This window comes from Bacillus bruguierae, from assembly GCF_037104725.1.
GTDB lineage: Bacteria > Bacillota > Bacilli > Bacillales > Bacillaceae_G > Bacillus_A > Bacillus_A bruguierae.
This window is the reverse complement of record NZ_JBAWSX010000010.1, coordinates 1-188,604: the sequence shown is the minus strand read 5'-3', so window position 1 is coordinate 188,604 and position 188,604 is coordinate 1. Positions and strand designations below refer to the sequence as shown.

180 protein-coding genes, 12 pseudogenes, 1 riboswitch and 1 other annotated feature are annotated in these 188,604 nt (G+C 33.6%); of the genes and pseudogenes, 84 read left to right on the top strand and 108 right to left on the bottom strand.

The window, feature by feature from the left end; genetic code table 11:
- Window positions 1-71: 71 nt before the first annotated feature.
- The 7 genes and pseudogenes from WAZ07_RS17150 (at window position 72) to WAZ07_RS17120 (ending at window position 5,841) form a co-directional block, all read left to right on the top strand.
- The gene (locus WAZ07_RS17150; protein WP_336473435.1) at window positions 72-1,184 is read left to right on the top strand and encodes an RNA-guided endonuclease TnpB family protein; all 1,113 of its coding nucleotides are present in this window, start codon (window positions 72-74) and stop codon (window positions 1,182-1,184) included.
- Window positions 1,185-1,326: 142 nt separating this feature from the next.
- Window positions 1,327-1,611 (top strand): annotated as a pseudogene (locus WAZ07_RS17145) (DUF817 family protein); the annotation flags it as partial.
- 40 nt (window positions 1,612-1,651) lie between these two features.
- Window positions 1,652-2,005 (top strand): hypothetical protein, encoded by a 354-nt coding sequence (locus WAZ07_RS17140; protein WP_336473434.1) that lies wholly within the window; start codon window positions 1,652-1,654, stop codon window positions 2,003-2,005.
- Between the two features lie 351 nt (window positions 2,006-2,356).
- Complete coding sequence (locus WAZ07_RS17135; protein ID WP_336473433.1) at window positions 2,357-3,580, top strand: cytochrome P450 family protein; 1,224 nt, start codon at window positions 2,357-2,359, stop codon at window positions 3,578-3,580.
- Between the two features lie 71 nt (window positions 3,581-3,651).
- On the top strand, window positions 3,652-3,807 hold the full coding sequence (locus tag WAZ07_RS17130) for a DUF1540 domain-containing protein (RefSeq protein ID WP_081904805.1): 156 nt from the start codon (window positions 3,652-3,654) through the stop codon (window positions 3,805-3,807).
- A 683-nt stretch (window positions 3,808-4,490) separates the two neighbouring features.
- The gene (locus WAZ07_RS17125; protein ID WP_336473432.1) at window positions 4,491-5,024 is read left to right on the top strand and encodes an RNA polymerase sigma factor; all 534 of its coding nucleotides are present in this window, start codon (window positions 4,491-4,493) and stop codon (window positions 5,022-5,024) included.
- Window positions 5,014-5,841 (top strand): SH3 domain-containing protein, encoded by an 828-nt coding sequence (locus tag WAZ07_RS17120; protein WP_336473431.1) that lies wholly within the window; start codon window positions 5,014-5,016, stop codon window positions 5,839-5,841. Before WAZ07_RS17125 ends, WAZ07_RS17120 begins: the two co-directional genes overlap by 11 nt.
- A gap of 14 nt (window positions 5,842-5,855) precedes the next feature.
- Here the strand turns inward: WAZ07_RS17120 and WAZ07_RS17115 are convergent.
- A pseudogene (locus tag WAZ07_RS17115) lies at window positions 5,856-6,097 on the bottom strand (penicillin-binding transpeptidase domain-containing protein); the annotation flags it as partial.
- A 444-nt stretch (window positions 6,098-6,541) separates the two neighbouring features.
- Between WAZ07_RS17115 and WAZ07_RS17110 the strand changes: the two are divergent.
- From WAZ07_RS17110 to WAZ07_RS17070, 9 genes are all read left to right on the top strand, one after another.
- Window positions 6,542-8,677 carry a penicillin-binding protein 2 gene (locus tag WAZ07_RS17110; RefSeq protein ID WP_336473430.1) on the top strand — a complete coding sequence of 712 codons (2,136 nt, stop codon included), beginning with the start codon at window positions 6,542-6,544 and terminating at the stop codon, window positions 8,675-8,677.
- A 288-nt stretch (window positions 8,678-8,965) separates the two neighbouring features.
- Window positions 8,966-10,951 (top strand): penicillin-binding transpeptidase domain-containing protein, encoded by a 1,986-nt coding sequence (locus WAZ07_RS17105; protein ID WP_336473429.1) that lies wholly within the window; start codon window positions 8,966-8,968, stop codon window positions 10,949-10,951.
- Window positions 10,952-11,438: 487 nt separating this feature from the next.
- Window positions 11,439-12,293: a Cof-type HAD-IIB family hydrolase gene (locus WAZ07_RS17100; protein ID WP_336473428.1), complete on the top strand. Its 855-nt coding sequence runs from the start codon at window positions 11,439-11,441 to the stop codon at window positions 12,291-12,293.
- 311 nt (window positions 12,294-12,604) lie between these two features.
- Entirely contained in the window at window positions 12,605-14,329 is a 1,725-nt protein-coding gene (locus WAZ07_RS17095; protein ID WP_336473427.1) for an ATP-binding protein, read from the top strand.
- 206 nt (window positions 14,330-14,535) lie between these two features.
- Window positions 14,536-15,066 carry a hypothetical protein gene (locus WAZ07_RS17090; RefSeq protein WP_336473426.1) on the top strand — a complete coding sequence of 177 codons (531 nt, stop codon included), beginning with the start codon at window positions 14,536-14,538 and terminating at the stop codon, window positions 15,064-15,066.
- An 11-nt stretch (window positions 15,067-15,077) separates the two neighbouring features.
- Window positions 15,078-15,752: a response regulator transcription factor gene (locus WAZ07_RS17085; RefSeq protein WP_336473425.1), complete on the top strand. Its 675-nt coding sequence runs from the start codon at window positions 15,078-15,080 to the stop codon at window positions 15,750-15,752.
- Window positions 15,749-17,170 (top strand): sensor histidine kinase, encoded by a 1,422-nt coding sequence (locus tag WAZ07_RS17080; RefSeq protein ID WP_336473424.1) that lies wholly within the window; start codon window positions 15,749-15,751, stop codon window positions 17,168-17,170. The genes WAZ07_RS17085 and WAZ07_RS17080 overlap by 4 nt, the downstream gene beginning before the upstream one ends.
- Before the next feature lie 196 nt (window positions 17,171-17,366).
- Window positions 17,367-17,966 carry an undecaprenyl-diphosphatase gene (locus tag WAZ07_RS17075; protein ID WP_336473423.1) on the top strand — a complete coding sequence of 200 codons (600 nt, stop codon included), beginning with the start codon at window positions 17,367-17,369 and terminating at the stop codon, window positions 17,964-17,966.
- Window positions 17,967-18,056: 90 nt separating this feature from the next.
- On the top strand, window positions 18,057-18,563 hold the full coding sequence (locus WAZ07_RS17070; RefSeq protein WP_336473450.1) for a DUF3189 family protein: 507 nt from the start codon (window positions 18,057-18,059) through the stop codon (window positions 18,561-18,563).
- A gap of 48 nt (window positions 18,564-18,611) precedes the next feature.
- Here the strand turns inward: WAZ07_RS17070 and WAZ07_RS17065 are convergent, their stop codons facing one another.
- Entirely contained in the window at window positions 18,612-19,313 is a 702-nt protein-coding gene (locus WAZ07_RS17065; RefSeq protein ID WP_336473422.1) for a hypothetical protein, read from the bottom strand.
- A gap of 590 nt (window positions 19,314-19,903) precedes the next feature.
- Between WAZ07_RS17065 and WAZ07_RS17060 the strand changes: the two genes are divergently transcribed.
- The 7 genes from WAZ07_RS17060 to WAZ07_RS17030 all read left to right on the top strand — a co-directional run bounded on the left by WAZ07_RS17060 (window position 19,904) and on the right by WAZ07_RS17030 (window position 28,387).
- A complete protein-coding gene (locus WAZ07_RS17060) occupies window positions 19,904-21,127 on the top strand; it encodes an MFS transporter (protein WP_336473421.1) in 1,224 nt (407 codons plus the stop codon).
- Window positions 21,128-21,232: 105 nt separating this feature from the next.
- A complete protein-coding gene (locus WAZ07_RS17055; protein WP_336473420.1) occupies window positions 21,233-21,664 on the top strand; it encodes a GNAT family N-acetyltransferase in 432 nt (143 codons plus the stop codon).
- A gap of 384 nt (window positions 21,665-22,048) precedes the next feature.
- Window positions 22,049-22,360, top strand: a complete 312-nt coding sequence (locus WAZ07_RS17050; protein ID WP_336473419.1) for a heterocycloanthracin/sonorensin family bacteriocin — start codon at window positions 22,049-22,051, stop codon at window positions 22,358-22,360.
- Between the two features lie 197 nt (window positions 22,361-22,557).
- Entirely contained in the window at window positions 22,558-24,483 is a 1,926-nt protein-coding gene (locus WAZ07_RS17045) for a putative thiazole-containing bacteriocin maturation protein (RefSeq protein WP_336473418.1), read from the top strand.
- Window positions 24,480-26,423, top strand: coding sequence for a TOMM precursor leader peptide-binding protein (locus tag WAZ07_RS17040; protein WP_336473417.1), 1,944 nt, complete (start codon window positions 24,480-24,482; stop codon window positions 26,421-26,423). The genes WAZ07_RS17045 and WAZ07_RS17040 overlap by 4 nt, the downstream gene beginning before the upstream one ends.
- Window positions 26,424-26,445: 22 nt before the next feature.
- On the top strand, window positions 26,446-28,017 hold the full coding sequence (locus tag WAZ07_RS17035; protein ID WP_336473416.1) for a SagB family peptide dehydrogenase: 1,572 nt from the start codon (window positions 26,446-26,448) through the stop codon (window positions 28,015-28,017).
- A 226-nt stretch (window positions 28,018-28,243) separates the two neighbouring features.
- The gene (locus WAZ07_RS17030) at window positions 28,244-28,387 is read left to right on the top strand and encodes a hypothetical protein (protein WP_090914670.1); all 144 of its coding nucleotides are present in this window, start codon (window positions 28,244-28,246) and stop codon (window positions 28,385-28,387) included.
- 93 nt (window positions 28,388-28,480) lie between these two features.
- Here the strand turns inward: WAZ07_RS17030 and WAZ07_RS17025 are convergent, their stop codons facing one another.
- From WAZ07_RS17025 to WAZ07_RS17015, 3 genes are all read right to left on the bottom strand, one after another.
- Window positions 28,481-28,792, bottom strand: coding sequence for a hypothetical protein (locus WAZ07_RS17025; protein ID WP_336473415.1), 312 nt, complete (start codon window positions 28,790-28,792; stop codon window positions 28,481-28,483).
- 289 nt (window positions 28,793-29,081) lie between these two features.
- Window positions 29,082-29,405 (bottom strand): hypothetical protein, encoded by a 324-nt coding sequence (locus WAZ07_RS17020; RefSeq protein WP_336473449.1) that lies wholly within the window; start codon window positions 29,403-29,405, stop codon window positions 29,082-29,084.
- A 5-nt stretch (window positions 29,406-29,410) separates the two neighbouring features.
- On the bottom strand, window positions 29,411-29,563 hold the full coding sequence (locus WAZ07_RS17015; RefSeq protein WP_336473414.1) for a hypothetical protein: 153 nt from the start codon (window positions 29,561-29,563) through the stop codon (window positions 29,411-29,413).
- A gap of 155 nt (window positions 29,564-29,718) precedes the next feature.
- On the opposite strand from WAZ07_RS17015, the gene WAZ07_RS17010 reads away from it, so the two are divergent.
- The 7 genes from WAZ07_RS17010 to WAZ07_RS16980 all read left to right on the top strand — a co-directional run bounded on the left by WAZ07_RS17010 (window position 29,719) and on the right by WAZ07_RS16980 (window position 37,359).
- Window positions 29,719-29,844, top strand: a complete 126-nt coding sequence (locus tag WAZ07_RS17010) for a hypothetical protein (RefSeq protein WP_280141377.1) — start codon at window positions 29,719-29,721, stop codon at window positions 29,842-29,844.
- Between the two features lie 268 nt (window positions 29,845-30,112).
- Window positions 30,113-30,949 carry an adenosylmethionine decarboxylase gene (gene speD / locus WAZ07_RS17005; RefSeq protein WP_336473413.1) on the top strand — a complete coding sequence of 279 codons (837 nt, stop codon included), beginning with the start codon at window positions 30,113-30,115 and terminating at the stop codon, window positions 30,947-30,949.
- Window positions 30,950-31,116: 167 nt separating this feature from the next.
- Window positions 31,117-32,121, top strand: coding sequence for a serine hydrolase domain-containing protein (locus WAZ07_RS17000; protein ID WP_336473412.1), 1,005 nt, complete (start codon window positions 31,117-31,119; stop codon window positions 32,119-32,121).
- 710 nt (window positions 32,122-32,831) lie between these two features.
- A complete protein-coding gene (locus WAZ07_RS16995; RefSeq protein ID WP_336473448.1) occupies window positions 32,832-33,650 on the top strand; it encodes a DUF2785 domain-containing protein in 819 nt (272 codons plus the stop codon).
- Between the two features lie 72 nt (window positions 33,651-33,722).
- Window positions 33,723-34,547: a hypothetical protein gene (locus WAZ07_RS16990; RefSeq protein ID WP_336473411.1), complete on the top strand. Its 825-nt coding sequence runs from the start codon at window positions 33,723-33,725 to the stop codon at window positions 34,545-34,547.
- Between the two features lie 417 nt (window positions 34,548-34,964).
- On the top strand, window positions 34,965-36,032 hold the full coding sequence (locus tag WAZ07_RS16985; RefSeq protein WP_336473410.1) for an acyltransferase family protein: 1,068 nt from the start codon (window positions 34,965-34,967) through the stop codon (window positions 36,030-36,032).
- A gap of 439 nt (window positions 36,033-36,471) precedes the next feature.
- The gene (locus tag WAZ07_RS16980; RefSeq protein WP_336473409.1) at window positions 36,472-37,359 is read left to right on the top strand and encodes a YwqG family protein; all 888 of its coding nucleotides are present in this window, start codon (window positions 36,472-36,474) and stop codon (window positions 37,357-37,359) included.
- Between the two features lie 184 nt (window positions 37,360-37,543).
- Here the strand turns inward: WAZ07_RS16980 and WAZ07_RS16975 are convergent, their stop codons facing one another.
- Complete coding sequence (locus WAZ07_RS16975) at window positions 37,544-38,227, bottom strand: HAD family hydrolase (protein WP_336473408.1); 684 nt, start codon at window positions 38,225-38,227, stop codon at window positions 37,544-37,546.
- Between the two features lie 286 nt (window positions 38,228-38,513).
- Here WAZ07_RS16975 and WAZ07_RS16970 point away from each other — a divergent pair.
- The 5 genes and pseudogenes from WAZ07_RS16970 to WAZ07_RS16950 all read left to right on the top strand — a co-directional run.
- Window positions 38,514-38,765: pseudogene (locus tag WAZ07_RS16970) on the top strand (DinB family protein); the annotation flags it as partial.
- Window positions 38,766-39,494: 729 nt separating this feature from the next.
- A complete protein-coding gene (murQ, locus tag WAZ07_RS16965; RefSeq protein ID WP_336473407.1) occupies window positions 39,495-40,382 on the top strand; it encodes an N-acetylmuramic acid 6-phosphate etherase in 888 nt (295 codons plus the stop codon).
- Between the two features lie 19 nt (window positions 40,383-40,401).
- Entirely contained in the window at window positions 40,402-41,820 is a 1,419-nt protein-coding gene (locus WAZ07_RS16960) for a PTS transporter subunit EIIC (protein WP_336473447.1), read from the top strand.
- Between the two features lie 154 nt (window positions 41,821-41,974).
- A complete protein-coding gene (gene mle, locus WAZ07_RS16955; protein ID WP_336473406.1) occupies window positions 41,975-42,817 on the top strand; it encodes an alpha/beta fold macrolide esterase in 843 nt (280 codons plus the stop codon).
- Between the two features lie 46 nt (window positions 42,818-42,863).
- The gene (locus WAZ07_RS16950; protein ID WP_336473405.1) at window positions 42,864-43,568 is read left to right on the top strand and encodes a hypothetical protein; all 705 of its coding nucleotides are present in this window, start codon (window positions 42,864-42,866) and stop codon (window positions 43,566-43,568) included.
- Window positions 43,569-43,935: 367 nt separating this feature from the next.
- On the opposite strand, the gene WAZ07_RS16945 is transcribed toward WAZ07_RS16950, so the two are convergent.
- Together WAZ07_RS16945 and WAZ07_RS16940 are read right to left on the bottom strand one after the other, a co-directional pair.
- Window positions 43,936-44,982: a DUF2332 domain-containing protein gene (locus WAZ07_RS16945; protein ID WP_336473404.1), complete on the bottom strand. Its 1,047-nt coding sequence runs from the start codon at window positions 44,980-44,982 to the stop codon at window positions 43,936-43,938.
- 243 nt (window positions 44,983-45,225) lie between these two features.
- Window positions 45,226-46,605, bottom strand: coding sequence for an aldehyde dehydrogenase (locus tag WAZ07_RS16940; protein WP_336473403.1), 1,380 nt, complete (start codon window positions 46,603-46,605; stop codon window positions 45,226-45,228).
- Between the two features lie 552 nt (window positions 46,606-47,157).
- On the opposite strand from WAZ07_RS16940, the gene WAZ07_RS16935 reads away from it, so the two are divergent.
- The 6 genes from WAZ07_RS16935 to nadE all read left to right on the top strand — a co-directional run bounded on the left by WAZ07_RS16935 (window position 47,158) and on the right by nadE (window position 52,492).
- A complete protein-coding gene (locus WAZ07_RS16935) occupies window positions 47,158-48,039 on the top strand; it encodes a GNAT family N-acetyltransferase (protein WP_336473402.1) in 882 nt (293 codons plus the stop codon).
- Window positions 48,040-48,266: 227 nt separating this feature from the next.
- Complete coding sequence (locus tag WAZ07_RS16930; protein ID WP_336473401.1) at window positions 48,267-48,392, top strand: hypothetical protein; 126 nt, start codon at window positions 48,267-48,269, stop codon at window positions 48,390-48,392.
- Window positions 48,393-48,581: 189 nt separating this feature from the next.
- Window positions 48,582-49,358 (top strand): NUDIX hydrolase, encoded by a 777-nt coding sequence (locus WAZ07_RS16925; RefSeq protein ID WP_336473400.1) that lies wholly within the window; start codon window positions 48,582-48,584, stop codon window positions 49,356-49,358.
- Window positions 49,359-49,450: 92 nt separating this feature from the next.
- Complete coding sequence (locus WAZ07_RS16920) at window positions 49,451-50,920, top strand: nicotinate phosphoribosyltransferase (RefSeq protein WP_336473399.1); 1,470 nt, start codon at window positions 49,451-49,453, stop codon at window positions 50,918-50,920.
- Between the two features lie 29 nt (window positions 50,921-50,949).
- Complete coding sequence (nadD, locus tag WAZ07_RS16915) at window positions 50,950-51,621, top strand: nicotinate-nucleotide adenylyltransferase (protein WP_396549893.1); 672 nt, start codon at window positions 50,950-50,952, stop codon at window positions 51,619-51,621.
- Window positions 51,622-51,670: 49 nt separating this feature from the next.
- Complete coding sequence (gene nadE, locus WAZ07_RS16910) at window positions 51,671-52,492, top strand: ammonia-dependent NAD(+) synthetase (RefSeq protein WP_336473397.1); 822 nt, start codon at window positions 51,671-51,673, stop codon at window positions 52,490-52,492.
- Window positions 52,493-52,625: 133 nt separating this feature from the next.
- Here nadE and WAZ07_RS16905 read toward each other — a convergent pair whose 3' ends face one another.
- The 3 genes from WAZ07_RS16905 to WAZ07_RS16895 form a co-directional block, all read right to left on the bottom strand.
- On the bottom strand, window positions 52,626-52,796 hold the full coding sequence (locus WAZ07_RS16905) for a hypothetical protein (protein WP_336473396.1): 171 nt from the start codon (window positions 52,794-52,796) through the stop codon (window positions 52,626-52,628).
- Window positions 52,796-53,890, bottom strand: coding sequence for a Rap family tetratricopeptide repeat protein (locus WAZ07_RS16900; RefSeq protein WP_336473395.1), 1,095 nt, complete (start codon window positions 53,888-53,890; stop codon window positions 52,796-52,798). The genes WAZ07_RS16905 and WAZ07_RS16900 overlap by 1 nt, the downstream gene beginning before the upstream one ends.
- A 147-nt stretch (window positions 53,891-54,037) precedes the next feature.
- Window positions 54,038-54,418: a VOC family protein gene (locus tag WAZ07_RS16895; RefSeq protein WP_336473394.1), complete on the bottom strand. Its 381-nt coding sequence runs from the start codon at window positions 54,416-54,418 to the stop codon at window positions 54,038-54,040.
- A 546-nt stretch (window positions 54,419-54,964) separates the two neighbouring features.
- On the opposite strand from WAZ07_RS16895, the gene WAZ07_RS16890 reads away from it, so the two are divergent.
- The 3 genes from WAZ07_RS16890 to WAZ07_RS16880 all read left to right on the top strand — a co-directional run bounded on the left by WAZ07_RS16890 (window position 54,965) and on the right by WAZ07_RS16880 (window position 58,781).
- Entirely contained in the window at window positions 54,965-55,951 is a 987-nt protein-coding gene (locus tag WAZ07_RS16890; RefSeq protein ID WP_336473393.1) for an NAD(P)-dependent alcohol dehydrogenase, read from the top strand.
- Between the two features lie 369 nt (window positions 55,952-56,320).
- On the top strand, window positions 56,321-57,334 hold the full coding sequence (locus WAZ07_RS16885) for a phosphotransferase (RefSeq protein ID WP_336473392.1): 1,014 nt from the start codon (window positions 56,321-56,323) through the stop codon (window positions 57,332-57,334).
- 247 nt (window positions 57,335-57,581) lie between these two features.
- The gene (locus tag WAZ07_RS16880) at window positions 57,582-58,781 is read left to right on the top strand and encodes an iron-containing alcohol dehydrogenase (RefSeq protein ID WP_336473446.1); all 1,200 of its coding nucleotides are present in this window, start codon (window positions 57,582-57,584) and stop codon (window positions 58,779-58,781) included.
- 148 nt (window positions 58,782-58,929) lie between these two features.
- Here the strand turns inward: WAZ07_RS16880 and WAZ07_RS16875 are convergent.
- Window positions 58,930-59,528: pseudogene (locus tag WAZ07_RS16875) on the bottom strand (catalase); the annotation flags it as partial.
- A 56-nt stretch (window positions 59,529-59,584) separates the two neighbouring features.
- Window positions 59,585-59,749, bottom strand: a complete 165-nt coding sequence (locus tag WAZ07_RS16870; RefSeq protein ID WP_336473391.1) for a hypothetical protein — start codon at window positions 59,747-59,749, stop codon at window positions 59,585-59,587.
- A 368-nt stretch (window positions 59,750-60,117) separates the two neighbouring features.
- Between WAZ07_RS16870 and WAZ07_RS16865 the strand changes: the two genes are divergently transcribed.
- The 6 genes from WAZ07_RS16865 (at window position 60,118) to WAZ07_RS16840 (ending at window position 65,668) form a co-directional block, all read left to right on the top strand.
- Window positions 60,118-60,663, top strand: coding sequence for a hypothetical protein (locus tag WAZ07_RS16865; protein WP_336473390.1), 546 nt, complete (start codon window positions 60,118-60,120; stop codon window positions 60,661-60,663).
- 50 nt (window positions 60,664-60,713) lie between these two features.
- Entirely contained in the window at window positions 60,714-61,613 is a 900-nt protein-coding gene (locus WAZ07_RS16860) for a DUF3994 domain-containing protein (protein WP_336473389.1), read from the top strand.
- 24 nt (window positions 61,614-61,637) lie between these two features.
- On the top strand, window positions 61,638-62,012 hold the full coding sequence (locus WAZ07_RS16855; RefSeq protein ID WP_336473388.1) for a hypothetical protein: 375 nt from the start codon (window positions 61,638-61,640) through the stop codon (window positions 62,010-62,012).
- Between the two features lie 330 nt (window positions 62,013-62,342).
- Complete coding sequence (locus WAZ07_RS16850) at window positions 62,343-62,876, top strand: metal-dependent hydrolase (RefSeq protein ID WP_336473387.1); 534 nt, start codon at window positions 62,343-62,345, stop codon at window positions 62,874-62,876.
- 1 nt (window position 62,877) lies between these two features.
- Entirely contained in the window at window positions 62,878-64,536 is a 1,659-nt protein-coding gene (locus tag WAZ07_RS16845) for a helicase-associated domain-containing protein (RefSeq protein ID WP_336473386.1), read from the top strand.
- Between the two features lies 1 nt (window position 64,537).
- A complete protein-coding gene (locus WAZ07_RS16840) occupies window positions 64,538-65,668 on the top strand; it encodes a hypothetical protein (RefSeq protein ID WP_336473385.1) in 1,131 nt (376 codons plus the stop codon).
- A 157-nt stretch (window positions 65,669-65,825) separates the two neighbouring features.
- On the opposite strand, the gene WAZ07_RS16835 is transcribed toward WAZ07_RS16840, so the two are convergent.
- Both WAZ07_RS16835 and WAZ07_RS16830 read right to left on the bottom strand, forming a co-directional pair.
- Entirely contained in the window at window positions 65,826-66,080 is a 255-nt protein-coding gene (locus WAZ07_RS16835) for a hypothetical protein (RefSeq protein ID WP_336473384.1), read from the bottom strand.
- Between the two features lie 345 nt (window positions 66,081-66,425).
- A complete protein-coding gene (locus WAZ07_RS16830; protein ID WP_336473383.1) occupies window positions 66,426-67,463 on the bottom strand; it encodes a PIN domain-containing protein in 1,038 nt (345 codons plus the stop codon).
- 501 nt (window positions 67,464-67,964) lie between these two features.
- Here WAZ07_RS16830 and WAZ07_RS16825 point away from each other — a divergent pair.
- Genes WAZ07_RS16825 through WAZ07_RS16810 form a run of 4 tightly spaced genes read left to right on the top strand, consistent with a single transcriptional unit; the run spans window position 67,965 to window position 73,172 of the window.
- Window positions 67,965-69,275 carry a hypothetical protein gene (locus tag WAZ07_RS16825; protein ID WP_336473382.1) on the top strand — a complete coding sequence of 437 codons (1,311 nt, stop codon included), beginning with the start codon at window positions 67,965-67,967 and terminating at the stop codon, window positions 69,273-69,275.
- Window positions 69,259-69,456 carry a hypothetical protein gene (locus tag WAZ07_RS16820; protein ID WP_336473381.1) on the top strand — a complete coding sequence of 66 codons (198 nt, stop codon included), beginning with the start codon at window positions 69,259-69,261 and terminating at the stop codon, window positions 69,454-69,456. Before WAZ07_RS16825 ends, WAZ07_RS16820 begins: the two co-directional genes overlap by 17 nt.
- 7 nt (window positions 69,457-69,463) lie before the next feature.
- Window positions 69,464-71,317 carry an McrB family protein gene (locus tag WAZ07_RS16815; RefSeq protein WP_336473380.1) on the top strand — a complete coding sequence of 618 codons (1,854 nt, stop codon included), beginning with the start codon at window positions 69,464-69,466 and terminating at the stop codon, window positions 71,315-71,317.
- Complete coding sequence (locus WAZ07_RS16810) at window positions 71,301-73,172, top strand: nuclease domain-containing protein (RefSeq protein ID WP_336473379.1); 1,872 nt, start codon at window positions 71,301-71,303, stop codon at window positions 73,170-73,172. The genes WAZ07_RS16815 and WAZ07_RS16810 overlap by 17 nt, the downstream gene beginning before the upstream one ends.
- A gap of 260 nt (window positions 73,173-73,432) precedes the next feature.
- On the opposite strand, the gene WAZ07_RS16805 is transcribed toward WAZ07_RS16810, so the two are convergent.
- Window positions 73,433-73,858: a hypothetical protein gene (locus WAZ07_RS16805; protein WP_336473378.1), complete on the bottom strand. Its 426-nt coding sequence runs from the start codon at window positions 73,856-73,858 to the stop codon at window positions 73,433-73,435.
- Between the two features lie 217 nt (window positions 73,859-74,075).
- Window positions 74,076-74,402, bottom strand: a pseudogene (locus tag WAZ07_RS26295) (tyrosine-type recombinase/integrase); the annotation flags it as partial.
- A gap of 563 nt (window positions 74,403-74,965) precedes the next feature.
- Between WAZ07_RS26295 and WAZ07_RS16800 the strand changes: the two are divergent.
- The gene (locus WAZ07_RS16800) at window positions 74,966-75,343 is read left to right on the top strand and encodes a hypothetical protein (protein ID WP_336473377.1); all 378 of its coding nucleotides are present in this window, start codon (window positions 74,966-74,968) and stop codon (window positions 75,341-75,343) included.
- Window positions 75,344-75,464: 121 nt separating this feature from the next.
- Here WAZ07_RS16800 and WAZ07_RS26290 read toward each other — a convergent pair whose 3' ends face one another.
- The 5 genes from WAZ07_RS26290 to WAZ07_RS16780 all read right to left on the bottom strand — a co-directional run bounded on the left by WAZ07_RS26290 (window position 75,465) and on the right by WAZ07_RS16780 (window position 79,903).
- Window positions 75,465-75,758 (bottom strand): site-specific integrase, encoded by a 294-nt coding sequence (locus WAZ07_RS26290; protein WP_413788906.1) that lies wholly within the window; start codon window positions 75,756-75,758, stop codon window positions 75,465-75,467.
- Window positions 75,759-76,445: 687 nt separating this feature from the next.
- Entirely contained in the window at window positions 76,446-76,859 is a 414-nt protein-coding gene (locus WAZ07_RS16795) for a DnaJ family domain-containing protein (RefSeq protein WP_336473376.1), read from the bottom strand.
- Window positions 76,860-76,880: 21 nt separating this feature from the next.
- Window positions 76,881-78,074, bottom strand: a complete 1,194-nt coding sequence (locus WAZ07_RS16790; protein ID WP_336473375.1) for an alpha/beta hydrolase — start codon at window positions 78,072-78,074, stop codon at window positions 76,881-76,883.
- Window positions 78,075-78,285: 211 nt separating this feature from the next.
- Window positions 78,286-78,771 carry a dihydrofolate reductase gene (locus WAZ07_RS16785; RefSeq protein ID WP_336473445.1) on the bottom strand — a complete coding sequence of 162 codons (486 nt, stop codon included), beginning with the start codon at window positions 78,769-78,771 and terminating at the stop codon, window positions 78,286-78,288.
- 262 nt (window positions 78,772-79,033) lie between these two features.
- On the bottom strand, window positions 79,034-79,903 hold the full coding sequence (locus WAZ07_RS16780) for a patatin-like phospholipase family protein (protein ID WP_336473374.1): 870 nt from the start codon (window positions 79,901-79,903) through the stop codon (window positions 79,034-79,036).
- A gap of 196 nt (window positions 79,904-80,099) precedes the next feature.
- Here WAZ07_RS16780 and WAZ07_RS16775 point away from each other — a divergent pair, with 196 nt between their 5' ends.
- Window positions 80,100-80,477: a PH domain-containing protein gene (locus WAZ07_RS16775; protein WP_336473373.1), complete on the top strand. Its 378-nt coding sequence runs from the start codon at window positions 80,100-80,102 to the stop codon at window positions 80,475-80,477.
- A 173-nt stretch (window positions 80,478-80,650) separates the two neighbouring features.
- Here WAZ07_RS16775 and WAZ07_RS16770 read toward each other — a convergent pair whose 3' ends face one another.
- The gene (locus WAZ07_RS16770; RefSeq protein WP_336473372.1) at window positions 80,651-82,324 is read right to left on the bottom strand and encodes a ribonuclease J; all 1,674 of its coding nucleotides are present in this window, start codon (window positions 82,322-82,324) and stop codon (window positions 80,651-80,653) included.
- A gap of 279 nt (window positions 82,325-82,603) precedes the next feature.
- On the opposite strand from WAZ07_RS16770, the gene WAZ07_RS16765 reads away from it, so the two are divergent.
- On the top strand, window positions 82,604-83,797 hold the full coding sequence (locus tag WAZ07_RS16765) for an MFS transporter (protein ID WP_336473444.1): 1,194 nt from the start codon (window positions 82,604-82,606) through the stop codon (window positions 83,795-83,797).
- A gap of 52 nt (window positions 83,798-83,849) precedes the next feature.
- On the opposite strand, the gene WAZ07_RS16760 is transcribed toward WAZ07_RS16765, so the two are convergent.
- From WAZ07_RS16760 to WAZ07_RS16735, 6 genes are all read right to left on the bottom strand, one after another.
- The gene (locus tag WAZ07_RS16760; protein ID WP_336473371.1) at window positions 83,850-84,737 is read right to left on the bottom strand and encodes a pentapeptide repeat-containing protein; all 888 of its coding nucleotides are present in this window, start codon (window positions 84,735-84,737) and stop codon (window positions 83,850-83,852) included.
- 154 nt (window positions 84,738-84,891) lie between these two features.
- Window positions 84,892-85,413: a YfiT family bacillithiol transferase gene (locus tag WAZ07_RS16755; protein WP_336473443.1), complete on the bottom strand. Its 522-nt coding sequence runs from the start codon at window positions 85,411-85,413 to the stop codon at window positions 84,892-84,894.
- Window positions 85,414-85,435: 22 nt separating this feature from the next.
- Window positions 85,436-85,936 (bottom strand): GNAT family N-acetyltransferase, encoded by a 501-nt coding sequence (locus tag WAZ07_RS16750; protein WP_336473370.1) that lies wholly within the window; start codon window positions 85,934-85,936, stop codon window positions 85,436-85,438.
- A gap of 78 nt (window positions 85,937-86,014) precedes the next feature.
- Window positions 86,015-87,334 (bottom strand): NAD(P)/FAD-dependent oxidoreductase, encoded by a 1,320-nt coding sequence (locus WAZ07_RS16745; protein WP_336473442.1) that lies wholly within the window; start codon window positions 87,332-87,334, stop codon window positions 86,015-86,017.
- 138 nt (window positions 87,335-87,472) lie between these two features.
- Window positions 87,473-87,637 carry a hypothetical protein gene (locus WAZ07_RS16740; RefSeq protein ID WP_170857705.1) on the bottom strand — a complete coding sequence of 55 codons (165 nt, stop codon included), beginning with the start codon at window positions 87,635-87,637 and terminating at the stop codon, window positions 87,473-87,475.
- 11 nt (window positions 87,638-87,648) lie between these two features.
- Entirely contained in the window at window positions 87,649-88,428 is a 780-nt protein-coding gene (locus tag WAZ07_RS16735; protein WP_336473369.1) for an undecaprenyl-diphosphate phosphatase, read from the bottom strand.
- A 177-nt stretch (window positions 88,429-88,605) separates the two neighbouring features.
- Here WAZ07_RS16735 and WAZ07_RS26285 point away from each other — a divergent pair.
- Window positions 88,606-88,668, top strand: a pseudogene (locus WAZ07_RS26285) (VOC family protein); the annotation flags it as partial.
- Between the two features lie 67 nt (window positions 88,669-88,735).
- Here WAZ07_RS26285 and WAZ07_RS16730 read toward each other — a convergent pair.
- The 4 genes from WAZ07_RS16730 to proB all read right to left on the bottom strand — a co-directional run bounded on the left by WAZ07_RS16730 (window position 88,736) and on the right by proB (window position 92,313).
- A complete protein-coding gene (locus WAZ07_RS16730; RefSeq protein WP_336473368.1) occupies window positions 88,736-89,110 on the bottom strand; it encodes a nucleotide excision repair endonuclease in 375 nt (124 codons plus the stop codon).
- A 249-nt stretch (window positions 89,111-89,359) separates the two neighbouring features.
- Window positions 89,360-89,485, bottom strand: coding sequence for a hypothetical protein (locus tag WAZ07_RS16720; protein WP_280141378.1), 126 nt, complete (start codon window positions 89,483-89,485; stop codon window positions 89,360-89,362).
- 286 nt (window positions 89,486-89,771) lie between these two features.
- On the bottom strand, window positions 89,772-91,019 hold the full coding sequence (locus tag WAZ07_RS16715; RefSeq protein ID WP_336473367.1) for a glutamate-5-semialdehyde dehydrogenase: 1,248 nt from the start codon (window positions 91,017-91,019) through the stop codon (window positions 89,772-89,774).
- Window positions 91,020-91,209: 190 nt separating this feature from the next.
- Window positions 91,210-92,313, bottom strand: a complete 1,104-nt coding sequence (gene proB, locus WAZ07_RS16710; protein WP_336473366.1) for a glutamate 5-kinase — start codon at window positions 92,311-92,313, stop codon at window positions 91,210-91,212.
- Between the two features lie 159 nt (window positions 92,314-92,472).
- Window positions 92,473-92,683: a binding site (T-box leader), on the bottom strand.
- A gap of 274 nt (window positions 92,684-92,957) precedes the next feature.
- Here proB and proC point away from each other — a divergent pair.
- Window positions 92,958-93,776: a pyrroline-5-carboxylate reductase gene (gene proC / locus WAZ07_RS16705; RefSeq protein ID WP_336473365.1), complete on the top strand. Its 819-nt coding sequence runs from the start codon at window positions 92,958-92,960 to the stop codon at window positions 93,774-93,776.
- Window positions 93,777-94,201: 425 nt separating this feature from the next.
- On the opposite strand, the gene WAZ07_RS16700 is transcribed toward proC, so the two are convergent.
- The 3 genes and pseudogenes from WAZ07_RS16700 to WAZ07_RS16690 form a co-directional block, all read right to left on the bottom strand.
- Window positions 94,202-95,155: a TRM11 family SAM-dependent methyltransferase gene (locus tag WAZ07_RS16700; RefSeq protein ID WP_336473364.1), complete on the bottom strand. Its 954-nt coding sequence runs from the start codon at window positions 95,153-95,155 to the stop codon at window positions 94,202-94,204.
- A 149-nt stretch (window positions 95,156-95,304) separates the two neighbouring features.
- A pseudogene (locus tag WAZ07_RS16695) lies at window positions 95,305-95,583 on the bottom strand (nucleotide excision repair endonuclease); the annotation flags it as partial.
- A gap of 252 nt (window positions 95,584-95,835) precedes the next feature.
- Complete coding sequence (locus WAZ07_RS16690) at window positions 95,836-96,345, bottom strand: MepB family protein (RefSeq protein WP_336473363.1); 510 nt, start codon at window positions 96,343-96,345, stop codon at window positions 95,836-95,838.
- 171 nt (window positions 96,346-96,516) lie between these two features.
- Between WAZ07_RS16690 and WAZ07_RS16685 the strand changes: the two are divergent.
- A pseudogene (locus WAZ07_RS16685) lies at window positions 96,517-96,886 on the top strand (IS4 family transposase); the annotation flags it as partial.
- A 294-nt stretch (window positions 96,887-97,180) separates the two neighbouring features.
- On the opposite strand, the gene WAZ07_RS16680 reads toward WAZ07_RS16685, so the two are convergent.
- The 4 genes from WAZ07_RS16680 to WAZ07_RS16665 all read right to left on the bottom strand — a co-directional run bounded on the left by WAZ07_RS16680 (window position 97,181) and on the right by WAZ07_RS16665 (window position 102,625).
- The gene (locus WAZ07_RS16680; protein ID WP_336473362.1) at window positions 97,181-98,308 is read right to left on the bottom strand and encodes an NAD(P)/FAD-dependent oxidoreductase; all 1,128 of its coding nucleotides are present in this window, start codon (window positions 98,306-98,308) and stop codon (window positions 97,181-97,183) included.
- A 144-nt stretch (window positions 98,309-98,452) separates the two neighbouring features.
- Window positions 98,453-99,748: an MFS transporter gene (locus tag WAZ07_RS16675; protein WP_336473361.1), complete on the bottom strand. Its 1,296-nt coding sequence runs from the start codon at window positions 99,746-99,748 to the stop codon at window positions 98,453-98,455.
- Between the two features lie 119 nt (window positions 99,749-99,867).
- The gene (locus tag WAZ07_RS16670; RefSeq protein ID WP_336473360.1) at window positions 99,868-101,085 is read right to left on the bottom strand and encodes a MerR family transcriptional regulator; all 1,218 of its coding nucleotides are present in this window, start codon (window positions 101,083-101,085) and stop codon (window positions 99,868-99,870) included.
- 70 nt (window positions 101,086-101,155) lie between these two features.
- Window positions 101,156-102,625, bottom strand: coding sequence for an amidase family protein (locus tag WAZ07_RS16665; RefSeq protein ID WP_336473359.1), 1,470 nt, complete (start codon window positions 102,623-102,625; stop codon window positions 101,156-101,158).
- Between the two features lie 306 nt (window positions 102,626-102,931).
- On the opposite strand from WAZ07_RS16665, the gene secY reads away from it, so the two are divergent.
- Window positions 102,932-104,236, top strand: a complete 1,305-nt coding sequence (gene secY / locus WAZ07_RS16660) for a preprotein translocase subunit SecY (RefSeq protein ID WP_336473441.1) — start codon at window positions 102,932-102,934, stop codon at window positions 104,234-104,236.
- 561 nt (window positions 104,237-104,797) lie between these two features.
- On the top strand, window positions 104,798-105,649 hold the full coding sequence (locus WAZ07_RS16655; RefSeq protein ID WP_336473358.1) for a creatininase family protein: 852 nt from the start codon (window positions 104,798-104,800) through the stop codon (window positions 105,647-105,649).
- A 196-nt stretch (window positions 105,650-105,845) separates the two neighbouring features.
- Here WAZ07_RS16655 and WAZ07_RS16650 read toward each other — a convergent pair whose 3' ends face one another.
- The 3 genes from WAZ07_RS16650 to WAZ07_RS16640 all read right to left on the bottom strand — a co-directional run bounded on the left by WAZ07_RS16650 (window position 105,846) and on the right by WAZ07_RS16640 (window position 108,386).
- Window positions 105,846-106,703 (bottom strand): DUF4097 family beta strand repeat-containing protein, encoded by an 858-nt coding sequence (locus tag WAZ07_RS16650; protein ID WP_336473357.1) that lies wholly within the window; start codon window positions 106,701-106,703, stop codon window positions 105,846-105,848.
- 62 nt (window positions 106,704-106,765) lie between these two features.
- Window positions 106,766-107,470, bottom strand: coding sequence for an ABC transporter permease (locus WAZ07_RS16645; protein ID WP_336473356.1), 705 nt, complete (start codon window positions 107,468-107,470; stop codon window positions 106,766-106,768).
- A complete protein-coding gene (locus WAZ07_RS16640; protein WP_336473355.1) occupies window positions 107,463-108,386 on the bottom strand; it encodes an ABC transporter ATP-binding protein in 924 nt (307 codons plus the stop codon). Before WAZ07_RS16640 ends, WAZ07_RS16645 begins: the two co-directional genes overlap by 8 nt.
- 161 nt (window positions 108,387-108,547) lie before the next feature.
- Between WAZ07_RS16640 and WAZ07_RS16635 the strand changes: the two genes are divergently transcribed.
- Window positions 108,548-109,267 carry a response regulator transcription factor gene (locus tag WAZ07_RS16635; RefSeq protein ID WP_336473354.1) on the top strand — a complete coding sequence of 240 codons (720 nt, stop codon included), beginning with the start codon at window positions 108,548-108,550 and terminating at the stop codon, window positions 109,265-109,267.
- Complete coding sequence (locus tag WAZ07_RS16630; protein WP_336473353.1) at window positions 109,258-110,361, top strand: sensor histidine kinase; 1,104 nt, start codon at window positions 109,258-109,260, stop codon at window positions 110,359-110,361. Before WAZ07_RS16635 ends, WAZ07_RS16630 begins: the two co-directional genes overlap by 10 nt.
- A 59-nt stretch (window positions 110,362-110,420) precedes the next feature.
- Here the strand turns inward: WAZ07_RS16630 and WAZ07_RS16625 are convergent, their stop codons facing one another.
- Window positions 110,421-111,338 carry a DMT family transporter gene (locus WAZ07_RS16625; RefSeq protein WP_336473352.1) on the bottom strand — a complete coding sequence of 306 codons (918 nt, stop codon included), beginning with the start codon at window positions 111,336-111,338 and terminating at the stop codon, window positions 110,421-110,423.
- Window positions 111,339-111,487: 149 nt separating this feature from the next.
- Between WAZ07_RS16625 and pdxR the strand changes: the two genes are divergently transcribed.
- On the top strand, window positions 111,488-112,924 hold the full coding sequence (pdxR, locus tag WAZ07_RS16620; RefSeq protein ID WP_336473351.1) for a MocR-like pyridoxine biosynthesis transcription factor PdxR: 1,437 nt from the start codon (window positions 111,488-111,490) through the stop codon (window positions 112,922-112,924).
- Between the two features lie 15 nt (window positions 112,925-112,939).
- On the opposite strand, the gene WAZ07_RS16615 is transcribed toward pdxR, so the two are convergent.
- The 4 genes from WAZ07_RS16615 to WAZ07_RS16600 all read right to left on the bottom strand — a co-directional run bounded on the left by WAZ07_RS16615 (window position 112,940) and on the right by WAZ07_RS16600 (window position 115,429).
- Window positions 112,940-113,437 carry a DUF421 domain-containing protein gene (locus tag WAZ07_RS16615; RefSeq protein WP_336473350.1) on the bottom strand — a complete coding sequence of 166 codons (498 nt, stop codon included), beginning with the start codon at window positions 113,435-113,437 and terminating at the stop codon, window positions 112,940-112,942.
- Between the two features lie 125 nt (window positions 113,438-113,562).
- Complete coding sequence (locus tag WAZ07_RS16610) at window positions 113,563-113,934, bottom strand: ArsR/SmtB family transcription factor (RefSeq protein ID WP_090914610.1); 372 nt, start codon at window positions 113,932-113,934, stop codon at window positions 113,563-113,565.
- Window positions 113,935-114,354, bottom strand: coding sequence for an SRPBCC family protein (locus WAZ07_RS16605; RefSeq protein WP_336473349.1), 420 nt, complete (start codon window positions 114,352-114,354; stop codon window positions 113,935-113,937).
- A 196-nt stretch (window positions 114,355-114,550) separates the two neighbouring features.
- Window positions 114,551-115,429: an SDR family oxidoreductase gene (locus WAZ07_RS16600; protein ID WP_336473348.1), complete on the bottom strand. Its 879-nt coding sequence runs from the start codon at window positions 115,427-115,429 to the stop codon at window positions 114,551-114,553.
- A gap of 182 nt (window positions 115,430-115,611) precedes the next feature.
- On the opposite strand from WAZ07_RS16600, the gene WAZ07_RS16595 reads away from it, so the two are divergent.
- A complete protein-coding gene (locus WAZ07_RS16595; RefSeq protein WP_336473347.1) occupies window positions 115,612-115,782 on the top strand; it encodes a hypothetical protein in 171 nt (56 codons plus the stop codon).
- A 419-nt stretch (window positions 115,783-116,201) separates the two neighbouring features.
- Window positions 116,202-116,322, top strand: a riboswitch (glycine riboswitch).
- Between the two features lie 107 nt (window positions 116,323-116,429).
- Window positions 116,430-117,797, top strand: coding sequence for an alanine/glycine:cation symporter family protein (locus WAZ07_RS16590; RefSeq protein ID WP_336473346.1), 1,368 nt, complete (start codon window positions 116,430-116,432; stop codon window positions 117,795-117,797).
- Between the two features lie 153 nt (window positions 117,798-117,950).
- Here WAZ07_RS16590 and WAZ07_RS16585 read toward each other — a convergent pair whose 3' ends face one another.
- Window positions 117,951-118,292: an SdpI family protein gene (locus tag WAZ07_RS16585; protein WP_336473345.1), complete on the bottom strand. Its 342-nt coding sequence runs from the start codon at window positions 118,290-118,292 to the stop codon at window positions 117,951-117,953.
- A gap of 538 nt (window positions 118,293-118,830) precedes the next feature.
- On the opposite strand from WAZ07_RS16585, the gene WAZ07_RS16580 reads away from it, so the two are divergent.
- The 5 genes from WAZ07_RS16580 (at window position 118,831) to WAZ07_RS16560 (ending at window position 125,594) form a co-directional block, all read left to right on the top strand.
- Window positions 118,831-119,793, top strand: a complete 963-nt coding sequence (locus tag WAZ07_RS16580; protein ID WP_336473344.1) for an AAA family ATPase — start codon at window positions 118,831-118,833, stop codon at window positions 119,791-119,793.
- A complete protein-coding gene (locus tag WAZ07_RS16575; protein WP_336473440.1) occupies window positions 119,793-121,007 on the top strand; it encodes a DUF58 domain-containing protein in 1,215 nt (404 codons plus the stop codon). The genes WAZ07_RS16580 and WAZ07_RS16575 overlap by 1 nt, the downstream gene beginning before the upstream one ends.
- Window positions 121,004-123,220 carry a transglutaminase TgpA family protein gene (locus tag WAZ07_RS16570; RefSeq protein ID WP_336473343.1) on the top strand — a complete coding sequence of 739 codons (2,217 nt, stop codon included), beginning with the start codon at window positions 121,004-121,006 and terminating at the stop codon, window positions 123,218-123,220. The genes WAZ07_RS16575 and WAZ07_RS16570 overlap by 4 nt, the downstream gene beginning before the upstream one ends.
- 355 nt (window positions 123,221-123,575) lie before the next feature.
- Entirely contained in the window at window positions 123,576-124,145 is a 570-nt protein-coding gene (locus WAZ07_RS16565; RefSeq protein ID WP_336473342.1) for a dihydrofolate reductase family protein, read from the top strand.
- A gap of 540 nt (window positions 124,146-124,685) precedes the next feature.
- Window positions 124,686-125,594 (top strand): alpha/beta fold hydrolase, encoded by a 909-nt coding sequence (locus tag WAZ07_RS16560; protein ID WP_336473341.1) that lies wholly within the window; start codon window positions 124,686-124,688, stop codon window positions 125,592-125,594.
- A gap of 419 nt (window positions 125,595-126,013) precedes the next feature.
- On the opposite strand, the gene WAZ07_RS16555 is transcribed toward WAZ07_RS16560, so the two are convergent.
- From WAZ07_RS16555 to WAZ07_RS16540, 4 genes are all read right to left on the bottom strand, one after another.
- A complete protein-coding gene (locus WAZ07_RS16555; protein ID WP_336473340.1) occupies window positions 126,014-126,436 on the bottom strand; it encodes a hypothetical protein in 423 nt (140 codons plus the stop codon).
- A gap of 49 nt (window positions 126,437-126,485) precedes the next feature.
- A complete protein-coding gene (locus WAZ07_RS16550) occupies window positions 126,486-126,956 on the bottom strand; it encodes a DinB family protein (protein ID WP_336473339.1) in 471 nt (156 codons plus the stop codon).
- Between the two features lie 220 nt (window positions 126,957-127,176).
- Window positions 127,177-127,734: an isochorismatase family protein gene (locus tag WAZ07_RS16545; protein WP_336473338.1), complete on the bottom strand. Its 558-nt coding sequence runs from the start codon at window positions 127,732-127,734 to the stop codon at window positions 127,177-127,179.
- A gap of 200 nt (window positions 127,735-127,934) precedes the next feature.
- Entirely contained in the window at window positions 127,935-128,978 is a 1,044-nt protein-coding gene (locus WAZ07_RS16540) for a serine hydrolase domain-containing protein (RefSeq protein WP_336473337.1), read from the bottom strand.
- A gap of 286 nt (window positions 128,979-129,264) precedes the next feature.
- On the opposite strand from WAZ07_RS16540, the gene WAZ07_RS16535 reads away from it, so the two are divergent.
- Complete coding sequence (locus tag WAZ07_RS16535; protein WP_336473336.1) at window positions 129,265-130,185, top strand: GNAT family N-acetyltransferase; 921 nt, start codon at window positions 129,265-129,267, stop codon at window positions 130,183-130,185.
- 15 nt (window positions 130,186-130,200) lie between these two features.
- On the opposite strand, the gene WAZ07_RS16530 is transcribed toward WAZ07_RS16535, so the two are convergent.
- The 7 genes from WAZ07_RS16530 to WAZ07_RS16505 form a co-directional block, all read right to left on the bottom strand.
- Window positions 130,201-130,599: a helix-turn-helix domain-containing protein gene (locus WAZ07_RS16530; RefSeq protein WP_336473335.1), complete on the bottom strand. Its 399-nt coding sequence runs from the start codon at window positions 130,597-130,599 to the stop codon at window positions 130,201-130,203.
- Window positions 130,577-130,759, bottom strand: a complete 183-nt coding sequence (locus tag WAZ07_RS26280; protein WP_413788905.1) for a transposase — start codon at window positions 130,757-130,759, stop codon at window positions 130,577-130,579. The genes WAZ07_RS16530 and WAZ07_RS26280 overlap by 23 nt, the downstream gene beginning before the upstream one ends.
- Before the next feature lie 59 nt (window positions 130,760-130,818).
- Entirely contained in the window at window positions 130,819-131,037 is a 219-nt protein-coding gene (locus WAZ07_RS16525; RefSeq protein ID WP_336473334.1) for a hypothetical protein, read from the bottom strand.
- Window positions 131,034-131,915: an aminoglycoside 6-adenylyltransferase gene (locus WAZ07_RS16520; RefSeq protein WP_336473333.1), complete on the bottom strand. Its 882-nt coding sequence runs from the start codon at window positions 131,913-131,915 to the stop codon at window positions 131,034-131,036. Before WAZ07_RS16520 ends, WAZ07_RS16525 begins: the two co-directional genes overlap by 4 nt.
- A 435-nt stretch (window positions 131,916-132,350) precedes the next feature.
- Entirely contained in the window at window positions 132,351-132,770 is a 420-nt protein-coding gene (locus tag WAZ07_RS16515) for a GNAT family N-acetyltransferase (protein WP_336473332.1), read from the bottom strand.
- A gap of 183 nt (window positions 132,771-132,953) precedes the next feature.
- A complete protein-coding gene (locus WAZ07_RS16510) occupies window positions 132,954-133,436 on the bottom strand; it encodes a GNAT family N-acetyltransferase (protein ID WP_336473331.1) in 483 nt (160 codons plus the stop codon).
- A 71-nt stretch (window positions 133,437-133,507) separates the two neighbouring features.
- Complete coding sequence (locus WAZ07_RS16505) at window positions 133,508-134,851, bottom strand: aminotransferase-like domain-containing protein (RefSeq protein ID WP_336473330.1); 1,344 nt, start codon at window positions 134,849-134,851, stop codon at window positions 133,508-133,510.
- Window positions 134,852-134,976: 125 nt separating this feature from the next.
- Here WAZ07_RS16505 and WAZ07_RS16500 point away from each other — a divergent pair, with 125 nt between their 5' ends.
- Window positions 134,977-135,909, top strand: coding sequence for a DMT family transporter (locus tag WAZ07_RS16500; protein WP_336473329.1), 933 nt, complete (start codon window positions 134,977-134,979; stop codon window positions 135,907-135,909).
- 91 nt (window positions 135,910-136,000) lie between these two features.
- Here the strand turns inward: WAZ07_RS16500 and WAZ07_RS16495 are convergent, their stop codons facing one another.
- Entirely contained in the window at window positions 136,001-136,414 is a 414-nt protein-coding gene (locus WAZ07_RS16495) for a carboxymuconolactone decarboxylase family protein (RefSeq protein WP_336473328.1), read from the bottom strand.
- Between the two features lie 121 nt (window positions 136,415-136,535).
- Here WAZ07_RS16495 and WAZ07_RS16490 point away from each other — a divergent pair, with 121 nt between their 5' ends.
- Both WAZ07_RS16490 and WAZ07_RS16485 read left to right on the top strand, forming a co-directional pair.
- Window positions 136,536-136,976 (top strand): Lrp/AsnC family transcriptional regulator, encoded by a 441-nt coding sequence (locus WAZ07_RS16490; protein ID WP_090914577.1) that lies wholly within the window; start codon window positions 136,536-136,538, stop codon window positions 136,974-136,976.
- A gap of 170 nt (window positions 136,977-137,146) precedes the next feature.
- Window positions 137,147-137,533, top strand: coding sequence for a DUF4183 domain-containing protein (locus WAZ07_RS16485; RefSeq protein ID WP_336473327.1), 387 nt, complete (start codon window positions 137,147-137,149; stop codon window positions 137,531-137,533).
- Window positions 137,534-137,577: 44 nt separating this feature from the next.
- Here WAZ07_RS16485 and WAZ07_RS16480 read toward each other — a convergent pair whose 3' ends face one another.
- The 4 genes from WAZ07_RS16480 to WAZ07_RS16465 all read right to left on the bottom strand — a co-directional run bounded on the left by WAZ07_RS16480 (window position 137,578) and on the right by WAZ07_RS16465 (window position 140,079).
- Complete coding sequence (locus tag WAZ07_RS16480; RefSeq protein ID WP_336473326.1) at window positions 137,578-137,862, bottom strand: DUF4183 domain-containing protein; 285 nt, start codon at window positions 137,860-137,862, stop codon at window positions 137,578-137,580.
- Window positions 137,863-138,482: 620 nt separating this feature from the next.
- Window positions 138,483-138,905: an RNA-guided endonuclease InsQ/TnpB family protein gene (locus WAZ07_RS16475; protein WP_336473325.1), complete on the bottom strand. Its 423-nt coding sequence runs from the start codon at window positions 138,903-138,905 to the stop codon at window positions 138,483-138,485.
- Entirely contained in the window at window positions 138,835-139,182 is a 348-nt protein-coding gene (locus tag WAZ07_RS16470; RefSeq protein WP_336473324.1) for a helix-turn-helix domain-containing protein, read from the bottom strand. Before WAZ07_RS16470 ends, WAZ07_RS16475 begins: the two co-directional genes overlap by 71 nt.
- 678 nt (window positions 139,183-139,860) lie before the next feature.
- Window positions 139,861-140,079, bottom strand: a complete 219-nt coding sequence (locus WAZ07_RS16465) for an alpha/beta-type small acid-soluble spore protein (RefSeq protein WP_336473323.1) — start codon at window positions 140,077-140,079, stop codon at window positions 139,861-139,863.
- A 382-nt stretch (window positions 140,080-140,461) separates the two neighbouring features.
- Between WAZ07_RS16465 and WAZ07_RS16460 the strand changes: the two genes are divergently transcribed.
- Entirely contained in the window at window positions 140,462-141,679 is a 1,218-nt protein-coding gene (locus WAZ07_RS16460; protein WP_336473322.1) for a macrolide family glycosyltransferase, read from the top strand.
- 175 nt (window positions 141,680-141,854) lie between these two features.
- Here WAZ07_RS16460 and WAZ07_RS16455 read toward each other — a convergent pair whose 3' ends face one another.
- The 23 genes from WAZ07_RS16455 to mtnN form a co-directional block, all read right to left on the bottom strand.
- Window positions 141,855-142,244 (bottom strand): hypothetical protein, encoded by a 390-nt coding sequence (locus WAZ07_RS16455; RefSeq protein WP_336473321.1) that lies wholly within the window; start codon window positions 142,242-142,244, stop codon window positions 141,855-141,857.
- On the bottom strand, window positions 142,241-142,366 hold the full coding sequence (locus tag WAZ07_RS16450) for a hypothetical protein (RefSeq protein ID WP_336473320.1): 126 nt from the start codon (window positions 142,364-142,366) through the stop codon (window positions 142,241-142,243). The genes WAZ07_RS16455 and WAZ07_RS16450 overlap by 4 nt, the downstream gene beginning before the upstream one ends.
- Window positions 142,367-142,623: 257 nt before the next feature.
- Window positions 142,624-143,655, bottom strand: coding sequence for a M4 family metallopeptidase (locus tag WAZ07_RS16445; RefSeq protein WP_336473319.1), 1,032 nt, complete (start codon window positions 143,653-143,655; stop codon window positions 142,624-142,626).
- 213 nt (window positions 143,656-143,868) lie between these two features.
- A complete protein-coding gene (gene tnpB / locus WAZ07_RS26275) occupies window positions 143,869-144,024 on the bottom strand; it encodes an IS66 family insertion sequence element accessory protein TnpB (protein WP_413788904.1) in 156 nt (51 codons plus the stop codon).
- A gap of 249 nt (window positions 144,025-144,273) precedes the next feature.
- Window positions 144,274-144,705, bottom strand: a complete 432-nt coding sequence (locus tag WAZ07_RS16440; RefSeq protein ID WP_336473318.1) for a DUF7832 domain-containing protein — start codon at window positions 144,703-144,705, stop codon at window positions 144,274-144,276.
- A gap of 643 nt (window positions 144,706-145,348) precedes the next feature.
- Window positions 145,349-145,480 carry a hypothetical protein gene (locus tag WAZ07_RS16435; RefSeq protein WP_336473317.1) on the bottom strand — a complete coding sequence of 44 codons (132 nt, stop codon included), beginning with the start codon at window positions 145,478-145,480 and terminating at the stop codon, window positions 145,349-145,351.
- 379 nt (window positions 145,481-145,859) lie between these two features.
- Entirely contained in the window at window positions 145,860-146,726 is an 867-nt protein-coding gene (locus WAZ07_RS16430; RefSeq protein ID WP_336473316.1) for an SDR family oxidoreductase, read from the bottom strand.
- Window positions 146,723-147,229, bottom strand: coding sequence for a hypothetical protein (locus tag WAZ07_RS16425; RefSeq protein ID WP_336473315.1), 507 nt, complete (start codon window positions 147,227-147,229; stop codon window positions 146,723-146,725). The genes WAZ07_RS16430 and WAZ07_RS16425 overlap by 4 nt, the downstream gene beginning before the upstream one ends.
- A gap of 112 nt (window positions 147,230-147,341) precedes the next feature.
- Entirely contained in the window at window positions 147,342-147,875 is a 534-nt protein-coding gene (locus WAZ07_RS16420; protein ID WP_336473439.1) for a MarR family winged helix-turn-helix transcriptional regulator, read from the bottom strand.
- A 358-nt stretch (window positions 147,876-148,233) separates the two neighbouring features.
- Window positions 148,234-149,052 (bottom strand): alpha/beta fold hydrolase, encoded by an 819-nt coding sequence (locus tag WAZ07_RS16415; RefSeq protein ID WP_396550988.1) that lies wholly within the window; start codon window positions 149,050-149,052, stop codon window positions 148,234-148,236.
- Window positions 149,053-149,239: 187 nt separating this feature from the next.
- The gene (locus WAZ07_RS16410) at window positions 149,240-150,382 is read right to left on the bottom strand and encodes a DUF6688 domain-containing protein (protein ID WP_336473313.1); all 1,143 of its coding nucleotides are present in this window, start codon (window positions 150,380-150,382) and stop codon (window positions 149,240-149,242) included.
- A gap of 600 nt (window positions 150,383-150,982) precedes the next feature.
- A complete protein-coding gene (locus WAZ07_RS16405; protein WP_336473312.1) occupies window positions 150,983-151,288 on the bottom strand; it encodes a MazG-like family protein in 306 nt (101 codons plus the stop codon).
- 13 nt (window positions 151,289-151,301) lie between these two features.
- Window positions 151,302-152,402: a C45 family peptidase gene (locus tag WAZ07_RS16400; protein WP_336473311.1), complete on the bottom strand. Its 1,101-nt coding sequence runs from the start codon at window positions 152,400-152,402 to the stop codon at window positions 151,302-151,304.
- A gap of 2 nt (window positions 152,403-152,404) precedes the next feature.
- The gene (locus tag WAZ07_RS16395) at window positions 152,405-153,235 is read right to left on the bottom strand and encodes a C45 family peptidase (RefSeq protein WP_336473310.1); all 831 of its coding nucleotides are present in this window, start codon (window positions 153,233-153,235) and stop codon (window positions 152,405-152,407) included.
- Entirely contained in the window at window positions 153,232-153,393 is a 162-nt protein-coding gene (locus WAZ07_RS16390) for a hypothetical protein (RefSeq protein ID WP_336473309.1), read from the bottom strand. The genes WAZ07_RS16395 and WAZ07_RS16390 overlap by 4 nt, the downstream gene beginning before the upstream one ends.
- A 101-nt stretch (window positions 153,394-153,494) precedes the next feature.
- Window positions 153,495-154,340, bottom strand: coding sequence for a MerR family transcriptional regulator (locus WAZ07_RS16385; RefSeq protein ID WP_336473308.1), 846 nt, complete (start codon window positions 154,338-154,340; stop codon window positions 153,495-153,497).
- 63 nt (window positions 154,341-154,403) lie between these two features.
- Window positions 154,404-156,086: a M3 family oligoendopeptidase gene (locus WAZ07_RS16380; protein ID WP_413788903.1), complete on the bottom strand. Its 1,683-nt coding sequence runs from the start codon at window positions 156,084-156,086 to the stop codon at window positions 154,404-154,406.
- Window positions 156,087-156,101: 15 nt separating this feature from the next.
- Entirely contained in the window at window positions 156,102-156,350 is a 249-nt protein-coding gene (locus WAZ07_RS16375) for a hypothetical protein (RefSeq protein ID WP_090914546.1), read from the bottom strand.
- 128 nt (window positions 156,351-156,478) lie between these two features.
- Complete coding sequence (gene murB, locus WAZ07_RS16370) at window positions 156,479-157,393, bottom strand: UDP-N-acetylmuramate dehydrogenase (protein WP_336473307.1); 915 nt, start codon at window positions 157,391-157,393, stop codon at window positions 156,479-156,481.
- Between the two features lie 254 nt (window positions 157,394-157,647).
- Entirely contained in the window at window positions 157,648-158,166 is a 519-nt protein-coding gene (locus WAZ07_RS16365; protein WP_336473306.1) for a DUF6933 domain-containing protein, read from the bottom strand.
- Window positions 158,167-158,400: 234 nt separating this feature from the next.
- Window positions 158,401-158,985 carry a GrpB family protein gene (locus tag WAZ07_RS16360; protein WP_336473305.1) on the bottom strand — a complete coding sequence of 195 codons (585 nt, stop codon included), beginning with the start codon at window positions 158,983-158,985 and terminating at the stop codon, window positions 158,401-158,403.
- Between the two features lie 43 nt (window positions 158,986-159,028).
- Window positions 159,029-159,463, bottom strand: coding sequence for a DUF3221 domain-containing protein (locus WAZ07_RS16355; protein ID WP_336473304.1), 435 nt, complete (start codon window positions 159,461-159,463; stop codon window positions 159,029-159,031).
- Between the two features lie 69 nt (window positions 159,464-159,532).
- On the bottom strand, window positions 159,533-160,237 hold the full coding sequence (gene mtnN / locus WAZ07_RS16350; RefSeq protein WP_336473303.1) for a 5'-methylthioadenosine/S-adenosylhomocysteine nucleosidase: 705 nt from the start codon (window positions 160,235-160,237) through the stop codon (window positions 159,533-159,535).
- A gap of 1,004 nt (window positions 160,238-161,241) precedes the next feature.
- Between mtnN and WAZ07_RS16345 the strand changes: the two genes are divergently transcribed.
- Window positions 161,242-162,126 (top strand): PhzF family phenazine biosynthesis protein, encoded by an 885-nt coding sequence (locus WAZ07_RS16345; RefSeq protein WP_336473302.1) that lies wholly within the window; start codon window positions 161,242-161,244, stop codon window positions 162,124-162,126.
- Between the two features lie 359 nt (window positions 162,127-162,485).
- On the opposite strand, the gene WAZ07_RS16335 is transcribed toward WAZ07_RS16345, so the two are convergent.
- From WAZ07_RS16335 to WAZ07_RS16310, 6 genes are all read right to left on the bottom strand, one after another.
- Window positions 162,486-163,004 carry a SecY-interacting protein Syd gene (locus WAZ07_RS16335; RefSeq protein ID WP_336473301.1) on the bottom strand — a complete coding sequence of 173 codons (519 nt, stop codon included), beginning with the start codon at window positions 163,002-163,004 and terminating at the stop codon, window positions 162,486-162,488.
- A gap of 289 nt (window positions 163,005-163,293) precedes the next feature.
- Window positions 163,294-163,518 carry a hypothetical protein gene (locus WAZ07_RS16330; protein ID WP_336473300.1) on the bottom strand — a complete coding sequence of 75 codons (225 nt, stop codon included), beginning with the start codon at window positions 163,516-163,518 and terminating at the stop codon, window positions 163,294-163,296.
- Window positions 163,519-163,592: 74 nt separating this feature from the next.
- A complete protein-coding gene (locus WAZ07_RS16325) occupies window positions 163,593-164,156 on the bottom strand; it encodes a DUF1444 domain-containing protein (RefSeq protein WP_336473299.1) in 564 nt (187 codons plus the stop codon).
- A gap of 172 nt (window positions 164,157-164,328) precedes the next feature.
- Window positions 164,329-164,718: an immunity 22 family protein gene (locus WAZ07_RS16320; RefSeq protein WP_336473298.1), complete on the bottom strand. Its 390-nt coding sequence runs from the start codon at window positions 164,716-164,718 to the stop codon at window positions 164,329-164,331.
- 98 nt (window positions 164,719-164,816) lie between these two features.
- Window positions 164,817-165,353: a hypothetical protein gene (locus WAZ07_RS16315; RefSeq protein WP_336473297.1), complete on the bottom strand. Its 537-nt coding sequence runs from the start codon at window positions 165,351-165,353 to the stop codon at window positions 164,817-164,819.
- Window positions 165,354-165,485: 132 nt separating this feature from the next.
- On the bottom strand, window positions 165,486-165,992 hold the full coding sequence (locus WAZ07_RS16310; RefSeq protein WP_336473437.1) for a hypothetical protein: 507 nt from the start codon (window positions 165,990-165,992) through the stop codon (window positions 165,486-165,488).
- Window positions 165,993-166,698: 706 nt separating this feature from the next.
- Here WAZ07_RS16310 and WAZ07_RS16305 point away from each other — a divergent pair.
- The gene (locus WAZ07_RS16305) at window positions 166,699-167,523 is read left to right on the top strand and encodes a VanW family protein (RefSeq protein WP_336473296.1); all 825 of its coding nucleotides are present in this window, start codon (window positions 166,699-166,701) and stop codon (window positions 167,521-167,523) included.
- Between the two features lie 353 nt (window positions 167,524-167,876).
- On the opposite strand, the gene WAZ07_RS16300 is transcribed toward WAZ07_RS16305, so the two are convergent.
- Complete coding sequence (locus tag WAZ07_RS16300) at window positions 167,877-168,323, bottom strand: GNAT family N-acetyltransferase (protein ID WP_336473295.1); 447 nt, start codon at window positions 168,321-168,323, stop codon at window positions 167,877-167,879.
- A gap of 360 nt (window positions 168,324-168,683) precedes the next feature.
- Here WAZ07_RS16300 and WAZ07_RS16295 point away from each other — a divergent pair, with 360 nt between their 5' ends.
- Window positions 168,684-168,980: a hypothetical protein gene (locus WAZ07_RS16295; RefSeq protein ID WP_336473294.1), complete on the top strand. Its 297-nt coding sequence runs from the start codon at window positions 168,684-168,686 to the stop codon at window positions 168,978-168,980.
- Between the two features lie 692 nt (window positions 168,981-169,672).
- Here WAZ07_RS16295 and WAZ07_RS16290 read toward each other — a convergent pair.
- Window positions 169,673-169,957 (bottom strand): annotated as a pseudogene (locus WAZ07_RS16290) (endonuclease); the annotation flags it as partial.
- A gap of 146 nt (window positions 169,958-170,103) precedes the next feature.
- Here WAZ07_RS16290 and WAZ07_RS16285 point away from each other — a divergent pair.
- Window positions 170,104-170,961 (top strand): metallophosphoesterase, encoded by an 858-nt coding sequence (locus WAZ07_RS16285; protein WP_336473293.1) that lies wholly within the window; start codon window positions 170,104-170,106, stop codon window positions 170,959-170,961.
- 314 nt (window positions 170,962-171,275) lie between these two features.
- Here the strand turns inward: WAZ07_RS16285 and ppsA are convergent, their stop codons facing one another.
- The 7 genes and pseudogenes from ppsA to WAZ07_RS16255 form a co-directional block, all read right to left on the bottom strand.
- The gene (gene ppsA, locus WAZ07_RS16280; RefSeq protein ID WP_336473292.1) at window positions 171,276-173,891 is read right to left on the bottom strand and encodes a phosphoenolpyruvate synthase; all 2,616 of its coding nucleotides are present in this window, start codon (window positions 173,889-173,891) and stop codon (window positions 171,276-171,278) included.
- 680 nt (window positions 173,892-174,571) lie between these two features.
- On the bottom strand, window positions 174,572-176,425 hold the full coding sequence (locus tag WAZ07_RS16275) for an ABC transporter permease (RefSeq protein WP_336473291.1): 1,854 nt from the start codon (window positions 176,423-176,425) through the stop codon (window positions 174,572-174,574).
- 15 nt (window positions 176,426-176,440) lie between these two features.
- Window positions 176,441-177,202: an ABC transporter ATP-binding protein gene (locus WAZ07_RS16270; protein ID WP_336473290.1), complete on the bottom strand. Its 762-nt coding sequence runs from the start codon at window positions 177,200-177,202 to the stop codon at window positions 176,441-176,443.
- A gap of 42 nt (window positions 177,203-177,244) precedes the next feature.
- Window positions 177,245-177,592: a YxeA family protein gene (locus WAZ07_RS16265; RefSeq protein WP_336473289.1), complete on the bottom strand. Its 348-nt coding sequence runs from the start codon at window positions 177,590-177,592 to the stop codon at window positions 177,245-177,247.
- Window positions 177,593-177,893: 301 nt separating this feature from the next.
- Window positions 177,894-178,073 (bottom strand): ATP-binding protein, encoded by a 180-nt coding sequence (locus WAZ07_RS26415; RefSeq protein ID WP_461781909.1) that lies wholly within the window; start codon window positions 178,071-178,073, stop codon window positions 177,894-177,896.
- Between the two features lie 4 nt (window positions 178,074-178,077).
- A pseudogene (locus WAZ07_RS26410) lies at window positions 178,078-178,278 on the bottom strand (HAMP domain-containing protein); the annotation flags it as partial.
- An 8-nt stretch (window positions 178,279-178,286) separates the two neighbouring features.
- A pseudogene (locus WAZ07_RS16255) lies at window positions 178,287-178,483 on the bottom strand (SAM-dependent methyltransferase); the annotation flags it as partial.
- Window positions 178,484-178,928: 445 nt separating this feature from the next.
- Here WAZ07_RS16255 and WAZ07_RS16250 point away from each other — a divergent pair.
- On the top strand, window positions 178,929-179,162 hold the full coding sequence (locus tag WAZ07_RS16250) for a hypothetical protein (RefSeq protein ID WP_090914499.1): 234 nt from the start codon (window positions 178,929-178,931) through the stop codon (window positions 179,160-179,162).
- Window positions 179,163-179,497: 335 nt separating this feature from the next.
- Here WAZ07_RS16250 and WAZ07_RS16245 read toward each other — a convergent pair whose 3' ends face one another.
- Both WAZ07_RS16245 and WAZ07_RS16240 read right to left on the bottom strand, forming a co-directional pair.
- Window positions 179,498-180,265, bottom strand: a complete 768-nt coding sequence (locus tag WAZ07_RS16245; RefSeq protein ID WP_336473288.1) for a MerR family transcriptional regulator — start codon at window positions 180,263-180,265, stop codon at window positions 179,498-179,500.
- The gene (locus WAZ07_RS16240; RefSeq protein WP_336473287.1) at window positions 180,240-181,166 is read right to left on the bottom strand and encodes a DUF2268 domain-containing putative Zn-dependent protease; all 927 of its coding nucleotides are present in this window, start codon (window positions 181,164-181,166) and stop codon (window positions 180,240-180,242) included. Before WAZ07_RS16240 ends, WAZ07_RS16245 begins: the two co-directional genes overlap by 26 nt.
- Before the next feature lie 247 nt (window positions 181,167-181,413).
- Here WAZ07_RS16240 and WAZ07_RS16235 point away from each other — a divergent pair, with 247 nt between their 5' ends.
- Window positions 181,414-182,850: an IS4 family transposase gene (locus tag WAZ07_RS16235; protein ID WP_336473286.1), complete on the top strand. Its 1,437-nt coding sequence runs from the start codon at window positions 181,414-181,416 to the stop codon at window positions 182,848-182,850.
- A gap of 309 nt (window positions 182,851-183,159) precedes the next feature.
- Here the strand turns inward: WAZ07_RS16235 and WAZ07_RS16230 are convergent, their stop codons facing one another.
- Both WAZ07_RS16230 and WAZ07_RS16225 read right to left on the bottom strand, forming a co-directional pair.
- Window positions 183,160-183,819: a protein kinase family protein gene (locus tag WAZ07_RS16230; RefSeq protein WP_042984588.1), complete on the bottom strand. Its 660-nt coding sequence runs from the start codon at window positions 183,817-183,819 to the stop codon at window positions 183,160-183,162.
- A 72-nt stretch (window positions 183,820-183,891) separates the two neighbouring features.
- Window positions 183,892-184,503: pseudogene (locus WAZ07_RS16225) on the bottom strand (recombinase family protein).
- A 698-nt stretch (window positions 184,504-185,201) separates the two neighbouring features.
- Between WAZ07_RS16225 and WAZ07_RS16220 the strand changes: the two are divergent.
- A complete protein-coding gene (locus WAZ07_RS16220; RefSeq protein ID WP_336473285.1) occupies window positions 185,202-186,311 on the top strand; it encodes a matrixin family metalloprotease in 1,110 nt (369 codons plus the stop codon).
- Window positions 186,312-186,917: 606 nt separating this feature from the next.
- On the opposite strand, the gene WAZ07_RS16215 is transcribed toward WAZ07_RS16220, so the two are convergent.
- Complete coding sequence (locus WAZ07_RS16215; RefSeq protein ID WP_336473436.1) at window positions 186,918-188,375, bottom strand: IS4 family transposase; 1,458 nt, start codon at window positions 188,373-188,375, stop codon at window positions 186,918-186,920.
- Window positions 188,376-188,604: the final 229 nt, after the last annotated feature.

Sequence of the window (188,604 nt, the reverse complement as noted above, 5' to 3'; positions counted from 1 at the left end):
ACAGGTGGTTCGCCAATAGAAGTAGTGAAACAGTATATTGAAAAACAAGGTGAAAAGTGAGGTGAAATGATATGAAAAAGCATAATAAAGCATACAAATTCCGTTTGTATCCAACAGAAGAACAGGCACATCTTATTCGAAAAACTTTTGGTTGTGTGAGATTTGTATACAACAAGATGTTAGCAGAACGAAAAGAAATGTATGAAGAATACAAGGGGAACAAGGAAGAACTAAAGAAGCAGAAGTTCCCTACCCCAGCGAAATACAAAGTAGAGTTTGACTGGTTGAAGGAAGTCGATTCATTAGCTTTGGCAAATGCTCAATTAAACTTGCAAACTGCCTACAACAATTTCTTTAGCGGTCAAAATGATTTTCCTACATTCAAAAGTAAAAAAAGTAGAAAATCGTATACAACAAATATGGTAAACGGAAATATTATGCTTCTTCATGGTCATATCAAATTACCGAAACTTAAAATGGTTCGTATCAAGCAACATAGAGAGATACCACAAAATCATATCATCAAGTCATGCACTATTTCTATGACACCAACTGGTAAATATTATGTGTCTATCTTGACTGAATATGAAAAAGAAATCATTCAAAAAGAAATAAAAATCGTTGTTGGATTGGACTTTGCAATGGCTGAATTGTATGTTAGTAGCGAAGATGAGAAAGCCAATTATCCTCGCTTTTATCGTCAAATATTAGACCGATTAGCAAAAGCCCAACAAGTATTAGCAAGACGTGCCAAAGGATCTGAGCGTTGGAAGAAACAACGGATTCGTGTAGCTAAATTACATGAAAAGGTTGCAAATCAACGTAAGAATTTCCTTCATCACAAGTCTAAAGAATTAGCTACTAATTTTGATGCTGTAGCAATAGAAGACTTGAATATGAAAAGTATGTCACAAGCACTCAACTTTGGTAAAAGTGTTGCTGACAACGGTTGGGGAGTGTTCACGACCTTTTTAGCATATAAGCTACAAGAACAAGGAAAACAACTTGTAAAAATAGATAAGTGGTTTCCTTCTACAAAGATGTGTAGTAGTTGTAGAAACATAAAAGACATGTCATTATCTGAACGTACTTATGAGTGTTCTTGTGGACTAAAAATAGGTCGTGACCATAATTCGGCACTCAACATTAAAAATGAAGCAATACGCTTATTATCATTAGCATAAGTAATACCAAAAACCTTTGGAACAAGGGAGTTAGCTCGGTGGTCTTAGACTAATTCGTTAGCTATCAAAAGTAACGACTAACCGAGAAGCCCCCACTTCAAACAGCCCGTAAGGACGTTAAGTGGCGGGTAGTTCACCGGCCTTATTATTTGTAGTGTTTTTTCGTACTTATGTACATTTCTCTTTACAAGAAATTACATACAAAATGCCGCTTGTTCTTTCGTTTTTTTTGATTGGTTTTTTCATTTGGATTGCAGAAAATATCGCAACCTTCTTTGGAGCGTGGCAATATCCAAATCAACATGGAACGTGGAAACTCGTTCACATTGGAAAAATTAGTTCATGGTTTTTACTCGTTGTCATTAGCATAATGATTGTGGGACAATTAAAACAACTTAAAATTAAAAAAAGCAAAAATTCCTATTAATATAATTATCTTCATTCTATAGAAAAGAGGGCGATCTGTTTTGAAGAAAAAAAGAAGAATAGCCTTTTTTGTATGTATTGTAATAGTTATTTTTGGAATAGGGGTTGCTGTATATAATAAAATAAGTGATGAAAATAATCTAGATTGTAGGGCAAGTGCTGTTCAAATCAAAGCTGTTGCGGTAGATCATACGGATCAACCGCTATCTGATGTAAAAGTGTATGAAGATTCAATTGCCAATAAAGAACGAGCTGTCACAAATACAAAAGGAGAGTTTCAATTTTACTCCGGTGTTTGCGGTAAAATTACTTTAGTATTCGTTACTCCTGATGGAAATACATACACCAAAGAATATGACAGAGAAAACGTGCCTAATATAATAAAATTAGAGTAGTAAGTCATATATAAATTGAAAAACCAACATAAAAACCCTTTTCATTAAGAGAGGGCGAGAACCTCTGGCCGTGCGTAGAAGTGGTCAGGACCTATTCCTGCCACATGCAAGGTTTAAAACAAAGGGTAGTGGTTATGTTGTATTCGGCATATTAGCGACTTATATGCAAAAAAATTTAAGTGAATTTATATTGAAACCAAAAAGAGGTGTACATCTGAACACCTCTTTTTGGTTTCAATATAAAAGGTAATATTAAGTTTGAATTTTCTCAACTTTTATAAAATCCAATGCGTTATAATGGTCATTAGGTGCTATGGTCACCAAATATTTCTAAAGACGGAGGTTAGCGGTATGTCTTCAAATAACGAAATGAATCGTAACACATTACCTGAGATCCAATTAACTTCTGCTGCGTTTAAACATGAAGCATATGACATTTACAAAGAGTTACGTGCATCTCATCCTGTTTATCAGGTATATCCTAACGCCTGGCTTATTACAAGATATGAAGATGCAGTAAGTTTATTAAAAGATACACGTTTACTGAAGGATGCTAAAAATGTATTTAGTAAAGAAGAGTTTGAGGCCTATTTTACACTAGAAAATGGAGAGTATTTGAGAAAACATATGTTGAGATCTGATCCACCTGACCATAGTCGCCTACGATCCCTTGTTCAAAAAGCGTTTACCCCGCAGATGATTTTACAGCTAAAAGATAATATTCAATCCATTGCTAATACTTTATTAGACAAAATAGAACATCAGCACACTATAAACCTCGTAAATGATTATGCTTTCCCACTTCCAATTATTGTGATTAGCGAGATGCTTGGTATCCCTCAAGAAGACCGAGATAAATTTAGAATTTGGTCACATACGGTTATTGATTCTCCAGATACACTAGAAGCTATTCGAGAAACTGATAAAAAGTTAGGTGAATTCATTGATTATTTACGAGATTTAGTAGCTAAAAAACGAAAAAATCCTTCAGACGATTTAGTGAGTGCATTAATACAAGCAGAAAGTGAAGGAACAAAATTAAGTGTTCCGGAATTAAATTCAATGATTATGCTACTTATCGTCGCTGGACACGAAACAACTGTCAATTTAATCACCAATATGACTCTAGCATTGCTTGAACATCCTAATCAATTGCTACTTCTACGTCAAAATCCAGATTTGATTGACTCGGCAATTGAGGAGTCATTACGATTTTACAGTCCAGTTGAAATAACGACTATGCGCTGGGCATCGGAATCATTTACATTGCATGGTCAAAATATAGAGCCGAAAAATGAGGTGATTATTTCCTTAGCCTCTGCTAACCGCGATGAAAAAATATTTCCAAACGCTCATACTTTTGATATTAGAAGAAAAAATAACTGTCATATTGCCTTTGGTCATGGCATTCATTTCTGCCTTGGTGCATCGCTTGCTCGTTTAGAAGCGAAAATTGCAATTCCTACTTTATTACATCGTATGCCTAATCTTAAAATAAAAGGAAGAAGAGAAGACATAAAATGGAGTGGTAATTATTTGACGAGATCATTAGAAGAATTACCATTATCTTTCTAGGCGAATGGATACGAAATAGTATGACACCTCTCAATACTGTTCATACTAAACAAAAAAGGAGGTGTCATACTATGGCTCAAGATGTTCTTTGTGAAGTAAACAATTGCCAATATTGGGGAAATGGAAATAAGTGCAATGCTGAATCTATTTATGTAGTAAGTCATACAGGGAAACAAGCATCTGATAGTAAAGAAACAGATTGCAAAACATTTATACCAGAAGTTTAAGTCTCTAAGGGTAGCCCAATGTGGTTACCCTTGTTTTATGTATATTATTAATAATAACAATCATTTTCATACTTTTTTTACATATAAAGAAAACAAAAATTTTTTCTGTAATAAGGAGTTCAGCCGATATACCTGTAAAACTAGGTTATATCGATACATTTTTCACTAATATGTGTAGTATAAGTGTTCATTTTTGTTACGTTTTGAATTTGAAAATATGAAATGTCTTAACCGTTCTCACCATATAATTGTTTCATAACTTGAGGAAAGAGATAATAACTGAACATAATTTTTTTTATGAGTTTTTGAACATATTTACCCTTGAAAATTGTACAAATAACTATCTATCATTGTGTGTTCAAAAAATAGTGATTTTCTGGACAACACTGATGTTTATTCATAATTCATTGTAATCATTTTTAACCTCAACTTTCATTTATACATTTATGGTGATGCAAATAATGAGACATACTAATACGATTAAACTAAAAAGACGTTTAATCAAATTGTCCTTTTTAGCAAGGTGCTTATATCCATTTTGGAACTTTTGTACAAAAACTTTGTAATATTGTTTTTAATGGGAAATGGAACAAATGGAGCTGTTACCGTGTCTATATAGTAGATCAATTATAAAAAGTGAGGAAAATTTTTTATGTTTATTCAAATGAGCTTGAGGTACCAAAATGGAACATAGGGGTATTCAAAATTGTAATCATGATGAATTTGATTATGTTATAAAAGAACATTGGAAAGATGTATGGAATTATTCATTTATTATTTCGAAAGACACACATTTATCTGATGATATAACGCAAGATGTATTTATAAAAGCATTTAAAAATTGGCATTCATTTCGGAATGAATCATCTGTTAAAACGTGGCTATTAAAAATTACAAGGAATACAGCGTTAAATCATTTGAAGTCTTCCTACTTTAAGAGAATTTCTTTAGTGAGTTTTTTTAGAGACGATAAGGAGTATTTATCAGCAGAGCAAGAATTTTTTAACAAAGAGGAAGTCGATGAAATTTGGAACATAGTATTAAATTTACCAAAGAAATATCGTGAAATATTAATACTAGATGCAAAATATGAATTATCCTATGATGAAATGGCCGAAACATTAGGAGTGTCCATTGGAACTGTGAAATCCAGGTTACACCGAGCTCGTGCACGGATTTCAAAGATATTAGAGGAGGATAAAAGGTATGAACAGTAACAAAAAGCCAGATTGGTATAAAGAATTAAAAAGTGGACCAATGAGACAGCTTCAGGATGAGGAGGAATTCATTTATAAGATAAAACAATCTGTATACCAAGATAGGGAGAGCAATCAATTTAAATATAGCCGAATATTTCGTAAAAGGGTACTAGCTGTGGCAGTTGTTTTTATTTTTACAGTTGTACTGTTTAACTCTCAACAATTTTTCTTTGGAAAAAACGAACCTCCTGTACAGAGTAGCACCCAAATTGAAGTGAAGATGAAAGATGAATCGAATCAAGATCAATTACTAAAACAATTTATAAATCAATTAAATACAATAACGAGTGTAAAAAGTGAGAATGATTTATACGGAGCTCTGGATGAAGAATTTGTTTTTAAAGGAGAAAAGTATAATAAAAATGAGTGGAGGTTTGATGAAGATATCTTTCATGATTTACAGGTAGCCCTTGCAATGGGGGGAGAATTTGTGAATGATACGAAAACATTATATAAAATACCTAGTGGGTTGTCAGAAAGTAATCAAACAAAGCAAGAACATTATGTATATGCAACAGTCATTGGTGAAGGGACAAAAATTTTCGCTAAGCCAAAACCTGATTCACAGGTTTTAAATCAGGTGTCTAATGAAATGGTAAAAGCTTGGATTTCGGACAAAACGAATAATGATGGATATATAAAAATAACTACAATGAGTGGTTATACAGGTTATGTGAAGAAAGATTATATTTCAATTGATATTAAGTATTCTTTTGTTTTTGAAAAACAAAATGATGGTACGTGGAGGATAAAGAGTATAAATTCTATATGGTAAAAGAGAAAAAAGGTTCACTTCATTGAACCTTTTTTCTTTATTTTTTATTCTCCTTTTGAAGTACATCCCAATTGTATAAAATCTTAGATGCAACAAGAGCAGCATGATTTGTTCCAGAATCTCCGCCAGGAATCATGACAGAAATAGCGACTCGAGGATCTTTGGTAGGAGCATATGCGATAAAAAGAGAATGATTTATAATTTTTCCTTTTTCATTTGGCGAACCTGATATTCCTGTTTTAACTAAAATCGTAAAAACAACTCCTAGAATGGAAAGGATCACTAAAATCCCCCATCTTTTTGTTTTTGTATGTAACATAAAACCCTTCCTTCTACAGACTCTACTTTATCTTAAAATTAATTATTTTTTTGTAAATGTGGAACAACGGTAGTACTTGCATTGTCTATTATATATAAATCCAAATTAAAACCCTGACATAAACCCCTTTTCTTTTTGGATGGTCGAGAGCGTTTGGCCATACGTAGAAGTGGTCAGGGCCTTTTTCTTCCACGTGCGAAGTTCAAACAAAGAGAGAAAGAAAGTAGCAGGTTATTTTTTGTTTAGCATGGCCGCGACTTGTGTGTTGGAAAATCAAGTTGGATTTATATATATCATAGCATTTTTAGAAAAGAAAGAAACAATCATCATAATACGAGACAGCATAGTTGCCGCAGTATAAAAAACGTATTTGGAGGATGTATGAAAAAACAAAAAAGAAAGAAATTAAAGACACATATATCTCCTCGGTTAAATATCCTATTTTTTTGTGTATTTCTATTATTCTCGTCCATTATTGTTAAGCTAGGAAAAGTACAAATCGTAGATGGAGAGACTTATAAGAATCAATTGCAAAAAGATGGGAGTATAACAAGTATTTCAGCTCCTCGCGGAAAAATTTTTGATCGAGAAGGTAAACCGGTTGTCGATAATAGGCCCGTTCGTATTATTACGTATACAAGATTAAAAGGAGGAAGTTCCGAAGACATTTTAAAAACTGCTAAAGATCTTGCAAATGTACTTGAAATACTAGAAGAAGAGATAAATAAGCTAACCGAAATAGATAAAAAAGATTTTTGGATGCAATTAAATAAAAAACGTGCTGAAGCAAAAATTACTAAGCAAGACGAGGATCATTTGAGAGAAAAGAACATGCAAGAGAAAGAGTTATCCAAGAAAATTGAAGAGTTAAGAAGAAAACGTATTACAGAAGCAGAATTGGCAGAATTAACATCACAAGATTTAAAAGTATTAGTTATTAAAAATAAAATGAGCTCTGGTTATCAAATGACACCACAAATTATTAAAAAAGACGCGACAGAGCAAGAGTATGCGAGAATAAGTGAAAATTCAGCAGAATTTCCAGGTGTAGATGCAACAGTTGACTGGGAACGTAATTATGTAAATGGTGACTTATTCCGTTCGGTGTTAGGGAATATAACAAACTCTGAAGTGGGACTGCCAAAAGAACATTTAGACTCTTATTTGGTACGTGGATACAATCGTAATGATCGCGTTGGAAAAAGTTATATTGAACAACGCTATGAAGATGTATTACATGGAACAAAAGGAGAAGTTAGAAATCATACTGATAAAGCAGGAAACATTATTCAGACAGAAACCGTTTCTAAAGGAAAAAGCGGTAATAATTTAACATTAACAATTGATATGGAATTACAGAAAAAAGTGGAAGAAAGTATAGAAAAAAATTTAAAAGCCTTTCAAGGTTCAGAACCATTAATGGATCGTGCTTTTGTTGTCATGATGAATCCGAAAACTGGAGAAATTTTATCCATGGCTGGTAAGAAGTTTGTAGAAACGGATGGAAAAAAAGAGATAGAAGATTTTGCATTAGGCAACATGGTAACTTCTTATGAATTAGGTTCAGCTGTAAAAGGTGCTACCTTATTAACCGGATACCAAACAGGAGCTATACAACCAGGAGCTCAATTTTATGACACACCTATGAATTTTAAAGGTACGAAAGCGAAAAAATCATGGAATGTATCCGGATTTGGGAATATTAATGATTTAAGAGCTTTACAAGTATCTTCTAATGTATATATGTTCCATACAGCTTTGCAAATAGCTGGAGTCAATTATGTACCAAATAGTTCGCTAGATATTAAACAAGAAGCATTTGATACAATGCGTTATTATTTTAAACAATTTGGTTTAGGAGTCCCAACAGGGATTGATTTACCAAATGAAATAATTGGGCAAACGAGACAGAAAGATAGTCAACCTGGATTTTTGCTAGATTTTTCTATTGGGCAGTACGATACGTATACCCCACTGCAATTGGCACAATATATTTCAACGATTGCAAACGGTGGATATCGAATGCAGCCTCAAATTGTACAAGAAATACGAGAACAATCACCCAAAAAAGAAGACATTGGTAAAGTCATACACTCTATTGAGCCTGTTATGTTAAATCGAGTTGATATGAAGACAGAATATATTGATCGAGTAAAAGAAGGGTTTAGATGGGTATTTCAAGAAGGCGACGGAACAGGTGTAAAGTACTTCAAAAATGCCCCATATCAGCCAGCAGGTAAGACAGGAACAGCTCAAACAGTATATGGTGGGGAGAATGAAATTGGAAGGAATGCAAAAGGTGAGCGTATTGAGTGTTACAATTTAACATTAGTTGGATATGCTCCGTATGATAATCCAGAAGTAGCATTTTCTGTAGTGGTTCCATGGATTTATAATGATAAAGGTGGTATTAACTCATTAATTGGAAAAGATATTTTAGATATATACTTTGATTTGAAAAATCAACGAATAAATGGTGGTGCTACCAATACAGATAGCCCTAATCAAAAACAGTAATATATATCTAGAAAAGATTATGATTATTAGCATTTAAGAGGTTCATGAACAAGAGAATAAAAGAATGAGATTTGGGGCGTGGAATAGCAGCTATTATTTATTCCGCTTTAACGGGTAGTAGGTCCCTCATCTTAAGATGCAGAGAGAAGCAAAGAAGATAGGTGTGAGATAACTCTTGGCATGCACCAAATCCGTAAGAGCTTTCCATCAGTGAGGAATGAAGAAGGCCCCCACTGATGGAGGTTTCACTTTATGTCATTTTTATTTCATAAAAAGGAGAAGATTAAATTGAAAAAAATATGGGGACTACTTTTCTTTTGTTTACTTCTTGTATTGGTAGGATGTAATAAAGAAGAAACACCAGAACAAGCATTCAATATATATATTAAATTATGGGAAAATAAAAAGTTTGCAGATATGTATGATCAGCTATCAGAACATGCGAAAAAATCTATTTCTAAAAAAGACTTTATGGGGAAATATGAAACAATTTATGAGGGTATTGGAGTTGAGAATGTAAAAGTTAAAATAGAAAAAATAAATAACGATAAAAAGGATAATAGGCTCATTCTTTTTAAAGTTAGTATGGATACTTCGGGAGGAAAAATCTCCTTTTCACATGAAACAAAACTTGTAAAAGAAAAAGCTAGAGATAAAGAAACTTGGAAAATAGATTGGACTCCAGACTTCATTTATCCAGGTATGAAAAAAGATTATAAAGTACGTATACAGACAGAGCAAGGAAAACGCGGTGAAATCTATGATAGAAATGGAAAAGAACTTGCAACGAATGGCAATGCAATGGAAGTTGGAATTATTCCAGAAAAATTAGGTGAGGCTGCAATGCAAAAGAAACAAACAGTAGCGCAATTACTGAATATGTCTGTAGACGAAGTTGAACAGAAGCTTGCAGCAAAATGGGTGAAACCAGATTCATTGGTGCCAATTGGTATTTTACCAGAAGGGACACTGCAAAATGATTATATTTCGTTGGAAGGTGTTTCGTCACGTCCGGTAAAAGTTCGTACGTATCCATTAGGAGAAGCAGCGGCACATTTAATAGGATATATAGGAAAAGTAAATGCTGAGGAATTAAAAACACTTCAGAAAAAAGGATATCAAGCAGATGATTTAGTAGGTAAGACAGGCTTAGAGAAAGTATTAGAAGATAAATTGCGTGGTGAAAAGGGTGTTCGCATATTTATGGAAGATGCGAACGGAAAAGTGATTGAATACTTAGCAAAAAAAGAACCGAAAAGTGGAGAAAATGTTACGTTAACAATTGATGCTTCAATTCAAGAAAAAATCTTTAATGAAATGAAAAATGAAGCTGGTGCTAGTGCGGCGGTTAATCCAAAAACAGGTGAAGCAATGGCGCTTGTCAGTAGTCCTGCTTATAATCCGAATATAATAGTTAGAGGAGCATCAAAAGCTCAACGTGAAGCATGGAATAATGATTTGAAAAAGCCAATGATAAATCGTTTCACACAGGTATTTGTACCCGGTTCTGTATTTAAAACAATTACAGGTGCAATTGGTCTGGAAACGAAAGTTATAAATCCGAAGGAAGAATTTAAAATTGAAGGATTAAGGTGGACAAAAGATTCATCGTGGGGAAATTATTATGTAACACGAGTGAAAGATACTAGTCCAATTGATTTCGACAAGGCTATGAAGTACTCTGATAATATTTATTTTGCACAACAAGCTTTGAAAATTGGTAAAGATCAGTATTTAAATGAACTTAAGAAGTTCGGATTTCATGAAAAGTTACCAATCGAATACGAATTTCCTACTTCAATAATTGCAAAAGATGGGATAAAAAATGATATTCAATTGGCAGACACAGGATACGGACAAGGACAAGTATTAATGACGCCTCTTCATTTAGCACTGACTTATGCACCAATTGTCAATGAAGGTGCTATCCCATCACCTTACCTTATAAAAGAAAAGAAAGAAAAGAAAAATTGGAAAGAAAATGTGATTTCTAAAGAAAATCAAGAAATATTAAAAAATGCATTAATAAAGGTCATTAATGATTCTGATGGTGCGGGGAGAATTGCTAAAGTTGATGGTATGACCCTTGCTGGTAAAACGGGAACAGCAGAACTGAAAGAATCAAAAGATGCGGAAGGAAAAGAACTTGGGTGGTTTGCTGCATTCGATGCAAACTCACCGGATATGATTGTTGCAATGATGATTGAAGATGTAAAAGGAAGAGGAGGAAGCAATGTCCCAGGTGAAAAAATAAAACATGTTTTTCAAAAATAATACTTAGAGGAGCATCGCTATACTGCTATCGACTTAAGCATTTAGGTTCTATTTTTAAAGATAAAAGCACGTTACTATTCTCTTATACGAATGAGAATAGTAACGTGCTTTTTATGAATGGGCTACCGTCAGCAAATCGGTCCCCAAGCTAAGAGCATGTCGAATCAAAAATACCTAGAATGAAAAGGAGCACTAAAATCCTCCATCTTTTTGCATGCTTATCATTTCCATTATATATGTCTGATTAGTATTTATATAGATAAGTTCATCCATATCTTTTATGTTCCATCTCTAAATTTTATTATACCTGTAGTAATCATGATACAACACTCCAATTCACTATGACCCGAAGTAACACGTATCTTTCCTGAATCCCGATACATGTTTACTCTTGACCTGAAATGCGTTTCATACATTATAACTAAGATGTTGCAGGTGAGAACGATATCATTTATCGCATATATAGAAACGAAAGTAGGAGATAGGAATGAAACTTATCGCAATTGATTTAGATGGAACGCTTCTTACATCACAGAAAGTAATTAGTGAAGAAAATGTAGCAGTTATTAAGGAGTGTCAAGAAAAAGGACATGTTGTAGCTATTTGTACAGGGCGCTCTATGACAGATGTTCAAAAGCTTTTGCAAGAAACAAATTTACAATGTCCAATCATTGCAGAAAATGGTGCGATTTTGTATTTGGATAATGAAATGTTACAACGATATCCAATTGCAAATGGACATGCAGAAGAAATCGTTGATTATTTAGAGGAGAAAAGTATATTTTATCAATTGTATACAGATCAAGGTGTATATATACCAGAATACGGAGAAAAAAGCATTCAACTTGAGATGGATTTTATCATTAACTCCGATATGCATGCTGATGAAGAAGAACTGAAACAAATCGCAGCATTATATTTACAACATACTGAAACGAAAACAATCGAAAGTTGCAAACAGCTATTTTCAGAGCCCATTCATATTCATAAAATTCTCCCATTCTCGTATCAAAGGGAAAAATTAAAGCTATTAAAGAAGCAATTCATAGATAACGAGCAGCTATCGATTACGGCATCATACTGGCACAATCTCGAAATAAATCATATTCATGCTCAAAAAGGGAACGGCTTATATACACTAGCAAATCATTTAGGGATATTAAAAGAACATACCGTTGCAATCGGTGATGGTTTAAATGATATGTCTATGATGGAAAAGGCGAATATATCAATTGCAATGGGGAATGCAGTGGAAGAAATTCAAGCACTTTGTCGTTACAAAACACTTTCAAATGATGATCACGGTGTTGCGCATGCACTTCGCCATTATGTTATTGGATAAACTTATTTTGCTATTTAGACCACGGCTGAAAAAGCAAAGAAGGTATGAGAAAAAATTATTTTTATAAGTTTAATTACTTTAAATATGCAAAAAAGAACAAATTATGTCGAAATTTGTTCTTTTTTGTGTATTTTTATCCACTTTTCTTCTCTATCGTATTGAAAAATAAAAAAATTCCTAGATAACACTATTTTTCTATGTACCTTGATGAATTTAATTCGTATAATGGAAAAGTTGAGTAAATTTACAAATTAAACACAATTGAAAAATCAATATATACATGTGAATTACAGATATAGGAGTTGGCGGATATGTATCGGCTTACAGAACTTATTGATATACAAGAAATACAAACAATGGCAGAACAATTTTATTTTTTAACACATATTTCACATCAGCTTCTTGATTGCGATCAAGAGATAATATTTCATTACGGCACACAATCCAATGATACACATTTACATACAAAAATTCATATCCCGATTATAATCAATGAATACGCGATTGGTGACTTTATCATTTTTTCTCCACAAGATCATATTGATTCTTGTACAATATATTTCAAATCTCTTGTAGCACTTATGACCAATATAGGAATGAATAAATTGCAACAACTTCAGGAGAAGCGATCAATACCTACCGAAAATTTATATACGATTTTACAAAACATGCCCGTGATGGTTGATGCATTTACTGAAGAAGGTACGTTTTCGATATGGAATCGGGAATGTGAACTCGTAACCGGGTATAGTGCAACTGAAATTATTAACAATCCTCACGCATTAGAACTGCTTTATCCTGATGAAGAATATCGAAATCAAGCACTAAATGAATTTTCCGTTCGTGGTAAAAACTTTCGTGATTGGGAAATGACGCTTACTTGTAAAAATGGTGATAAGAAAACGATTATGTGGTCAAACCTATCAGAAGAATTTCCTGTCCCTGGATATAGCCACTGGGCAATTGGTGTCGATATTACACATCGAAAAAAGATTGAAGAAGAGCTCATCCAAAAATCCTCAGAGTTAGAATTACTCTTTAAAGCACTTCCAGATTTATGCTTTTTAATAAATCTTGATGGAACGATTTTTGATTATAAGGCTGGGTGTTCAGAGAAATTTTATATGCCTGTTGAACAATTTATGGGCAAAAGGTTTCAAGATATCTTACCTTCCGATGTTGCCGAGCAGCTACATGAAGCAATTATAAAAGTACAAGAAAATAATTCTATAGAAATTGTAGACTACTCCTTACCGATGCATGATAGTATATATTATTTTGAAGCGCGATGTTTACCGCTTTTAACAGATAAAATTATGGTTATTGTTCGTGATATTACGGAACGAAAAAAGACAGCTGAACTATTGAATAAATCAGATACATTAGCCGCAGTTAGTCAACTTGCTGCAGGAGTTGCGCATGAAGTAAGAAATCCTTTAACTGTTATTAAAGGATTTATACAATTATTACAAATTCAAATGAATAATGATACAGAATATTTTCAGCTGATGCTTTCTGAAATTGAGCGTATTGAATCTATTATTCATGAGTTTTTATCGATTGCTAAACCTGAAATTATTTCTTTTGAAAACAAGAATCTTTGTTTTATATTAGAAAATGTTGTGTCATTAATTAACACAAAAGCAATTATGACAAATATTCATATCACATTCCAAACAGATCCTGATGTCTTGCATATTGATTGTTGTGAAAAACAGTTAAAGCAAGTATTTATTAACATTTTACAAAACTCTATTGAAGCCATGCCAAATGGAGGGGAAATCATAATTACCGCTAAGAAAGTAAACGACACTGAAGTGATGATTTGTATTTCAGATGAGGGGATAGGTATTCCGGAAGAAAGGATTATAAAACTCGGAGAACCTTTTTATAGCACGAAAGAAAAAGGAACAGGTATTGGTTTAATGATTAGCTATAAAATTATTGAACGTCATCAAGGAAGAATTCATATAACGAGTAAAATTGGAGTAGGGACTTCGGTGAAAATTTACTTACCAATTTCACAAATTTCTTAATTGAAAAACGAATAGAACCCTTTTTAGGTGAGAGAGAGGGTCTGGCCATGTATAGAAGCGGCCAGGCCCTTTTCCTGTTTTCATAAGTAATTCTGTATTTTCTCATCTAATTTTAATCTTTCTTTCATTGTCTTTTCCATTTTAATGGTTAGAATATAAACGAACAATTACTTTACATAATTACAGATAGAGGGAGAGGGATCAAAATGTCAAGAAGCCTATTAAATCAAATTTTTCATGTGTCTATAAAAATGATAGGAGCTTGTATTATTGCATTTAGTGTTACGATGTTAGTATTAGATTTTATGGTAGGAAATCAAATGACATTAAAAGGTCTGAATAAAAATCTTGGATCCCTTGCAGAATACGGGGCAATTGCGGCCGCTTCCTTATGGTTATTTCGTAATATTTGGTTGTATTTGCATAAGAAGAAAGTAACGGTTGCCAAGTACACAAAAGAACTTTATATACTATTAAAGCAGTATCATACGTTTATCGGGTATGCAGTTTTTGCAGTCGCTATTAGTCATGGGATATATTTTTTAATAGTAGGTAGCCGTCATATGATTCGAATTTATAGTGGAATTTTCACTTTAATAGGATTAGTTCTTGTTGCTATAGCTGGTATACTATTACACAAACTAAATGATAAGAAAAAATATGTAACCTATCGTAAAGCTCATCAAATTGTGACTATTATATTTGGAATTGGATTACTCGTTCACCTTGTTGTATAGGAGTGATAATATTGCAACGTATTTTAATTATTGAAGATGAAGAAAGTTTAGCGGAATTTTTAGAGTTAGAACTAAAATATGAAGGATATGTAGTAGATGTTGTGTATGATGGGAGAAAAGGATTAGAAACAGCACTTGAGCATAATTATGACATCATTCTTCTTGATTTAATGCTTCCCGGTCTTAACGGAATTGAAGTATGTCGCCGATTACGTGTAACAAAAGAAACACCTATTATTATGTTAACAGCTCGTGATAGTATTATGGATCGTGTAACCGGATTAGATAGCGGTGCGGATGATTATTTACCAAAGCCTTTTGCCATTGAAGAACTATTAGCAAGAATGCGTGTGATTTTGAGACGAAATCAAAAAGAAGAGCATAAAAATAAACTTCTTTTAAGATTTAAAGATTTAGAACTTGATGTAGAGTCTCGAACTTTGCAAAAAACAGAAGAGATAATTGAATTAACAAATAAAGAATTCGAGTTGCTTATGATGTTTATGAAAAATATTAATCGTGTATTGACAAGAGACATGCTTTTAGAGCAAGTTTGGGGCTACAATGTAGTGGTAGAGACGAATATAGTAGACGTATATGTTCGTTATTTACGTAATAAATTGAATAGCCAAGACAAAGAAAATTATATACAAACTGTTAGAGGCGTAGGGTATGTGATGCGATGATGAAGCAAATAAAAAATCACATCCGTAACTTACCTATAAAGTGGAAATTAACACTATGGTCCAGCGCATTATTATTTGTCTTGTTTTTTTTATATAATATTTTACAATATATTATTATTGACCAATGGACACTTGATTATGAGAAAAAACAAATTAGCAGACAAGTAACGGAAATAGAAGCTTATTTTAATAATGAGAATACAAATTTTTCGGCAGATACGATTGAACACAGCAGGGATTTTCTTGCAACTATAAATGATAAACATCAAATGATTCGAATTTTGGATACAAAAGGAAAAGCGCTTGTTACGGTTTCACGTGACTTTAATTCAAACTTGGTTATGCCAAAGCATGTCAATCAATCTGAAACTTCTATGACAAGGCATTATGAAGATAGAATATTTGTGCAGCGCATGCCGATTACAACACGGACTTTTACTGGCACAATTGAAGTTGGGCAAAACTTTGAAGCTTTTGATCATTTAATGAAGCTTATTTTCCTCGTTATGATAGCTGCTGGTATCGGCGGATTACTACTTAGCTTTTTAGGCGGTACCATCCTTGCAAAGCAACTTCTATTAAGTGTGCAAGCTATTACAGATACGATGAACAAAATTAAGACAAATGGATTAAAAGAAAGAGTGCCAATTCACGAAAACAATGATGAATTTGCCAAACTCGGATTGCTTTTTAATGAGCTAATGGACAATTTAGAAACATCTTTTGTGCAACAAAAGCAATTCGTTGAAGATGCATCTCATGAATTACGCACACCACTTGCGATTATACAAGGACATCTTTCTATGTTAAATCGTTGGGGAAAAGATAACCCTGCTATCTTACAAAAGTCGCTAGATTCTAGCTTAAAAGAAGTAGGTCGCCTTAATAAACTTGTATCAGAGTTATTAGAATTATCCCGAGCAGAATCAGAACAAATGTATCCTATTGCAGCCGAGCCTGTATATGTAAATTTAGTAATAGAACAAGTTACACAAAACTTCGAATTGCTACATGCGGACTTTTACTTTGATAGACAGTTACATGCACATCACGCATGTATTTCTATTCCCGCTTCTTACCTTGAACAAATTTTAGTTATTATATTAGATAACGCGATTAAATATACAAAAGAACATGAAAAATACATTTGCTTGCAAAGCGATGTAGAAGAAGAAAAAATTAAGATTACCATTACAGATCACGGAATCGGAATACCAGAGTCTGATTTGCCATATGTACTAAATCGTTTTTACCGAGTCGATAAAGCAAGAAGCCGAAAACAAGGTGGAAACGGATTAGGACTTTCCATTGCAAAGCGCCTTGTAGAAAAATATAATGGACGTATTATGATAGATAGCAAAGAACAAGAGGGAACAACAGTTACCTTATTGTTTTATTGTGTAGAAAGCGAGAGGTAGAGTATATACCTCTCGCTTTTGTTTGTGGACTTAGCATGAAATTTTATCAATGCTAAAGAAAAATGAGAAAAAGATGAGAAAAATTTAAAGAACATTTCATATTGCTAGTGTATATTGATTAAATCAACGAAATACGTAATCACTAATGATTTATAATCGGTGATCACGTACTGAATGTAAACAAGGAGAGACTTATATGAATTACACAATATTCCACTGGATTAATAATTGGGCAGGATCCTCCGCTTTGTTAGATAAGGAGATGATATTTATTACAAACAGTGCCCCCTATGTTGCAATTATCTTGATGTTTTCTTTATGGTTTAGCAACGGTCAAAAAGAAACAGCTATTCGTAAGCAATATACAGTTTTGTACACAGCTCTTTCTGCTTCTGCAGCACTATTTTTAAATGTTTTGATTCATGCACTTTATTATCATCCACGCCCGTTTGTCACATATCATGTACACAAATTAGTACCACATGCTGCTGATTCTTCATTTGTAAGTGATCATGCTGTATTTGTATTTTCTATAGCATTTACAATGATTTTACGAGGAGAATCTTGGAGAAATATCGCGTTGCTTTGGGCTATACTTGTTGGTATTTCACGTATATATGTTGGAGTTCATTACCCAGCAGATATTATAGGCGGAGCTGTTTTATCTTTCGTAACAAGTGCTCTAGTCATCAAATATACAAATAAAATAGAACCTTTAGCACGTCTCATGTTTCAAATTTATGCTAAAATAACAAAACGAATTCCATTGCTGTCTAAGTCCAATCATACAGCTTAAATTGTCCACCGCCTATATCCTACTTTTAGGTTAGTACGTGAATAAATGGTCATAATAATATCATGCACATTAATTTAAAAGGATGATATGATGATTTATATTTATACTGATTATGGCGGGACACATACAACTTCACTAGCAGCAGCGTATCATTTAAAAAAACTACCAACCAATCGGAAACTCACGAAAGATGAGATATTAAATGTTGATTATTTTAATAAACTAAAAACTTCTGATATGGGAAAAATTATTTTTCACGGACGAGATGAAAATGGAGATTCCGTTTATACAGTCGGCCATGGTGCATCTAAAGTTGTAGTTCCAGCTTTAAAAAATTTAAGTGTACTGTTACAAGAGAAATATCAAAACCATGAAAAAATTGTGTTCTCTAATACATCACCAACCGTTCCATTTGCTATGACAATTGGTGGTTTATTTTCGAGAAGATTAAAAATTGATTTTATTGGTGTACCGTTGTTAATTTTCGGGGCAAAACAAGCTTGTGATAATATTATCAGGCTCGTAGAATATACAAAACAGGGCGGAAGGTTAACAAATGAAGATGTTGTAGTATTAGAAAATGAAAATTTTAAATAATAGTTATAATAAAAAGGATGGCTAATCATATATTAACCATCCTTTTTGTTATAATATCTCAACTTTTTTTCGAATGACAATCTTATCAATGTCTTCTTCTTCATCACCAATATATAAACCGCGTTCTCTTAAATACATCTCAAAATATAAATCAGCTTCAGCGCGTTCATCGTATGGCTTTACAGATAAAACAAATCCCAATTTATGTTGCTCTTCCAATTCAACAGTAGAAATATAAGCTGGAATTTTATTACGTAAAAATAACTCCTTAACTGGAATAATCATGTCTTTCATTAACTTTGATAAAAGGTTCATTTCAAATTCGAAATTAAAGCGATCAATGCTTGATAAATCTGCAAAAACAACACCAATGAAACCAGTATTAAAAATTTCTTGATAATTTTCTTCTATATTTCCGTTGTAAAAATTCTTTTCAATTAAGTAATTTTTAAAATAAGCAACGCCTTCAGCTTCTTTGAAAGGTTTCGTAGAAAGAACAAAACCAATTTTCTGTTGTTTATGTAAATACGCACATGATAAGTAAGCAGTAACATCATGTTCAGCGAAAAGAGAACTTGTTGCTTGCGCAAGACCATCTAACACATGATGCACAATATGTAGTTGTTTACGAGAGAAGTAATATGATTTTTTTTCAAGTTCCAATGTATCGATAAACACAGAGCCAATAAAGCCTGTATTTGAAATGGTAGGAGTATGCTTTTTTCTTCCTCTGCGTTTATTTTGAGCCAATGAAATCCATCCTTCCTAGTACCTGTCCCATAGGGGAGAATATATAAACGAACGTTTGTTCTTATATTTATATTGTACTATGTATTAGTTGAAAAGTAAATGTTTTATTCGCAAAATAAACAAAAAGATGCCTTAAAAAGGCATCTTAATTAAGAATAGGGAAGAGTACTTACCCCGTAATATTATGTATATTTATATTAAGAAACAGATACAAATTCTTCTGCATCTTCAACATCTAAATGGCAATCCATTGTACGTACATCTTGATCTTCATGGCTTCCAAAATAAATAGTAATTTTCATATGTATCGCTCCTTTATTTTAGGAATACCTAAAATAATCATTTATTGTTTTCTATTATATACCACTTTACACATTCCTACAATCTTATCATTCGTTCAAAAAATGTTTCTTTAATATTAAGAAAATTGCTATAATAGTTTTATCTATATTGAAGGAGGAAATAACATGCAAAAAACATTAAAAATATTTTCAAATATGGGAAGAGGAGTGAATATTAACTAATGTAATATAGCACTCCTGCTTCCTAAAATCATTATGAAAAATGAATAACGGAAAGTAGGAGAATAATTGAAGAAACAAACAATCGCAACGCATAACATTTCGATTTTATTTTGGGTACAGTTTTTTGGAACGATTAGTTTTTTACAGCCGGTAATGACACTTTTTTATATGGAAAGAGGCTTAACAGCAGCAAATATATTTATTGTGATGATGTGTTGGAGCGGTGCAGTACTTGTTGGGGAAATTCCAGCAGGTGTTTTTGCTGATCGCTTCGGTGCAAAATTATCGTTTTTGACAGGATCTATCATAAAAACGTTTAGTATTTCTATCTTGCTATTTGCAGATAACCTATGGTTATTTTGTCTATACAGTTTATTGAACGGTTTGTCGGTTACATTTTTCTCTGGCGCAGACGAAGCGCTAATTTATGAGTCTTTAAAAGAAAACAATGAGCAACATGTAATGGATCAAGCAATGGGGAAAATCCAATCAGCGGGATTTATTTCTATGTTAATCGCCGTAATCTTCGGTTCGTATTTCGCTAAAGATCTACGAGAAGAACAATTTACACTATTAATTGTTCTCGGAATAATATTTCATTTGGTAGAACTTGCTTTACTATTTTTCATTAAAAGTCCAAAGAAACTATCATCTTATCGGGAAGAATCTTTTTCACAAGTAATCGAAGGGATAAAGGTTATTCGTAAAGCGCCACAATTACTCGTTATGTTTTTAAACGTTTCTCTTGTATTCATTCCTGCAAGTGCAGTATATGATACATTTAATCAACCATTATTTACAAGCGCAGGCCTTCCTGTATTTGCAATTGGTATTATGTACGCCTTAGCTGCCATTCTTGGATACTTTTCTTCGATATCAATTGGCTGGCTTACAAGCAGATTTCCACGTGCAATTTTAATGAATGTAACAGGTGGTTTAGCTGTTGGTGGTCTATTGTTATCAACATTTTTCGGAGATACATTGTGGGTTATATTAGGAGCGTTCTTTATGTTACGGTTCGTACGTGCCATTCGATATCCGATATATTCACAGCTTAGTAATGACATAATCCCGTCTCATGTACGTGCAACAACGATTTCGTTATTGTCTGTGCTAGATTCGATATTAGATCTTATTATTTTCGGAACACTATCATTCGTAGCCGTTAAATCATTACCATTTGTATTCGCCGGCTGTGCATGTATTGCATGTATCGGGACGTTTTTACCGATCCAAAAAAATGCTGTGGGCGTTACGGCGCAGCGTAGAATGAGTCGAAATATAAAATAAAATATTCCCCCAAAGTGTGCTATAAACTTTGGGGGACTTTATGTTTACAACATAAAAAATATCAGTAGGTAATTTAATAGTTTGAAATATATGGAGGTCAATCTAATGTTACATATAGAGAAAGCAAAACTTGATGATTTACAATGGATTAATTTTCAATACGAAAAGATTGATTTTATCTCATCTCATTTAGACAATGAAGAGATTGGAATTGCATATTTTAATGGTCAAAAAGCAGGCTTAGGAAGGTTAGTAAAAGTTGATGAAAACACCTTTGAAATGGGTGGGATATATACGTTAGAAGACTATAGAGGAAAGAAAATTGCTGATAGTATCGTTGCATTTCTTATTAAAGAAGCTCGGAAACTTCAAATTCAAAATGTATATTGCATTCCATTTGAACACTTAAAACCTTTTTATAGTAAACATGGATTTCAAGAAGTAGTAGATTTAGCTGCAGTTCCTAAACAGGTTATAGATAAATATAATTGGTGCTTAGAGCAATACGATATAAAAACATTGTTAATGAAATTATAAATTTGAAAACACACATAGCGTGTGTTTTTTCTTTTGTCAAAAAACGTTTAGGGAATAAAAAGCATGAAAATATGCATTGTTTTACAATTATTCACTCCTTCGTAATCTCCGCTAGTACTCCTGATAATTTATACTTCTTTCCCGGTGTTAATATATTTATATTTCTCATTTTATTTTTAGTAGATACTTTTAGGGGTTTTTATGTTTACAAACCTAGAACTATGATTACTTTACACGATCCAAAATTAGGCATTTGAACAAGTTACAATACCTAATTATAGGTCATACTTTGTTGAAGAGTGCATTCGAAAAAATCTATTGTCTTATCTATTGCAGGACGTATTTTCATTATGGCTTGCTAATTATATACATGGAGGTAATGAAATGAATAATTTTCAACAAGAACTTCAAACGTTAAATTTAAATGATTATAATGCTGGAAATGTTGTGTACTGGGATAGTCAAATTCCTTCTCCATACTACATTGATGACGACTATACTCGTCGTTGCGGAGGATGTGGTCGTTGCGGAGGATTCGGTCGTTGTGGAGGATTTGGTCGTTGCGGAGGATTCCGTTGCTTTGGATGCTTTGGATGCCTTGGATGCGGCGGTTGTGGCGGTTGTGGTGGTTGTGGCGGTTGCGGAGGATTTGGCGGTTGTGCTGGATTCTGCGTGGACGGAGTATGCTTTATTTAACTCTTATTTTTTAATTGAAACTTTACTTAAAGAAAAGCGTTTCTACATGAATTTTATTGTAGAGACACTTTTCTTTAAGTATGATAAACCACTCTTCTTCTTTCCGTTTGACATAAGAAAAAATAGTATACATAAAATTGTTATGACGGAAGTTATCATGCTCATTCAAGAACAATGAACAAAGAAGGAGGAGTACAATGACAAAATTAAACGCTTCGACACGTTTGAAAATGAAAAGAGATACTTTTTTTCTCTCTGATCCAAAAGGGGAAGTGTATTTTAGAAATAATGCCAGTTCATTTCGAATGGAAGGAAAGTCTATCAATCAATGGATCGAAAAATTAATACCAATGTTTAACGGAGAACACACATTAGGAAATTTGACAGCTGGCTTACCTGATCCATATCGAAAGCGAGTATTTGAAATAGCAGACATACTGTACCAAAATGAATTTGCAACAGACATAAGTCAAGATTATCCACACCAATTGCCAGAAAATATTCTCAAAAAATACGCATCACAAATTGAATTTTTAGATAACTTCGGCGTGTCTGGGGCATACCGTTTTCAAACGTATCGTCAAATGAAAGTATTAGCTATCGGTTCTGGTTCTTTTTTTGTTTCCCTTATTTCCGCATTACTTGAATCAGGATTACCACAATTCCAGATGCTAATTACTGATTCCGTACAAACCAATAGAAGAAGATTAAAAGAATTAATAGCATATGCACAAAAAACAGATCCTGAAGTGGCGATTGAAGAAATTTTTTTACAAAAAGAAAAAAGAAATGGTTTGAAAGATGCGGTGCAGCCATTTCAGGCGATTTTGTATGTATCACAAGGAGAAGACATAGAGGAATTAAAAATTTTTCATGCTATTTGTAAAGAAGAAAAAAAGATTTTCATCCCTGCCATATCTAAGCAAGGAGTCGGATTAGCCGGGCCACTCGTACACCCAGAAAGTGATGCTTGCTGGGAATCAGCTTGGCGACGTATACACAAGTCTGCATTTTCTAAAACTTCAGGGGAACACGCTTTTTCTTCTACAACGGAAGCAATGTTAGCAAATGTAGTGGTATTTGAACTGTTCAAAAAGGTTACAGATGTAACGAAACCCACGCAAACGAACCAATTTTTTCTGTTAAATTCCGAAACGTTAGAAGGAAACTGGCATTCCTTTTTACCTCATCCTTTAGTAACTGAGAAAATGGAAATCGAATGGGTCCAAGATTTTAATACGAGAATCAAAGAGAGCTCAAATAAAAATGAATTGAATGAATCTACTCTGAACTTGAATTACCTTGTATCAAAAGAAGCAGGGATTTTTCACATTTGGGAAGCAGGTGACTTAAAACAGCTACCAGTGGCTCAATGTCGTATTCAAACAGTTGATCCACTGTCAGAAGGCCCTGCTGAATTATTACCAGATATGATTTGTACAGGTTTGACGCATATGGAAGCAAGGTACGAAGCTGGATTAGCCGGAGTTGAGACATATATATCGCGAATAGCTAGTTCAAAGTTTTCTGAACATGGGCAATTTATAGGAATTGGAGCCGGGGAAACGATTGCAGAATGTGTATCTAGAGGATTACAAAAATGTTTAGATGAAGAATTTCATAAGAGACAGATGAGTCAAAATATTGTTGTTTCTCGAGTAGAATTAGACGCAATAGAAGATGAGCGCTGCCGCTTTTATTTGCAAACACTTACTACTCTGCAAGGAGAACCTACAATTGCTTTTGGTGAAGCCATTTTCGATTTCCCTGTTATATGGATTGGCACGAATAATCGCTGGTACGGAAGTGTAGGGTTAAATAGAACAATCGCGTTACGTAAAGCATTACAACAGGCACTTACAGAAGCGCAAAATTGTGATGATTGCTACGCATCACAAGCGCTAGAGGCTTCATCAGTTTTATTACAAGATACAATGCCATTACACTCCGCTATTTTTCCTTGTGAAAACATGACGCAAGAAGAAATATTACAATCTGCTGAACAGACATTAACACAAAATGGAAAACGGCTCTGCGTATTTGAAATATCACTAGAAGCAATCTGGAAGGAGGAACTAGCAGGACTATTTGGAGTATTATTGGGAGAGGAGGAATCCCATTGAGCGCTTCGATTCTAATTATTGGAGAGGGGCTATTGGCAAATCGTGTATATGAAGAATTATCAGTCCAATATGAAATCACCAGGTACACGGATTTTAATCGAAAAATACCAGCAACAACCGATTTAGTTCTCGTATTACACGATACTTGGAATCCTTCATTTCATAAACAGGCAGAAAGTGTACTTCAATCAACGAATATTCCTTGGCTGCGAGCTTTCGTTTCATTTGGAGAAGGAATAATCGGTCCGCTAGTTCGCCCAGGCACACCAGGATGTTCAGAGTGTGCAGATATACGCCGTACTTTCGCAGGAAATGATTCTAAAGAGATGTGGGGGATAATGCAGATTCTAACAACAAATAAGGAAATACCTCGAGACATATGGGCATCAAGTAATGGATTATTACAGATGACACATCTTCTGCTAGAAGAAGTGCAGTGCATTTTACAAGGTGATCATGCACGATCAGAAGGACACATGTTTTTCGTTAATTTACAAACATTGAAAAGCTCATATCATTTTTTTCTACCTCATCCCTTATGCTCAAATTGTAGTCAATTGCCTAATGACTCATCACATTCAGCTAAGATTTCATTGCAATCAAGCCCGAAGATTAGCATAAATGATTATCGTTGTCGTTCCATCTCTGAACTGAGTAAAGTATTAGCCAAGGATTATCTAGATTATGAGACTGGGTTTTTAAATGATAAAATGTATAACCTTACACCTCCTTTTGCCGAGGTAAGTGTAAATCTTCCGTTGCTCTTTGGAAATGAAGGAACAGCTGGGCGTACCCATTCATATGCAACTAGCGAATTAACTGCTATTTTAGAAGGATTAGAACGATATTGCGGTCTAGAACCTCGGGGGAAACGTACAGTTATTCAGGACACATTCCGCAATTTAGCTCATCAAGCACTTAATCCCCTTGAAGTGGGTGTACATGCAACGGAACAATATATGCAACCTAATTTCCCGTTTAAACCGTTTCATCCAGATCGTCCAATGAACTGGGTATGGGGTTATTCACTTTTGCAAGAACGTCCAATTTTAGTTCCAGAACTACTTGCTTATTATAGTTTAGGCGGTAGAGATGGTTTTGTTTATGAGACTTCCAATGGTTGCGCATTGGGTGGCAGTTTAGAAGAAGCAATTTTTTATGGCATTTTAGAAGTGATTGAGCGCGATTCATTTTTGTTAACTTGGTATGCCGAGCTTCCTCTCCCGCGTCTTGATCTTTCTTCTGTCAATGATCAAGAGTTGCAGTTGATGGTAGAACGCGTGCGTACAGTAGGGGGATATGATATACATTTGTTTAACTCGACAATGGAGCACGGCATTCCAAGCGTCTGGGCACTAGCAAAAAACCGAAAGGAGAAAGGATTAAATATTATCTGTGCAGCTGGAGCTCATTTAGATCCGATACGAGGGGCGAAAAGTGCAATATATGAATTAGCTGGTATGATGTTAACGCTTGATAAGGAATTTGAGATGAATCGCAAGAAATATGTACAGATGTTCCATAATCCTTCCCTCGTGAAGCAAATGCCTGATCATCCTAAGGTATGCGGTTTGCCAGAAGCAGAAGAACGGTTTCAGTTTTTACTAGATAATAATCGCCCGTTACAAACGTTTACTGAGGCATTCAAACAGAAAACAAGACATGAGGATTTGACAGATGATTTAAGAGAAATACTTCAGGTGTTGCACCAGTTGAACCTCGATGTGATTGTGGTAGATCAGACGACACCAGAAATAATGCGAAATGGATTACATTGTGTGAAAGTACTCATTCCAGGAATGTTGCCAATGACATTTGGGCATCATCTTACGCGCTTAACAGGTCTAGAGAGAGTATTACGGGTGCCAATGGAACTTGGATATACGAAGAAACCGCTATCGTTTGAACAACTCAATCCACATCCGCATCCATTTGCGTAAGTGATGATTAGGAGGGGGAAGGATGGGTTTAGAGACATTTTTGAACAATTTACATTTTCATACTAACGAAGCAACCTCTTCGACTTGGGAGGTGAATTGGGAAGATGGACCACTTTCATATAAACTTTATCAGGACTTACCAGGAATTCCGTTATCTTCAGAAGTAACATTAACACTCAAGAACCTCGAAGTATCAACAGAACCTAATCTTCGCGAAATCGGTCATTTTCTCTGGTACGTATTTGGGATTACTCAATTCTGTCAGTCAACCTTACCGACACCAGAAATAAATTTTATGCAGTCGTATCGAAGGTTTGTTCCCTCGGGCGGAGGCTTATATCCGAATGAATTGTATATATATTTAAAGATGGAAAATGTACCTACCGGAATTTACCACTATGATGTAGCGCACCACCGCTTAGTGTTATTAAGGGAAGGGCATTTTGATTCATATATAGCCCAGACTCTTGGAAATAGCTGTGACACATCGGCTTGTTTTGGTGTTATTTTTGTATCGACAATGTTTTGGAAAAACTTCTTTAAATATCATAACTTTTCTTATCGTCTGCAAGGACTAGATGCAGGCGTATTAATAGGACAATTGCTAGAAGTAGCAAAACGATTCCACTATACATCAGGTGTGCATTTCCAATTTTTAGACCGTGCCATAAATCATTTACTCGGGTTATCCGAACAAGAGGAGAGTGTATATGCAGTTATCCCTCTATCAGTAAATTCTGTAACCCCGCAGTCTAATAATGAGAATGATGCTACGGATAAAGAAGTCTCTGCAACTCAATTATGCGAAGAATTACCAGTTATTCATCATAATCACTATGTCCGATCACGAAAGATTGCACAGTATCCGATGCTGATTCAAATGAATGAAGCATCTATGCTTGAATCTACACGATCGTTTCACAAAATCAAGAGTGAAACGAATAGAATGCGTGATGGTCAAGCGTTAGTTCTTCCTCGTATAAAGCGAATGTCGTACGACTTAACAGCCGCATGCCAAAATCGATTTTCACCGGAAATGGATTTTACTTTTAGGAAAATAAGTCAAGAACAATTGACTACGTTACTGCATGAGGTAACTGCTTCTTTCGCCTATCAAAACGATTTAGATACAAATCTTGAAGAACCTGCATCCCGCGTTTCCATATACGTATGTTTATTTGGCGTTGAAGGTATCCAAAACGGCGCTTATCATTATGACAATGATGCTCATGCATTACGACAAGTACATCTTGGAGATCATCGATTCTTACTGCAAAGCGGGATGACATTCCACAATGTGAATATCTTCCAAGTACCACTTTGTCTGCATGTAGTAGGGGATAAAAATCATCTTAAAAGAGAACTTGGATATAGGGGATATCGAATTCAACAGATGGAAGCAGGCATACTTGTACAGAAATTATTGTTAGCAGCTTCTGCTCTTGGGCTAGGAGGACACCCGCTTCTTGGGTTCGATGTCAACTTGTGTGATGAGCTTTACAGGTTGGATTCAGAAGAAAAAACGAGTCTTATCCAAATTCCGATTGGTTTCTATCGTCAACGTCCTTGGTTGAAAGGGAGTTTGCATAGTTAACAACCATGTAATTTATATGGAATATGAGGTAGCTTGGATTCAATTGAATTCAAGCTTTTTTAATGTAATCTGATTGAAAATGAGTTGTTGTCAAAAACTAAGACTAATTTCATTTACCGTATTTTTACATTTAATAATATTAATTCATGTCTCATGGTTCCAATAGAGTAAAAAGAACAATATAGGGCATGACTACATTTAAAAAGATGTGAAGGAGATAACCAAAATGAAAAAACAACCTAATGATAATAAAAAACCAAACATTAAAAAATTAAACACAGAAGAAAATGCTATTTATAGCGATCCAAAAGATGCGAGTAATATGCAACCAATACCACAACCAAAAGATTATGATGAAATAGAGTATTAATACAGTAGAAAAAGGAACAGAAACGCTATTATTTCTGTTCCTTTTTAAGTTACTGAGCAGCTAGTGATTATTCACTACATCCACTTTTTCGTGCTATTCCTTATTGGAAGGCGGAAAAGAAAGAAAGATTAATGAATCAATAAGTTCGACAGAAATGTTGAAATCATCATGAATGGTAATTTCTACACATGTAACTAATGGTAACGTAATAATAAGTACGTCACCATCAATGATAACTCCTGATGAACATGTATCGTAGTCACTTATAGACAGCTCTATGTTTATACCTGGAGAAATTAAAATTTCCAAACATATATTTATGCATTGTTCGAATACGTAAGCGATTGTAGACCTCTCCTTTCTACATATCCACAATTTATATGTAGATAGACGTTTAAATTCCATCTCTAAAAGTAGCTCTCATACCATACTATTTAAAAATTTAGCTTCTTGATTGGACAGGTTATCTATTTATAAAAAATAAATTTCTGTAGTAAAGGGTGGATCTGGAGAATTATATAAAAGCATTTTCTAGGGGCAATCGGGGACTACCACAATAATAAAATCGAGATTTCTATCCTTTTGTATCATTACTTTCATGAATATAAAAAGTCCGATATAACTTTAATGAAGTTACAATCGGACTTTTTATGTCAAAATTATCTTAATGTAATTGTTCATTAGCGAACGTTATTTAAAAATTTTCATACCTCATCCATCCATTTTCAGATCGTTCCGCTTTATATTTACCGTAAGACAGAAGCTTCATCGCTGAACGATTGGCCGCGTGAAAAACTAAGCTCAGCTTCCGTTCTTCGTCCATTTCACTCGGATAGGTCGTAGATTCATAAACATAATAAGCTGCCATAATACAGGGGACTACTTGTTCCGGTTCAAATTCATATGCAGTTGCATCATCGACAACGAAATCAATAAGACATCGGTTTTCATCTAACATTTCTTTTTGGAGTAACTTTTTTACCGGTTCCGGTACTAATTCTAATATTTTATTTCTCAGAACAGTCATTTTTTCGTTCTTTCAGCACGAAGAATTGCATCATTTGTTGGTGTGTTAGGTACAAAATTCCCATGACTATCAATGCTATGCGCTTCCTTATCATATTGTCCGTTAGCATTACGTTTCTTTATTGTGAACGGGTTTTGATTGTTTCCCATACTTGTCACCTCCAATAAATAGTATGTGCAAATCAGAAACTATTTTGTCTAAAAGGTGTTTTACAAAAAGTGGAATAGGAATAACGATTTACCCTGTATGAAATAGTTCCTTTCGTAAAAAATAGGTACAAACCTTAACAAAAGGAGGGGAAATTATGACGAACCGAAATGATAATCGAGAACGTAAAAACAAATATCCTAACAATCAAAAAAACGATACTGAATTCTCCAAAGATGTAAATATTAGAAGCGAAGTAACAAAAAAAGATTTAAAAAAATAATGTTTTGAACCATTAAATATTGAAAAAGCTTGGATTCAATCAAATCCAAGCTTTTTCAAATGATAGAAATCCAACCATATTTCTCATAAAAAAGGATGAATTTCACTTACCGTATTTTGGAAATAAAAATTAAAACAAACCATTAAATCATATTTAATGGTTTGTAAGCACTCCTAAGACACATGTATTAAAAAATTGTAGGATGGAACTATATTTCATAAAGAGTTTGTCAATCATTATTGAATATAAAAAAAAGGGGGCATTCACCATGAAACTAACACCAGAGCAGAGAATTCAATTACACGGATTTAATAATCTTACAAAATCATTAAGTTTTAATATGTATGATATTTGCTATACAAAAACAAGAGAAGAACGAGAAGCATACATAGAATACATAGATGAACAATATAATGCAGACAGATTAACAAAGATTTTAAAAAATGTATCTGATATTATAGGTGCACACGTATTAAATGTTGCGAAACAAGACTATGTTCCACAAGGAGCGAGCGTAACAATATTAGTTTCAGAAGGCCCGATTGTAGAAGTTCCAACTGAATCATTTAACGAATCACCCGGTCCTCTTCCTGGATCAGTCGTTATACAATTAGATAAGAGCCATATAACAGTTCATACGTATCCGGAATATCATCCAGATGAAGGAATCAGCACTTTTAGAGCAGACATCGATGTATCTACATGCGGCGAAATCTCGCCTCTTAAAGCACTAAATTATTTAATCCACTCATTTGATACGGATATTATGACCATTGATTACCGAGTTCGTGGCTTTACAAGAGATATAACAGGTAATAAATTATTTATTGACCACGAAATAAACTCCATCCAAAATTACATCCCAAAGAATGTAAAAAAAATGTATGACATGATTGATGTCAATGTATATCAAGAACATATTTTTCATACAAAATGCAAATTAAAAGAGTTTGACTTAAATAATTATTTGTTTGGATATACACAAGAAACATTGTCTGCAGACGAACAAGAAAAAATTACAAAGCAATTAAAATTGGAAATGGACGAAATATTTTATGGAAAGAATATGAATCGTGGTTCTATTGAAGAAGGTTCAAATGAATAATAAATACACAACATCAGTTGGAAATCGCAAGTACTAATGAGAATCTACTACTTACTAAAAACAGGGAGATAATTCCTGTTTTTTTATATGCTACATGTAAAGAAAGGTATTCTTCATTTTTTGTCGAAATTAAAATTTGTCATAGATCTGTTAAAGGAAGGTAAAAAATGAAAAAATACGAACAATTAATTTCATGGGTAGAAAACATAAAAGAACGAAACCACAGCTCTTCTGCTGCACTTTTTATTATGAAAGATAATGAAGTTGTATTGGAGCATTATAGTGGAACCTACTCTAATATAAAAAATAGTTCTCCTATTACTGCAACTTCACAGTTTAACGTTGCTTCTGCAAGAAAAAGTTATTTAGGACTTGCGATTGCCTACGCGCTTTATGAAGGTAAAATTAAGAGTTTAGACGATTATGCTGTGGATTACTTTGAAGAGTGTGACAAAACTTTACTTGGTAAGACAACCTTAAGGCACTTAGTCACTCATTCGCACGGTCTCCATATGAGTGACAGCGGGATTATGTACCGGGAATTTGAACCTGGGGAAGAATGGGCTTATAGAGGTATTAATGTTGAAATGATGACGCAGCTAATTTATAAGTTATATAATAAAAGCTTTCCGGAATTACTGAAAGAACGAGTCTTTATACCTGCAGGTTTTACGGAAACAGCTTGGCAAACAACAGATCATGAAGATTTAGTAAAAGTAGTCATAAATCCAAATGAAGAAGCTGTAAGTAAGATAGGAGTATCAGATGACGGGACAGAATCGAATCTTTTTGTCTCCGCTAAAGAGTTTGCATATTGGGGACACCTTCACTTAAATAAAGGGTATATGAATGGAAAACAAATTGTACCGGAAGAAGTTATTGAGATTGCAACACAAATTCATTCTCCTTATTATAAAAATACAAATTTACCACAAAACGGATTGTTTTGGTTTGTTCAGAATGCACCAGCACTGCAAAGTGAAATAGGAGAAAGAGTTCCAAAAGGATCTTATCAAATATTAGGTATAACAGGACCAACAATTTTAGTTATTCCTGAATATAATGTCGTTGTCGCAAAGATGTATAACAAAAGATATAACTATGGAGGAGACAATTATCTACAATATTTAAGAGAATTTAGCAATTTAGTGGCTGATATGTTTGCTTATTAAATCCTCTATTCATGCAAAGTAAAAGCATCTGAATTAGGGAATAATTACATTTTTAAAAAAGTGCATTCTTATAAATGGCAACAAATACATTGTTTGATATGGTATGTACATAAATCATTAGAAGATACATTATGTTAGCACAGCTTTACTGCAAAAATCGAATATATTTAATTAACAAAAAGACACTTCATTGGTAAGTGTCTTTTTGTTAATTAAAAACGATAAAGTCAAAGGTAGTACACCATATTCATTTTTATCTTCATATCCGTATCTCACGGAGCATTGTGGTTATAATAAACATCGTTAGACCATTATTGAAAAGAATTGAAATAAGAAAAGAGAGGGAAGGATGGTATGAAACATTCATCTGTTAATCCATGGCTTGTTGTCCTTGGTACATCTGTCTCTTTATATGGCACGGGCAGTCTAATTATGTAGAACACAACATGTTCTACACTCGCTTGCTCCCTTTGTTTTAAACCTCGCATGTGGCAGAAAAAGTCTCTGACCGCTTCTATGCACGGCCAGATGCTCTCGTCCTCTCCTAAAAAAGGGGTTTTTATGTCATTTTTTAACTTGTACATATATATAGCTAGTGCAATTCTTATATATTTCTATAAAATTTATAAATAGAGGATGGCATATAAAGAGAAATATAAGGTAATATAAAAACTATGGCATAAAAACTTTAAGAGAGGAGAGAAAATATGATGATGGATCAACATGATTTGAAACAAGAACTGCAACAAATCAAAAATAACAATTATGCCGTCCCAGAAGATGTGGACGCATATCCATATGCACAATGGATGCTGGATTATATCGGGTCACCCGATGCCGAGCTGCGTGATGAATTGATTTACAGTACGCTCGAACGATGGATTACAGGTGAAGTGTTTAGACAAAAAGAGTTACGCGGGCTACTGCTGCAGGCGCTTAGTCCTGATTACTTGTTTTATAAAATCGGCGAGAAGGGAACAGACTCTGTTTTTAAACGTGCTTTCTCAATTCTAATCCCACCGCTTATTTTATCTGTTCATGAAAAAGAACCGTTTTTATCTGAAGAACAGCTCTACAGCGTGGCAGAACAAGTTCTTGAATATGTGTATCTTGAGCAAGATGTAAGGGGCTATGTAGATGGAAAAGGATGGGCTCATTCTACTGCACATGCCGCAGATGCGCTAGATGCTTTAGCACGTACGATACGAAGTCGCGAATTTTCACATGCAATCCTTACTGCTGTTCGTCATAAGGTTCGTCTGCACGATTACCTATACATAAACTTTGAAGATGAGAGATTAGTGACGGCGGTAATCTCTTTATGGAACCAAAATATATTAGCCCAAGAAGAATGGAACAATTGGCTTTATAGCTTTACAATCATTGAAGAAGCTTCAGCTTCTCGAAATGATATTTTAATACAAAACATGAGAACCTTCTTAAGAAGCTTGTATTTCCGAGCTTTAGAACAAGAGGGAAACTCTGCGCTTACAATTGCTGCATTGGAGACCTTAAAAAATTTGCGTTAGTTTTAAAAGTCACTTTATTATTAAATTCATCATGTTATTTTTCACAAAATTAATAAACTCGAGGTAAAAGAAATGAAAAAAATTTCAGCATTCATGTGTGTTTCCCTACTCTTACTAGGAGCATGTGACAAAAAAGAAACTACTGAACCTAAGAAACAAACAGAAAAACAACAAGAATCCCGTACAGCGAAACAAACGGAAAAACAACAAGAGTCTCATGCATTGAAACAAAAAGATGTGTTTGCAGCCACTCGAACAGCTTTAACAGCAAAAACAAAAATGAATATATTCTTACCAACAAAAATCCCTCTGTCTACTGAAAAAAAGGTTTTATCTGCATACACAGAGGGACAAGATAAAGGTTACACTGTTACATTTTTTGAAAGTAACAGTCCATTACCTGTTGATTCCTCTGCACTTTCGGATTCTAATCAAGCTAAGCAAATCGCAAAACTATTTGTCAAAAAGTATGAGACAAAAGAAGAAGCCGGTAAAAGTTTATGTTCAACATTTAAATTAAATCCTGATTACGAAAAAGATGTCCCGAGCAAGGATGATCCTAGTGCAATAGATTTAGGGAATGGAATTAAAGGTTTTACTGAGGGAGCAGCAGGAACAATGTATTTGAATTTTGTTAAGGATCATTGGGCAATTTTTGTAAAAAGTCCATCGACAAATAAAGATGACAATATATCTGTAGCAAAATCCATAGTGAACCAATTAGAGAAAGAGCCACTACCAACTCCAAACTCTTACGCAGTTATAGAAGTGGATAACAGACTGAAACAAAATCGTGTATATTGGCAAAATGGAGATACTTTATATGGTATAGAAACAAGTGGCTCTATCCAAGATGCATTAACTATTGCCGCTCACTTTGAGTCTACGTCTAAGTGATTAAAAAGAAATACAAATTGTTTATCAAAAAAGAGTCTTAATCATTAAGACTCTTTTTTGAATGTTTAGCATAGCAGTGTAAACAAAATAATCTCCATGTTGGCTCAGTTCCAAATTTGAGTAAAAATGAACGTTTATGTTATATGTAGTATTTAAAAATAATGAATGCGCTAATTGGAAATAACATGCATATTATAACCGAAGATTGCCTAGACCGAACCCTACTTCATGGCTTTTTAAAGAAAAAAGATGTATATCGTATACACTATATGCAAAATCCCCTCTGTTTCAATATGTTTAGTGGTGATATAATGTAACAGGAACATAATGATGTTATATATAGAACTCATCAAAAAATAGAATAGATGACTAAAAAGTAGGGTATTTTAATTTAGGCTATATTTTGAGGAGGATTCTATGCAACAAAAGAAAAGATTAAATCTTGTTCAAGCCTCTAGGGCCATTGTTCCTTTGCTAGTTTTAATGTTTCATATGAGCTTTGTAGCAGATGAACACTTTAATTATAACTTTTTAAATTTAACAAAATTAGAGCGTGTTGGAGGAGCAGACTATTTCTTTGTATTAACTGGGTTTATGATATTCTATGTATATTTTAAGGATATAGGAAATAAAGAAAAGTTTCGTCCGTTTCTGATTAAAAGATTTATCGGTATATATCCTTTTTATTGGATTGTTACTTTTATAGTTTGTGTTTTCTTCTTCTTTATTCCTATTGGTTACGGTTATTCACAAAGTATTAAAACTATTTTAGGGTCGCTTTCTTTATTTCCGTGGCAAGAAGAGCCCATTATTTATAGTGCTTGGTCTTTAAGACACAATATTTTATTCTATTTGATATTTTCTTGTCTTATTTTAAGTAAAGGAAAAATGTTCAAGTATTTAATTGGTTTATGGATCATGCTCATTTTATTTATTTATTGGAAGGATATAGAGGTAAGTAATTATTTAATAAGTTTTATGTTTGATAAAATAAATCTGAATTTTATTTTAGGTTGTTGCTGTGCATATATTTCTATGAACTTTCCAATTAAGCATGGGAAATTATTTGTTACATTGGGGATTTTAGGTTATATATTTACTTGGATAACTGTTTTATATGATCTAATGAAGTTAGATACAAACATAATGTATGCGATTTCTGCTATGTTTTTAATTTTAGGATTAGTGTCTTTTGATATGAATAAAAAAATTCGTATCCCTAAGATATTTAATTATCTAGGAAATGCTTCCTTTTCTATTTACCTTACACATCCTCCATTCCTTGGATTAATAGCAATTATAATAAATAAGTCAGGTATCCATGATTTGATTGGAAATCTATTATCCACATTATTATGTATAGTGATTGCAATGATAATGGGGTGTTTGGCTCATTCTTTCATCGAAAAACCGTTGTTAGTGAGAATGAAATCTGTTTTCTTGAAACCTATAAAGAGACAAACTAGCTTATCCGCTACTATATAATGAGACTAAAGAGTTACTCGACAGGCTTTCTCCTTGTAAAGTCTGTCTTTTATTATAGAATTTTTTTCTACATGCCATTAAATCATTACTCCGCGTTCCCTATATCGAATATGTAGTAAAAAGCTGTAAATGGATAGCTAACATTTTATTAAATACAAATGTTACTTCAGGTAAATATAAAGTGAGGACTGTAACATTACGTGATAATGCCGAACATACTAAACATTATTGGGGAAATCAAGATTTAGTGTTGAGTTTAAAATTATGTAAATAAAAATTTATCTTTTTAAGACTTTACGTGCAAAAAAGCATAAGATTGGAAGGGAAATTGCTTATTGTAGTGAATTTTATCAAGTACCTGATGATGGAGGACTATATGAAATGATAGAATATGTTATAGATACACTGATTTAGATGAGAGAATGGGGAGAGGGTTAGCGTGCAATTACAAGAACAGAATCGAATTAAGCTGAAGCAACAATTGGAGGATAATGGTTTTGAACATGCGATAAACTATTTGATGGAGACATCGCGGCAAGGGGTGCGTTGTGCAAAAGCAGGCGAGACAGATTACACAAAGCTGGGGCGTTCTCGTGTTGGAGGCGATCCAGATCTGCCTCCACAATTTGCATGGCCGCTTACAACAGATGGGACACCAATGACCTTCTTAGTTCAATTGAATATGTGTGATGTAGCGAAGCACGATGATAATGCATTATTACCAAAGACAGGGATGCTGTCTTTTTTTCTCGGAATCGATGAGCCAGCTTACAATATTGAACATCGAGTTATATGGTTTGATGAAACAGAGGTACTATCAGCTGTCCGCCGTGAACCGCCAAGTGAGACTGCGTTAGAAGATACTTATGTTGGCTATGACCTGGAAGCGCGCTCATCACTAGAGCCTCCAAGCTACGCTTACATTGATAATGAGCAGATAGAGAGTAATAACGTCACCTTAGACGATTATGATGATTTACTTTATGAGATTCGAGACGTAGAAGATGATGATATTATTCAATTGTTTGGTTATCCGATAGGACAGCATGATGATTCGGAATACGAAGCAGCATTGATGTTGCTGACTGGTGAAGAATATGAATATAATGAGGATAAGGCATTGGAGAAGATCGCGGCACATTTCGGTGGTGATAAGACGAAGGCGAAGCAGGAAGTCGCGGATATGCAGATGTTGTTGGAGCTGGAAACAGATGATGACGTTGGCTTCTGTTGGTGGGACGCAGGAGTACTACACTTCTTTATTCGTAAGGAAGATTTGGTTGCTAGACGATTTGACCGTACCTATTGTTCTCTTTATTCCAGTTAAATTAAGTAATAGGAATACTTATAACCTTCCTTTCTGAATATTGTAAGATATAACAAAAAAATAAAACATTAATATATGATATATGATGACATACCCCCGTCCTATTTTGGATGGGGGTAATTTTAAGAATGCCCTAGCAATATAGTCATTTTAATATTTTAATTTTCTTCAATAATCGCGCCCGTTAACGGAATAAAGAAAATGTTGAATATGTAAAATAACTTAATAATCTATCAAAAGAATTGATCTCGGCATATGGTTTTATTTCGGTATCATTCTTGATCATATAAGGATTGAACCATATGCCCTTTATATTTGCATTTTGACAACCACCAATATCCTTTTCTATGTCATCTCCAACGAATAATGCTGCTTCCGGTTGCACATTAAGCTTATTTAATGCTAATTCAAATATACGTTTGTCAGGTTTACTAAATCCCACTTCTTCAGAAATAATTATTATATCAAAACAACTATTTAAATTCGTGTTAATTATTTTAGCCTTTTGTCTCTGAGTTGAGCCATTTGTTATAATTGCAACTTTAACATGCATCTTTATAGTATTTATGATATTTATAGTATTTTGGTTTATAGAAAAACAATGAGGAAAATTATTATTCCAAAAATCTTGAATGTAATTGCGTGGCAATCTATATTTTGGTGGAAATTCATCAAAAAATGATTCCAAAACTTTTACTTTGTCACTGTGGCCATAGCTTCTTTTATCATATTCCTTGAATTTCTGCAACATTTCGTTTTTTACTGAATGTTGTTTAACATCCCCATAACACTTCTCTAAAATAATTGAAAACAATTTATCTACTGCCTTATCCCTATCAAGTAAGGTATCATCTAAATCAAATATCATTGCTTTATAACTCCTCAAACAACTTCACAGCCTTTCTCACATTATATAAATAATCCCTACCAGTTACGGAATATACGTAAGGTGGTATTAGAAATCAAGCTACAAGGTGTCACACTGCGTCCCCCATGGTTATAAAAAAACCTGATTCTTCTGCTTGGCGTAGAAAAATCAGGGGTTTAACTTCCCAAAAACGTCTTAGTGTATAATCGCGGTTTGTCGGCAGTCCCCCTATATAACTTATCTACTTAATAGTCTAAATTCCCTATGACTACCCAAAACTCCTTCATTGGTGTATTTTTTATCTGGTTTATCCGATGGATGGGTGCAATGCAGTGAAGGCGAAGGGACTTGGGATGTCTCAGAAGTGATTGAGCACCTTATTGAGGGAGAGGAAAATAATTGGATCCCAAGGTTAGAATTTACTCTTCAAGAAGGTGAAAATAAATCTTTTCCTCTTTTTGATCGTTATTCCCACTTACATAATAGGTCTCAAGGATCTATTGAACAAAAATTGTGTCCTTACTCTAAAAAAAGGATGCTTTTTTTACATTTGAACAAAAAATCTTACAGGTGTATAAAAAATCGACACTTCAGATTAGCTTGTAATGAATTTTAACATTAATAATAATGCTGTTGGTATCAGAACATCCAAAACATCTTATAGAGCCTATATAAGCAGTCAAATGAAATCAATGCATTATGACCTAGTTTTACACGTATCAATTATTCTAATTGTTTTATTTTTCCTTATAAGACCCGACCTAAAAAAGAAAATCGTACGTTATTAGATATCTATTAAAATGTATTATTCTTCATTCCTACTTGTTTCATTGCTTCTACTGCTCTTACACTGTTTTTATTCTTGATATACGGATATAAATCTATTATCAATCTCAATTTTCTTTCGATCGAAATTCATCCCCTTAAAAAATTACTATTCTCCCATTTCTTCTAAAACGACGAGAGGATAGTGATTTTGAAACTTCTTCACCTGTTCAATTAAAATTCCCCGTTACTTATTACGGATTCATCGTGATTTCAATTGCTGAAGCTCTATCATTCCAATCCGCAACCATATTAGCAGTTTTACCATACCACTCATAATGTCTAAACATGACTCCTTGGCCATATCCCTGAGATGAGGTATGCTCCCACTTGCAAGAAATAATAATTTAAGACTCTTTTTTGAGCGTTTAGCATAGCAATATAAAATAAATAGTATCCATGGAGAAGATGAAACATTTTGAAATAAATGAGGGTGATGAATATGTTAGAAAATTTAATAACCGAAACACGCAATAAAAAAACAATGAATTTAGACGAAATGTCAACAATTGATCTTTTAACAATCATGAATGAAGAAGATGCAAAAGTCGCAGAAGCAGTGAAACAAGAGCTTCCGCAAATCGCCAAGGCCGTTGAAGCGATTGTTGCAACAAAAAGAAAAGGCGGCCGCTTAATATATATAGGAGCTGGAACTAGCGGACGTATTGGTTTGTTAGATGCGGTTGAATGTCCTCCAACATTTGGAACAGACTCAGAAGAAGTAATCGGGTTAATTGCTGGCGGTGAAAAAGCCTTCATTAAAGCAGTAGAAGGGGCAGAAGACAGTAAAGAATTAGGTATTCAAGACTTAAAAAATATTAATTTAACAAATAAAGATATTGTAGTAGGAATTGCAGCAAGCGGCCGAACTCCATACGTTATCGGAGGATTAGAATATGCAAATTCAATTGGTACACAAACAGTCGCAGTATGCTGTAACAAAGACTCAGCAGTAGGGAAAGTCGCAACCATTGCCATTGAAGTAGTAAACGGACCAGAAGTATTAACTGGTTCAACCCGCTTAAAAGCAGGTACATCACAAAAATTAATTTGCAATATGCTCTCAACAGCCTCTATGGTGGGAATCGGGAAAGTGTATGGGAATTTAATGGTTGATGTTCAACTAACAAATGAAAAGTTAGTAGAGCGTGCAAAGCGTATCGTGATGGAAGCAACATCTTGTGATTATGAAATAGCTGAAACCTACTTAGTAAAAGCAGATAATAAACCTAAAATCGCGATTGTAATGATTTTGATAGGACTTTCAAAAGAAGAAGCAATGAAGAAATTAGCAGAAACGCAAGGGTTTGTTAGACAAGCAGTAAAATAACCGAAAAGAGGGAGACATGATGAACAAATATCATAGCATGGCATCTCAAATTTTAGATGCGATTGGTGGTAGTGACAATGTTTCAGCATATACAAACTGTATGACACGTCTTCGCGTTACACCTGTAGATCGTAATTTAATTAATGAAGAAGTATTGAAAAAGATTGATGGAGTTCTTGGTATTGTTGATGATGAAACATACCAAATCATTCTTGGACCAGGTGTTGTAACGAAAGTAGCAGAACAGTTCGGTACTGCATTAGCAGAGAGAAAAGGTGGTTCTTCAAAAGTTTCTTCTGCAGAAAAACTACAAGCAAAAGGTGCAGAAATCAAGGCAGAATTAAAGAAAAAGAATCATACACCTTTTAAAAATTTTTTAAGAAAAATTGGAAGCGTTTTTATTCCTCTTATACCAGCATTCGTTGGAGCGGGGTTAATCGCAGGTATTGCTTCTATTCTATTAAATAATATTACTGCTGGAAATTTAGATAAAGAAACTTGGGGACAATACGTAACAGTTTTAAATGTGATTAAAAATACATTATTTAGTTATTTAGTAATTTATGTTGGCATTAATGCGGCAAAGGAATTCGATGCAACACCAGCACTTGGTGGGGTAATCGGTGGTATTACCCTTTTAACAGGTATGACGCCAGAAAATCCAATTCTTAATATCTTTACCAGTCAGCCGTTATCACCAGGACAAGGTGGAGTTATTGGTGTATTATTTGCTGTTTGGATCTTAGCATTTGTAGAAAAGAAATTACGTACAGTGATTCCCGATGCAATTGATATTATCGTGACACCTACAATCGCATTATTAATAGTAGGGCTTGTAACAATTTTCTTACTCATGCCATTAGCAGGTTTCGTTTCAGATAACTTAATTGGTGCTATTAATTGGGTATTATTACGCGGTGGTGCATTTGCTGGATTTGTACTTGGCGCAACATTCTTACCACTTGTTATGTTAGGATTACATCAAATATTAATACCAATCCATATTGAAATGATCAATACAACGAGTATGACACAATTACTTCCTATTCTTTCGATGGCAGGAGCTGGGCAAGTTGGAGCATCAATGGCATTATGGATCCGCTGTCGTAAAAATAAATCTTTAACAAATGTAATCAAAGGTGCACTCCCAGTAGGAATTCTTGGCATTGGAGAACCATTAATTTACGGTGTTACATTACCATTAGGCCACCCTTTTATCACCGCATGTATCGGTGGAGGTATTGGAGGAGCAGTCATCGGATTACTTGGTAACGTTGGTGCAATTGCTATCGGACCATCTGGTCTGGCATTAATTCCTTTAATTGCTGGTGGAGTATGGTGGAAATACGTCATTGGCTTATTTGCAGGATACATCGGTGGGTTTATCGTAACCTATTTCTTTGGTGTACCAAAGGAAGCGATGATAGAACAAGATTAATGCATTTTAAAAGTACGATTAGCTTTTTGGTCAATCATTGGGCTCTACTATCATTCATCTACAGCAAAAAAAACTGCCACTTATGAAATATACATGACCTAATACGTCCTGATATCTTATAATAATAGGAAGTTAATGTTAAAGGAGGAGAAACATGGGGGAACAAATATTGAAAATAAATAAAGTAGAGATTTGTGCAGAAAGTTTTGGAAATCCTAAGGACCCTGCTGTACTTTTAATCATGGGGGCTATGTCTTCATTAGATTGGTGGGATGAGGAATTCTGTCTCCGCCTCGCTGATCAAGGAAGATTTGTCATTCGATACGATCATCGTGATTTGGGACGATCGACTACTTATGAACCTGGTACTTCCAACTACACAATAGTAGACATGGCTGCCGATGCAATTGGAGTCCTGGATGCTTATTCTATAAAGCAGGCTCATATCGTTGGAATGTCCTTAGGTGGCTTGATTGGCCAAATTCTTGCTCTGAGATATCCACAGCGTATATCTACGCTTACTTTAATTGCATCAAGTGTGTTCGGGACTGAGATGGAAAAACTTCCTCCAATGGATCAGAACATACTAAATTACCATGCAAAGAGTACTTCCATAGACTGGTCAAATCAAGAGGCGGCTATTTCCTATATTGCGGGTTTATGGAAAAATTTAGCCGGTTCCAAACCTTATGAGAGGGAAAGAATATATAAATTGGCGAAAAGGGAGGTAACTCGTGCCAAACAGCTTCCAAGCAGATTTAATCATGCCATGCTGCAAGGCGGAGGTGATTATTATAATAGGATGGGAGAAATCAGCATACCAGCACTCATTATTCATGGAACAGAAGATCCAGCTCTGCCATACGAACATGGACTTGCTCTTGCGAAAGCCATTCCCCATACTGAATTAGTGACTCTTGATGGATCAGGGCATGAGATTCATAGTGAAGACTGGGAACAAATGATAGAATCAATTGTAAAATTTAGTTCCCAATAAAAAGAAGTAGTTGATCATTTTAATAAATATGAAAGGTATTAAAATTATGGAGAAAAACATTCTATCTGAGACAGTAAATGACATGATATTATCTGGTAAGAAAGTTGATACAATTAAAGATAAAGATGAAATAAAAAGAGTATTTGCCAATGAAGGAATACCTTTTTTTGATAAAGTAATTGATTTTCAAGTATCATTTGGTGGTATTTGGTATAAAATTGGTAAAAAATTTTATGAAGGTTTCCAAATGGATATGTTTTACTTCAATACATTTAAAGAAAAATATGAACTTAGATATTTTAGAAAAGAAAACGGAAAATACTTTTTTCAATGTATGGAATATCATTATGCAGGAGATTTTGGACCTTGTATTGATGAGGATGGGAAAATATATCATTTCTGCATGGGGAGTTTTTTCATTAGTGCTGACAATATAGAAGAATTTTTAGAAGATGAAGCAATTAAATATTATATGGTTAATAAGCATCCAAATTGGCTAACACGTGGCGCTGAAAAGAGTGAAATTGATGAGTTTAAAAAAACGAACGCTTTAAATAAAATTAAGAGAGAATCATTTTCAGATAAATACTTTGAGTGGTGGTGCAATACCGAAGAAACAATTTTTATAAGAATTGATTTAGTAAGTAAACATAACCGTGCAGAAGTATATTGTAAAGACCAAAAGGTATTAGAGCAATTGTATAAGTCGAACATGCCAGCAAGTTTGTTTCCCTCTTTATATTATAACTGAAAATAAATATTACTATTGAGCCAAAGTAGTTTGTGGTATTCATTATATAATTTAAATTACACTCCACAATCTTCATATTTGTAGCTAATTATCAACATTAGTTTAAAACAAAGCCATAAACGAAAACCTAAAAAGGCATCTGCTGATTCTCAGTAGATGCCTTTTTAGTATTGAGGTCTCGCCACATGTCCATCAAGCTAAGGTTAGATTTTCTATGAACTTCCGTTCTTGTTGTCTACATACTTGATATTTTGTTTATTTGTTTTTAAACATAGAAATCGCCTATCAAATATATAGATAGGCGATTCTTGTTTTTCTAAGAACAAGATTAAATAACTTTATTCTTTCTACACATTTACATCTAAATTCAGCACAAAGATTTATCCTCTAATCCCCAGCTAAACCAGCGTGCATGACCGTCTGTTTCTCCGATCGTTTCATTGTATTCTTTACCATTAATAAAATAATCAAGATGAAGATCTCTATCCCACATGTTATTGTAAAGATGGAAAACATCTCGCTTGGCACCAATTTCTTTAATCTGTTCTACTAGTTTATGCTTTATACCCTCTGGTATTTGATTTGCTACATGTGTATGGAAGACACAAATCACTGAATCCCCTGGAATTTGTTCTGCAATTTCAGAAAGAAGAGATACCCCGTCCCCTTCTATAAGTTTCACTGATTGTTCTTTTAAACAAGCTGCTGCATGATCGAACATTTCAAGCCTTTCTTTATGCTCTGGCCAAATGAGCGAGCGTAACCATAAATAATCTTCCTCATCATTCAAATCATTTATATGTAAATCCAATCCAATTCTTTCTGTGACAGGAGGGCTTTGTTGTAAAAGAAATGGTTGATTTTCACCTTTTATTTCAGATTTTAATTGGACATTAGAATTTATGTTACCATACACTTTCTCAGTTCCATACGAATAACAATATTGATCCCAAAATAATTGTAAACCAGCGCTTGTTCCGATTTCAATTAACGCTAAAGGTTTATTAACTTTATTAAACATATAGCAAAAACTCGGATATAAATACGTACATCTTCTTACTTCGTTTGTCTGTACTAACTTCGTTTTTAAAATAGCAATAATCTCTTCTCTATGAAGCTGGCAAAAGCCTTTAAAATGGTAAAAAGCCTGGTCTAATTTTTTTTCTGGAGTTGAAATGAGGCTATCGTAGTATTGTTTTAATACATGGCCGTTGCCTTTCAATAATAAATAGTGAACGGCACCAAGTAATAAATTTGGAGTTGGCTGACCAAGTTGTGCATGTGACGCTAATGCAAGGAGTTCCTCATCTTCTGCAATTCTTAATGATAAATGTTCATATAAATCGCTCGACCCTTTACATTCTTTTTCTGAAAAGTTTCTAAATAAGTTGGAGATTTGTTCTGGTGTAAGCATTTATAATCCTCCTAGGTAATAATATTAATATTCAGAATAATTTTAACATAAATCGATTTAAATATGGTATAAATATCCTTTTCGAGTCTATATCTAACTAAAAAAAGGCGATTCCTCATACTACAGGAATTCGCCTTTTTTAGTTAAATCTGCTTAGCGCACAAGATTTCCGAAATGTTGCTGGTACCCCTAATTGAGAATATGGGGGGGATTTTACAAATAATAATGGCAAACCGTTTCTTATTACTTAAATATCTTTCGTAAAATTTTAATTTTGTCCCTATACGGTGGAAATACAAGCCCTAGGTCTATCCTTGAACTTTTCTTTAAAATGCTTTTATGATGTGTAAAAGCATCAAAGCTATGTTTCCCATGATAGGCACCGAATCCTGCACTTCCTACTCCGCCAAAAGGCAAGTGGAGATTAGCCATATGTGACATTGTATCATTGACGCATCCTCCTCCAAAAGAAACTCGTCCTAATACTTGTTTTTCGACGTTTTTATTTTCAGTAAATACATACAAAGCTAACGGTTTGGGATGGTTGTTAATCATATGAATGACCTCATCTAAATCGCTGTACTCCATAATTGGTAAAATTGGTCCGAAAATTTCTTCTTTCATAGCTGCATCATCCCACGATTTTGCTTCAAGAAGTGTTGGTTCAATATATAAATGACTTCTAGATGATTTTCCACCAAATATTATATGATTTTGGTCTTGTTCTAATATAGAAATAAGTCTATCAAATTGTCCCTCATTGACAATTCGACCATAATCATTGCTTTTTGATACATCTGATCCATAAAAGCTTGTGATGACTTCTTTCATTTTCGAAATCAATTGTACCTTAACAGATTTGTGAGCAATAACATAATCAGGTGCAATACAGGATTGCCCAGCATTTATAAATTTTCCCCAGACAATACGTTTGGCTGCTATATCGAGGTTAGCTGTTTCATCGACAATAGCTGGTCCTTTTCCACCAAGTTCTAATGTTACTGGTACAAGGTTTTTCGCCGCAGCTTCCATGACAATTTTTCCAACTTGAACGCTACCAGTAAAAAAGATATGGTCAAATGGTGCGTGAATCAATAAAGAAGTTGTTTCTTTGTCTCCTTCAATTACACGAATATATTGCTTATCAAACGTTTCACTTATTATTTTGTTAATTACAGCTGAAACATTTGGTGCATTTTCTGAAGGCTTGAGAACTACACAATTTCCTGCCGCAATCGCCCCGATAAGAGGTTCCATTATTGATTGGAATGGATAATTAAAAGGGCCAACAATTAGCACTGTACCATATGGCTCTTTTATTATGTAACTTTTGGAAGGAGCAAAATGAATAGGTGTTTTTACTTTTTGAGGTTTCATCCACTGTTTTAGGTATTTCATTATAAAGTTGATACTGTTAAAGGCGAAACCCACTTCTGCAGCATACGCTTCAAACTCGCTTTTATGTAAATCTTGATATAATGCGTTCAGCACTTGATTTTCATATTTTCGAATAGCATTTTTTAATTTTTCTAATTGTTCAAGGCGAAATTGTAGACTTCTTGTATGATCATGATGAAAAAATTGTTTATGCTCTTGAATCAGTTGTTGCATATTATCAGCCATTAGGAAATCCCTCCAATAGAAAAAAATATTTATATACTATGTACATAAGCTACTGTTAAGCCAAGAGTGATTATCTTAGAAATGTTGAAGAATTTAAAACATAGGCTCCATTGTTCGAAGATGGTCTTCTTGCCCCTTGTAAAAAAGAGAAAACATTTTAAGTGTTTGTAAATGCTAAAAAACAAGGATACAAGGTTGATTGGTGTGAGCTTAGAGCCTGTGATCTTCCAGAGTTATGTAATGTTATAGATAAAATAATTCACGATGGAGTAACATTCTACTTGCAAGATGGTTAATCCTTCTGATATCTGGATTATTTCAGTTCAAGATAAAAATGAAGAAGAGTGGTTAAAAATCATAGATAAAGATTCAGATTTTATCCATGAAGAAATTAGGATTTATCGGTGTCAATCATGTGAAAAGTAGGAAATTGAAAATAATTGCTGAAAAGAAGCGTTTACGACTACATGGAATATTCATGTTCTTCTGGAGTAATTTCCCTGATAAAATAAAGATAACAAAAATGTTAAAAAATATAGGGAGAACAATTAAATGAGCCAACTACGTTTTATAAAAGATTATAAAAATAATAAAGCCCTTAGAAAAAGTTATTGTGAACTTACTAATAATATATTCGGTATAAGCTTTGAGGAGTATTATCAAAAAGGATTCTGGAATAAACGATATATTCCTTTTTCTTATGTTTATGAAAACATAGTAATAGCAAATGTTTCAGTTAACGTTCTTGACCTAGTGATAGACGGTAAAAAAAAGAAAGCCATACAAATTGGCACAGTTATGACACATCCAAATTATCGAAATCAAGGGCTCTCGGCTGCTTTAATGAATAAAGTCTTAGAAGAATACGATGGAACTTATGATTTCATGTATCTATTCGCAAATAAACATGTCTTAGACTTTTATCCAAAGTTTGGTTTCAAAGCAGTTAATGAATATGAATTTTCAATGGAGTTCTCATTAAAAGAGATTTTAAATACAAATATTCGTAAATTAGATATAACTAACGTAAAAGACAGAAATTTTATATATGAATTTGTATCCAAAAGGGTTCCTGTTTCTCAAATATTTAGCACAGAAAATACACAAGACATCTTCATGTTCTACTGTTTAAATGTTTTTTCTCAGGATATTTACTATCTTGAACATGAAGATGTGATCATAATATTAAAAAAAGAACAAGAACAAATTCATATCTTTGATATTGTTAGTAAAAGAGAAATTGAAATTCAACACATTTTAACAAAAATTGCTGATCATTCTACGAAAAAAATAGTATTTCATTACACCCCAGACTATGAAAATATTCAAACAGAAAGTAATGTCTTTAATGGGAGTGAAGTATTATTTGTAAAATCCGCTAGTAATGAGGAATTTCCTTTACATATTAAGCATCCAATCATGTCCCAAGCATAGATTTGTAACTCTGTAATAACAAAAAAAGCCCAATTTCTTAATTTAATACTGAGAAAGCGGGCTTTTTAATATTGTAATTTCCCTAACGTTGTAAACCTGCATTTTCCTGACGCTCCCCCTATTAGTCTTACAAAACTGTAAGGTATCTGTCATCTTCTTCAATAGCATTTAAAAATATCCAGCTTATATACTAAAGATAAATTTAATCAAAAGAGGAGTGGGTGAATATGTATGAAGTGATTGAAGAAGTGGTAGCTGGCCTATGTGAATTCGTAGTTGAAGTTGCAGTTGACGCCGTAACTAGCATCTTTACAGATTGGAATACAGAAGAAAAAGAAAAAGAAATATTGTAAATTCAAATCATCCATTATATAAAAACAAACGGTGTAAAATTTAAACTAAGCCATATGGGGATTTTTAAAAATTTCTATGGACAAATAAAAATAATTCGTGCATAATCGAATTAATAATTAACCAATTGTTAATTATTAAGAGAAGAGAAATACGTAAAGAAAAATACTAACCGTTTAGGAGGGAGCTAAATGTCAAACCAAGAAGCTTTACAACAATATGATGTTAAAAAATATAAGACACCGGATGGCTATACATCAGATATTGCAGTATTTACTATTGTAACTGAGGAAAAAGAAGAACATAAGCCTCCTGTTATGGCTTTGAAATTAATGCTGATAAAACGGGCATTGACCAATTCAGAAGGAAAACCTAATATTGAAGCCGGGAAATGGGCGTTACCTGGCGGCTTTGTACAGGATGATGAAACGGCGTTTGAAGCAGCAAAGCGAGAGCTAGAAGAAGAAACAGGTGTAGAAGGTATACATATTAAACATTATGGCGTGTATGATAAACCTGGCCGTGATCCACGAGGTTGGATTATTTCTAATGCACATTATGCAATTGTACCAGAGTATTATTTAGAAAAACGTCAAGCTAATGATGATGCTGCAGAAGTTGCATTATTTTCAATTGAAGAAGTACTAAAATTAGACTTAGCTTTTGATCATAATCAGATCATAAGAGACGCAATTAAAGTTATTACAATGGATTTACTTCAAACAATTGTAGCAAAAAACTTCTTACCAAAGAGTTTCACATACTCTGAGCTACAAGCCGTATTATTGACTGTTACTGAAGATCCAGCAATTAAGAGTGGGCAGGCATTTGCGAGAAAAATAAAAACTTTGCCGTTCATTCAAGAAATTACGGGCCAAACGACTCAGCGAACATCGAAAAAATCCGCACAATTATATCGTTTTATAGAGATGGATATAGTGCAACCAATATACACAGCTAGATACTAATTTTTTTAAAATTAATATTTAACAATTTGTTAATTGTTAAATATTATAGATGTATACATACAATATATTTTAAATAATTGGAGGGAATTATAATGAATAATACATATACAGACGATAGCCTAACACTACATACTGACCTTTATCAAATTAATATGGCGGAAACGTACTGGGAAGATCATATGCATAATCGTAAAGCAGTATTTGAAGTATTCTTTCGAAAACTTCCATTCGGAAACGGGTATGCTGTTTTCGCTGGTTTAGAAAGAATTATAAATTACTTAAAAAATTTCCGTTTTACTGAAAGTGATATTGCATATCTTCGCGATGAATTAGGGTATCAAGAGGATTTCTTGGAGTTTTTAAAAGGTATAAAGTTTACTGGAACTGTCCGTTCGATGAAAGAAGGTGAATTAGTCTTTGGGAATGAGCCGATGCTTCGAATTGAAGCACCTTTAGTAGAGGCTCAACTCATTGAAACAGCTATTCTAAACATTGTAAATTACCAAACATTAATTGCAACAAAAGCTTCGCGAATGAAACAAGTAGTAGGAGAACAAACTGCAATGGAATTTGGAACTCGTCGCTCTCACGAAATGGATGCAGCAATTTGGGGCACAAGGGCTGCATATATCGGAGGATTTGACGCTACATCTAATGTACGTGCCGGAAAACTGTTTGGCATTCCTGTAGTTGGTACACACGCACACGCAATGGTTCAAGCATATCGCGATGAATATACCGCTTTTCATAAATACGCTCGTAGACATAAGGATTGCGTATTTCTAGTAGATACTTACGATACATTAAAATCAGGGGTGCCTAATGCTATTAAAGTGGCCAAAGAACTTGGCGATCAAATTAATTTTAAGGGAATTCGACTAGATAGCGGAGATTTAGCTTACTTATCTAAAGAAGCGAGAAAAATGTTAGATGAAGCAGGTTTTACAGAAACAAAAATTATTGCATCCAATGATTTAGACGAAAAAACGATCACTCATTTAAAATCACAAGGAGCGAAAATTGATATTTGGGGAATTGGAACAAAATTAATTACAGCATTTGATTCTCCTGCTCTAGGAGCTGTTTATAAGCTTGTTTCCATCGAAGATATAAACGGTGAAATGGTAGATACAATTAAAATCAGCTCCAATCCAGAAAAAGTAACTACTCCAGGTCTTAAGAAAGTGTACCGTATTATTAATACGACAAACAAAAAATCAGAAGGAGATTATATCGCGTTAGAGACGGAAAATCCAGCTGAAGAAGATCGATTAAAAATGTTTCATCCAATGCATACTTTTATTAGTAAATTTGTAACGAACTTTGAGGCTAAAGAGCTGCATCACGATATTTTCATAGAAGGCGAGTGTGTATATCAATCTGCATCACTGCAAGAAATCCAGCAATTCACAAAAGACAACTTAGATTTACTTTGGGATGAATATAAACGCGGATTAAATCCAGAAGAATATCCTTTAGACCTTAGTCAAAAGTGTTGGGACAACAAAATGAAACATATTGAGGAAGTAAAACAAAAAGTTGCGGAGATGATTAAAAAATGAAAAAAAATGAAATCAAATCAACTAAAAGCATGGAGTACCTTCAAGAATTGAATCCAGAAAAAGATATTAGCGGACTATTAAAAAAAGGGCGACGAATTGGAATATATGGTTCATCATTTGACCCAATCACAAATGTTCATTTGTGGACTGCTTCAACTGTGGCACATCGTAAAAAGCTAGATTATATTATCTTTTTACCTTCTACAAACAAGCGTATTGATAAGAAAATACAAACGACAGGTGATCACCGCGCTAAGATGATTAGTTTAGCCATACAGGATAATCCCAAGTTCGTTCTGGACACCCATGAATTAAACGTATTACCAGGAAAACATTATACATACTATACAATGAAGCATTTTAGATCTATATTAAAAGAAGCAGAATTGTTCTTTATCATGGGTGCAGACCTTTTAGTAGATATCGCTGATGGAAAATGGAAGATGGCCGAAGAATTGATAAGTGAAAATAATTTCATCGTTATGGCTCGCAATGGTATCGATATGCTCCAAACGATTAGTCGATCCGCTCTCCTGCGCAATTATGATGATGGTAGATTTCAATTAATTGATAAAGGATTAGCTATGGAAATTAGTTCTACATATATACGCGAAGAATTTTCTAAAGGCGGCGAACCACGTTACCTTCTCCCGGATAGCTGCTACTATTACATCAAGGAAAAAGGTTTGTATCAATCATAAGGATTACATTGCATATAAAACTTTAAAAACTGAAAGGGAATGTTTTGAAATGACAACTTTACAACAAAAAATCATGTCGGATTTACATGTATCAGCAATAATTGATCCTATTCAAGAAATTCGTAAAAGAGTAAATTTTTTAAAGGAGTACGCACTTAAAACAGGAGCAAAAGGCTTCGTTTTAGGAATTAGCGGTGGGCAAGATTCAACATTAGCTGGAAGACTTGCTCAACTAGCAGTAGAAGAACTGAGAGCCGAAGGACAAAATGTAAAATTCGTGGCCATTCGCCTACCTTACGGCGTTCAAAAAGATGAAGATGATGCACAAGCGGCATTACAATTTATTCGAGCAGACGAAGAATTTGCATTTGATATCAAAACGACAGTTGACGCTTTTGCAGAGCAATATAAAAAAGATGCAAAAGAGCAACTTACAGATTTCAATAAAGGAAATGTGAAAGCCAGGGTTCGAATGATTACGCAATATGCGGTAGGTGGACAAAATGGCCTTCTTGTAATCGGGACAGACCACGCAGCAGAAGCTGTAACAGGCTTCTTTACGAAATATGGCGATGGTGGTGCTGACATTCTTCCGTTATCTGGATTAACAAAAAGACAAGGAAGAGAACTATTGAAAGCTTTAGACGCTTCTGAAAGGTTGTATTTAAAAGTTCCAACAGCTGATTTATTAGATAATAAACCACAACAAGCAGATGAAACCGAGCTAGGAATTTCTTATGAAGAGCTAGATGATTATTTAGAAGGTAAGAAAGTGTCAAAAGAAGTAGCAGAAGCAATCGAAAAACGATATTTAGCTACAGAACATAAACGACAACTTCCTACAACTATGTTTGATGCTTGGTGGAAGTAATATACATCATATTCTCTAATTAGCGGTGACAGATTAGTTCAATAACAAATCAATTAAAGAATGCACATATAAGGCATGTCTTATATGTGCATTCTTTTTATTTTTTAAAGGTCTTTTCATTTTGTAACTTAAATCAAAACGTTTTACCATGTTCTCTTAGCACATCCTGAGGATCATTTGATTGTTCCAGGAATGTTTTACCATGTTCCGCTTGTAATGTGTTTGAAGGAGTATACCCAATAATTCCTGTTAGTAGTAAAGTTAACCCAAATGTAATTCCAAAAAATTTAGCTAATTTTTTCATTATTTTAAAGCCTCCTTATCGTGTAGTTTTTGTTCTGCTTCGTGTGACTTATAAAAATATTGACTTGCTTTATCAGGTTGATTAGAAGCATAAAACTTTAGAGCCAATTGTTTAGAGTAGTCATGCACGAACCCTAATAAATCTTCTTGCTCAAAGTATTGAATTCCTTCTTTAATTATTGTTTCAAATGTATTAGTTGGTTCTTCTGTATTTAATGCGTGAAGGATGGAAAAGTGATGTTTATATTCAATTACTTGTAAACGGTTACAAATTTCCAATCCTTTTTCAATAAATTTATTTGTTTCTTCAGTGTGACCTAATTTAAAATGTTCTCTTGCTAATAGGAAGGTACATTTATAGTCAGTTTCAGGATCTTCAATGGAAGCAGATAAATTTCTAATAGCAGCTTCAGATAAGTTTTGCTCAGCATATAAGAAACCTAAATTATGTCTAATTTTTAGAGCAAGTAGTGTACTTTTCTTTTTATTAGCAATATCTAAAGCATTTATGAAATATTCTTCAGCTGATTCATATTGAGCTAAAGAAGTACATGTAAGTCCTAAAATATTTGTACAACCAGCAATATTAACCTCATATCCTATTGAGTTTTCATAATAATTTTTAGCTTTTGTTGCATAATTAATAGCGACAAGTGGTTGACGAACTTGATAGTAGTATGCTGCAGCTTTGTAGTGAAATTCAGCTCTTTCAGCTTCGTCAGGTATAGTTTTTAATAACTCTTTAGCATTGCTAAAGTATTCGTTAGCTTCTTTAAATTTACCAATCTCAGTAGCATGTATTGCTTTAAAGAAATGATAGTAATATGTTAAAGAATCATCGGTTGGTTTTTCGAAGCTATTAATTTTTTCTAACAAAGTATTTGATTCTTTATAATCATTTGTAAGTAATTTATATCTAAATTCTAGTAAAAAGTAGTATAGTAGAATGTTCTGATTTTCCTCAATCCTATCAATTTTCTTGTTTACATCATTTCTAATTTTAAGTGCAAGAACTGTATTTTGACTACGAATTGCATCGTACCAATTATTTAGTAAAGAAGTAATTTGTTCTAACGTAACTGTTGTAGTCTCCATGGCATAACCCCCCCTAATATATTTTTATATAATTGTATCAAATTTCACAATATTTAGGGATTAAGAAAAATATTTCTCAATAAAATACTATTGATTTAAAGAAAGGAGAAAATTTGTTATTTTTTCGTAAGAAGCATGTTGTGAACTTTAGATTGTTATTTCAATCTGATTGCCTTCTGGATCACTTACTACGCTTTCATAGTATCCATCACCAGTAAAGCGAGGTTCACTTAATATAGGATAGCCAGCTTTTCTTAATGTTTCCGTTAATCGATTAACGTTATCTTTGCTTCCGACAGAAAAAGCGAAATGAGCATATCCAGTAATTTCATTTTTAGGTTTATTCTTTACTCCTTTCTTTCGCATAATTTCTATACGTGCCCCTGTTTCAAATGTAATAAAATAAGATTCAAATTGTTTTGTTTCATTACGATATAAGTTATTAGCTTTACCTTTAAAATATTTGGTATAAAATGTGCGCATTACTTCTAAATCATTTACCCAAATAGCTATATGTTCAATTTTCATTATCTTCACCTTTCAATTCATAGTCTTATTTTGATTCTCTTATAAAAGAATGGAATATAAAATTCAATATCAATAAAGTGGCTGCTGGCTTTGTTGGGATTTCATAATAAGTTTATTTAATGTATTGTTCAGGATAGTTAAAGGCTATTATAAACTTGTTAAATATGAACATACAAAAAACTCTCTTTTGAGAAAAGAGAGTTTTTTTGTATGTTCCAAATATAATTATATATATTTCAGAATAATAAGTCTATAATTTATTCTTTAGAATTTTATAATTAATCATACTAATTTGGGAGTGGTAGGGAGTTATGAGAACGTGGATTTGTAGAAAATGCAAAACATTGTGCACGCTTAAATGTTTATTAAACGGTACCAACTCTATATAAAGATCATTTTGTTGAGGAGAAAAATGTATTTACATAATCCGTTTTTTAATTGACAGAGCAGGGTAGTTTAAGACCAGTTATTGAAGAATGAACCATTGTTCTATTTATTCATATTTTTCGTATGATATTAATAAATAGAACAATTGGAGGAAGATAAATGAAAGCAATTGTGTATACAAAGTACGGTCCCCCTGACGTTCTTCAACTAAAAGAAATAGAAAAACCGGCTCCTAGGGGAAATGAAATACTAGTAAAAATAAAAACGACAACCGTAACAGCAGGGGATATTCGGTCACGGAGTTTTACAGTTCCTCTCTCTGTTTGGTTGCCTGCTCGAATAACACTTGGAATTAGACAACCTAAAAAATCTATACTGGGGATGGAATTAGCTGGTGAAGTGGAGTCAGTAGGGAAAGATGTCAAACGGTTTAAGGAAGGCGACCAGATCTTTGCAGCTACCCAAGCGAGTTTTGGTTCTTATGCTGAATATATTTGTCTACCTGAAGATGGACCAGTATCTATTAAACCCTCCAATATAACCTATGAGGAAGCTGCTGCCATTCCAATTGGAGCACGCACAGCTTTGTTTTATCTTAGAAAAGCTAACATTCAGAGTGGTCAAAAGGTCCTTGTCTATGGCGCTTCAGGGAGTGTAGGAACTTATGCAGTACAGATTTCCAAGTATTTCGGAGCAAAAGTTACAGGGGTATGCAGTTCCACGAATTTAGAATTGGTAAAATCTCTGGGAGCCGACAAGGTAATTGATTACACAGCAAAGGATTTTTCTCGTACAGACGAGACTTATGATATTATCTTTGAAGCAGTAAACAAGAGTTCATTTTCAGATTGTAACAAATTGCTAAAGAAGGACGGTACCTATATAAATGTTGTTGAACCGTTGCCAAGCGTTCGAATGCTATGGACTAAATTGACAAGCAGCAAGAAATTAATATTAAGTCAAAATTCACCTGAAACTTCCGAAGCATTAAATTTCCTTAAAGAACTTGTCGAGACGGGGAAGATAAAAGCAGTCATTGACAGGTACTATGCATTTGAAGAGATTGTGGAAGCTCATAAATATGTCGAAAAAGGACACAAGAAGGGAAATGTCGTCATAAATGTGGAACATAACAATAAGTCCTGATGAAGTATGAGATTTACACATGTAATTTAAACCTTTAATTCCATAAAAAACATTGATATAACAATAAAAAAGCAGAGCGAATTGCTCTTGCTTTTTTATCTACTTTTATATGTGTTTTTAGACCATCCAACAATTTAGAAAAATAAAATACATAAACAGATGTTTTTACTCTATTTTTATGTATTTTAAGTTTAATTTTTATTGTTTTATTAAAATTAAATGATTAGCAAAGGGAACTACTTTTTCTTTGTCGAAATTACACGTAAGTATATTAAGATGCCATGTATGCTAAGTAAAACTAAGTTAACGGATTTGGATTATATGAACATAAGAAGACTTTTCGTAAAAAGTTAAAGGGGAGGTGCGAAAATGGGTGATTTACAATATAAATCGGAATTTAAGGATTTGTGTCAAACATCTCAACTTGGTGAATTATTGAATGCCCCCGAATCCATTTCTGGTGGGCTTTTACATAGAATGTATGCTGTTGAAACCACGAAAGGAAAGTATGCCGTAAAACTTTTAAATCCTCAAATAATGCTTAGACCAACGGCAATGCGAAACTATATCAACTCAGAAAAAATAGCCAATTTCTTGTCTAATAACATTCCAACTCTTCCAGCAAAAAAACTTAATGGAGATGTTTTACAAAAAGTAGACAATCAGTTTTATCTTGTGTTTGATTGGATAGAAGGTGAAAGTCTGAAACCTTATGAAATCAATAATATTCATTGCGAAAAAATAGGTACAATTCTTGCAGCAATACATAAAGCTGATTTTTCGGAGTTAAGTATAACAAATGATGGATTTGATAACGGACAACCTACTAATTGGAATTATTATTTGCAAAAAGGTAAAGAAAATCGTTCAGAATGGGTTAAGTTACTCCTTGAAAATCTCGATAACCTTAGCAAATGGAATTTAAATGCAATTCGCGCATCTGAATCTCTTTCATCAAATATGGTTATTAGCCATAGGGATTTAGATTCTAAGAATGTTATGTGGAACCAATACAATCCCGTTCTTATTGATTGGGAATCAGCTGGTTATATAAATCCAATGCAAGACTTAATTGAAACAGCAATCTATTGGTCTAAAAATGAAAAAGGGGACATTGATAAACAAAGATTCTTCTCTTTTATAAGCGGATATAAAAAGAGATATGGTGAACTGCAAGCAGACTGGACAGTAGTATTAGCAAATGGTTTTTCAGGAAAATTAGGGTGGCTTGAATACAATTTAAAACGTTCTTTATGGATTGAATGTACAGACGAAGAAGAACAGCAGATGGGAACTATCCAAGCGACAGAAACAATAAATGAGATTAGGCACTATGCAGATACAATTCTTAAATTATTGAATTGGTTAAATAATGAGTTGTAGACTAAGTTTATTCAACTAAAGGGGACTTATCTTTTTATGGAATTTTTTAAAAGAAGTGCTAAACGCTCAAAACTATAAACCTAAGTTTATTGATAAAGAAAAACAGTATCGTATATATGTAAGTAGTAAAAAAGACATTCATTTTATAGAAAACTCAAAGTATAAAAGTAGTATTTTTGGTCTTCTTACTACTATATTTATAGCTATGTATCTTAATACTTACCAAAAAGGAAAGGTAGGTCTTAATATGTACAAGTTGTATTGTAGATTATATCAAAACACGTTTAAGTTGGTTTCCTACTTTTTACCTTGGCGTGAACCTCAATTATTAACTGGAGAAAATAGCTTAAGTAAACTTCCAATTCACTTAAATAGTATCAATATTGATAGGGTGTTAATAGTGACAGACAAGGGTATTACGTCAATTGGATTATTAGATGAATTTCTTAAACAACTAAAAGAAGCAGGAGTAAAATATTTTATTTATGATAAAACCGTTCCAAACCCTACAATTTATAATATTGAAGACGCACTATCTCTTTACCACGTAAGTAAGTGTAAAGGTATCATTGCATTTGGCGGTGGATCACCGATTGATTGTGCAAAAGGGGTCGGGGCGCGTGTTGCTAGACCGAAAAAAAGTATTCCTGACATGAAAGGGGTTTTAAAGGTCAGAAAAAAGATTCCACCCTTATTCGTGATCCCTACAACATCAGGTACAGGAAGTGAGGCTACAGTTGCTGCTGTCGTATCTAATAGTGAGACACATGAAAAGTATGCAATTAACGATCATGCACTCATCCCGCAGTTAGCCGTACTGGATCCGATGCTTACAGTTAAACTACCTCCCCATATAACATCAACGACTGGAATGGACGCTTTGACACATGCAGTTGAGGCATACATCGGAAAAAGTAATACAGAAGAAACAAAACAGAACAGTAGAGAGGCAGTTCAATTGATATTTAATAACCTTTATGAATCCTATATAAATGGTTCAAATATTCATGCACGCAAAAACATGCAGAAAGCATCATATTTAGCTGGTCTAGCGTTTACTCGTGCATATGTTGGAAATGTTCATGCTATTGCGCATACATTAGGAGGATTTTATTCCGCTCCTCATGGATTAGCTAATGCTATAATCTTGCCTTATGTTTTGGAGTATTATGGGAAATCAGTATATAAACCTTTAGCTGAACTGGCAGATTTAATTGGGATCAGTAACTCATCTGACACCGATGAGCAAAAATCAAAAAAGTTTATAGAAGCAATAAAAAAACTCAATGAAGACATGAGTATACCTAAAAAGGTCAGCTGCATTCTTGATAAAGATATTCCTGCTATGGTAAATCAGGCTTTAAAAGAGGCGAATCCGCTCTATCCCGTTCCCCAAATTTTTTCAAAAGAAGACATGGTTTGGCTTTACCAAATGATAAAAGAATAAGAAAGTTGCTCTTAAACTATTTTTATTTCAATGCAACAATTGTAGTATTTGTGAAAGTATACGGTTATTAAGAACAAGGTGGAAATTAATAAATTTTATACAAAAAACGTCATTTTAATCGTAAAAATGACGTTTTTTAATCTTCTTATCACTTTTTCATTTCAATCTCAATTCTCTTTGCTAAGTCAGATGATACTTTTCAGATATAACTTTCAAATCACTAGCTAAATTTTCGACAAGATGTTCTTTTTCTATTTGAGTTAACCTCGTATAGAATTCACCAGCCTGCCCAAGATCGTTTTGCCTTGTTATAGAAGTTCTTTCTAGTTTGCCTTCAACATATCTTCCATCACCACTTGTAATTTGATTAGCTGGTATCCAATTTTGCTGTTGGTTGACCGGTAATTTACGAAATTCAGCTCCAATTCTTCTTCTTTGAGAATCACTATAAATATTCGTACGGCCTTGCAGTATTTTATCATCAGATAATTCTGCGCCGTCTAATAAATTAGAAGGGGAGAAGGAGACTTTTTCTACTTGTTCCATATAATTATCAGGATTTTTATTTAAGACCATTTTGCCTACTGGTATTAGAGGATAATCTTTTTCATCCCATATTTTTGTGTCGTCTAAAGGATCATAAGAAAGATTTGCTTCATCCTTTGGGTCCATGAGCTGGACATATAAGCCATATTCCACCAGTTTATCACCCGAAATCGCATCGTATAAATCTTTACCAGCGTAATTTACCATGCTTTTTGAATAAATCTTTCTAGAACATCCACTAAAAAATTCATTATTAACTATAGAATATCTTTTTTAATTGATAATTCGCTGCTAGATTTCCCTTTGGACTGAGAAGTATCTTTCGCACGAACATAACCCGTAGTTGCTTCGTCAGTAGTAGGTCCAGCTGTGTTGAATCTCTCATCTCCAGTGCGATGAGAGTCGTTCGATTGATTTTTCATGGAGCACCTCCTAGTTAGAATAAGTGTAGTATGCCCATGTTAGAGGCGTTATTATATTTAATTTTTCATTTATTTTACCATTCTCTTATTTTATTGATTCTTTGCTAAGTACATAAAGAACAACAATTTTGAAATACCTCTAAACTTAATGGTAGAGCACCGGCATGAAATTCAAAAAGAAATCCAATTCTTTATTCCTAATAAACAGAAAATAGCATATCTGAACTGGGCTGATATTGAAAGAGGAAGTAGCGATGCTCTCTTTTTTATTTTATTTTTCGACATAATATGATAAAGGTAAACCAATTAATTTGTTACGATAGTATAATAATCTTACATTTCATAAAAACAACAAAGGGGTATATAAAATGAAAGTAAAGAAATTAGTAGCACTTGCATTACCAATCGCATTACTAAGTGGGGTAGTTGGTTGTTCGGACAACAAGACAACAGATAAGAAAGTTGAGTCGAAAGTAGAAACAAAATCAGACAAGAAAGAAGTAACAGAACTCTCCGCTGAAGAGTACAAGCAAGAATTAGCTTTAGGTATGAAAGACATTTCTGAACGGTCACTTAAGTTAAATAGTATTATAAATGACCGGAGCAAACCGATAAGTGAAGTAGCAAAAGAGTATAGGAAAGAAGCAGAAATGTTTATCGTGACAGCAAACAAGGTAGCTGAGTTAAGACCACCAAGTAAGTTTAAAGAGTCGCATAAGGTAATGATGGAAGCAATGGATTTAGCAAGACAAGGTACGAATGAGTGCCAAGGAACTTTGGATAATGCAGACCCAAGTTTACCTAGTGTAGACAAAGGTATGTTTAAGACCGCTAATAATATGCTTTCACAGGCTTCCAGTAAGATAAACGAAGCGCACGAGATAATGAAAAAGGTAGACAGTAGTATACAATAAGGGGTAGTAATAAATTCACATACAAACATTATAATTGGGGGAAATTAACGATGAAAGCAAAGAAACTAGTAAGTTTAGCACTTCCAATCATGTTATTAGGAGGTTGCGGAGCAGATACAGGAGCAGACAAGCCAAGTACAAAAGTAGAAGCAAAGCAAGATAAGAAAGAAGTATTATCGAAAGATAAATATTTAGTAAAGATAAACGACCTAGCTATGGAGTTAACACAGAAGATAACTGAGATAACTGACATGGCAATGGATAAGAGTAATGATGAGAAGACATTCGCAAAAGAGTTCGTAAAGCAAGAAGCAGACTTACAGAAAACAATTAAAAAGTTTAATAGCTTCGAACCACCTAAAGAGTTTAAAGACGCCCATAAAGGTATATTAAAAGCGGTAGATTGTTATAGTAAGGCATATCAAACCCAAGCACAAGAACTTGTAAAGAAAGAGCCTGACCAAACTAAGTTGAAAGAATCTATGGAGTTAGTAAAACAGGGTAAAGACTACTGGACTACTGGAATGAAACCAATCCAAAAAGCAGAAGACGACCTACAAAGTAGTACAAGAAGTAAAGATAAGACTGAATTAGCCAAAGACAGTATCAAAGTATCAGAAAACGGTAAGGAACTTGTCGGTGAATGGGGTAGTTATTCCGGTTCTACCTTTAATGTAGGGTTAGACTTCCGTAGTGACGGTAAATACAGTGCATTTGACGACACAGGCAAAACGACACATGAGCAAAACCATATTTACGGAGAATGGATTTACAATGCAGATACAAATAAATTAACACTAGACGCTAGTGAGTATGTAAAAGACGGTAAGAAATATGATAAAGACGATTTAAGAGTATCAATAAAGTTCTCAGTTAAATCCATAAAAGGTGATACGTTAACACTGGTAGACGAGAAAGGACAAGAGCAAGTACTTCAAAAACGGAAGTAAGTTCACGCTAAAGGGGTATGCGTTATGAAACTAAAAAGTCTAGTAGGTATTGCTATTCCAGTCACCTTGTTATTTAGCGGTTGTGTAACAGTAAAAGAAGAAGAAACAGCTAAAGAACACGAGACAAGTAAAAAGCAAGCTAACTCGGAAGATAGCAGTAAAGACGTTCAGAAAATCCGAGTTTTAGATGGAGTTTACGCAGAATATGTATTAGACATTGAGAAAAATTTATTAAAACTCCTTGATTATTATAGTGCTTCTGTAAAAGGAGAAAGTGCTAAGAGGATAGCCTGTCTCGTAAACGGTATGCGTAATACCTTAATTACTTTTAATAAAGAAGGTGCGGAGATTTTACCAATTTCATACTTACATTCATTCAAAAAATATCTCCCAAACTGATATGTTGCTATAAAAAGAAAAAGTAAAAGGAAAGTTACTATTATTAGCTAAAAGCAAAGTGATTTCTAAATAAAGTGCATCTTCGATTGTTAGACACAATTAACAATCGAAGATGCACTTTATTTTTGACAAAATATTTTTTGAACTTAAATTAGTTGCTGCTTTTGCTTATCTTAATGCTGCCGAATACTTTTATAAGATACAGCTTAAAAGTACAGTGTAAATACAATAGTGTTAAACCCTTATTAGTGTTTGTCATAGTAAACATATAACGCTCATATTGTGATAAAAAGTATTATTATACTTTCTTATAAGGGAGAGGAAAGAGTAGTGCGTTATGATACACATATGACTACATCTGTTGCATTAGGAGCTACACTTTCATTTATATCAGGTTATCCCTTTTCGTTTGGATATGTAACAGGAATATTGTTAGGAAGCCTTTTGCCAGATATTGATGAACCAAATTCATACATAGGGCGACGTTCTTTGGGAATTGCAAAAGTTGTAAAAAAGAAATTTGGACATAGAGGACTTACTCATTCTTTTGTGGCTTGGATTATTGTTTCTCTTTTGTATTTTCTTTTCTCTTATTCCTTTTTGTTAGGATTAAGCATGGGATATTTATTTCATCTTATTGGAGATTATTTTACTAATCAGGGGGTTCGTTTATTTATTCCATTTGATGATAAACGTTATAAAGCTCCGATTACTTTTAAAGTAGGCTCTTCCATTGAGAATGTAATCTTCTGGATATCTATGGTTAGTTTCATTGTATTATTGATAAATGGATTAGCTGTTTCCTTTGTATACTCAACAATCCAATTACTCAGTAGCATGATTTTAAGAATTGGAGCGATGTAAAATGTATAACAAACCACTTATTGTTCATGCAAATAGTAAAAAATTATATGTGTTAGACTGGCTTGATCCAGAAAGAGAGTTAACGACAAAACTTCTACCCTTTGCTGATGTAATTCAAACTCCAGAGCGTGTAAGCACTTTTCGTATTTCCCCTTATACTTTGTGGACAGCTGCTGCTAAAGGACTGGTAGCTGACGACATTTTAAATGTATTAGATGAATATTCCTATACAAAAATTCCAGTTTCATTTCGGAACGAGATTCGTAGATACATACAAGCATATGGGACATTAGAGTTCCATGAAGAGCATGGAGATTTATTACTTGTAGCCAAACACGATAGCATTATAAAAAAAATTCAAGGTATTGAATCTATTAAATCTAAAGCAATTAGAAATCCAAGTTCTCATTCTATGCTTTTTCCGATGCGTCATCGAATAGAAATTAAAAAAATATTGTTTAGTCATGATTTGTTTGTCAAAGATTTTACTTTCCATCCAGGAGAACCTTTAGGTGTTCACTTAGTTTCTCGAACAATTAGTGGAGAACCTTTTCTAATAAGAGATTACCAAAAAGATGCTGCCAAAGCATTTCAACAATATGAGAGTAAAGCTGGTGGAGGTGGGACCATTCTTATGCCACCGGGAGCTGGAAAAACGATTGTAGCGCTTAAAATAATGGAGTACCTTCAGACTACGACCTTAATCCTTGTTGAAAACCAGGAAAGTGCATATCGTTGGAAACAAGAGTTACTAGATAAGACAGATCTTACAGAGCATTACATCGGAGTATATGAAATGAAAAGTGAAAAACTCCCCCCTGTTACTATTGGTACATACGCAAATATTGCTAAAAATATTGATGCATTTCATGGCTATGGTTTTATTATCTATGATGATGCATATAAGTTACCTGCTGAAACTTATGAAAGAACAATTGAAATTCGAACACGTTACCGATTGGCAATGGCATCTACGTTAGCAAGGGCAGATGAGCAAGGAAATAAGGTTTTCGCTTTAGTTGGACCAAAATGGTATGAAATATTACATCAAGAATTAATTAAGAAAGGATTTAACGTTCCTATTACTTGTATAGAAGTACGTGTACCTCTTTCTGCAGAAATGAAGCAACAATATAACAGATATAGTGAGAATTCGAATAAAAGAAGAGAATTGGCGGCGTTTAATGTACAGAAGGATGATATCGTCAAACAATTATTAATGAAATATATACAAAAACAGATGGTAATTACATCATATCGTACAGAATTAATTGAGAGGTACAAAAAACTTTTTGGCATAGAGAGTATACATGGTATGAGTGACGAAAGTCAAAATGAAGCATTGATTAAGCAGTTCAATAATAAACAAATTAGCTGGTGTAACATTTCTTCTTTAAAAGCTGAAAAAGTATTATTAAAAGGGGTAGATGTTATTGTTGCTACCTCTTATCAACAAGGGTCTGAACGAGAAGAATACTTACGGATTGGAAAGATCCTTCCCAAGGAGGAGGGAAAAGAAGAAGGATTGTTATACTCTCTTGTTTCAGAAGGAACTATTGAAGAAAAAGATTATAGAAAACGCAGAATCTGTCTTCTTCATTACGGGTTTCCATATATTATCCATAAAGCAGAATGGATAGGGAACAGGGAGGAGAAATGATATGAATTTAACAGAGGCGTTAAATCAATTAGATAAATCGGCTATTATTTGTATTGCTAAAGAATTAAAGCTCATGAATGAAAAAGATCCTTTTTCTAAGCACTGGCTAATCTCAAGCATTGTATCTAAACTTAAAGATATAAATCAATTACGTCAGCTTGTGTTTCCTTATATATCTAGTGAGGTACAACAAGAATTAATATTTTCTAGTTTTGGGAATCGAGTGCTATCTGCGGTAAGTATTCAAGAGTTGTCACGTTTTGGTTTAGTAGTTGATGAAAAAATTCCATCGGATATACAAAAATTAATGCGAGAAGAAGGAAGAACGTATTTGATAAAAATTTTTCCTCATGAAACAGCGAACGTGGTGTATACGCCTTTTTTGAAATGTATGTTATTTTTTTCTTATGTTGTGAAGGTTCAGAAGTTTGAATGCAAACTATCAAAGAAAGATCGATTTGTAAGGGAAGTGCTACAAAACTTATTTTTTACGAAAGAAGATCGAGCGTGGATTTATAAATTTCTAGATTATTTTGTGCGTTCTGGGATCCTACATAAACAAGACTCGAAGTATAGTTTAGATGAGGAGGGACTGTTGGTTTGGAAAAGAAGAGATATGTTTACAAGTCTAAAACGTTTTTATCAGAAGCTCAGTCCGAATTTCTCTGTATCTTGCTTGCAGAGTGTTGGACAATATCAACAGGATCCTGAAGAATGGATTGACCTAAACATCTTATCCTTTGAAAATACAGGATATAGATTTGCAATTCAATATGGACTTATTGAACAGATAGAAAAGGAAAGTCGAAATTTTGCACGGTTAACACCAGAAGGGTGGTGTCTGGCTAAGGGCATAAGTCACCCTAGTTGGAATGAGAATTCCCTTATAATTTCTGCAGGATTTGAGCTATTTGTTCCTTATAATTTTGATCCATTTCTTATCATGGAAATAGGATGTACTCTTTCATTAAAGGATAGTGGTTTTTTTCTAGTTTATGATTTAATGTCATTACAAGAAGAACAAAAACATTTTGTTTGTGGGGATAATTGTCAAATTTCTCATGCTATATTAAATAAATCTTTGTATATACCCGATGTAGTACGATATGATTTGGAACAGTTTAGTTCGTAAAAATTCAACACTGATAAGTTTTTAAACGTTCTGCTTTATATATAAATTTTACTTCTAAGTAAATCGTTATAATTGATACGGAATAATACAAATAAAAGGAGCGAAATAATATCACTCTTTTTATTTGTATGGTTAGTGTTATATATTTTGAAATCAATTACTTTTTATTAGAATTCAAAATACCCAAACATTTATTTAGAACATCTTCATTATTAATAATAATGATATGAAGTTTTTTTCTAGCTCTTGTTACCATCTGAAAGAGCATTTTTGTTACATCATAATAATAAGCAATACCTCTTGTAGTTAACTGTCCGTTTTGATTGTAGAAAAAATACTGATCTAACACAGCAACTACATTATCAAATTCTTGCCCAACTACTTCATGTGCAATAAAGTATGGAATACACAAACAATAAATCTCCTGCTTGAGCAGGAGATACTTTTTGAATTCTTAATAAATGTAGTTTTGAAATAAAGTTTGATTAAAAATATCGTGTTAACGCGTATTCTACGGTAAATAAAAAGAATCCATTTTGAAAAAAGATTGATCAAAATGGATTCTTATCCAGCATATTTAAGGTCAGTTTTTATAAAAAAGTTTGATTAAAGCCCACTTAAAGTTCCTTACCTGAAGGGATAAAGCATCATATCTTTTTTATAAACTTTGTGTCTTTCTTACAAATATCGTCACTCTATTTCAAATTCACGCTAAATAAAATATACCTATTAAGGAAATATTTATATAATCAGCATGCTAACAAAATTCCCTATCTAATTCAACGTAATCTATTAGTTCTTCATCCTCTAATAAGTAAGTTACATTACTATGTATCAATATTTGTGTACTACTACTTTCTGATATCATTCCATCACCAGAATCTCCGCGTTCATATGTCGGATCTAAAGTTTCAATACTAAAACTCACATCGGCTTGAATGTCAAAAGATATTAACATAGCATTATCTTCAATATCCAAAGAAACTTCACTTATAGTAATATCGTATTCCTCAATATACCCATCAGTACCCCATCCACTAAAATATTCACCTTCAAAATGATCATTAAATAGCATATCATCAATAGTATCCTGCATAAAATTATTTCTCTCACAGAATGATTTTAAATCATTTATTAATGATTCTTCATCGTACTCAAAGTTATCAATAAAGTAGTCTCTTAAATTGTCTTCTTCATTTTCTAAAAATGCTGATAATGAATTATAATACGATAAATTTTGAATATCCCCTGCTAAATTCTCATGAATATCGCTTTTATCTCTATTAGCAAAATCTTTGTGATTATTTGAGATAAATGCTACTTGATCTGGTTCATTATCCCTACAATATTCCACTATACTTTCCCATATAATTGCATCTTGAAAAGAAACTTTATTTTCATCAAACGGTTTCTCATTATTAAAATATTTAAGTGAAATTGTCTCCGTAACACCCTCCGATTTAGGAAAATCAATGATTTTAATATTATTTTCTCCAATTATCCGATCAAAAGTATTCTTATATTTTTCAACAAATATATCAGCTTTTAAATTATCAAAATTAATTATCTCGGATGCTTCTAACCTTATTAAATCAGCTCTAGTACCCTTTACTGTTTTAATCAGAGGTCTAATTTCATCCTTAAATTTTTTTAGGATTTCATGATAGTTAAACTTTGTGATACAAAGGTCTACTGGTTTATGCTGTGTGAATTTGAGTAACTTTTTCATATCGGCAGATTTAAAAAAGAAATCATTAAATATAATATTTGTATCCAAAACTATTAAATAGGACATTAGGTTCTCTCCTTTTAGATATTAAATCGCTTTCAATATTTAATTATACAATTATTATACTTTAATAAAGGTGGATATAATATTTTTTTACAAAAAGTATTTGTAATTTCTATTGTAGGTTTGGAATAAAACTTGATCAAAAGTAGGCTGCAAGCGTTGATTTACTAATAGAAGAAAACCTCACATTTTGAAAAAAATTGTTCAAAATGGAGTTAATGTTATTAAATACGTATGAGATTTTTATAAAAAAGTTTAATCAAACCTCACTTAGCATTCTTTGATTGAAGGGATAAAGCATCGCGTCTTTTTTAAACATCGTGACTTTATTTCAACTTTATAATAAAAATAACTTTTTATAAAGGTTCACTATTATTTTTATATTTTTTTCAAAAATGATCATTTACATGAAAAAGAAATTTACCCAATTTGTTCTATTAAGTGGAAAATAATGAATTATTAGATGTACAATGTTTATAGGTAAATAGAAGGGGTGAATCGTGTGTGTTTGAACAAGAAGTATTTTTATCAATATTAGACAAAACAGAAATGGCATACATTTGTAAGAAATTTAAACTAAATGTTACAGGATTTCAAAGAGACATGACAAATGCGCCAATTAAGGCTTTAGTCAATGCTATAAAAACAGCATTGACTAATGGAATGAAAAAGAAAAGGCGTAATCAAAAAGGGGATCATTTACCATATGAAGATATGTTACATCAGATGGCTGAGGAGACACTTAATAAACATCGTTATATATCAGAATTGGGTTTTGAAGAATTTATAGTAAGAATGGAAGTATGTTCAGATGTTAAGATTTGTGAGATTTTTGCAATAGTATATTATCAATATTTTGAGGAATATCAAAAGAATTTTATTCAAATGGTCGAAAACGTAAGAAATAATAAGTATGTATTTTCGGGTTTATCAAATCAACTAGATAGTACACCGTTAGAAAAAATATATAAAGTTATTAGAAACCAAATAGTAGAAGATGATACATATACGTTTTTGAAGAATTTCGAAAATGAGATTCTCGAATCCAATTATAAAGAAGAATATTTAAAGATAAATAAATCAACATTGGATGAAGAAGCAACATTTCGACTTTTAGCATCTTCTTCAAAGAATATGTACTTATGTATTTTATTATCATTTTTACTAAAAGAAGAAAGATATAAAAGTGAACAGTATGTACCGCTTATAGAAGTTATTGTATCTAAAATATATACAAAGAGACTAGAAGAGAACGTAAAGGAATTAAAAACATTAGAAACAGAGCAAATAGAATTTAAAAAAATGAATGAAATTCTCGAAAAAGAAAACGAAAATTTTATTGAATTGTTAGCAAACTTGAATGTTGAGTATAGTTCTCAAAAAGAAGAGCTACAGAACATACATAAATACTTGAAAGAAATAGAAGATGAGAATAGTAGGCTTAAAAAGATTTTAGAAAAAAATGAGCCGTTGCAAATGTTTTTTTTACGTTTAATTAGTGAAAATGACTTTATGATTGTTACAAAAGATGTTGAGCAATTTATGAATACACCATTCGAAGGAGTTACAATTTCACCTTCACAGTTTCGTAAACAATTAAAAAGAAATGATAAAAATTATTTACAAAATCAAATTATTTTTATCACAAGGGTATCATTTTCTACAGGCGGGGATTGGTATCGATTTAAACAATTATTAGATGAGCATCAACTTCGATATGAGGAAATTGGACAGTATGATATATGTTCTTATATTAAAGAGATTATAGAGTGTTTGAATAGAAAGGAGATATTTGTTTATGCTGACGAGATTTGAACAAAAGGAAATTAACTACACAAATAAAAGGGAAATTGAAGAGAGTTTTATTTTAGGTAAATTAGCTGAAGATGGACCTGGGATTCCTGGAATAGGAATTGATCCTGGAAAAGCTGTTAGTTACACTAAATTTTCAGGACCCGATAATGTTGTTTTTTTATATTCAAGCATGTTCAGATGAACCGTATTTGTTAAAAACCCTTCTGGGAAAAAAGGCTGAAGAAGTATATATCACGTTTGATAATAGGAACAAGCTTTATTTAGAGAAAGAAGCTTACTTTAATACGGATGATAAAGTCAATTTTATACGTGAGCATTTTAAAAATAAACTTATTTTATTTAAACCTAAATTAACTTACGAAGAATCAAGAAAACGCTATCATTATAACTTTGATATTATTTTAGTTGAAGAGGAGGGAGAAGCATGTTTACATTATGTTGCAATTCCTCATATCAAAAAAGGGATATCACACAAACGTTTTGAGAAGCTTTTAATTGATCAAAAACCTATAGAGTTAGAGCAGTATAATCATAGTTTAGAAATCCCAGAATTTATTGTATGTGACAACTTTATTTACCATATTCCTGATTCAGATGTGTTAGAAAAATACTCGGCAAGAACAACAACTTATATTTGCCGCAAAGCACAAGATATAAAAAGAATTCCTTTACCAAAGGAATGGCATTTTTCAATGGCAAAGGCAATGTATAAAGAACTTTGTTTTATTTCTACAAAAACACGCTTAGAATTAACGAGCCAATTTGATGAATTTGGAGAATATATTATTGATTCTTATAAGCAAATTGAAAAGGAAAAAAATAATTCATATTTGCATAGTGATTTCACAGACAAAGGTGATTCTTTGTTAGGAAATCAAAACGCGGAGGAGAAAGAGGAAGCTAATATAGGGCTAATAGCAGAACATGAATTTTTAGAACGACTTGATGTTTTAGCTGAAGAAAAAGACTTAATTTATGATAAAAATGATATCAAAAATCTTCATATTTCATTGAAAACAAGTAAATTTACAATTTTAGGTGGGATGAGTGGAACGGGGAAATCGGAGTTAGCACGCTTATATGCAGAAGCATTAGGGTTAAAGGAAAAAGATAATCTTTTGTTTTTACCTATCAGCCCGTCATATACAGTGCCAGCAGATATACTGGGCTTTTTAAACCAACAAACAGGTATTTACATGGAAAGTGATACAGGACTTGTGAGCTTTTTATTAAGGGCGAAGAAAGAAAAAGATAAAATGTTTATGATTATCTTAGATGAAATGAACTTGGGGCAAGTAGAGCATTATTTTAGTGATTTTATTTCTGTATTGGAAGCACCAGCAAAACAAAGATACTTAAAACTGTTTAGTGACAAAGCAATTTGTCATCAGGAAGAGTACCGAAATGGTTTAGAAATTGGAGAAAATGTTTTATTTATTGGTACTGCTAACTTTGATGAAACAACAAAAGATTTTAGTAACCGTATGTTAGATCGTTCTAATGTAATTATTTTAGAGAAAAAAGGATTTTTGGAAGCTAAGATATATGAAGAAGAACAGTCAAGTGAGCCAGCTGAAATCAAGCATAAAATTGACATGAATACTGAAATTACAGCACCCAACTATAAGTATTGGATTCGGGAGGCAAAAGGACTTATATCTTTAGAGGATGTAGAACTTAAAATTTTAGATGAAATTCATGAACAAATCAGTAGTTATGATTCTCAGACAGGAGTATCTTTCCGTATTGCTAAAGACATAGCTCTTTATTTGGCTAATATTCCAAAAGATGAAGATGAAAATGAGTTACTTTCGCGGGATGTTGCATTCGATTATCAAATCAAACAACGTATTTTACCCAAAATTCGGGGATACCGTGACCAAATTGAAAATATAGTTTTTAAGGTAGATAGTGAGGGGAAAATTAAAGAAGGTACAATTGGAATGATTTTATCTAAATATGAAGAACTAAATTTTGAGAAATCGTTAAAATATCTAGAGCAAAAAGCGAAAGAGTTGGTTAGAAATGGCTATACGTTATAAAGATAAAAAAATTCCATTTAGTATTTCTTTTACTCATAATGATGTTGAGGAGAAACGATTTCATCATTTATATTCTTCAAATGAATATACTCATCAGGAATCCAATATAGAAATTTTTGAAGGATTACGAGTCGGAATTAAATTTTATGCTGATTCCCCTGAAGACTTTGATGAAGAAGCAAGAATTGAAGTCCAAACATCTTTATATGATGAAACTGATAATCAGGTGACTTTTACATTTTCTCTTTCTAATACATGTGATGAAGTATATTGGATTTATCAGAACAAAGATGAGGAAAATTTCCCATGGCGAATGGGTACTTACTTAATGAAGGTGTATTACAAAGGAAGTTCGTACATTCTTGGATTCTTTGTTAAACCTTTATATTTATCAACAGAACAAGTTTATGCTGTTCATCAATACTTAGAATCCAAAATTGAAGGTGTAATTTACGATCTTGTTTATAGTAAACAAAGTATGTCTCAAGAAAAAAATAATGTGTTAACAAATTGGTATTATGATTATGCACGGTATATGTTAGACCAAAAAGAATTAATTTTTTATTTGTTATTATCGTTAGAAAAACATCCACTAAGTAATTTATTAGGAGAGAATGAAATCAGTGTGATACCAGGAAAACTTGATCAAAATTCTATTCGTTGGAGTTGCACGGTTAAAGGCTTAGCGAAAAATAATGGATTAGGTAATCAAACATATTATTATAATCGTGTAAAAAAAGTAGATTATAATAATAAGCCGAACCAGTGGATAAAGAGCATTTTGTCTAGGTGGAGTGCAGAACTACATGAAGTAATTGGAGCAATTTCAAATAGTTATTTAGTAGTTAAAAAAGATTTAAATAAATTGATGCAACAACAAAATGAACTATATCAAAAAAAAGAATATTTACACAGACAAAGAGAAGTAGCAAGACCAACTAAAATTAATGTGTATTCTTTAATTACAATAACAGAGGAGAACATCCAAAAAAATAGGCAGATAGCTAATCAGCAAGAAATATGGATAGAACAATTACGATCAATGTATAGTCGCATTGTATATATTCTAAATAATACATTCTTTACATCTGTTGATTATGGGAAAAATAAACCTATATTAAAATCAAATAATTATTATAAATTAAATGATATTTATGAAAAAGCAAAGAATATTCAAAAAGATGCTGGAGATAAGAAGCGTTATATTAAAGTTTTAAAGCCATTTTGGAAAATATATGAGTATTATTGTTTATTTACAGTCATTGATTGCTTGATGAAACTGGGTTATACAAGCAAAAGAGAATTTAATCCTAACTTTGAAGAGTTGTATTATCAAAGTATGATTCCTGAAGGAACTTGTTTTGAATTTGAAAATGAAAAATCTGTAATTCATTGTTGGTATGATAAATACCATGGTGATAAATTTGCGGCAGAAAAAAGCGGGGATGCTTTTTTTACAACTCAAGAAAAATGTAGACCTGATATAAAGTTAGATTTGTATGAAAAGCAAGAAGATGGAAATTTATTATTTAAAAGTTGTATAATTTTTGATGCTAAATTTCGGAAGTTAGCAAACATGCATAATAATGAATATGCTACTACTACATATCATCAATTAACGAGTTATTATCAATTTTTCTATTCTGGAAAAAGTGGTGCGAGAAGAAGGAACCGTACTGTTGTGGATCAAGTAATTTGTTTATATGGTGGTGCAAAAAATGAAGCTTTAAGAAAAGAAGTACCTCCAATTTTATATATTAAATTATTCTCATTTGCACAAGAAAATGGCGAATGGCAAACAAAAGGAGAAGAAGAGGTACTTGAAGAATTAGAGGATTGGTTAGATGATTTATGAAGCGTGAAAAGGAATTGTGTTTCCTTTTCACGCTCTTTCATTATGGAATCAAGTTTTAGTGGTCTTTGATAATGAAACGTAACTACTTATAAACAGTATCTGTATTAAAAGAAAACTAAAAAACTCTCATCATGTTGTAGTTTTATAAAAAAGATTGATTATAAATCCTGTTGTAGCTTTGAAATAAAGCCACGATGTTTCTTGTCTTATTAAAAAAATGTTTTAGACTATAGAAAAAAGTATTAAATACTTGTTTTTTATTACCAAGCATCAAACCAACCTTCAGCGTTACAATTGTTGGTTATAGTAGCCCCACTAGTACAACGCAATTCTAGTCTGACATTCCCAAACGTATTTAGATCCAAAGTACCCCTAACTGTATAATTTGGGTAAACGTATCCACCTGGATGAACTATCTTTTTATCCCATACTCGAACAAATCTCCAATGAACAGTTTGCCTCCCTGTATTCTTAACAAAAAATGGAATATCGTCGTCTGGTAAAACAGAAACCTCTGGAGTATACTCGCATGTCTCACCAGGCTGTAATAATCCGTTTCCATACCCATCAGATGGACACTTGTAAGTTAGTGCGCTTGCTTTTGGTGCTGGTGTTACAAACGTAAATGCAGAAACCAAAATTACTACAGAACTCAGTGTAGCTGCCCATTTCTTCAATTTCCCCATTTAATCACTCCTAATGTATTAGTAAACACATCCATTATTTTACAATAAAACACTTGGATTTCAAGGGGAAATATTACATTTGTTTATATTTCCATATACAATTTTTTGTAAATTCGCATATATTTCTTTTTGGATAATATTTCATTTAATTTTTTCCACAATCTCAATCAACTCGTTATTAAGGGAGAGAGAAGTGTCGTGGAAGAAGATGCATGCCTTAATTGCCTTTGTATTGTAGAGTTAGATGCATACCTGATTGTTGCATGAGGTATGCTGTTGTGTGACGCAAATCATGGGCTGTTATTTCTCTAATAAGACTTGCTTTATTAGAAAATCGATCAAGGAGCCTTTTTAAAATCCCCTTAGTTAGTGGACGATTCCTATGAAAAAACACTTTATTATCCCTTTTGTTCTTTATACTCCATTCAATCCATTTGGGATGACTAAAGTAATATTGAAATTGTTTCTTTAGTAACTCTGTCATATATACCGTTTGTATTGTTGACTTAGTCCCAGATGAGATAGTAATTATATTTCTTTCAAAATCAAACTGAGAATATTAACTTTATTATTTAATGTTAATATGTTCCTTTTTTAAAAATAAACATTCAATAATAAAGTTATACATAATAGCTTTAGTAAAAGTTTTCATTTAACACAATGAAAGGCAGGTATAGTCAAATGACTACATCCCAATCTATATATAGCACTCATTTAAAAGAAAATCAGAAAAACCTTAGTGAAACAATAACTCACAATACGCATATTCTTGAAGCATTATTTTATGTGAGAGAACATCGTTATTGGACAGATACTACTTTTCAAAGTTATATACAAGATGTAAAAAAGTTTGAAAAGTTTCTGATGAATAATAACGAGGAGCCTATCCTTAATAATGGGGAAAAGCTATACCTAGTTCATAAATAGATAAAAAAACAAATAGAAGAGGGAGCAACACACAAAACTATAAACCGTAGAATCGCATCATTGTCATCTATTTATCATTTTTGCAAAGAATTGGATATTGTGAAGAAAAATCCTTTTAAAGCAATAGCAATCCCCGGATCGCACTCTGGAAGTCATTCTCGAGTAATGGATCTCGATGATATGAAGAAAGTCTATACTGCAATAGATGATTTTAAAAAACAAGGTTTGGATATGGAAATTCCTCTTAAATTGCTGATGTTTACTGGACTACGTAATCACTCGTTGTCATTACTTAAGGTAGGTGATATCAATTGGATTGAAGAAATAATTGTATATAATGCAGGAATAGATAATTCGAAACATAAAGTTCAATTTCTTCCAATACCACCTGGTTTAATGGCAGCTTTGAAGCGTTATATCGAGGAAAACAATTTAAAGTTTAATGATAATTTATGCTACGGAATTAAAGGAATTCCACTGCAAAATAAACAGCTAAACCGAATTACAGATAAAATTTGTTGGGACATAGTGAATCAGAGAACATTCAATTTTATATAAGACGGGATAAAAGAAAAATTCACCAGATAAAAAAGGCTTTAACCGATATTGAAAACGAATTAGAAAATCACGTAAATAAAAATCAACAACCAGTTTCAAAAGTTCACGAAAATAAGGATGCTCAAATACTAATATAATTTTCTTTTAAACAATACTGACTAAATGATTTTAAACAAGAAATTCTACGATGTAATGCACGTGGTTTAACTTTATAATTAATCACTTGATCTTGAATAAAACGACGACTAGTTGAAGTTGTGAGGTCTGTCAATTCTAATGATCTGTTATAAGAAACTAAAAATTTTTGATAACAACCCCAATCATACGTATAACCCCGAAGCGTATTCTCAGAATAATTTTTTTCAACTGGTAAATACATTAAAAAATCATCAACATTATTAAGTCGATGCTCCAGATTATCGTCAAGTTCAAATAGGGGACTTCCTGATATTGAATATTACAAGAAGGTGGAAGATTAACTTATTGGTATGTTAATTCTTTTTTCTAGTTTACATAATATAAATTATAGGTAGTTGTGAAAAGAAAGGAGTTTTATATCTCTAAAAACAAGTAAACTATACATTTTGAGATGAAACGGAAATTTTTGAAACAATCCATAGCATATTTACATACCGGTTTAAAACTTCATAAATTTAAATACACGCTAAAATTTCATACACAAAATTCATTACATACCGCCGTAAAAAATTTTATGCTGAATCCTCACACATAATTTATATTGAATTTCATTGAACATTGTATTTGTGAACTTCTCTTTCTTTTATATCCATTTATATCTTAGTTTCTAAATATTCACAGAAGCTTGCTGTATATAAAAATTTCGCATAATTCTGTCTAACCTATCTTTCTTTTATTCAATTCATAATTCTTAGTTAACATAATGTTTTTATGAAATAAAAAAATTCTCCCTTATTATTTTGGGGAGAATTTTAATAATAGTAATGGTTTACTTGCTAAGAGTTTGATCCATATACCCGCTGTCCATAATTAATGATATTTCTCTGTAATTTTTATGATGTCACATTATGAATATTCTCTTCTATAAAGAACTGTATCAAATTTAGATAACCATGCTAAAATATTAACTTGGTATATTTATCTTCATTTTTTGCGCTGACGGCGGACAAGTTAAATTGTACTCATGAATTTTTTTATTAATTATTTCAACCATTGCAGCAGTTTCTTCCTTTTCGGTGCATGTATGCAACTTCTCCTTTAACATATCGATCTCTTTCGAAAGCTCAATCCACCTCGGTAATATATGATTATCTTTCATCGTTTTATATAGTTGTTTTTCTGGATTATAAGAGAGATTTTTATCAATTTGTAGTGGCTTCCCTTTTCCTACTAAATCATCAAATACTCCTTCTTTTTGCGATCGTTTAATAATCGAACTAATATGATCTTCATACGTATATGACCATACTTTTTCATCTTTCACTAAAATTTCTTGTTTCTTTAATGCTTTATCTAAATCTTTTTCTCTATCTTTCATATGTTTTCTCCTCCCTTTTTATTATTTCATAGGTATTTTAAATTGTTGTAAGGACACTAATCCCTGAGCAAACTGTTTGTGCCACCACAATACATCGTGACCACCAGGAAATTCAACATAGGTACTTTGATATTCTTTTTCTTTAAGTACTTGTGCTAACCTCCTATTTGCTTCTAACAATGGTTTATTTTCTAACTCCCCAGCACTCATATAAATATGTAATGATAATGTGCTGCTTCTTTTAAATTGATTTTCAATCCAAGGATGTGATCCTTCGTCATTTTCTTTTTTCCAATGTACAGAACCAGACAATGATAAAACATTTCCAAAGATATCTGGATATTGCAACGCTGCATAAAAAGCTGCTAAACCACCAAGACTGAATCCACCAATTGTTGTATGATATGGATCTGCATGAACGTGATATCTTTTTTGAATCCAAGGAAGTAGTTCTTTTGTTAAAAACATATTCATTTCCTCGTAAAATGTGAGTTCTGTAAATCGATCTACATGATCAATACCAATTAAAATACACGGTGGAATTTCTTTTGTATGTATAAGATGATCTAGTGTTGCAGCTGCTGATAACGTCTGCAGCATAGATCTGCCATCAAACATGATAAGAAGGTCATAAGAAGATTGTTCAGGTGAGTAAATATGTGGAGTATATATCCAAAGTTGTCGTTCATTCTTTAATATAGAACTATGAAACTGGTGTGTTTCCACTTTTCCTTTAGGAATGTGAGTTTGCTGCTTTGTTTTGTCAATCTGCGACGATAGGCCTAGCTCTAAAAAAGACATTGGTTCTGCTTCATGCCCAAACATTTTAGAATTCAATGGATCACGCTTATAATTTTCACTTCGTTTTACCCAATTTTGTTCAAAGTCATCATTAATTGAAAAGTAATACGTCGAAGCAAACTTTTCTTTTGTTCGAAACGTTTTAAACCATATGTTTGTATATGAAAGCTTATCCAGTTCATTCGCTGTTATATCCCAACCAGGAAAACTTCCAAATATATATGCATTTTTAGTTTGTTCATCACCTAGCCAAATATATGTAACAAGATGGTACTCATCATCAATTGGACAAGTCTCTATAATAGGTGTTTCTTGATTCTTTATGCTCTCTAAAAACAATGTAACAGCAGAAGGATTTCCCTGATTTAACTGCTTCGCCAAATCATGCATAATTGGACTCATTAGTTTCTTCATTTTTGCCTCCTCTTCTCTTTCCAATTCAATACTTATTTCAGTAATAAATTGCTCGTTTCCTTGTTATTTACTGTGGATATAGTTTCTATTTTGTGAACGAAATTTATATTTAGGACGATTATATAGAATAAAGTATGTTAAAAAAGGTGTTTTCCTGTCTAGAAAACACCTTTTTTAACATACCCCTAGTTATCGGTAGTTCTTCTCGAAATTATTTTATTTTCTCAAATACATGAAAGTAATAATCATAGTGGTTCTTTTCATCTTTAATTCCTTTTTCGACTGATAATTCTTTCCACAAGGAATAATCAATCGTTGGGAAGAAACGATCTCCATCAAAAGGAGCGTGAATCTTAGTTATGTACAACTTTTGAGTGTAAGGAAGAAACTGCCGATAGATTTCTTCTCCCCCAAGAATAAATACTTCTTCTCCTTCACATTTAGAAAGGGCGTCTTCGATCGAATAAGCTATATGACAACCTTCAGCCTTATAGTCTTTATTTGTTGTTAGGACGATGTTTTTACGACCATCTAGAGGTTTTCCTATTGATTCATAATTCTTTCTTCCTAAAATGATAGAATGGCCCATAGTAACTCGTCTCAAGTATGCCCAGTCATTCGGAAGTCTCCAGGGAAGATCGTTGTCTTTGCCAATTTCATTATTTTCTCCTACAGCAACCATTGCGGATATTATCATATTCTCATCTCCTTTACTCCATCTTATTATATGGTGAAATTGAGTTCTCATATCGTTGTCCTTCTTATTTACACATCAGATACTAAATTCTAATGTGAGAAGTCAAATTCCTTTTCTAATTGAATATAGATGTAGATTTTGAGGACGATTTGTTTTTATTGAATTGTAAAAATACGGTAAATGAAATTAACTTGATTTATATGCTGTTATCCTCTTCCCTTTTTCAATGTAATAGCCTAATCTTGACAATTATTTTTAATCGCTATTTCTGCTGCTTGTTAAAAGCCAATGACCACTCTTTTAACTGCTCAAATTGATTCTTCGCATCGTTATAACCAAGTTCATATAAATGAACCAATCTTTCTTGATTACGTTCCAATCCACTTACAGGTAATTGCACACTCGGTTGAATTACAAAGAAATTTTCTTTTTGTTCTTCTGAGTAGAGATACGATACAGTATTGTTGTAGATTTCAGAATGCTGAGCAAGGCGATCTGCCACATTCGGATACTGTCTATATAACCATTTTGCAATGGAAGTAAGCTTACTAGGCTGCTTTTTATATCCCGCTGGCTTTGTCATAATCACAACATTTTTTTGATATCCATCACCCTGCGCTTTCTGAATCGGAATTGGATCAGTAATCCCTCCATCAAGTAGCCTTTTATCATCGTATTCAACTACCGGCGCAATAAATGGTACAGAGCTTGATGCACGAATAATTTTTAAAATATCATCTCCATGTTCATGCTTATTGTAGTACACAGCTTCTCCTGTTTCACAATCAGTTGTTCCAATAACAAACTGTTCTGCTCCGTCATGGAATGTTTGAAAATCGAACGGTACAATTTTATTAGGTACTTCATCAAATAAAAAATCCATGCCAAACAATTCGCGTTTTCGTAAAAAATTTCGAAAAGAAATGTAGCGCGGATCGCTTACAAGTTCTGTGTTTACTTTCTTGTTTCTTCCTTTTTGACGAGACAAATACGTAGCAGCCATACACGCTCCTGCTGAAACACCTATTACATAGGGAAAATACAAATTCTGCTCCATAAAATATTCTAATACGCCCGCTGTATATAGCCCCTTCATTCCTCCGCCTTCTAAAACTAATCCGATATTATTCATATATTGTCCCTCTATCATAAGTTCATTGTGTATAAAAAGTTCTTCCACAAATATATTAGCATAAGATATTATGATGAAGTATTAAATCATTTCATTGCAATTACAATTTAATTCTTATACCTAAAAGTAAGAATCTGTTTTTCATTACATGCTACAATAAAAGAGATTCATTCTATACATAAAGGAGGAATTCATAATGGGTTTATTTAGTGGTTTTTTAGGAAATGCATCTGATGCAGATATAAGTGAAGTAAAACGTGATTTACAAGCAATTATGCTCGATGACGAACAAGTAGAACACGCTTATAAGTTAATTCGTGATTTAATCGTATTTACAAATCGCCGTATGATTTTAGTAGATAAACAAGGTATGACCGGTAAAAAGACGGAATATCATTCTATTCCATATAAAAATATTACACAATTTAGCATCGAAACAGCTGGACATTTCGATTTAGATGCTGAATTAAAAATTTGGGTATCAAGCATGCATAATCCAATTACGAAAGAATTTAGAAAAGATGATAGTATTTATAGCATTCAAAAAGCGCTTGTAGCATATACAACAAAATAATAATTATGTATTTTTATACTAAATAAAAAGTATTAACCCCGTATTTTTTGGAACAACATACAATGATATTGATTAAAAATACAAAAACAGACTTTTTCTATGATAGTCTGTTTTTGTGTTCCATTATCTTTATTTATCCCCTATAGCATATTGCTGTGAAATGAAAAATTCGTTTAAACTTCAATAATTATAGGAAGAATCATTGGTTTTCTTTTTGTATGTTCGTATAAAAATTGTCCAATGGTTTCTCTTATATGCTTTTTTAGAACATTCCAATTGTTAACGTCCTTCTTTTGTAAATTTTGAATGGTTGTTGTAGCTAATTGATTAATTTCCTTCAAAAAGTCTTCCGAATCACGCACATATACAAATCCGCGTGAAATGATATCTGGGCCAGAAATAATTTTCCCCTCTGTTTTACTAAGAGTTATGACGATAACAAGCATACCATCCTCAGAAAGCTGTTTGCGGTCACGTAAAATAATATTTCCAACATCTCCAATACCTAATCCATCAACATATACATTTCCTGCAGGTATTCGTCTAGATTGATCAGCCACTTGATTTCTTATATTAACAACGTCCCCGTTATTAATAACATAGATATTATCTTTCTTAACACCAACAGATTCTGCTAAAAGGCGATGATGATGCAACATTCTAAATTCACCATGAATCGGAATGAAATATTTCGGCTTCATTAAAGTAAGCATTAATTTTAATTCTTCTTGATAAGCATGTCCTGAAACGTGCATTCCTGTTGAACTCCCTGATCCATAAATCACATTAGCCCCTAATAAAAATAAATTGTCTACAATTCGTGAAACATTTCGTTCATTTCCTGGTATAGGAGTAGCAGCGATAATAACGGTATCTTCAGGAAGAATATCTACCTGCCTATAGCTTCCGCTAGCTAAACGAGCTAAAGCAGCCAACGGTTCACCTTGACTACCCGTACAAAGAATGGCTACTTTTTCTGGATCCATTTGATTGATTTCATGCGCCTCAATTAACATTCCCTCTGGAATATTCAAATATCCCTTCTCTAATGCAACGGTTACTACGTTTACCATACTCCTTCCGAGTAAAGCGAGTTTTCGATTTGTTTTAATCGCAGCATCCACCACTTGCTGTACTCGATTAACATTAGAAGCAAAGGTCGAAATAATTACTTTTCTATGGGCTTTGAAAAATGCCTCTTCAATATGGTCACCGACTAATCGTTCTGATGGCGTAAAGCCAGATCGCTCTGCATTTGTACTTTCAGAGAGTAAAGCTAAGACACCCTCTTCTCCAATTTTCGCCATTTTATGAATATCAGGATATTGATTATTGATTGGAGTTAGATCAAACTTGAAATCCCCAGTATGCACCACTGTACCTTCTGGCGTATGAAAGGCAATCCCAAGACAATCTGGAATGCTATGATTCGTTTTGAAAAAAGTAAGACTTATTTGTCCGAGTTCAACTAGCGATTCAGAGTCAATAACAAATAAATCAGTTACATTTCCCAGTCTATGTTCTTTTAATTTAATTTCAATTAAGCCTAGCGTTAAGCGTGTTGCATAAATTGGCACATTCAATTGTTTTAATAAATATGGAATACCGCCAATATGATCTTCATGTCCATGCGTTACTACTAAAGCTCGAATCTTATCTTTATTTTCCTGCAAATATGTAATATCAGGGATAATCAAATCAATTCCCAATAAGCTTTCATCAGGGAATTTCGAACCGCAATCAATTATCACGATATCGTCCGCATATTGTATCACATACATATTTTTCCCTATTTCATTTACACCACCTAAGGCAAAGATAGATAGTGTATTTTCTGCCTTGTCCAAAATCAAAATCCTCCTTTTAAATAGTTAAGTGTATATAAAAAATACGGAGTTCCTTTTTATGATTAACCTATCTAAGTAAATGTTATTCTAATTTATAGTGAATCAAACATTGATTTTCCTTTTATTAATTAATCAGATGAACAATTTGCATACAGATTTAATAAAAGGTAAATAATTTTAATTAAATTGAATACTTCATTTTTGCAGCATATGGGTAGATTTTTAAATGTTAGAAGCTAATATCATATACATTTGATTAAGGAGTGAGTACTTATAAACATAGACAGAAAAGACAGATGGAGTTTATGGGCTCTTTCATCTGTACCCTTAGTTATGACACTCGGAAATTCCATGTTAATTCCAGTCCTTCCATTAATCGAAAAAAAATTGAACATTACTGACCTCCAAGTTTCTCTTATTATTACCATTTATTCTATCGTCGCTATTATTTTGATTCCTGTAGCTGGATATTTATCTGATAAATGGGGAAGAAAAAAAGTGATTATTCCTAGCCTATTTATAGCAGCTATTGGGGGAGCAGTTACTGGTTGGGTCTCATGGAAACTAGACAATCCTTATACATGGATTTTAATTGGAAGAATCATTCAAGGGATTGGCTCGGCCGGGGCAATGCCTGTTGTTATTCCTTGTGTAGGTGATATGTTTCAAGATGAAGAACAAGTTAGTTCTGGTCTAGGACTAGTAGAAACATCAAATACATTAGGGAAAGTTTTAAGTCCGATTTTAGGCTCCTTATTAGCTTCATTTATCTGGTTTCTTCCTTTTTGGTTTATCCCTATTTTGTGTATAGTCTCAATTATATTAATTATGTTTCTTGTTAAACCACCGAATTCAACTAAGGAAGCGCCTCCATTAAAAGTCTTCCTGCAAAATGTAAAAGATATCTTAATGGAAAAAGGGCGTTGGCTTCTCCCTATTTTTTTGCTAGGTGGAATCATTATGTTTATTTTATTTGGTATTCTTTTTTATTTATCCTCGATTTTAGAAAAACGTTATCACTTAGAAGGGGTTTGGAAAGGTCTTGTGCTAGCAATCCCTTTAGCTTCTCTCTCCCTTACTTCTTATATAACCGGAAAGAAGATTGGAGATAAAAAGGGAGTTATGAAATGGTGTATATGTGCTGGGTTTCTCATATTAGGAATAACATTAACAATCCCGATATTCTTTAAAAATATTTATATTATTATCATTAGTCTTGTGATAAGTGGAATTGGAATCGGAGTGGCTCTTCCAAGCTTAGATGCTTTAGTAACGGAAGGGGTACAAAAAGAACAAAGGGGATCTATCACATCTCTTTATAGCTCTATGCGTTTTGTTGGTGTAGCAGCTGGTCCGCCTTTATTTGCTTTATTAATGAAGGGACCGGATAATTATATCTTTTACCTTTCCATTTCTCTTGCTCTTTTGGGAGCTATATTGGCTCTTAAATTTATTAGACCCAAAGATAATTAAATCAACAAGGCTCTATTTTATAGCAGAGCCTTGTTGATTTCTTTTATGTTGTTTAATTCATTTTCGTTTCCAAAGCAGACCAATGTGCTGGGCGAGAGAGCGAGTGAGGTAATTTTGTACGCGCATCGCCCTTCGCTGAGTTAATCTGAACTTGAGTAAGAAAAATACTCTCTGTGAGATCTGCTCCTCTAAGATCAGCATCTCGTAAATCAGCACCGATTAGGTCTGCCGCTCGCATATCTGCACCGCGAAGGTTAGCAGCAATCAGGTATGCTCCTCTTAAGTTAGCTCCTCTAAGATCTGCTCCTTTAAGATTTGCCCCCATAAGATTAGCACTTCGATGATTGATTCTCTTGCTTTTTTGAGAACCCTTACGCTGACGATTTGATTCTATCCACACGAGTTCACTTGTCTTTAAAAGTAAATCATTTATATACGCTCGGTGTGATGGAACATCTAGTTCTATGAGTAAATCAGGACTAAGTTGCGAAAGTCGTTCCATTTCATCAAGTGCGCGCCTCAGTTCTCTGTGAATCGGACGAGTCGCTTTCAACGTCAAGGCTTCCGTCAAATATGAGAGCATTTCATGAAGTTGCTGCATAATTGGAAACACATCGAACATTTTCTTTGCCGTTTCTGGGCTTTCTTTCCAATTAACTCCTTCAAAAGTGACTTGCGAAACCTTTTGCCCTGCACCGAAGCATTCAAAAACAGTACACCCTTTAAACCCCTGTTGTCTAAGATTCTTATGAATGCCGCACCGAAAGTCCGATTGGAGATTTTTACATGGTGTTCCACCGTCTTTATCAATTGCAAAATCTGCTGAAGCTGCAAAAGGTAGTGCAACGCAACATAAGCCGAAGCAGTTCTCGCAGTCAGCACGCAAACTATTAAAACTAGTATCGCGCTTTATATTTGGATCATTATGTTTCTCAAACAATATGTGCATCTCCTTTGTTTCCGTATTCCTTACATGAATGAATATATAATTTGTTGCTTCATTTGTTAGAAAAAACGGTTATGCTATAAAAATCAAAATCTATTCTTTATTAAATAAAAGATTTCAACTGCCTAATTTATAATCTCTAAACTTATTACCATCCTAATCGATTGCGAAGAGAAGTAATGTGGGCAGTATGATGACGACCGTGCCATGCATAAAGCCCAATCGTTACACCTAATTTATTAGATCCTGATTCAGGATGATGGAACGTCTTTTCAAAATCACTAGGTTTCATCGATCTCAGCAAAGTAACCCATCTCCTATGTAATGACTCTAAAATTGTTAAAGATACATCTACCGGAAGCTCAGAATCAGGAAGATCTGCCCATTTCTCTTCCATATACGGTTTAATCGTAGGATTGTTTTCTGTCAGTGCTAATTTAAAACGAATATAACTATTCATATGACTGTCTGCAATATGATGAACAACTTGGCGTACTGTCCATCCTTCAGGACGATATGGCATATCTAGCTGATTTTTATCTAATTCTTTTATTGCTTGCGTTAATTCAGTAGGAAGGTTTTCAATTTGTTTTATCCAATTTTCTATTGTATCTTGCGTAATACTTTCTTCATAAGTGAAATGACCAATCGGATAACGTAAGTCCATAATTGTATTGTTCTCCTTTTTTGTTTTAGTTAGTATGTCTCCAAACATAATGGATAAAATCAGTTTGAGCTACGTTTTCATCAATTGAGCTACGTGAAAAATTGCTCTTCTCTAATACTTTTTGAGAAGCAATATTATCAGGTGTTGTTTTTGCATGAATTTCAGTAACGTGATAGTTTGCAGCTTCAGTTAAAAGGAGTTTTACACCTTTAGTGGCAATACCTCTTCCGGCATATGTTTCTCCTATTCTATATCCAAGATACCCCAATTCTTTATCTTTCTCAATGTCTACTAAATTCATTCGTCCAACAATTGTTCCTTCATGATTTTTTATGAGATGAAAATATGAAATACATTCAAATTGCTCTTGTAATAATTCATAAAATATCTTTTGAAACGTTTCAAATGTATAGTAATCCTCACCGCGGCTTGGTACCGTCTTTTCGAAGAACGCCCTGTTACTACATTCAAAAACAAACAATTCCTCTACATCTTCTGCCCTTAATTTTTCTAAATAGAGTTCCATACGCTAACCATTCCTTTTGAAAAATTTATCAACTATATACATTTTGCTATTTTGTCATAAAATCCTGCTGGGGAACGACTATTTTCTTCGGCTCGTAAATACAGCAAACAATACTTTTGGATGAAAAAGGTGTAATGGGCTACGTATGAGATTCATAACTCGTACTAATCGAATATAAATTTCTGAATTGCTTGCGGAAAGTTGATATATTTTTTTCGTATACCACTGTTGAAATGGCTGCATAAAAGGTTTAGCCCCTCTAATCTTAGGATGACGAAGTGATTCTGTAGTCGTCATTTCCCACGGCGTGGCAATAATCTTGGCTATTCGCTTATAAAATTTTCTAGTGAATCCTTTTTCTAGCGGACTGCCTTTCTGCAGGCATCGCTGCAATTCTTCTGCTTCCATCGCCGCGACAGAAATTCCTTGTCCAAACACAGGGTCAAAACGGCAATGAGCATCTCCAATTACTAAGAAACCTTCTGGTATATTTCTCGTTAAATCAAAACGCCGCCGCACTTGGTAAGGAATCTTATGTATTTTTATATCTGTAATCGTTTCTGTTTTTGTAAGAAAACCAAGTACATCTGGAATAGGTAACTTATGAGCAAAGACAAGAAATTCTTTGTCAGTTTGTGGTGCACGCTCATCGGCATAACCACTAAACGTTATAAAATAACGATTGTCTTCAATGGTTTGAATAAATGCACCATAAGGGTTTTCAGGGAAACTAGGGGAAACAAGTAAATTACACCAGTCAAGACGTTCTTTTTGTTTTAAACAAACTAATTTAGTTGCATAAAACAACTGGATCCTTACTTTTTCTTCTACCACTTCTATACCATGTATTTGTAACCAATCTATATTTTTAGAACCAAATCCGCTTGCATCAACGACTACATCTGCATGAACTTCCTCTTCTTTTCCTGTTTTCAAACATTGTATTTTTACTCCGACAATTTTGTTTTGCTGCTGATCTATTAGCAACTGCTTCACTTTTGTTTCATATTTCGTGCTAATATTAGAAACTTGATTGATCCGCTTTTGCAAATGCCACTCGAGCATAGGACGACTCTGTTGGACCATTTTCAATTCTCCAACAAAAGGTTGCTTCCATAAACCAAAATGATGCCACCTTAAATCTCCTGTAAAGTTATTTACAATACCTCCATCTTCAATTAATTGCTGCGTAATGCCAGGAAATAATCTTTCAATTGCTTCTTCTCCACCTTTTAACAACACATGAGGATGATAACTTTGCGGAATCTTCTTTCTAGGTGCCTTTTCTGTCCATTCTTCTCCCATTTCTAAAACGATGACTTGCTGAAAAGAATGAGATAAAGCCTTTGCAGCAAGTTTTCCAGCAATGCTTCCTCCAATTACAATTGCAATTGCAATCTCCAATACATTACCCCCCCTGAATTCTCTACCTATTTTACTATTCATGCAACATCTCTTGAACAATACAACTTATGACAAACTAAAAAAATCCTGTATTATAACTCTAATACAAGATTTTGATTTTCAGCGATGATTTCATTCGTTTTTATCTTTCATAACAAGAACTGCATGTGTAAATAATCCACAAGCAATCCCGACAAAAATCCCAATGTTAGGCTTTTCTAATAAAGCTCCTCCAGCTAGCCCTAACATAAAAAATCCTCCATAAAATAATCCTACTGCTTGCTCGTATTTTTTCATGGTCTTCCTCCTTAAAATACACCAGTAAATTGTAAAGTAAGAATTAAAATGCCAAGAGCCCATACATAATACGCAAACGTTTTGAGAGAATGATGTTTTAAATATTGAATCATCCAGGATACCGCAACATATCCAAAGAACGCTGCAGATAGCGTACCAACGATAAGTGAAGTATTAGAAATTGCTTCTGCTTTCCCTTGAAAAACATCAAATGACTGTAAAATGATTGCTCCAACAATTGCAGGTGTCGATAATAAGAATGAAAAATAAGCTGCTGTTTCACGGTCTAGCTTTCTCCATAACGCAGCAACAATCGTCATCCCTGACCTTGAAATTGCTGGGAAAATCGCAACTGCTTGGAAAGAACCGATAATCAATGCGTCTTTATATGTAATTTCATCCATCTTTTTCCGACCGCTTTTTTGTTTCTCTGCCATATATAAAAACAAACCTGTCACCAAGAATTCCCATCCAATTGTAATACCTGTTTTTGAAATCTCTTCAAAGAAATCTTTAAACAATAAACCGATCACCACTGCAGGGATTGTTCCGATAATTAATAAATATGTTAATTTTGAGAACGGATTTTTCATTAAATAAAGAAATTCTTTTTTATAATAAATAAAAACTGCTACTAACGTCCCTATATGAAGCATCGTATCTAAAAAAAGACCTGCCTCATCTAAACCAAAAAGGTGTCTCCCTAAATACAAATGACCAGTACTGCTAATTGGTAAAAATTCTGTTAATCCTTGGATAATTCCTAAAATAAAGGCTTCTAACCAATTCATGATTGTCTCCTTTCAAGTTTGCTTGTACCAGTATATGTTTGTATTTTTTTAGTTATGTGAAATTATTCATTTTTAATAGATTCTCATATTGAATGACAATAATGTAGTAACAATTGACACTGAAGAATCCTTAAAAATAATATAAATGCATACACAAGAAATTCCCCATAGAGTACAAAATTCAGTTGGGTTCAAGATAAGTATGGCGTTTCTTGGCAGCTAAATTTTGCAAAAAACTAACTTTGTGAATAGATGCCAAATAAAATGACCTCAGCATTATGCTGAGGTCATTTTATTTCAGAATTTTTTATTTGAAAAATACTTTATCTATATTATATTTCGCTTGCAAATCATTAATAATATATGTTTCGTAAATTTCTCGTTCCATCGGATCTTCTACGATACATGCATCAATTCGATATACTTCATCTCTGTATGCTTTCACTGGTGAAACATTATCTTCAAAATGCTTTTTAATTCTTTGACGTAATTTACGTGCTTTTCCAACAAACAGAAGCTCATCATTATTATTATAAAACATAAAAATGCCGCCTTTATCTCTTGGAATCAGGTGAAAATCAATAAATCCATTAATAGGAGTAATTATCGGTTCATCACCTTTAATTACTTGTTTGCGCTGTGTAATCGTAACGTCTGGTGTTGGCATCTCAATTTTGATCACTATATGTCACGTCCTTTTTTTGTTGTAAAGGAAAATAGTATCACAATTATGTAAAAAAAACCATTATAATGTTATCCCATGTATATACAATATATGTGAGTTTTCATTGAAAAGAGCTCTCTCTTTCCAATGAAAACTCACGAATTATTTGATGAATAGAATCTCCGGTCTCAGAAACATTCATTTTAGTATCTCTTAAAAACATCAGGTTAATTTTGAGGGACAGATTTACTGCCCCGTATTGTTTACTTATTTTGATTTTTTTTGAGCTCTTAATGCTATTTTTTCAAGTCCATTTTCTCCTGCGAATTCTACATCTGCTTTTGGTAGAGCATTTTTATTATTCTTAAATTGATTATTCTTATTTTTAACCATTTTTTCACCACCCTTGTAGTTTGATTTAATTATTCCTTCAAGGATGCCAACCATAATAAATACGCTATATAAAGATCGCGGAGTAATATTTTTTCATTATCGGCACCCACGATTTTAGTTTGCTTTCTTTTTTATAGGCTATGCGATTTGATTTTCTTCTTTAACTAAACTCATCCATTCGCTCAATAAGAAATTGAATACAAAGCGACTGTAACCAAATTCTCACCAGATGCCGCAGGTCCCATCTCATAAAATAAAAGGGGCTTTGCATCTGTCCTTCTACTTCTTATCCCCGAATCTGCCCATTCCCACGAATCACATATTTTGTGGAAGTCAAGGCAGATAGCCCCATCGGTCCCCGCGCGTGCAGCTTTTGCGTGCTGATGCCGATTTCTGCACCGAAGCCAAATTCAAAACCGTCAGTAAAGCGGGTCGAAGCATTATGATAGAGCGCCGCGGCATCGACGGACGTGAAAAACTTGCTGACATTTTCCTCGTTCTCTGTAATGATCGCTTCGGAATGCATGGAGCCATAAGCATTGATGTGGCGAATCGCTTCTTCAACAGAGGAAACGATTCTGACTGCCAGCGTAAGAGACAAAAACTCTGTTTCCCAGTCTTCTTCTGAAGCGCGTACAAGAGAAGAATCAATTGCCAATGCTTTCTTATCTCCGCGCAGCTCCACTCCTCTTTCCTTCAAGAAAGAAAACAGCTCGGTACCGAATCGCTGCGCCCAATTCTCATGAAGTATAATTGTTTCAATAGCATTGCATACAGACGGACGCTGTGTTTTAGCGTTTACGATAATATCGAATGCCATCTGTTTATCCGCTGTTTCATCAATGAAAATGTGACAATTTCCCGCACCTGTTTCCAATACAGGAACAGACGCTTCTCTCACTACAGTATCTATCAACTGCTTGCCACCTCTTGGAATAAGAACATCCAAGTACTCGTTCAATGTGAACAGCTGCTTTGCGTTGTCTCGTGAATTGTCTTCAATGAGCTGTACGTTTTCTGAAGGCAAGCTCGTTTGTTTGAGCGCACGATGAATGACAGCGACGATGGCTTTGTTGGAATAAGCGGCGGAAGAACTACCACGCAAGATCACTGCGTTTCCTGTTTTCAAGCAAATTGTGGCCGCATCCACCGTCACGTTCGGCCGCGCCTCGTAAATCATCCCGACAACACCGAGCGGCACGCGCATCTCCCGAATAGACAATCCATTCGGCCGTTCCCATGCAGCTACACATTCTCCGACAGGGTCGTGCAAATCAATCAGCTGCCGGATACCCTCTGTCATATCAATAATACGCTGTTCATTCAGCATGAGGCGGTCGAGGAGAGAGGCAGACATTCCTTTCACTTTACCTTGTTCGATATCCCGTTTGTTCTCCTCCAAAATATAAGGTGTTTCTACTATCAATTGCTCAGCGACAGCCGCCAGTGCCTTATTTTTTTCATTAGTCGATTTGGCCACAAGCTCTCCCGCAATCTTCTTCGCTATTTGTCCCTTTACCAACACTTCATTCATTTTCGTTTCCTCCTTTTAAAAATTAAAAAGTATAAAATTTGAGACGTGGCCAACTAGGCACTACCATCCAAGACTCTCCTGCATAGATATTAGTTGAATCAATCTGACGCTTAGAACGAGAAAAGAAAAACAGCATCTTCTAGGACGGAGGAGCCTGTGTTCTTCACTTGAACGAGCCATTTCTCTATTTTTAAAATGAAACCCAATTATCCCTATGAATGACCTCATAGCTATGCCTTTCTCCTCGCACTTGAATGTCGTGGCTCTGCATACCTTTTAGCTCCTGCAATTCCTCTGCACTATATCTGCACTGTCCTTTCCCTATCACCCGTCCTTGCTCTGTGATAACCTCCACGACTTCGCCGGCTTGAAAGATCCCAAACACACCGGTAACACCGGCAGGCAGAAGACTTTTTCCACGCTGAATGATGGCAGCGGCTGCTCCAGCATCCACTTCGATTTGTCCGCTGACAAGCGAATGCAGCGCGATCCATTGCTTGTTCATCTTGATCACTTTTTGAGGCGCATTGCCGATATACGTTCCATCACCTTTACCCTTCAAAACATCTAAAAACTTTTCCTGTCCACGTCCTGTTCCGATGAATACACTCACACCGAGAGATAGTGCCGTCTTTGCCGCATCGATTTTCGATTTCATGCCGCCTGTACCAAGTTTTGAGCCAGCATCTCCAGCAAGAGAGGCGACTTCTTCCGTAACGGCAGGAAGAAAGTAATACTTTTTCGCGTCCGGATTTTTCTGGGGATTCCGGTCATACAAACCGTTCACATCCGTAAAAATCATGAGCATATCCGCCGAAACAAGCCCGCTTACTAAAGCTGACAGCATATCATTATCACCAAACGTCAGCTCCTCCAAAGAAATAGTATCATTTTCATTGATTATAGGAAGAGCAGAGCGGTTTAGTAGCTCCGATAAAGTGGCGTAGGCATTGCTGTATTGTTCTTTTCTAGAAAAATCGCTTCTTGTCAGCAGAAGCTGCGCAGTAACAATCCCATATTTGCGGAATTCTTCCGTATACGCCTGCATCAACAGACTTTGCCCGACAGCCGCGGCAGCCTGCTTCCCTTTAATTGTCACAGGCCGGCCGGGATACCCGAGAGCGGAAAAACCTGCGGCGACGGCCCCAGATGTAATCAGCACGATTTCATGCCCTTCCTGCTTCAGTCGCGCCAAGGCGGCGACGTGATCTGAAAGCTGTTCGCCAGAGATGCCGCCATGATTTGCTGCCAAGGAACTGCTTCCGATTTTTACGACAATTCGTTGTTTTTTCACTTTTGTACCTCCTAGTCTAAAATAAAAGTTTTTTGTAAATTGTGCTGCTTCTTTTTTCAAATGGAACAAACTATTCTTCTACCACGTGCAATTTGCAGCAAAGAACCCCTCACTAACTCGCAATAAGGAGCCAAATAAAAAAGACCGCTCCGCCCTTAAAAAAAGGACGAAACGGTCATTGTTCCGCGGTACCACCTTCATTGATATAAATCTATATCCGCTTGTCGCCTGTAACGCAGGCATACGCCTAAACTTTCGTTTAAGACTCAGGGATAGGTTCGATAATTTCTATACGAGGAATCTTTCAGCCTGCGGATTCCACTCTCTTGCGCAAGAAGACATATGTACTAGTTCCCTTCAACGATGTTCACTTTAATTTTTATATAGTATGCAATATAACGCATTTTTATGTCAAGAGATATTTTAGAAAATAAGGAAGATGACAAGTTTAATTCTTGTTAATAAGTGATTTCTATATATTTTTTGTATTGCAAAAAGTAATGTACTCTTTTAAAATGTTTTTTTATATAAATCTCGATATAGTTTATAATGTTTATTTCTTCTGTACGGGAAATTATTATTTTTTCAGAATAATAATTTCAAACCAATAAAATGTATAATAAAAGGAGCAAGAGCGAGTTATTATGAACAAACAAATAGGATTCATCGGATGCGGAAACATGGGTATCGCTATGATAGGTGGAATGATTAACAAAAATATAGTGTCTTCAGATAAAATAATTTGTTCAGATATAAGTGTCATGAATTTAAAAAATGTTAGTGAAAAATATGACATAACTACAACTACTGACAACAATGAAGTAGCTAACAATGCTGATATTTTAATTTTATCAATCAAACCAGACCTATACTCATCAGTAATTAACCAAATAAAAGAGCAGATAAAAAACGATGTAATAGTCGTGACTATTGCTGCTGGAAAAAGTATTAAGAGTACTGAGAATGCTTTCGGCAAAAGGTTAAAAGTAGTTAGAGTAATGCCTAATACACCTGCTCTTGTTGGAGAAGGAATGTCTGCGTTATGTGCTAATGAAATGGTTACAGAAAAAGATCTAGAAGACATACTAAATATATTTAATAGTTTTGGCCAAACAGAGATAGTAAATGAAAAATTAATGGATGTTGTAACATCTGTAAGTGGTTCTTCTCCAGCATATGTATATATGTTTATAGAAGCCATGGCAGATGCTGCTGTACTAGATGGTATGCCAAGAACTCAAGCATATAAATTCGCAGCTCAAGCTGTATTAGGTTCTGCAAAAATGGTACTTGAAACAGGAATACATCCAGGCACACTTAAAGATATGGTTTGTTCTCCAGGTGGAACGACAATAGAAGCTGTAGCAACATTAGAGGAAAAAGGCTTAAGAACAGCTGTCATTTCAGCTATGAAACGTTGTACGCAAAAATCTGTTGAAATATCCAGTCTAACTAATAAGTAAGAAACTACGTTTAGAGGTAAAATAACATCGCTATCAAGCTAAGAAATACAAATACCTCCAAAACGAGATAATTGACATCTTCATGTGAAAATGTACAATTTTTTTGTTTTGGGGTGTTATAAAATTCTTAAGGTGATGGGCATGTGGCGGGAACCCATATAGTACAAATTGACACTGTATCTAAACTGATCGTTTTTGTTACTGTAAAATCATTGGTTTTTCCTAAGAATTAAGTCGGGCTAACCACTAAAACACTGTGTTCTCAATAAATACTTTTCCCCTGGTTACAGGAACGCTGGAACTAGGCCTAATTCAACGATGAGGGCGTTTCTAATTTTCAAATATACAACGTAACAAAAATGAACGTTTAAAAATGAGAAGTAAACAAAAAAGACCAATGCACCCATTGGTCTTCCCTTACTTCCCTATTCACAAACAAGAATTTGCCGAGAAAAGTTTCCTTTTCTTGTTACGCAGCGGTCTATAATTTCAAATCCAATTTCTTCGATCATGTGATCCATTGTTTCGCTTGTTACAACTACTACTTTTTTTGCAATACGGCGCGCATGTTTTAAAATCGAGAATTGATCTTCTGGTGTTGCGCACGTAAATAGATTGTACGGCATATCGATAATTGCTACATCGTAGTTTGTCTGAATGTCTTCGATAGGTCCTACCGTTACGTCTCCTTCAAAACCAAAATGCGCGATGTTTTCTCTTGATCCGATTACGACAAGCGGGTTAATATCACGGCCAACGATGTCAATGCCCATAGAGAGTGCTTCTACCACTACCGTTCCAATACCACAGCATGGATCGATCGCTTTGACTCCATCAGGATTTGGCACAGCGATATTCGCAACAGCTCTCGCTACACGTGTGCTTAGTGACGTAGAATAGCTGCGTGGTTTTTTCACGTGATGGAACCAAACAGCCTCGCTTTCCATATATGTTCCGAAGTACCAACGTCCGCCAATGATTACAATGCCAAATACACGCTCTGGATGATGCACATCGGCTTCACCTTCAATATGCATGCCGATATCTCGCTCAATAAGGCGGCGTTCTCCGTATTCTATTTTTTTCGATTTATCAAGATCATTAATTTTAACGAAGATGACTTTGAACGTGGATCCAGACAAATCAATCTGTTCGACCTGCTTCAAAATATCTGGCAGTTCATCTCCTTCATACATTACGTCAATCCGTTCTTTAATAAACGGGCTTCGGCTCGGATCAATTTTGATTGTGCTTTTCAATATATTAGAGTGCGATTCCGTTCCAAAAAGTGAGCGCATCTCCATATAACATAAAGAACGTTCCTCTTCGCGAAATGCATACGTATATATATACGCCGGTGTTTGGCTATGATTATCCAATCTATTCCCATCCTTTATCGTATCAAATTGTTCTTTCTCTCAAATGATATCCGTATCATTGTGCAACGTAACGTTGCAAGCGGTAAAAAAGGACTAATAAGCCGAGGCAAAGTTGTCTCATTTTATTAGTCCTTTTTATGAGCTTTTACTTATTTAAAGAACACTTTGTCTACATTATATTTCGACTTTTGTTTATTAGCGATATATGTTTCATAAATTTCTCTTTCCATCGCGTTTTCTACAAGACAAACATCAATTTTGATTACTTCATCTCTATGGTCTTTGATTACTGATACAGTATCTTCAAAATGTTTTTTTATTCTTGGTCTTAACTTTCTTGCCTTACCAACAAACATTAGTTCATTCTTGTTGTTATAAAACATAAAGATTCCACCTTTATCTCTAGGAATTAGGTAAAAATCAGTAAACTGTAGCTTTGCAATAAAGTTTGATTAAAAAATGTGTTTTAATCCTTATTTAAAAGCAAATATAAAAACTTCATTTTGAAAAAAGATTGATCAAAATGGAGTTTCTCTTTTTAACTAAGTATGAAATTTTTATAAAAAAGTTTGATTATTTTAATCCTCCTTATTCCACTAACGCACCTGTTTACGGAAATGGAATATTTTGTTTTAAATTATCGAACTTTATTTTAAAACCACATTTAGGGCTATCCAATTTTAGTTAGAGTATAGCTTTAATAGTTCTTGTATTGGTAAACTATTTGTATTGTTCATCCCAACAAAATATTCTAATTGCCATTTCTGTATTTCGATAGCTTGTTTGCTAGTGGGATTTTCCCAGCTAGGGTAAACTCTAATTGCCATTTTTCCTTTTGTAGTGGCTGTTTTAAGGATATTTTGTTTTACAAGTACTTCTTTTGGAAAAACGAATTGTCCAAAATTATTATTTCTAGTAAAAGTATTGATAACCAATAAATCAGTAGCTTTTTCATATGAAAAGGCTTGGTTTTTATTATCCCCATCTTTTTCCCAAAAAGCAACAAACTGTCCTATCTTGGTAGGTGTTATTTTTGCGACTCTAAATCTAATCGATTTTGAATTTAGCTGAAATATACCAGCCCCATAATCTGAATTTTGAGCTTCTTCTCGGACAGCTTTTATGGTTAAGTGACTGGGTTCATAAAACATTTTATTTATATATGTTAACGCATTATAAAATTCATTCATTGCTTTGCATCCCCTATTTTTTATACTACTAATTCCAACGCCTTTCAAATCAATATTATCTTAATTTGAACGCAATGCCCAAATAAAGCTATTGAACTAACCGTTTGTGGAAGAAGGAAAACTGAAATAATAACATTTCGGTTCGACTTTTTTATAAACGGTATAACTTTTTTCAAAACATGGAAATCTTTCTTTAAAATTGACAAGTGCAAAGAAATCAAGAAAGAACGTTTAGAATGCCATTTATATGGGCAATTCATTAGTATTTTACTCTGTTCATCGACGATGTTCAAAATGCGTCAGTTACTATTGGATAAGAAAAAGAAAGAGCTAAGTGAATACAAATCCATCTATATGATAAAGAATTATTATCTATTGTTTTATGAAGGATTACAGAAGGGCATCCATAAATTATTAAAAGTTTTACTGCGCTTATATTATTTTTTAGAGAAAATCTCACCGGTACGAAAAAAAAACCGTCTTTGATATCTTAGGTGTTGTGTATGATTATACGTTGTCACAAAGTATCAAAGTTGCATAATATTTTTTAAAACACCTATGTATTAGGTTTATTTGTTATGCTCATCTTTAGTACAATCGTAGAAGTTTTAAAAAAATAACTCTCACATATACCTTTTTAGCACCCTTAACTTGATAGCAATGTGGTCCTACCCCCATGGCCATCAAGCTAAGAAATCCTTTTCTCTTCACAACAAAAAAAATCTTAATTCATATAAATAGTTGTAGGAAAGGAAATTTTTTTGTTATGAATTATTTTATTTTTTAGGCTGATGGGCATGTAGTGCTATCCCTATATGTAATACATACTATTTCTCTAATTCTTTGGCTGTTCAATTGCCCCTGCTACATCATAATAACTAAGATCCAGTTCTGTCTGTTCACCAAGAGCAAGTTTCGCAAGCTCAGAACCTAAATAAGGTCCTGCAGTTAACCCAGAAGCTCCAAGTCCATTAGCAACTAGTATGCCTTCATAGTTAGGTAATGCGCCAATTACCGGAAGGAATCCTGGTGTAAACGGCCTATATCCAACTCTCGTTTCCATCATCGTACTATTCGATAAACCTGGAGCAACTGATAGTGCTTTATCAAATACTTCATGTAATCCACCGGCTGTTACTCTGTAATCAAATCCAGTATCATTTTCATGTGTTGCGCCTACTACTACACGGCCATCTTCAAAAGCAAGAATATATTGATCATTCGGCGGCATAACAACTGGCCAATTGTTTGTATCCACGTCCTGTACATGAAGATGAACAATTTGCGCTTTTTGGAATGTAACTAAGAAATTGACACCAAGTGGTTGCAATAATTCATTTGCCCATGCACCCGCAGTTACAATCACCTGATCAGCTGTTAAAGTTTCACCATCTACTTCAACACCAATAACACGATTGTCTTCATGTACTAATGATGCATTTCCATTCCTATATACAGCACCATGTTTCTTTGCAGCGTTCACAAGAGCCTGACGAAGTGCTCTACCGTTCACACGCGCAGCACCGCTAATATGTACAGCACTATACTCTTCTGATAATGGCGGAAAAAGCTTTTTCGTTTCAGCTGGCGATAAACGTGTAATTTCACCAATTTCCGGAGCATCCTCGCGTCGTTTATACGCTCGCTCCTCCATCTGATCTAATTTTTTCTCTTCTGTATGGAGACTAATCGCACCTACACGTTTATAACCAGTATCTATTTCGCCATCTGCTTCTAATTGTTCAATTAAAGAAGCATAGTAACGAGCTCCGCCTTTCGCCATTTGATACCAAGCTTGGTTCCGGCGCTGTGACAGCCAAGGACAGACAATCCCAGCTGCTGCATCCGTCGCCTGTCCTAAATCTTGACGATCTACCAATGTAACACGAACTCCTGCTTTTGCAAGATGATAAGCAGTAGATGCTCCGAGAATCCCAGCTCCAACTACAATATACGTTTTCATTTCTAACACCTTTCCCTTTTTAAATCTTTATTCTAGAAATTTGATCTATAAATGATTAAACACATCTCTTTACCTTTAAGGTGAATTTCTTTATTCAGTATACTGGAAGGAGAGTTTTTTTCAACTATAACGCCGCTTAACAAATTAAGTACTTATATTTTTGGAAGTCAATTCAAAGTTCAACTTATTTGACGAACCAATATTAAATAGAAAAAATAATATTCCTCCTGCAACAGGCATGACATAAGAAGGAAGGATATTTAATAGAGATCCTGATGATATCATCGCCATAGGAAGCATTATTTTTGCGATAGTAATGCCAATGCTTAGTACCCTACCTCTATATTCATCTGGAATCTCTTTTTGCATAAAATAAGACAGAGGGATGTCAATTAGCGCTATGACTACTCCAAACAAGAACATGACAGCAATGAAATAACAGGTGTAAACGATGGAGTTCAATTGTAAACTTTTCAACAAAACTGGAACTCCTAATAAAATCATAAAAATCGATAAAGCAAAACTTAAATATTTTACAAGAATAGAATATGAAATTCTTTCTGTGATTTTCTTTACCAATAAAGCCCCTAAAATCATCCCCACTGGAAAGGCCCCTTGGATCATACCAAACTCTTTTGAACCTAGCTTTAAAACTGTATTGATCATATATGGTAATGGAACAGTCACAGCAAAACCGAGAAAGAAATTAATTAATATTAAGATCATAAACATGCTCTTAATACTCTTTCTTTCGAATAAATAGTTAAATCCCTCTTTCATATCTCTAATTAAATGAATTTTTTCATCTGAATGCTCATCATTTGATTGATGATTGAAAAGCTTGAAATGAATAAACATCATTGATAATCCGGAAAGGATAAAAGAAATTCCATTTATAATAATAAAAGTTTTCATATCAAAGATTGCAAAAACAATCCCGCCTAACATAGGTCCCATAATTGAAGAGATTGAGTCGATTATTTTACTAATAGAATTAATATTCATCAACATCTTTTCAGATACAATGTTTGGCTTCGCAGCTTCTAAACCTATTCCAAAGAAAGTAGTAAACACCGTTAAAAGGAAGGTAGTGGCATAAATGATGAGTAAATTCAATTCATATTTCATACAAAATATATAAACAGAAACTAACAAAATTCCGCTCAGAAGATCCATAAATACAACTAACTTCTTTTTATTGACTTTATCTACAATCACCCCAGCAAACGGATTGATGATAATCATTGGAATAAATCCTAATATAAGAGTAATTGCAAAGCTTAACGCTGAACCCGTCTGCTTTAAAACGTATAATCCTAACGCAAAATTATAAATAGCTGTACCAAATATTGACACAGTCTTTCCTGTAGAATAGAGGACTAGGTTTTTTATTTCTTTTTTGCTCTTTTCGTTACTTATATTCATTTGTAATGCTTCCATAAATACTCCACCTCGCTTAACTTTTTATACAATAAAGTTTAAGCTGCCGGGTGAACCCGATATCAATACGTGAAATCCACAAATTTTCAGGGGGAAATGAAAAAAAGATAGGGTTAACCCTATCTTTTGCCAAAAAATGAATATGAATAAATTTCTTCACCTTGCACAAAGAAATTTTCGTACTTTCCACCTCTATCAATATATTCGGAAGCCCTTTCTTCAATAGAAATATAATTTAAAGTGTTGATGTTTTCCTTAATCCTTTTAGCTATAAAGTTATCTCTGAATCTAGCTTCAATTTTGCTATTGGCGCTAAAGTTTTTAAAAGCAATAAACGATCCCAATAAGTAACAATCAGGCTTAAAAAGAGAATCCACTTCACGAAGCAAAAACGCCTCATGTTCAAAGCTATAATTACTAGTACCCGAATGATCCATCACGATATCGACAGAGTATTCCTGTATAGGTATATCTAAAAAGTCAGCGCAAATAAAGAGAATGTTTCTTTTGACACCAGATCTCTCTAATACCCCTTTTAAAAACCGATGCCTCTCTAAGTTGCGATCAACAGCAATATACAAGCAATTTTCCGGTAATTCCCGAAAAATATTTCGCAGAAAAAAGCCAACTCCGGATCCTAGCTCAAGTACTACTTTATCGTTTAAGTTTAATTGACCAAGTTTCCTCCTTAACCATTCTCCAACTTTACGGATATTTTCCAAATAAGTTGGATCAGTTACATGAATATATTCAAGAATAAATTCTTCATGATGGGGCCCCGAAGCCGCTTGAAATGAATTACCAACCTTTAAAATACCTGATTCAACAAGGTATTCTTCTCCACAATTGCAAGTTAATTTTCCCTCCATAATTTGATTGCGATTAATGATCCCATCTTGAAGAATAAGCTTTGCACTACATTTTAAACATTTCAGCATATCGAGTACTTTTAAATCAATCCCAATCCTCCAGCTTGAACCTTTCGATTTTGCTGATAACGCATCTAATTTCGTCTTTAGCTTTTCCTTTATTTCTACTAAATTATTTATTTCCTGCCCAACCTGCTCATATTTATCCATAAATAAAGATTGATAGGACGTATCATGTTCATAATCCGTTAATTCACCAAAATTTTTATACAGAAAAATTTTTTTAATCTCGTTTAAACTAAAGCCCATCTCCTTAAATTCTAAAATAAGCTCTAAAACGTTTTGACAGCGCTCATCAAAAAAATAATGCCCTCCCTTCTTTTCAGGCACAATCAACCCTAGATCCATATAATGTCTTATTGTATCGATACTCAGTTTATTTACTTCTCCAAATTTACCAATCTTCACTATATCACTACCCGTACATATTTTTTATTCATGAGTCCTTCTTTTCTTACGTCAAAAACAACTATACTTTCTATAGTGAACTAGGAGGTTTCCGAAATTTTGTCACTTGCTCAAAAGCGTAACCAATCTTAATTAAAGTTCCCTCACTAAATGCAGGTCCCGCAAAAGTAATGCCAAATGGACGCCCGTTTTCCATATATCCTGCTGGTAAAGCAATTGATGGATAACCTGCTTTTGCAGAAAGAGTAGACCCTACATAGGCCGGGAATAAAATGGCATCCAGGTTATATGTTTGAAGCGCAAAATCTATTCCTTCATTTTGTGAATAATAAAGATCTTCTAATTTCGCCATTATGTACTCCGAATTACTTAATGTATTTGGTAGAGACTCTCTATATTCAAGCATATTTTGTCCGTACTTTAATGCTTTATCACTAAGTTTATTATTAAATTCTATTAATTCGTGATCATTATGAACAGGAACATGTGATGGTAGTTGATATAGATAATTTCCTAAACTATGTTTTATCTCATAAGTTGGCACTTCATAACTCCATTTCCTATTGAAAGAAGGGATTTCAATATTCTCTATGACTTCTGCCCCAGCTCCTTTCAAAATGTGAATCACTTTAGAGAATAAATGTTCATCGAACTCACCTGGTAGAAAATTTTCTTCAGCAACCTGCTGAAACACACCAATGCGCGCTCCCTTTAATCCACTCTTATCTAAATATGCCGTATAATCTTGTACAACATTTTCTTCACAACGATAAGTCGCTGGGTCTAGTTCATCTTTGCCACTCAGTACACTTAATAAAAGCGCAGCATCTTCTACAGTTCGAGCAATGGGCCCTGCAGTATCTTGTGAATACGTAAACGGAATGATGCCCGATCTACTAATCAGTCCAACAGTCGGTTTGATGCCAACTACAGAGTTTTGTATTGCTGGACTTAAGATAGAGGCATCTGTCTCTGTACCAACTGATAATACTGTAAAGTTTGCAGTAACTGCAGCAGCGGAACCAGAACTGGACCCACCTACAAAAAATTCTTCAGGACCATAAGGATTCAAAGTTTGCCCTCCTCTTGCACTATATCCAGCCCACATTTTTAACGACATGCCATTTGCTAATTCTGTCATATTCGTTTTCCCTAAAATAATAGCTCCTGCGTCTCGAAGCTTTTTCACTAGAAACGCATCTTTTTGACTCACATGGTTTTCTAAAGCAAGCATACCAGCACTTGTATGCATTTTATCTCCTGTTTCTATATTATCTTTCAATAAAATTGGAATCCCATGAAGAGGCCCTCGTTTTCCTTTTTTCTTTCGCTCATAATCCAATGATTCAGCAAGAAAAATAGCATCCGGATTCATTTCAAGTATAGCGTTTATATTAGGACCGGCTTTATCATACTTTGCGATTCGATACAAATAATACATAACAAGGTCTTTTGCTGTTAACTTACCCGTTTCCATCGCTTCTTGAATCATTGTAATTGTTAATTCTTCTCCGTCTATGTTAGGTAATTGAAATTCCATATCGTGAACCCCTTTGTTTTTTTGAGAATATTATAACAATTCGAATTACCTATAATCTAGCAAAATTCCCTTGTATGTACTTATTCTTTTTATTCTTACCTCTGTACAAATATTTATTTTATAGTTATATTATGGTTATTGAGTTGTTACGAAAACATAAACATCGCTCTATTTTATATCCGTAAACTGTTTGAAAATCCATTTGTCATAATGAATTTTATTCGGAAGGAGGTTTGCAGTTTATACGTGAGGATATAAAAACTAGTTTTACTTTACATAATTAGTAAACATATAGGAGGCGACATGATGTTTCGTACAATTTCAAACTTTATGAGAGTAGCTGAGATCAGAAGCAAAATCCTTTTTACTTTAGCGATGTTAATCGTTTTTCGGATTGGCACATTCATTCCAGTTCCTCATACTAATGCTGAGGTATTAAAACTACAAGATCAAACAAATATTTTAGGAATGCTTAATGTATTTGGCGGAGGTGCCTTACAAAACTTTTCAATTTTTGCAGTAGGCATCACACCGTATATTACAGCTTCCATCATCGTGCAGTTATTACAGATGGATGTCGTTCCTAAATTTGCAGAGTGGGCAAAGCAAGGTGAAATGGGCCGTAAAAAATCCGCTCAATTTACCCGCTACTTTACAATTGTTCTTGCATTCATTCAGTCGATAGGAATGTCTATTGGCTTTAACAATATGGCAGGTGGACAATTAATAACTGATCCAGGCCTAAAAACCTACTTATTAATTGCTACCGTATTAACTGCTGGTACTGCGTTTTTAATGTGGTTAGGTGAACAAATCACTGCAAATGGAGTAGGCAACGGAATTTCAATTATTATTTTTGCAGGACTTGTGGCAGGAATTCCAAGTATTATGAATCAAATATACTTACAACAAATTCATAATGCTGGAGATCAACTCTTTATGCATATTATAAAAATCGCATTAATTATTTTGGTTATTTTAGCAATCATCGTTGGTGTTATTTATATTCAACAAGCAAATCGGAAAATTCCTATTCAATATGCAAAAGCTTCTACTGGGAACAATCCGTATCAAGGAGCAAAAAATACACACTTACCTCTTAAGGTAAATAGTGCAGGTGTCATTCCTGTTATCTTTGCTTCCGCATTTTTAATGACGCCGCGAACAATCGCGCAGCTGTTTCCAAGCTCTGCGGTGTCCAAATGGATCAATACAAATTTGGATTATTCACACCCAGTTGGAATGTGTTTATACCTTGGACTCATTATTGCATTTACATACTTTTATGCCTTCGTTCAAGTAAACCCTGAACAAATGGCTGAAAACTTGAAGAAACAAAACGGGTATGTTCCAGGTATTCGACCAGGGATAATGACAGAGAAATACGTAACAAAAATCTTATATCGTTTAACTTTTATCGGAGCAATCTTTTTAGGGGCAATCTCTATTTTACCGATTATATTCACAAAAATTTCTGATTTACCAGCTTCCGCTCAAATTGGCGGGACAAGCTTACTCATTATTGTCGGTGTCGCGTTAGAAACGATGAAAACGTTAGAAAGCCAGCTTGTGAAACGTCACTATAAAGGATTTATTAAGAAAGTGAATTAACATTTTATTTTATACAAACCCCTCTTATATATCGTAAAAACATCGATATATAAGAGGGGTTTTTCGTATAATAACTCTTGCATTTTTTCACAAAGTTCCATATCTAAAAAAGTTTTTAATGGCATCAAGACGTATTTTATGATTACAATCTTCACAACAAAATACACTATTCTTATTTTCCTTAAACTGTTTATACTGCCTAGCTCTTCATAAATTCGATATTTTTTCTAAAACTATAGCAAATTACCTCATATGATTCATTACTCTTGCAAATTGTACCGAAAATTCACGAAAAACCCCTTCTTTCATACCCAAACATAGAATATTTTCATTCAGTCGGAAAATCCTTTCATCATGACCAGCTGCAAATACATGTTTTTAGTTTTATTTTAGATTTAATGCAAGATTTTCCTTTTTTAATTGAATATTAACGGGACAGGGTATGCAAAAGGAATAATGATTATAGAAGTTGAATTTCTAACTGTATAATTAATTTATTTTCCTAAATTATAGCCTACAAATTGAATAACTTAATGTAAATATATGAAATGGGGTAGATTCATGTATTCTATTTTCAAAGATACTGTTGCTGATATGACATGGCTAGAAATTGAAGAGGCATTACAAAAGGGTGCAGTGGTGCTGTCACCGACTGGTGTGATTGAGCAACAAGGCCCCCACTTACCTACAGGGGTTGATATTTACGAGAGCCATTATATTTGTCGTTGTATAAAAAAACGGTTAGAAAAAGAGAACATTCCAACTATAATAGCACCTCCTTATTACTTTGGTGTAAATCATATTACGGGCGCATTTCCCGGTTCTTTTACATCAAGAAAGGAAACCGTACATGCAGTCTTATTCGATATGTGGGAATCCCTATTCAGATGGGGAGCAAAGCATATATTTGTTATTGATATTCACGGGGATCAACAACATGGTGATGCGCTAATAGGAGCAATTAGAAAGACAAGGCAAACACTAAATATTGATGTTCGTTCAGTTATTGCTAATTTGTTAGCGGACCAGTTAGGAATCACGAAAGATCGAGAAGAATTCTTGATTTTTGATATCGATTTTTCCTTTGGTTCGTTCGAGCCCCCTCCTCGCTATCCAGATTTTCACGCAGGAGCGCAGGGGACAGCACGATTTGTAAAATATTTCCCCGATTTGGTAAGGCAAGAAAAAATCGAAGAACTAGCCCCTAGGCTATTAAGCAAGGAAGATTTGGAAGAGTGGCAAAAAGGAGGCGAAAGAACTAAATCGATTGCTCCCAAAGGCTATGTTGGAAATCCTCAAGGTTATACTCCCTTTTTAGCAGAGGATAAGTTAGATTTTATCAGTGGCTTTATTGAGTTTGCATCAAGGGAGATACTTCATTATCTAAGAACACAATCAAAAAAAGAAAATTAAATTTTTTTATCATTGGAATGTAATTTCACCAAAAAAGAACAAAGAAAATAATCGAACTTTTTTATAAAACTTAAATATAATTTAAACAATAAGAACCCATTTTAATTTTTGTTCAAAATGGGTTCTTATTGTTTGTTTCCAAATACAATTTCAATTCATATTTTGGGTCAAGCTTTATTTCAAATCAGCAAATATGTTAATTTATCTTTATTGTTCCTTCTTTACTTAAAACTTCCAATTTATTTGCTGCATCACCAATGATTCCTTCTTTCGATTGTTCAGTATCCTTTTTTTTCTTAAAGCTATTTAATTTAACTGTTATATCAGATGAATGACTATTAGCAGTGAGCATTAATGAAGTCGGAGCTTCTTGATAAGATACAGCGATATCTCCTGATTTTGTTTCTACAAACAATGACTCTCCTTCTTTTGAATTTTTAATTGTTACTTCACCCTCTGTTGAAGTAACTTTCATTTTAGGACTAGTCACACTTGTAATATAATTATCACCAGTAGTGGAAGCTACAGTTAATGCCTTTAACGAGCTATCTTTCAAGCTGAATTCCCCATCTTTTGATGTAAACTTCCCCTTATCCGCTGACAGTCCTTCAATTTTTTCAGCACCAGAGTCGTTTGAAATTACAATATTTTTAGTCGCTACATCTTTCATTTTTATATCACCGAAACTATTATTCAATGTAATCGTATCTATTTCATTCTTTGGGATAGAAATATAGATTGTACCTTTCTTCCCGAAACTGAATCCTTCAAGTATTCCCTTTTGGTCTTTTTGATTCATTTCTATTTTCTTCCCATCATTTTTAATTGTTACGGGATCTTTTTTCTTGTCCTTTTGTTTTCCTTCAACTTCGATTGTTATTTTTTTTGATTTCGTATTTTTGAACTCTATATCCCAAGATTCATTGTTTATCTCCACTTCTTCAATACTATCTGCTTCAAAGGAAGTTTCTTTTTCAAAACTCTTTCCTCCTACTTCTTTGAAGCTAAAAACGAATCCACCAGTTACAATTAATGCAGTAGAAGCTAGTATCATTTTTTTTAATTTTTATTCCCCATCCCTTGTTGAATTTGAATATTACTCCATCCTCGCTTTGTTTAAGCAACATCAATTTTGTCAATTTTATAATAAGAAAGATATCCAATGATTAGACCAAGTAGACAGAATGCAATTGGTACCCCAATGAATTCGAATAAACTAGTCGAACTACCGCCATTAGAAATAGTTGAGTTAATCAAAAAACCTATTAATACAGCTGAGGTAATTGTTGTAGCGGTTGATTTTTTTCTCATACCAAAATATAAAGGAATCAGGCTTACTCCAGCCATCATAAATGCATGAATAAAAGTAGTTGGAACTGTAGCAATTATTTCATTTATACTAACAGGTGTTTCAAAGAACCCTATAATTGGGTTTAAGAAGAAAGTTAACATACTGATAATAAAAGTAGTGAAAATTATGCTGAAAAAACAAAATCCAAAAACAATTGATAACTTAGCTTGAAGTAATTTTTTCCGTTGTAATGGATAGGTAAACACTACTTGAATCGTTTTGCTCTTGTATTCATCAATAACTAAACGCGATAAAATTACGCTTGAAAAAATTATAAATGTTATTCTAATAAGAATATTTGTTAAAGACATGAATGCCATATAATCTGGAAACATTTGCTCACTCTCACCTTTAGAACCTATTGCCATAAGACCAGCAGCAGCGAAAATTCCAACAATACAAATTGCTAGTCCTTTAAAATAACTAGATAAGAAATGTTTTTCCCATTCTAGTTTCATAAGTTTAAACATGTTGACCGCCTCCATTAATAAGGTTTAAAAAGTACTCTTCTAAATTGTGTTGTTTTCTTTCAATTCTCTTTACTATGACGTCATTCAATATCAATTCTTTATTGATTTGATATTGAGAAATGGCTTGTTCAAAAATCCGAATCGTATTCTGGTCTACTATTTCATATTTTTTAATTCCTAATGTATCTTCCAGTACCTGTATCGTTTTTTTCAAATTGTCTACTTCGATTTCAAGATATTCGATATTTTCTTTTCTGATTTCTTCCATTTTTACTTCTTTTAATAATTTCCCCTGATTAATAATGCCTATAGTATCTGCTATAGATTCTATTTCGGATACAATATGGCTTGAAATTAAAATGGTAATTCCATATTCCTCTTTTAAAAGTAATAAAAGCTCCCGAATGTCTTTAATTCCGATTGGATCAAGTCCATTGATAGGTTCATCAAGAATTAAAATTTCCGGTTTCGTAACAATCGCCCGCGCAATCCCTAATCGTTGCTTCATCCCTAAAGAAAATTCATGAATTTTCTTATTTGCCACCTCTTTAAGTCCTACAATTTCTAAAGCTTCACCCACCGCTCTTTTATCATGATAGCCAATGTATTCACAATGAAAGTCTAAATTTTCCTTTGCTGTTAACCGGTCATAAAACACTGGGTATTCAATGATGCTGCCTATTTTCTCTAAATATTGATAAGATGTTGGTAAAACAGTCTGATTTAATACAATAATCTCACCAGAAGATGGCTTTACTAAATTTAAGATCATCTTCATAATGGTTGTTTTTCCAGCGCCATTCGGTCCTAAAAACCCGTAAATCTCTCCTCTATTAATTTTCATATTGACATTAGAAACCGTTTCAGTTCCCTTAAACATCTTGCTTAATTTGTTAATTTTGATAACATATTCCACTCGTAGTCCCTCCTGCTTTATATTGATATGTTACAATAAGCTTAACGAATGAAAGTAAAATCAAAGTAAACTCTATGGAAAATGCTTGTAATATTTTTATTAGGATAAACATCTACTGAAAATAAATTGGTATGATGAGGGTGAAATGAGGGATAATCGAAATGGAATCTGCAAAAATATTAGTAATAGATGACGAAGTTGGTATATTGAAATTATTAGAAATAATACTAAGGAAAGAGAATTTCATTCATATAGAAACTGTCTCAACAGGAAAAGATGCGCTGCGGCGTATCAAAGAAAAAGTATATGATATTATTTTGCTCGATATCATGCTTCCAGATATAAGTGGGTTTGAACTATGTACAGAAATCCGAAAAAATACAAATACACCTATCATTTTTATTAGCGCACGCTCAACAGACTTCGATAAATTGACAGGTTTAGGAATAGGCGGAGATGATTATATTACAAAACCTTTTAATCCTTTAGAAGTAATAGCTCGAATAAAAGTCATCCTTCGTCGTCAAAAAATGTATGAGAATTCACAACAACAAAGTACTTTATACAATTATGACTACTTCACTTTTAACCCTGAATCTGCAACATTAACAGTTAAAAATCATCTAGTAGAATGCACAGCAAAAGAGCTGGAGTTACTACATTTCTTTTGCAAAAATCCGAATTGTATTTTCACAACTGCACAGCTCTACGAATTCGTGTGGGGAAATGATGTTTTTGGAGAAGAAAAAACCGTCACGATCCATATATCCAAACTGCGGAAAAAACTTGGTGATGATACACGCAAACCAAAAATCATTGTAAATTTACGAGGAATTGGCTATAAATTCATCCCTCCAAATGAGGCGTTTATATGCGAATAAAAACTCGATTTACATTCCATTTAGCATTAGGACTTATTCTTTGGATGCTTGTAACTGGTTTTTGCATTGTCATTATTGTTGAAGGTATTTTTCCGCTGTTCGGTATCATTGTTAATGAAAACACTGAAGGTTTGCTTGTGGCTGGGATTTTTGTTATTAGCACAATTATTTGCATTGGCTTGTTTGGATGGTATTTTGGTGGTCCGATTGGATTCATAATGACTTGGATCCATCAACTCTCACAAGAAAACTACAAGCAACCTAAAGGTTTGCAAAAGATTTATACCAAAAAGGGAAAACTTCGTATGCGTTATCTTCTGTATCAGGAGGGACTTCAGCAGCTCCAAATATTGGCTGTAAAATTACAAGCTTCTGAGATAGAAAGGGAAAAAATAGAGAATGCCAAACAAGAGTGGATTGCTGGTATTTCGCATGACTTAAAAACACCACTAACATATATCAAGGGATATTCAGCGCTTTTATTAAATGATCAGTATGAGTGGTCAAAAGATGAGGTTCAATCTTTTATCCAAGAAATTGATGATAAAGGAAAACATATGGAAGAATTAATTCAAGATTTAAGCCTCGTCTTACAACTAAATAGCACGGAAGGCACATTACCTTTACATAAAACGAATCAAGATTTAGTCGAATTTGCAAAAAGAGTTGTTGCCGACATTAGTCATGATCCGCAAGCAAGTAACTATAAACTTCACTTTAAAGCGGATACGCCTGTAATTAATGTTGAATTCGATCATAAATTTATGCAACGTATCTTACAAAACATTCTCATGAATTCGATTTTACACAACCCTGAACATACCGATATATATACAACACTTTCTGATAATGATAAACATGTAGTTATCCATATTATGGACAACGGTGTTGGCATGTCCCCTCATATGATAGAAAATCTTTTTCAACAATATTACCGAGGAACAACAACTGATTCCTCTTCCGAAGGGACTGGACTTGGAATGGCAATTGTCTATAAACTTGTACATGCTCATAATGGTACAATTTCTGCCAACAGCGAGCCTTCGAAAGGAACATCATTCAATATCATCTTGCCGAAAAAAGGACGTTCATAAGACAACAAGTCTTAAGACGTCCTTTCACTTTTAAAACTCATGAATGAAATAAAAAAACCTTACATCTCTTTTTTCAACAGTTTTCCTTGCCTCCAATACACCTCAAGTGTGGATCGATTCGCCATAAAAACACCGATTAATATGAAGAAAGCTCCAATTCCCATCACTGGTTTGATTGGTTCACCTAAAAACATATATCCTGTTATAACAGCAATTAATGGCGAAACATAAAGCCAAGTAGATGGAAATACAGGATTAGTTTTGGATAATAGCCAATAGTATAAGCCATGCCCACCTATTGAACCTATAAATATTAAATACAGAATCGGCCATTGAACGTTCCATGTAGTTAAGGCAGATAGATTCGGATGTTCTAATAAAAGAGAACAAACTATTAGTAATAGACCTCCATATAACATTTGAATACCATTAATCAAAAATGGTGAGACATCTAGTAAATCTGATAAAATTCCCTTTGAATGAATAGCGCCCATTCCGTAGAAGAATTCTCCTACTAATATAACAAGGCAAGCAATGCTCCAAGTATAAGAGAATTGCTGCTGTAACCCTGGTAAAGAAATGCATACAACTCCTATAAGAGCAAGTACAAGGGCAAAAAGTTGTTCCCTTCTCAATTTCATTTTCGTTCGTTTCGTTTGAAGCAATAAAATCATCATTGGACCTGTAGCGGAAAGAACGGCTGCTAATCCCGATGAGATATATTGCTCTGCCCAATATAAAGTTGCGAAGGTCATAAATGTAAGACAAAAACCAGCGAACATAATCCTTCTTATGAAAAGGTATGGTAGAACTTGTTTCCGTTTCATGATAAAAAACATAATCACAACTATACCTGCCAAAAAGAAACGAATCCCCGCTGAAAAAAGCGGCGGAGCCCCTGCTGCAATTCCTATTTTAATCGTTAAAAATGTCGTCCCAAAAATGACACAAATAAGAAGATAATTAAAAATAATCATACTGCTTCCCCCTTTTCATTCTTGAAATGAGTATAGAGAAAACAGTGTATAACAGTACATCAAGCTATATAACAGTTGTATATATTTTATGTTGATTATAAAGTTTTTTTCAGTTTAAATGAAAATAAAAAGAAGATTAGGTGAGAGTAATGAAGATTATAATCCGAAAAGAATCTAATTTACCGTTTTATCAGCAAATCTACGAGCAAATCGTTCAGCGTATTCAAGGCGGCATATTAGTAGATGGAGATGTTCTTCCTTCTTTACGCACTATGGCAGACGATTTAAAAATAAGTGTATTGACGGTTCGAAAAGCATATAAATTGCTGGAGACAAAAGGCTATGTATATATACAGCCTGGAAAAGGGGTTTACATAAGAGGGAAAAACTCTCCTTCTCTACATACAAATGCTCCATATCACTGGCAACATATGAAAGCTGTTAATGTAATAAGATCTCAATATATTATCAATCGCCACAAAAAGTATTATGATTTTTCTCAGGCCATTCTCTATCCACGCCTTTTACCTAATCCGTTTCTATCAAGTGAAATGCAAAAAATATTAGACGAAGACAAAATGATTTTAGCCACATACGGATCTGTACAAGGTGATGAAGAGCTTCGCATGGAAGTTTGCAAATATTTAAAAGACTATCAAGGATTGAGCGCTGATCCTGCTCATTTATTAATTACAAGTGGTGCCCAGCAAGGAATTGATTTAATCGCTCAAACATTATTAAAACCAGGAGACACGGTAATAGTAGAAAGTCCGTGCTATGGTGCTGCCATTGATGTGTTTGTTAACAAAGGAATCAACGTTATTTCCATTGTGCTTGATGAACAAGGCATCCGTTCTGATTTATTAGATGAGGTGTGTCAAAAGAATAATCCAGTTTTGTTATACGTGAATCCTGCCTTTCATAACCCTACTGGGATATTAATGAGTGAACAAAGACGAAAAGAACTTATAGAATTAGCAGAACTTTATCACTTTTTTATTATAGAAGATGACTCTTTTGGTGAGATTTATTTTGATGATGTTACACTCCCGGCTCCCCTTAAATATTTCGATACAAATGGTCATGTGATTTATTTAAAAGGATTTAGCAAAACGTTAGCACCTGGGATTCGTATCGCAGCAATTCTAGCCGAAGGACCTGTATTTGATTGGTTATATGCCGCAAAAGCATTAATGGATATAGGAAGTCCGCAGTTAACGCAAAAAGCTATTTTACCTTTTTTACGGACAGAAAGAATGAAGAATCATTTAGAAAAACTACGAACTGCCTTACAAATGCGTCGTGATACTACAATAGAAATACTTGCTTCCTTAACGGATACAATTCACTTTCAAGTACCAAAAGGCGGCTTTAATTTATGGGTTTCCCTTCCGAATTCAATGAATTCATTTACATTACTAAAAAAAGCAAATGAAGCTAACATTTCTTTTTTACCCGGAACAGCTTGCTTTGTTCATGAACCGAAACACGAGTATATGCGTATCAGTTACTCCATGCTAAGTGATCAAGATTTAAATGTTGGGCTACAAAAGCTACGTGAAATAATTTTAGATTTTCAAAAATAGACACATGAATATTCCTTATTCTTTAAAAATATATTGCCGCAGTACTTTTTCTAACACTTCGCGAGTAACCGGCTGTGCTTGAGCTGTTAATTGATAGCCAATACGGCCGTTTGGTTCTGCAGTTGCTTGCTGTAATGTTTGAATGTCATGAATTCCCTGTTCTCTTAAATGCATAAATAATTGCTGTTCTGTCATTTTGGCACGATTTAAGTTATCCTTTAAAATTTTTCCATCTTTAATAATAACGATCGTATTACCATCTAGGAATCGTTCCACCTTTCGTGATTTTACTTCTAAATAATGAATGATCAGTAAAACAATAGAAAATGTACACGCGGTTAATATTGTTGTTCCTAACTTCTTACTTAAAACCGGCTCTACTATAATGCGCCCAATAGATACAATGACAATAATTTCAGCTCTTGTCATTTGACTAAGAGACTTACTTCCCGCAAATTTTAAAACGATAATACCTGTAGCGATTAGTATCATGCTTTCAAGAACAATATGCATATAGTCCATTCCTTTTACAGCTATTTATACACAGTATTACCATCTTCAAATTAATCTTAATCCTGTTTATCAAATATAAAAGAGTATGTTTAAACATACTCTTTTTCATATAGAAGAAAGTGATCTTATTCCTCTTGTTTATCTAATTTTGTTTCAACAATTTTTAATCCATGATTCTCTCCATTTTCAACCACATGTTTCAAAATGGATAATTTATTATTCCAAAATTGTTCGTAAAACGAAAGCCACTGCTTTAATTCTTGTAAAGGTTCTGGCTGCAGCTGATAAATTTTTTCTCTTCCTACCTTCTTTCCACTGACTAACTTTGCCTCTGAAAGAATGTGAAGATGTTTTGTGACAGCTGTACGACTAATCGGAAAATGAGATGTTATTTCTGAAATAGGTAATTCTTTTTCTGCCAGTAATCGAAGTACCTCTCTACGAGTTGGATCAGCAATCGCTTGGAATACATCGTAATTTTCTGCTGATGGAGACACTTAGCCTTCAATAACCTTTTTAAGTTTTTCGTTCACAATGCGAATCCAACCAGATGCCATATTCTCACGAATAACAGAGCTTTTCTCATTTGCTTTTGGAAGAATAAAGTCAGGCTCTTTCCAACCACCATGAATGAGTGTAAATTCAGTTTTATCGCCTAAATCTTTTAAAAGAAAAGAAACAATCCAGCCATCTGTATCCCAGGCAAAAGAAAGATGATGAGGAGCATCAATTTCTAATACTTTACATGGAGATGGTCCAAAAGGAGATTGAATATGAAATTCATGTCCTACTTCCGCTTGAAAATCATTTGGCATAAACCATAATGCAATGCCTTCTGCAGTTGATACTGTATCCCATACTTTTTGAATAGGTGCTTCTAGCACGATTGTTTGCTTAATATCTTGTAATGTGTTCATATTACTTTTCCTTCTTTCCTAATTTTAAAATGCAACCCTTTGGTTTCACTTTGATATAATATAACACCTTTTGGTTACATGTCAATATTCATTAACCCTTATGCAATCCTGTGAATATCAAAAAACCATTGTAATAACTAAAAAACAGTATGGTTACGAGTGTTTAGTTACTCTTTCCTAAATTCATTAAAACTCTTTATAAAGTATGTTTTACATGTTCTTCAAAATATTTTCCCCAATCAGGCTGTCTTCCATCTATATCTTTGAATTTATATTCTCTTGCTAACTCCCACGAACTAAGTGCTTTTCCCGTTTTCTTATGAACATTCGGATCGCTCGCTAAAGCAGCAATTGCTCTTCCGATAAAAAATGGTGTTTCTGATGCGATAAAATGTGGATCTTTTTTTGCTCCTTCTTGCCAATTATTTTCTGTCACACCGAATATATCTAACATCGCTTCAGAACGTAAAAAGCCCGGACTAACTGCAACAGATGTTATATTGTAGGGAGCTAAGTCTCTTGCCATTGCCTGGGCTAAATGAATTGTGGAAATTTTAGCGAGGCTATAAAACAGATTCCCCCGATATTCGTAATCAACACCATCTGTAATCTCAACAACAAGTCCTTTCTTATTCTTCACCATAAGCGGGACACCGTAATGACTTGTTATCATATGAGAATGTACAGCGTTTTTTTGCATTTGAATTCCATTATCTAAGTTATGTTCCCAAAATGGTACATTCCACTCTGCCAGTGGATCGCCTCCCCATACATCATTCACTAAAATATCTAACTGCCCATTCTGCTCTTGTGCAATTTTTACGAATAAAGCTTCGACATCTTCTTTCACAGTATGATCAACGCGAACCGCAATTCCTTTTCCGCCTTGTTTCGTTACAAGTTCAGCCGTTTCTTCAATCGTCTCTGTTCTTCCCATTGATGATAAGTTTCCTTTTGTACTTCTTCCTGTCACATATACAGTAGCACCAGCTTCACCAAGCATCATTGCAATGCCTCTTCCAGCACCGCGTGTTCCACCAGCTACTACTGTAACTTTCCCTTGTAATGGTTTCATATATTTCTCCTTTACATATGATTTGGTTACACTTCATTTTTTTAAAAAAATGAATCTCTTTCCTCTTTATTCTGCTAGCCTAATTTAACATAAACTACCTCATTATTTTCAATATTTATCTCTGAACATAACATATGCTTAATTATACACATCAAAAGTAGTATTTGTATGGAGGATAAACAGTGACTCTTACACAGTCCACTATTAATCAATTCATAACTATGTTAGAAACAATCTATTATGCTTCTCACCCTAAAATAGATGAGATAAAGTATAATAGTGATATGAAAATGTATGAATTAACATGTGAAAATTATAATGACGTGCTTACTAAAGTGATCTATGAATTATGAAAAAAAGTATTTTCCAGTTTAAAGGAGCGCTTAAAATCAAAATCGATATATACATCCATTTTGATTTTTCAACCTATAAGTCAATATTATGCAGAACAAAAATGACTTTCGCTCGCTTTTTTCCCTTTATTTTAAAACCTTGCATGTGGTAGGAAAAGACCCTGACCGCTTCTATGCATGGCCAGATTCTCTCGCCCATCTAAAAAACAAAAAAGTTTTTTATTTCGTTTTTTCAATTTGTATTTATAAATATTTCCTTCTTGACTTATCATATAAATCGTGATTATAATAACTCATGTTAATTTCATAGCATTCGGATGAACCATACAGGAGAAGATCTTTTGATCTACCGATGGGGCAAAAAGCTGGTCGGACAGCTTTGAAACTCTCAGGTCTTGTGTTCAAGTAGAACTGTATGGGGACGAATCTCTGGAGAGACTCCCTCCTGTTGCACAGCAACATGGAGGAAACAGGGCACCGAAGGAGCAAATCCGCCATTACAGCGGATAATCTCTCAGGTAAAAGGACAGAGACAAGCGACAGAAAATACCGATTCCCGAATCGGTTTATTTTTCTATTCCTTGTATCTCCAGAGACCATTTCGTTTACATGAAATGGTTTTTTATTTTTTCTAAAGGAGAGTAAAGATGGAAACAGTGAATCAAGTATTAGAAGTAATTAATCATTACGTATGGGGGCTGCCGACACTCGTACTGCTTGTTGGAACAGGAATCCTCCTTACAGTACGTCTGCGAGGCCTACAATTTATCAAACTATTATACGCACATAAGCTAGCATTTGGAAAAACAGAAGACAACTCTTCTAAAGGTGACATTAGTCACTTCCAAGCGTTAATGACCGCCATGTCAGCTACTATCGGGATGGGAAATATAGCTGGCGTTGCAACCGCAGTATCTATCGGAGGACCTGGTGCAGTGTTTTGGATGTGGATTACTGCCTTGTTTGGAATGGCAACAAAATATTCAGAAGCGATTCTTGCAGTAAAATATCGCATGCATGGTGCTAACGGTGAGTACTCGGGTGGTCCGATGTATTATTTAGAACATGGGTTAGGAAAGAAATGGCTCGCTATATTATTTGCTATTTTCGGAACAACAGCTTCATTTGGAATTGGAAATATGGTGCAGTCTAATTCAGTTGCTGAGGCTATGAAAATTAATTTTTCCGTATCCCCTGTCGCAACTGGAATCGTAATGGCTCTTTTCATCGCAATTGTCATTTTAGGCGGCGTAAAAAAAATAGGAAAAGTGACCGGTTTTTTTGTTCCAATTAAAGCTTTCTTTTATATCATTGCTGGACTTATTATTATTTTTTATCATATAGATCAAATTCCAACGGCATTCCAGCTCATTTTCTCAGGTGCTTTTCATGGCACTGCAGCTGCTGGGGGCTTTGCCGGAGCAACTGTTGCTTCAGCTATTCAAATCGGAATGGCTCGAGGTGTGTTTGCAAACGAAGCTGGACTTGGCAGTGCGCCAATTGCTGCCGCTGCTGCGAAGACTGACTCCCCCGCTAAACAAGCACTCGTATCTATGACGGGAACGTTCCTTGATACATTTGTTGTATGTACAATCACTGGTTTAGTACTTATCACAACAGGTGCTTGGAATTCCGGTAAAACGGGCGTTGAAGCAACAACATTTGCATTTCAAACTGTATTTGGAAGCGCCGGAAGTATGATCCTTGGCATCGCAATTATTTTATTTGCGTATTCCACAATGTTAGGCTGGTCATATTATGGAGAGAAATGTGTTGAATATTTATTTGGCTATCATGCAGTTCGATACTACCGTCTCATTTTTGTTGGTATAATCATGTTTGGGGCAAATTTAAAACTAGGACTTGTTTGGACGTTCTCTGATATTGCAAATGGACTAATGGCAATCCCAAATTTAATTGGTTTGATTGGATTAAGCGGGATTGTTGTTACAGAAACACAACGGTTTTTACAGGCGGAAAAATCTAACAATTCTAACAATCGGATTGCAAGTTAAATTAACTCTTGTTTTTAAATAAAGTTTGATTAAAAAACCATTAATTTATGATAAATAAAAAGAATCCATTTTGAAAAAGTTCGAGCAAAATGGATTCTTCAACTATAAATCATGATACGATTTTTATAAAAAATTTTGTAATTAATTATTATATTATTTCTCCATTACCTTTAATTTCGTCTCTACCCTAACAAACATAATAATTATTAATAGTATCATAAGAGCTATGAGTGCAATTATTGTTTGTGGATACCTGAATGTTAGGCTAATTATACTTCCTATAAGAATCATTAAAAAACCATTTTTCCTCATAATTTCAGCACTATATTTATTCCCCGCCTGCCATAACTCTATATTCTTCATAGATCGACGCGTTCGATAGCCAAATGCTGCATTAATATCTGTAGTTGGATATTTTTTTAATAGTAGTGCAGATAATATGAATATGATACCAATCAATAGACTAATTCCTATATTTACAAGCATATATACCATTAAAATCCCCCCTCTTTATCTATTTTTCAAAAACTAATTATTACCTTTATAAACTAATTATACCATATTGTTACAATTGAACTTTAATTTGTTAATTAATGTGAATATATAGTGTAACAACTATATGGCATTATTCATGGAAACCCACAATAATCAAATAGGCCACAGGTATGACACTCTCAAGCTTTCCTAAGGTCTTGCGTAAAAGGTACTAAGAGAAATCAGTAACACTGATATTAGGTAGAACTAAAAATAATAATCTGAATATTTACGAAATTAAGGATAGGATTTCCTTTGGATATATCGAAATTATAAAGTATGTCATTATGTTTTTTATATTTAAACTTTTTCTATACATGATCAAAGGCTTCCCAGCTAAAATATATGTTTCAATTTTTAACTTATATAATACAAATGCTAATTATTTCTTAGATTACTATTCTACTGCAATAAACCGAAGAAAACTCATTTCTTTAACTTAATTTCTATTTCACAGTAAATGAACTAGAAAACGATTATAAAATTTAGGAGGATTACAATGACCCAGCTTGATACATTACATCCAATTGTAGAAAAAATAATTGACAATATTGAAAAATTGATGGTAGGAAAACGAAAAGAAACGATCCTAACTTTGACGGCTCTCTTAGCTGAAGGGCATGTTTTATTAGAAGATGTTCCGGGTGTCGGAAAAACAATGTTAGTCCGCGCCCTTTCTAAATCCATTGATGCCGATTACAAGCGAATTCAATTCACACCTGATTTACTGCCGTCAGATGTAACAGGTGTTTCTATTTATAATCCAAAAGAATTACAATTTGAGTTTAAGCCTGGGCCAATTATGGGGAACTTTGTGCTTGCTGATGAAATTAATCGTACATCACCGAAGACACAATCGGCCTTACTTGAAAGTATGGAGGAAGGTAGTATCACAATAGATGGCATCACAAGACTGTTACCAAAACCGTTCTTTGTAATGGCGACGCAAAATCCGGTTGAGTATGAAGGAACATATCCTTTGCCAGAAGCTCAGCTCGATCGTTTCTTATTGAAGCTAAAAATGGGTTATCCTACTCCAGAAGAAGAATTTGAAATTTTAAATCGTATGGAAAAAACAAATCCTCTCTCCCGTTTACAGGCTATTATTACAATAGAAGAATTATTGAAATTACAACTATGCACACGGGAAGTATGTATAGACAAAGAAATCAAACATTACATTGTAAAACTTGTCACTCAAACCCGGTCTTATAATTCCATACAGCTAGGTGCAAGTCCACGTGGGTCTATTGCTTTAATGAAGGCTTCACAGGCTTTTGCATTCATCCATGGCAGAAATTATGTTATTCCAGACGACGTTAAATTTTTAGCGCCCTACGTTTTAGCTCACAGACTTATTCTAAAAATGGAAGCGAAATTTGAAGGTATAACGGGAGAAAAAGTTATCGCAAAAATCGTTGCCCGTACTTCCGTACCGACTCAAAGGACGATGAACCTTTGATGAAACGACTACTACGAGCAATTTATCATGTTGCCAAGTTGTTGTTGATCCCTCTATTCCTTGTCTTAACATTTGTATATGCTATGCTGCAAGGAGGGTTTGTAAGTTGGTTTTTGTTTTACAGTACGATTCCTTTCAGCCTTTACGCATTACTACTTCCCTTCTACGCCTTACGGGACGCTGAAGTGAGACGAATAACGAATCAAAAAGAATATTTGGCGGGAGAACAATTTTTAAGCACTATTACAATAAAAAGAAAATTGCCTTTCCCCTTACTTTATTTAGTTGTAGAAGATGAACTGCCTCCACAATTTACAAATTATAAACAAACAAGGGCGAATAAAGTAATACTATTTCCAGGGTTAAAACAAAGTATTTCGTTTCAATATGTCATCGATACAATCCCTAGAGGAGAGCACACTTTTTCGAGCATACGTGTAAAAACTGGCGATCTATTCGGTATTATGGAAAAAGAGACATTTTTTTCAGTCCCTGATACATTTTTAGTCTATCCCAAGTATGTAGATATAACTTATCGACAATTAGAAAATCATTTTGAACAAGGAGCACTTTCAGCAAATATAAATTTAACAAAAGACTCTACAGTCTCTGTCGGTGTCAGAGAATATAAACCTGGTGATCGTTTTTCATGGATTGATTGGAAGGCAACTGCTCGAACAAACAATATTATGACGAAAGAGTTTGAGCAACAGCGCAGCAATAATATCATGATATTCATGGACAGAACCCCATCTTCCCTATTCGAATCAGTTGTTACGTTTACTGCCTCTATTGTAAAGGCTGTCTTGAAGCAAAATTCACCAGCGTCATTCGTGTCTGTCGGAAAAGAACGAACTGTATTCCCTTTAGATAATGGAGATACTCAGTTGCAACAAATCTTTTGTCATTTAGCGAAAGTACAAGCAGACAGTATATTCCCGCTCTCTCAAAGTGTAGAAATGGAATTAAGAAAAATGTATCAGCCAATCACTACTATACTTGTCACAAGCGATCTTTCTCTCGATATTCAAAAAGCAGCTGATTGCGCAGCGATAAAAAATAGAAAATTAATAGTGTTCGTCGTGAAAGAAAAAGCAAACCAACTCTCACATCGAGAACTAAGTATACTAGAAACTCTACAAAAACGAAAAATAATGGTAAAAGTGGTTTATGAAAACCGTTATACGAACGTGTTTTTTGAGGTGAGCAAATGAAAACATTACAAGTGAAAAATCAATGGGATATGAGTAGATTCTTTATACATATATGCGGATTTCTTCTTTTACTAGAGTGGGTAAGGCCGCTTATAGGTATTACAAATGTAGGTAGACTAGATATTTTTGTAATATTTATAGGAATTTGCTTCACTCTCTCTTTTTTTCAAACGAAGTGGCAAATTCCAATTAAGGTTGTAACAATTTTATTCATTATTCATTCCTTATATTATAAAAATGCCTTTATAAATCCATCTTGGCTCACAACATTCTTTTCTGATCTTTCTCAAAACGCCTCCCTGTTTTTTCAGGGAAATTTGCTAGATATTTCTCCAGTTTTTCCGACATTCTTATTTTTTCTATCATTCTGGTTTTTGAGTTCTTTCATCTCTTTTTGGATGATTCATAAAAAACGCGGATTGTTATTTCTTATTTTGACTATCATTTATATCTCGACTTTTCATAACTTACATTTATACAATTCAAATTATGCGATTATTCGTACCGTTGTCATCGGCTTTTTTATGCTAAGCCTTCTTCAAATTGAACGGATAAAAGAAAGTGAACAATTACAAAATTATGCTAGACATCTTACAAAATTACTTAGACCTCTTGCGATATTTATTGTATTGTCCACAACCATTGCATACTTTACTCCAAAATTCGGCCCTCAATGGACCAATCCGATGAATTTTTTAAAATTCAAAACATCTGAAGTAAATGAGAAACCAAAAGTTTCTAAAATCGGGTACGGTTTAGATGACTCGCAATTAGGCGGTCCTTTTGAGGCAGATCATACAATTGTTTTTACAGCGCAAACGCAAAACAAACAATATTGGAGAGTAGAAACAAAAGACTTTTATACGGGAAAAGGCTGGGAAGTTTCTGAAAAGCCGAAAAAAATTTCTTTTAAAAATAAAAACGACGTCATGAGCTGGTACGAACAAAACATAAAAATGGAGACAACCGCAGCAATGATTACTATGCAAAAAAGTTATCCTCACCTTATTTATCCAGCAGGATTAGTATCAGTTGAGGCTACTTCTGACATATCATACAGCGTTGATCCATTTTCAGAAAAAATTTATACAATGAACGGAGACTCTTCTACTACTTTAAATTCGTATAAAGTAACATATGAGACCCCGCAGTTTTCCATAGAAAATTTGAAAGCTGTAAAACCAAATGAAGGTCATGAAACAAGTTCTTATTTCAGAACTAAGTATACACAGCTTCCCGAATCATTACCACAGCGAGTAAAAGACTTGGCTGTCAATCTTACAAATGATAAAGACAACCGCTATGATAAAGTATTAGCTATTGAAAATTACTTAACAGACAATTCTTTTGTATACGAAACAATCAATGTCATGGTGCCTGCCAAAAACCAAGATTATGTAGATCAATTCCTTTTCGATACAAAAAAAGGATACTGTAATAATTTTTCGACGTCTATGATTGTATTACTTCGTTCCGCCTCGATTCCTGCTCGCTGGGTAAAAGGCTATACTGAAGGAACTCTTGACAATACATTAGGTGATAGCGTTTATAAAATCGCAAACAATAACGCGCACTCTTGGGTCGAAGTATACTTTCCAGGATACGGATGGATTCCGTTCGAACCAACAAAAGGATTTACCAATCCATATCATTTTATAAATAACGCTCCAGCTTCTACTTCGCAAAATAGCGAAGTAATCAATTCTAACAACGAACAAATGCAGCAGCGGAACAATGAAGCAAAACTCAAAAGTTTAATAGAAAATACAGAAGAAGTTTCTACCAAAAAGATTACAAATTCTAAAAAAGAATTTTCCTGGTGGTACGTATTCCTCTCTACTATACCAATGAGTATCATAGGGTACATTCTCTTTACCACTAGAATGAAATGGCTTACATTTTTTATGATTCTTTTCTATAAATACCGAAAAGGTGATGCCGTTTATCCAAAAGCCTACGATGCACTTTTAAAACAATTTGCGAGAATCGGTATACCCCGAAATGAAAGTCAAACATTACGAGAGTACGCACTCCGTATCGACACACTTTACAGTTCGACTGATATGCAACAACTTACTCTTAGTTATGAGAATGCCATGTATCAAAAGGAACAGGGCGCAGCCGAGTGGAACAAATCCGTACAATTATGGGAAGCACTTATGAAAAAAGCAGCCTCTATGCCTAAATCAATTGACTTTGATGCAGTAATTTAATTTTTTAATAAAGTGGTGTTAAAATCATTATGAATACAGTTTAAAAAAGTTATACCGTTTGTAAAAAAGTTGCACCGTTTTACCCCTTTGGAGATGGTTATCTAAAGGGGTGTTTTTATAGTAAAAAAGAAAAGAACATCTGAATTAAAAGATTGGTTAAGGAACTGTTGAGTGACAATAAGTTGTTCCGTTAAAGGGCCATATTCTTAAATGAATTGTGGGAATAATGGCAATTTGAGGTGATTGTTATTAAGTTAAAGAGCAGGTTAGTTTAATAACATCAGCAACTTTATTCAGAATTCACAAAAACTTGACAGGAGAAACAATATCTAAATGATTAAAGGGAGGAAGAATTATGTCCAATAACGTAAGCCCAAGAAGAATAATTTTAGATTTAGCAGTTACTTTAGATGGTTTTATTGAAGGAGAAAATGGGGAAGTTGATTGGTGCATCATGGACTCTGAGATGGGGTTTATTAATTTCTTAAATCAAATTGATACTATTTTATATGGAAGAAAAAGCTTCGATCTATGGGGACAATTTACTCCAGAAATTGAAGATACTGATACTGAAAAAGAAATTTGGGAATTAGTTCATAGCAAAGAAAAATATGTGTTTTCCAAAACACAAAAAGGGACTGATAATAAAGCAATATTCATAAATGACAATGTTTTTGAAGAAGTAAATAAATTAAAGAATAAGCCTGGTAAAGACATCTGGCTATATGGCGGAGCAAGTCTTATTACAACTTTTATCAATTTAGGGCTTGTTGATGAATTTAGATTATCTGTTCACCCCATTATTTTGGGAGAAGGAAAACCGTTATTTATTGATATAAAACAGAGGATGAATTTAAAAATGATTACTACAAGAACGTTCTCCTCTGGCGTTGTGCAACTAATCTATCATTTGAATGGGAATTAATAATATTGCGCATTCCAAAGATAAAATACAATAAAGTGAAACTTCCGTCAGTGGAGGTTTTCTTCATCCCCCACTGACGGAAAGCCCTCACCAATCGGGCTTTTACGGGCAGTTATCCCCCATTTAACGTGCCTATATGTAATTCATTTAAATGATATAAAGAATAAAAAGGCTCTAATATTGAATAAGAATATAAAGGGCGGAACTTATTTGAAGATTTTTGAAACTTTTTACTTTTAGGTAATTATTATTTGTATGGTACTATCATCTCTCTTTGGGTAATGCGCCGCCCTTCATCCTAGCAGGATCTTGATGGCCGTTGCGCTCATTGTGACCATCTTGGGACTAACGCTAGGTTAGACTCTAGTCCTCCCCTTATTCGATATGCAACTGATGACAATCAAGAAATACATGAAGCATTTTCTAAATCGTTAAACCAAAGTGCGTTTTAGCCTGAAGGAGATAAATTTTTAATGGATTATTGTGATGATTATATTGATAGAGCTCATCAATATTTTTGTCAAAAGAGGAGGAGTTAAAATGAAGAGAGATGATAACAAGATTGGTCACTTTACATCTAAAGAAGGGAAGGAAGACTTTCAAATTGCTTACGATGAATCAATGGCACTTCTTCCAAAGCCTAACGAGACGAAAGATATAAAAACGAAATATGGCACAGTTCGTGCTTATTACTTTACTAAAGAGGAAAACAAACATAAAGATCCAATACTCTTACTCCCTGGCCGTGGTGCATCTACTCCAATGTGGGTACCGAATTTAGAAGGGCTAAGAGAGGAAAGACCAGTTTACACGATAGATTTACTCGGTGAACCTGGTATGAGTGTGCAAATGAAGGTGATTGAAAGCCAAAAGCAACAAGCAGAATGGTTAAATGAAGCGATTGAAGGATTAGGTTTAGAAAAAGTGCATATCGTGGGTGTCTCAGTTGGTGGTTGGACAACAATGAATTTGGCCAGATATAATCCAGAGCATATTGCTTCGGCTAGTTTATTGGACCCAGTCTTTGTATTTGCACAAATGCCCATAAAGATGATTCTTGCATCTATTCCAGCTTCCGTACCTGTTGTACCTAAGTTTATAAGAGAAAAGATGTTAAGCTATGTTTCTGGAGGAGCAAAAGCAAATGACGATGAGCCTATTGCTAAATTAATCGAGTCGGGTATGCGTAATTATAAACTTAAAACCCCAGCGCCTGATCTATTTACTAAAGAGGATTTAAAGAATATCAATGTTCCAGTTCTTGCATTAATGGCTGAAAAAAGTACAATGCACGATTCAGCAAAAGCAGTTGAAACTGGGAAAAAATATGTTAAAGATATCGATATCGTTAACTGGAAAAATGCATCTCACGCAATCAATGGTGAGTTCTCTAACGAAGTTAATGCTAAAATCCTTGATTTTGTAGAACAACATTCTAATGACAACTAAGTTGAAAGTGGCAATATGTTGTAATAACAGCTTGCATTATCACTTCTTTTTAATAATCGGAGTAAAAAATATACAGATATCCACTATACGATTAGATTCTTTATTCAACAAACGGGCGCTTTAATGGAATAAGGATTACAGAAATAATCAAACTTCTTTATAAAACCAAAACTTAAATCAGCTGGATATGAAACCATTTTGATCAAAAAGTCTTTTCAAAATGGTTTCTTCTTATTTACCGCAAAATATCGGTTTGTGAGGTATTTTTGATCAAACTTTATTTCAAAGCAATAATTGGCAGTTTTATTTTTCTTGTTAGCGTAAAATAAATTGTATTCCTGTCTAAAACGCAGTCGAGTTCAAGAACTTTTCGAAATAATTAACTAAGCTCAATCCGGTTAGAAGAAGATAGCCAATTTCTAATCTCCTCCTCCGCCATCTCCCCCACCATCTCCTGAACTGCCACATCCACTATCACTGCTACTATCACATCCATTATCACTATCCCAATATCCCCATGATGAACCTGAAGAGCCATTTCTCGATTTTTTTCCTTTATTTATATTGTTATTAGTCTTATTGTCTTCCTCGAACAGTACAAACAATGCAAGATATAGAAAAAGTAATGCCATCATTACCAGAAAAATTATCATCGAATCCAAAAAACGAGTTGGTTTAACAAATAAAAATAAACTTCCACATATACATGCTGCTGTTATTCCATATATTATTTTAGCTATCAATCTTTTAGACGAATTGATTTCCGGGGCTATTTTTTGCATTTTAATAGCCTGCTGCCTTTGATTATATTTTCTCTGTTTTCTTTTTCTTTTTTTACTCATATTTTCCCTCATGTTTCTTTTTTTAACCTTATTAATATTTATAACTAACTTAATTGTCTCTAAAGTTTAAAAATCCTTTAATTTGCTTTATATGATAGATGTCATGTTCCACCATTCCTCTGAAATATTTATCCACTGTCATTTCATTTGACTCTATATGGAAAATCCCCTCTAAATCGCTATCGGCTAACGAATCTAATAATCCTTGTCTTGTTTCACAGACCTCTTGAATTAATTGTACCTTACTAATTCCTGAATGTGCATATCCCTTCGCCAGCCTATTCATGTCTTCTACATTCACTTTAGATTTTGGAAGTATCTCTCCATTCACCATACCTTCAAGACGTTCTTCTAAAATATATCGATCCCAATACATGAAATGAGAGATAATTGCAGCCGTTGACCATTTCCCTTCACAAATAGGACTAAAAAATATCGTTTCATTTACTGCCTCTAAAGAAGTGAGGAAAGGGATTAACTGATTTAATTCTTTTCTAACGCAATGAGTTGACTTTTTCAAAGTTTTCCTCTCCTTTTGTAAAATTACAATAAATGTATTACATTCTAATGTCTGAAACACATATAACCCCGTTCTAATTTTAAGACGGGGTTATACGTGTTTCATTTTGGTAAAAAATACTTCACCACATTTTAAAATATAACAATAACGCCGTTTATATATAAGTTGGGATCTTCCATAATTTTTTCGCGCTTTTCAAATGAAGTGGACAAATGGCGATTTACCGGTAATTGTCATGGATTGGTTGAAACAGATCTTCTTGGGTAGTCCGAACAACAGAAAAATTGTCAACATTATAATGACCATGAAGTATTTCATTATGATGACTTATGATATTTTCAGCAGATAGAATTGAAGAATCTGTTGTCGAATGACCATCCCCAACTAAAGTAACATCAAAATGATTCACCGTTGCGGTTCTAACCGCCGTGTCAATACAGTGTTCTGTTTTACATCCCATAATAACAAGATGCTCAATCTCGTTTTCCTTTAAAAAATCCATTAATGGTGTACCATAAAACGCATTTGTAGCTGCTTTATCAAATATTTTTGCAGTGACTGGCACTTTTACTTTCGGGTGTATTTGAAACCCTGGACCTTTTCCTTCAGCAACATCTTTATCCCTTATAAAGACGATTAAAGCCTGTGATTCTATTGCCTTATTAATAACTAAGTTAATGTGATCTAATAATACTTCTTTATTAAACACACTTTTCGTTTCATTATTACCATCAACTAATTCTTGCTGGACATCAATAATAAGCAAAGCTTGGTTCAATAGAAAAACTCCTTTTCCTTATAATTTTTACACGTGTTCTCCATGCCTTTCTTCATTTTCATATCCATAATATCGCCTCCCTTATCTTTTAATTTATTTCGTTATATAAATATAAAATCCTCTTTTTAAACCGGATATCATTTGAAAAATTTTTCCTTTTGTTATTCAACTATATGGTCCTTTAATCAAATAATGTTTGATCATCTCTCAAAAATAATTTCTTCAATCCCCTTCATTACTTCAAAGGCTCCTGAACTTTTGTTTGAAGATACTACTATCTTGATTCCTGACTTAGGATAAAAAGCTGAATGGAAACTCACGCCAGGGTCATATCCCATTACATGATATTTAATTATAGATTCTTCACTTTTAGTGATCCAAAGTCCATACCCATAATCTACCCCATCTTTAACATAGGTTTGTGAATTCAAAAGTATTTCTGTACATTCTTTACTCAAAAGCTGATGATTAAACAATGTTTCCCAAAATTTGATCATATCTGATGATGTGATAAAAGCCCCCCCATCAGCTCCACCTTTTATCGGAATAGAGTAGATATTCGTTCTCCATGTTCCATCTTTATTATCTATGTACCCATAGGCAGTGTTTTTAGGGAGTTGATCTAAAGAAAAATATCCTGAATCATTCATTCCACATCGTTGGAAGAGATTTGATTCAATATAGTTGGTAAAAGAAAGTCCTGATTGTTGTTCTACGATTAAACCTAAAACAATGAATCCAGCATTATTGTAGTGGAATTTCTCTCCAGGTTGAAACATCATGTTCCCCTTTTGAAATAAAGGAAGAAAATCTTTTACGTCATTTAAAAGATACATAGGTGTTTGTTTCCAAAGATCCTCAAAGTTATCCATTACTTGTTCATCAAAATAGTCTGGTATTCCAGAAGTGTGAGTCAAAAGGTGATGAATTGTTATGTCTTTGTTAAAATTCGGGAATTTTATATTTAAACAATCTTCAAGACGAGTTTCAAATGATAGTAAACCTTTTTCAACAAGTTGGCAAATAGCAACAGCTGTAAACAACTTACAGCCAGATGCAATTCCAAAGCGTGTATGAACAGTATTCAATTTTTTATCAGCCCTATTCGCATAACCAAATGCCGATTCAAATAAGACTTCATTGTTATCCTTGATGTAAATAGCTCCAGAAAATTGTTCATCTATTATGTTATGAATTGCTTTAGTAAGTTTTAAAGTTCGATTGCTCAAAATAATCCCCCTCATTCTATTAAATGAATGTTATTCGTTTTGTCTTTTCTCCCTCATTAATAGGTAGTAATGTATTATTCCCCATTTCAATACGAATTTCCTTTTACTCATTAATATTATGAAGAGAGATTCGTTCGTTTATTATAGAGACGAATATCCTCTCTTTTTATACATACTAAAATATAAACAAAATATTTGAATGTTTAAACAATCCAAGCAGGCCAACTGAAAACTAAAGATTGTTTTTTATGGTAATATAAGGATTGAAGACAACCTATTTTAGTTTAAAGGAGACGTTTAAATGTCAGCAATAAGGATTGAGAAAGCATCTATTATAGACGCTGAAACATTAACAGAGATTTCAAAAAAGACCTTTAATGAAGAAGCAAAAAAATGGTTCCCAAATCAAGAGAATATAATTGACTATAACATTCAGCCACCAGGGTATGCTTCAATTGAAATGACCAAGTATATGATCAAGGAGTTAAATTGCTTCAAAATTCTATACAACGAAATGATTGTGGGTGGAATTATTGTCACGATTTCAGGTCAGTCTTTTGGGAGAATAGACCGTATTTTTGTAGACCCTAACTCTCAGGGGAAAGGCATAGGGTCAAAAGTCATAACTTTGATAGAACAAGAGTTTTTAAATGTGAGGACTTGGGATCTTGAAACATCTAGTAGACAAATCAACAACCACTTCTTTTATGAAAAAATGGGATATAAAACAACCTTTAAAACAGAAGATGATTATTGTTACATAAAGAGAATAGAAACTTCATCTAGAATAGAAAACTTAGTTGAAAATGAGGATATTTCAGATACCCAGTATGAAAGCTGCAATATGGCTAAGACGGAGTGCTATCAGGTAACTTTAAAAGACAGTTCTTTTAGCAACAGTAACATGATGAGCAGCCATATTAACAACTGTAATCTTAGTCATTCAAAGTTCCATAATATAAATTTTAGAAACACATTGTTTGCTGATTTAAATTTTTCTAACAGTGAAATGGCCTTAGTGACTTTAGATGGGGTTCGTTTCGTTGATACAAATCTTGGAGAAGAAGATAATCCAATTACGTTTAAAAGATGTAATCTTAAAGGTAGTAAAATAACTCATAGTAACCTTAGGGATGTGGAAATACAGCAAAGTGATATAACCGGTATGAAGATAAACAACATCCCTGTTGTGGATCTTCATACCGGTTATATTATCAAGTAAATAAAAAGTAATCCATTATGAAGAGCATGTTTTGAAAAAAGATTGATCAAAACATGCTCTAATTGGTTTGAATCCAAATTGCGGAAACGTCATACTCTTGTAGTCTTTATACTTTTTCTGTTTTGGATACTTTGCATCTTTACGAAAGAAATGATTAAACGCTTTTTTCAGACGTGCAAACACTTCTTGCAAAGGCTGAGAAGGCATTTCTTTTAGAAAAGGATACGCATTTTTGTCCAATGTAAGTTGTCTTTGCATATCATAACGATCGTAATTTTCTTTGTTTTTCTTATATTTCCGTTCTTTGTCTAGCAAGGCTGAATTGTAGGTTTGACGACAATATTGTAGCCAACGGTCTAACACTTCTTTTTGCGCTTCTGTTGGAAAGATTTCATATTTTTGATTCAACAACATTGTCATCACCTCCCATTCGTTTTGTCCTTGTGTTTCGTGTTTCGATGTATTGGTTTAGAACTTTTAATAGTGTGCCGCCTACAATCAGCAAACAATAGCTTTGAGACCAAAAGCATTCTTTACATACATTCTGTCTGATTTGAGGAAATTCCTTTTTCATTCCTTTGGCTTTCGCCAACCAAAATTTGTCCCCTTCCTACTCATTGGGCTTCACCCTTCTCATTCCTTGAGGAAGGGGAATTCTTTTGGAAATATGTTAAAAGCATAATAACCAAATTTCTCATAGCACCTTTCAAAGGCAGGCATAATATAGCCAAAGTTTTCTTCTGTAAAGAAAATAGAAGAAGAATTCCAACACTCACCTTTATACTTGTCAGGGAGAATCTCTATATAACAAGAGCCTTCGAGGGTACTGGCATCATAGATTATTTCAATCATTTAATCGCCCCTTTATCAGAAGGTAAATCTCTAACATGTTTAAGGTATTTAGTCATATTTCTATCATCCTCAATTGGGTATGTGAAATTAAAGTGTTCAGCGACATCTTTGGATAAGATTCTAAATAATTCACAAGTAACAAATATTGATTCCCATATATTTTTATAATCAGAATTAGAATAGGTTTCTTTGTACATTTTCCAATATGATTCTGGAAGATATTCCTTAAAATATTTCCCTAACTTTCCTGGTGAAACTTGAAAATCTTCTTGTATTCCAATCCACCAAGTAACCATTTTATCCAAAGAATCTCTCGTCGTATATTCAAACATTAGTTTTGCATATGGGAGTTCATCACGCCAAATTCCTTTTGCAACATTTTGTAAACACCACCAGAAATTGTTTGTATAGCTATCGTATTCACTTTTGGACGGCTTTTTGACATGGTAATCTATATCGGTAGGATAAGGGATTGCTGGCAAAAGATTATCTTTGTCCATTAAGGGAAGAGTGAGCTTATCTTTTTCATACTCTTCAAACATAACTTCTTTTGTTTGGATACGAAGGTCTATGCGATTCCCATCTGTAAAGAGCATTAAAAAACCATAAGACCTAGCAAAATCAAAATCAATTCCCTTGCCAAAATCACTTTTGTCAGGTTCTTGCATCATTATTAAATCTCCAAAAGCATGAATCCATGTCTTATCTTTTATAAAAGGTGCTGTTTCTGTCACAACATAAACAACATCATAATCCTGAAACATATCTTTTGGTACATTTGGGTTTGTTCGTGAACCATTCATATAGACTGCCCGAATACGTTCATCTTCCTTGGCCATGTTTATTATAAGGTCCATCATTTCTTGTTCATTTCTCATCTAATTCCCCTCCGAATATATAGTTAGTTTTACATAAAAATTCAAAATGGAGGGGCTCGTGGATGGTATAAGCCTAATCTAATAATTATAATTTATAACTTATTTAAGATTTTTTTCATCTAACCTTCCTTCCCTATTTAGAGCTAGCTTTTTTATAAGTTATTTCAACATTTTTTCCTAGATTCCTTTTTAACATTTTTAACCAAGAAGTCTCCATCTTCTAAATATTAGGTCTTGATAACATATGTCAAACAAGATTCCTAAAGGGGTACCGTCAGGAAATTGCAGTTTTACAACGCTAAGGAGGTTTCAACCCATTAAAAAAAATCGATCTCTTAACCAAAAAATCGACTTTTTTATTTGTTCTTATTCAACTAAAGCCCCCGTTAGCTATGTTGATTCAGGTCTTCTTCTAAAATTTCAAATTTATTATGTCTATTTTTTTGAAATTACAGTAAACATCCCCGTCATGTTGGGTGAGTAATCTTTAAAATCATATTTTTCATAGAATGATTTTTTACCTTGTGATGCAAACAAACCAATAAACGCTTTATCTGGGGCATTCCGATTTAAGTATTCAACCAAAATATTCATTATTTCCTTTCCAATACCATTCTTTTGATAATCTGGATGAACTACTATATCTTGAATATAGAAATAGATAGCCCCATCGCCAACAATTCTCCCCATACCCACAATTTGATCATTATCATTGACTGTGATGCAGTGAATAGAATTTCGAAGTGATGTTTCCACTACTTCAAAATTCATATAATTAGTCCATCCCACAGAGTCACACAAATATTTATATTCTTCCAATGTTGGAATGTTATTTTTAATCTCATATTTCTTCATAATGTATCCTCCAAGAATTTAATTTCACCCAATAAAATATATTCGACACAGTTTTATCTAATCCTCTTACTAACTTAACCTGCACCCGTTAAGTTTTCCGCTTAACGTTGTAAATTCGCATACATCTGGCGCTATTCCCTAAAGAAAAAAGACGATTTCTTGTACACTAAGAAATCGATTTTTTTATGTTCTTTCTACACTAAAGCGCTTGTTAGTTCGTAATTCGTTTCTAAATTCACATAGAAAACGTTCTACACCTGGATACTTTTCACCAAGACTTGTTATCTCAAAACCGTATTTTCGATAAAATTCCACTGCATCATTATCCGTCTCAGCATAAATCAATGGATATTTATTAGAAATATAATTAATCATATTGCTACCAATACCTTTATCTCGTTGAACTGAAGATACTGCAATATGTTTAATTTCACATTCTTTTACACTAATAATTTCAATGCCTATACAACCAACAATTTCTCCCTCAAGCTCCAAACTATATAATTTTCGATTTAATGATTTTGAATATTTTCCATATTCTTGCTCCACTTTAAAATCTGATGTGGCGAAGGATAAAAGTTTCCTTATAGATGGATGAATCGTTTTCGAATTAACTTCTTTCATAAACATCACCTTTTCTAAAGCACCCGTTAAGTTTAAGTACATTTCTTCATAATCTTTTTTCTATCTTAACATAAATATCCATTTCGAAAAAATATAATAATTCCACCTTTAATTTATATACGTTTCAATTCATCGATAATCTTATATACCCCCTCTTCAATCCTTTCTGTTTTTACATTCGACACATTCAATTTTAATATTTTTTCTTTTGGAAACGAAGATAAATAATTTTTCTCAATCGAATCTAGTAATATTTTGTTTTGTAGTAACTTTCGAATAAGCGGTTGCACGATAACCTTCTTATTTAGAATGATATGTGTATGCACACACGGCAAATTTGTATCGTGATATTGAAATAACTGTTTGTTCATACTACTCCATTCTTTCAAAGAAGCCACTAATCTCTTGGATCTTTCGTAATAGGAATCACGAATTTTTTGTTTATGCCGATCAAACATACCGCTCTTTATGTAAACTTCTAGAGCTGCTTGTGAAATCATCGAGCTATCGATATCTAGTAATTTTTTATAAGTAAAGAAATTTTCAGCTAAACAATCAGGTATCACTGCAACACCAACTCGGAGTCCTGGAAAAATAATTTTAGAGTAACTTTTCAAATAAATAACATGGGAGGAATCATCATAACTATACATTGGATCTGCTTTAGCATCTCTTTCTAAATCCGCTAAATAATCATCTTCCACAATAAACACATCATACTTCTTCGCTAAACGGACAATAGCTTCCTTTTCTTTCTTAGAATACGATGTTCCTAATGGATTATGAAATCTCGACATTGTATAAAAAAATTTAATATCTTCTGTTCGAAATATATGTTCTAATTCGTTTAAGTCGATCCCTTCGGCTGTTCGTTCTATGCCACTCACAGGGATGCCATGCGTTTCTAAATATTCGATAAACAAATGATAACTCGGCTGTTCAATTAGAATTGTTTTCTTTTTATTTGGAAACGGAATAGAAGTTAACAAAGATAATGCCTGCTGAACACCTGATGTAATAAAAATATTTTCTTCATTGGTAAATACTTGATAGTTTGTTAATTGCCTTTGAACAACTCGAATTAACGAAGGCAATCCCTTCGGAGTTCCGTATATAAATAAATCATTTTTATATGTATCAATTGCTTTATTCATGCAATGCTGAAAATCTAAATATGGAAAAACATCCGGATCAGGTGCAGATGTTGCAAAATCTATGACACTACTATACCTAACATGATTTTCGTTTGTTTTTTTCACAACATAGTATCCGCTTTTCGAAACGGAGTATATCATATGTCTTTTTTCTAACTCTTGAAGCGCACGAATAATGGTACTTTTCGTGCATTGATAACGCGCACTTAAAAATCGAATAGAAGGTAATTTATCTCCTTCTTTTAATTCACCAGTTTGAATTAACTTTTCTAAATCATTAAAAACAATTAAATATTTATACACGCTTACACCTCTATATATTTTTGTACCGGTACAGATTGTATTTATTTGTATTGTAGCACCCACAAGAAAACATTACCATTTACATATACTGGCCAGTAAGAAAATTGATGATACGAGGTGTGATTATGACACAAATAAAAAAAGCATACGCCGCAGCCATTCTTTATACATTCATTATTGGTTTTTCATTTATGTTTGTAAAACTAACCTTTACAATCACGGGACCACTGGATACATTAGCTCATCGATTTACCGTTTCTTTTCTAACCGCATCTATTCCAGTAATATTCGGTTTGATCAAATTAAATATTACATTTAAAAATATGCTTTCTATTTTACCTGTAGCCATTCTATATCCGGCTTTATTCTTTACTTTTCAAGCATTTGGATTAGTGTATACATCTTCTTCTGAAGCAGGAATTATTCAGGCTACCATTCCTATCTTCACAATAGTATGCGCCTCTTACTTTTTAAAAGAACGAACAACAATTTGGCAAAAATTATCCCTTCTTTTATCTGTATCTGGTGTGATTTTCATTTTTGCTATGAAAGGATTAGGCTCTCATACTACCAATTTTACCGGTGTTATACTTATTCTTTTATCAGCATTATCATCAGCTGGGTATAACGTTCTAGCACGAAAGATGACAAAACAATTTCGACTAATCGATGTAACGTATATGATGACTGTAATTGGATTTGTTTGCTTTAATACGTTGTCTATCGGAAATCACATTGCAGCTGGAACGATGCATCTCTATTTTCAGCCCTTTACAAGCTCGTTATTTCTAGTTTCCATCTTATATTTAGGAATCCTTTCTTCACTGTTAACAGCATTCCTATCAAATTACGCTTTATCCATTGTAGAAGCATCAAAAATGAGTGTATTTAGCAATGTATCCACTTTAATTACGATGTTCGCTGGTGTAATTTTCTTACAAGAAGAGCTCACGTATTACCATATCATCGGAGCAGTCATGATTATTCTCGGGGTAATAGGTACGAACTTTTTAGATGAAAAATTTGTGTCGGTGAAGAAGAAAAACGTTAGTGTGTAAAAGAAAAGCATGTTTTGAATCTATTCAAAACATGCTTTCAATAATGTTACTAATATTTTTTAAAAAGGATACTCCATTACATATTTTATAATTACTCTAATGCTTCTAATTTCAGCATCGCACCAAAATATTGCGAAGCAGTGGTAAAAGCAATACATGCACACAGCTCACTTATTTCTTCTTCACTAAAACATTCCCTCAAAATGTCAAAAGTTGAATTTGATATTTCTCCCTTTTGCTTTAAAAACACTTCCGCAAATCCTACTGCAGTAGATATTTTTTCATTAAACTTATCAAACTCAGGTTTTCCTTTCGCTTTACAGTACTCACAGCCATTACTTTGTGCTAACGTTCTTCTTACTTGTTCCTTTAACTCAGCAGAGAGCAGTCCCTCTTTTTCTAAAACATCTCCCAAATGAGACCACCCTTTCATCACTTCTATGTTATGCCCTAAAAGTCTTTGAAATGGTGATTCCCCCAAATTTGATTCAATAATTCTTGCCATTTAAAGCACCTCCTTGTTATATTAATTATAAAAAATAATATTATTAAATCACATTAAATTAGAAACGAATTATCTAAAAACACTTTAAATAATCAACAAAAGAAAGGATATTTATTTAAATATGAAAATAGATAATATTGATAAAAAAATAATAGATGAATTACATAATAATAGTCGTTTATCAATGAGTGAAATTGGAAGAAGAGTTAATTTATCTTCGCCATCCGTAACAGAACGCGTAAGACAAATGGAGTCATTTGGAATAATTAAAAGATATACTTTAGAAATTGATTACGAGAAATTAGGTTTACCTATTCAATGTATAATTGAAGCAACAGTTAAAAACGGAGACTATAAATCGTTTAAAAATTATATAGAGAAACTTCCTAACGTAGAATTTTGTTACCGTATAGCAGGAAATGCTTGTTATATGCTAAAGATGCAATTTGAAAATTTCGCCAAAGCGGAGGAATTCATCGAAGATGTAAATCCATTTGCACATACTGTTACACATTTTATTTTTTCACCAGTTCAAACAAATTTACGAATGAATACGGACTAAACATTCACCTAAAAATTACTTACGCTTATTAAACTATCCTGAATCTTTAGTGAAAGAACCCAAAAAGATTTAGTTAATACGATTAGGGCTTGCCTAGTTATATACACATTTTCCCATTCTGCATATAGTAAGAATATACTCATATGTTTGTATAAAAGGTGGTTATTATTTTGAGATTTTCTTCTAAAAAAAAGGGGTCACCTTGTTATTTTCCATGCGCTCTTCCTCTTCCTCAACCAGGACCAGTAGGCCCTCAAGGCCCTCAGGGTCCCCAAGGCCCCCCTTTTAAAGGTCTGGTTTCTGTTAAAAATCTAATGTTTTTTACAGTCTCTGATGGTACAAAACTTGTATATAAAAATGTTGATGGTTTACCTCAACTTGGAATTACAGAAATTTTAGCACCAAAACAAGTGTCATATATGAATTTGTTTATAAACGGCATTTTACAATCAACGAATTCTTATGACGTACAATCAGGTACATTGACACTACTTACCGATGAAGTTCCACCAGCTGGGACTCCTATCACACTTCAATTTATTTTAATCAATCAGTAAAAAGCGGATTCTTTTAAAAGAATCCGCTTTTTTATTGCAAAGTATTAGTTTACAACAAACTCAATCGTAACTGGAACACCAGGATCTAAAGCATCTGCATTAGGAATTGTAATAGCTGCTGTAGTTACACTGGAATCACTTGCAGCTTGTAATTGTCCGTTCAAATACAAATTATAATATGCAAATGACGAAGGAAATGCCGTAGCTGCAGCACCAGCATCATTAGTACAAGCAGTTGCTAATATATTGAAAGTTGCACCTGTTCCTGTTCCAACGCTAATTGTTGAGTTAAACCGTCTATTAGCCATAAATGGTTTAATAATAGCCAATTGACTTCACTCCTTTCATTTTTCAATAGAGTAGGGTTTGTCCTACGCTACATACTATTCAAATCTTTTATTTTGAAAACGGCATATTACTTAATTCTCTTGTTTTTGGGTGTGAGTGCGATGGCTGGGGTGAAGTGAGGAGCTAGCCCCTTCTAGTGTCATGATCACTCATTTCTTGTTTCTTTTTAAGTTAGAAGTAATCTCGCATTTGAAACATAGTAGAAGAACAAAGAAGGATGCTAATTAAATGAAGTTATAGAATGCTCTTGCTTCTCGTACCATTCAAAAGCAAGTAAACCCATAGTTTCCCACAATTCCTTTTCTCATGAGTATATTTAAGTTGTTTTAAGAGTAGATGTATTTAGGACAAATTCCCAAATTATACGCTTAAACTCGTCTTTGTTTTCTAAATAAGGATGATGTTTATCTTCTAATATAGTAACAGACATGTTAGGGAACGTGAACTACCCACCACTTAACGACCTTACGGTCTGTTTGAAGTAGGGGCTTCAAAAGTCAAAAGACTTTCTCTTTTATTGCTAATTCATCCACAAGCCTAGCGGCTCATGTCCAAAGCCTTGAATTCGCGGCGTCCCTACCGCTAATAAAATCGATACAAACTACGCAATTATACTTTGTTCGTGCAGAATACGAATGCCATAATATTTTAGATTACGACCCGCATTGTAATCTCTATCGATTTTCGTGCCACAATTATCGCACATATAGATTCTTTCAGATATTTTTAACTTATCTTTTTTGTGATTACACTCACTGCATAATTTACTCGATGCAAAATACTTATCCGCAACGATGTAATATTTTCCTTTTTTCTTAGATTTGTACTGTAACATCGTTCGAAACATACCAAATCCATTATCATGCAGCTTTTTTCCTAAACTCAAACATTGTGCAAGGTTACTTAAGTTCACATCTTCTACAACAATGGCATGATAATCATTGGTTATCTGATTACTTTTCTTGTGTAGAAAATCTTTTCTTTGGTTTTTTGCTTTTGTTGTTACTTTTTGATATTGAATCATTACTTTTATCTAAGTAATCATATTTGGCCGTGATCGTTGTATAATTTGGAACTTTATAACGAATACATCCACTTTCAAAACCGATAGATTCTAAATATTCATACAAACCAGAGACATATTCGTTATACACTTTTCGTTCACATCCAAACGATCTTTCTAATTTCGTTACTTGTTCAGGTGTGGGAAAAATGGCGTATCGAAATGCATAGGTAGACCATCCATCCGGTAACAACTTTTTTGTTCCTTTTATATGCACGCCTTCTTTTGTGGTTGCCATATACATTCTCCTTTCTTTCGTATTTTCATATTTATTATATCGCATAGCCTCAAAAGCACATACAAAGAACATATGTAGGCGATCGCCTACCGAAAATTCATCCCCCACCTACTCGCTGGGCTACGCCCTTCTCGCTCTTTGAGGAAGGGGACTTCTTTTCGGGAAATATGTTAAATTTTTCATTTACAGATTCCTCCTTAAGATAAACTTTTCACCATTAATAGTTCGGGAGTATCTATTGAAAAACCTACCATAAATTGAATTTAATATTTATGAGGACGTGCTAAACTATGCTACAGAATAAACAATAAAACTTCCTAAAAATAAATAAAGTGTTACTTTAAAAAACGGATTTAGCGTTTCCCTTTTCAAATAAACATTTCTTCATCATTAAAATTCCAATAATATCCAATCCGTCCTTATATGTAACATTAATCTTAAGATTAATATCCATTTTTTTCAGAAATCCATTAGACAACTCATACTCCCTTGATAAGACGTCCGAAACAATACGATACCAATTGTATTCTTGCCGACTATAAAAATCGTTACAGAGCAATCTGAAAGGTCAATTTTCTGTTCTTCTGTAATATTTTTTAATTTTTATGTAAATAAATGTAAAAAAGGTGTCCTTAATTATGAGTAAGGACACCTTTCTATTCTTTCTATGTAAAAACTTTAATGAGCTCTATATTGCCCCATTAACTTCTCTTCACCCATTCGAACAAGGCGTTTTGTAATTTCTCCACCAACAGAACCATTTGCACGTGCAGATGTCTCTGGACCAAGTGTGACTCCAAGTTCACGAGCGATCTCATATTTCATTTGTTCAATTGCACTTGCTGCACCTGTGATAAGAATCTCATTTGTATTATGATAATGTCCTTGAATATTCATAACTACACCTCCAGTATATTTGTATATAATGTGCTCTTAATTATGATAAATATACATATTATCATAATACTTTTTCTCAAAACAAAAGCTCCACTAAAACAGAAGAATGAGAATGATTAAAAATATAGACATCCCAAACTATTGTTTGTTATAATTCAAACGAAATGGATAAATGTCTATTTTTATGTTTAACAATCCCAAAATCAACTAAGTACAATTTTGAAATAATGATAGAAGTCTTACCAATAATATTTCTAAACACAAAGAGACATTTCATCATTAATATGATTCTAGATTTCCCATGTTATTAGGGTAATTAAAATGTAATTTTATTATCTTAATTTATAAACGTATCAAACCAAATTTACTGGAGGGGATAAAAATGAAAAAAGCACTTTACATCAATATAGGTGGAGAAGGACACGTAAACCCAACGTTAGGATTAGTGCGTGATTTAGTAAAACGCGGAGACCATATTGTCTATTATTCATCAAATCATTTTGAAGAAAAAATCAAGAAAACAGGTGCACAGTTCCGAGCCATTGATCAAGAAGCACAAAGAAAACTCACGGAAAATATGAGTCTGATGGCTTCCCAGCCCAAAGAATATTTATTACATTTTCTAAATGCAATGGAAATGATCACCGATTCCATTCTTAAAGAAATTTCCAAAGAAACATATGATTACATCATCTACGATGCACAGTCTTTACCTGGAAAATGGGTTGCTCACCATAGAGGTTTAGTATCTATTGCAACTTGGACCACGTTTGCTTTTTCACAAGAACTAAAAGAAAATATGAACCTGACAGGACCAAAAAACATAGAACAAAAGCGAGAGCGTCTAGCCATGCTACAAGCATTTTTGCAATTAGAAGAAATAGCAAAACGGAAACAATATTTAGAAGAAAAATATGAAGTACCGTTATCTGATAATTTTTTACTTTGCCCGGGTTCAGGCGATTTGAATATTGTTTTTACTTCTTGCTATTTTCAAAGAAACAGCAAGGATTTTAAGGATGGATATATTTTTGTCGGTCCTTCCATTGCTGAAAGTGAAACTCTAAATGATTTTCCAGTTGATGAATTAAAAGGACAACGTGTGATTTATCTTTCTATGGGAACCATAATGAATAATCAGCCTGAATTCTATCAAAAGTGTTTCGCCGCTTTAAAAGATTTCAATGCTAAAGTAATACTTAGTATAGGCAAACAATTAACGGCGGAGCAGCTAGGAGATATACCTGATAATTTTATTGTTCGTAACTATCTTCCTCAATTAGATATACTGCGTCAAACAGATGTATTTATTAGCCATTGTGGAATGAACAGCACAAGTGAATCACTTTATTTTGAAGTACCTCTAGTTATGCTTCCAATTATAAATGATCAGCACACGATCGCTGAACGAGTATACGAACTTGGTGCAGGATTTATGTTAAATATTCAGCAATTATCAGCCGATGATTTAAAACATGCCGTTAATGAAGTGTTACAACATTCGATTTATAAAGAGAATGCAAAAGAAATTAGTCAATCATTCCGTGAGGCAGGTGGTTATATCAAAGCCGCTGATGAGATTATTACATTTACTCGTTAATACTGTTTTGTATCCTGTCCCTCTCATCAACTTAAGAATTTTATAACATCCAAAACAAGAATTTTCTACATACTCATGTAAAAAATCACCTAACGTACATGGCTCTCTATCAAGAAACTGTTAGTGCGTAAAAAAATCCTGTTTTGAATCTAATCAAAACAGGATTTCAACTATTTTATTGATATTTTTTTGCAACAAGGAACTCAATAAAAGGTAGTGTAATCATCGATAACCCCAATAACATTAATAAAAAAATGTTAGTCGTTCCATTTACTATTTTGTCACCGATAATTGCTCCAAATATAAAAAGAAGGATAAGAAAATAACTAATTTTAGAGCTTTTCTCAGTGATTTTTTGGCCCAGTTCTTCTTCCTGCAAAATACCATCCTTTTCTTCCTTTGTTCCCCAAGTAATGCTAGTCAAAAACATTGAAAGTAACGACCCTATAGCAACAATTTCGTTAAATCCAACTTCTTTACCTACTATCATTTTATAAATAGTAAAGACAATTACAATTACAGTAGCAATCCCACATATTATGGTACCAATTTTCCTTGTACTCATTTTTCCTCCTGCCCCTCATACAAAAATAATTGATCAACTGTAACACCTAAATTGTTTGCTATATCAAAAGCTAAATATAAACTAGGATCATGATGCTCTTTTGTTGGGTCGTCCCCAGCCATACAAAAAAACCATAACTGGAAATGCGGGTATATAAACGTAATCGTCAAATATATATTTATCGAGTTATGAGAGAGCCTATTTTATTTTAGATATAAAATAAAATAGGCTCTTTACTTATGATGATAATGCCTAGATTTACAATATCGTTTAATGAATACTTTATAAGTTTATAAAGGCGTAGCGAAAATTGCACTGGGCATTCGCGATTGATCAATAAGAAAAGACCTGACCTTATATATCAGGTCTTTTTCATGTCTTATTCTATACCAACTGCATTATAAGCCTTCGTTACAGCCTGTACTTCTTTAGAGTTTTTACCATATAAATCTTCTGCAGCTTGAAGTGCAGCTTGGCGCATCATGTTAAAGTTAGAGTTTGCAGTTAAATATTTTGTAAGGGCACGATAGTAAATTTTTTCTGTAGCTTCGCGGCCAACACCATTTACTTCCACACCATAATGCGTGCCACCTTCAGACACTAAATATGCTGCTTTATTATTGATACTACTGTTAATATGAACACCGCCATTATCATATGGACCAGTGTAAAATTTTCTGTAATGATCTGGATAACCTTCAGTTGGTTCTAATGGGTTTGGAATAGAAGCAGGATTACTTAAGGAACGCATCGCATCTCCTGATATATCCGGTGTATAAATATCTTCTCCCACTTCCCAATCATCACGGTCTACCATCGCACCGAAAATATCCGAAAACGATTCGTTTAATGCACCAGACTCATCTTGATACTCTAAATTTGCTGTATACTCTGTTACAGCATGTGTTAACTCATGGGCAACAACATCTAAGCTTGCAGAAAATGAAGTGAATTTTTTTCCATCTCCATCACCATACTCCATAGACACACCGTTCCACACAGCGTTATTCCAGTTTTCCCCTACGTGAACAAAAGAAATTAACTTCGCTCCTTCGTTATCAAAGGAATTACGATAAAATGTTTTCTTATAATAGTCGTATACTTTTTCTGCATTTACATGCGTTGTTTCTGCTTCTGCGTCTTTTTCTTCTCTAACGATTTCAAAATGTCTCTCTATATTTCCTGCTAATTTAAACATGTCTTTCTTACTCTTTAAATACTCGAACACAGTTTCTTTTTTATCTAGTCCTTTCGGTGCTTTCCACTCTTCCCCAATATAAGATGGTGTCTGAAATTCTTGGTTGTATTGAATTTTTTGCTCTGCTGCATATGTATGTGACGTGCCTAATGTCGCAAATGCCCCTAAAGCTATAGATAAAGCTAATGTTGAAGATAAAACCTTCTTTTTCAAAAATACCACTCCCCATCCCTATTTTTTTGAGACTTTTATATAATTCTAGTGATAATAGTACACAACCTCCTATCTGAAATTGCAGAAAATTTAGATAGGAAATTCGGGGTATTTAATTATAAAGTTCATGCAAAAAAGAGCAGCGCTATCTGTAGACGCTACTCTTGTTATATTTTTCATTGACATGCATTAAGATCCCCTAACTTAAGATTCTCAGGGAACAAAGAAGAGTAGGCAGGAATAACTGCTGGCATGTACCCGATTGGACGGGCTTTCCGTCAGTTGGAGATGCCCAGTTGGCCAGTAAAACATTCCCCTTTCCAACCTGCGAGAGTACAACCAGAAACCATTATGTTCCCAAACAAGAATTTAATATATAATGCAAAACCACTGTTTTTATCAAACTTTATTCAAAAGTTACAGTGATCGAATAAAAAAATCGACCACCCGTTACAGGCAGTCTTAATTTTACGCCACTATACCGTTAGTCTTCTAACTCCGCTACCATATCATCCAACACGTTCGCCTTCAGGTGCTAAAACGTCAACTCCTCTATCAACCTCTCTATATACTGTTTTTTCGTATTTCGTAACTAATATTTTTTTCGATAATAAGTTGTTACAGTTTCTGTATGTTGTTTTTCCAAAACATATAGCTATAATCAATCTCTTCTTTTAATTCAAAATAATTTTCCCAAGTATCTTGTACATGATAAAGTGTTTCGCCAGCATCTACAAAAACATCCATATAATTATCCATATACTTCCAACGTTTATCGTTATTAAAGTAATACATTGCAAATTGATTGCCCTCATCATTTAACATGTCGTCTGCAAACACACCACCCCACTTCATATAGATTTGCGTACCAGTGATTTGTCTAAGCTTAAACCTATTAATATCATCTTGAGACTTTTCTTCAAATTCTTTACTAAATAAATTATTTTCAACTATCCACCCAAGAAACATACCAGTATGTACATATGCTTGTTCAATTGGCAAATCCTCTGGAAGATCATCATAATAGTACTTTGCCTTATCATAAATCACCGTGTCCAACTCCTTTTCATATCTCATTCATTTTGCATCTAATGTAGTCTCTACTAGATAACTGTTTTTCCTTCCATAATATTATCTCTATTTACTAAAATTAAGTAGAGAGGGCCCATCATCCAACCAAATAAGCCATACAGCGCAAATAGTGTTCCTCCAACCATAGAACTACCAATTATGGGAATGACATAATAATCCTGTTTCTAATCCCCAATGGCCTTTTAATGAATATAAGGCTGCATTTTTCAAATCACTAATCACTTTAGTTCCATCCTTCAAGTTCTTTATCTCCTCTTACATGAATTGCCATATAACATAGATAATGATAACATTTTTTAGAAAAAAATAACATTATATACATTTATTAATATTCAAATAAATAAAAATTCACCTCAAAAAATTGAGACTAATTTCGAAAAGATAAAACGCCGGATTAAAAGTGGTTTCTATCGGGATTAATACAACACATTCATTATTTTTGTTATATTAAGCGAGGTCATTTGTAGTACAAAAAAGGATAGTTAAAGCAAATTTTATTATGCTCACCTATCCTTCATTTTTTATACAATGTAATGTCTAACATTATATTGTAATGTGTTATTATCAAACATTCCAAGTAATACCTTGACTTTTAATAAAATTATTGAACAAGTGCTTCTACATTCATATGCTCACTGCCCGCTACGACACCAACAATTCCTGCCCAAAGAGTTTCAAATACAACTGTTACAGCCAATTGAATGTTAAGCATGGATTTTAAAAGTGGTTTCATAGACATCGCCTCCGTCGTATTTATTGTTTTGTAACTTACAGCTCTTAATACAATGGCAACCAGAAGGAGTAGTACAGCTAGCGTCAGCTCCATAGTGGAGAGTCAACATATGAATATAGTTAATTATATCACTAAATGGTAATTTAATCCATATTTTTTCGGTTTTATAAGTGGTTTCAATGTATAGGGGGATAGTCACATATCCATCAACTTAAAAATTTTATAACGCCCCCAAAACAAAAAAATTGTACATTTCACCTGGAGATGTTAATTTTCTCATTTTGGGATATTTGCTTTTCTTAGCTTCATAGTGATGTGGCGCTATCCCTTCTATAACTAAAAATCATTTTCGTTCTCATTCAACTTGTTTTGTTTTCTCTTACTGGAAATTTTCTATATTCTCACACAAAAAGTCATCTAACTTACAGGGCTCTCTACCAAGCAACTGTTTCACAGTATCCGTAGGTCTTTCTGGCAGTATCACAGACATAGCTTGAATTTCTAAAACGTGATCTGCAAGCCACGGAGGCATGTGTTCATGCTCGATTAGATTACGTCGTAATACTTGAGGGTCCATATTGATATAGCGAATTGGCCGACCTAATAGAACGGATAGTTTGCTTGCAATTTGTGGATAGCTATATACTTCAGAGCCGGTAAGTGTATATACTTTGCCAGCTACCTTACTGTTAGTCAAAACTTCTGCAGCAACATCTGCAATATCACGGCAATCAATGAAGTTACATGCAGTATTACCCATAGAACCGTAGAAAACATCTTGCGTTACAATTGTCGGTGCAAAGCGTAGTAAGTTTTGCATAAACGCATATGGGCGTAGCACAGTATGAGTAATACTAGATTCAGCTAGAGTTTTCTCAATTTCATGATGCCATCTTGCTACTGCTACTGGAGCGTTTTGATTAAAAGCTGGACTAGATACTTTTACGATGTGCTCAATTCCGACTTCTGCAGCAATACGAATAATTGAAGTCTCCAGTTCAACTTGTCTAGGACTGTTAGACATCACAAGAAAAAGCTGGTTCGCCCCTGTAAACGCACGGCGCAACGATTCAGGTTCAGCTGCATCAGCCAATGTTATTTCAATAAGTGACTGGTCTAAATCTCCAATCTGGATACGCAATTTTTCAGGATTTCTACTCAGTGCCCGAACAGGAATACTCTGGTTAACTAAACGTTTCAAAAGTACACCGCCAATCATACCCGTTGCCCCAATCATAACAATCATCTTCTATTCTCCTTTGAATGAAATATTTTTTTAAGGTTCATACGCCACCGCCATGTTATCATTGCACTCGCAATTACTGCAGATAGCGGAAAATCAATCCACACCCGATTGAGCCAGACAAAGTGGTTGAACGGCCCGAACACTCCCATTAAAAAAGTTGTCATCCACGCAGCAAAAATGCCAATCGCAGCCCCGATTAATGTGAAAACTACCATCACAACTAAGTGATTTACACCGATAAGCCATTGATTATGAATTCCTCGTCTCTCTAACCAAAGACCAAGTATCAAAGCTACTATGGCTGATGTTCCTCCAATTGTTGTCAATGCAGCAATTTGAAGGTCCTTGCTACCGGTAATCAGTCCCCCAATCCCTGCCATGATGACTGGGGCAACATAAGCCATTAATACTTCACGCCATAATACAAAAGTTTTTGCCTTGGTACCCGTATCCGTAATAGCATATACACCTTCCATTTTATCCGGATATTTTATATTTCTCATGTATTCACCTCCTTTCTTTTTAAATGCTTTCAGCAGTTCCTTTTATATAATTAGGAACCTAACTATATAAAAGGAAAAATAGGCTAGCTCTACTAGCCCTTTCTAATTATTGCTAATATGTTTCATCTAGTTCTTCTGTAAGTGCTGAGATGCCTTCTGTCACTCGGCTAAGCAAATCAAGAAATACACTGCGCTCCTCGATACTAAGTAGGCCGACCATGGCTTCTAGCCTTGCGAAATGCTCTGGAGCCATTTCACGAAGCTTCTTTGCTCCTCGCTCCGTTAAAATGACCGATTTCTGCCGACCATCTTTTGAACTAGGTCGCCGGGATACGAGACCATCTCTCTCAAGGGTATCGATTAGGCCTGTCACAGTAGCACGTGTGACACCTAGATGTTCCGCCAGTTGCGAAGGTAACGCTTCCCCTTCGTTATCTTCAAGGTCTGCCAGTAAACGATAGCGCCCTGTTGATAAACCGAATCTAGAGAAATGAATCTCCGTGGCATGTCCAAGCTTAGCTCCCGCTGCCATTAGCCTAGTCGCAACGAGAACAGCTTGTGCGTCAACGTCTAAATTGTAACGATCAATTTGACGCTTAGATTGTATAAGTGAAGGAACAGTATCATTGTAATTTGTTACTTTCATATCGGAACCAGAAGGCGGAACAGCATAAGCATCTTCCGCTTTTTCCGAATCTTTCATATTGCTCATATATGTACCTTCTTTCTTCTTTCAAGTCATTCACCAATTACTTTTAGCATTATATAATTAGGGAACTAACTATATAACAGTAAAAATAGGCTAGCTTTACTAGCCTATGTTAGTCATATTTATAATATGGCACCTAATTACTTTTTCTGTCAACACATTTTAATCTTTGAAGCGACAAGATTGGCGAACAAGCTTACTTGTATTACGTCCAAATAATAGAAATTTTTATTAATAGCTGATTTCGTTAAACTATTACATGTTCCAAATATTAAACTTAAAAAACTTTCTATAATCATTTTTCTTCTACTCTATCTAACCATTCATTTATTAACGAATGGAATAAAACATCTTGCTCAATCTGCAAGTTATGTCCCGCTTTATCTAAAACTGCAAAAGTGGCCCGGGGAAATTTATCAAGCAACTCCCAAGCATCTTTATAGCCTGTTACTGAATCCTGTTTACCCAATAAAAAGAGGCTTGGTTTTTCATACAGCGATAACTGACTATCCACATCAAACGAAAAAGCATATTGTTCCTTTAACTTTGTTAAAAACGCCTCATCTGCTATTTTAATTCCTGATATAATCTCTTCAAGATAACGTTGCCAATTATATTCATTAAGCTCTACAAAATTCGAACTAAAATTCTCACATTCCTCCGTACTTAACTGAGATAAAAACTTTTCATCTCGATAAATAACCGTATGCGGAGGAAGCTGTCTCTTGCTTATATCCGGAATAATCAAAGGACAAATAAATGCCGCGCCATCTATTTTTTCTTTTCTTTTGGATATAACTCCTCTAGTTATGTATCCGCCATATGATTCGCCTGCAATTAAGAAAGATTCGTCTGGAATAATCGTATCTATGAAATTTAAAACAAGATCTAACATTCCATCTGAATTTTGAATAGATTCGTGCCCCCTCGTTTGTCCCATGCCTGGTAAATCGATATAAATTCGTTTCCAACCTTCTCTTTGTGAAAAAATAGGCTCCATACAACCTGACATTAGTCTATGATCAGGAGAAAAACCATGAAGCATGATAATTGGTTTTCCAGAACCATAAATTTCATAATGAACTTTTACATCCCCTATTAAGCATTCCATTATCATCCACTCCGAATTTTCAGTATTTTTAATACTATAATAAAGTAAAAGCTATTTCTTTCCAAACGATTAATCTTATGACTCTTATTGTTAGTTAAAGAACACTTTTATCTCTTTTCATTTTGAATTAATCAATCATTACAACAAAATAAGTATGGAATGTCATCATGTCAAACCGTCTCTAGTTATTTCACTTCCTCAACTCACTATACTGTATATGAATTCTGTTTTCTGGATTTTTGTCCACCGCATACAACACAACAAGAAATAACCATTCCAAAGGCTTCATAATAAGATAAATGATGTCTGCGGACCACTTTGAATTGATGTGTCTGCTGATTGGATAGCCATACTTGTCATAAAAGTTACGAATAGCTTTATGTAAGTTTGGAACATATTGTTCAAGAATATTCTCAAATGCATTGGCAATTAGTAGCTGGCGGTTCACAGGGATTCTTGCTCCAGCTCTAATACCTGCCCTGACTGGCTTGACCAACTTTTTATGCCCTCTAGCAGAGACAGTACACAAATAATGTCCGTCACCCTTCACTATTTCTGGCTTTGGCGCCGGGATATTCGAATAGTTGAAAGAGCTTGTTTCAAGAAACACACGAATAAGGCTATCTGGTCGTTGTCCAAACAGTACCAAAATGAGCTGGATGATAATCAGGACTGGAAATAAGCTGATAGCCCATAGTTTTGACATCTTTTGATAGTTATTACATATCCTTAAGAGAAATAACATACATTTATTGTTGTACTCAATCTCTTTTTCATGCTGGCTATCAAGAAAATGCTTTAGAGATTCTTTCAAACTTGCGATATATAAAAAAAGCAATGATAGAAAGCTGGTTTGCAGAAAGAAAATCGAAAATTCTTCACCATCATGTGAGCAGACTGTATGAGTGAGATAAGCAACTGCAAATATGATATTCAATATCATTAATGTACTGCATACCACATAAACAAGCGGGGGAAGATCCCCATAAGTAAAGCTTACAATCCAAAAGCTAATCATACCTAGTGTTAATAAGACAATTACTGAAACTACATATTCATTTGCAAGAGAAGCATATCCATTATCCTTAGCACCAGTCATTTCAAAAATATGCAATGACTTACCAGCACCTGCTGCCATTCCATTTAGAAAAAAACCAAGCATAAATAAACAATAAATAATTATAGAGGTATAAACATCTATCGCTTTGATTATGACTGGTTTATCCTTTACATCTTGCGATTTCTCCTTTATAAATATAAAATTCTGAAACGTCCTAAAAAAGGCATACACAGGAATTGAAATAAATATAAGAAGCTTTATAAAAACAAGCAACTCTCTCCCTCCTCTAATTCAGCAACAACTTTGCTAGTATTTTAAAAGTTCCCCTCTTACAAAAGAAACTGTCACCCTATTTCTCGTTATTAATAATCCTAGGCATGAGAAAAAATATGAGTGTAAATGTTTGATGATAAATAAAAAGGACACAATTCCTTGTACTAGAATCACATCCGTTAATTAAAGAGGGACTACTCCAATAGTTCGTCACCAAATTATAACATTTATACCTAAACTGTCCTATACCTATATTTGAATAAAGTGAAACTTCCATCAGCGGGGGTTTTTCTTCATCCCCATTGATGGAAAGCCCACCCAATCGGGCTCTTACTGGAAGTTATCTCCCACCTATCTTCTTAAGAAAAGCGGAAGTGGCTCGTTCAGAATGTGAGGGGGATGGAGCTTCTAATGTAGAGGAGTTTTTACCTCGTAGGAAGAAGCGAAGCCACCGAACATTCTAGCCACTGGAGCTGGACAATGTTTTCCCAGAATCTTGAGTGGGAGTCTTACTGCCCTTAAAGTAGCGGGATAAAAAAACCTTACTGTCCGTTATTTCAAGTGAAATCAATTTAAGTAAAGTATATAAGCTAATTTTTTCTATACATCCCAATGTCTATATTTATTTATCTCACTCTTTTTTCTAAATGCATCTTCTAAGTCAATATCAAGTTTGTTAGCAAGATCAAAAAGATTCCATACCACATCGTAAATTTCAAAACTTAATTGTTCCTTTAATTCATTACTATTCTCAGAATCAGGTTTGGAAGAGATTTTTAAAACTTCTTGGGCGACCTCTCCTATTTCTGTAACCAAAAATAAGGTTCTTTCTTCAATCGTTGCGTTCTCAAAACCTTTACTTTTACTAAACTCTCTAACCTCTCTTTGTAATGTAGATATTCTCACTTTACCAATCCCCCTATTTTGAAACTCTCCAAAAATCTGTTCCGTATTCTCTATTCTGAAATTTAACTGGTAACGATGTTTTCAAAAAACTATCACCTACGCCAATCTTATATATCTTATTTTGCACCGGTGACCCAAAGGAAAATTCAAGCTGACAATCAGTAAGATTAAATAATACTGAATGAACAGTTCCAAAATTTTCTTGGTAATTATGAACGGACAACCCCTCTGGAAATTCAGTAGAAATGAGTTTCTGTAATTCGCCAACAGATCTTTTACCACTCGCACTAAACTTATGCTCTAAAATATTAAATCGTAGTTGTGAATGAACGAATCTTCCTAATTCAAGACTTTCAACTTCAGGAAATAGAGCATGATTCGTTGCGATTAAATAGTCGCGATCCGTTTTTCTTACAGCTTTAGCGCCATCATACGTTTCATATAAAGCTGCTTCACCATTTGCATCGGCTAAGAGTAAATTCATATTCGCTCCAATAGGCATGTCCTCTAAACACCGAATTCCTTCCTCAACATTTTTACAATTTTCAAGTAAGGCTCTCACTATTACCATAAATTGCAGTCCTTTGGTGACGGGCTTTTTCATTCCTATATGCTTTCCAACTGGAATACCACATGAGGCAAAAGCTACACAGAACCCCTTCTCATTTAAGCCTTCACTTCGACCAAAGTAAGAAACAGAGAATCCAGTATGACTGTATTTACCTTGAACTTTTGTCGTGCATAGTCTCATATCAGATATTGCTGGTGACAAATCGTAGTTTCTAAGGACATAAGTTTTATTGTCAATTGTTTTAGACGGTAAAATAGCACCTAAACTACATCCTCCTGATTGTAACCAAACTTCATCGTAAAAGTTCAGATAACTAGACTTTACACCAAGTGCATCTGCAAATCCTTCTAGTTCTTCATTTAAACCAGGACAGTACTGCTCAATTAACTTTTTCATATTTTTAAATTTACTTTCATCTATTGATTCAGATGATACAAGTACATTCATTGCATAAGGATTCTTTTTTATTTCTTCTCCTTGCCTTCTACCAATCTCATAACTATTTCCTTCAAGAAAAGAAAAGTAGGCTTGAAATATATTCATATTTATCTCTCCTTTAAAATCGCATCTATTAATCGTCTATCTGATATGTATTTTGCCCTATTTGGTTGCCCTTCCGCTCTCCTTACATCTAATGTATTTAAATTTGCTACAACAGAGAAAAGCGTACCAAAATTATGTTCTTTTAAATTTAAACAAACATGTCCTTTCGTTTCCGACATAATTGATTGTGCAATAGAAAGGTTTATTTGATTTACGTTTTCTTTAAGACGTAATTCTAAAGTTTCAAAACGTTCTTTTGATTTGCTCCAATTCCAACTTTCACATGCTGATGTATTTTCATGATGATTTGTGCAATGGATATAATTATTAGTAGGAAAGCGTACATTATAGTCGTTAGGAGTAATCTCTACAACAGCCATCTTTCCTGATGAATCCGCTAATAAGTAGTTATTAGCAACCGAACTTGGAAAACCTTTCAATACTTCTATACCTTCCTCTACAGTACAACAATTTTCTAAAATGTATTTAACGGCAAAATAAAAATTCAATCCTGGCTGAATTCTTTCATAAGGAACCGATGTAATTCCGACAAATAAACCATATTGATTTATCCCATCAACTTTTCCAATAAAACAATCCGAATGACCAAGATATTTATTTTTATCCTCAAAACAAACGAATGAGGACTCAGTAGTTTTCTTCAAATTAAAGAGCATATCATAATTACGCCCAATAATCATTTCGCTTCCATTAAAAGCTGAAAAAATACTACATTGACCGTTCAATTCAAATACTCCTATACTTAACAGAAAAGAACTGACTTCTTCAAAAGAAGAATGGCAGCCATCAGCAAATCCTTGTATTTCCTTCACAACATTCGGATCAAATTCACTAAGAATAGGCTTGCGGCCTCTCCAAATTTTAATTTTTCTTCAGTTACTTTTGGAAACCGAAATCCATTTTTATAAAGGATTTTTGCATAATGCTTTCCGGCTTCATAAGCATTTCCTTTTAATCTCGGATGATACATTATTATTCCCTCCATTGTGTATTTCTTTGTATATATAAATAATAAACCCTCCAGTTACTGGAGGGTTTACTCTGTTTTTGTAAAAAAATTGTTAGCTAACTCTAATTCTTGTTAACTGGTATACATATTTTGGTGATAAATTCTGATGGATGTCTGTTTAAATCTGGCCTTATATCCCTTATATTAAAATTGGACGGAACAAGTCCTTTTTCATAAATCTCTATCCCTTTTCCTATCTGAGTTAGATTCTGTTCTCTTATCCAACTTTCCAACACTTTATATCCTACATCCAATTCTGAATAAGGACCTTTAACAGTAGTGCACGCGTATATCCCACTAGCTAAAATTTTACAGCCGTCTATCTTATTCGTATCATTTACCGGAAGAAGTAGCTCTACATCCGCCTCTTTTTGATTCAAATCTCTTTCGTGAAAGATAGACATTAACTTTCCGTTAACTACAAGATTAAAAGCATAAACTCGATCAAATAAATTTTTAACCAATTGATCTATAAATTTTATCTTTATTCTCTTACGAATAGCATAGACTGTTATTTCCTTTCGATTTTCAATATAACAGCTAGATAAAACAGGTCCTGGAATTATAGAAGTTTCTTTTTCTATTTGCATTTTTAACATTTTCATTTCTTCTATTTGTTTAGAAATTTGCTCTTTTTGATATTCAAGATCACAAATTTTATGTTCTAATACGCTTGTCCATTGCAATCGACTAGCACTTTCAATTAATTCCTTAATAGTAGATAAGGAGCATTGAAAACTTTTTAAAAGCATAATTTTTTTCATAACTTGAATTTTTTCATAGTCGTAATACCGATAGTTTGTTACAGGATCTATGTAAGAAGGTGTTAGTAAACCAATATCATCATAATAGCGTAATGTTTTAACAGGAACATTACATATTTTAGAAAATTTACCGATAGAGTACATTATATTCTTCCTTTATTGACTAATAATAAAATATTTACTGCAATTTAAAACCTCAACACCTTATTACTCTTCCTCAAATAACTCCAACTCTTTCTCCACAAACTCCATCAACTCTTTAATTGTTTGCGCCGAAAAGTCAAAACGAATACCTGCCGCTTCATACACTTCTTTTACTGATTTTGTACTTCCTAAAGATAACGCTTGTTTATAATGAATTAAAGTTTGTTTTGGATTCTCTTTATATTGCTTGTACATCTGCAGGGCACCTATTTGGGCAATTGCGTACTCGATATAGTAAAAAGGAACTTCGAAAATGTGTAAAATAGACAACCACGTTGTCTCTAACCAATTTTCATACCCTTCCCAATTCACAAAGCTAGAGTCATATGTTCTCGCTAGTTCTTTGAATTTCGCTCTTCTTTCCACATGCGTATGGTTTGGATTCTCATACATCCAATGCTGGAATTGATCAACTACAGTAATGATGGGTAAATATTGTATCATCAATCGGAGTTGTTCACGCTTTGCTCTTTTGAAATCTTCCCCACTTGGGTAAAACGTATTCCAATACTCCATCGTTAGGAGTTCCATTGTTGTGCTCGCCAATTCTGCTGATTCCATTGGGACATTTCGATATGGCCCTAGTTCAATGAGTTCATTATGTATACAATGACCCATTTCATGTAACAGAACCACAGCATCGTCTTGTGTGTTACAACAATTCATGAAAATAAACGATTGTTTAGAGGCGGGTAAGGATTCACAAAAACCACCCGGAGCTTTCCCTTTACGGCTCTCTAAATCTAAAAGATTCTTTTCTTTCATCTCATGTAATAATGCCGAAAAACGAGAATCAACCTTTTCTAAAATATGAAAAGTACCTTTTACTAACTCGTCTACATTTTGTACTGGTTGTAAAGGCTTCTCGTTTATTGGAACAGCTCTAATATCCCAAGGTCTAAAAGTACGTAACCCCAAAGTTTTTTGCTGTTTTTCTTGAAGCTTCTTCTGTAACGGAACAACATATTGACGCATTGCTTCTGCTAACTCAAGACAATCCGCTGCTGTATAATCAAACCGTTCATATTTTCTAAACATATAGTCGCGATAATTTGGCAAACCTACATTTTGAGCTTTTTGATGTCGCAATGCAATTAATTTATCCATAATGATTTGAAGATCCTCTTCAACTGATAACATGCTTTCTTGAATAAGGGTCATTGTATTTTTTCTAACCGTACGTTCAGGATCTTGAAGATACACCTCCATGTCGCTTAACGGCTTTTCTTCACCTTCCCACATTACGGTTAAGTTACCCGTAATCTCGAAATATTTCGTTACTAACTCATCTTCTTCAATTTCTAAATCTATATTTTTTTCATTGAACAAACGAATTGAATTTTCTACTTTTTTATTCAATAAACCGAAATGTTTTGGATCTAGCTGCAAACGAAATGGAGATTCATAGTATTTACTGTCTAGCAAGCTTTTGTATCGTTTCACTAATGGCTGCACATGCTTTTGATCAAAATCGAAAGCCTCTTTCGCTTGCTGGTCATGGGTGTTGCACTGAAATTGAATATAATGTTGTTTAAGCTGCTCTTCTACTTCGTCTAAAAGTCGAGACTGCCTTTTCAACCAACCTTCAAGTTCCTCACTACATTGAATCTCTGTTTGTAATAAATCTTTAAATTGTTGTTGTAACGCTTCCAAATTACTAATAACTAAATATTCAGTATCATCCAAGTCTAAGGCACCCTTTCATACAATATTCTTTGCAACAAGTTTCAAATGCTCAGCAGGAATAATTTGCTTCACTGTTTCCTGCAAATCTTCTGCCATCACTTCTTCAATATGCTCCAAAGCGACTTCTAATATGCTACACTCCATCGTTTCAACATTGAGTAGAGAATAATGATCATTTTTCTTAATCACCAAATATCTATGATCTTCTGTCACTAGTAAAGCACCTAGCTGAATTCCTGATAATCTGTTATCTTCAAATTTCATGTATATTCCTCCCATCTATAAGTATTTTACAATAAAAGGATATTGGAGGGTACAAAAATAAATAGATGTTTTACTACCGGCCAATTAGCCAAAAAAAAAACACCTCTCATTTCGAGAGGTGCCTACCATTAAGATATTAATTCTTCTCCAATAATTTTTACTTCTGTTTCTAATTCTACGCTAAATTTAGATTTTACCGTTTCCTGTACATAACGGATAAGTTTTACATAATCACTCGCTGTCGCTTCACCTACATTTACGATAAATCCAGCGTGCTTAGTAGATACTTGGGCATCTCCTATTTGTTTTCCTTGCAACCCGCTATCTTGAATTAACTTACCAGCAAACATACCTGGAGGACGTTTAAAAACACTGCCACAAGAAGGATATTCTAATGGTTGTTTTGATTCACGCAAAAATGTCAATTCATCCATTTTTTCTTTGATTTTATTGTAATCGCCTTCTTTTAAATCAAATGTCGCTTCTAGCACAAGATGCCCTTCTCTAGAAATGGAACTGTTTCTGTATTCTAATTCTAAATCATTTTTATTTAAATTAAGAATTTCGCCATCTCTAGTTAGAACTAATACACTTGCAATAACATCTGATACTTCGCCGCCATATGCTCCTGCATTCATGTATACTGCTCCCCCAACTGTTCCTGGAATTCCACAAGCAAATTCTAATCCAGTTAGATGATTTTCCAATGCAAATCTCGAAGTATCAATAATGGTTGCCCCGCTTTGAACAATTATTTTATTACTTTCCAATGAGATATTAGTTAATTTAGTTAAATTTAGAACAATCCCTCTAATGCCGCCATCCTTAATAATGATGTTTGAACCATTTCCTAAAATAGTGAATTCTATATTATTTCGATTTGCGTATTTTATTACGTTTTGTACCTCTTGATACGTAGTAGGTAAAACAAAATAATCCGCATTTCCACCCGTTTTAGTAAAAGTGTATCGTTTTAACGGCTCATCTTTTTTAACTTTATTATCATCTAATATATTCAATAAATCGCTGTATACTTTATCCATTTCCCTAACCTCTTTACTAAGAATCTTTCCTATCCATTATAATGTATTTAGTTTCAAAAAAACATAATACGTTATTTTGTTTAAAAATTCAATTAATAAATCAAACTAGACGCCATTCTTCACTATCGAAATATGTAAAAAAAAGACATACTCAACCCTTGTCGAGATATCTTTCGGAATAGACTAAATTTCTTCTAGTTAGTATCTTTCTCTATTTACTATTTTGTATTTACTGAAGGTTTATAGGATAACTACTATTTCTTTATCCCTTCAAGTACATCTCTCATCATCTCAACTGGATATTTCGATAACTTTAGCATTATTTGATGGTTCAGCCATTGATTCATTGCGGCTAAATCTATAAACTCTTGCTTCTTTTCAACTAACTCATGATAAAAATAATGATCTACAGCGAAAATAGACTCATTTATTTGTGAAATAATACTTCGATTATTTGTTGCTGCAAATTGTACAATTGAATCTTGATTTAAGTACTGTTCAATTATCTCAGGATCAATTCCATCTAATAATAAGTTTGTGGTTAAATTCTTCTTAAATACAAGGTGTAAGTTTTGCAAGTCTTTCTTTAATACGCCATAAATAACAAAGTGATATCTTGTAGCGTTATTCATAAACATTACACATTTTTTTCGGCCAATCTTAAAAAGGTTTGCATGCCAACAATATAGTGGATTGAAATCAGCAGCATCTACTTTTTGAACTTTTATTTTCATTTCACCGGCTAATTTTTTAGTACATTGGATAAGTTGCATATATTCCTCATGCTTTCTTTTTATTTAACAACTGAATTTCCGTCCATATTTTATGAAAAAAACAATTATTCCCCCATATTTCAATAGACATAGCCACTTTTGTTTATTCTATAATTATACACTTTTTGCAACTGTAGTTTTAGAATAAAATTTGAACAAAAATATCTCACAACCAGTAATTTACAAAAAAAATAAAAAGGATCCCTTTCGAAAAAAAATTGATTAAAATTCTCATTAGTTCGGGTTATATTTGTTTTCAAATTCCATTTTCGCAATTTTAGTATATTTGTTAACAAATTCTGTTTTTGCTTCTGTATATCCGTCTCTGTCACGTTCATATTTATCCATTAAGCGCATTTTCAAGTTACCATATTCCACGGCAACATCTTTATGTAGTTGTAAAAAATCTCTAAAATACAATTCATTCCAATTGCCTATATACCTAACATGAAGATGAAATACTTTTTCAGCAAATCCCTTTTCTGTATAACCTTTCATAAACATTATATGAGGTGCTGGCTTTTGGGGTTGCTTTTCGAAGATATATCCGTTTTTCTCTAACACACTTACTAAAAATTTCAAATCGCAGTCTTCAGCTATTTCCAGCAATATATCTATCATTGGCTTTGCCAATAATCCCTTAACAGAAGTACTTCCTATATGATTTATTCGTTTAATATATTGATTACCGATTATGTTGCTAAGCAATTTTTCTTCTTGTAAATACCAATCTTTCCATATCGAATTATGTTCTTTCAGAATAATCGGGAACAGTTCCCACAATTCTTCAAGTGACATTTCTGATAAACTTTTCCCCACAATACAGTCCTCCATTGTACTTAATAAACCGTTTTATCAAACTTCATTTCAAATCCACATCTGTATTCTCAAATATTGAATGAATTTTCTCCAGCTTTATAACCCGTATCTTTGCAGGATAAGATTCAAGCATTTCACTATACTTTATTCTAACTTTGTCACCTGTTTGTAATTCTTTTCCTAAACTTAGATTAGTAAAGTGTAAAATAGCGTCAGCAGGAATTTTCCTTTTTAATCTTTCCTCTAAGTGTTTTCTGTCATATTCGTCTTTTATAAGCTTCTCTTCAATGAAAAACACAGTATCTCCCTTAAGTAAAATATAGCCATATATTCTATTAGAAACCGCATTATTATTTGTTTTCGTTGTAGATTTTTTAAATTCATAACTTGTATCTGTTTTCCGAATTAAAACAATCATGAAGATAATTACAAAAAATATAATCGTGCCAACTATTTGTATATTTTTTTTCATTTGCATCTCCATTACCCCAAATACTTTTTCTAAAATATTTATAACCAAATAGTTAAAATACCATAAATGAAATTTCTACACGTTAATTTCTTTTAATGAATGCAGTAAAAATGCCAACATATATTCGCATGCTTTCTCACAAGCTAACATTTTAAACACCTTTTGTTCTTCTACTGTTTTATCATTCGCTTGATCTGAAGCAGCTTTTAAACAAAGAAATGGTTTTTCATTCACATAACAAACGTAAGAAAATGCAGCAATTTCTTGATCTACCGCAAGTGCTCCGTATACTGTCTGAAGTAATTCTCTCGTTTCTGAACTACGAATACGCTGGTCACCCGAAACAAATGTACCATAATGAGAGTTGTAAACAAATTGCAACTTTTTCATTTCTTTAATCAGCTGTTTGGAAGGTTGAATACTTGCTGCTCTGCCCGTATATAAATCAAACGGATCTGTTCCCGTTCCCGCTCCTGTTACATCATGTTGCAGAACTTTAGTGGCGACCACAATATCACCGTTTTTCACCTTGTTTGATAAACTTCCACAAATACCTGTCATAAAGAGCTGCTCTGGTTGAAATTCACTAATAAGAAGCTGAACACAACTTGCACATTGTACTTTTCCAACTCCAGTTATGACAGAAATCAATTCGATGCCGTTCAGATTATGAAAATGAAATTCCCAAGCTGCTCGTTTTTCTTTCCGATAGCTTGGATAATATTTATGTAAATACGTAAGCTCTGGTTCCCATGCCGCCACGATAGCAATTCGATTCATAGATAAAAGTCCTTTCCTACTATTTCTTTTTTTAACGTATTTTCAAAAGAAGTCCCCACCTTCAAGCGAGTGACGGGCAAGAGCCCAGCGGTAAGATAGGGATGAATTTCGGTTAGGCATAGCCTAAAATAACTCTTGGCAAATACACACATGTTTTGCCCATCCATATCAGGATGTAGTTTCCCTTCGCCAATGTTTGTAGGTGTTAGCAACTTCTTATATAAGAAAGCATGTGGTTGACCGTTCCTTCCCAATCAGAACTGTTATAGAGCCACCATAGAGCCAAGAACTAGGGAATCATTCTTGGTATGCAACAACCTACGAACGGAGTCCACGAAAGACTGAGGCTAAACAATCCAGGCTTTTTTCAAGCCCCCACTTCAAAACGTGTTAGCGTTTAAGTGGTGAGTAGTTGACATGTAGTGCATATCCGAAATATAGTTAACGATAATATAATTATGTAGTGCTTTTTTGATATCATCATGCATTTTTTGATGTGTATATTCCATACCTTTCATAAAGATTTAGAATATACACAATCATTTACTTCGCTCTTACTAACCAATAACCTTCTTTTTCCTTTTCAACATAAAACATTCATAAAAAACGCTGTCCATGTTTTTTATATGGCGTGTTTGGGTCTGTATAGTAACGACATATATGTTGAAAAATCAAAATGGATTTATATAAATGGTAAAAATAACCCAAACATGTACTCACAAAATGCAAGGCTTAATTTATTGAAAAGATTGAATGTTAGCACCCGCTAATTCTTCTTTTGACTAGCTAGGGCCAATTCAGATAAATAAAATGTTTTTAAAACAGAGTAGCAATACATGTTTATCAATCTAAGATTTTCGATTATTTCCTAAGTGAAAATTTTATTATTCTATTAGTACATGGAAGTTTAGAAATTTCTTTGCGAAATTTTAGAGAATTACAACAGAAATTGTTTTATATTAAAATTAGTGTTTACAGACTAAATATTGGGGTGTGGAATTAAATTGGAAAAAGAATTCATGGTAATTAATAGCTTCTCTGGTGAAGATTTAATGGGAAATCCCGCTGCTATTTTTTTGGAACCCAGCAGTTTAGACAATCATACTTTACAAAGCATCGCTAAGCAGATAAACCTTGTGGAGACTGTATTTGTCTATTCTTCTTATAATGCGGATTTTCGATTTCGCTATTTTACTCCTCATAAAGAAGTATCGCTTGCTGGACATCCAACAATAGCAGCATGTATTGCCTTAGTGAATGCCAAGAAAATTGATCCTAATAAAAAGAATACATATCAAATTGAAACTCAAAATGGACTACGTGAAATTGTTATTGAAACCGTTAGAAATCAAGTACTTGTAAAAATGAAGCAAAGTTCTCCTAAATTCATTTCACCATTAATAAGCAAAAAGGTAATTACTAACACTTTGGGAATTCATGAAGCAGATATTGCCTCCAATCTTCCAATTCAAACGATTGATTTGGGTGTAAAATATTTAGTAGTAGCAGTAAATTCTTTAAGCGCATTAATGTCAGTTAAACGTGATATTCAATTGTTACATGAGTTGTGTGAGAATTTAGGTGTTCGTGAAGTGCAAGTATTTACATTTGAAACTTATGGAGAGGATTTTGATTTTCACACTAGAAATTTGTGCCCTAGAGAAGGTATAGAAGATCCCGCTTGCGGAATGGGAAACGCTGCTGTTGGAGCATATCTTGCACAAAATTATTATAATGACCAAAAATTTATTCACCTTCGAGCTGAGCAAGGTACGATTGTAAAAATGCCTTGTTTAATAGAATTGTATATATCAAAAAAAGAAAAGGATATAGAACTTTATATAGGTGGTACTGGTAAAAAAGTAGTTGAAGGCAAGTTCTTTATTTAGTTTATAATACTGTAAACGAATTGCTGTTCCGCCATATCGTCAATATTTGGGACACCAAAAAGTTAATCTTTAGCCAGATCTTCTATTACTTGAGAGGTTTTATAACCAGCGCTACTACGGACTTGCTTACGGTTATAAAACCCCTTGAATAGCGCTAAGTTTACTTGCTAAAACGTGATATATTGTATACGGTATATTTTTTCCTTCTTTAAAATGGCATGAACGACTCAATACAAACATTCTCATACAGACACTTCCTCCTTAAAACCCTCTTTGTGTCCATATGGCTATACTAAATCTGTTTACTCACATCCATTACTTCTTAACTTATATTTCGAATTGGACCTTATACCCTTTCATTAGAGCATTGAAATGAGTTCTGCTAAACTTTTACTAATAACTTCAAAACTTCCTGTTTCATAATCTTCTATCTTCACTTGTCCATTTTCATTATCTACAACTACCAACAACCCATTACACTCCATACCTATAGGAATATTCTTTAACTCATTATGGTGCGCCTTTTTATATCCTTGTAAAGAGATATAAAAGTCTCGAAGTTCAATACCTGGTATAACAGGATTTAGTTCCAGTCCATACTCTAAATAACTACCTGCTAAATCAAAAAACCAATAAGAATTATAGTATTCTTTAATCGAATGATGTAATTGTATTGCTAATTTCTTTTCTATATCAGAAAAATCATGAAATACATCTTTTTCTACGGGTTTCCAAAAAATATATTCCTCTACATCTGGATTCCCTTCATATATAAAAGAAGCTGCTTCTTCTATCCACGAAGATTTTGGTAATGAATTATTATAATCTTTCCACTCCTGAAGTAATTTATGAAAATACTGCTTCATTTCTTCTTTCATTTCCACTTCTCCCAAACCATTATTGATCCTCTATTTAATATAATTAACTAATTAGTTCAGTAAAACTTCGTGTAACATAAAATACATTCTTTGTCCAGAATCTATCTGGCTATAAGGTATTCCTTCATCTGCCAACTCTTCTTTAGATTCTGTACCTTCATGCTCCTAAAAAACTACAATTGGATTACCAGTATTCTCTTTATAATCAAACAAATTAAATTGCCTGCTGGATCAATTGCGAATGGAACTAGCCCTATTGGTAATATGTTCTTATAATCTTGATAAATTCCTAAAATATATTGACCACTATTCGTATCAAATGATAATAAATTACCGGAAGCTCTTTTTTTTCTTCAATTTTGAAGCAATAAGGCTTCACGCCAGCCCCGTGATGATTTATAGCACAATTTATATAATTTGTAGGAATTTTAACCCCTATTTCTTTCGCAATATTTTTTATCGTTTCTTCACTAACGGATTTATCAAGAAACCGCCAATTTACAGTTCTTTTCACAAGAACTTCCATATCACTCTAAATACTTATTCTACTATAATAAGTATTTTTATACTTTTAAGTGTTTCAAATGGCTATAAACACTTCCATTCCCTCTCACTTCTTACTAAAACTTTATCGATCAATAAATGATCACCATTTTCCCAAACTTTCTCTATTATACTTTTCAATTTTTCGATTCCGTTACTAGCATCACGATCACAAAAGACAAGAATATCTCTCGCTGGTATCGCAACCGCATAACCATTTGATACAAATTCTGTTAGTGAATAATCCCATAAGTCATCTAAAACAATTAAACTAGCTTCGAAGTTCCCATCGAGAGTTAAAGCAAAGCATTCTTCAGTCAATGTGTGAACCTGAAATTCTTTTTCATCTGCTAATTTATAAAGGTTATTTATCCCGATTTCTAATAATTGCTCCTCATCTAAGCCTTCTACTGTTATATGCCTATTTTGAATATAATGAAAAAGTTCATTTTTATAATCTTCAACTAAAAATGTAATGATTAAATCTTCATTGAAAAATGTATGAACCATACTATCTTCTTCAGATAAAGTAAGGCACTCTTCATCAAGTTCCTCTTTTACTATTGCTTTTAAGTATGCAACCGCTTCCTTACAGAATTGTGTTGTCATATAAATCCCCCACCATCATGAACTATTGTATTTAGAACCGATACTCTCTTTTAACTTCTATAACATTACGATATAAAGTACCAAAACACTACTTTCATGTCATACATACCGTTTATATTTTCATTTGTTCCTCCTTAATTTTTTGATAGATCATTAGACATCTAACAAACTATTAATCATATGGTACAGCACCAATAAATATAAATTCTAGATCCTCATATATATCTTTTACTTTCTCTGCATCGTATTGAAAATCATAAAGCAATATAACGGAATTAATATCATACTCTATATTTTCTTTTTTCATTAAATCTTTAAATTTTGGAATAATAATCTCACTATATGAGAAATCCTTTAAAATATCCTCTATTTTGGTGTTAGGTTTCTCATAGAAATTAACTTCTATGTTATCTTCAGCGTAATAACCAAAACCAAAGTTAACTCCAAACTTTGAATGTATTATATCTCCATCTTCTGTATATTCAACATCAACATATTCTTCAAGATGATTAAATGATTGACTTGTCCCGATCCACAACGAAACCATCCCTCTATACTCCATATTGTCTCCCCTTACGGTGAACGCCCTTATCTTACACCTTTATTAATATGTAAGTTTTCCCGTTCTTTAATTTACTTTTCATAAAAATAGATAGAGTGTTATTCTCTACACATACGCATTATTGGGTCTTGACCGTGAAATCCAATACAGATAGGTATATTACTTTTTCTCTTGTTACAAACGCTAATAAAACAGCACACTGTTCTAGCGATTAAGTATAAAGTATGGCCAATTGCCTTTTGATTTGTATCAAAACCATTTTTAGAGTAAATTTCGGCAAACTCAAGAGATTGCGGGCCTTCTACTTCATTAGTCCAATCGCAAGCCCAATCATCATCCTGTTCTTCAAGAGGAAGATAATCATCACAAACAAAGAAATGACCGCCCCAATGATTATCGAGGTCATATTCATAATATATAGCCTTAGAAGATTCTTCTTTTGCGATTATCGAAGCTTCATATAATCCAAAACTCAATTTTCTTTTGTATACATCTAGGCTAACCGATTGAATTCGTTTTGCATCATTGGTAGACGAGAGGGTAACACATATTTCATAATACTTAGATTTTATTTGCGATACATGTAATGAAAATATATCTTCTTGTAACTCTTCCAGATATTCAAAAATATCCATTTTCATCACTCCTTAAGAAAGTTATGCAGCCTTCTAAGCGATTCAACAATAGAAAAAAACTCTAAAAAGGTTGGTACAATGAATTTATTTCCTCGAAATTTGTTTTTCTTTTAGAACAAGCTTTACATCTCATTAAAAACTACACCAAAATACACGGTTTACTGTTTGTTGAAAAGCAGAGACTTTAATAAAGTTTAATAGTATGTCTTTCTCATTTGTCCCAACATATTTATCGTTATCTACATTATAAAATTGAAGAACTTCCACTTTATATACTCCATTTTCAATGTTAATTTTATAATTGGAGCAATTTTTATCAGGCACTTTATTACTTTCAAATTGTGCTGCCATTGTAAGACAGTCGTAATCAACTACATATAATTGATTCCCAGTTACTCTTATATAGCCTTCTGCTTTTCTGAAACACTTTTGCTCTACTTCTTCCGTTCCAAATTCCACTTCTACTTCCCAAGAATGTTCAATGCCTTCTTCAGTCATCTGAAACACTAAAATATTTCCATTTTTCATTTCATCAGTAAAATGCTGTAGCAACATGTCTAATTCCCAATCCTCATCCACAAATGACTTATATTGCTCTGCATTTACAAGTCCAATAAAATTCGTATCACCAAATTCCATACAAAACCGCATATTTATCCTCCTTGGTATAAATAACCTTTATTTTTAATTATACATTAACTTAACTTATAACACGGTACCTTGGTAGCTATATAGGAAGAAAAATAAAAAAGATAAGATTGAGTAAAAGATCTTATCTTTAAAAAGAGAAAACAAAAGGGAAGTTTGACTGACCAACTGGACATCCAAATTTCCTACTCACCATATCAAGAAGGCGACTAAGGTGGCTTCTTGATGGATTTGCTTTTCATCAAAAACAAGAGCATCAAGCCGTATATGCGAGAACAATCCTGTGAAAAATCCGTATGTGTGGGAGGGATTTGATTCATTTTGTCGAATGGATTCATCTATGAAAACAACATCTTCTCATCAAAATCAACCTACAATTGAATCTCTTCAAGCTCAAATAGAAGAACTCACGAAAAAAGTAAGATGGTACGAAAAACAATTTCGTCTTAGTCAACAAAGAGCTCACCTTCCATTTTTCTACACCAGAAAAGTTTAGTAGGTAATCACGTTCTAATTGATACCAACGAAGACGGTGAGTATATAAATACGTTTCCTTCGCTAACTATTGGCTCATGAGTTAGTAAAACCCTTTTATATGTGCTATAAGGTAATACAGTAAGAAATACATATCAATTTGCTTAGTGATGATGAATAAGGTGTAAATTTGAATACAATATATAAAGGAGCTCAACTCTCAATGGCAAGAAAATTATTAACACAAAGATATCCTTTTTTAATTCCTATTAGAATCAGACAACGTAGGCTGTTTAAAAAAATAAGTGACCGTCTTGAAGGCCATAAATTTTCAAAAACATTTGAGCAAAATCCATTACCTTACAGGATTTATAAACATAAATCTTTGCTTATTAGAAAGTTAGGTGACACTGATATACAGCTGCAATATAACAAAATCACCAATCTAAAGCTAGCCATCTGCAAAATAAACCAAGTTGTAATTAAACCGGGAGAAACATTTTCATTTTGGCATCTTGTTGGTAATTCCAGTGAAAAAGCTGGATATAAAGAAGGAATTATTCTAATGAATGGCGAAGCGATAAAGGGAATAGGCGGTGGTCTCTGTCAGTTAGGGAATCTTCTCTACTGGATGTTTCTTCATTTAGAATTGGAAACAGTGGAAAGATATCGTCATAGTTTCGATCCATTCCCTGACTATGGACGTGTGATTCCATTTGGAACAGGCGCCACTTTAATGAACGGTATTATTGATCTCAAGTTGAGAAATAATTCAAATATTTCCTATCAAGTCAATCTACATCTTGATGAAGAATACATCTACGGAGAAATTAGGGCATCCCAGTATCCTCCATATAAGTATTCTATCGTTGAAGAAGATCATCGTTTTGTAAAAAAAGTAGATGCTCAAGTATACAGACAAAATAAAGTTTATAAAAAAATAGTTGATCGTGTCACAGGTAACTTAGTTGGCAAAGAACTAGTCATGGAAAATGATTGCTTAGTAAAATATGAAGTAGATGATGAGAAAATTGTGGATTCTTTATAGACAAGGATTTTCACACATCGCAACAGAAAGAGCCCTAGGGTAGAATTGTGAAGTCAGCTATCCTAGGGCTTTGCTTATTGTGTTTTGATTTTGTAATGAAACAAGTAGTTGGTAAATCAGGAGCCCATGAAAGTAGTTTTGCTATTTTTTTATATTTTAAAATTGATTGATAGTAAACAAGAAAGGCTGGCAAATTGCCAACCTTTCTTGTTTTTACAGTTTTAATGTTTTGTTATCAAACCAATAATAACAAATAGTGCAGATTTGGCATAAAGTCGTATCGTTTACAAAAAAATTTGCAATGTTCCCCAATTTCTTTGTAAAGTAATACCTAGAAGACTAAATATAAGGCTTTATAAAGTGAACTTCGCCAATTGTTCACCCCAAGATGATAATTCAGTTTCAATAAAGCCAGCCTTCCTATAAGCAATTTTTGCTGAAAGATTTTTAGGATTATATCCAATCATGATTAGAGGAATATTTTTATTATTAATATTTCTTATCTCTTCAATAATGAGAAATATAGCCTGTATACCTATACCTTGTCCTTGGTATTCTTTATCAATCATTAGTCTATAAATCCAATAATTATTATCATCAGAGTCTATTCCAAACATTGTAAATCCTATCAACTTACTATCAAGATATATACCTTTTGCATAGAAATTATCTAAAAATTGAACCTCTGCAATAGAATAAAGATTGGAGGCGATAAATGTACGTTGTTCTTCTTTTACCGATAATTCTATAGCCTCTTCCCAATTACTTTTGTCAATGGGTTTTAAAGATATTTTGTTCAATATGATCCCCCTTTCGAATATAGAAGGGAACCACGTAGTTTTTGAACTATTAAAACGTTATTCCCTCATATTTATACCCCAAAATACTATTACCTTTTAGCATTCTTCCCTCTTTTTCTATTTTTCACTTCCTTTTCTATTATATGTTATAAAAGTAATGTGTATAATAAAGTATTTTTTGTTTATTTGTTCCAAGTTCTATTATATTTTATGATACTATTAATTTGAAATAAATACACATCATGTTGTTTTATTTCATGTATCATACCAATACAAGTGATATAGAGTTATTATTAATACGAACCTCCAAAACTATATGGTGGTATGTCTACGAAGCAAGAAGGTAAAAGGAGGGTTTATATGTTGAGAAAAAACAAATGGATAAATTATGCGAAAGTGTTTGTTTTTTATTTCATTATACTGATCGTATATGCCGTATTGTTTGAGTCTGGTAAAGAGTATATGGAGGTAAGAATGGATAATAATCTTTTACCTCAATTATATTTAGCTGCGGGGCGTATACTTTTGGGATTGTCGATATGGTTTCTTCCGGATAAGTTAGGGATTAAGATTCATTTCATTTGCAAAATTCTTACATATATCATTGCGATGATACTAGCGCTTATCTTCTTAGATGCGTTGGGTCTGTTGGATTAATAGAGTATAAAATAGGATGTACCGAATGATATTATGTGTGATACGGTGTTGTGTACTATAAAATCTATCAATAATCTTATTTTATCACATATACAAACTCGCAAAGTGCGGGCCCAAAGCGCCTATTATAGCTTTAAAATAAAAAACTTTAGGATAAGTTTTATTGAATATTAGCCTCATTTAGTTTAATAAAGCATCCCTGCTTCTTTCAATGCCTTTTGATAAGTCTTATAATTTAGCTTTTTAACATCGTCCCGAAACAAATTTTTTCTAACAGTATTAAATAGTTCGCTCGAGATGTTAGGAAATTCATTTTCCCAATGCTCTCTTTTATCCAAATTAATTAACGATTCAACGGTAACAAGATAAATATTGGGGAATTGCTTCTTAATGTCAGAAGAATACTTTAGAAACTCTTTTAGGTATTTATCAAAATGGTGACAATCGTATTCTTCAGTACCTGTATAGAATGGAAACCCACTTTCATCTTCCCACTCAAGGAGAAGTCTCCAAAAAACAATAAGTGAATCCGCTCTATTTACTGCAGTAAAAACATCTATGATGCTCTCCCTACCAATCCCTTACAAACCAATGATTGTATAATAAACATGAGAAAAGAGTGATCCTTATGACCACTCCTTTCCACTTTATATTTTTTAAATTATGATTTTACTTATTTATTTTCAAATCGCCCCAAAATCACCGTGAGATTTCGCCCAAACATGCTCTCGGTTCCAATTATCGACCCCTGAACCATTTGTAAATTTTCCTTGCGAACGCCCTGTATATAAGAGAAGTACATTATTTTTATTATTTGGATCTTCATCAGTATCTCTTAGCGCTTCCCAAACTGCACTGTATGATATCTTTGTATGATTATCAATAATATTATGAAGTTCCTTTTTTAACTCTAAGCCCGTTTTCCCCTTCATGTTATTATAATATGTATCATCATAATTAGTTGAAGTTACCCCTTGATTTACTTAGATAAAAACCCAGTGACAGAGAATCTATATAATTAATGTAAAAAACACAACAAAGAATGATTTTTCATGTTTTAATAGATAAGGTAGATAATTATTCCTGAAATTCATAATTTTCACAGTTCTGTAAGGGGGAAACTATGAGAAAAAAGTATAAGAGGTTAACGGTTGTAATTAGCTTATTGATAGGATTAGGCATATTTTCTTATTTACAAAATAATTTATTAGGTGTAACTGAGATTACGATAAAATCAACTAAAATACCTAGTGCATTTAAAGGTTTCAAAATTGTACAATTGTCTGATTTACATAGTAACGAGTTTGGGGAAAACCAAAAGAAGTTGATAAAAAAAGTGGAAAATATTAATCCTAATATAGTTGTTATCACAGGTGACTTTATTGATAGTGAACGATATAATGCAAAAGTAAGTTTGGAAGTGGTTAAACAACTTGTAAAACATTATCCAGTTTATTTTGTAACAGGAAATCATGAAGCATGGTCAGGTCGTTTTATGAACCTAGAAAAAGACCTAAAAAAATACAATGTTACAGTTTTAAGAAATGAACATGCCATTATTAAAAAAGATGGACAAGAAATATATATTTTAGGCATAGATGACCCAGCATTTAAAGTTAGTAATAGTAGTGACTCTGAGTTTGAAGGAATTAGTGTAGTTGCAAAAGAAGTCATACAGGCTAAAGAAGGTATCGATCCAAATGGGTTTAAAATATTATTATCCCATAGACCAGAACATCTCCGTGCATACACTGAACAACAAATAGATTTGGTGTTTACAGGTCATGCTCATGGTGGACAGGTTAGAATACCTTTCGTGGGAGGTTTAGTTGCACCTGATCAAGGATTGTTACCAAAATATACGGCTGGAATGTATAAAGACAAAGATACTTCAATGATAGTAAGTAGGGGGCTAGGAAATAGTATCATTCCTCAAAGAATTTTTAATAGACCGGAGATCGTATTTGTACAATTTAAATAAAAAACTGCACCTCCGATTGTTAGACTGTGTCTAATAATTGGAGGTGCAGTTCCAAATTCTCGGCTTTTTTATCAGGATAATAATTAGCTTGTGCTCTACTTTCGGCAGTATCAGTATTAGATTTTGCTTTCCCGCAATTATATGCTCCTACATAGTATACACAGCCTGCCATCTCTTTGGCATTTGTTAGTAGGCCTCACCATACATGTTATATGTCCTAGTAACAGAGTTCTTACCATAGACCGAAAAGTAACACGATATCAATGATTCTCCTAATTCGAATGCTCTTCTTTTATGATTTATAATGTAACAAATTATAGTATTTCTATATAACCTTCTGTTCCATTCACTCGAATGCGTTGTCCATCTTTTATCAGCTTGGTGGCATTTTCTGCCCCGACAATTGCTGGTAAACCATATTCGCGTGCGATAACTGCTCCATGCGTCATTAATCCACCTACCTCAGTGACTAGCGCTTTTATAGATACAAACAATGGGGTCCAGCTAGGATCAGTAAAGGTTGTAACCAATATATCTCCCTCTTCTAAATTCGCATTTTCCATATTTAAGATGACACGTGCTCTTCCTTCGATAGCACCGGAAGAAACAGGTAGACCTGCAATAGCATTAGATGGGAGATGCTCCCGTTTGTATTCACCTGTAATGATTTCTCCATCGGACGTGATAACACGTGGGGGAGTTAGTTTTTCATATAGTTTGTACTCTTCTTTTCGTTTGCTGATGGTTTGGTAATTCAATTTATTTGTACATACGACTTCGCGAAATTCCTCAAAAGTAAGATAGTATATGTCTTCTTTTTTACGAATAACTTTGGCTTGTACGAGCTGTTCGGCTTCTTTCAGTAAAGCCTGCTTATAAACGAAGTAGCGATTAATCATGCCGTATTTTGGATACTCCCGATAACCGATAAAATTCCGGATCAGGCTGATTATTCGTTTTGTCTTTTCGGCTTTTCGTTTACCATCCGGTAATTGCTTCAATCGGTCTAATAACTCTTGTTCTTTTTTCAAAGCTTCCTGTCGCCCTTGCTCAAATTTTCGTTTGCTAGCATTAGGCTCAAAGTTTTTGATGTTACTGAGAATCATGGGGATGAGTATAGTTGGTTTTTCGCTCCAACGAGTTTTAGTAATGTCGATTTCTCCGGGACATCGCATTCCGAATTTGTTGAGATAAGCATTGATAGCATCTTGGATTTCCTGTCCACCATCAAACTTAACCAGTTCATCCAAAAAGTTATCATCTTTTACATTTTGTAGATAATCAATTACTTCCGGATAAGGACGAATCACATCGGCGACATCCAATAGCGCCAGACCCATTTCCGAAGTAATATTATTTGGTACAGATAGAGAAAGCGTGTCTGCTACATTTTTTTCACCTAACCACTTGTTCATTTTTTCATTAATCCATGATGAAGCATCCATAGCAGCCATAATCACACCCAAACTTTGTGGGTCAAATAAAATCTTCTTTAATTGCTGGATATCTTCCAGGATAAAATCAAATAAATCCGATCCTGATTTCGTTTGGATGTTATGCTTTAACTCTTCTATCGATGTTTGACTACGCTTAATCAAATCAGAAACGATTGTCGGATCGTTTTCGATTTGTGCCTGAAGACCCGCAAACGACATATCTTTATTGCTTTTATCAGGACTCTGTTCTTTTTTATCATTTGGTAACGATTTTATAAAATCTCCTCGCTCTATTATGGTCATAAGTGCGCCTTTGATGAGCGGATCGGATTGTCCCAAGGTATCCATTATCGTTTTTCTGCTGACAGGCGCAGCTAGATTATGCGTGATATCAACAAATAATCTTCCACCAGCTTTAAACCTGGGTCCAAAAGATGTTAACTGGAATAAAGACATTCCCAATGGTTTCAAGGGGTCGGTCATCATTTGTTGATGACCAACAGATACATAAACGTGATTTTCCTGATCATTTGCTTCAGGGATGGGGTATAAAGTAGTGATTGGCCGACTCTGGACAATATAAAATGTATCATCAACCAAACACCATTCGATATCTTGTGGGCAACCAAAATACGCTTCGATCTGTCTTCCGATACGTGCCAGTTGTAAAATTTGTTGGTCAGTAAGTGTTTGGCTTTTTTGCTGATTGGGTTCTATTTGCTGTGTTTCTGCGCCTCCTTCTTTTAAGGCGTAGATTGCTAGTTTTTTGGTTGCAATCATTTTATCGATAATCTTTTCTCCTTGCACCTTATAGCAATCGGCAGATACTAAGCCGGAGACAAGTGCTTCTCCTAGTCCAAAGCTAGCATCGATGGATAACAGCTTTCGATTGGAAGTAATCGGATCAGCAGTAAATAGTATTCCGGAAGCATGTGGAAAAATCATCCTTTGAATAACAACAGACAGATAAACCTTGCGATGATCAAATCCGTTTTGCATTCGATAAATCACAGCACGATCAGTAAATAGTGAAGCCCAACACTTACTAATATGTTGTAAAATTGCATCTTTTCCTTTGATGTTTAGGTAGGTATCATGTTGACCAGCAAAGGAGGCAAATGGAAGATCCTCGGCTGTAGCACTTGAACGAACAGCATATGCATGCTCGGCGCCAAAAGTTAAGAGATATCGATCGATATCTTCTTCAATCCCCTTCTCGATCTCGATCCCCTCAATCAGTTCACGAATCTTCCTACTAATTTCACTAATTCTTTCTCGTTCGTCCATTTTTTGAACTGCTAGTTGATCCAGTAATTGATGAAGCTCCTCATTCTCCCCAATAACTCTTTTATATGCCTCAGTGGTAACACAAAATCCCTCTGGTACAAGTATTCCTTCAAGCCTCGAACATTCGCCCAAATTCATCCCTTTACCACCGACCACCATTTGTCTCGTTTTATCGATCTCCCGAAACTCTAGTACATATGGTTTCATGTCTTTCCCTCCTATTTATCCCGCATTAACGGGCAGTAAGACCCCCACCTCAAGATTCGGAGAGAAACGAGGAAGATAGGGGAAGATAACTGCCCGTAAAATCCCGATTGGTCGGGCTTTCCATCAGTGGGAGATGAAAAAACTCTCCACTGATGGAAGTTTCACTTTATCGCTCGATACCAAGACGAATCATATGACAAAAATTGTTCATCTAATCAACCAATTACACTACCCACTCGTTCTTGCTTCTGGTGAAGTTCCATGTTCTTATCAAGCCCCCCTTTAAAAAAATAAAAATATGGATTGACTAAAAAGGATTTTATGGTGTATAATTAAAATAGGGATAATTTATACAAAAATCTATTATTAGTGTATCTATATAAATTTACCACAGTTTCTCATTTTTATCAATGTATTTACACGAGCATAATTGTCGCAAGTTAAAAGGAAGAAAAAAACATTTCACAAGACAAATGACTCACACTAAATAATATCCAATCATTTAGTGTAGCGTTAGGGAAATGCGGATTTACAACGTTAAGAAATTCCAATATTAAAAAGCCCAATTTCTTAGTATTAGTATTAATATTAAGAAATTGGGCTTTTTCTGTTACCCCATTAAAACACCAGATTATTGAGGATTTTAAAGAGTGATTATACAGTAAAACATCACATTCTTATTACTTTTTTTCAGGAAGAACAATTCCTTTATATAATTGAACTGTAATAAAGTAATAGATCGAATAGATAACTACGAAAATCAAGATCGGTAACCAAATACGGAAATATGGATCAATTAAGATGAAACCAAAAATCTTCATACCTAATAATACATGAATTATACCTACTATCCCCGGAAATAAAAACACTAAAAATAACTCTTTATAAATGGATTTTGCTAATAATTCATGACGGACTCCAATTTTACGAAGCATTTCATAGCGTACAATATCTTTTGATGCACCAGAAAGAATCTTAAACATTAAGCAGCTTGCCATCATCGAAAGGAAAGCAATACCTAAGAAGAAACCCATAAATACTGTTCCGCTGGCACTGGTGTAAATCCCAGTATATATTTGATATTTACTGAAGATATCTTCAGCTGTGACATTTTTATATTTAACTAGCTGCAACTCGTCAATTTTTTTCCATTTATCTAAATATGTTACAAAATCCTCAGTTTTTCCAATTACAACAATGTTTTCTTTTTCTTGTATGCCATCGTACATTTTTTGATCTACTATTTTTTTTACTTTTTCCATGTAATTTAAATAGGTTGGTTGAAGAGAGCGTAAAGCGTCATCCCACTCTTCTGGGATAATATTTGTATTCTCCATATGTTCCTCACCATATTTTGAAATTGCTCCTACAGGAAGATTTCCAGAAACTCGTTTTACTTTCCCTCTATTCTTTTTTTCTATTCCAGCTTGCACAAGTGGACGGTTTTTCTCTAGATCTTCTTTCAAGTAGTAAACATATTTGTCATCTATCTTATAGTGATATTCATTCTTTTCTTTAAATGTAATACCATCTAAAATATTCTTTTCTTCTGCTGTCGGATTATGAATGACTGTATCGTATATTTCAAGTTGATCCGTCGATTGAATTACGTTATTCTTGAAAGCCATCCCACCTGAAATCGCCCCCGCACCAAGTGCTACTAACATTGCTACTGTTGCGAGTACCTTTGTTAAACTATTAATACGAAAGTTTAATTGAGCAAATGTAAAAGCATTAAGACCTTTCTCACTACGCTTTTTATTACTCTTTAATTTTTTAATAATAAGCGGAAGGACAGAAGTAAATAACATATACGTTCCCGCTGTAGTTGTAAGCATCGCAATCATAGGACCCTGTTCTTTTAACTTATCCATATAAATCATTGAAGTATATCCAATTCCTAATAAAATAATAGCTAAAAATGAAACAATCCCGGTCCACTTACCTTTAATCATTGTACGTTCTGCTGAAGCATCTGCATGTACAAGTTGCAGAACGGAGATGCGTGATAATTTCACACTATTCATAATGGCAGATAACACAAATAATACCAAGAAGAACATACAAGTAACTAACATAGATGGTACATAAAACCCTTGGTAACCACTCGCAGTAAAATCCAGTTGCTTCATGAGGAGTTTACCAATCCCTTGTGAAAGCCCTATTCCTACTGTAATTCCAATTACTAAGGATACTGCCCCAATAATAATCGTTTCCAGAAACATAAGTAATGTAACCTTATGTTTTTTTGCACCTAACATCATATACATCCCAAATTCTTTTTGGCGAAGAGACATCAAAAAAGAATTTGCATATAGAACATAGAAGAATGTAATGATTGCTAATAGAGCTGAACCCGTTTGAAAAACAGGCGCAATGGACCGAATAGTAGTATTTGCTTCAACAAATGCTTTATTTAATGCTAGCGTTTGAAACATGTAAAAAATTGAAATTGACATAACAAGACCAACTAGTAAGACAATATAATCTTTTAGCTTACTTTTTAGTCCTGATATAGAAAGTTTAAATATCATGGTGGGTGTCCTTTCTTATCCTTTTTGTGTACCTAAATCCGCAAGTACATCTAAAATTTCTTTATAGAACACTTCACGCGTACCACTACGATGAATTTCTTTATATAACTCACCATCTTGAATGAACAAAATGCGCTGGCAATAACTTGCACTATATGGATCATGAGTAACCATCATAATCGAAACATCTTGTTTTTCATTTAAATTTTTCATTGCTTCTAAAAGGCTTGTTGCATTTTTTGAATCCAGTGCCCCTGTTGGCTCGTCCCCTAAAATAATTGCTGGTTCATGTACAAGCGCGCGTGCTGCCGCGGAACGTTGTTTTTGTCCACCAGATACCTCAGATGGATATTTTTGAAGTATTTCCGAAATCCCTAACATATTGGCTACTTTCTTTACTTTTGGACCAATCTTACGCGATGGGACTCCTTGAAGTGAAAGTGGAAGCGCAATATTTTCATAAATAGATAGATTCTCTAATAAATTGAAATCTTGAAAGATAAATCCTAATTTTTGAGAGCGAAAATTTGAAAGCTCTCCTTGCTTCATTTTAGTGATATCGATACCAGCAATTTCAACAATGCCGCCAGTTGCTGCATCTAATGTTGAAATTACATTTAATAATGTTGTTTTTCCTGAACCAGACGGTCCCATGATTCCAACAAATTCTCCCTCTTGAATCGAGAACGATACATCTCTCAAAGCGTGTGACTGATTTTCACCTTTTTTACCGTACACTTTTTGAACATTTTTTACATTTACAACTGAGTTGTTCATAATATTCTCCTACCTTTGTTTTTAACTCGATAAATTCATTATTTATTTTTTTAGTTTTTCTTTTGCTTTCTCAGGAACTTCTTTTTCCTGCACTTTCTCAAATTTGTAAACATACTTTCCTTTTACATGAACCTTTAAATAAGAATCTGAATAATCATCCTTACCAGAAACCCCTACTTTAATGGTATTTTCATCGCCTGATTCATCAACTCCGTTTAACATGTAAAAATATCTCTTACCATCAGGTTTTGCTTCCCCTTTTGTAAGGACGTACACATCTTTTTCTTTCACTAATGGATTAAATCTATCTATTGTTTCTCCTCCCATATAAGTTAATAATCCACCTCCTACAACAACTAATCCTGACACTGCAATCCATGCTTTTTTCATCTATCTTTTCCGCCTTTCTTTTCCTATTTAATTAGATGTCATCTCATTCATCCTTTGGGATTTTAATGAGAATGAATATGCTTTCTAACACATTTCTAAGTATAGAGAGTGTTTCTTAATAAATACTGAGGGGATTTCTTAACTTTTTCTTAACAAAAGCTTTAAACTTTAATCATTCAATAATTTTCCAATCTAATAAAAAAGAACTCTTTTGCAAGAGTTCTTTTTTACCCTGTTAACACAAGGCACATTTTCAGTTTGTATCATTTCATTACACCTAGAAACAATTTATATAACATTATTACTTTTCTGCCTCAATGGGAAGTGAAATAATAAAACGCACAATACCGTCTTCATATTCTGCCCGAATGTCTCCGCTTTGCAAATCAACAATACTTTTTGCAATGGCAAGTCCAGATCCTTCTGAGACTCTGCTTCTTGATTGATCCTTTTTATAAAAACGTTCAAATAAATTCTTCAATTCAATATGCTAAGTTTCCTTTTGCTATCTCATTTACTCCTTGCACCATCGCTTCAATTTGCTTCATTTTTCTCTTTGTAATATAAAAGAAAGAAAAGATAAACACGATAATTCCAATAAAGGAAGGGAGAATTCCCTCTTTTGTTTCATATGTGATATCTCCTTCTGGAATCCCACTTACAAACATATACAAGTTTTTCCCTTTCGTTTCTGTAACGTTTTTTTCTTTTTTCTCTTCATGATCTCTTTCGTAAAAGACCCTGTTCCTGAGCCTAATTCTACGATACATTTTGCCACTTCAAAATCGATTGCACCCACCATTTTTTTGCTAGTATATTAGAACTTGGTGCAATTGCTCCAGTGTTTTTTGGATGTTTTATAAATTCACTTAAAAATGTGATAAATTGCATCAACTATCTCCCCGTTCATTCGGCATTGTGTTAAGTCGATTTCAGTATAAATCGCATTTCTTAACAAATTTCGAGAGAGTTTCTTAAGTTTTTCTTAAAAGGAGTAGCATTTAACGTGATTGCAATATGGCGGTAATCCGTTCATGTTTGAATTTAGAATTTAAAATCTTGATGTAATGTATTGCCTCGTGCATAACCATATTTCATAAAAATTGTCCCTTTTTGGGACTAACTTTAGATACTAATTTATGACATCTATTTATCTATTGATAATACAGCACTTTAAAAATCGAATCATAACTTTTAAGTTATGATTCCGATATGTTCGATATTTTTAAATTGTATTAAACATTAAGTAGCGAATCCGCTGCTTTTTATTTTATAAAGAAGAAAACCTAATGATAATTCTTTTATGGTAACATGGAGGAAAAAAGTGGGTGGATGAATGTTATTAGGAGTCGGTTTGATTATATTAGGAATTTTGATTACCAGTATTACAACATACTATGAAATAAAGAAAGCTGGAGGTATAAGTTGGTTAGAAGTTCTAGTATTCCCTGTGGGCTTAATTATAGGTATGATATTCAATCACTTTGATTTACCAGAGTTTTTAATATTGTTAGGATTAGTATGTATTGTATTAGGTAGCGTTATGGTAATGGGTATCAGTATTATATAGAAAAATCTAAACGCAGGGAGCATCTAAATAGGATGCTTTTTATTTTATAAAGGGATTACCGCGAGATGGTGAATATGGCTAGGCAACGAAGCCAAGATCATGATAGAGCATTTGATATATATAAGGGGTCACCATACATGCCCATCAACTTAAGAAAATAAATCCACCCCAAAACGAAAAAATGAGCTTTTTTACTACAAGTTAGCACAAAATTTCGTTCTGGGGGTGAGTGATAATAAAGTCGTTTCAAAACAAATATAGTTATTTAAAAAGATGGTGTGAAATTTCAATTAACACCATCTTTTATTTATATGTTGTATTATAAAAGTATGAAATTAACGCTTCTGTTTATTGATATAATGTATAATGGCGTTATATAAAAATTCAGCTAAGTCTTCATTACTAAATTGATTTATATAATTTTTGAATCGATTATCAAATTTATACGTATTTGCAATACATGTCAACATTTCAGAGTCACATACAATAGATTGTTCGAGATAACTTTTCCATTCTACAATTAATTGCTGTACTTCATCGGAAGTAGGTGATTGATTAATATAGGAGGCAATTTTTCTAAATACTCTTTCCATGTTTTGTTCGAATTCATGAAATAAGTTCGCTTTTTCACTAGGAGAGTGTTTTTTCAGTTTCCCCTCAAATTCTTTGTATTTTTCTGTTTCTCCATAGATGAATTTCGCTTCATGAGCATATTGTTCTTGTAATGGTAAAATGGATGAATTATTAAAAATATTTAAATTGTAGATATCCTTTCCTGATACATACTCATCCACCGCAGTAATAATTGTTTCTAAACGTTGTTTTTTTAACAATAAAGTTTGGTTATGCTTCTTTAATAATTGTTGCTGTTCTTCTCTCGTAAGTTTCAAAATATCCGCAATTTCCTTTAGAGAAAAGTCCATTTCCTTAAAAAATAGAATCGTTTGAAGTTTTGCTAAACTGTTCCTGTCATAGAGTCGATAACCATTTTCTGTTAAGTAAATTGGCTTTAATAAATTTATTTTATCATAATATTGTAAGGTTCTTTTTGTTATGCCTGTAATTTGGACAATATCTTTAACCCTTAATAATTGTTTCTTCATCCCAAAATCCTTTTATTTCATCTAATATTAGATTGGCAGGAGTTATTGTGGCTTCAAAGATATTTTTACCTGTTTTTTCTAAATAGTATTTAATTAAATAGTATCCACAGGCATAACCAGCAGCATAAGACATATTGACTGGCATATAGTTTTGAATTTTTGCTAATTCGTCACCATAAAGATACGGTGCAATTTTATCAAATCCTGTTAATTGTAATTGTTCCTTGAGCACAGGTTTAATATGTCTATTAAGCATTTCCATAGTTGTTTTCGATACCCAAGGACCGAGTAGATCTTCTCCAAAAATAGAAGTAGCAAAGTTTTCTGCTAACCCTTCACTAACAATTAATTCACCTAAAGTAACAGTATGGTCCCACTGAATAAATTGATATCGAACATTATGATTACATTCATGTGCTAAAGCAGCTTTCATTCGAGGTATTGTGTATTCATTTGGCACAAGTGTACACAAAATATAGCCAGGGATACCTCCATCACCACTATATCCTTCATTTAACATTAATGAAGGGCTATTTGGATCCCCTAATAGAATCGTGAATAAGTAATCGGATACACGAAGGTTCACATCATGCTCTCTAAATAAATGAAGGCTTTTCCTAACAGCTTCTTTACACTCAGACCAAAAAGAATCAGACGAAATCAATTCTAATTCTGGTGTAATCTCATTTGTAATCTGATTAGGAGAAATGCTCATTATATTATTCAATGTAATAACATCAAAACCATTTGGCTCATCAGCTTTAAATGGAACATATTGAATTTCCCATTTCTCCATAAATGGAGCCAACATTTCTTGTCTGTATAACTCAACCTTTTCCTCTTTTGGAGCTTGTAAAATTTTTCGATATATTTTATCTGAGCGTAATGATTTTATATTCATTTCTTTCACTCCTTATTTAATATAGTTAAAATTATGCACTATGACGTAGCGTTATAGTCAAGGGGATTAACTAAAAATATAGCAGGAGGATGGGATTAGGTGTTTTTTGAAATATTAATAGGACACTTTCATTTGTAATTAGGGGCCACCATACATGCCCATCAATTTTAGAAATTTTAATACCCTCGAATACCGAAAAACGTTATTCTTTCTAAAAATGATAGATTGGAAAGGATGGCGTTTTCTTATGAATCTCTCTATTCAAGATGAATTACAACCATTTGCGGAAGAATTACAACGATATGTTACACCCACATTTTTAGAAGAACTTGCAAGAGAACTTGGGTTTGTAAAACGAAAACGCAAGTTTTCTGGCTCAGACTTAGCTACTATTTGTATTTGGATGAGTCAACGAGTGGCAAGTGACCCTTTGGTTCGATTATGTAGTAGGCTTTACGCTGCGACAGGTACTTTACTCAGCCCTGAGGGCTTAAATAAACGCTTAAATACAAAAGCAGTTTTGTTGTTACAACATATTTTTTCTTTACTGTTACAGCAAAAAGCATGTGAACAAACGAAAATTTCTAACCACCTCTTCTCTTATTTTCAACGAATTCGTATCCTAGATGCCACCGTATTTCAAGTGCCAAATGCCTTAGAGAATGTATATCCAGGCTCTGGAGGTTGTGCCCAAACAGCCGGAATCAAAATTCAATTAGAATATGATTTGCACAGTGGAGAATTTCTTAACTTTCAAGTTGGACCAGGAAAAAATAATGACAAAGCATTTGGTACGGAGTGCTTAGACACTTTACGACCAGGAGATTTATGTATTCGTGATTTGGGTTATTTTTCATTGGAAGACTTAGATCAAATGGATCAACGAGGCACATACTATATTTCTCGTTTGAAATTAAACACGAATGTATATGTGAAAAATCCAAACCCGGAATACTTTAAAAATGGTGCAATAAAAAAACAATCGGAATACATACAAATTGATGTAAAACAGATTTTAAACCAACTACACCCCGGAGAAGCATTTGAATTAAAACATGCTTATATTGGTGATAAACAACAACTGTTTTCACGTGTTATTTTTAATCGATTAACAGAAAAACAACTTCAAAAAAGACGAGCGAAAATCTCGGAGAAAGAAAAATCTAAAAATAGAACGTACTCAGAGAAAAGTAAAATGGTAGCGGGATTAAACGTGTACGTGACGAATACACCTTGGGAATGGGTTCCGATGGAACAGGTACATGAGTTATATACTTTGCGTTGGCAAGTAGAAATTATCTTTAAAACGTGGAAATCACTCTTCAAAATAGACCATTATCGTAATGTAAAACAAGAACGATTAGAGTGCCACTTATATGGAAAGCTAATCGCTATTTTCCTGTGCTCCTCTACTATGTTTAAAATGCGCCAACTTCTTTTGCAAAAGAAGAAAAGAGAATTAAGCGAATATAAAGCGATAGGAATGATCCAAGATTATCTATATCTTTTGTATCAAGCTATACAGAAAGACACTCAAGAAATAACAAAGGTTCTAATCCGTTTATTCCACCTACTACAGAAAAATGGGCGGAAATCTCATCGATATGAGAAGAAAACAGTCTTTGATATTATGGGTGTTGTCTATGAGTATAGTGAACTTAGAAAACAAAAGAAAGCTGCATAATCTTTAAAAATGATACCTATCTAGGTTTATTTAGCATGCTCATTTTTAATGAATAAAAAGTGTTGTAAGAGTGTTGTAGTTTATTTGAACGAAAGTTCATTTTGTTTCCGTTCTTAAGTTGATGGGCATGTATGGTGAGGCCTTGAAGAAGAAAATAAGCAATTGCGTGAAAAAGAAAATGAAAAGCTTACTGATTACTTCATGAAGTTATAAAATTAGGACCGTACATATTAGACATATCTAAAATGTACGGTCCTTTTGTTTACTAGTGGTTCACTTATCTAACCTAAAGATAAGTATGTGGTCCTTTTACAATTTGAATTTCTTTTTAAGCTTCTTATATTTTCTATATGAACGTCTAACAATGTTTAACATGAAATACGGTATTTTAACAGGGAAAGGCAATTTATAAATGAAAGGCAAGTAAAATGTAAAATATGCCTTTTCTAGGTCTCTCCACTTACTATCTTCTTTTGTTTTTAAGAAATCAGATACATCGACTACATATCCCCTTCCGTTTTCCATCATCACATTTTTCCCGTGAACATCACAAGGAGTTAATCCTTGTTCCCTTGCATACTCTAAAGCTTCATTGATATCAAGGATTACCTGCTTAGGAATTTTAATCCCCTTATGAATAGCATCGTATAAGGTAATTTCTTTTAAACGTTTCAATACTATGAAATTTTCTCCTTTATATATAAGCTTCGAATAAGAAGGATGATTTCCGATTCTTCGGTATACTTCTGACTCTTTTTCAATTCCTTCTCCTTCTCGCGCGTAAACTTTCACTATCCAATCTTTGTATTCTTTGTGCATAAATACTGCGGCATAATTACCTGTCCCTAAACACTTCCAAAGTCTAGGAATATCTTTAACTACTACAGGTTCGAATTCATCCTCACTTCTTATGCTTACCTCTTTTAATAATTCATCCTTTATCAATCCCACAAAACTATTTATACTCATCATTTCCACTCCGGTTTTGTTAAAAGGGGTCCCATCCACATTTTAAAATGAATATGTCAAGACATATACAATTTAATTTCCCTCATACTGTTTGGCAAGTTTATAAAATAAAGAACGTTTGATTTTATATTTTTCCATAGCTCCTACGGCTGTAATTGAACCGGATTTCCATTCCTTATAAGCATCCGTAAATTCTTCTGTTATTTCGATAGGCGGACGCCCTAAACGTTTACCTTGTTTTCTGGCAAGAGCAATTCCTTCAGCTTGACGTTGTTTAATATCAATGCGCTCTTTTTCTGCAAAGGCAGATAATATTGTAAGTGTTGCTTTTTGAATTGCGCTCTGAATAACACCATTTGTACTTTCTCCAGTGTAATTGACGTTAATGTATGGTTCCTTTATAAATTGTAAATTTACTTTATGTTTTTCGTAATATCTAAATTCTTCTAATGTATCATTCATATTCCTTCCAAGTCTTGTCAAGGAATCAAACACAATGGTATCTCCTGTACGAACAAGACGTTTTAGCATTTGGTAATTCTCTCTCTATATATTTTTCCCAGATTCTTTATCTATGAAAATATCTCGATCTTCTATTCCTAAATCTTTCATATTCTGAATTTGTCGTTCTTCGTTTTGATCTTTACTCGAAACTCGGACATATCCAAATTTTTTATGTTTCATATGCTACACCTCACTGGTAATTATACCAATTATGTCTGTAAAGATATATAAAATAAACAGATGTCTGTAAAATAAGAAATGGATATTTATAGACGTTGTTTTTTATAGTTTCCTATGTATCTGTAAAGGTATACTTTTTCAGATGATTCAAGGGGGCATTTAACACTAAATACATTAAAGCTAAAAATGTATCTAAAGGTGTACCTTTTGATACTATGAAATAAACCTAAAGAAATATATGTTGGTCCAAAATAAAGTTTGAATAAAAATATCCCACAGCACACCGTTCTTACGGCACATAAAAAGAAACCATTTTGAAAAAGATTGATTAAAATGGTTTCTTTCCTTTTTGAATAAACATTCTGTTTTATAAAAAAGTTTGATTAAAACTCACTTAGAATTCTTTAATAGAAAAGCATCAAAACATCTCATCTTTTTTATAATCACCGTAACTTTATTTTAATGCCACATGAAACAGATTTGAAGCTACTTTCACAGGTAAATTTCATTAATCTCAAAGACCTATAATGACTGTCCTTAGAGTAGTAAAATCAGTGTTTTTCGATGTCGAAAATCGCTTAACGTAGATTTTTGTTAAACGTGGACGGGCCCCGTCAAATAAATAACAAAATGCATAAGTTCACCTAGCATAGTAAATCCTAAATTTGAGTTTAACAAATCAATTGGAGGCTTGGATTATGCTGGATTTTTGTAATAACGTACCCGATAATGTAAAAAAGATTATTACAGAAAAATGCCGAGTTGTTAATATTTGTATTTTTATAACACCTAGCGTAAATGAGGATATGATGGATGCGCTTAAAAATAAAATTTGTGAACAGTTAAAAAGGGCATCAGAAATTTGGTGTGGCTGCAAAATTATGTTCAACATTAAAAGTTTTAGAAAACTTGTTGAAATTGTAGACTATCCGAGTGAATATTATTTTAAGGCTGAAGATATTATATCCGCTGAGCGATTTCGAGAGAATTCTAAGGCTAATCGTTTATGGGATCTTAAACCTTGTTGTTCCGATAGACCCCATGTGAATCTCTACTATATTGGAGGTAATAAGTTTCAAAGTGGGGAAAGTGGGGTTGGAATGTGGGAAGATAATTCAGAGGGTGGCAGGTATTTTATAGCGATAGCAGAGGGAGAAACTATTACAGAGGTTCTAGCTCATGAGCTGGGACATGTCCTGAGCTTAAGTCATTCTTCTGACGAAAGGAACATCATGTACCCAAGACCACCTGGTTCAAACGTAACTGATGATCAATGTAGACAAATCAATAATCCAAAACGCCACCTCATACAAGAGGAATTTTGTGAAACTAAATTTGTAAGAATTTTTCCAAAAATATTTGAAGTTGAAATTTTAAATATGAAAGTTTATGAAGTTGATGACGGTGCTGATCCTGAGGATGACATTGAAATACGGTGGGATTTTCACATTGAAAACACTGGTGATGGTACTATCATCACCAAATCTTGGGAACACCACCAAATTGAAGATGATAACCCTAACATCCCGTATCACATAGGTGTTAGAGCTGTTTTTGTTGTTAATAAAGAAACAGATATAATAAAATTACACATATCTGGAGTGGAATTTGATACTGGACACGATGATGCTTTACCTTCTACCACAAGAGATTTTGATAAAGTTAATAACTGGGGAACGAATTTTCCTAGTTCAATTTTCTTAACTAATAGTGAAATTGAATGTGAGATGGCACTAAAAGTAACAGAACTTCCTCAAGAAGAGCAACTAATACCCGGCGTTTGCGAAGGTGCAATAATTAGAAATTAACAACAAGCCTAACTGTTGATTTTGAATAAAGTTTGATCAAAAATAGCTTACAAATCCTTATTTAGTGAGAATCAAAAAGAAACCATTTTGAAAAATATTAATCAAAATAGTTTCTTTTCTTTTTGGATGAACATTCCGTTTTATAAAAAGTTTGATTAAAACTCACTTAGAATTCTTTAATTAAGGAGATAAAGCATCGCGACTTTTTTATAAACGTCGCAACTTTATTTAAAAGCCACAATATATAATTATAATTATAAAGGGTAGTTAATATTAATTTGTTTTTGGTAGAAGTTTTGATAACGTATTTAAGTAATATATAAGATACCAATCTTGGGGCATTTCATAACTCTCAAAAATCATCGTTTTTGATAATTATAAATCCAACTTTTCTATTTTTGAACGTCCCAAAACTTTACTTTTTGGGACATTTCGTTATAAACAGAAAGGTATCTTTTTATTTAATATCATTGAAAAAATCAGTTTTACATGTATTATTTTCAATTTCTACAGTTAGTGAATTATAAGAATTCAACTATATTTCAAAACTACACAAAAAAGCCGTCCGATAGGCGGCTTTGCTATTTATGGTAAGTGTACATTTCCCTATTCAAATATGTGGACATAAAACATATCTTGTTCTTGTTTGAATTCAATATTGGCAGCTGTTTGACCGTTGTCAATCTCACTGACTTCGTGCCGAATATAATCGACATTAAGTCGCTCTAAAATGTATTCTGCAAATTGATCTTTATGATTGTTCCCTTCAGGCATGTTTAATTTTCTGGAAACAGCTCCGGTTATCAAGTCCGCAATTTGAATCACCACAAACGTTTTAGATGGCATGCCACTCATGATTTCAAGACGAAGTTCCTCTTCGTAATTACTTTTAAATCGTTCTCGTAAGAGTTGTCTCGTTTCTTCTAAATGAAGCTTGTCGGAACCGTCGTCTGCGTCTTTGTAATAGCAGATACTTCTTGGAAGAGATAATCTTCCGCTTTGTACTTCATGCTCAATCCCAAGATGAGCGAGCTGATAATACAGAGAATAAACAGATTGTTCTAGCGTCTTGTATTGAATTTGACTCTTCCTCACTGTAACTGCTTTGAAACTCATCATATCTGAAAATTGCATGACTTTATCAAAAAATTGTTTATATAACTCAAGTTGATTCTTTTTCATCTCTGTAAAGTGAAACTCATTTGGAAAACGAATCTGCTCTTGTTGCGCTCGTTCCCTGTTCTCGGCTAACCATGCACGCATATCATGCTGCACTTCTTGATGACGTTGCATATCATTAAACCAAACACTGCCTACAATCAAGTACGCCTCACTACCAGTTTTCCCACTTTCGTCCGCATACACAAATATCAGTGGATTGCTTTGAGGTTTCACGGCTGTTATTTTCTGACGCTGTTCTCCTGCCAAGTCTTGGCGATAGATTCGAGAATTTAATTTCAAACGTGAGATATAGTAACCTCCTTTATTATGGATATTCTGTAAGTCATGTAAGTCAAAATAGCCTAAATCTCTTATATACAAGTCTTTGGGTCGAATGGTTTGTAGGCTTGTTGAACCAAAGGTTTTATCATTTTCTCTTCCTTCTCCTACATAAACGTGCAGGAACTTCCCACTCAATAGGTCATACTCTAATTGAATTTTGACTCCTGCCGTATGGCTACTTCCACCTGAACCTTGATAATGTGAAGAAAATTTATCTGGAAGTTGAAGTGTTGTAGAATCTAGAATCCGAATGTGCTTAAAGGTCGTGGTATATTGATGAAGTATTTTTTGTGTTGAATGAATTTTTTTGGCTAGAAGGTTAGCTAGAACTTGTTCAAGAAACTTTACTGCGGAAGCATTAAATCGTTGGTTAAGCCCTTCAGGGCTGATAAGAATACCTGTAGATACTTCAAGATAGCTACATAATTGCGTGAGTGATGTACTTGCAACCTGTTGACTAAGCCATACACATAAAGCAACTAACTCCTTTGCTTGATATTTACTCTTTCGTTGAACGAATCCTTTTTCTTTAGCTAGGTGTTCTAAAACATGAGGAGACATATGTCGTTGTAATTCTTCAGCAATCGGTTGAAGTTCATCAAGAATCGAAAGATTCATAAAAAACGCCATCCTTTCCTATAATTCTACAGAAAAGATAACGTCTTTTTTGTTTTATGGATAGTGCAAAATCTTAGATTGATAGTGATGTAGCGGGACCCCATAGTTAAATATAAGTTTCTTCAACTCTATCCAACCATTCGTTTATTAGAGTGTTAAAAATTTGTGGTTG

What these genes read in the sequence shown, in the direction of transcription:
- WAZ07_RS16420 (WP_336473439.1), bottom strand. Translation starts at nt 147,875, where the DNA reads ATGAAAGTAACAAATTACAATGATACTGTTCCTTCACTTATACAATCT.
- WAZ07_RS16250 (WP_090914499.1), top strand. Translation starts at nt 178,929, where the DNA reads ATGTTATTAGGAGTCGGTTTGATTATATTAGGAATTTTGATTACCAGT.
- ppsA (WP_336473292.1), bottom strand. Translation starts at nt 173,891, where the DNA reads ATGAAACCATATGTACTAGAGTTTCGGGAGATCGATAAAACGAGACAA.
- WAZ07_RS16615 (WP_336473350.1), bottom strand. Translation starts at nt 113,437, where the DNA reads ATGCATATTGTTCTTGAAAGCATGATACTAATCGCTACAGGTATTATC.
- WAZ07_RS16355 (WP_336473304.1), bottom strand. Translation starts at nt 159,463, where the DNA reads ATGCAAATGAAAAAAAATATACAAATAGTTGGCACGATTATATTTTTT.
- WAZ07_RS16275 (WP_336473291.1), bottom strand. Translation starts at nt 176,425, where the DNA reads ATGATATTTAAACTTTCTATATCAGGACTAAAAAGTAAGCTAAAAGAT.
- WAZ07_RS17090 (WP_336473426.1), top strand. Translation starts at nt 14,536, where the DNA reads ATGTCAAGAAGCCTATTAAATCAAATTTTTCATGTGTCTATAAAAATG.
- WAZ07_RS16575 (WP_336473440.1), top strand. Translation starts at nt 119,793, where the DNA reads ATGAAACGACTACTACGAGCAATTTATCATGTTGCCAAGTTGTTGTTG.
- WAZ07_RS16460 (WP_336473322.1), top strand. Translation starts at nt 140,462, where the DNA reads ATGAAAAAAGCACTTTACATCAATATAGGTGGAGAAGGACACGTAAAC.
- WAZ07_RS16570 (WP_336473343.1), top strand. Translation starts at nt 121,004, where the DNA reads ATGAAAACATTACAAGTGAAAAATCAATGGGATATGAGTAGATTCTTT.
- WAZ07_RS16645 (WP_336473356.1), bottom strand. Translation starts at nt 107,470, where the DNA reads ATGTTTAAACTTATGAAACTAGAATGGGAAAAACATTTCTTATCTAGT.
- WAZ07_RS16425 (WP_336473315.1), bottom strand. Translation starts at nt 147,229, where the DNA reads ATGAGAAATATAAAATATCCGGATAAAATGGAAGGTGTATATGCTATT.
- WAZ07_RS16995 (WP_336473448.1), top strand. Translation starts at nt 32,832, where the DNA reads ATGATGGATCAACATGATTTGAAACAAGAACTGCAACAAATCAAAAAT.
- WAZ07_RS17135 (WP_336473433.1), top strand. Translation starts at nt 2,357, where the DNA reads ATGTCTTCAAATAACGAAATGAATCGTAACACATTACCTGAGATCCAA.
- WAZ07_RS16560 (WP_336473341.1), top strand. Translation starts at nt 124,686, where the DNA reads ATGAAGAGAGATGATAACAAGATTGGTCACTTTACATCTAAAGAAGGG.
- WAZ07_RS16590 (WP_336473346.1), top strand. Translation starts at nt 116,430, where the DNA reads ATGGAAACAGTGAATCAAGTATTAGAAGTAATTAATCATTACGTATGG.
- nadE (WP_336473397.1), top strand. Translation starts at nt 51,671, where the DNA reads ATGACAACTTTACAACAAAAAATCATGTCGGATTTACATGTATCAGCA.
- WAZ07_RS16665 (WP_336473359.1), bottom strand. Translation starts at nt 102,625, where the DNA reads ATGGAATTTCAATTACCTAACATAGACGGAGAAGAATTAACAATTACA.
- WAZ07_RS16680 (WP_336473362.1), bottom strand. Translation starts at nt 98,308, where the DNA reads ATGAAAACGTATATTGTAGTTGGAGCTGGGATTCTCGGAGCATCTACT.
- WAZ07_RS16390 (WP_336473309.1), bottom strand. Translation starts at nt 153,393, where the DNA reads ATGTATCATCCGAGATTAAAAGGAAATGCTTATGAAGCCGGAAAGCAT.
- mle (WP_336473406.1), top strand. Translation starts at nt 41,975, where the DNA reads ATGGGGGAACAAATATTGAAAATAAATAAAGTAGAGATTTGTGCAGAA.
- WAZ07_RS16335 (WP_336473301.1), bottom strand. Translation starts at nt 163,004, where the DNA reads ATGAAAGAAGAAATGAAGCAGTATTTTCATAAATTACTTCAGGAGTGG.
- murQ (WP_336473407.1), top strand. Translation starts at nt 39,495, where the DNA reads ATGTTAGAAAATTTAATAACCGAAACACGCAATAAAAAAACAATGAAT.
- WAZ07_RS16865 (WP_336473390.1), top strand. Translation starts at nt 60,118, where the DNA reads ATGAAAGTAAAGAAATTAGTAGCACTTGCATTACCAATCGCATTACTA.
- WAZ07_RS16800 (WP_336473377.1), top strand. Translation starts at nt 74,966, where the DNA reads ATGAAGAAAGTCTATACTGCAATAGATGATTTTAAAAAACAAGGTTTG.
- WAZ07_RS16905 (WP_336473396.1), bottom strand. Translation starts at nt 52,796, where the DNA reads ATGAAAAAATTAGCTAAATTTTTTGGAATTACATTTGGGTTAACTTTA.
- WAZ07_RS17055 (WP_336473420.1), top strand. Translation starts at nt 21,233, where the DNA reads ATGTTACATATAGAGAAAGCAAAACTTGATGATTTACAATGGATTAAT.
- WAZ07_RS16525 (WP_336473334.1), bottom strand. Translation starts at nt 131,037, where the DNA reads ATGATTGAAATAATCTATGATGCCAGTACCCTCGAAGGCTCTTGTTAT.
- WAZ07_RS16890 (WP_336473393.1), top strand. Translation starts at nt 54,965, where the DNA reads ATGAAAGCAATTGTGTATACAAAGTACGGTCCCCCTGACGTTCTTCAA.
- WAZ07_RS16605 (WP_336473349.1), bottom strand. Translation starts at nt 114,354, where the DNA reads ATGAACACATTACAAGATATTAAGCAAACAATCGTGCTAGAAGCACCT.
- WAZ07_RS16600 (WP_336473348.1), bottom strand. Translation starts at nt 115,429, where the DNA reads ATGAAACCATTACAAGGGAAAGTTACAGTAGTAGCTGGTGGAACACGC.
- proC (WP_336473365.1), top strand. Translation starts at nt 92,958, where the DNA reads ATGAACAAACAAATAGGATTCATCGGATGCGGAAACATGGGTATCGCT.
- WAZ07_RS16315 (WP_336473297.1), bottom strand. Translation starts at nt 165,353, where the DNA reads ATGGATATTTTTGAATATCTGGAAGAGTTACAAGAAGATATATTTTCA.
- WAZ07_RS16940 (WP_336473403.1), bottom strand. Translation starts at nt 46,605, where the DNA reads ATGGCTGATAATATGCAACAACTGATTCAAGAGCATAAACAATTTTTT.
- WAZ07_RS16555 (WP_336473340.1), bottom strand. Translation starts at nt 126,436, where the DNA reads ATGAGTAAAAAAAGAAAAAGAAAACAGAGAAAATATAATCAAAGGCAG.
- WAZ07_RS16805 (WP_336473378.1), bottom strand. Translation starts at nt 73,858, where the DNA reads ATGGGGAAATTGAAGAAATGGGCAGCTACACTGAGTTCTGTAGTAATT.
- WAZ07_RS16860 (WP_336473389.1), top strand. Translation starts at nt 60,714, where the DNA reads ATGAAAGCAAAGAAACTAGTAAGTTTAGCACTTCCAATCATGTTATTA.
- WAZ07_RS16950 (WP_336473405.1), top strand. Translation starts at nt 42,864, where the DNA reads ATGGAGAAAAACATTCTATCTGAGACAGTAAATGACATGATATTATCT.
- WAZ07_RS16900 (WP_336473395.1), bottom strand. Translation starts at nt 53,890, where the DNA reads ATGGAGACTACAACAGTTACGTTAGAACAAATTACTTCTTTACTAAAT.
- WAZ07_RS17030 (WP_090914670.1), top strand. Translation starts at nt 28,244, where the DNA reads ATGAAAAAACAACCTAATGATAATAAAAAACCAAACATTAAAAAATTA.
- WAZ07_RS16830 (WP_336473383.1), bottom strand. Translation starts at nt 67,463, where the DNA reads ATGTCCTATTTAATAGTTTTGGATACAAATATTATATTTAATGATTTC.
- WAZ07_RS16635 (WP_336473354.1), top strand. Translation starts at nt 108,548, where the DNA reads ATGGAATCTGCAAAAATATTAGTAATAGATGACGAAGTTGGTATATTG.
- WAZ07_RS16285 (WP_336473293.1), top strand. Translation starts at nt 170,104, where the DNA reads ATGAGAAAAAAGTATAAGAGGTTAACGGTTGTAATTAGCTTATTGATA.
- WAZ07_RS16990 (WP_336473411.1), top strand. Translation starts at nt 33,723, where the DNA reads ATGAAAAAAATTTCAGCATTCATGTGTGTTTCCCTACTCTTACTAGGA.
- WAZ07_RS16475 (WP_336473325.1), bottom strand. Translation starts at nt 138,905, where the DNA reads ATGATTCAATATCAAAAAGTAACAACAAAAGCAAAAAACCAAAGAAAA.
- WAZ07_RS16215 (WP_336473436.1), bottom strand. Translation starts at nt 188,375, where the DNA reads ATGTCTCCTCATGTTTTAGAACACCTAGCTAAAGAAAAAGGATTCGTT.
- WAZ07_RS16240 (WP_336473287.1), bottom strand. Translation starts at nt 181,166, where the DNA reads ATGAATATAAAATCATTACGCTCAGATAAAATATATCGAAAAATTTTA.
- WAZ07_RS16885 (WP_336473392.1), top strand. Translation starts at nt 56,321, where the DNA reads ATGGGTGATTTACAATATAAATCGGAATTTAAGGATTTGTGTCAAACA.
- WAZ07_RS17010 (WP_280141377.1), top strand. Translation starts at nt 29,719, where the DNA reads ATGACGAACCGAAATGATAATCGAGAACGTAAAAACAAATATCCTAAC.
- WAZ07_RS16845 (WP_336473386.1), top strand. Translation starts at nt 62,878, where the DNA reads ATGTATAACAAACCACTTATTGTTCATGCAAATAGTAAAAAATTATAT.
- WAZ07_RS17015 (WP_336473414.1), bottom strand. Translation starts at nt 29,563, where the DNA reads ATGGGAAACAATCAAAACCCGTTCACAATAAAGAAACGTAATGCTAAC.
- WAZ07_RS16870 (WP_336473391.1), bottom strand. Translation starts at nt 59,749, where the DNA reads ATGAAAAATCAATCGAACGACTCTCATCGCACTGGAGATGAGAGATTC.
- WAZ07_RS16690 (WP_336473363.1), bottom strand. Translation starts at nt 96,345, where the DNA reads ATGAATGAATTTTATAATGCGTTAACATATATAAATAAAATGTTTTAT.
- nadD (WP_396549893.1), top strand. Translation starts at nt 50,950, where the DNA reads ATGGAGTACCTTCAAGAATTGAATCCAGAAAAAGATATTAGCGGACTA.
- WAZ07_RS16540 (WP_336473337.1), bottom strand. Translation starts at nt 128,978, where the DNA reads ATGAGGGGGATTATTTTGAGCAATCGAACTTTAAAACTTACTAAAGCA.
- WAZ07_RS16325 (WP_336473299.1), bottom strand. Translation starts at nt 164,156, where the DNA reads ATGACAACACAATTCTGTAAGGAAGCGGTTGCATACTTAAAAGCAATA.
- WAZ07_RS17100 (WP_336473428.1), top strand. Translation starts at nt 11,439, where the DNA reads ATGAAACTTATCGCAATTGATTTAGATGGAACGCTTCTTACATCACAG.
- WAZ07_RS16985 (WP_336473410.1), top strand. Translation starts at nt 34,965, where the DNA reads ATGCAACAAAAGAAAAGATTAAATCTTGTTCAAGCCTCTAGGGCCATT.
- WAZ07_RS16720 (WP_280141378.1), bottom strand. Translation starts at nt 89,485, where the DNA reads ATGGTTAAAAATAAGAATAATCAATTTAAGAATAATAAAAATGCTCTA.
- WAZ07_RS16400 (WP_336473311.1), bottom strand. Translation starts at nt 152,402, where the DNA reads ATGAATATATTTCAAGCCTACTTTTCTTTTCTTGAAGGAAATAGTTAT.
- WAZ07_RS16715 (WP_336473367.1), bottom strand. Translation starts at nt 91,019, where the DNA reads ATGAATGAAGTGTTGGTAAAGGGACAAATAGCGAAGAAGATTGCGGGA.
- WAZ07_RS16740 (WP_170857705.1), bottom strand. Translation starts at nt 87,637, where the DNA reads ATGAAAAAATACGAGCAAGCAGTAGGATTATTTTATGGAGGATTTTTT.
- WAZ07_RS16455 (WP_336473321.1), bottom strand. Translation starts at nt 142,244, where the DNA reads ATGAGTACAAGGAAAATTGGTACCATAATATGTGGGATTGCTACTGTA.
- mtnN (WP_336473303.1), bottom strand. Translation starts at nt 160,237, where the DNA reads ATGAATCGAATTGCTATCGTGGCGGCATGGGAACCAGAGCTTACGTAT.
- WAZ07_RS16365 (WP_336473306.1), bottom strand. Translation starts at nt 158,166, where the DNA reads ATGCAACTTATCCAATGTACTAAAAAATTAGCCGGTGAAATGAAAATA.
- WAZ07_RS16750 (WP_336473370.1), bottom strand. Translation starts at nt 85,936, where the DNA reads ATGGAACTCTATTTAGAAAAATTAAGGGCAGAAGATGTAGAGGAATTG.
- WAZ07_RS16490 (WP_090914577.1), top strand. Translation starts at nt 136,536, where the DNA reads ATGAAAATAGATAATATTGATAAAAAAATAATAGATGAATTACATAAT.
- WAZ07_RS16295 (WP_336473294.1), top strand. Translation starts at nt 168,684, where the DNA reads ATGTTGAGAAAAAACAAATGGATAAATTATGCGAAAGTGTTTGTTTTT.
- WAZ07_RS17050 (WP_336473419.1), top strand. Translation starts at nt 22,049, where the DNA reads ATGAATAATTTTCAACAAGAACTTCAAACGTTAAATTTAAATGATTAT.
- WAZ07_RS16820 (WP_336473381.1), top strand. Translation starts at nt 69,259, where the DNA reads ATGCTGACGAGATTTGAACAAAAGGAAATTAACTACACAAATAAAAGG.
- WAZ07_RS16305 (WP_336473296.1), top strand. Translation starts at nt 166,699, where the DNA reads ATGGCAAGAAAATTATTAACACAAAGATATCCTTTTTTAATTCCTATT.
- pdxR (WP_336473351.1), top strand. Translation starts at nt 111,488, where the DNA reads ATGAAGATTATAATCCGAAAAGAATCTAATTTACCGTTTTATCAGCAA.
- WAZ07_RS16245 (WP_336473288.1), bottom strand. Translation starts at nt 180,265, where the DNA reads ATGAAGAAACAATTATTAAGGGTTAAAGATATTGTCCAAATTACAGGC.
- WAZ07_RS16975 (WP_336473408.1), bottom strand. Translation starts at nt 38,227, where the DNA reads ATGATATTTGATTTAGATGATACCTTACTTGATAGGGATAAGGCAGTA.
- WAZ07_RS16515 (WP_336473332.1), bottom strand. Translation starts at nt 132,770, where the DNA reads ATGAAGAAATATGAGATTAAAAATAACATTCCAACATTGGAAGAATAT.
- WAZ07_RS17125 (WP_336473432.1), top strand. Translation starts at nt 4,491, where the DNA reads ATGGAACATAGGGGTATTCAAAATTGTAATCATGATGAATTTGATTAT.
- WAZ07_RS17150 (WP_336473435.1), top strand. Translation starts at nt 72, where the DNA reads ATGAAAAAGCATAATAAAGCATACAAATTCCGTTTGTATCCAACAGAA.
- WAZ07_RS16880 (WP_336473446.1), top strand. Translation starts at nt 57,582, where the DNA reads ATGTACAAGTTGTATTGTAGATTATATCAAAACACGTTTAAGTTGGTT.
- WAZ07_RS17035 (WP_336473416.1), top strand. Translation starts at nt 26,446, where the DNA reads ATGGGTTTAGAGACATTTTTGAACAATTTACATTTTCATACTAACGAA.
- WAZ07_RS16320 (WP_336473298.1), bottom strand. Translation starts at nt 164,718, where the DNA reads ATGGAGTATAGAGGGATGGTTTCGTTGTGGATCGGGACAAGTCAATCA.
- WAZ07_RS16265 (WP_336473289.1), bottom strand. Translation starts at nt 177,592, where the DNA reads ATGAAAAAAGCATGGATTGCAGTGTCAGGATTAGTTGTTGTAGGAGGT.
- WAZ07_RS17080 (WP_336473424.1), top strand. Translation starts at nt 15,749, where the DNA reads ATGATGAAGCAAATAAAAAATCACATCCGTAACTTACCTATAAAGTGG.
- WAZ07_RS16520 (WP_336473333.1), bottom strand. Translation starts at nt 131,915, where the DNA reads ATGAGAAATGAACAAGAAATGATGGACCTTATAATAAACATGGCCAAG.
- WAZ07_RS16385 (WP_336473308.1), bottom strand. Translation starts at nt 154,340, where the DNA reads ATGTACTCTATCGGTAAATTTTCTAAAATATGTAATGTTCCTGTTAAA.
- WAZ07_RS16270 (WP_336473290.1), bottom strand. Translation starts at nt 177,202, where the DNA reads ATGAACAACTCAGTTGTAAATGTAAAAAATGTTCAAAAAGTGTACGGT.
- WAZ07_RS16675 (WP_336473361.1), bottom strand. Translation starts at nt 99,748, where the DNA reads ATGGAAGCATTACAAATGAATATAAGTAACGAAAAGAGCAAAAAAGAA.
- WAZ07_RS16500 (WP_336473329.1), top strand. Translation starts at nt 134,977, where the DNA reads ATGACACAAATAAAAAAAGCATACGCCGCAGCCATTCTTTATACATTC.
- WAZ07_RS16960 (WP_336473447.1), top strand. Translation starts at nt 40,402, where the DNA reads ATGAACAAATATCATAGCATGGCATCTCAAATTTTAGATGCGATTGGT.
- WAZ07_RS16895 (WP_336473394.1), bottom strand. Translation starts at nt 54,418, where the DNA reads ATGAAAATTGAACATATAGCTATTTGGGTAAATGATTTAGAAGTAATG.
- WAZ07_RS16430 (WP_336473316.1), bottom strand. Translation starts at nt 146,726, where the DNA reads ATGATTGTTATGATTGGGGCAACGGGTATGATTGGCGGTGTACTTTTG.
- WAZ07_RS16235 (WP_336473286.1), top strand. Translation starts at nt 181,414, where the DNA reads ATGAATCTCTCTATTCAAGATGAATTACAACCATTTGCGGAAGAATTA.
- WAZ07_RS16655 (WP_336473358.1), top strand. Translation starts at nt 104,798, where the DNA reads ATGTATTCTATTTTCAAAGATACTGTTGCTGATATGACATGGCTAGAA.
- WAZ07_RS16230 (WP_042984588.1), bottom strand. Translation starts at nt 183,819, where the DNA reads ATGAGTATAAATAGTTTTGTGGGATTGATAAAGGATGAATTATTAAAA.
- WAZ07_RS16450 (WP_336473320.1), bottom strand. Translation starts at nt 142,366, where the DNA reads ATGGCTGGGGACGACCCAACAAAAGAGCATCATGATCCTAGTTTATAT.
- WAZ07_RS17075 (WP_336473423.1), top strand. Translation starts at nt 17,367, where the DNA reads ATGAATTACACAATATTCCACTGGATTAATAATTGGGCAGGATCCTCC.
- murB (WP_336473307.1), bottom strand. Translation starts at nt 157,393, where the DNA reads ATGGATAAAGTATACAGCGATTTATTGAATATATTAGATGATAATAAA.
- WAZ07_RS16925 (WP_336473400.1), top strand. Translation starts at nt 48,582, where the DNA reads ATGTCAAACCAAGAAGCTTTACAACAATATGATGTTAAAAAATATAAG.
- WAZ07_RS16855 (WP_336473388.1), top strand. Translation starts at nt 61,638, where the DNA reads ATGAAACTAAAAAGTCTAGTAGGTATTGCTATTCCAGTCACCTTGTTA.
- WAZ07_RS16375 (WP_090914546.1), bottom strand. Translation starts at nt 156,350, where the DNA reads ATGAAATTTGAAGATAACAGATTATCAGGAATTCAGCTAGGTGCTTTA.
- WAZ07_RS16945 (WP_336473404.1), bottom strand. Translation starts at nt 44,982, where the DNA reads ATGCTTACACCAGAACAAATCTCCAACTTATTTAGAAACTTTTCAGAA.
- WAZ07_RS16580 (WP_336473344.1), top strand. Translation starts at nt 118,831, where the DNA reads ATGACCCAGCTTGATACATTACATCCAATTGTAGAAAAAATAATTGAC.
- WAZ07_RS17025 (WP_336473415.1), bottom strand. Translation starts at nt 28,792, where the DNA reads ATGGAATTTAAACGTCTATCTACATATAAATTGTGGATATGTAGAAAG.
- WAZ07_RS16625 (WP_336473352.1), bottom strand. Translation starts at nt 111,338, where the DNA reads ATGATTATTTTTAATTATCTTCTTATTTGTGTCATTTTTGGGACGACA.
- WAZ07_RS17000 (WP_336473412.1), top strand. Translation starts at nt 31,117, where the DNA reads ATGAAAAAATACGAACAATTAATTTCATGGGTAGAAAACATAAAAGAA.
- WAZ07_RS17130 (WP_081904805.1), top strand. Translation starts at nt 3,652, where the DNA reads ATGGCTCAAGATGTTCTTTGTGAAGTAAACAATTGCCAATATTGGGGA.
- WAZ07_RS16630 (WP_336473353.1), top strand. Translation starts at nt 109,258, where the DNA reads ATGCGAATAAAAACTCGATTTACATTCCATTTAGCATTAGGACTTATT.
- WAZ07_RS16585 (WP_336473345.1), bottom strand. Translation starts at nt 118,292, where the DNA reads ATGGTATATATGCTTGTAAATATAGGAATTAGTCTATTGATTGGTATC.
- WAZ07_RS16810 (WP_336473379.1), top strand. Translation starts at nt 71,301, where the DNA reads ATGGCTATACGTTATAAAGATAAAAAAATTCCATTTAGTATTTCTTTT.
- WAZ07_RS16920 (WP_336473399.1), top strand. Translation starts at nt 49,451, where the DNA reads ATGAATAATACATATACAGACGATAGCCTAACACTACATACTGACCTT.
- WAZ07_RS16935 (WP_336473402.1), top strand. Translation starts at nt 47,158, where the DNA reads ATGAGCCAACTACGTTTTATAAAAGATTATAAAAATAATAAAGCCCTT.
- WAZ07_RS16930 (WP_336473401.1), top strand. Translation starts at nt 48,267, where the DNA reads ATGTATGAAGTGATTGAAGAAGTGGTAGCTGGCCTATGTGAATTCGTA.
- WAZ07_RS17120 (WP_336473431.1), top strand. Translation starts at nt 5,014, where the DNA reads ATGAACAGTAACAAAAAGCCAGATTGGTATAAAGAATTAAAAAGTGGA.
- WAZ07_RS16470 (WP_336473324.1), bottom strand. Translation starts at nt 139,182, where the DNA reads ATGGCAACCACAAAAGAAGGCGTGCATATAAAAGGAACAAAAAAGTTG.
- WAZ07_RS16790 (WP_336473375.1), bottom strand. Translation starts at nt 78,074, where the DNA reads ATGAAGAAACTAATGAGTCCAATTATGCATGATTTGGCGAAGCAGTTA.
- WAZ07_RS16530 (WP_336473335.1), bottom strand. Translation starts at nt 130,599, where the DNA reads ATGTTGTTGAATCAAAAATATGAAATCTTTCCAACAGAAGCGCAAAAA.
- WAZ07_RS17095 (WP_336473427.1), top strand. Translation starts at nt 12,605, where the DNA reads ATGTATCGGCTTACAGAACTTATTGATATACAAGAAATACAAACAATG.
- WAZ07_RS16735 (WP_336473369.1), bottom strand. Translation starts at nt 88,428, where the DNA reads ATGAATTGGTTAGAAGCCTTTATTTTAGGAATTATCCAAGGATTAACA.
- WAZ07_RS17110 (WP_336473430.1), top strand. Translation starts at nt 6,542, where the DNA reads ATGAAAAAACAAAAAAGAAAGAAATTAAAGACACATATATCTCCTCGG.
- WAZ07_RS16650 (WP_336473357.1), bottom strand. Translation starts at nt 106,703, where the DNA reads ATGATACTAGCTTCTACTGCATTAATTGTAACTGGTGGATTCGTTTTT.
- WAZ07_RS16795 (WP_336473376.1), bottom strand. Translation starts at nt 76,859, where the DNA reads ATGAAAGATAGAGAAAAAGATTTAGATAAAGCATTAAAGAAACAAGAA.
- WAZ07_RS17070 (WP_336473450.1), top strand. Translation starts at nt 18,057, where the DNA reads ATGATTTATATTTATACTGATTATGGCGGGACACATACAACTTCACTA.
- WAZ07_RS16510 (WP_336473331.1), bottom strand. Translation starts at nt 133,436, where the DNA reads ATGTACTTAAACTTAACGGGTGCTTTAGAAAAGGTGATGTTTATGAAA.
- speD (WP_336473413.1), top strand. Translation starts at nt 30,113, where the DNA reads ATGAAACTAACACCAGAGCAGAGAATTCAATTACACGGATTTAATAAT.
- WAZ07_RS16465 (WP_336473323.1), bottom strand. Translation starts at nt 140,079, where the DNA reads ATGAATATTCAAGGACATTATCATAATACAAATGAGATTCTTATCACA.
- WAZ07_RS16310 (WP_336473437.1), bottom strand. Translation starts at nt 165,992, where the DNA reads ATGGAATTTGGTGATACGAATTTTATTGGACTTGTAAATGCAGAGCAA.
- secY (WP_336473441.1), top strand. Translation starts at nt 102,932, where the DNA reads ATGTTTCGTACAATTTCAAACTTTATGAGAGTAGCTGAGATCAGAAGC.
- WAZ07_RS16535 (WP_336473336.1), top strand. Translation starts at nt 129,265, where the DNA reads ATGTCAGCAATAAGGATTGAGAAAGCATCTATTATAGACGCTGAAACA.
- WAZ07_RS26280 (WP_413788905.1), bottom strand. Translation starts at nt 130,759, where the DNA reads ATGAAAAAGGAATTTCCTCAAATCAGACAGAATGTATGTAAAGAATGC.
- WAZ07_RS16495 (WP_336473328.1), bottom strand. Translation starts at nt 136,414, where the DNA reads ATGGCAAGAATTATTGAATCAAATTTGGGGGAATCACCATTTCAAAGA.
- WAZ07_RS16220 (WP_336473285.1), top strand. Translation starts at nt 185,202, where the DNA reads ATGCTGGATTTTTGTAATAACGTACCCGATAATGTAAAAAAGATTATT.
- WAZ07_RS17045 (WP_336473418.1), top strand. Translation starts at nt 22,558, where the DNA reads ATGACAAAATTAAACGCTTCGACACGTTTGAAAATGAAAAGAGATACT.
- WAZ07_RS16840 (WP_336473385.1), top strand. Translation starts at nt 64,538, where the DNA reads ATGAATTTAACAGAGGCGTTAAATCAATTAGATAAATCGGCTATTATT.
- WAZ07_RS16785 (WP_336473445.1), bottom strand. Translation starts at nt 78,771, where the DNA reads ATGATAATATCCGCAATGGTTGCTGTAGGAGAAAATAATGAAATTGGC.
- WAZ07_RS16565 (WP_336473342.1), top strand. Translation starts at nt 123,576, where the DNA reads ATGTCCAATAACGTAAGCCCAAGAAGAATAATTTTAGATTTAGCAGTT.
- WAZ07_RS16780 (WP_336473374.1), bottom strand. Translation starts at nt 79,903, where the DNA reads ATGAATAATATCGGATTAGTTTTAGAAGGCGGAGGAATGAAGGGGCTA.
- WAZ07_RS16775 (WP_336473373.1), top strand. Translation starts at nt 80,100, where the DNA reads ATGGGTTTATTTAGTGGTTTTTTAGGAAATGCATCTGATGCAGATATA.
- WAZ07_RS16435 (WP_336473317.1), bottom strand. Translation starts at nt 145,480, where the DNA reads ATGAAACCACTTTTAAAATCCATGCTTAACATTCAATTGGCTGTAACA.